This is a genomic window from Ochrobactrum vermis, from assembly GCF_002975205.1.
GTDB lineage: Bacteria > Pseudomonadota > Alphaproteobacteria > Rhizobiales > Rhizobiaceae > Brucella > Brucella vermis.
The window spans coordinates 914,277-1,143,535 of the sequence record NZ_PCOC01000001.1; the positions used below are offsets into that span (position 1 = coordinate 914,277).

Below are 229,259 nucleotides of genomic sequence, written 5' to 3' on the forward strand. Positions count from 1 at the left end.
GGAGAAAGCCCATTATTATCTCGCACAACATTGCCCCTGATCGTAAAATGACAGCGTAGTAATTAGACCGAGAGTCCTAAGCAGAATATAAACGCTGCATGACAAGCCTTTGACTTAGGTAAACACTCAATTAAACACTTGGCAAACACCCGGTAAACACCCGGCTGAAAGCCGTTACTGTTAGTGATAGCTAAAATAATATGGTTCCTGCCCATACTGCTACAGCATTGGCGGCACGATCCGATACGCGCCAGTTGTCGCAAGGCTAACCGACACGAGGCTTGCCATGTCTGACTATATTGCCTAGGACGGCTATATGAAACCGTTGGAAGATAAAGCTGCAAGCGGCATTTCGCCGTTGGACTGTTCGGCACATATTGCCGCCAACAGAGCCGCGCTCTTCCCACTCCTGATCGGCACCAGATCGGACGATGTCATGGGGTTGCTGCGCGCCTGACCGCACAGCGACCCAAAAAATCCTGATGAGAGCAATTCACGCTGCGACCTTGCACGGTCGCATTAACTGTTTGTTTTGATGCGCCTTATCCGAACGGGTTTCAGCCTCTTCGGAGGGCGCTTTAGGGTTGATCATGACTATTTGGGCCGAACTGGCTAGAGCGGGCAATCTTGCCGGCGATGAAATTCTGTTGCGAAAACGCGACTACATCTACGAAATTCGCTACAACGGCCTGGAATTGATGTCCAACGTCAATTTCCAGTCCGAGACGGTACTGGCCGAAAGATCGCTTCGCCTTCATGGACGGCAGGTGTCGCACATGCTTATCGGCGGACTTGGCATGGGCTTCACGCTTCGGGCTGCGCTCGATTTACTCGGATCTGATGCCAGGGTGACGGTTTGCGAGCTTGTGCCGGAAATCGTGGACTGGAACCGGACCCATATCGGTCATCTTGCCGACCATCCGCTGAATGATCCGCGTGTCGATGTTCAGGTCGCCGACGTGATGGATGTCCTTCGCGCCGAGCCGGGTCGTTACGACGCCATATTGATGGATACGGATAACGGGCCGGATTTTACCGTCCGCGCGGCCAATGGAGCCATCTATGAAGATGATGGTCTGCGGCTGGTAAAAAGGGCGCTGAAGCCGAACGGCATTGCCGCTTTCTGGTCTGCAACCATATCCGATCCGTTCGAAGACAAGCTCGACATGCTGCCCTGGCAATGGCAACGCGAGGATATCTCGCTCATCGGCGGGCGTGCCGATGCGTTCCACTATATCTATTTTGCGGCGCGTGGCGGATTCCGGTCACGGTTCGAAAGGGCGGTATCCGCGTCCGAACCCTTCGCTGCAATGGCAGGCTGATCAGGTGAGGATAGTACCGGTCATTCTTCCGGTACTGCCCGGTCCGGATGCGCCTCGTAATAGATCGTCTCGATCGAGTGCGCCATGGATTGGAGGCCGAAACGCTCATGCAGCCGGATCACATCGGGCATCGCGGGGTGAAACGCCGCTAGATCAGCGGCAACGCTCAGCATCTTGTTTGCAAGCGCCTCGTCCTCTGGCTCTACCAGCGCCGGGGAACGAGGCCCGAATATTTCAGGAATGCCGCCGACATTGCTGGCGATGACCGGCTTTCCGGCGGCGAGCGCCTCCAGAACGATATAGGGGAATGCTTCGGCGCGCGATGGAACCACCATCACTTGCCCTAGGGTGAAGGCTTCTCGCGCCGCCATTCCGGGCAGGAATCTGATTTGTCCAGAAACTCCAAGCTCGTCGGCAAGGGCAATAAAACCGGGCTTTTCCGCGCCGTCTCCCACCATGGTTGCAGTGAAATTGCGCTGGCTCTGGTCACGCAGGCGGGCGAGGGCGCGGATCAGCAGGTCCGGTCCCTTTAACTCGCGCATGGTGCCGACAAAGAGAAAGTCGCTGGCGTCGGGCGCGTTGGCGACAGGTATAAATTCTTCTTCCGCAAGGCCGTTATAAACGACGGCATGGAGGCCATAGGGCCGTCCTACCTTTTCTTCATAGATACGCTTTTCGAAGTTGGAAACGAACATCACCGCGTCGGTCATGGGGGCCAGCATTCTCTCGACCAGAAAGACGACACCACCGCGGCGTGTCTTCCGGTCGAAATGCAGGCTACCGCCATGCGGTGAATAGATACGGGCTACGCGAGACTTAAATACCCGTAAGACTGAGCCGAACAATCGCGCATAGACGCCGCCTTTGGCGCCATGTCCGTGCAATATGTCCGGCCGCAATTTCTTGATGATGCGATATGCTTTGAATGCTGCCGCTGCGTCGCCCAGTCCGATGTGGCGCTGCATGGCAATGCGATGAAGGCCGAGCGCGAGCTTTGGCCGTAATTCTTCCAGAAGCGCGTCTTCACGCGGGCCACCGGTCGTTGCATCGCAGACGATGCCGACTGCATGACCTGTTTCCGCTTGCAGGCCCACGAGATCGCGAACGTGGCGGAAGAGCCCACCGGTCGGTTCGCGGAAACAGTGGACGATACGCAGTGGAGAGGCATTGGTGTCATCAGCCATCAATCGCCATCAGAACAGACGTTCGCGCACATAGATCGTGTCGCCCGGCAGGATAGGATCGGAAATCAGCACGCGGCCAGTCAGAACCTTGCCATTGAACTGGCGTGTGATGTCGATATTCTCCTGATTGGCGCGCGGGCTGAAACCGCCCGCAGCGGCGATTGCCTTCTGCGCGGTCATGCCCGGAACATAGGAATACTGGCCAGCGGCACCCACTTCACCCATCACGAAGATCGGGCGGTAGCGGTCGATTTCAGCACTGACGTCAGGATCGCGCAGATAGCCGCCCCGCAGCTTGGATGCAATGAGGCCCTCTAGCTGCTTGGATGTCTTGCCACGCGCCGGAATGCTGCCGACAAGCGGGAAGGCGATATAGCCGGCCTGATCGACGCTATATGTGTTGGTGAGGCTCGGTTGCTCGAAAACCGTGATGCGCACGCGGTCGCCTGCATCCAGCATGTAAGGCTGGTTCAGCGCCTCATGGAAAGCGGGCGGGGCAGGCCGATAGCTGGAGCAGGCGGAAAGCGTCATGGCGGCAAGGCCGAGTGCCACGAGCAGAGCGTGGCCTTTGCGCTTGTTGTGAATTGTCTTCGCCGTCATCATCCGCCTCGGTTCTTCCGAAAAGCAATATTTCTTACGAACGCAATCGACGCGGTACAGGCAGCGCGATTACGAATATCGGTTGCAAGCGTTATCGATTGATTAGGGTTAATGGCTGGTAAAGAAGACAGGGTTCGGCGCAAAATCTTTATGCCTCGCCGATAATTGGGAACTTATCCTGCTTAACCCTCTGGTTACCTTGTTCCTTTACCTTCCGGCCAGATTCGGGGGTGCATTACCCCACGCGGGCGAGAGCGATCACGCGCGCAAGCGCACTCGCGAAGTCCATGGAGAATGGGGAATGGCAGAAGTCGATCCGTTATCAAGGGACGCAGATATTGATATCGGCGCGCTGTTCGCAAGCCTGCGCCGTCACTGGCTGTTCATTGTCGCTGGCGCGCTTCTCATGGCTGCGTTCGCATGGACTGTCTGCCTTCTTCTGACACCGGATTATCGCGCTGAAGCCCGCATTATGATCGAGGCTCGCGAATCCATCTATACCCGTCCCAACGGTGAAACTGCTGCGGAGCGGCCGGTATTCGATGCCGAAGGCGTGAAGAGCCAGGTCGAGGTGTTCTCCTCCGGTGATCTTCTCAAGAAAGTTTCCGACGAACTCAAGCTGACGGGCAACGAAGCCTTCACGACGACGGAAGTCAAGCCGTGGACCCGCGTTCTCATCATGCTCGGCATGCGCACCGACCCCGCCAAGCTTTCTCCAGAAGAACGTGTCTTGCTGAAGCTGCGCAAGAACATGCAGGCTTTCGCTGTGACCGCTTCGCGCGTCATCGTAGTGCAGTACACGTCGGCAAATCCCGAGACGGCAAAAAACGTCGCCAATGCGCTTGCCAGTCAGTACATCCTATTTCAGCAGGCTGCGAAGCTGGAGTCGAACGATGATGCCACCGGCTGGCTTGCCCCTGAAATAGACGATCTGCGCAATCGCGTTCGCGATGCGGAAAAGAAGGTTGCGGATTATCGTGCTTCGCGCGGGCTTCTGACCGGGCAGAGCAACAGCACCATTGCGACACAGCAGCTCTCGGAAGTCTCCACCGAACTTACGCGGGTCCGCACCAGCCGCGCTTCGGCAGAAGCCAAAGCGGAAAGCATTCGTAAAGCGCTCGCCTCGGGTGCCTCCATCGACACGCTGCCGGATGTTATCGCTTCCGGTATGATGCAGCGCCTTGCTGAAAGGCGTATTCAGCTCAATGCCCAGATTGCTGATCTTTCCACGACGCTTCTGGAAGGCCATCCGCGTATCAAGGCGCTGCGCTCGCAGCTTGCCGACCTCGACCAGCAGATCAGGATCGAAGGCCGCAAGCTCGTTGCAAGTCTCGATAATGAAGTCTCCGCAGCAAAGCTTCGCGAGGACGAACTCAATCGCGAGCTTAACCGCGTGAAGGCACAGGCGGCGCAGGCGGGCGATCAGGAAGTGGAGCTGCGTGCATTGGAGCGTGAGGCGACGGCACAGCGCCAGCTTCTGGAAACCTATCTGACACGCTATCGTGAAGCCGCCTCGCGAACCGACCGCAATTATGTGCCGGTCGATGCCCGGGTTTTTTCTTCTGCTGAAGCACCTGCAGTGCCCTATTATCCGATGATACTGCCGATTGTCGGTTCGACCTTCGCGGCTGGCCTGCTGTTGCTGTCGATTTTCGTTCTCCTGCGTGAATTGTTCAGCGGACGTGCATTTGTGACTGCGGATGGCCAAAGGGTTGCGGCGGTCGAGGAAATCGAAATGCCGGTCATTGCCGCCGCCGCTGAAGCCGCTGCCGTACCGCCATCGAGATCTGAACGTATTGACGCTGTTTCCGAGGAAACAATTGTGGCACCCCGCCGTTCATGGACTATGCCGTTTGCGGCGAAGTCGCCAGTTTTCGAGACAAGGAAATCCGTGGAGGAGTTTCCCGTGATAAAGCAAGGTGAGATCAAGCAGCGCGAAACGAGACAGCGCAATCCCAATGGCGTGGAGGCTGTTGCCGATCTGCTCGCCGGTGGAAAGTTGAAGCGCATTGTGGTCGTCTCTCCCGAGGGCGATAAGGCATCGGCGGGAACGGTGCGTTTGCTACGTGAATTCGCCGACCGCGGCAAACGTGCAATTCTCGTGGATATGACCGCACAGGGAACTGTTGGCCTTGCCATGCTGGACGGCACGCATCTACCCGGTATTACCGAGCTTTTGACCGGCGAGCGCCGCTTCAACGAGGTCATTCACAGTGACCGGTTCTCGCAGGCCCATGTCGTTCCGCTGGGCGAGGCCGACCCTGAATTCGCCATGCGCTCTGCCGATCGCCTGCCTCTCATCCTCGACGCATTGGAAACGGTCTACGATTTTGTCGTGGTGGAATGCGGTCCGTCATCTTCGGAGCAGATTCGACGCATTGCCGATGGGCCCGCCTCTGTCGTGATGAGCATCGTCGATCCGGATGACAAGGGCGTTGCGCTGGCTGCCCTCGACCTCGATCAAGGTGGCTATGAAGACGTCGTCATTTTGATGGATGAAACCGCCTGACTGCAAAATGCGATTCTGGAACAATGCTTTGAGCCGTGTTCCTGAATCAGATTGCTAACGGCTTCTACCTTTTTGCGAACCTGCTGCGCAGCGTCTTGGCAAGGCTCCACAGACGTGGGTTACGCTTGAGACTTCCGGCAACCGCATTACGGGCTGATTGAAGCGCTGTGAAAAGCTTGCCCTTGGCGGACAGCGGCACCAGCGTGTCATAGATCTTGAGCTCGATGTCGCACCACTCGCGCTTGTACGGCTCGTCACCGATACCGAAGCTGTAGATGGGACGACCGTCGTCGCAACTGCGCCTGATATCCTCGAAGAAGAGAAACTCACCCGGACTTGCCGTCATCAGCTCGTCTTCTGCGATGGCAGCAAACTCGACGGTAGGGCCTGTATAGCTGAACAGCTTTCCGATGATCGAACGTATGGTTCCGCCAACTTCGAGAAAGCGCAGTTCGCTCACGTCCTGCCCCTTCGCCACTCCGTCGCCGAAGAAGACTTTGAAGAAATTGCGCACATTCCCGTCGCCGAAAGGATCACGGATCCCCATCTGCCGGAAACGCTGGGCCTTCATCGCAAAATAGAGATCGAGAATGGCATCGGATTCCGCACGGTTCTGAGGACCGGCAATTCTCCAGCCACCGCATTCTTCGTATCGGCGACTGTGCTGGCGATGCTTTTTCAGTTTGCGCTTGCGATTGCCGCGATCAAGTACGGCATCGAAACCGCCACCGAGCGAGGCGGAAAGAACCGGATTTGGATTGGGAACTTTTCCGAGAGCAAGCAGCGGATTGACTGCGCCTTGCAGTTGGGCCAGTTGCCGTGTCAGCGAGAGCGCATCTATATCGAGCCGCCCCTTGCGAATTGCATCGATCAGCAGGCGAACCGCGCTTCGTTCGATGTCCGCACCACGGTCTTTCATCAGCCAGGGGAAATTGCAATTGGCATGGCTTCCGCCGGGATAGCGCGCAATTTTCGCGCCGTTGTGGCTGATGACTTCCAACGGCACAAGCAGAATTGGACCATCACCGTCAAAAAGCCCGACGACAAAACTGTCAGCATTGACGATTGCACGCCAATTATCGATCCATGCGAGCGATTGTGGCGCACCATGAATAGCCGCGCCAGTTTCCCAGAGCTCGCCGATCTCGCTGAAATTCGTCAGAATGCGCGCTGCAACTTTGCCCGCCATCGTCTGCAGCATCCTTGAATGGGGTCAGTGTTGTTTCTTGCGTGGCGGCTGCGCCATCCACCAGATGATGCCCATGGCTGGCAGAACCCAGAGAATGCCGGTCGCGAAGAAATACAGGAGATGCACCCATGCGCTCGATTCAGCGAGATGCGCTACGGCGATAATGGTAGCGAACACCGCATAGATGATGACGAGTGAAACCAGCAAAAAAGTGCCGATCAGTTTCTTCAGCCGAACGGGCATGGTGCAGTTCTCCTTTTCCCCTTTCTTCACTAACCGGTGATCGGGGCCAGTGAAAGGGCAAAAACGCGGCGGCATGTCGCGTGACGCGAACTTGTAACTCACAGGTCGATGCTGCATGTATCCTTCGGCTCATTATCGAAGGGTGAATGGCATGACGGCAGCAACGGCGCAGCGTGTAGGGCAGGGTTCCAGGTTATCGAAAGAGGACCGCGACCGCCGCCTTGTACGTTACTGGCTTTATGCGGTGTTTGTCGTGCTGATCGCAATCGTCATGGTCGGCGGGGCCACCCGCATGACCGGGTCGGGTCTGTCGATCACCGAATGGAAGCCCATTCACGGTGTGATTCCGCCACTCAACCACGCCGAATGGCTGGAGGAGTTCGACAAGTACCGCCAGATTCCGCAATATCAGCAGATCAACAAGGGTATGTCTCTTGAGGCGTTTCAGTCGATCTTCTGGTGGGAATGGGCGCATCGCCTGCTGGCACGCTTCGTTGGCTTTCTGGTTGCGGTCCCACTGGCCTTCTTCTGGGTGACAGGGCGACTGAAAGGCGGTCTCAAATACCGTATGCTGGGGCTTCTGGCGCTGGGCGGTCTTCAGGGCGCTATCGGCTGGTGGATGGTCGCTTCCGGTCTCAGTGTACTGACCAGCGTCAGCCAGTACCGTCTGGCAATCCACTTGACGACAGCCTGTATCATCATAACGGCGGTATTCTATATCGCGCGCGGTCTTGTCACTTACAGTGAGCGGCCAGCGGAAAGGTCGATCCAGCGCTTTGCCGGATGGATCGTGTTTGCGGTCCTCGTGCAGATTTATCTGGGCGGTCTCGTGGCCGGACTGCATGCCGGCCTGACCTACAATACCTGGCCGCTGATGGACGGCGCGATCATCCCCTCCGATCTGTTCATCCAGTCGCCATGGTGGCGCAACCTGTTTGAAAACCCGAAAACCGTGCAGTTCGTGCACCGCATGTTCGCTTATACGGTTCTGGTTCTCACCGTTCTCCATTCCCTTCAGGTCTGGAAAGATGCGCCGGGCACGACCCATGCGCGCCGGACCATCGTGTTGCTTGGCCTCGTGCTCGTACAGGCAGTCATCGGCATCGGAACGCTGCTGATGAGCGTGCCACTTCACATGGGGCTGACACACCAGTTCGTTGCGCTGATCGTGCTGGCTTTCGCGGTCGCGCACTGGCGCGCGACAAAGGGCGCCTACGCGGGATAAACAGTCTGGCGCAGATGCCTAAGCGCGGAGGCGATCTTCAGCTCCCGCACCTCGTCTTCGTCGTTGCGGTCTTCGCGGTGCCATGCGGCTGAGAGACAGCCATAGGCAAAGGCATAATCCAGAATATAGGCCGGTTCGCGCCCGATGATTGGCGCGAAATGCTCGGCCATGCGCCGGGCGCGTTCCAGGTCGAGGCAGAGATCATCCCGGTCGAGCGGATTGTAGAAAATATTGGCGGCATCGAAAGCCGCGTCGCCGACCAGTCCGTGCGGATCGATGGCGAGCCAGCCGCGTGGTCCCTTGATGATGTTTTCGTGGTGAATGTCACCATGCAGCGGAATAGCCTTGTGTGGCGTTGCCAGCAGGCGCTTCGCGACCGCTGTTCCTTCCGCATAGACAGGGCTTTCGTTTGTTACGGCGAAGAGACCGGAAAAGTGCTTGTCCAGCGGTTGCAGGTCCGCCGGTATCGGGGCAGGAGAGGGCGTATGCAGCGCGCTTAGGACTTCGCCGAATATCTGCAAGCATTCGGCATCCTTGCCGCGTTTCAGATGCTCATCGAGGTGATAGCCGCCCGCATATTCGAGCAGCATCGATGTACCCTTGAGGCCGTATAATCGTACCGCGCCATGGCCCTCCTGCCAGTCGAGATAATGCGCGCCGCGCAGCTCTTCCATTCCGGCTGGTTTCAACTGCTTGACGACAAAAACCTCGCCTGGATGGTCGCTGCGTTCAACCTTCCAGACAAGACTTGAATGTGTATCTGCCAGGGGCTCGGATGAGCCGATATTCCATTCGACAGGAAATACCGGCTTAAAATCTTTGTTTTCAAGCATGTCTTTATCCCAAAACCGGTTCCCACTTTTGGGAGATATGCTTTAGGCCTTGCCAAGCATGAGGTTCATGTTCTGGACGGCTGCACCCGATGCACCCTTGCCGAGATTGTCGAGCAGCGCCACCAGATTAACCTCGCCGTCGCCTTCGGTGCCGAAGACAAAAAGCTTCATGCCGTCATTGCCAGCAAGCTCTTCCGCATCGACACGCGCCAGTTTTGTGCTTTCTTCAAGCGGCACGACCTCGACAATATCCTGACCGGCGTAATGCTCCGTCAGTGCGGCATGAATTTCGGCGAGTGACGGCGTTCCCTCAAGTTCGCTCAGGAACAGCGGAACCTGCACGATCATGCCCTGCGGGAAACGCCCGACGCTTGGGCTGAAGATCGGGCGGCGATCCAGACGGCCATGCAATTGCAGTTCCGGCACGTGCTTGTGCTTGAGCGGCAGGCCGTAGAGGAAATTGTTGGCAGCGAGGTGCTCCGGGTGGTTCTTGTCTTCCATCTGCGCAATCATCTGCTTGCCTCCGCCTGTATAGCCGGAGACAGCATTGACGCTGACCGGATAGTCGGCGGACAGCAGGCCCGCATCGCGCAGCGGACGAACAAGCGCAATCGCGCCGGTCGGGTAACAACCCGGATTGGCAACGAGGCGCGCCTCGGCAATGCGTTCACGCTGGCCCTTGGCCAGCTCGGCGAAACCATAGGCCCAGTCCGGATGCACGCGATGCGCGGTCGAAGTATCGATGATGCGGGTCGAGTTATGACCTTCGAGCAGCGAAACCGCTTCTTTGGAAGCATCATCAGGCAGGCACAGGATCGCAATATCGGCTGCGCGCAGATAGTCGGCGCGCAAATCCTTGTTGCGCCGCTCGGCTTCCGGAATGGAGATCACTTCAAGATCGTTGCGTTCGGCCAGACGGGTGCGGATCTGCAAGCCGGTGGTGCCGTGTTCGCCATCGATGAAGATTTTCGGGTTCATGCGTTTTGCCTTTGAATTCAAAAAGTTACGACAATATTCGGAATCAGTTTTCGAGCTGCTTGAATCAATCTATGAACAAGCGTCGCGCTTCATCGTCGTTCTTGCCGTTCGGCCAGAAGGCCCAGATAGTACATTGCGATCGTCGCTCCCGCGATTGCTGTTATATCGGCATGGTCGTAGGCTGGTGCAACCTCGACCACATCGGCGCCCACGAAGTCAAGAGCTGTCAGCTTGCGCAGCACCGAAAGCATCTTTGCCGACGAAGGTCCGCCTGCGACCGGCGTGCCGGTTCCCGGTGCGAAGGCCGGATCGAGACAGTCGATGTCGAAGGTCAGATAGGTCTTGCTGCCATTGGTACGCTTCAGGATCTCATCGGCGATCGCTGCTGCCGACATGTCTTCGACCTCATGACCGTAAATGATCTTGATGCCGCAATCTTCCGGCGCATGCGTGCGGATACCGATCTGGATCGAGTGGTCAGGATCGATAATGCCGTCGCGCACCGCACGGGCCACGAAAGAGCCGTGATCGATCCGCTTGCCATCGTCGAACCATGTATCCTGATGCGCATCGAACTGCACCAGCGCCAGCGGACCATATTTCGCAGCGTGTGCCTTGAGCAGCGGCCATGTGACGAAATGATCGCCGCCGAGTGTCAGCAGGAATGCATCCGATTTCAGGATTTTCGCCGCTTCGCGTTCGATAGTGGCAGGGGTCTTATAGTGATTGCCATAGTCGAGCAGGCAGTCGCCATAGTCGATGACGGCGAGATTCTCGAAAAGATCGCGTTCGAATGGATATTGCGGATCATTGTCGAAGATCGCCGATGCCCGCCGGATGGCCTGCGGGCCGAAACGTGCGCCGGGCCGGTTGGATACGGCTGCATCGAACGGAATGCCCCAGACGACCGCCTCCGCGCCCTTCAACGACTTCGTGTACATGCGCCGCATGAACGACAGCACACCGGCATGGGTGGGATCTGTTGCTGCACTGGTCAGGCTGCGGGCTGTGATCGCGTGGTCGATGGTCTTTGAAGGCATGGCTGTCATCCGGATGATGGTCTGGCTTCTATAGCGCTTTCATTCGCTCTTGGCATCAAACCCGTAAGCGCGTTCGACGCGACCGATACGCACGCGATAGATTTCGTACCATTTCTGGCGACCGAGCTTCTGCGCCACCAGATGGTCCACATCGCGCTTCCATGCTCTGATGCTCTCTTCGTCTGCCCAGAACGAGTTGGTGATGCCGAAGCCTTCCGCATCGCGCGCGCTTTCAATGCCGAGATAGCCCGGCTGCCTGGCTGCAAGCTCACCCATCTGAACCGCCATGTCGCCGTAGCCGTTATCCTCACCAGCGACACGTTGCGACGCAAAGGTGACGATCAGATAGGGAGGTTCCGGCGTTACGGCAAAGCGGTTCGATGTTGCGGACGAGGACATGGCTTATCCATTCATGGAAATGGTTGGAAATGCTTCAGCTCATTCATATTCATGACGATTATCGAACCGGCTTGCAACTGTGTTGAAGTCGCGCTGTCGCCCAAAATATTGAGGGCACATAACGGCAATTGAGAACGGGGAAACCTTCGGCGCTAATAACCTCTTTCAATGAGGGACATTATGCGAAAAACGTTTCTTACGATCTCGACCATTATGGCCTGCTCCGCAGCCCTTGGGGGCTGTGCAACAGACCAGCGCACCGCAAGCTTTCAGCTGGAGCAGCAGAATGTAAGCGCAATCAACTGGATGCAACAATCAGGCGAGTATGATGCGCTGGCTTATCAGGCGTTCAACGGCGCGCGCCGGGCCTTCGATGCGGCAAAGCCGGCGAAGGGGAAGAGGAAAGCCGTGATTGTCGATGTCGACGAGACGATGATCGATAATACCGCCTATGCCGGATGGCGCGTCAAGCAAGGCGTGCCGTACACGGAGAAGACATGGGCGCGCTGGATGGCCGCTGAACAGGCACATCCAATTGCCGGTGCGGTGGAGTTTGCAATGCATGTCAGCGCGAATGGCGGCACGATGTTTTATGTCTCGAACCGCGATGCGAAGTCGTTTGCGGCGACGACAGCGAACATCAGGAGCCTGGGATTTCCCGGTGTATCAGCGAAAACGCTCTTGTTGAATAGCGGCCAGTCCAACAAGCAGGATCGTTTCGACAGTGTCAGGGCTGCGGGATATGACGTCGTCGTCTATGTCGGTGACAATCTCAACGATTTCGGCGCTGCGACCTATCACAAGAATAACCAGCAGCGACGCGCTTTCGTCGAGGCCAACCGCGAAGCGTTCGGCACAAAGTTCTTCATGCTGCCCAATCCGAGCTACGGAGACTGGGTTGCCGGAATGGCGCCGGATTATTATAAGCAGCCGCCTGAAAAACAGCTCGAGATCAACCGCAAGTCCATCCGTGGCTGGGCGGGCTGAAACTCAGCCTGAGCAAAACAAAAAAAGCGGACCCGGAGGTCCGCTTTTCTGTAAATCCGAAGCGATAGTTATTAGCGCTTGGAGAACTGGCCCTAAGCGCGTTAGCGCTTCGAGAACTGGAACGAACGGCGAGCCTTGGCCTTACCGTACTTCTTACGTTCGACGACGCGGCTATCGCGGGTCAGGAAGCCACCCTTCTTGAGAACCGTGCGCAGGCCTGGTTCGTAGTAGGTGAGGGCCTTGGAGATGCCGTGACGAACAGCACCGGCCTGACCGGAGAGACCACCACCGGCAACGGTGGCGACGATGTCGAACTGACCGGCGCGGTTCGAAGCGATGATCGGCTGCTGCAGGATCATCTGCAGAACCGGACGCGCGAAATACTGTGCGAATTCCTTGTCGTTGACGGTGATCTTGCCGGAACCCGGCTTGACCCAAACGCGTGCAACGGCGTCCTTACGCTTGCCGGTGGCATAAGCGCGGCCCTGTGCGTCCAGCTTCTGGACGTGAACCGGAGCGGCAGCTTCGGTCTTGGCAACGGTGCCGAGTTCTTCGAGCGAGTTGAGCTGCTCAGCCATGATTATGCATTCCCTTTGTTCTTGCGGTTCAGCGCTGCGACGTCGAGGACTTCCGGCTGCTGAGCTTCATGCTGATGGTTCGAGCCTGCATAAACGCGCAGGTTCTTCATCTGGCGACGGCCGAGCGGGCCACGTGGGATCATACGCTCAATAGCCTTCTCGAGAACGCGTTCCGGAAAACGGCCTTCGAGAATCTGGCGAGCGGTGCGCTCCTTGATGCCACCCGGATGGCCGGTGTGCCAGTAATAGACCTTGTCGGTGTATTTCTTGCCGGTCAGAACAACCTTGTCGGCATTGATGATGATGACATTGTCGCCATCGTCAACATGCGGAGTGAAGGTTGCTTTGTGCTTGCCACGCAGGCGGTTGGCGACGAGAGATGCGAGACGGCCGACGACGAGACCTTCGGCGTCGATCAGCACCCACTTCTTCACCACTTCAGCCGGCTTCTGAGAAAAAGTTGCCATTGAAGTCTTCCTTGACTTAATCCCCGATCTTGAAATCAGGGCTTTTTTTGTTGCTTGTGTTGGATCACGTCCAACCCGAACGAGCGGGCAAAAGATTACTTCTGCTCGCGTCTGGCGGGTCGATACACAATGTCTGTGTAACCGTCAAGCCCTATATTCAGAGCTTTGTTTTAAAAGATAAGTAAAATCAATTGGTTATCGTATTGGTATTATAATACCGTATATTTTTAACGCTTTTATCGCGGTGGAATCGAATAGGTAGCCGTTGCATGGGCAACCAGTTCGCCGCTAGCACCGTCAGTCAGACTGATATCGAGTACGGCAAGGCGCTTGCCGAGTTTCAGAAGGCGCGCAACAGCTTCGACTGTACCGGGGGAGGGTTTGCGCAGAAAATTGATATTGAGGTTTGTCGTCACTGCCAGCGCCACCGGACCGATATGGGCCAGTATGGCTGCATAGGCAGTCACATCGGCGAGCGCGAAAAGCGAGGGGCCGGAAACGGTGCCGCCGGGACGCAGATGTTGTTCATCGGCGTGAAGCTGCATGGTCGCAGAACCGTCATCGATTGCCATGATCTCGAATGTGTCGCCGAGTTGAGGAAACTCGTGCTTCATGAAGGTGCGCAGCTCTTCAATGTTCATGACGGGGCTCAACGAATGCTTTGTCATCGGATCGACATTCCGGTCCTGTGCGGTATTGATATTCATGCGTTCCTCCCAAGTTTATTCATCAATAATGGGAGCGACCGCTTTCATGCAAGCGCTGGCTCAAGCGATTGAAGAGGACAAAGATGAAAAACCCTTCCGACGACGAGATTCGCGTAATCCTTCTTTCCGTCAAAACGATTGCGCTTCTTGGTGCGTCACCAAAGCCGGAGCGCCCGAGCAATGGCGTGATGGAGTTCCTGCTTTCCAAGGGATACCGTGTGATTCCGGTCAATCCGGGGCAGGCGGGCAAGGAGATCCACGGCCAGCCTGTCGTGGCGCATCTGGCAGATATCGAAGAGCCGGTGGATATGGTGGATGTCTTCCGCGAACCTTATTCGCTGCCGGGCATCGTGGATGAGGTTCTCGCAATGAAGCACCGGCCAAAGGTGTTGTGGACGCAGCTTGGCGTGGTGCACGACGAGGCTGGAAATCGCGCCAGCGAAGCCGGTTTGACCGTCGTCATGGATCGTTGTCCGGCCATCGAATATCCCCGCCTGATCCGTGAATAAGAGCTTTAGGATCTAATTTCTGCGATTCCGGCATTTGGCGGAAAATCCTCCTTTGCTTTCCTGGCGGCAACGCCTAACGTCCGGACCTGATTGGGGTTTAGGACACAGGAGGAAATGATGTCAAAACGCTCTCCCGGGATTGAAACGCTCGCTGTTCATGCAGGCGCCAAGCCCGATCCCACGACAGGTGCCCGTGCAACGCCGATCTATCAGACGACTTCGTTCGTGTTCGATGATGCCGACCACGCGGCATCCCTGTTTGGCCTGCAGGCGTTCGGCAATATCTACACACGCATCACAAATCCGACCACCGCAGTTCTGGAAGAGCGCATTGCCGCACTCGAAGGCGGTACGGCGGCGGTTGCGACTGCGTCCGGCCATGCTGCGCAGCTTCTTGTTTTCCATACGCTGCTTCAACCGGGCGATAATTTTGTTGCCGCACGCCAGCTTTACGGCGGTTCGATCAACCAGTTCGGTCAGTCTTTCAAATCCTTCGGCTGGCAGGTGCGCTGGGCCGATGCCACCAATCCGACCGATTTCGCAAAGCAGATCGACAGCAAGACGCGCGCCATCTTCATCGAAAGCTTCGCCAATCCGGGCGGCATCGTGGTGGACATCGAAGCCATTGCCGAAATCGCGCACAGAAATGGCCTGCCGCTGATCGTCGACAATACGCTTGCATCGCCTTATCTGGTGCGCCCTATCGAACATGGTGCGGATATCGTCGTGCATTCGCTCACCAAATTTATCGGTGGTCACGGCAATTCCATGGGCGGTATTCTGGTCGATGGCGGTACGTTTGACTGGGCAAAATCCGGCAATTATCCGCTTCTGACCGAACCACGCCCAGATTATGCCGGTCTGGAACTCCACAAGACCTTTGGCAATATATCCTTTGCCATCGCTGCCCGTGTTCTGGGGCTTCGTGACTTCGGCCCGGCCATTTCACCGTTCAATGCGTTCCAGATCCTGACCGGAGCGGAAACCTTGCCACTGCGCATGCAGCGTCACAGCGACAATGCGCTCAAGGTCGCATCCTGGCTGCACGGCCATGAAAAAGTATCATGGGTGAACTATGCCGGGTTGCCGCATGATAAATTCCACGCACTCCAGCAAAAATATGCGCCAAAGGGTGCGGGATCTGTTTTCACCTTCGGTCTCAAGAGTGGTTATGAAGCGGGAGTCAAGTTTGTCGATAGCCTCGAACTGTTCTCCCTGCTGGCCAATATTGGCGACACGCGTTCGCTGGTGATCCATCCGGCATCGACGACGCATCGCCAGCTCAGCGACGAACAGAAGGTGGCGGCTGGCGCCGGTCCGGATGTCGTGCGCCTGTCTATCGGCATCGAGGATGCGGACGATATCATCGCCGACATCGAACAGGCGCTGGCAAAGGTCTGATTTATGAGCCGGTTTCTCGATTTCGACCTGACCGGCATCGAACCGGAGGAAGGCGCACCGTTCCCAGAGCGCATTCTTTCAGGTGCCCCAAAATTCCGCACATGGAATCTGGAAGAAAATGCCGAAGGCACACTCTTCGCAGGTATTTGGGAAAGCACGCCCGGAAAATGGCGCATCGAATATGACAAATGGGAATTCTGCCACATCCTGACCGGTCGGTCTGTCGTCAGGGAAGAAGGCGGCGAAGCCCGCAAAGTCGAAGCTGGAGACAGTTTCGTCATCCGGCCGGGTTTCAAGGGAAGCTGGGAAGTCATCGAGACCACCCGCAAGGAATATGTCATCAAGCTCTGACGACCATTTCTGCATTATAGAAAGACACCCGCCGGATATTGGCGGGTGTTTTTGTTTCAGTTATGCGGACCACGCTTGATCGGCTGGATGACTGGCAGATTGCCCGGATTCGGGCGACCTGCACCATCATTGCCTGATGGTCGTGGCGGACGATCCGGTCGCGGCGGACGTGGGCGGTCCGGTCTGTTGGTATCAGGACGATGCGGGCGATCACGGTCGCGATAACGATAATAATCGCGGTCACGATAATAGCGTGAGTCTCTGTAATAACGCGGGTAGCGCGGATAGTTCCGATAATAACCGCCGCTATTATAGACGACGCCGGTGCCAACATAACCGCCGCGAACATAATACGGATCGTAAGAGCCTGAGCCGTAATAGCCCTCGGAAACGCAGCCGCTGAGCGTCAGCCCCGCAACGCCGATGCCAAGCGCCAGCAAAATGGATTTCAATGACATGTTCGCTACTCCCGAAAGGCCGGGGTCAGCGCTGGGATACGCAATAACCACGCGGCGAACCACTATTTTGAGGGATTATGCGCGTTTCTGTTGACCACCCATAATCAATAAAGATTGCAGAACGTTAGCTTGGTTAGCTGTGATGATACATGCTCATTGGTGATCTGCAGCAATTATAAAGGCCCCTTCGGATGAAGGGGCCTTTATAAGCTACTACCTACGGTGTCTGATTATTCCGTTGCTATCTTTGCACCGGTAACAGCGTTACTGATCTCCGTAAACTTCTCGCCGATATCGGTGCCGAGGGTGGAGGCTCCAGCGATGATCGCAACCGAAATCAAAGCCGCGATGAGGCCGTATTCGATAGCGGTTGCGCCGGATTCATCCTTACGGAAACGTGCGAAAAACTTGGTCATGTGTTGCTCCTGAGATCATTCTTAGTTGTTTGGTGGTCTCTGTGACCTGGGAGCAAACTACGCAACAAATATGTGCACCCTCTTAAGTTGCATGGTAAACGGAAAATGAGTATCGCATATGATTAATAAATTACTGAATTTAAAACAAAAATAGCGGATGGGGATTCCTGAGTATTTTAGCTTTTACTTATATAATTGGCGACGAGTTCAACCGTCTTTTCTCTCAAGCTGCTTGCACCAGATTGGCGATCAGGCGGAATGCTCCGGGAACGAGCTTGTCGAGCTGATGATGCAGGACAAGGCTCGTATGCGTATGCCGGCCTTTGCCGATCCTGCCGGAAACAAGCGCGCCATAAAGCGGCTGTTCTCCATCATCATGCATGGAAAGCAGTGGCTGATAGGCGTCATTCCACGTGGAGGCGAAATAAAGCCCGCGTTCCTTGTGCCAGTCGTTCCAATCGCACTCGTTGATCGTGTTTGGGCTAACAAGCAGAGGATGCTCAGGTTCAAGAACCGTAACTGCTGCATGCGGGTTCGTAACACGACAGCGCAATGACGGAGAGCCGATGGTCAGTCTTCGCGGGGGTGTTCCGTCTGGATGCCAGCCGTCGGAGGGTCGGTGATAGAGCGTCACCAGATGCCCACCGTCCTCGACGAAGCGGTGCAGTCTGGCCGTCGCCGCAGCCAGGTCATCGCGCAGACCGAAAGCAAATATGCCGACCACGATGGTGGTGAATTGCGAAAGATTACCGGCAAGGTGGTGCGCTTCGATGTCGGTGACATCAAGCCCCATGCGTTTCAGCCACAGACCAACATTGTCCGCGCCGCCACCGATATAGCCGATGCGCGCATCGGGTAGCTTCACGTCAAGGGTCAGCACAGGCAGCACGGCAGGCTCGCGCCAGACAGTTTTACCAATATGCGGATAGCTGGCCTCGTGCACGTGCCATGCCGGATTTCCGTTGATTGTTGCCTGCAGGACGGTCAAACCGGGCACTGGATCGGAAGGCCCGTGCAAGACGGCATTCTGCCCGTTAAAGCTGACATCCCAGCCGTTTTGCGATGTGAATGTGATCTGGTCGGCCTTGCCATCGACCACAAGCCGGATCGGCAAGGGGGCCTGCTTGCCCGATACGATGATCGCTGGCGGATCGACCTTCAATGAGGCAGGCGGCACAATGGCCAGCGGCTCTTCAAGATCGAAAAAAGACTCCGCCAGATGATCGCCAAACTGCGCCTTTAGCCGGATATAGGCTTGACCGTTGCCGCCGAGCGACCGCCACGCGGGTTCGAAAAACGGAGAGAGTGCTGCGTCTTTCGCCAGCGAAACTGTCATTGTTTCTCGCTCCGATGCCCGTTGTTCACAGACAATCGAACAGCTTACCGGCAATACGGGTTCCGCCGTTACTGCGACTGCTGCCGCTCCGGGCCCATATTCGACAACAAGGCGTGTCTCGCTGCCCGTCGCCAACACGGCGTCGTCCAGATAAGCGCGCTCGAAAAGTGAGACCGCTTCAATCAAAGCAGTGTCGATTTCCTGCAGCTTGCGTTCCAGCCGGTACCCGTGCCGCAAAAGGAAATCTTCCGGCGCGCCGCTCAGTGCATCCTTCAGGCATTTTGCAGCTTCAACCAGATTTTTGACGATGGCTTCGCGATCAGGAAAAGCTGCGATTGCTTTCTCGACAGACGAATGGGCGTCAAGAAGCTGCTTCCGACCCGTAAGTGCCAAGCCGTCAATCTCGGCCAGTGCGGCCAAAGTTTTCGGAATTCCTTCAAGAATTGTCGTTTCCGAACGGATTTCGGGCAGTTTCAGATGCAGTGGCCATTCAACTTTCGGCGCTTCCGGCCAGCGACCCATGCCTTGACTGGCATGGCAGGCGCGCGACCACTCGCCGATACGGTCGTAATCGGCGCCGGTGGCCATATCGCGACCCGCCGCGTGAATCACCAATGTCGTATCAGGCGGTGGAAGCTCGTCGTCATAAGTGTCGCCGCCGCCTGACCAGGCAGGGAGATAGAATTTCGCCACGTGCCACGGTATCAGCCCCTCGGCAAAGTGTTCCGGAAAGGCGTCCGGATCGGCAGCCAGCCGGATGGCCTTTTCTGCCGCCCGGGTCATCGCGCGGTGGTGTCCATGCTGGCCCGGAACATCGAGAAAGGTCGGCAGCACGATATCAGGGCGTTCGGTACGATAGGCGCGGACCAGTCGTTCGATGGTTTTCGCTTCACCCCAATGGGCAAAGGTACCGTCGCCATCCTTTGAGAACCCGAAATCATGGACGGAATCGTCTGGGCCATGGCCAAGCCAATGCACGTCGCAATCGAGAATGCGTGCTGCGTCTTCCATCTCGCGGCTGCGGATCACACCGAGCGCGCCGCCACGTTCGGGGCCGAGTGCATTCTGTCCGCCTTCGCCGCGTGTCGAACAGGCAATTACCACCCGCATGCCAAGACCGAACCGCATATAGGCCATCAGGCCGCTTTGCTCGTCGTCAGGATGCGCGCCTGTATGCATCAGCGTCACGGTCGAGCGCAGCCTGCTCAGCGCCCCTTGCAGGCGGACAAGGGCAGGGGACAACTTCTGGCGCTCGATGCGCTGACGGGCGGTGAGCATGGTTCCTCGCGGACAGTTCTATAATTCGGAATTGGTGTCGAGTTTGGGCGTCATCGCCTCGAACATCGGCAGGGATGCAGCACCCAGCGCAGCGGTGAACTGCCCAGTCTGTCCCCGGATAACGCGCGGCAAAGCGCGTGCGCGCCGGCTCGCAACCGAAATCGGCAGGCCACCCATATGCCAGATCAGGTCATCGATGATCGCATCGGGCACCATGCCGCCCAGAATGATCGTCTCTGGATCTAGAATGTTTTCGATCATGGCAATCATCGGCGCCAGATGGTCGGCGGCTTCCTGCACCCAGCCCATCAGAACCGGGTTGCGGTCTTCATGCAACTTTTCCAGCGCGTCGAAATCGGTGTCCTCGATCCCCGCAGCGTGAAGCTTTTCGCGCAAGGTATGAAGGGAGGCATAAGTTTCAAGGCAGCCCCTCTGGCCGCAGGCGCAGCTGCGCCCGTTGGGCGTGATGACGATGTGACCGATTTCACCGGCATTGCCGAAAGCACCGCGAAACGGTGCGCCGTCCTGAATCATGCCAAGCCCGATACCGGCACCGAAATAAATCATGGCGAAATTGGAAATCGCATGTCCCGCACCAAACAGGCGCTCGCCGACGGCGGCGGCATTGGCGTCGTTTTCGACCAGAACGGCTTCGCCGCAGGCTTCGCTCAGAACCGCCGCCGCATCGATCCCGGACCAGCCGGGCAGGGTGGTCGGGCCGACCGAACTCATGCCTTCAATGTCGAACGGGCCTGGCATCACGACACCTATGCCGAGCAGGCGCGCGGGAAACGAGGCCTTCACGGCATCGACTTCCGTTCGCAATTGTGCGGAGAGCCTGTCGGGGCGGACATCCTGTATCGGGCGCACATGCTGCGTGCGCGGCTTGCCGGACAGATCGAGCACGGTCGTCACCATGTGCGTCGAACCCATTTCGACACCGATGGTCATCGCACCTTCGGGATTGACGGCAAACTGGATCGGCGGCTGGCCGCGTCCCGTTTTCAGCCGCCCAAGCTGCATGAGCAGGTTCTCAGAAACCAATTCATCGACGATATTGGCGATGGCCTGTGCGGTCAGATGGGTAAGGCGGGCGATATGCATCCGGCCAAGGGGACCGTGACGGCGCACGACATCAAGCACCACACGTCGGTTATGATCGCGGATTCGCTCGGGATTCTTGCCAAGGGTGACCGCTAGCGACCCGCCCTGTGCACCAGCAGGCGCGACGAGCGGTCCGTTTTCAGAATGTCCATCTGATTTCGATGTCATGATCCCTCCTGTCTCCCGTCAAAAGAGATAGCGCGAGGCGCTTTTAACAGCAATATATTAATTCAACTAAATTATCTTATTGACAAAATGCCCGCAACGTTGAACCGTAAAGACAGGGTGGTGAAGGCCGTCCTGCCTCATGTCGGGGAAGTGGGTTCCCGCATGAGTGAAAATGGGCGTCGCGCATGATCTGCGTGGCATGTGGTGGAATATGCGGATGGTGCAAGGCACTGCCGCAGCCGTGCCTGGCGACCGCATTCGAGTACCGGTGGGCGGGGCATTAGGGAGGTTTAAATGCGTAAGCTGTTATTGGCAGGTCTGGTTGCAGGGCTCAGCACCTTTGCGATCAATGCCGCTCAGGCTGTCGAAATCGAATATTGGCAGTATGTCTTCGAGACACGCGTCAAGGCGATGGACAAGCTGATCGAGAATTTCGAAAAGGCCAACCCGGACATCAAGGTCAAGCAGGTCACATTCCCTTACGACGACTATCAGACGCGCGTGATCGCAGCGAAGATGGCGGGCAAGAGCCCGGACGTGATGCAGCTCTTTTATGGCTGGCTGGACAAGTTCGTGGCTGGCGGCATTCTGCAGCCACTGCCGCAGGACGCGTTCCCGCATGACAAGATCGAGAGCGAATTCTTCCCGATCGTTTCTGCGATGAAGCGCGGCGATGAATATTATGGTCTGCCGACCGCTGTGCGTTCGCTGGCCCTGTTCTACAACAAGAAGCTGTTCACCGACGCTGGCCTCGATCCGAACAATCCGCCCAAGACGCTGGATGAAATGGTCGAAGCCGCCAAGAAGACGACGAAGCGCGATGCTTCTGGCAATCTTCTGGCCGAAGGCATCACGCTGGATATGCCGGGACAGGACCAGCATTGGTGGCGCGAGGTTCTGGTGCGCCAGTTCGGCGGTCAGCCTTATACCGACAATGATCGCAAGGTCGCCTATAACGACGCTGCGGGCGAAAAGGCGCTTGCCTTCTATACCGGCCTCCAGACCGAACATAAGGTCGGCGAAGTCAAGTTTATGGATGAAGGCCAGGCCGCTTTCCGCGCTGGCATGGCAGCCATGACCATTGACGGCACCTTCCGTCTTGGTTCGTTCCGCACCATCAAGGACTTCGAATGGGGCGTGACCGAGCTTCCGGCCAATGCCGAAGGCGTGCGTTCCAACTATGCGAGCTACTTTGCCAACGGTATCAGCGCCAAGGCAAGCGGTGAGAAACTCGAAGCTGCCAAGAAGTTCCTGAACTACATCTCGTCGCCGGAAGCCATGGAAATCTGGCTGAAGGACGTGGGTGAACTGCCTGCGCGCCGCTCGGCAGCCATGACTGAAAAGAACCTTGCCGATCCGATCTACGGCCCGTTCCTCAAAGGTCTGGAATATGCGCACACGACCATGTTCGTGGATGAGCTGAAGCAGCGTCAGATCGCTGTCGACATGGCCAATCGCGTCATTCTCGAAAAGCAGCCGGTCAAGGAATCCCTCGACCAGGCGGCCAAGGCAGAGCAGGATGTGCTCGACGCGGCCAAGTAAGGCAATCGCGACAGATGAAGCGGCTGGATGAAGCGGCTCTGGCCGCTTCATCTTCTCTTGCCGATTTACGGCACGGCTAATCCTTAGCCGAAGGATCTTGAAACATGACAATGAATGTAGCCGAGACGGCTGAAACAGGCGGCGCGGCGAAGGGACCTTCGGGCAATCGCCTGACGGATCGCCTTTCCATGCGCACAAGACGGTTGATCTGGGTGTGGAGCTTTCTGGCTTTACCGATCCTGTTCTATTCGGTCATCCGCTTTTACCCGACGATAGAAGCTTTCTGGCTGTCTCTCACCGACTGGGATCTGATGAACCCGCCAAAGTTCATCGGTTTCGCCAATTACCAGAAGCTCTTCGCGGATCCGGAATTCTGGAAAGTGTTCAAGAACACTTTCACCTATCTGCTGGTCGGCACGCCGATCAGTCTCGTGGTTGCGTTCACAATCGCCTATTTCCTGGATCGTGTGCGCATCATGCACGGCTTTATCCGTGCCCTCTATTTTCTGCCTTATCTCACCACGGCTGCTGCCATGGCATGGGTCTGGCGCTGGTTTTATCAGCCTGCGCCGATCGGTTTCATCAATAATATCCTGAGTTCGGTCGGGCTGCCGCAGCAGGGTTTTCTGCGCTCGGTCGATCAGGGTCTTTATGCGATCATGGCGACGTCCATCTGGGCCGGTCTCGGCTTTCAGATCATCATCTTCATGGCGGGCTTGCGCGCCGTTCCCAACACTTTCTACGAAGCCGCGCGCATCGACGGCCTCGGTGAATGGGCGATCCTGCGCAAGATCACGATCCCGCTTCTGAAGCCCACCACGGTTTTCCTCGTCGTCTTCTCGTCCATCGGTTTCCTGCGCATCTTCGATCAGGTCTACAACATGACCACGAACGATCCCGGCGGGCCGCTCGGCTCCACCAAGCCGCTGGTGCTGATGATTTATCAGACGGCCTTCTCCTCCTATGCGATGGGTTATGCGGCTGCGCAAACCGTCGTGCTCTTCACCATTCTGCTTTGCGTCTCGCTGTTGCAGCTCTGGATCCTGAGGGAAAAGAAATGACAGCGTCCGTTCAAAACAAACCACTCCCGTTCCAGAACCTGCGGCCCGGTCGCATCCTGATATGGACGCTGCTGCTCATCGGCGGCCTCATCATGGTCACGCCGCTGGCCTTCATGTTCTCCACTTCGCTCAAGACAGCGGGACAGGTCTATGACCTGCGCCTGATCCCGGCAGAGCCGACACTGCAGAACTATGTCACCATCCTAGCCGATGGCCGCTTCCTGCGCTGGTTCCTGAACTCCATGATCGTTGCGGTCGTGGTCACGCTGTCGAACGTCTTCTTCGACAGTCTCGTCGGCTATACGCTGGCGAAATTCCAGTTCCGCGGGCGCTACTTCATCTTCCTCGCCATTTTGTCCACGCTGATGATCCCCACTGAAATGCTGGTGATCCCGTGGTATCTGATGTCGAGCAAGCTCGGCTGGTTGGACAGCTACTGGGGCATCATGTTCCCCGGCATGATGACGGCCTTTGGCACGTTCCTGATGAAGCAGTTCTTCGAAGGCGTTCCCAACGATTTTCTGGAAGCTGCCCGCGTTGACGGCCTCAACGAATTCCAGATCTGGTGGAAAGTTGCCATGCCGCTGGTAACGCCTGCGCTCTCGGCGCTTGCGATCTTCACTTTCCTCGGCAACTGGACCGCATTTTTCTGGCCGCTGATCGTTGCGACCAGTCCGGAGCTTTACACGCTGCCGGTCGGGCTTTCGAGCTTCGCCGTCGAGCAGTCCATCCAGTGGGAAATGATCATGACCGGCGCGGCAATCGCCACGCTTCCCACGCTCGTCGTCTTTCTTCTTCTCCAGCGTTACATCGTGCGCGGTGTCATGCTTGCTGGTCTCAAGGGTTGAACCATGTCCGATCTCGATCCACGGCTGTCCGATAAAAGCGTCTTTCCCGATCCGGTTTATAATGAAACCGTGCTTCGTCCGCTTTTTGATGGCGCCAAGACCCATCACGTCGATGGTTTCCGCCGCATCGACCGCGCCCATCTTGTCATGTTGACCGAAACCGGCATTCTCGACCGCGCGCAGGCCGCAGCCATTGCGGGTGCGCTGGAAGCCATCGACAAGGAAATCGATCCTTCGAAACTCACCTATACAGGGGAGGTGGAGGACTTCTTCTTCCTCATCGAGAAAGAGCTGAAAGCACGCATTGGTGCCGACACTGCCGGTCGCCTTCACACGGCGCGCTCACGCAATGATATTGACCACACACTGTTCAAGCTTGGCCTCAAGGATCGCATCGATACGCTGATGACGCAGGCCCGAAATGTGCTTGATGCGATGATAGCGGCTGCCGAGCGTGAAAAGGAGACGCTGATCGTCGCCTATACGCATGGCCAGCCTGCGCAGCCATCGACCTTCGGTCACTATCTTTCGGCGGCAATCGAGGTTCTCATCCGGGATATGGAACGGATGGAAGCCGCGCGTGCCATCGTCAACCTGTCACCCATGGGGGCGGCGGCCATCACCACCTCAGGCTTCCCGATCGATCGCGCACGTGTCGCCAGCCTGTTGGGCTTCGCTGCCCCCTTGCCGAATTCCTATAGCTGCATTGCAGCGGTGGACTATATCACCTCGACCTATTCAGCTCTGGAGCTGATGTTCGTGCATCTGGGACGTTTCATTCAGGACTTCCAGTTCTGGACCAGTTTCGAGGTCGGCCAGATTTACGTGCCGAATGCCTTCGTGCAGATTTCATCGATCATGCCGCAGAAGCGCAATCCGGTTCCGATCGAACATATGCGCCATCTGGCAAGCCAGACCATGGGCCGCGCCCGCACCGTTCTGGACGTCATGCACAACACGCCTTTCACCGACATGAATGACAGTGAGGGCGAAACGCAACAGATGGGTTACGAGGCATTCACCTCTGCCGGTCGCGTGCTCGATCTTCTGGCGGCATTCATCGGCGCGATCCGTATCGATCCGGCCCGTGTGGCAGAAAATATCCGCCGCTCCTGCATCACGATCACCGAACTGGCGGATTCGCTGGTGCGCATCGAAGGCCTTTCGTTCCGGCAGGCGCATGAAATCGCGGCCAGGGTTGCGCGCGCTGTCGTCGCCATGGGCGGCGGTCTGGAGAAGGACGGTTTTGAACCTTTCCTTGACGCTTTCCGCGAGTCCGCCGGGCGCGAACCATCCTTCGGGCGCGAGAAGTTCGAGGAACTGGTCTCGCCGCAACATTTCGTGGCTGTGCGTGACCGTCTCGGCGGTCCGGCGCCGACCGCGATGAATGCAGCGCTCGCGCGACATAAGGCGGAAGCCGATCACTTCAAGGCAGCAGCCTTCGACCATGCGGCTGCCGAAGCAAAGGCTGCCCGTGAACTCAATGAAAAATTCAGTGCACTTGTGGAGGCACGCTGATGGCAACCATCGAACTTGAAAAGCTGGTCAAGCGTTATGGCAAGGTCGAGGCGGTCCGGGCGATCGATCTCCAGATCAAGGATGGCGAATTCGTCGTTTTTGTTGGTCCTTCGGGATGCGGTAAATCGACGACCTTGCGCATGATCGCAGGACTTGAGGACATTTCCGGCGGTCACATGAAGATCGGTGGCGACGTCGTCAATGAACGCGATCCGAAGCAGCGTAACATTGCCATGGTGTTCCAGAATTACGCCATCTATCCGCATATGACGGTGCGCCAGAACATTGGTTTTGGGCTTTACACGTCGAAACTGTCCAAGGCCGACAAGGCCAAGCGCATTGAGGAAACCGGCAAGGCGCTCGGGCTGGAACCCTATCTCGACCGTCGCCCGGCGGCATTGTCCGGTGGCCAGCGCCAGCGTGTCGCCATCGGTCGCGCCATGGTGCGCAATCCGTCAGCCTTCCTTTTCGATGAGCCGCTATCGAACCTCGACGCCCAGCTTCGCGCGCAGATGCGTATCGAAATCAAGCGCTTGCATCAGCGTCTCAAGACGACAACCGTTTACGTAACGCATGACCAGGTTGAAGCCATGACCATGGCCGACCGCATCGTCGTCATGCGCGATGGTCGCATTCTGCAGACCGGCACGCCGACCGAGCTTTATGAAAATCCGACCGACGTGTTCACGGCCCGCTTCATCGGTAGCCCGTCGATGAACCTGATCGCGGGGCGCCGCAATGGATCGGGCGTGGAACTTGTGCCCGACGGCGACATTCTGGTCGGCGTTCGCCCGCACGACCTGAAAGTCGAGGAAGGCACACCCGGCAGCTTGTCGCTTTCTGGTACGGTGACGGCGGTGGAGCCACTCGGTGCGGAGACGCTGGTCCATCTGGACGTCAACGGCGTTTCGGTGATTGGCACAGCGCCGGGCAAGGTCATTCCCGCAACGGGCGGCACGCTTTCCGTGTCAGCACCCGCCGGAAGCCTGTATCTCTTCGATGCCGAGACCGAGAAAAGTCTGGGCCGCCTATGATACCGCAACAATTCAGGCGTCCGGCTGTCCTGAGTATCGGGCGGATTTACTGCGATCTCATCTTCACCGGGCTGCAATCACTGCCGCAGCCTGGACGTGAGGTCTTTGCCGAAAACATGAAGATGGCGGCAGGCGGCGGGGCCTTTATTTCCGCTGCGCATCTGGCTCATGCGGGAAGGGCGGTGGCGCTGGTCGCACGTCTCGGCTTTGATGGCCTGTCACGCGGGCTTGAGCCTGACCTGAAGATCGACGGTGTTGATCTGCGCTTTCTGGAGCGGGCCGACGATGCTGGGCCACAGGTGACAGTGGCAAGCGTGATCGGCAATGACCGCGCATTCCTGTCGCGCCGCGCCGGTTCGGCGCTTCCTTCGACGCTGGAAGCCGCGTTGCAATGGAAGGATGCAGGGCATCTGCATATTGCTGAATTCGCCACGCTGCACGAAATCCCTGATCTCGTGCAGCAGGCAAAGGCGGCGGGTCTTTCCGTCTCGCTCGACCCGAGCTGGGATGAAACGCTGATCTACGACCCTGGTCTGCTCGCCGTCTGTGAGGGCGTCGATATATTCCTTCCTAACCGTGAGGAAGCTCAGGCCATCACCGGCCATGAGGATCCGGCCAAGGCACTCGACACGCTTGCCGGGCACTTTCCAGTGGTGGCTCTCAAGGGCGGCGGAGAAGGGGCGTGGCTGCGCACTGCCGAAGCGGATCTTTACATGGCGGCCAAGGACGTACCGGTCATCGATACGACGGGAGCGGGCGATGCTTTCAACGCTGGCTTCATCGATGCCTGGCTGGAAGGTCACGACGCGCACCGGGCACTTGCGGCCGGTATCGAATATGGAGGCCTCGCCGTACAGGCGGCAGGCGGCGCATCCATCCTGCGTTCGCCCGAACGATTGGCCGGATAAGGATTATGGGGCGGCGTTCGCCGCCCCTCCACGAGTTTGTTGTGTTTTTGCAATATGTTGTGCGGAAATTGCCTGCTTGGTTTTACCGGTTGTTCCGACAGGAATACGCCGAAGCTCATGTTTTGACTGGATAAAACATGAGTATCAATAGCATGATTATAAGCAGCGCTTAGAATCCTTCTAAATCACTGTGATCGCGCGATGTTTTTCAGGCGGTTACGGCATGTTGCAGAGGCCGCGCGTTTTGCACGGGCCTGTATTGATGCGCATAACCTCTTCGGCAATTATTGACAGCTTCGCTGCTGGTTTTTGCCGATTGGGTGGGGCGTAATCTTGTCTATCAGCTGAAGCATTGATGAGCCTGTAGAAAAACGCAAGAAAGATGCCGAATGCTGATTTTTGCACTTGCGCTTGTGGCGCGAATTGCCTAAACGGCTCTCACAGCGACTGTCTAGGCACTTGGTGCAACAGTCGGGCGATTAGCTCAGTTGGTAGAGCGCTTCGTTTACACCGAAGATGTCGGGAGTTCGAGTCTCTCATCGCCCACCATTTATCCCCTTGAAATTGCTTGTAGATTTTAAATGGATAGTTTGCGCGTTTGTTTGTATTTTTCGGCTAGCAACAGTGTTGCCGTAGCTAGGGCAAACCTATTGCGCGATGGCGCGAGCTTTCTTCCTCAAAACTGCCTAAAGTTCCTGCGGCATCATTCAATTAAATTGGGAATGATATCGGATATGCGCTCGAATTCTGAGATATGACTTCCTGGAAAATCCCGGTTCGCCCTTAGTTGCCACGAATCAAATGATGAAGCGCCTCGGAGAACCGACGCTACGTTCAGGTGAGGAGGATCTAGATGAGAAACGCCAAGCTGGGTTTCGAGCGCTGAGAGGACCCGAGACCCGGCGATTGACGAACAGCACAGCGAAGAGTTCGTGATTTTCACTCGAAGCGAAGCAGAGGTGCGGGGAGGGGCGGTGATGAATAGACAGCTTTTGTTTTTCACAGACCACATGTCGACGTCGATCTGGACACTCGTCAACAATTTGGCCGCCAATTGAACGCCGCCAGCATATTGGCGCTAGCTTGAAAAGCGTCCAAACATGAAAACAGACATATGGAAAAATGTGATTTTTGCCATATGTGATACTTTCTCGACCAATCTTATTCCATTACCTCCATTGAAAATATTTAGAGATATTATCATGGGTAAGGTGTCCCGGCTCAAAGTCGTGAAGGTTGTCTTTTTTTGAACCGCAATGATCTGCTCTTATGTAAAGCTCTGCTTCTTCATTCGACCATCCTTTAACTAGCCGGGATCTAATCCAATCTGGGGAAAAATACTTATGGCAGGTCAGTTTTGGAGCTGTCTAGCTTCAGTAGCGCTTCGGCTGCATCACCATCTATGATGAGGCCATTGACTATACCGCTCTTCAAAAGAGCTCTGGCAGCGATAGCCTTTTCCTGGCCCGCGATGAGCAGGACGACCTGAACCTTCTGCAATTCGGCAAATCCGAGAGCGATAGTGCGTTGGTTCATTTCATGGTCGACCTGACGGCCCTCTTTATCAAAGAAAATGCCGTTGGTGTCACCAATTGCGCCTGCGGCCCGGAGGCTTTCAAGCTCCGGTTTGCTCAACATATTTTGGCGGCGCAACAATGAATCTTCTGTCAACTCGCCAGCACTGATGAAACAGACCGAAGCCGTGCGGGCAATTTCCATCGCGCGCGCTACAGATCGTTGGGAAATCAGAACTTTTCTGTCCTCGGCAGAATCGGCAATGAACGGCACGGGTAGGAAAAAGCCCTGTCCGCCAGTGCGGCGTGCCAACATATGCACAACTTCGAATGGGTTATAGGCAGAGTTGGCGGTCAGCGATCCCATGACGGAAATGAAGCGCGCTTGCGGCGCTCGCACACCGGCAAGTTGCAACGTCATCTGCTCTATGGTGCGTCCCCAGCCGGTGCCAATGGTCGCTTCCTGATTGTCGGCAAGAAAATTCTTTAGGTAAGTTGCAGCAGCGACGCCAACTGCGCGAAACGAAACTTGCTTACGGATTTCAGACGCAGTGTCGTCTGTATCGAAGTCAAATGGTGGCGTTGAAACGCAGAATTCCAGTCCATAGCGACGCATAAGTTTGTTTTCGAGCGGCAGCGTGCCAGCATTCTGATGGTCGATGGAGATGCTGACAAGACCACTTTCGCGGGCTTCTCCGAGAATTTTATTCACGCGCGCCCGGGTCAGGCCCAGTCGCGCAGCAGTCGCCTCCTGGTTGAATCCACCGATGTAATATAACCACGCGACACGCACCATAAGGCTGTCTTCAGATTCGTTCATCGGTCCCTCTTGTCGTTATCCTGCGCTGATACAAATGTAATTTAGTTTGACATTTGTAAGAAGCCATTGCTTAATTCGAACTGTTCCGGCGGACAAGAGCGCGATTGAGCAGGTGGGTCAACCGGAATGGAGAGCCGAGGTTAAAGCACAAAAGCCGCGTCTGGTTCGTGAGGATCTGAACCAGACAGGCGTCGAAGCGACAGGCTTGGAGGAGGGCGGAAAGCCGACATCATAGAAATGTCGCCGGAAACGCCCGGAGCCGGGGTTCAACAATGTGAGGCGGGTAGTGGGCTCAACCACGCCGCTTCGGGGAGGAATAAATGAATACGGGATTTTTCAAGAAGTCCATCGCGGCGGTCACTTTAACCATGCTTATGGGCACTGCCAGTGCATCCGCGACCAATGTAGCCTGGGTGCATTCCAACGCTGCTGCACAATCTGAACAACGCGCCAAGGCTGGATTTGACGCCTGGCTCAAGGAAACCGCCAAGGATTGGAACGTCAGCGTTCTCGATAGCGGCGGCTCGGGCGAACGCACTGCTTCGAACATTCAGGATGCCGCATCGCGCGGAGTAGATGCCATTATCGTAAGCATGTCTGATCTGCGTGCATCGCGTGCAGCGATTGACGCTGCGGTTGCTGCGAAAATTCCAGTCTTCGCCATCGATAGTGGTCAGGTTGACGGTGTGCTCGTTGACGTTACAACCAACAACTGGGCAATGTCTGCTTCTGTGTCCCCTTACCTGCTCAATGAGATGGGTGGCAAAGGAAATATGATTTTCCTGCGCATGGCAGAGCATCATGGCACCCGCAAGCGTGGTGACGTTATGGCTGCCGTGGTGAAGGAATATCCTGAAGTGAAGGTCATCGCCGAACATAATATCGACTACACTGCTTTCTTCGAAGACACGACCAGCACGGTGCAGGATTATGCATCGCGCTTTGGAGAAGAAATCAATGCCGTGTGGGCACCTTGGGATGAACCGGCACAGGCAGCCATCAATGCACTCACCGCAGCTGGTCTGAAAAATGTGAAGGTCATTGGTATCGATGGCCACCCACAGGCAATTGAAGAAGTCTGCAAGCCGGACAGCCTGATGATCGCGACTGTTTCGCAGCCGTTTGAAAAGATGGGCGCGCAGACCGGCGAGTGGATCGAAAGCATCGTCGTGAAGAAGGAAGATGCCGATACCGTCATTCCTTCCAAGACGGTCTATCTTGATGCGCCGCTTGTCACGAAGCAGAACTGCAACGATTTCCTCCCGAATAAGTAGGCACCCCATTGCCTACCACTGGCCGGGGCGTGGCCGTTCCACGTTCCGACCTTTTTTCAGGATTTAGAGCTGTCTCGGCTAAAACGGAGTCGTTGCAACCGCTCTACCTTCTTGTTTTTCCGTATGTTTTTATCCCAAAACTGGTTCCCTATTTTGGGAGACATGCTCTAGCAATTCAATTCATGGAGTTCTCCGATGGCTGTAAGCCTTTCGCAGATCGTGATGTCTTATCCCGGTACTTTAGCGCTTGATCAGGTCAGCGCTGAATTCCGGTTCGATGAGGTTCACGGACTGATCGGAGAAAACGGCGCGGGGAAAACCACCCTGGTCAGCATTCTCGGCGGTAGCAAAAGTCCGACATCCGGCACAATAACGATTGATGGCGCCGAGGTGAAACTCAGCAGCGCCGGCGATGCCTTGCGTAAGGGGATCGCACATGTTTCGCAGGAAGGCAGCCTCGTTCCCGGTCTGACGGGTGCGCAGAATATTCTGTTGGGCGACGAGCCACGCATGGGTCTTGGCATCATCGATAGCCGGACGCTCCTGGCCCGCGCGAACGAGCTGTTGGGCCGCTGGTTTCCTCAAGTTTCTATCGACCTCGACCAGCAGGTCGATATGCTGCCCATGGCCGACCAGAAGATTATCGAAATTGTCCGCGCACTCCGCGGTAATGTGAGGCTACTGATCCTTGACGAGCCAACGGCCACCTTGCCTGCTCGCGAAAAAGAGAGCCTTTGGGAAATCATCAAGACCCTGCCCAAACAGGGTGTCGGCATTGTGCTGATCAGCCACTTTCTTTCTGAAATCAAGGCGCTAAGCGATCGTATTACTGTTTTGCGTGATGGTCGTCACATCGCAACGCTTCAGGCTGGAGATTCGAGCGAGGCGCAACTGATTGACCTCATGCTCCAGCGGACCGGTGGTGTGGATGCAAGCGAACAGGAAACTCAGCCTGCACGTGCATTTGGCAACGTTGTTCTGGACGTTAGCGACTGGAAAGCAGGCGGTGTAGAGGTCGAGCATTTTGCCATTCACGCGGGTGAGATTATCGGGCTTATCGGCCTGACAGGGGCAGGACATTTCGGATTTGCACGCTCGCTTTATGCCGCAAGCGGTGTGACCGACGGAACGTACCTGTTTCAGGGTGAGGTGCAGACGAAAATTGATGCGCGGACGATGCAGAAAAAAGGCGTGGCACTGGTGCCAGACCATCGCATGGAAAACGCGCTTATTGGCGATTGGGACGTACGTGAAAACCTTGCAATGGTGCACCCGTCTTACGCGACTTTTGCTGGTACCGGCATATTGTTCATGCGACGCGAAGCCCGCGAGGCAGACCGGATGATGGAGCTTATGAACGTCAAGGCGCATTCGCGCAGTCAGTTTGTTAAAGATCTGAGTGGCGGTAACAAGCAGAAGGTTTCGATCGGTAAGTGGCTTTACGGAGCCGACGATCACTATCGCCTGATGATCTTCATCGAACCGACGGAAGGCGTCGATATCGGTGCTAAGCGTGAAATTCACGCGCAGATGCGCCGTTTGGCAGAGAAGGGCGTTGCCGTTCTTGTCACCTCGTCAGACCTCATGGAAGTCGCGGATGTGGCTGACCGTGTCATCCCCTTTGTGAACGGACGTCCCGGGCCAGAAATTGGACGCGATGCGTTTTCTGAAGCGAAATTTATTGCTGCAATGGCAGGAGTTACCCAATGAACGCCCGATCCTCAGCGGTCACACCGCAATCTGCTCGCCATGCGCAGAGTTTCAGCAAAAAACTCAAAGGCGAGTGGCTGCTCAAATACAGTACGCTTTTTGTGCTTTTCCTCCTGTTCGCCGGCTTTTCACTCACGGTTGACCGCTTTCTGACAGCGAATAATCTTCTCAACATCATCCAGCAGATTTCCATGCTGACCATTGTCGGAGCAGGATTGACTTTCGGCTTTGCTGCCCGTGAGATGGATTTGTCGGTCGGCTATATGGTCGGAATGGCGGGTATTATCGTCCCCCTTCTGCTGGTTGCCGGCACACCTTTGCCGCTGGCATTGCTTGCCGGTCTCGGTGCTGGTCTGGTGGTGGGGTCCGTCAATGCAGCGCTTGTAACGCTGGTGGGGGTGCCTTCGTTGATTGCCACACTCGCAACAGGGTCCATTCTTTACGGCATCAACTTTTTGATGACTGGCGGGCGCGCCATCTATGGTGGTCTTCCGGCCAGTTATCTCTGGCTTGGACAAGGCCAGCTGTTTGGTATCCCGGTTCTTGCTTATGCTATGGTGATCGTTGTTTTTGTGGCCTGGTTTCTGATGGAACGGACCGTATTCGGCCGGTACATTTATGCGGTCGGCGGCAATCTCAAAGCAGCGGAACTTTCCGGCGTTAACGGTCGTTTTTATCGCGCTGCCGCTCTTGTGGTCTGTTCAATTTTCGCAGCCGTTGCCGGCGCGCTTCTTGCAGCACGTCTGGGCTCTGGCCAACCTAACGCGGGTGAACGCTATCTGCTCGACGGCCTCGCCACGGTGTTTATCGGAATGACCATGTTCCGTCCGGGTACTGCAACAATTGCAGGAACTTTCTTCGGCGCGCTTTTCATCGGCGTCATCAATAACGGCCTCAACCTCATCGGGATGGACACATACATCCAGAGCATTGTGAAGGGTCTTATCATTCTCGTCGCGGTCGCGGTCGTTTCGCGTACCACCAAACTGAAGCTCCTTTGAGGAACTGCGTTAGGCATTGAACCAAACATCATGAAACATTTGCAACAGACAGGTCTGTCGGAGGCGCACGTGCAAAATCCGAGTAACTCTAATCTCCTCGAACTATACAGAACGATGCGGCGCATCCGCACTTTTGAAGAACGCGTGGGCGAATTGTTCGTGCGCGGCCAGACGGCAGGTTCGATGCTTCACCTGTCCATCGGTGAAGAAGCCGCTGCCGCCGGTGTTTGTGCAGCGATGCAGCCGCAGGATACATTCACGACCCACCATCGCGGACACGGAATATTTCTGGCGCGCGGGGCCGATCCCAAACAGATGATGGCGGAAATCGGCGGTAAGGAAACCGGGTATTGCCGTGGCAAGGGCGGTTCCATGCATATTGCCGATATGGCGCTTGGCCACCTTGGCGCGAACGCAATTGTCGGCGGCGGTATTCCTTCTGTTGTGGGGGCTGGTCTTTCCAGCAATTATCTCAAGAAGAACTCTGTCTCGCTCGCATTCTTTGGCGATGGCGCGATGCAGCAGGGCATTTTGTATGAAAGCATGAACATGGCGGCGCTTTGGGGCCTGCCGGTGGTTTTTGTTTGCATCAATAATCAATACGGCATGGGAACTCGTGTCGATCAGGCAACTGCCAATACGGCGTTTGAACAGCGCGCGCATGCTTTCGGGCTTAACGGTGCCGTGGTCGATGGCCTTGATGTGGAAGAAGTGAAGGCCACAGCACAAGGGCTCATCGATGATGCGCGTCTGGGCAAGCCGGGCTTTCTTTCCGTCACCTGCTATCGTTTCTTCGGCCATGCGCGCATGGACAAGAGCCCATACCGCGCAGAAGCGGAAGAGACGGAAGGGCGCAAGAAAGATCCGGTGAAGTTCACGCGCGATCAGCTGATCTCGACAGGTCTTGCGCAGGAAGGAGCCCTCGACACGATGGACAGCGCAGTTGCTGCGGAGATGGACGCGACGATCGATTTCGCAGTCGAATCCAAAGCTCCGGCACTCACCTCCATGTTCAAAGATGTTTACGCCGTGGGTGAACCTGAACCGGAGCCGGTTCGTGCCCGTATCGACCGCGTACTTTCCAGGGATGAAGCATAATGGTTGCCATGACTTACCGCGATGCGCTGCGTAAAGCGCTGGATGATGCCATGGCTGAAGACAACACTATCGTTGTGATCGGCGAAGAGGTGGGCCGTTATGGGGGTGCCTACGGTGTTACCAAAGATCTGATCGGCAAATACGGCCCTGAACGCCTGATCGATACACCGATTTCAGAACCTGCAATTATTGGTGCTGCCGTGGGTGCAGCAATGACCGGGCTGCGCCCGGTCGCTGAACTCATGTATATCGACTTTCTCGGAATGACCATGGATCAACTGGCCAATCAGGCGGCAAAGATCCGCTACATGTTCGGTGGGCAGACCGGAGTGCCGATGGTGTTGCGAACGCAGGGCGGCACAGGACGCTCCGCTGGCGCGCAACACTCGCAGAGCTTAGAGGCATGGATCATGCACACGCCAGGTTTGCGGCTCGCCATGCCTGCTACGGTTCAGGATGCCTATCACATGCTGCGTCAGAGCCTCACAAAACCCGATCCGGTCGTCTTTATCGAGCACAAGGCACTCTACACACGCAAGGAAGAGGTTGATCTCGATGCGGAGCCCTTGGCATGGGGCAAGGCTGCGGTTCGTCGTACAGGCAAGGATCTGGTTATCGTCACCTATTCGCGCCAGCTCTTTTACGCTCTTGATGCAGCTGAAAAACTTTCGGCCAAGGGAATTGAAGCAACCGTTATCGATCTTCGCACGCTCAATCCGCTCGATTTTGATACGGTGCGTGAACATGTCGAGCGTGTAGGCAAGGCCATGGTTGTTTCCGAAGGCGTCTTGACCGCAGGTGTTGCCGCAGAACTTGCCGCCCGCATCACGGAAGAATGTTTCGATTATCTGGAACAACCGGTTGTGCGTGTTGCGGGCGAAGACATCCCGATCTCCGTTTCGCAGGAGCTTGAAGCTGGCAGCGTGCCGACCGCAGAACTTATCCGGTCTGTCGCGGAAAGAATGCTGTCATGACAGAACGTATTCTCAAAATGCCGCGTCTTGGCGAAACGATGGATGAAGGCAAGATTGTCGGCTTCCTCGTCAAGCCGGGCGACAGTTTCAGGCGCGGGGATTCAATTATCGAGATCGAAACCGATAAGACGGTTGCGGAATTCCCGGCGCTTGGCGACGGCACGCTCAATGAATGGATCGGCGCTATAGGGGATCATGTCGTGGTCGGCGCGCCTCTGGCGCGCATCGACATTGGCAGTGGTCCAGACTGGACGGATGATGGCGGCGAAAGCGCGTCTTCTCCTGAGGAGCCGGCTGCGTTGCATCCCGCACGCACAGCCGGTTCCAGCAATGCGCTCATTATAGCCGATCTGGATATGCCGCGTCTTGGTGAGACGATGGAAGAGGGGCGTATCGTACGCTGGCTGAAGGCTGCGGGCGATCAATTCGAGCGTGGCGAAGCTGTACTCGAAATTGAAACCGATAAAACGGTTGCAGAATTTCCAGCTCTTGTGAGCGGCAAGCTGATCGAGGTTCTGCGTCTTGAAGGCGACATGGTCACAGTTGGTGAGGCTATCGCCCGTATTGAGGTCGCGGCAGATGCAGTTGTGCAGAAGGGCGAAGTGGTAGACCCTGAAGCGGTTGCACCAGCAGATGTACCGGCGCGCGTTGCGCAAAAGCCCGGGGCTTCCGGCAATGCTGGGCGCACGCGTGCTACGCCGTTGGCTCGCCGGCTGGCCCGCCAGAAAGGCCTTGATATCAACAGTCTTTCAGGATCTGGCCGCAGAGGACGTGTCGAAAAAGAGGATGTGCTGGCAGCCGCAAGCGGAACGCAGGCCGACACTGACGTAAAATTCGTGGCGCTGGCAAAAGGCCGTGTGGCCTATACGGATATCGGTCCCAAAAATGCGCGGACCCTGCTGCTGCTTCATGGCTTTTCAGGCGATCGAACGACATGGAGCGGCATAGCCTCCGGCCTGCGTCGTGCGGGTTTCCGCGTTATCGTTCCCGATCTTCCAGCCCATGGCCTGACGACGATCGATGCTTCACACCCGGAAGAATTGAGCGAATTCCTGCCCGCTTTCCTTGATGCCCTTTCCATTCGTCAGGTGGATATCGTGGCCCATTCGCTGGGAGCGGTTGCGGCAACAGCCTTTGCCTCGGCTCACCCTGCCAGCGTTTCAAGCCTGACACTTGTTGCGCCTGCCGGCCTTGGTTCGGAGATTGACGCAGGCTTTGTATCGGGCATGGCGCAGGCAACGAGTGCCGGTGAGATTGCACATCTGCTGCGCCGCATTGCGGCCAAGCCGGTAGAGTTGACGGCTGCTCTGGCAGGAGAGATTGCCGCAACCATGGCAAAGGGGCGTCTTAAGGAACTTGCGAAGGCCATCATAGGGCCTTCAGGCCAGCGCGCAGATATTGTTGCTTTGCTCGACAGGCAGTCACGTTCAAAACCTGTCCGCGTTCTGTTCGGCCTTCAGGACCGTATCATACCGTGGCAGCATGTAACCGTATTGTCACCTTTTATTGGTGTTCACTTCTTCGCTCAGTCGGGGCATATGCCGCAATGGGATGAGACAAAGGATGTTCTCGCCCTGATTTTGGGTGTCATGGGAGAAGACAATGAGTGACGTGAGGGCTCGGCTCAAGGAAGCACAATCGCGGCTTGGTGCTTTCACCAAAGCAACACCAGATCTGATGACGGGCTTTGCCAAAGTCAGCAAAACTGCAACGACTGCGGGAGCGTTTTCGTCGGCACAGCGCGAACTGATCGCCGTTAGTATTGCGGTTGCCAAGGGATGCGAGGATTGCATTCTTTATCACGTCGATGCCGCCATCCGCCATGGCGCAACCGAGCCAGAGTTGGTCGAGGTGCTTGAGGTTGCGGTCGAAATGGGCGGCGGCCCGGCTGTAATGTATGCAGGTAAGGCGTTGGAAGTGTTCCGCGGACTGACGTGAAATGTTGTACGATGAGACTTTCCGAAAACAGGGAGTGTCTCCGGGATCCATTCGGGAGGATTTGAATGGCTTATTTTCTGACCGCAGATGGCGGCACGGAAAGCATCCGCACGCGGGTCTATGACCTTTCTGGCACGTGTCTGGCAAGTGCCGCCGTGCCCTACGAAACGAAATTTTCGAGCGGAGCGCGTGCGGAGCAGAACCCGGAAGACTGGTGGTCTTCTTTCGTTCAGGCTGCGCGCAAAGCGATTTCAGAGTCCGCAATTGACCCGACAGCAATTGAAGCTATTACGCTTGCAACGACGAGTTGTACCGTCGTTGCTCTCGATGGTGAGGGCACCCCCTTGCGTCCCTCGATTATTTGGATGGATGTTCGCGCAAGTGCTGAGGCCGAAGCAGTCCTTGCCACGGGCGACGACGCGCTGCTCGCCAATGGCGGCGGGCGCGGTCCTGTTTCGGCGGAATGGATGATCCCCAAGGCGCTTTGGCTCGCTCGCAATGAGCCAGAGATATTCAATAAAGCAGAAACTATCTGCGAGTATCAGGATTTCATGACATTGCGTTTGACGGGTGAAAAAGCCGCAAGCCTCAACAATGTGTCGTTGCGCTGGCATTATTCCACGGATCGCGGTGGGTTTCCCAAGACGCTTCTGGAAAAGCTCGGCCTTGAAGCCCTGCTGCAGAAATGGCCATCTCGTGTTGTCGCGCCGGGTGAGGTCATTAGCAATCTGTGCGCGGCGGCAGCGACTGAACTTGGTCTTTCGCAGAAAGTGAAAGTAGTTCAGGGGGGGGCCGATGCGCTGATCGGCATGATCGGTCTCGGCGTTGCCAAACCTGGACAGCTGGCACTGATCACCGGCTCGTCGCATCTGCAATTTGGCGTTTCCGACAAGCCTTTGCACGCGCCTGGGATCTGGGGCAGCTATCCGGATATGGTTTATCCAAAGCGCTACATTATCGAAGGGGGCCAAACCTCGACGGGTTCGATCATCGCCTGGCTTGGTCGGATGATGAACGGCACCATGGATATGGAAGAACTGAACCGCAAGGCGGCTGCACTGGAACCGGGTGCGGATGGCTTGCTTGTGCAGGACCATTTTCAGGGCAATCGCACGCCTTATACCGATCCGCTATCGCGAGGCGCAATCGTCGGGCTGACGCTTGCGCATGAGCCACATCACGTATTCCGCGCGATCATGGAAGGCATCAGTTTCGGCACCCGCGCCATTCTCGATGCTATGGCAGATGCTGGCTATCGCGGACGTGAAATCACGGTCGGGGGTGGTGCCAGTGCTTCGCCGCTTTGGCTCCAGATACATGCGGATACAGCCGGTTTGCCTGTCTGCGTGCCACAGTCGCGCGATGCGCCTTCGGTAGGCGCCGCCGTTCTGGCAGCACACGGCGCCGGACATTTTGCGAGTATCGATGATGGTATTGCCGCCATGGTCAAACCGGGCACATGCATTGAGCCTCGCCCGCGCGAAACAGAGATCTATAACGAGATTTATCAGCAATATCGGGCGCTTTTTCCGGCTTTGAAGTCCGTTCGCTCCGCTTGATAAAGACTGTTGAGGTGGACTGATGCTCAAAGATTTTCAGCTGACCGGTAAAAACGCCGTTATCACGGGCGGCGCAAAAGGGATCGGACGGGCCATCGCCGAACTCTTCGTCGAGGCGGGTGCAACTGTTATCATTATCGACCGCGATGTGGTCGCGGGTGAAGCGGCTGTTGCCGAGCTAAACACCAATCGAGCAGCTTCGGCGCAATTCTATGCGCTGGATGTGACAGACCGGGATGCCAGCGAACAGGTGGCCGAAGCTATAACGCGTAATATCGGCGCGCCCGACATCCTCATCAATAATGCAGGTATCGTCAGGAATGGGCCTGCAAGCGATGTCACGGAAGCGGACTGGCGTGCAGTGATTGACGTCAATCTCAATGGCGTTTTCTACTGCGCGCAAGCGTTTGGAAAGCGCATGGCCTCGGTCGGGCGTGGGGCGATCGTTAACATGTCTTCCATGTGCGGAGCAATCGTTGTCCACCCTCAACCGCAGATCGCCTATAACGCCGCCAAGGCGGGTGTAAATCTTATCACGAAGTCACTGGCGGTTGAGTGGGCGAAGCAGGGCGTACGGGTGAATGCTGTCGCCCCCGGTTACACCGCGACGGAACTGACACTGGCCGGACGCAGCAATAAAGAATGGTTTTCTACCTGGCTTGCCATGACGCCACAGGGGCGGCTGGGTGAGCCGCGAGAAATCGCCAATGCGGTTCTGTTTCTCGCATCCGATGCCGCAAGCTTCGTAACCGGCACTGTGCTGGCGGTTGATGGCGGCTATACGGCTCTTTGAATTTCTGGAGGAGTTAAAAATGGAACATCCGGCAAAGATCGCGCTTGTTACCGGCGCCAGTCGGGGTATTGGGCGCGCAATTGCTGTGGGTATGGCCCAACGCGGCTTCGATGTGGCGATCAATGACATTGAACGCCAGAAAGATGCGCTCGAAGAGGTCGCGAAAGAAGTCACGGCCATCGGTCGTCGCGCTCTGGCCGTTCATGCCGATGTAAGCAACAAGGGCGATGTCGAGGCGATGGTACAGAAGGCTGTCGGCACTTTTGGCCGCATTGATGCCGTTGTCAACAATGCGGGCATTTTGATTGCCAGCGACGTCGAACATCTCAAGGAAGAGCACTGGGACAGCGTTCTCGACGTAAACGCCAAGGGCACATTCCTCGTCGTGCAGGCCGTTTTACCCTACATGAAGAAACAGAAATACGGTCGCATCGTGAATATCGCATCTATCGGCGGCAAGCATGGCGCACCGGAACAGGCGCATTATTCTGCATCGAAGGCCGCTGTGATGGGCTTTACGCGGGTGCTCGCGCAGGAGGTGGGCACTTTTGGCATCACGGCAAACTGCATCTGCCCCGGTATCATTTTGACCGATATGGGCCGCGTCAATCTTGATGACGTTGCAATACGTGAAGCCTGGCAGGAAAAGACCGCCATGCGACGGATCGGTGATCCCGAAGATGTAGTGGGACCAGTTGCATTTTTTGCGTCCGATGATGCCGCTTTCGTAACGGGGCAGAGCCTCAATGTCGATGGGGGTATCGTATTGAGTTAAAGTCACAGCTTAAAAGTTATTCATGAAATACATCATATGGCAAAAGGTGAATTTTGCCATATGTCGATATTCTTGGCCGAATGCTTCTCAGCAAAGCGTATGTTTGGCTTCTTATTGCAGACATTGCAATTTATTCGACCGTAAATATTGTATAGGTCGAACAATTGAAATAAATCTAAGGCCTATCAAATGGATCGCTCCGCTAGTCACCTGAATCTGAAGTTCGGTTCATTGTTTTTTGGCAGAAACGCTTGACCGAAGCGAGGATTTGGTCGGCGGATTTGACCCACTTATATGGGGTGGGGTTTTCGTTGTGGATTTCGATGAAGGTGTCAATGTCGGCTTCCAGTTCTGCGGTGGAACGATGTACGCCGCGCTGCAACTGCTTTCGTGTCAGTTCTGCGAACCACCGCTCTACCTGATTGATCCAGGATGCCGACGTTGGTGTGAAGTGAACATGCCAGTGTGGGCGGCGCGCGAGCCAGGCCTTGATCCTCGGCGTCTTGTGGGTCGCATAGTTGTCCATTACCAGATGCACGTCCGGCCCATTGGGCATTTCGGCGTCGATCCGCTTCAGGAAGTCAAGGAATTCAGTCGCCCGGTGACGCTTGTAGCAACGACCTATCACCGCCCCAGTGGCAATGTCGAGCGCGGCGAACAGCGATGTCGTGCCGTTGCGGACATAGGTATGGGTACGTCGTTCGGCGACACCTGGCGCCATGGGCAGCACAGGCTGCTCGCGATCCAATGCCTGGATTTGCGATTTCTCATCCACGCAGAGCACAATCGCCCGGTCTGGTGGCGACATATAGAGGCCGACGATGTCCTGAACTTTATCGACGAAGAGCGGATCAGAGGAAAGCTTGAATGTCTCGGCACGATGCGGCTGCAAGCCAAATGCGCTCCATATCCGACGGATGGTGGTATGCGAGAGGCCGCTGTTAGCTGCCATCGAACGAATGGACCAGTGCGTGGCATCCTTGGGAGTGGTGTTCAATGTACGCTCGACAACTTCAGCAACCTGAGCGTCTGAAACAGTTCGCGGTCGACCCGTACGATATTCATCTGTCAGCCCTTCAATGCCATCTTGCACGAACCGGCGGCGCCACTTGCCAACAGTGTGCTCGTGAACACCCAGGCGTTCGGCAACGTCCTTGCTTTGCAAACCCTGCGCGCACAGCAATATCATCCGGCATCGATCTGACAAGGAGCGTGGCGCTCTATGCCGACGCACCTGAGTTTCAAGGAAATTTCTATCTGCGTCACTCAGAACGATGACGTCCGCCTGCCTGCCAACCATTGGTCAAACTCCTGCACTTGTGACAGAAGAAGAACAAATGAAGCTTACTTTGGTTCCAGGTGACTAGTGATGGGATTCAAGGCGATTTAAACGGCACGGGCGATCCGTTCCGGTACTGAAGTTCCCATATGATTCGCAAGAATGGGTTCGCAAACAACAAACGCTCACCATTCTAGGTCTTTGCACTTCTCGCAGCATAACTGCGTCCATAAATCAGCTCCTCTCTGACATAATTAAAAAACGCGACGAACCACGACAAGGCTCAGACATATTTTTACGCGGTCCTTGCAAGAGTGTTCCATCTTGTATACTAGAATATATCAAGCCAGATGGAGTGCTGGCCATCATATGGGAGGAGTGATTTCAATGAAAAAGTTGCTATGGGCAGTGGTGGCCGCTACGGCTATGAATGTGGTGCCTCTTGCTGGCTCGGCGCAGGCGCAGGAAGTTCCCGCACCCGGTAAGAGTGCGCGTATCGACGCAATCAAGAACTCGGGTGAATTGCGTGCTGGCGTTCTCGCCAACCCGCCATGGCTTGTGGAAGACACCACCGGCTCTGGCCAGCCTTGGCGCGGACCGGCTTGGACGCTTGCTCAGACCTATGCCGACAAGCTTGGCGTCAAACTGGTTCCTGTCCTCGTTTCACACGAAACCAAAGTGCCGGTTCTGGCCGCCAATCAGGTGGACATGACGATTTCGCCGCTCTCCATGACCAAGCAGCGGCAGGAAGTTGTTGATTTCGTCACCTATTCGCGCACGGCTTTGTGCGTGTTCGGCAAAGCGTCCAACCCCAAGGTTTCGGAAGCCAAGTCAGTTGACGATTTCGACAAGCCGGAAGTGACCATTGCCTATTTCACAGGCGGCGGTGAGGAGAACTGGGTCAAGGAACGCTTTCCGAGGGCTACGCTTCGCGGTGTGACGAGTGCGGGAACGGCGGCCCCGATGGAAGAAATCATGGCGGGTCGTGCGGACGTTGCGCCGATCAATCGCATTCCCTTTGTGGCCCTCAGTCGCAATGTGAAGGGGCTTGAAGCACTGCCGCGCGCAAACAACTGTCAGGACAGCACCGAAGCTGTCAATGAAATCGGTCTGGCCATTGACAAGAACCAGCCAGAATATCTCGCATGGCTGAAAGCCGTGACTGAGCCGATGCTTCCAGAGCTTCTCAAGGAGGAAGAAGCAGAAGTCTCCAAAATGTAAGCCATATGGACTTAGCGCGCGCCGGTTTTGGTGCGCGCAAATCACGTTCTGTTCAGGCAGGACTTTCAGGGTCCCGGATCTCTGGATATTGACAATGGAATTCAATTTCAGCGCTATTCTTGATAGTTGGCAGTTCCTGCTCAGCGGCTTGGTGGTGACACTTCTGCTGGCCGCCAGCGTGAGTGTATTGAGCTTCTTTCTAGGGCTGCTGCTCACCGTCGCCCGCCTTTATGGCCCGAACTGGCTGAGCCGCATCACGATCTTCTACATCGATACGATGCGCGCTATTCCGGTGCTGGTGGTTCTCGTCTGGGTCTATTTCGCCTTACCGATCACAACCGGGATCAATCTGCCACCGTTCTGGTCGGCGCTGTTCTCGCTGTCGTTGCATCTGGCCGCCTATGTTGCCGAAGTGATGCGCGCTGGCATCCAGTCTGTGCGCCCCGGTCAGGTGCGCGCCGGTCTGGCGCTCGGCATGTCGCAGGCACAGGTCCTGCGCAAGATCGTGCTGCCGCAGGCTTTCGTGCGCATGCTGCCATCCTTTGGATCGCTGCTGTCGCTTGCGGTTAAGGATACGGCTATAGCCACCGTGATCGCCGTGCCGGAACTCATGCGCCGTGCTGAAGCAATTGCCGGCCAGAAATATGCGCCTGTCGAGGCGTATACCACCGTAATGATCCTTTATTTCATCATCATCTTCCCGCTCACCCGAGGCGTCGACATGCTCTATCGCCGCATTTCCTTCCTGGGGCGCTCATGAGTTTCGATTGGTCTATCATATGGAAAAGCCTGCCCGCCTTGGGCCATGGCGCCTTGATCACCATCGCGCTGACTGTGCTGACGATGCTGCTCGCAACGCCTTTGGGGATTCTGATTGCGGTCATGCGTGAATCGCGCTTCAAAATCGTTGCGCTGATTGCGACTTGTTATGTGGAACTGCTGCGCAATCTACCAATCATTCTGGTCGTCTATTGGGCGTTTTATGTGCTGCCCATGATGAGCGGTCTTGCACTTTCGCCATTTCTGACCGGGCTTGTCGCGCTGGTCGCCAACAATGCCGCCTATAATTCGGAAACGTTCCGCTCTGGTATCCGTTCAATCCGCAAGGGACAGACCGAGGCAGGCCTGGCGCTGGGAATGAGCGAGTGGACGGCTTTCCGTAAGATCGTGCTGCCGCAGGCTTCGCGCCGCGTTTTGCCGGTGCTGGCGACTACATGGGTCACGCTGTTCAAGGACACGTCGCTGGTATCGGTGATCGCGGTCGGCGATCTGGCTCATACGGCGCTGCAAATTCGCTCGCAGACCTTCCGCGTGATCGAGCTTCTGACCGCAATGGCGGCGATTTACTGGCTGCTGGGCTATCCGCAGGCCAAAATTGTTGACTGGATTCACCGCAAGTACGGGGTTACCGAATGACATCTTCCAACACAACACCCGTAAAGACCGGCGACGTTGTTATTGAATATCGCAATGTCCGCAAATCCTATGGCACATTTGAAGCTCTCAAGGATGTCAGCCTGAAAGTGCATCGCGGACAGGTCGTGTGCCTCATTGGCCCGTCCGGATCTGGTAAATCCACGCTGCTGCGCTGCACCAATGGTCTGGAAGCCATCAATGGCGGTGAGATCAAAATTGATGGCACCGTGCTTACGCAGGATCCGAAACAGGTTCGTGCCATGCGCCAGCGCATGGGCATGGTGTTTCAGAATTTCGAGCTTTTTCCGCACAAGAATGCGCTCGGCAATATCATGATGGGGCCGACCACCGTTTTGGGTCTGTCGGAAGGGGAAGCAAAAGAACGTGCTTTGGCTTTGCTTGCCAAGGTGGGGCTTTCGGACAAGGCGGAAAATTTCCCGTCCAACCTGTCAGGCGGACAGCAGCAGCGCGTTGCCATCGCCAGAGCTCTTGCAATGGAACCGGAAGTCATGCTTTTTGACGAACCGACATCGGCGCTCGATCCCGAAACCATCGGCGAAGTGCTCAATGTCATGAAACGGCTGGCGGATGACGGAATGACCATGATTGTCGTGACCCACGAAATGACCTTCGCCCGGCGTGTTGCCGATCAGGTCGTGGTCTTTGCCGATGGGCAGATCATCGAACAGGGGCCACCGAAGCAAATTTTTGAAAATCCGAAAACTGCGCGCACGAAGGATTTCCTGAGCCATCTTGGCTGGGACGGCTGACGCATGGCAGTGCTTCCCGGATTGACGTATAATCCTGAAAAGCCGGTGCCTGGCGTGGGCGCTCCCCCCACGGTGGGAAGCATTCTCGATGCTATTCGTAACGATATCATCACCCTGCGCCTCATGCCGGGCAAACGGGTTTCAGAAAACGAACTCGCCCGACATTTCGGTACGAGTCGCACGCCGGTCCGCGAGGCCCTGTTGCGGTTGGTCGATCAGGGGCTTGTGGAGGTCTGGCCGCAGCGCGGCACCTTCATCATGCCGATTTCACTGGCCGCCGTGCAGCGCGCGCGTTTCGTGCGCAATGCGGTGGAAGTTGCGGTTTTCAAACGTGCCGCCGAAGAAGGGCTTGCTGCGTCCATAATGGCCGAACTCGACGCCATCATCGCGATGCAGGAAGGTTCAAAGGATTCTCCTGAGGATTTCACCATCGCTGACGATGCCTTTCATCGCACCGTCGCCAATGGAATCCGGATGGGCGACATATGGAGCCTACTGGAACGGGAAAAAGCCCAGTTTGATCGTTTACGCTTTCTAAGCCTGCCCAATGTTACTCCCGTTGAATTGCTCATCGAGCAGCATAAGGCCATGCTATCAGCTGTTAAACGCCGCGATCCGGCTGCGGCGGAAGCTGCCGTGCACGTTCATCTTTCGGAAGTTTTGAAAGTCACCGAACATTTGGCCCAGCGGTATCCCGATCTTATCGTCAACGACCTTTGAACGGCTGGATCAATAAGTCTCCGCTTCATGTTGGATGGCCGCGACTATGCCATTGGTAAGCATCCGATTGAGACACGAAACCACCTGTTCGGCAAATGGCCCTTCCATCAGCGCGGGCGGCAGCAGGCCCGGCAATGCGGCATAAGCGGCAAATATATCTGATGCAGATTTTGCATCGGCCAGCGCTGTGGTGATTTCTTCACCACGTGGATCATTCAGCGGATACGGCTGGCCATTCTCATGGTGACCCAGACCGTAACGCATCCACGCCGCTATGGCGAAAGCGAAGGCTGTGGTGTCACCGCCTTGTTCAATCAGTTCGACGGCTGGCGCAAAGATGCGCTGTGGCATTTTTTCCGAGCCGTCCATGGCGATCTGGCGCGTTTGGTGCGCAATGGCCGGATTGGCAAAACGACCGGCCAGTGCCTGCGCATAAGCGTCCAGATCGACGTCCATCGCGGGCAGGGTCTGTGCTGCGGCGCGCAAATGGCGCTGAACCAGCCTATTGAGCGCCGCGTCCGCCATTACATCGCGTACATAGATCTTGCTCGAGAGAAACCCGGCATAGGCCAGCATCGAATGACTGCCATTGAGCATGCGCAGTTTCATCTTTTCAAAAGGGTGGACGTCTTGCGTAAAGATCGCACCCATCGCTTCCCATGCCGGACGTCCGGCAGGGAAATGATCCTGGATCACCCATTGCGAAAAGGCTTCCGTCTCAATTGCAGCCTCGTCTTCGCAACCGATGGCTCGTGCGGCGTCGGCGCGGGTCCGGTCCGTTGGTTGCGGCGTGATGCGATCCACCATCGTTGCCGGGAAAGCAACCTCTTCTGCGATGCGGTTCGCCAGTTCAGGGCCATGCGCGCGCGTCGCAAAATCGATGATCGCAGAGCGTAACAACGCGCCATTATCCGGCAAGTTATCGCAGCTTAAGACGGTAAATGGCGACAGGTCCAATTCGAAGCGTCGTTTCAGACCCAATGTGATGAGGCCAAGCACGCCTCTAGGCTGGTCAGGCGTTGCGAGATCGGCTCTGACAGCCGGATGCGAGGGATCGCAACCGCCGCCACGCAAAAGACCGTAGCCTTTTTCCGTCACGGTGATGCTTACAATCCGGCACTTGGGCTCTGTCATGAAAGACAGCGCTTCAACGCCTGCAGTCCGTCCGGCAAGCACCTGTCTCACCGAACCGATGACGCGGCTTTCCTCACCACGCACGATCAGTGTGTAATAGCCATCTTGTGGATTAAGCGCCTCGGCCACGTCGGTTCCACGCAGCGAGACGCCGACGATCCGCCAGTCAGATGGTACTTGCGTCAGGGCTGCGTCGGTATAGGCGCCCAGATGCGCACGGGCAAAAGCGCCCAGTCCGAGATGCAGGATACCTGCATCGAGAGCCTGTGGATCATAAACGGGCCACGTGGCCCCATCCGTTGGGGTGCTTTTGGCCGATAGTCTCATCACGCGTTTCCTGTCGTCAGCGGGTGCTCCAGCGCGGTCATGATTCCACGCAGTTCCGCCAGACCTTTCAGGCGACCGATGGACGGATAACCCGGTTGTCCGCGTCGTCCAAGATCGTCCAGAATATCTTGTCCGTGATCGGGACGGAACGGAATTTGACAGTCCTTCCGACCGGCTGCCTTGCGACGGCGTTCTTCGGCTAGAATGGCAGCGACCATGGCGATCATGTCCGTGCCACCTTCCAGATGACCTGCTTCATGGAAAGAGCCATACTGGCCCGCATCTTCAATTGTGACATTACGCAGATGCAGGAAATGGACGCGGTCGCCAAGACGTTGCATCATTCCAGGCAAGTCATTGTCGCGTCGGGTGCCAAGCGAGCCGGTGCAAAGCGTGATGCCGTTGGCCGGGATATCCACCGCTTCTATGATCTGGCGGTAGTCCGCTTCCGTGGACATGACGCGCGGCAGGCCGAGAAGCGGGAACGGTGGGTCGTCCGGGTGACAGCACAGGCGCATGCCGAGTTCTTCGGCAAGCGGAGACACTTCCGAAAGAAAATCAATGAGATGACTACGCAGCCTGTCCGCGCTGATATTGTCATATTTGGCCAGATGCTCGCGCACATCGGCAAGGGAGAAGTTTTCGGCTGCACCCGGCAGACCGTAAACGGTATTGGCGGCGAGTTCCTCGCGCCGTGCATCGCTCATCGTTACAAAACGCTCTTTTGCAGCAAGCACCACATCGGCGGGGAAACTTTCGGCAGCGCCTTTGCGTTGCAGTATGTGAATGTCGAAAGTGGCGAAATCGATAAGATCGAAGCGCATACATGTCGCGCCGCTGTCCAGACGGAAGGCAAGATCCGTGCGTGTCCAATCCAGCACCGGCATGAAATTATAGCAGATCACCTCTATGCCAGCGCGGCTTAGATTGGTCATGCTGGTTTTCCAGTTGGCGATATGGGTCTTCCAATCACCGGTCTGACGCTTGATATCCTCGGACACAGGCAGGCTTTCCACCACTTCCCAAGCGAGGCGAGAGCGCGCGCCGTCCTTCATGCGTCCGATCTGTGCTTGTCGCAACGCAATTTCATCGGCTGTCCAGATCTCTCCGGTCGGAACGTGATGCAGGGCCGAAACGACACCTTCCACGCCTGCCTGCCGCATATCGTCAACTGACGTCAGATCCTTTGGACCGAACCATCTCCAAGTCTGTCGCACGTTTTTCCTCCATACATTATCCTCTGATTAGCAGATGGTAGACTAGTATGGAAGATAGAATAGATCAACATGACAGGCTGAATCGGCAAAGTTAACCGATAGAGTCAATGGACACGGCGGGCGCTCGCAGTACAATCTCCGACGAGGACACGAGTTTCATTCGTCAGAAAGGCACGCGGCTCAATTATGCAAGACACACTGTTAGCTGTTTCATGTGATCACGTATAGGACGCCCAGTTGGGGACCCAAGGACTGTCCTCACATAGTGACTGTCTGTCTCGGCATGGAGCACGCGAGGGCAGAAATGCGTCTTGTCACCTTGGCGCGCCTGTTGCTACATAGACTAGCAACTGTGTTTAAATTTGGCTTTGTTGGCTCCATGAGGCGCCGCTTTTGAGGATCGCGTTTGCGATTGTTACAAGCCTTCTTGCGACAGCGACGATAACGAGCTTGTTGAACAGGGCACGGCATTAGATTTTCGTAGAGTTCTCCGTGCAGCACCGGATGCGAAGTTGATCACCCTAAATAGCGGTGGCGGTAACGTTCAAGCCGGACTGTTGATTGCCGATGATATCAATCAGCGTAGTTTGGTGACTTACATCCCGAAAACAAGTAAATGCTTTTCCGCGCGTTCCTATATTTTCTTGGCTGGCAAGGAACGAAAGGCAGACGGCGCGCTCGGTGTTCATCAGATATCTTCGGATTCGCCGGACCTTGTCGGTGCTCAATTGGCGATATCTGACATAATTGAAGTGCTGAGCAGGTTTGATACTCTACCGGAAGTTATGCAGATCATTTTCAAGACGCCGCCTGACGATATGTATGTATTCAGTCAGGCAGAGATTGAAGTGTTCAAGCTCAATCGGTCCGGTGATGAACAAACAATAGTTAATTCACCGGAGGCAAGTGTCTTTTCTACCGGAAAAAATAGCGATGTACTGAAAACTGAGAAACCGCAACTGGTGTTTCAACCATTGTCCGGCTCAGCAGCCCACCGTTAAAACCCAATCTGTAGCGAAGCTCTCACCGTTGGAAGAACTTACCAAACCTCCGAACAGAATAGGCCCTGTACACAGGACTGGATCTCTTCGGGGAAGACATATATCGACTATTCGCGTCAATGATGCCGCGGCGTGTGCCAAAAGCTGCCTCGCAATGAACGGACACTCTTTCAATAACGTGACAGCATTACAATCGCTGCACAGCGATTTCAAATAGCCGCCAACGCATCAAGAAGAACCGTTTCAGTTCCGGTCTTGCCGGATTTAAAGAAGAAGATAATTTCTTCATTGCCTTCACTTCGGCAGAAACCGGTTCCGATGCCGTTATCGGGGAGAGCTCGAAGTCGCTGCAAACCAAGGCGTTTTATGACGCCACCCGAAGTTTCACCTCCAACCACGATAAGCTTGTCGATGCCAAGTTCGGAAATAGCTGCAGCAAGCTCAGATATAAGCTTTTCACCCTTTTCGCTTGCGCCGCGAACGCCCAGCTCTGTCTGGATTTCTTTGACACGAGTATCACTGACCGCCGTTGAAATGAGGTAAGGCTGTTTGCCGTGATGATCTTTTGCCCAATCCATTGCTTTTGACACCATGGCGTCGATATCGCCATCTTTGGTAAGGTCCAAAGTCAAAACCGGGTACTGTTTGGCAAAAACCGCAATCTGTCCATCCGCAATCGGACCAACTGTTCCCACCAGAACCGCGGCAGTGCCGTGGCTTGGTAGCGGTGGCGCAACGGTTATGGCTGGCTTGGGCGCAAAGCGATCAATTCCAAGCTGAATGAGAACAGCGTCGGAGCTGACCATTGTTGGTTGTTCCCGTGCCAGTTCGGCGGCTATCTTGACGTCACCGTCATCGCTTGCATCGACAACGCAATAGCATTTGCCTGCATTTGCGAGCTGATCAAGATGTTCTTGCGCTGCGTCCTTGCCTTCAAGCAGTATGGAGTGGGGCAAAAGCCCGATCGGCTCGTTCGTCTGTTTTCCGATGAAACGCACCATGTCGGGATCGCTCATTGGAGTGGCTGGGTCATAGCGCTTGACGGATTCAGAGATGAGGCGGCTTCGATAGAAGAGATAGCCTTGATGAACCGTGGCGTTGAACTTGGGAAAGCCGGGGCAGAATAGAAGACTGCTGGGGTTATAGCGTGCGCGCAACAGATCGGCGGCAGGCCCAACGTTACCCTGTTCCGTTGAGTCGAAACTGGCACAGACTTTGTAAATGACCTGATCGCAACCGATTGCATCAAACGCATCAGCTGCGCGTGTAATCTGTTCTCGTGCTTCGTCCGGATCAGCGAGGCGTGTCCTGCCCGCCCAAATAACGACAGCCTCGCCTGCGCATTCGCGGATAGCTTCAATATCCGTCACGACAGCGGTCCTGATGCCTGCTGTTTCATAGTAAGCAGCGACCATCAACGCGCCTGTCATGTCGTCGGCGATGATCCCAAGAGTACCGTTATTCCCCATTTTTATCCTCGTGTCATGCCATGCGTAACTGCGCGTCACAAATAATGAAATTTAATTCCAATTAAGTATCATTTTGATGGACCACGTCAATTGCCGGGATTATGAAGTTAGGCATCATCAAAACTCTTGGCTGCCAAGAACGGGGAACAAACGATGCCAACCGATTATGATCAGAGCCTTACAGCACGTCGCGCCATCGTGGATGCGATGCGCCATATGGAACAGAAAGGCTTCAATCACGGCAGCAGCGGTAATATCAGTATCCGGGAAGGCGAGCATATCTGGGTTACGCCGACCGGCGCCACATCGCTTATGAAGCCTGAAGACATGAGCCTCGTTTCGATTGAAGGCGAGCATTTTGCGGGCAGGGTGCCTTCCAGCGAATGGCGAATCCATACAGAAATCATGCGCAATCATCCCGAAGCAGGTGCTGTTATCCATTCGCATGCGGATAGCTGCGTTGCATTGTCGTGTCTGCGTAAGCCATTGCCTGCATTCCATTATATGATTGCTTCGTTTGGCGGGAACGAGGTTCCCTGTGCTGATTACCGCGTGTTTGGTTCCGATGCTTTGGCCTATGAAGTCGTTCGCGCTATGGGCAACCATCGCGCCTGTCTGATGGCGAGCCATGGAATGGTGGTGTGGGGCCGGGATATGGCCCATGCAACGTTGCTGGCAGAAAAGCTCGAAACACTGGCGCGCCAGTACATATTGGCGTGTCAGATTGGTGAGCCGGTTCTCCTGAGTGAGGCTGAGCTTGATGAGGTTCGCGCGCGCTATGGATACTACGGCAGCAAACCGATGCCGCGCTGATCGCTGATAAGAACAGGCCCGAATGAAAATTCGGGCCTGATTTGCATTGTGGATCAGGCGCGAGAAGGCCCTGTTTCCTGAAACCGGTCCAGCACATTGCGGGTAATGGTGGTGGTATAGGCGCAGTTGCGCTTGAGGCCCATCACCCATTCACAAAGCCCGGCAGTAACCACTTCACCGTCGCCTTGCTTCATGGAAACGAGCATGCCCGCACCATGTGCCAGACGCTTGCGCGCCGCTTCATAACCATCAGGTGCCATTTCGCAGATGCCCTGCAGGTCGCTATCGCGAACATAGTAACGATGTCCCTGACCATCGAGTTCATATTCGTAGATCGATGCTGGCGTCATGGCGAGAATTTCGATCTTTTCGGTCGGTACGCCATGCTCTTCTACGGCATAGGGGAAGCCGTTCTTGAATGAATAGTTGAGCCCATCGACCTCATAACCGAAGATCTGGGCTTCGTGACCAAAAATATCCGCATAACGCAGATGCGTGCCTTCGAAGATCCAGTGTTCTGGTTGATATACGGTGAGCCCGCGCGAGCCACGGGGAGAGAAACCGCCCCAGCTGCCATACATTCCGTTTTCACCGTTAACACCCACCGTTGATGCTCCGGGCCAATTGACTGCACCACTTGCCCAGTTTGCCGTGCACAAGTGTTTCCGATCGGTCTGCATGATGGGGTCTTGTGTCGGTGCTTTGGTCTTCCAGCACACTTGCGTCTGTCCATCATTCTCAAGGCGAATCTGCCAGAGAAAGTTGCCACCAAAGCGTGCAAGATTCCCGCCGCGTGCGACAAAATCCTCGACGGTCTTGCGCATGTCCCATGACCAATATTCGTCATGACCAACGGTCACAAGACAATTGTAATCATCGAGGATTGAGGGGTTATAGTGGAGATCGGTTTGAGTGATGTAGTCGATCTGGTAGCCCGCCGCTTCAGCCCATCTCACGAAGTAACGCTCATACTGTGCGTAACCTGCAGAGGAATAATATTGCGAGAATCCCATCGTATAGCCCCATTCCTTGGATGGGTATCGGGTCGCATCGCCCATGTCTTGCCAGACGGGATTGCAGACGCGCGCAGCTCCCTCCGGTAGCCAGATCATCCCTTTGGACCACGGACGGCGCAGGCTCAAGATGGGTGAGCCTTCGTTCTTATTTGGACCCCATGTTCCAAAATAGTGGTTCGCGCCGCCCCAGTCGTTATAAGCCATCCAGGTGCCAGTTGCGAACATCAAGAGAATGCGACCGGAACGGGTCTTCTTCGTCGGGCGGACCACAACGAAATGATGCTGAACAAAGCGCTCGCCGCCGGGGCGCATACATGTCGAGACAACGCGATAGAAGCCGGAACGAGCGTCCTCGGGGATTTTCCAGCTATAGAGGACGGGCCAATCGCAGCCGTCCATATAGGCCGTTTCTGATGTTTTGGTGAAACTGCCGGGAAGGTCGAAAGCCTCATCCATCATCTGAGGTTCATGACCGTCCCGATATATCTGGATCGACCATGTCTTGGCCGTAGTGGAGGCATGAAATTCGACCGTTTCGCCGGGGTCGTAAGACATTTTTTCGGTATAGACGAAGACTTCGGGAAGTTTCGGATCTTCACGCGGAAACTGATAGCGATAGTCGGAAAGAAAGTGCTCGTCCGCAAAGCCCTTGCGAACAGCCCATGGCTTGATCGCGTGCGGCCCCATTTCGGGAAAATTAAACTTGTCGCGGGACATTTTGAGCTTCCTCCTTGAATCAAAAATTCTGATTGCTGTTCAATGCCGAACGATCGGCATCGCCGGGATTGTCTTGTTCGTATTGCTGAAGGCGCTTTAGAAGGGCAGCGCCTCCTTCTATGAGGTCGAGTTGGATGGCGAGGCGTAACGCATAGCTGTCGCGGTTGCTGAGCGCCGTTAAAATGTTCTCGTGCTGGTGGCGTCCGGGATAGCTCGGTTTTGCCGTTGGGTAGAGTTCCGAAACAAGTGGGCCAACCCTGATCCAGAGACTTTCAAGCACGTCTATCAGATGCGCCATCCGGCTTTGTTTATAGAGCGCGAAATGGAAGTCCGAATTTATCTGCAGGGCCGTGCGCCAATCTTCCATGCGCTCGGCTTCGGTCAGATGCTGATGGATGGTTTCCAGTCTGGTGATGGTTTCGTCGGATATATTTGTCAGCGCATGTTCGGCCGCTAGAGGCTCCAGAACGAGCCTCATCGCGCGGATTTCCTTGTACTCAGCCAAGCTTAAACGCCGTACGCGAATATAAAAGCGTGGTTTGATTTCAATCGCGCCTTCGCGTGACAACTGCATGAGCGCTTCGCGAACAGGCGTTTCCGATGTGCCCAGATCCTGAGCCAGTTGACGAACCTTGAACCGCTGATGCGGCTTGAACTGTGCCCGCAGCAGCCCTGATTTGAGCTGCTGGTACACAATGTCTGAAAGGTTGTCCCTTTCGTCGCCCGGCTGTTCGCTCACGCTTTTTCCTTACCGGGTGGAGATTGCCTTGAAAGCGTCTTCCGTCCGGGAAAGAGCGTCGTCGATCACCGCATCCGTGTGTGCGCAGGAGATGAACATGTTGTGCTTGTGGTGCAGGTAAACGCCGCGGTTCAGCGCTTCGCGACAGAAACGTGCGCCAAGCTGTGCATCCGTATCGCCGACAAATTGTACCAGCGGCATTGCGGCAGGTCCGGTTTGCAGCAGCTCAAAACCATGTGCGCGTGCCTGAGCATCAAGACCGGTGCGCAGGCGTTCGCCCGCATGTTTCATGCGTGCAGGACCATCAATACGCTTCAGTTCCTTGATGGTGGCAACTGCTGCTGCCATGGATGCACCGGCATACCAAAACGAACCAGTCATGTAAGCTTGTCCTGCAGATTCACGGAACCGGTTGGTTCCGGTGACTGCTGCAAGCGAATAACCATTGGCGATTGCCTTGGAATAAGCGGCAAGGTCAGGCTCAACGCCGGTTCCGCGCCAGCTTCCACCCAGATCAATGCGGAAGCCGCCACGCACGTCATCAAGAATGAGCGCCGCACCCGCCGCATCGCAAAGGGCGCGTGCCGTCTTGGCGAATTCTGTGGTGGGAAGTTCCTGCGGGATGGCAAGGTCGTGCTTGAAGGCGGAGACAATGATTGCAGCCAGATCGTCACCGGCTTGTTTTGCGGCGGCAGTGAGGCTTTCAACATCGTTGTAAACATAGTGGACGAGGTGAGCACGATCTTCGGCTGTTACGCCGACCAGTGATGGCGTACACCATGGCACAGCACCGTGATAGGCACCCTTAGCGACCAGAACCTTGCGGCGTTTGGTTGCGCCGCGTGCGATTGTTACGCAGCTGGTCGTGGCGTCGGTGCCGTTCTTCTGCAGCAATGCCCAGTCGGCATGGGGTACCGTTTCAACGAGCAGCTCTGCAAGTTCAACAGCGTGCGCTGTTGGACCGTTGAGGCAGTCGCCAGCCTTTATCTGGCTGAGTGCTGCAGCGTCCACGAGTTCATTACGGTGGCCCAGAATGATGGGACCCCAAGCACACATGAAATCAATATAGCTGTTGCCATTGACATCTGTCACATGGGCACCCTCGCCAGAAGCGAAATACTGCGGATATCCCTCCGGAAGTGACGCTGCGCGCTGGTGTCCCCACATGCCGTTAGGGATCACCCGTTCGGCGCGTGCACGAAGCTCCGCGTCTGGATTGTGTTCGCTCAGGGACTGGGTCGAAGTGGAATGCGCAGGCATTAATTGTCTCCCATTTGACGACATTTTTACGTTCGTCACCTTGAATTATGATATATCAAAATTGATCCTTGTTGCGATGATATGTCAAGAGAGATTCCAAAATTCGGGATAATTATTCGCGATCGGGGAATTTTGCCAGGTTCAATCCATAGTAGCGGGTGCTTTTCCAGGTTGATTGTCGAAAACGCTAGGTAAAGCAGCGTGAATAAGGAGTGATGGGTCATTTTGATTGAGAAATTTGATATATCATTATGGACATGGATGCGGAATGCGGGTTAAGCTCTGCCAACAACAAAAACATCAGGGGAAAGCATGGCTAGCCAGAAGAGCATGCCCGATTCCGGGCTGGGTATCAGCATTCAGGGCGTGAGTAAAAGTTATGGGAACTTCACCGCCGTTGATGGTCTCGACATGGAGATCGCGCCGGGTGAGTTCCTTGCCCTCTTGGGGCCTTCGGGTTCCGGCAAATCAACTATCCTGATGATGCTGGCCGGTTTCGAGCGTCCCGACAAAGGGCGTATTCTGTTTGGCAGCAACGATTACACCCGCGTACCTCCGCATAAACGCAATATCGGCATGGTTTTTCAGCATTACACGCTGTTTCCCAATATGACGGTGCTCGATAATGTGGCCTTTCCACTTAAAACAAGGCGTGTGCCAAAAGAAGAACGGCACCGTATTGCCCGCGAGGCACTCGCCCGCGTGCGACTTGCCGATTTCGCCAATCGCAGTCCGAAGCAATTGTCGGGTGGACAGCAGCAGCGCGTTGCGCTGGCTCGTGCAATTGTCTATTCGCCGCGCGTTCTTCTGATGGATGAGCCTTTGTCTGCGCTGGACAAAAATCTGCGTGAGGAAATGCAGATCGAGATCAAGCGCCTTCATTCCGAACTGGGTATGACCATCGTGTTCGTCACGCACGATCAGGGCGAAGCGCTGACAATGGCGGATCGCGTTGCGATCCTGCAAGACGGACATATTCAGCAAATCGCGAGCGCGCGGGAACTCTACAACCGACCTGCCAATCTGTTTTCCGCAAGCTTCATCGGTGAAATGAACCTGATCCCGATCGTTTGGGATGGGACCAAGGCGCAAGCCTCTGACGGCACCGTGGTTTCGATACCCTCTGAAAATGTCATGGGAGCCAAATCCGGCAATGCGTTGATGGCAGTTCGTCCGGAACGCTTAATTCCTGCGGAGCAGGGATTGGAAATCACCGTTCGTGATGTGATCTATGCCGGTCCGGACACCGCCATTCTAGGGGCAATGGCCGACGGAACAGAACTGCGCGCAAGACTGGCGAGTGCGGCGGTTCCTGACATTGGCGCAGGACAAAAGCTGCGATTGGGCTTTGCTCCCGAAGCAAGCCTCGTCTATTCCCGTGCGAGCTGAGCCGATGTTGAAAATGTTCTTTGAGCCAGACGGGCGCAAGCTATCGAAAGGCGGAATGCTTCTTCTGCTTTTGCCATTCTTCTCGCTGCTTTTGCTGTTCTTTATTTATCCGTTGGTCAGTCTGCTCGCTTTGTCTGTGACAGAGCCTTCGGTTTCGTTGGACAATTATCAGCGGGTTTTCTCAAATCCGGTTTATCTCAATGTGCTGGGACGCACGGTCTTGATTGCCGCGCTGGTCAGCGTGATCGCGCTGCTGATGGCCTATCCCATTGCATGGCTGATGGCGCATTCGAGCGGACCAAAACTGATCTTCATAACCGCCTGCATCCTTTTGCCGTTCTGGTCGTCCGTGCTGGTGCGAACCGCTGCCTGGGCAGTGCTTTTGCAGCGTAATGGATTGGTCAATCAAGGCTTGCTTCAACTTGGTCTCATCGATCAGCCGCTGAAGCTGCTTTATACCCAAACCGCAGTTCTCATTGCTATGACGCATGTCCTCTTGCCGTTTGTGGTTCTGCCGATCTATGGCGCTATTCGTAACGTGCCGCGGGATTATGCGAGAGCTGCTGCCATCCTCGGCGCTGGCCCAATACGAACCTTCTTGGAGGTCATTTTCCCGCTTACCCTGCCGGGAGTTATGGGCGGGATGATTCTAACCTTTCTCACCGCACTTGGCTATTTCATCACGCCTTCGCTGCTTGGTTCGCCGAAAGAAATGATGATTGCGACGCTGATTTCCCAGCAGCTGCGTGAAACACTGGATTGGCCATTCGCAGCAGCGCTGGTCGGCATCCTTACACTTCTCGTCATGACGGTTTCGCTGGTCTTCGGTCGTGTGTTCAAGTTCAACCGGATGATGGGAGGCAATGCATGAACAGCCGCAATTTGCTCCTCAATGCCTATGTCTATCTGGTGTTGTGCTTCCTCGTTGTGCCAATCCTTATCATTCTGCCAATGGCGTTTAGTGAGACCGATTACATCACCTTTCCGCCACGCGGATTTACGTGGCAGTGGTTTGGTGCCTTCTTTCAGTCTGCACAATGGATGAGTGCAACGGCATTCAGCGCGAAAATTGCATTTTTCACGGCGATTTCGAGCGCAATTATTGGGTTATGTGCAAGCTATGCGATAGTTCGCGGCAAGGGCGCACTCGCGACCATTTTCCAGACCTTGCTTATTGGCCCCATCGTTGTGCCGCATATCGCCTTGGCGATTGCGCTCTATCTGATGTTTCAAAGTGTCGGACTGACAGAGACAACGGCCGGTTACGTTTTTGCGCACACAATTATAGCATTGCCTTTCAGCGTGTTTACGATTGTAGCAGCGCTCTCGCAGGTCGATCCCGCTTTGGAAGATGCGGCAATGTGTTGTGGCGCCAATCGCTTTTTGGCTTTTCGCGCCGTGACCTTGCCGCTGATATGGCCGAATGTTTTATCGGGCGCGTTGTTTGCCTTCGTCATATCGTTTGATGAACCGGTAATTTCGTTCTTTCTCGCAGGTGTGCGCGACAAGACCCTGCCGCGCATGATGTTCGATGATATCGAGCAGAATCTGACACCGATTATCCCAGCGATTGCCGTGATGCTCACGCTGCTTTCCATCATTGTTCTGGTGGGGGCCGCAGGGCTGCGCGCGCTTGCTACGCGTTCACAGCAGGCTGTGTCTGAAGAATAAGAAAACCATAGAAGTGAGGGAAACATGTTCAAGAAAACTACCAGATTACTGATGTGCGCCGGGTTGCTGCTTGCAGCCGGATCGATAGTGGCCAAAGCTGACAGCGTTGTTTATGCGACGACTGGCGGACAGATGCGCCAGACGCTCGAGAAAGAGTTCTACGGGCCTTTCAAGGAAGAAAGCGGCACGGATGTCGTGCCGTTTGATATTGAGGTGCCGGATCAATGGGCGCGTGTCGAAGCCATGAAGCGCGCCAACAAATTTGAGTTTGATATTGTTACGGCAACGGGTCCCGATCTGGTCGACAAAGCCGATCTTCTTTTGACGATTGATTGCTCGAAACTCCCGAATGTCGAAGCGAAAGGCGTCGAAGGCTCCTGCAAGGAAAAGGGTGTTGCAAGAACGACGGGCGGTATGCTGCTCGCCTATGACACATCCGTTTACAAGGACAAGGTGCCTCAGACCTGGGCTGATTTCTGGGATGTGAACACGTTTCCCGGCCCGCGTGGATTGCCGGATACGGGTGATCGTGACTGGTGGTTGCCGGCTATCGCACTGATCGCTGATGGCGTGCCGCGCGACAAGATTTTCCCGATGGATCTGGACCGTGCTTATAAAAAGCTTGACGAAATCAAGCCGCATATCAGCGTGTGGTGGAAGACGGGCAATCAGGTGGCACAGATCATGCGCGATCAGGAAGTCGCCATGACGATGTCCTATTCCGGCAGAGCATTGAGCGCCATGAATGATGGTGCGCCATTCAATGTAAGCTGGAATGATGCGGTGATGGACACAGGCTATTTCGCTATCCTGAAAGATGCTCCTAATCCAGAAGGCGCCCTGAAGTTTATCAATTACTTCTATGGTCATGCAGCAGGCCATCCGGCTTTCATCAAGACAGCAAACTACGCGACCCATTCAAAAGAAGGCGTGGCTTTGCTGCCTGAAGCTGAACAGAAGAATTACGCAACATCGCCGGACAACTACAAATTGCTGCTTGTCCCGGATTTCAAGTGGATCGGCGAAAACCGCAACATGCTGCGTGAGCGCTGGCAGAACTGGCTCGCTGAATAAGCAAAGTCTCAAGGTAATGTCAGGCCGGTGCCCTCGTGGCATCGGCCTTTTTTGTTTGGATTAATCTGTATAGGCAGACGACTTCAGATGCCTGACAAGAGCCGCCCCACCTTCGATAAGGTCCATGCGGATAGCCATGCGCAGGGCGTAAGAGTCCCGATCACGCAAGGCAGCCAGAACCTCTTCGTGCTGGTGAGGCCCGGCATAAGATGGCACAGCGTTGGGATAGAGTTCAGACAGGACTGGACCAATACGCATCCAGAGCGCTTCAAGCACATCAATCAGATGTTTCATGCCTGAACGACGATAGATGACGAAATGGAAATCAAAGTTTGTCTGCAATGCTTCTGGCCAGTCGCCGCTTTTTTCTGCAGCGATCAGTCGGTGATGCAGGTGTTCAAGCTGAAGAATGTCTTCTTCGGTGATATGCGGCAATGCACGCTCCGCCGCCATGGGTTCAAGCTCCAGACGCATCGCCCGAATTTCTTCGTACTCATCGGCTGAAAGCTTGCGCACGCGGATGTAATAACGCGGCTTGATCTCGATGGCGCCTTCGCGGGAAAGCTGGATCAGAGCTTCGCGGACGGGTGTCTCCGATGTCCCCAAAGAGCGAGCAAGATCACGAACCTTGAGCCGCTGAAGCGGAAGAAGTTGCGCCTGCATCAGCTGCGACTTGAGCGTATTGTAAACGGTGTTGGACAACACCTCACCAGATTCCGCCTGCGCTTCTTCCGCGATTGCTTCGTCGAGTTCAGTCAATCTGCTGTCCGGTTCGTTTACAACATTCATCAATAGGCTCCAATTGCCGGGCGCATCCTTGTCGAGCGGTCGAATATATTAATTCCCTGGCACGACTCAAATGCCCATATGTTTGCATGCCAGAACCATCTGTGCATCAAGCATCGGTACACCATTGATAATCCTGCACCCTTTGGCTTGAGCCAATTGCAGCAAACGCGTCATCGGCGGATTGACGATGATGTCGGATATTATGGTGTCAGAGGAAACTCCTGTCAGATCCAGCGGAAGCTCGTCTTGCTCGGCCATGCCAAGCGATGTCGTATTGACGATGAGGTCGAAGTGGTTGCCGTGATCGGGTCCACTTTGGAGTGAGCAGTCTGGGTAAGCAGATTGTATATCCGTGGCGAGGGCTGCAGCTTTTGCAGTATCGCGATTGGCGATCCACAAGGAACGCGCTCCCGCTTTTGCCAGCCCAAAACCCACAGCACGCCCGGCGCCGCCTGCTCCCAGCATCAAAACAGACATGCCTTTAGGTTCGATACCATTGCTGCGCAATCCTTCGATAAAGCCTGGGCCATCCAAATTGTCACCAACAAGGCGACCGCTTTCCTCCCGACGCACGAAGTTGACGGCGCCAATCTCTTGCGCGGCATCTGTTGTAGCGTCGAGAAGCGGAATGATCGCGATCTTGTGTGGGATAGTCACACCAAAGCCGCTTACATTGCCCATTTTTCGAATGGATTGCGTGACTTGCGCAAGATCATCAGGATGAACATGCAAGGGAGCTGCCGCTGCATTCTTCCCGGTCTTGTCGAAGTGAGTATTGAAGACGTGGCTTGCCCGCACATGACCGACTGGATGCGCTAGCACGAAAAGGATTTTGCTCTTGCCGGTAACTTCCATGGATTAAGCCCTCGTCATTTCGCGTGCGATGATGATCCGCTGAATTTGTGACGTGCCTTCATAAAGACGGAACAGGCGCACATCGCGATAGAAATGCTCGACAGCATAGTCTTGCATATAGCCGGAGCCCCCATGTATCTGAACGGCGTGATCTGCGACGCGTCCCACCATTTCAGAACAATAGAGCTTGCAACTTGCCGCCTTGCGAATGATTGCCGGGTCCCGATCATCGAAAGCGCGCGCTGAATCGAGCGCCATGCATCGTGCTGCATAGGCTTCGGTGCTCATATCCGCCAGCATTGCCTGTATCATCTGGTGTTCCGCGATGGGTTTGCCGAACTGAACGCGGGTTTTGGCGAAACCGACGGCTTCATCGATCAATCGCTCTGCCATGCCTGTGCAGACGGAGGATATATGCAGCCTACCGCGGTTGAGAACTTTCATTGCTGTCTTGAAGCCACGGCCTTCCACACCACCAATGATGTTTTCCGCAGGGATACGAACATTCTCCAGATAGACATCACAGGTCTGCGTGCCGCGTTGCCCCATTTTATGGTCCGCCTTACCAACGGTGAGGCCGGGTGAATTGCGGTCAACCAGAAATGCTGTGACGCCGGAAGGTCCGGCTTCGCCTGTTCGTGCCATGAGCGTGAACACGCCAGCAATCGGTGCGTTGGTTATGAAGCGCTTTACGCCGTTGAGAATATAAACATCGCCGTCTTTTACTGCCGTGGTTTTGACTGCACCTGCATCGGACCCCACATCGGGCTCGGTCAGGGCGAAGGAGCCAATGATTTCTCCACTCGCTAGCCTCGGCAACCAATAGGTTTTTTGGGCTTCAGTGCCGTCAGCGATGATTCCTTGCGATCCGATACCGTTGTTGGTGCCGATGACAGAACGAAATGCCGGTGAGGTATAGCCGAGTTCAAAACCGACGAGGACTTCTTCCTCCATCGTCAGCCCAAGTCCATCATATTGTTCAGGTATTGAAAGGCCGAACAAGCCCATGGCACGCATGTCGTCTATGACATCGGTGGGGATGCTGTTTGTTTCTTCCACCCGTCTTTCGACGGGCATCAACCGCTCTCTGACAAAGCGTCTGATCGTACCTAACAGTGATTGAAAGGTCTCCGGGTCGCGGATCATGAAGTGCCCCTTCGCGGGTGATTTCAACAAAGATGAAACACGTCGCGTTTTGCAGAAATATCCTATTGCTAAGGGAATGTTTCATAGATTAAAGTTCGAGACAATATAAAATGAAATTAAATTCCATTTGTGAGTTTTGCCATGATTGGAGTGGGTTCAGGGGAGGTTGGGGAGAGGATGACCGAGCTTACCGATGTGGTGGTCGAAAGCTGTCCGGCGGCAGGTGTGGCCTTACTGGAAATCAATCGTCCAGAAGCACTCAATGCATTGAATATGGATATCCGCCAGAAACTGTCAGAAACAGTTTATCGGCTTGCGAGTGATGCGGAAACGCGGGTTATCGTCATTGCGGGCAAAGGTGGAAATTTCGCCGCTGGTTCAGATGTTAAAGTGTTCGCACAGACTGGCGCGGGAGAAATTCTCGCCCAGCGGCTTCATCGTTACTGGGAGAGTCTCGCTCGTTGTCCCAAGCCTGTGATCGCTGCCGTGGAAGGCTATGCGCTGGGCGGTGGTTGTGAGCTTGCAATGCACGCCGATATTATCGTTGCATCAAAAACTGCAAATTTCGGTCAGCCAGAAATCAAACTCGGATTGATGCCTGGCGCAGGGGGTACGCAACGGCTCTTACGGGCGATAGGCAAATATAAGACCATGCTGCTTGCTCTGACGGGAGAAATGCTCTCGGCGGTGGACGCGGAAAGATACGGTCTCGTCAGCCGATTGACGGACGAAGGGCAGGCGTTGGAAGAAGCGCTAAAGCTCGCCGGAAAAATTGCCCTGATGCCACCGCTTGCAGCCGAACAAATCAAAGAGGCTGTCACTCACGGCGAAGATGCACCTCTTGAAACAGCTCTGAGACTGGAGCGCAAAGCGTTCCAGCTTCTCTTCGACACGGAAGACAAGCGGGAAGGCATTGAGGCCTTCTTGTCCAAACGCAAGCCTCAGTTCAAGGGGCGCTAGTATGGCTGCGATGTCGGAGCAATATAGTCTTATCAATAAAGTTGGTATCGTTGGTGCCGGGATTATGGGGATCGGCATAACCGAAACCATGGCTGCCGCTGGTCTGACTGTTTATATGTTCGACCAGCTTCCCGGAAAAGCCGAGGCTGCAAAACAGGAGCTTTCAAAGCGCCTGGATAACCGGGTTTCGCGCGGGAAACTGGACTCGGATACGGCTGCAGGTGTTCTTGATCGGATCACACCTGTTGATGCTCTTGGCGATTTGGCTGAGGCCAACCTTGTCATAGAAGCTGTTGTTGAAGACATTGGCGTGAAGCGGGAGCTGATTGCCGCGCTTGAAAAATGTCTTCCGCCTGAAGCGATCATCGCAACGAACACATCGTCTTTGTCGGTAACTGCAATTGCCGGTAAAGCTCGAGATCCGCGGCGCATAGCCGGGTTTCACTTTTTCAATCCCGTTCCGCTAATGCGGGTTGTGGAAGTAATCAAAGCTTCGCTGACGGATGCCAGGGTTCTTGATGTTCTGAAGGAGCTTGCGGTACGGATCGGTCATCGACCCGTGATGGCTTCCGATACACCGGGTTTTATCGTCAACCACGCTGGTCGTGCTTATGGCACGGAAGCGCTTGCGATGATCCGGGAAAATATCGCTGATTTCACCACGATTGATGCAATTCTGCGGGATGCTGCCGGGTTCCGCATGGGGCCTTTCGAGCTTCTTGATCTGACAGGACTTGATGTGTCGCATCCCGTCATGGAAGCGATCTACGGGCAGTATTATCAGGAGCCCCGTTATCGCCCTTCGGTTATCACGCGGCAGCGCCTTGATGCAGGTCTGCTTGGACGCAAAAGCGGGCGCGGCTTTTATGATTATTCAGACGATGCCACCACAGCTGTAGCAAGCGATGGCCCGCGCAGCCTGCCCAAATCGGTGACGATTATCGGCGATACACCTGACAAGGCGCTGCATAAGCTCGCGAAGCAGGCAGGCGTTCCAGTCATCAATGATGTAAGTGCGAGCGCGCTGGTTCTGATCGGTTTGATCGGTGATGATCTAACCTCGACAATTGTGCGGGAAGGTCTGAACTCTGCCAACACCATTGGCTTTGATCCGCTATTTGGCATCGACAGACACCGAACGCTGGTCGCTTCACCGGGAGCAACTGACCTTACGCGGCAAGAGGCTCTCGCTTTGGCGCAGTCCGATGGAGTCAAAGCGTCGCTGGTTGAAGATACATGCGGAACTGTTTGCCAGCGTGTTTTGGCAATGATTGTGAATATCGCAGCCGATATCGTTCATCAAAACATAGCATCAGTCGATGACCTCGATGCTGCCGTGCGTTTGGGACTCGGCTATCCATATGGCCCGCTTGAATGGGGCGACCGGATCGGAGCCGATATCGTCGTCCATATTCTGGATCGCATGTTTGGGAGAACTGGCGATCCGCGATATCGCGCCAGCCTGTGGCTGCGCCGCAGGGCAGAACTGAAACTGCCATTGGCAGAATGCAATTAGGGAACCTTTATCATGGCCGAGAAAATTGAACTGAAACCTTCTGCGCCCTGGTATCGGCTCAATGTGACGGAAGATGACTGGCGCGCTGCAAAAGCCGGTGATCTGTTGAAATGGTATAGCCAGATGAAGCTCATCCGGCGCTTTGAGGAAAAAATACTCGACTTTGAGAAAGCGGGGCTGGTTCATGGTCCGGCTCATGCCAGTATTGGGCAGGAAGCTGCGGCAGTGGGCGCCATGTCGATGCTCGGTTCCAATGACCAGATCAATGGTACACATCGTGCGCATCACCAGGTGCTGACGAAGCTGATCAATGCACAGACGCCATCGGATTTCGATATTCTTCAATCCGATTTTACCGACGATATGAATGATGCCGTCTATCGTTTGATGGCAGAGATTATGGGGCTTAACCCCGGCTATTGCGGTGGTCGTGGCGGCTCGATGCATATGCGCGATGCCGCATCCGGCATTGCAGGCACAAGTGCTATCGTTGGTGGCAATATCCCTCATGCCGCCGGCTATGCGCTTGCCGATAAACTGCTTGGCAGAAAAGGCATATCGGTCGCATTCTTTGGCGATGGCGCTTCCTTACAGGGAGCTACCTATGAAGCGATGAACATCGCTGCACTCTATCGTTTGCCGGTGATTTTCTACGTCGAAAACAATCTCTACGCGGTGTCGACACACATTCAGGATGCCACGCGCGAAACACGCATTGCGTCGCGCGGTCCAATGCTGGGCTTCCCTGGCATTGAGTGCGACGGAATGGATGTTGTCGCTGTTCATCAGGCAATGCGTGATGCCTGTCAGATCATTGAAGAAGAAGGCGGCCCGGTCGTTATTGAAGCGCAATGCTATCGCTACCTTCATCAAAGCGGGAGCAAGGCCGGAAGCGATTTCGGCTATCGTACAGGCGAAGAAGAGGAAGAGTGGAAGCGCCGTGATCCAATCGCGCAGGCAGAGCGGCGCTTGAAGGAGCTTGGCATTGCCAGCGATGCAGAGCTTGCCGAGATCGACGAGAAAGTCAGTACCGCAGTGCAGGCTGCAGGATCTCACCTGACTGAAACAGCACCCGGTAGCAATGTGCTGCGGATACCTGATGCTCTATGGCCTTCAGCAGAAAGTGTCGATGAAGGCATACTTGGCGACGGGCAGGAGTTCTCTGATGCTCGCTTTAGCGAGATTGAGGACTATTCCGCCGACGAGCTTGTGAAGGTGCGTTTTGCGGCGGCTGCGTCCGATGTTCTTGGTAGGGCAATGGAGAAAGACCCGACAATCATCGTCATGGGTGAGGATGTTCACCGTTTTGCCGGTGGCGTCAGCGGGTTCACCAAGAACGCACTTGAGCTGTTCCCGGGAAGAGTGCTCGCCATGCCGATTGCGGAAAATGGTTTTACGGGCGTTGCGCTGGGAGCGGCCTTGCGGGGACTGCGCCCGGTTGTGGAAATCATGTTCGGTGACTTCTGCTTTGTTGCGGCTGATCAGATCGCCAATGGTATTTCCAAAGTCCGTCATATGTTCGGCGATGGTTTTCCCGTGCCGATTGTGATGCGCGTTCGCGTGTCGCCGCACACTGGCTACGGCTCTCAGCATTCGGGTGATCCATCGGCATTGTTTGCCATGTTTCCGGGATGGCGTGTCGTATCCCCTACCAATGCCTTTGACTATGTCGGGTTGATGAACAGCGCGCTCAAGTCAAATGACCCTGTGGCCATTATCGAGCATGTTGAGTTTTATCAGCGTGAAAGCCTCGTGCCCAAGGAAGACCGTGATTATTGTATTCCTCTCGGGAAGGCCCGCATCGTAAGATCGGGCTCGGCATGTACGGTGCTTTCAACATCTGTGATGGTACAGGCCTCCGTTAAAGCTGCGGAAGAATCCGGCATAGATGCCGAGATTATCGACATGCGCAGCCTCGATATGACGGGCATTGATTGGGAGCTTATCGGCCAGTCTATAGCCAAGACCAATCGTGTTGTGATTGCAGAGCAGGTCGCAAGCGGGCTTTCGCTCGGACGGCATTGGGCCGCTGAAATTCAGCGGCGTTTCTTCAACGATCTTGACCATGAAATTCTCCACGTGACCGGCGGTTTGTCGTCGCCTGTGGTTTCACTGGTCTTGAATAAGGCGGCTCTTGGGTCGTCGGAAAAGGTTCGGGCGGCGCTGGAACAAATTACGCGCAATGCCTGATGAGTTTGAACATAAGAAGAGAAAAACGAGGAACGAAATGAAAAATGGGAAAACAGAGCTGAACCGCCTTCTGATGACGAATTTCAAAAGCTTGATGATGGCTGCAACGCTGCTGACTGCGGTTCCCGCAGCCTATGCGCAAAACGCGGATTCACTTGTGATCGCGCGCAACATGGACATCAACTCGCTCGATCCGCATCGCACTTTCTGCGACACTTGCCAGATCTACGATTCTGCAGTTTACGAAGGTCTTCTGTCGCTCGACAAGGACAACAAGGTCATACCGGTACTCGCCGAAAGCTATACGGCAAATGGTGACCAGACCGAATTTACCTTCAAGATAAATCCGAAAGCTGTGTTCTCGGATGGCTCAAAGGTTGAAGCCAAGGACGTTAAGTGGTCCTGGGAGCGCCTCAAGAATGTGAAGGCAAGCCCTTCATTTCTGGCAGATACGATTGCTTCCATCGATACGCCTGATGAGGCAACCGTGGTGGTAAAGACCAAGGCGCCCAATTCGGAGTTCTTCAATGTTGTGGCTTCGCCATATTTCGGCATCGTCAATAGTGAGGTTGCTACGTCTGAAGCCAAGGCCGTCAATGGTGAAGATGCTGCAGAAAAGGACAATGCTGAAGCCTGGTTTCTCGCCAATTCGGCAGGTAGTGGCCCCTTCGTTCTGGCCGCGTATGAACCCAATTCCGAACTTCGCCTGAAGCGTAATGAAAAATACTGGGGCGAGGCTGCGAAAGTAGGGGAAGTCGTTATCCGTCAGGTTAAGGATGCCGTTGCTCAGGCGCAAATGCTTGAAAATGGCTCTGCAGATGTTGCCATGCAGATCGATCCGGAAACTGCCAAGACCATCCGCAATCCCGACGTGAAGATTGACTCCATTCATTCCTATAACTTCATCTATATAGCGCTCTCACCGGGTGCCAAATCGAATGAAGTGCCTCTGACACCTGAAGTTCGTGAAGCCATTTCCACGGCAATTGATCGTGAAACACTGCTCGATTTCATGTTGGGTGACAAAGGCCAGTTGATTGGTGCCGCTATCCCAATTGGCTTCCCGGGTGGCTCTGATCACAAGATACCTGAATACAACCCCGACAAGGCAAAGGAACTGCTTGCAAAGGCAGGGCATCCGGATGGTTTCAAGCTTGAGGCAACCTATCCAAACCTCAACGTCTACGGTGTTGATTTCACGCAGATGATGCAGAAGATCCAGCAGGATCTGTCCAAGGTGAATATCAAGGTTGAGCTGCAGCCTGTTTCTTTTGCAACGTGGCGTGAGAAGGTGAATGGTGACGGCACGCCGCTGACCGTTGTCTATTATGCACCTGACTTCTATGGCACATCGCAATATGTCGATGCATTCGGTCTGGCAAAGGGCAGCCTCTGGGCCAAGCGCGCGGGTGAAGCGCGTGACCCGTCATTCGTGATCGGCGACATTCAGCAGGTTATGGCCGATGCTCTTAAAGCACCTGCCGATCAGGCTGATAAAGTCTGGTTCCAGGCTGGTGAGAAAATGGCCGCTGCCAATGTCATCATTCCGATGCTGAGCCCAGACGTCATTCTGGCATATAATAGCAAAGTGAACGGCGTGCGCTATTCGGCTTGCTGCAACCTGCCATTGGCTGAGATTTCAGTCGCCAAATAAGCTATCGCAGATGAAACAAAAAAAGGCCGGAGAGAAATCTCCGGCCTTTTTCATTGCCATGATGTTTTAGTTACGAACGGAGTTTGCAAGCTCCTGCAGGATACGGAGCGACAGGCCGCGTTTTTCCAAATGAGGCATGTGTCCACAAGCGTCAAAAGCGTGGAGCGCTACATTATCCGGCAGATTGCGGCTGTGTTTGAAAGGCAGGATGCGATCCTGTTTTCCGAAGACAACACGAACCGGTATTTCAAGTGATGCAAGGTCGTTTGTAATTGATATGCTTTGTGTTCCATCGGCAAAGAACCGTTTTGCAAAAGCGCCCATCGCGTCACTCAGCGGCTGGTTCTGTCGCTGTTGCACCACGGCTGAAATGAAGGCGTCTGAAATTGCGTCCTTTGCATGAACAAGTTCATGCAGCCAAGGTATGACGCTTTCTTTGGATTTGGCTTTAACGAAGCTTTCGACAAAGCCCGTATTGATTTCCGGCCCCAGACCCGCTGGTGAAAACAATCCGAGCGCACGGATATCGATATTGCCTCGGACTGCCAGTCGGGCACTCACTGCCGCGCCAAAGGAGTGTCCGACAACAATCGCTTGCGAGAGGTTGAGCCGTCGGATTGTCACTTCTACGCATTCTGCAATTGCGTTGAGGTCGTCGACAACGTCAAGCGGCGAGGCACCATGCGATGGCAGATCAATAGCCAGCAAGGGTTGCTGCCATTGGGTGCCAGCAAACAAGCCGCGCCAGTTATTATGATCCGAGGCAAAGCCATGCAGAAGGACAATCGGCGTTCCTTCTCCCTTGCGCAGCCACACCACGTTCAGCTCTGTACCATTGGCGGTGTGTTGAGAGCCGCTTGCTGCAGGCTGTTGCGTTTCGACGACTGCAACAACATCTTTCTTCTGTATGCGCCCGCTCGGCCCGCTGCCTTTGATCAGCGAAAGATCAATTCCAGCGTTTCCAGCCAGACGTTTTGCAAGTGGTGTTGCTACAGTCCTGCCGGCTTGTGTGGTGTGTGAACGGATATCCAACGCCGGGGTTTCCGAAGACTTTGTGGCTTCAGGAGAGGAAGCGGCAGCGGGTTCCGATGCGGGTTTTGAAGGGGCCGAGGAAATGGCTTCGCCTTCAAGAAAAAGGCTTGCCACACTCTGGCCGACGTCGATTTCATCTGATGTCGAAGGCTTTAGAATTTTAAGTATTCCATTGTGAGGTGCATCCACCTCAACAACGGTTTTATCATTGTCTATTTCAAAAAGGAGCTGTCCTTGGCTGACTGTATCACCGTCTTTCGCGTGCCAACGAGAGATTGTGCCGGAATTGGTTTCTAGACTGACTTTTGGATATAAAATATCGGTGGCCATGAGATTTCCTGCAACAATCTGCTACGTCGCGTTATAGGTGATTATGATAAGGAGGGTGAGGGCGCTTCTATCTTGCCGATCAGGCGCTCCTGCAGCTCGACCGCCAGTTGCTTGAGTGCTGGTCCGATTTCGCCATAGCATACGCCTCGTGGAGCAATATCGGTGATGCCGCCACAGGTAATTGCAACCAGCTGGGTGCCGTCTGTTGGTCGAAATGGTACACCAACGGCGTTAATGTAGCTGTACCAGTCGCCGCATGAAACAATGAAGCCGTCTCTCGCAAAGTCCTCAAGTGCATGGCCCGTCAGACGGCGAATTTTCTCCGCATGATCAGGTTCCGCTGCAATCATCTGTTCAAGCAAGGCTTCGCGCTGGGTTTCTTCCATGCCCGCATAGTAGGAAAGCCCCATGGCTGTCCGCCAGAGTGGCAATCTTGAGCCGACATTGAGACGTAGAGAAACCGGGTTTTCGGAGCGGGCATTCGCGATATAAACCATTTCTAGCTGCTCACGCAGTCCCATAGCAACAGCAACGCCGGTCTTCTCCGCAAGCTTCCGCATGAGCGGCATTGCCATATAGACAACTGCGTTTGCGCTAAGGCCCGAATAGCCCAGAGCAATCGTCGCGGGGCCGATACTATAACGTCCAAGGTTTTCGTCGTAGTTGAGGTAACCCAGATTTACCAAGGTCAGTGTCAGTCGCGAAACAGTGGCTTTCGGCAGGCCGGTACGATCAATAAGCTCCTGATTTCCGAGAGAAATATCATTCGGGGTGAAGCTTCGCAGAATCTCAAGCCCCCTTACCAGGGCGCTGGAAACCTGAGCGCTGTCTTTTTCGAGCTCCAACGAACTGGGCTTCGTTCTTTTCTTCACGTTGTCTCCTGGGCTGCTCGTTCTCAGTTTATGGGAATATCACAGCGGAAAATGAAATTTAATTCCAATTATATTGACGGCGTCAAATTTGCTTGTCAATACTATGTGCAAGGACGCACCAAAAACCGCGCCAGATTTCCAAAATGGGAACCGTGCATGTCAAATTATCTCTTCAAGCGCCTCATTGCGATGCCATTTTTGGTTCTGGGCATCGTGACCATGGCCTTTGCGCTCACAACAATCACCAAGGGCGATCCGCTTACATCCATTGTCGCTGAGCAGCAGATGAACAATCCTGAAGTTGTGGCTGCGGCGAAAGCAAAATGGGGGCTCGATCGCAGTCTTCCAGAACGCTACGTCATCTATCTCAAGAACCTGCTGTCTGGTGATATGGGCACGTCGTTTGTCACGAAGCGTCCTGTCAGCACAGACTTGATGGCCCGTCTGCCAGCCACGATGGAGCTGGTTTTATCGGCTATGGTTTTGGGGTCTGTTGTCGGTATCCTGCTTGGTATTCTGGCGGCTTATTATCGCGACAGCGCCATCGATCACGTGGCGCGGCTTTTTGCACTGCTGGGATCATCTTTGCCTGTCTTCTGGCTGGGGCTTGCCGTTCTCTTCGTCTTTTCGGTGCAGTTTGAATTGCTGCCGGGGCCAGGCAGGCTCGATCCACGTATGGCGCCACCTGCTGCAATTACAGGCTTTATGACAATTGATAGTCTCCTCGCGGGAGATTTCGCGGCGTTCAAAAACGCCCTCGCTCATCTGATTCTCCCTGCAACAGTGCTTGGCTGGACCGTGGCGGGTACGATTTCGCGTCTCGTTCGCGCCAATATGCTTGATGTGATCGGGCGTGAATTCATCCTCACCGCACGCGCCAAAGGTGCTGGTGAACTCCGTGTGGTGTTCCGCCATGCCCTGCGCAACATTCTTGTGCCGGTTCTGACAGTCATCAGTTATTCGTTTGCTTATCTCATCACGGGTGCCGTGCTGACCGAAACAATTTTCGCGTGGCCTGGCATGGGATCTTATGCGGTTGAGGCCGCGCGATCACTGGATTTCCCAGCAATCATTGGTGTTACCATCGTCGGTGGCGTGATGTTCCTGATTACGAACCTGCTCACCGATGTTGCCTATGTTCTCGCAAATCCGCGCGTGCGTCTAGGCTAAGGGGAAAGCAAATGGTTGCAGCAGTAAACACCTCATCGCGTCAGCTTAAATTCAGAATACCGCGCTGGTTTACCCTGCCAGTGGCAATCGGAATTATTGTCGTAGCCTTCTGGATCATTGCGACATTCTTTGCACCATACATGACGCCCTACGACCCGCTCGACATGGTTGGACGTCGCCTACAGGCACCAAGCTGGTCGCACTGGCTTGGAACCGATGCTCTGGGACGCGATGTGTTGACGCGCACGCTCTACGGAGCCAAGCATTCGCTGCCAATTGCCCTCTTGGTGGTGGTGAGTGCGGTTATCATTGGTGCTTTGGCCGGTGCTATCTCAGGCTATAAAGGCGGGTTGATCGGCTCTGCCATTATGCGGTTCGTCGATATCACATTGTCATTTCCTCCGATGCTTCTCGCAATGGCGGTTGCCGCATCGCTCGGACCCGGGCTTGAAAACGCCGCGATTGCCATGGTCATTGTTTGGTGGCCTGTCTATGCGCGCCTCATGCGGGCACAGGTGCTGGAAGTGCGTGAGCGTGAGCATGTGGAGGCCGCGATAGCATCTGGCGCCAGCAGCTCCCGTGTTCTGTTCAAGCATATTCTGCCGCTCTGCTGGACCCCGATATTGATCAGCGCAACGATGGATTTGGGGCAGGTCATTCTGCTTGCCGCATCGCTTAGCTTTATCGGTCTTGGCGCAACGCCGCCCACGCCGGAATGGGGCTCCATGATCGCCGAGGGCGCTGTCTATTTCTACAACTGGTGGATCGCGATGGGGCCGGGCCTTGCTATCCTGACCATCGTTCTTGGTTTCAATTTCATCGGCGATGGTCTTCGCGACTATTTCGACCCGCGTTCGAAGTGATTGGAGAAGAAAATGACAAATCCAAATGAGAACACCAGTCTCTTTCGAATTGAAAACCTGCGTGTCGGCTTTGGCCGCGATGGTGTGGTGCTTGATGCGGTCAGAGGCATCAATCTTGAACTCAAGCGGCGCGAAGTTTTGGGGATCGTTGGCGAGTCCGGCTCCGGCAAGTCTATCGGGATGCTGGCCTCAATCGGCCTGACGCCGCCCAATGCCAAGGTTTCAGGCTCGGTTACGTTTCAGGGCGAAGAACTGGTTGGTAAATCGCGCCGCGAAATGCGAAACCTTCGCGGCTCGAAAATTGCGATGATTTTTCAGGACCCGCTGTCCTCTCTCAATCCGGTGATGAAGGTCGGTGATCAGCTGATCGAGGCCTTGCAGCTTCATCAGAAAAAGCTCAACCGGAAAGCCGCTATGGCGCGGGCGATTGAGTTGCTGGAGCTAGTCTCCATTCCGCAACCTGATCAGCGTGTGAAACAATACCCGCATGAGTTTTCAGGTGGGATGCGGCAGCGCGTGATGATCGCCATGGCTGTCGCTAATGATCCGGACCTATTGATTGCGGACGAACCTACCACGGCACTTGATGTCACGGTTCAGGCGCAGATCATGGCAGTATTGCGAGACTTGCAGAATAAACTTGGTCTGGGACTTATCCTCATCACGCACGATCTTGGTGTGCTTGCGGGCCATGCTGACCGTGTTGCCGTTGTCTATGCTGGTGAAGTGGTCGAGGAAGCGGATGTCTTTGAACTTTTCGACAATCCTGGTCATCCATATACGCGCGGGCTGATCGCTTCGATCCCGACACTGAATGATAGCGGCGGCAAACTCTATTCCATTGATGGTGCGCCGCCTGTTCTGGGTGCTTTCCCCAAAGGATGTGCGTTTCATCCGCGATGCGCACATGCACAGGAAATCTGCAAGACAACGGCTCCCAAATATCAGCAATTCGGACGCCACATATCGGCGTGCCACTTTGCCGACAGTCTGCCAGCATATCAACGAAAGGCCGACATACCGGTCAGTAACGAGGCCGCGCTATGAACCAGAGTTTTTCATCGCAAACAGCTCCATCCTCTGTGTCGGATGCCGCTCTTTCGGTCCGCAATCTTCGCAAATCGTTTCCGATCAAAGGCGGCACGATCTTTCAGCGTGATGTGGCTGAGGTTAAGGCGGTCGATGATATTACTTTTGATCTGGCCAAGGGTGAGACGCTTGGTCTGGTTGGTGAATCCGGCTGCGGAAAATCCACACTCGGACGTTGCCTGCTCAGACTGATCGAGCCAACGAGCGGAGAGGTTCTGTTTCAGGGACAGAACGTGGCGCAGTTCTCGCCGAAAGAAATGCGGGCTGCACGCAAGCATCTGCAATTCGTGTTTCAGGATCCGTTTGCTTCACTTCATCCGCGTATGCGCATCGAAGAAAGCATCGCCGAGCCGCTTCGTATCAGTGATCTTTCACAACAGCAGCGTAAAGAGCGTGTCCAGGAAATGCTGCGACTTGTCCGGCTCAACCCGGAGCACGGCAAGCGTTATCCGCATGAGCTGTCAGGCGGCCAGCGGCAACGTGTCGTAATCGCACGCGCCTTGGCGCTTAATCCGCAGGTTATGGTGCTTGATGAGCCTGTCTCGGCGCTCGACGTTTCGGTGCAGGCTGGGGTGCTGAATCTCTTGCAGGAAATTCAGGCGGAGTTCGGCACGTCCTATATCTTCATTGCTCATGATCTGTCCGTCGTGCGGCATATCTCGCACACGGTTGCAGTGATGTATCTTGGGCGGATCGTTGAGAAGGCTCCGGCTGGAGAGCTCTATAACCGACCGCTGCACCCTTACACGCAGGCTTTGATGTCGGCGGTTCCGCTGGCCGATCCGGTCATTGAGCGGAAGCGGCAGCAAATTCTGCTCAAGGGAGATGTACCGAGCCCGATCAATCCTCCATCCGGTTGCCCGTTCAGAACCCGCTGCTTCAGGGCGGAAGCGATCTGCGCGGAAGTCAGGCCGGAATTGCAGCTTCAGGGAGGTGGACATGCGGTCGCGTGTCACTTCCCGCAGGAATGGCGATCACCTCAGTAATTCCCGTGACTAATTTTGACTATCAGGTGCCGCTTAGTGCGGATGTTTGAGAAGGACGTGACCTTGAAAATAATGAACGAACTTGAGGTTCCTGTTATGGGCGATAACAACTCCGCCCTTCCTCTGGCTGGAATAAAGGTTCTTGATCTTTCGCGCGTTCTTGCCGGTCCCTGGACCACGATGAGCCTTGCTGATCTTGGAGCCGAGGTCTGGAAAATAGAGAATATTCAAGGCGGTGATGACACGCGCGCTTGGTCAGTTCCCAATTATAAAGGAGCAAGTACCTATTTTCTCTGTGCCAACCGCGGCAAGAAAAGCCTGGCGCTCGATCTGAAGTCGCCAGAAGGCCTCGATATAATTTATGAACTGGCCAAGCAGGCGGATGTTGTGGTCGAGAACTTTCGTGCCGGAACTGTCGAACGCCTGAAAATTGATTACGCGACTTTGAAGGCGCTCAATCCCGGGCTCATCTATTGCTCGATATCCGGCTATGGCCAAACCGGCCCGGAAGCTCGTCGCCCCGGCTATGACTTCGTGGTTCAGGCTGAAAGCGGCCTGATGTCGATCACCGGACAAACCGATGGCGAGCCGATGCGCATCGGCGTGGCTATGACCGATATCGTGGCGGGTATGGTTGGAACGCAATCCATTCTGGCAGCGCTTTATCAGCGCAACACCACAGGTCTCGGACAGTTTGTCGATATTTCTCTGTTTGAATGTGCGCTCAATACGCTGATCAATATTGGTAGTGCGCATCTGAATGGTGGGCATATTCCAAAACGCTTTGGTAATGCCCATCCGACCGTGGTGCCCTATCAGATTTTCGAGTGTTCCGATGGTGCCTTTGCCCTCGCTGTCGGTAACGACCGCCAGTTTGCAATCCTCTGCGAAAAGATCATCGGTTTGCCTGAACTTGCAGCAGACGAACGTTTCAAGACGGCAAGCGGGCGAGCGCTCAATCGTTCTGAACTGATACCGCCGATGGCTGAGCGTTTCAGCACCCAAACGCGCGAATACTGGATGGGTGAATGTCTCAAGATGGGTGTTCCTGCAGGGCAGGTGAAGACAGTTCCTGAAGCTTTCGAAAGCCCCAACGTTCTGGCACGAAAAGTGGTGCAGACATTGGAAAGCCCGCATCTAGGGCCTGTGTCTCTTGTGCGTCCCGCGCAAGGGTTGGAAGCACAGAAACATGCTTCCTATAAGGCGCCGCCAATGCTGGGCGAAGATAGTGCCTCCATTCTGGAGGACGTTCTTCAATTCGATAAAGCCAAACTGGCAGAGCTGATCGACGCCGGTGTCATTCATCAATATCAGGCAACAGTTTGAGGAGAGAGTGATGACGAACACTCAAGTGGAATATTCCAGTATCAAGCTGTTTATTGATGGAACATGGCGCGATGGTAGTTCTGGTGAAACGGTTGACGTCCTGAATCCGGCGACCAACGATGTTATCGGACATATTGCTAAAGCCACGACGACCGATCTTGATGACGCTTTGGCAGCAGCCGAGCGCGGCTTTGAGATTTGGCGCAAGGTATCGGCCTTTGATCGTTATAAGATGCTGCGCAAGGCCGCAGATATTTTTCGGGCTCGCGGAGAGAGCGTTGCGCGCTTGCTCACGATTGAGCAGGGCAAGCCTTTGGCGGAAGCACGTGCCGAGGCTGCTGCGGCAAGTGACCTGATCGACTGGTTTGCAGAAGAAGCGCGGCGTAGCTATGGGCGTATCGTTCCGCCACGTTTTGCAAATGTGATGCAATCGGAAGTCAAAGAGCCGGTTGGCCCGGTGGCTGCGTTTACTCCTTGGAACTTTCCAATAAACCAGTCGGTTCGCAAAATATCTGCGGCTCTGGCGGCTGGTTGCTCCATCATTTTGAAAGCTGCTGAAGATACGCCGGCAGCACCGGCCGAACTGTTGCGCGCCTTTGCTGATGCTGGTTTGCCTGATGGTGTTATCAATCTCGTTTATGGCGATCCGGCAGAGATCTCGTCTTACCTCATCCCTCATCCGGTGATAAAAAAAGTGTCGTTCACGGGTTCGACGCAGGTGGGAAAACAGCTTGCGGCGTTGAGCGGCTTGCACATGAAGCGGGCCACGATGGAGCTTGGCGGACATGCGCCGGTTGTCATCATGGCTGATGCAGATGTGGAGCAGGCAATCAAAGTGGCAGCGGCTGCCAAGTTCAGAAATGCTGGACAGATTTGCATCGCACCCACTCGGTTTCTGATTGAAGAACCAATCTACGATCAGGTGATCGAAGGTCTCTCAACTTATGCCCGTTCGTTGAACGTCGGAGACGGTCTGGATGCCGACACGACGATGGGACCGCTGGTCAATGCACGCCGGGTCAACGCCATGGAGCGATTGATTGGTGATGCGAAGGAACACAAGGCTACAGTGGTTGCGGGCGGCGAACGCATCGGCAATCGCGGCAATTTCTTTGAACCGACGATCCTTGCGGATGTGCCACGTGATGCGGCAATCATGAACGAAGAGCCATTTGGTCCGGTGGCACTTCTCAATAGCTTTCAGTCACTTGACGAAGCTTTGGTGGAGGCCAACAGGCTCAATTTTGGTCTTGCAGCTTATGCATTTACTGGATCATCGGCCAATGCTGCAAAAATCTCTTCATCCGTTCGCAGCGGAATGATCACTATCAATCATTACGGGTTGGCACTGCCGGAAGTGCCTTTCGGTGGCATCAACGATTCCGGTTATGGAACCGAAGGCGGCGCCGACGCTCTGGATGCTTATCAGAATACGAAATTCGTTTCGCATTTGCAGGGATGAGTCCAGAGTTCGTTTCTCGTTACTAATCCTGGACTATGAGACCGAAGCGAAGCGCGTCCCTCAAGGTAATTCTCTGTCAAGTATGAGTCTTAGAATCATACTTGAAGATGAATCGCTTTACGGGATGCAGACGGGCGCAGATCAAAATAAACTCTCGAAGTGATGAAGCCGACTGAACATAACACTGAAGCAAAGTACGTTTTCGAAACGTTTGTCACAACAGTTTTTTGTCGTAATATTACGTGCAAATTTTAGAAAGCTAGCTCATTCAATATATTGCAGTGTATCATATCAATGATGCTCGGAGAATTTCTATTGAGTCGAATTTTTCGTTCGAGTTGTTTTGTTTTATTGTCCGAATAGGTGATCAGGATAAAGGATTTCGTGTGCAAGTAATGCGCCACGAGTACTCCTTTCGCTCGATCCAAGCCGCCTCTGTATGCTGGCACCACCTGTAACAACTGTGCGTCCGCGTTTCTTTGTCTTCGTAATTGCCTTCGTCCTACCGACCGTGATGTCATGGATCATGCGCTTGACGACGCGCGCATCGACGTCAACGACAGCCATTTTTCCCAGTAATGGTTTTAGAACAATTGCCTATATGACCATTGGGCGGAACAATCATGCTTGCCCCATACCGATGCCCCGTTGTGGCTTTTGCTCGCTTGCGGAAAGTGCCGCATATTCATCAGCCAGAAAATCGAGAAGGGCGCGCACAGAAGGCAAAAGTCCGCGGCGAGAAGGAAAGGCGGCATGAATAATGCCGCTGCGGGGTGCCCAGTCGGGCAAAAGGTTAACCAATCGCCCGGCGCTCACATCCTCCTGAATAACCATTGTGGGAAACTGACAAACACCGATGCCCTGGAGGGCGGCCAGCCGCAGTGCAACCATATCTTCCGTGATCAGAAGCGGTTGATAGGGGATTTCAGCCGTAGCGCCATTCGGACCTAGCAGGTTCCATTCAAAACTGTTTTGCGATGCCCCCCAGGAAAGGCCCGGCATGTTGACAAGGTCGGCGGGCACGGCATTGCATCCCTCTTTGACGAATACGGGGCTGGCTACCAGCCGTTGTTCGCTTTCCGCCAGCTTACGGATGATCAGGTCACTGTCTTCCAGTGGCGGGAAGCGGACACGGATGGCGAGATCGAAGCCTTCACGGATAACGTCCACACGCCGATTTGTGCTTTCCAGATGTACCTTCACCTTGGGATATCGTGCCATGAAACGAGCGATCATTTCTCCAACCTGGAAGTAGATGACCGAGGCCGGGCAACTCACCCGCACCGTGCCTTGCGGTTCCGCCCGCATTCTGTCTATCACTTCCAGCGCGGCATCGGCTTCCACCATCATAGCTAGGCAGTGGCGATGAAACTCCTGGCCGATTTCCGTCACGGCAAACTGCCGGGTGGTGCGCTGAAGGAGACGAACACCCAGATCGTCTTCCAGCAGGGCGATCCGGCGGCTCAGCCTCGAACGCGGCATATCCAGTTTTCGGGAAGCAGCGGAAAAGCCGCCTTGTTCCACGACTTCTACAAAAAGACGCATATCGTTGAGGTCAGCCATTATCGGATCTTTCATTGTCCTGTTTTCAGGACAGTATAGCCTGAACTTCGATCTACCGACGCGTTTGTTCCAGATTTATTTTGCTCCCAGACAGTCATTCCAGTGCCTGCATGGCAACAAAGTAAATTGGGAAGATCGAGATGAGACAGGTTATCGGAGTTTATAGCAGCCCGTCGGCCCATTGGGTGGGAGATGGATTTCCGGTCCGCTCCATGTTGTCCCATGCGACAATGGGCGAGCACATCGGCCCCTTTCTGCATCTGGATTATGCCGGGCCGGAACAGTTCGCGCCTGCATCAGTGCCGCGCGGCGTTGGCAGCCATCCCCATCGCGGTTTTGAAACAGTGACCATCGTCTATCAGGGCGAGGTTGAACACCGCGATTCCACCGGAAGCGGAGGCGTGATTGGTCCCGGTGATGTACAATGGATGACTGCCGCCGCCGGAATTATGCATGAAGAGCGCCATTCGAAGGCATTTACCGAACAGGGAGGCACGCTGGAAATGGCGCAGCTCTGGGTAAATCTTCCTGCCAAAGACAAGTCCGCACCTGCCGCCTACCAGTCGGTACTCGATCGGGATATCCCGGCCGTGACCCTGCCGGATGACGCCGGAATTGTCCGCGTCATAGCCGGAAACTATGCCGGGCATGCCGGACCAGCACGCACCTTCACACCGATCGATTTATGGGACCTGCGCCTGAAGCAGGGGGGGAGCGTTGTGCTTGATCTTCCTGATCAACATACGACCGGTCTGGCAATCTTGCGCGGAATGATCACCGTCAACGGCAACAGATCGGCAAGGGATGCGCAATTCGTTCTGCTCGACCGAAAAGGCGGCTGTTTCCAGGTTACTGCTGACAGCGACGCAACCGTCCTTCTGCTGAGCGGTGAACCGCTTGGAGAGCCCGTCGCCATGCGTGGCCCTTTCGCCATGAACACAAACGAAGAATTGCAGGATGCCTTCGCAGATTTCCGAACAGGGAAATTCGGCGCCATTCCTGCCTGATCCATTCTCGTGGCGTCGGTACGAGCCACGGGTGTCCCCGGACCGGAAACGATTTCGGCCCTGAACAAGTCCATGCCTGAAGAAGGAGACTTAAAATGAGCAGTCCAGCTAACTTTAATGGCCAGCGTCCGGTTATTGATCCCAACGATGCCGTCATGCTTCTGATCGACCATCAGAGCGGCCTGTTTCAGACCGTTGCAGACATGCCGATGCCTGTCTTGCGCAACCATGCGACAGCGCTTGCCAAGATGGCGACGCTGACCAAGATGCCGGTCATCACCACAGCATCCGTGCCGCAGGGCCCCAACGGTCCGCTGATCCCGGAAATTCATGAGAACGCCCCTCATGCCAAGTATATAGCGCGCCGCGGCGAGATCAACGCATGGGACAACCCGGATTTCGTTGCTGCCGTCAAGGCAACGGGCCGCAAGACCCTGATCATCGCAGGCACCATCACCAGCGTGTGCATGGCCTTCCCGGCAATCAGTGCCGTTCAGGATGGTTACAAGGTTTTCGCCGTGGTGGATGCATCCGGCACCTATTCCAAGATGGCCCAGGAAATCACACTGGCCCGTGTTGTTCAGGCCGGCGTCGTGCCGATGGATACGGCTGCAGTGGCTTCCGAACTCCAGAAGACATGGCATCGTGACGATGCACAGGAATGGGCTAACGTCTACACCAAGATTTTCCCTCCCTATCAGCTTCTCATCGAAAGCTACATGAAGGCGCAGGAAGTCGAAAAAAACCACGAACAGCTCGATTCACAACGCGGCTGATTGTGACCGAGACACAGAAGGGCGGCAGGTATCTGCCGCCCTTTTTTGGTGCGCGCTCCTAGAACTGTCTCCGGGTCATTGGTTCACGGACCAGTTTCCCTGCCTGCACGTTTCAGTGGGTTTCATCTGCTCCCGGCCAGAAAATACTTTCATCGATAGCTTTGCGTTGAGCCGCACATTCCCTTGCCAGAAAGTCGATCAGGGTCCGCACTGAAGGCAACAGGCCGCGCCGCGATGGAAATACTGCATGCACGATGCCGGATGCAGGGCGCCATTCGGGCAGGACGGGCACCAGTGTGCCCGCTGCAAGGTCTCGCCAGATCATCATCGTCGGCAACTGCACGATCCCGGCACCGTCGAGTGCTGCATCGCGCAAGGCCGCCATGTCGTCCGTCAGAAGGCGGGGGCGATGCGGAATAACGGCTCGCTCCCCATTATGCTTTTCAAGCCGCCATTCATAATTATGGGAGGCCGATGTCCATGCAAGACTTGGCAACCCCGTCAGATCAGCCGGTGTCGTGACCGGCGTTTTAAGAAACCCCGGCCGCGCGACCAGATATTGCGAGCTGTCATCCAGTTTACGCATCAGAAGATCGGTTTGCTCCAGCGGTGGAAACCGCACGCGGATGGAAACGTCGAACCGTTCGCTGATCACATCGACACGGCGATTGGTGCTTTCCAGATGCAGATCCACCTTCGGATAGGCTGTGAGAAATTTGGCAAATAACGCTCCAAACTGGAATGAAATCAGCGCAGTCGGGCAACTTAACCGAACCACGCCCTGCGGTTCGTCGCGATGCTGTGCGATGAAAGCAGTGGCGGCTTCCGCTTCGACCAGAACTGCCAGACAGCGGCGGTAATATTCGCGTCCTATATCGGTGACGGAAAAGTGGCGCGACGAGCGCTGGATCAATCGGACGCCCAGCCGTTCCTCCAGAAGCGCAATGCGGCGGCTGAGTTTCGATTTTTGCAGGCCGATGGCGCGGCCCGCTTGCGCAAAGCCGCCGTGATCCACCACCTGCACAAAGTAATAGAGATCGTTCAGGTCTTCCATCGTTCTATCAGTAGAACGCAACGTCGATTTTTACAATCTTTTGCACGTTTCGTTGCTGGGATAGCTTCCATTCATCCCACCAACGCCAAACGTTACACGAATATGCGGGTGGCGACCCAATCTCTGACTTCCTGAAAGGAAACGTCGATGACCAAGCCATATGTACGCCTCAACAAGGATAATGTTGCTGTTCTTCTCGTCGATCACCAGACCGGCCTGCTGTCGCTGGTACGGGATTTCGACCCGGACAAGTTCAAGAACAACGTGCTCGCCCTTGCCGATCTTGCCAAATATTTCAAGCTGCCGACTGTTCTGACCACCAGTTTTGAAAACGGTCCGAACGGCCCGTTGGTGCCGGAACTGAAGGAAGCGTTTCCCGATGCGTCTTACATTGCTCGTCCCGGCCAGATCAACGCCTGGGACAATGAAGATTTCGTCAAGGCGGTGAAGGCTACCGGCAAGAAGCAGTTGCTGATCGCCGGTGTCGTGACCGAAGTCTGCGTGGCTTTCCCGGCATTGTCCGCCATCGAGGCCGGTTTCGACGTCTTTGTCGTCACCGATGCGTCGGGTACCTTCAATGAAGTAACCCGCCATTCGGCATGGGATCGCATGAGCGCGGCCGGTGCGCAGTTGATGAGCTGGTTCGGCGTTGCCTGTGAACTGCATCGCGACTGGCGCAACGATATTGAAGGTCTGGGCACGCTGTTTGCAAACCACATTCCGGATTATCGTAACCTGATCACCAGCTACAACACGATGACATCCGGCAAGTAATCCACCTGCCACAACATCCGGCCAGCGAGCCTTGCTCGCCAGAACCGTTCAATGGGAGGCTTTCGTGCCGGCTTAAGTGACATGTTCGCCATGATCGACCTTCTCATCGTTCTGACGGCGCTGGTGACACTTTTCATGCGCCGTCCGCGGCCCAGATTCAGTAGCGGGCAACTGTCCTATTTACGGGACAATGAGTACCGAAATCCGCACTACACAGCGTTGTGCCCCACAGCTACTTACAAAGTCATCGAAGCGATGAGTGCTTCTGGCTGCCTTCGCAAATTCGCTGGCATTCACGCTTCACGACTGCATCTCGATAAGGAAATAGACATGAGAGTATTTGCACTACCGCTGTTCGCCGTGTTGTTGTCCATCCCGGCTGCTCAGGCGGCAGATTACAAACTGGATCCAACGCATACAAAAGCTGTTTTCTATATTGATCATTTCAATACATCGACCAACAGCGGCGGTTTCTATGAAATTGACGGCAATATCTCATTCGACGCCGAAACGATGGATGGGAAAATGGATATTTCAATTCCTGTAAAGACGCTGAATACAGGCATTGCCGGATTCGACAAGCACGTGAAAAGCGCCGACATACTGGATGCGGAGAAATTTCCGACCATCGAGTTCAAGTCGACCAAGTGGAATTTCTCCGGAAACAAGCTGGTATCCGTGGACGGTAACCTGACCATGAAGGGAAAGACCCAGCCGATCCAGCTGACGGCCACCAAGTTCGGTTGTTACCAAAGCCCCGTCTTCAAAGCAGAAGTCTGTGGCGGCGATTTTGAAGCAACCATCGATCGCACCCAGTGGGGTGTGGACTTCCTCGTCAAGGAAGGTATGGCCAAGATGGTCAAGCTTGAAATTCAGGCTGAGGCAATCAAGCAGTAAACTGGCACGGTTGCTTTCAATCTGGCTGTACAAGTTACATTGACAAGGATTTCGAGCAATCGTCACGAGAGACTATAAAGGGCGGCATTCAAAGTGCTGCCCTTTATATTAGAGCGCATCCCGAAAAGTGTGAAACGGTTTTCGGAACAAGATGCGCGTTAAAAAAAGTTTGAGCGACGATCTGATCCAATCAGATCGTCGCTCTAAGAAGTCCTTTTTTCTGGCTGGACGATCCGCTCAAAAAATAAGTTTCACGAGCAGGGGAACCACAAGCGACGTCGCAATCGCGTTCAGGGCCATGGCAATCCCGGCAAAAAGCCCTGCCGTTTCATCGACATCAAAAGCGCGCGCTGTTCCGATGCCGTGCGACGTCAGTCCAACTGCAAATCCCCGCGCGGCATAATCTGTTATCCGCATCGCATTCATGAAAGGGGTGACGACAAGTGCTCCGATGATACCAGTCAGTATGACCAGTACTGCGGTTAGTGACGGTGTACCGCCAAGTGTCGAAGAGATCGCCATGGCCACGCCTGCCGTTGCCGATTTTGGCAGGAAAGAAATCAGCACCTCATTGGAGAGATTGGCCCATTTGCCCATCACGACGATGGAAAGAACTGCAAAGAAGGAGCCGACGACTAACGCTGCCCCCATCGGAATGAGCGCTTTTCGCACCTGATGCCATTGGCGGAATAGAGGCACTGCGATGGCGACGGTGGCTGGACCAAGCAGGAAGTGGATAAACTGGGCTCCCTCAAAAAACCTTGCATAGGGAACATCGAAAATCACAAGCAGACTGGAAAGCAGCACGATGGAAATCAGAACAGGATTGGCCAGCGGATGGCGCTTCAGCCGGACTGAAATGTGCGTTGCCACGATCCAGGCGCATAAGGTGAGTGTCAGCCATAGCAACGGCGAGGCTGAAAGATAAACCCATAGTTCAAGCGGATGTTTCATAGCATCATCTCCGCCCCATGACGCGCTGCACGAGAACGAAGGTCCAAACGGTCACCGCCAATGTGAGGACTGCGGAGACAACCACAATTGCGAGAATTGCGGTGGCTTGTCCCTGGATTTGGTGCCACATGGCCACGACCCCGACGCCGGCCGGCACGAAGAGCAGACCGAGATTGCTGAGAAACCCATCCGCCGCCGTTTCGGCTTCGGCAAAGATATTCCAGCTGAACATCTTGCACAGTTGCATGGCGACGAACAGAAGCACGAGCCCCACAACAGGCCCCGGTATGGGGAACCCGCTCAGGAAGATGATGCTTTCGCCAAATAGCTGGAACAATAATAGAAGCGCTATACCCTTGATCATTAAGGCTTCGTCTCCGGTTAAAGCATTTTCAATAATTCAGGCAAAACGGAAATACTCCATAATCGTAATAGCTAAGGTAAACGACCGACAATCCCGCAGTCTACATGGTCGGCGGTGATAGTGTTTTTCTGATTTGAGCGAATATTTACTCATAGAGCTATTCCGTTCAACAGGCACTTTCAGGATACCGGGTTTCGATAATGTGCCTTCTTGTATCCTGACAGGCAGTACCGATATTACACTCAGTTACTAATATATACCGCTAGGTGTCAGATATTCACCTGCGCCTCAAGGAGAGAACGATATGGAACTGGGCGTATATAGTTTCGGGGATGTGCAGAAGAATACCGCTACCGGCGAACTCGGCTCTACGGCAGATGCAACACGCAACTTGCTTGAAGCCATCCAGCTCGCCGATGAGGTCGGGCTCGATTATTTCGGTATTGGCGAGCATCACACACGTGAGATGCCGGCTTCGGCTGCGACGGTCATTCTGGGTGCGGCGGCGTCGACCACAAAGAACATAAAACTTGGTAGCGCGGTAACGGTGCTGAGCACCGATGATCCGGTACGCATCTACCAGCAGTTTGCCACGGTGGACGCGCTGTCCAACGGTCGCGCTGAAATTACAGCAGGTCGAGGTTCCTCAACCGAATCCTTTCCGCTTTTCGGGCATGATCTCAACGATTATGACGAGCTTTACGCAGAAAAGCTTGATCTGCTTTTGAAGATCAATGAAAGCGAGAACGTCACCTGGCAGGGTAAATTTCGCCCGGCATTGAACGACGCGCTTGTCGTACCGCGTCCAGATAGCGGTTCGCTGCCGGTCTGGCTCGCAACCGGGGGCAATCCGCATTCATCGGTTCGGGCGGGCCTGCTTGGTCTGCCGGTTTCCTACGCAATCATCGGTGGGCAGGCATCGCGTTTTGCACCGCTAGCCGATCTTTACCGGCGCGCCGCCGCCCAGGCGGAAATCGCACCGGAAAGAGTGAAGGTCTCGGTCGCAACACCGGGATTCATCGGCGAGAATGCTGCGGAAGCAAAGGAATTCTTCTGGACCCATTGGCATGCCGTCATGGAACAGCTCGGCAGAATCCGGGGCTTCGCACCGCCGCCGCGTTCGCATTATGACCGTGAGGCAAGCGGTGCAGGTGCGCTTTTCGCGGGTAGCCCGGAGGAAATAGCCGAACGTATCGTCGAGTTGCACCGGCACATCGGCCATATGCGGCAGTTCTTGCAGATGGATGTCGGACAAATGCCGCACAAGGCATTCCTGCGTTCGATAGAGCTGCTGGGCACAAAGGTAAAGCCGCTGGTCGATGCGGAACTGGGTTCTGGAAAATAAACAGGAGAAAACTGAATATGCCAACATCTCAGGTCAGGACAATCGGCATATTGGGCGCGGGTCGTGTCGGCACCGCCATAGCTCGTCGCGCACTTGCGGCGGGCTATGCGGTGCGAATGGCAACCTCAAAAGCGCCGGAAGACATTGCACTTGTGCTGGAAATCATGGTGCCGGGCGCACAGGCTGATACGGCAGAAAATGCGATTGCAGCCGCTGATATTGTCGTTCTCGCATTGCCGCTTTCCAAGTATCGCAATCTTTCGCCGGAACTGCTGAAGGGCAAGATCGTTATCGACGCGATGAACTATTGGGCACCGACGGACGGAACGATCACCGAGTTTGAGAATGAGCGTTCCAGCAGTGAAGTCGTGCAGGATTTTCTGCCGGGTGCACGGCTGGTGCGGAGCTTCAACCATATGGGCTATCATGAAATAGATGAGGAAGCTCGTTTGGCAGGCGATCCGGAACGCCGTGCATTGGCCATTGCCGGAAACGATGCGGATGCGCGCCGGGAAGTGGCTGCCTTTATCGACCGGATCGGGTTCGATCCTGTCGATGCCGGCCCGCTGGCTTTCAGCCGTTTGTTCGATACCGGAACGTCGCTGTTCGGCGCGATGATCAATCGGGTGGATATGGAGCGCGCTCTTCAACTGCAACGCGCAGGATAGGGCGCTTCCGGCAAACTGAGAAACGCTCCAGAAGATCAGAAAGTGGGAGGAGACTAAAATGGTCGATATGAGGATGGGTAAGGAAGACCAAGATGCCCGCAACGGGCGTTATGTGGCTCGTATCGAGGGAATTGAAGGTGAAACTGAAATCACCTTCACCAAGCGTGGTGCCAACCTGATCAGCGCCGACCATACTGGAGCGCCGGACAGTATGAAGGGGACGGGTTCGGCCGCAGCGCTTGTAACCTTCATGATTGAGGATGCGCGCCAGAATGGAATGAAAATTATACCGCTCTGCCCCTATGTGCGCGCGCAATATCGCAGGCATCCGGAATGGGCAGATGTGATGACCGTACCGCCGGGCGAAGACCCGGCGGTCTGATTACGCTTCCAAGAAGGACGAAGTGTCTAGCGGATTGATTCTGATGTTTGATACCCGTCCGGCATAGATCTCGTTTCAGCTCAACCGGTCATCATTCGATAGATTGCCGGTAGAGCAACAGGCAGTTTCGACAGCTTCGCGACGAGAGCATAGTTTCTCCGGCCGAAAAGCGCCGGGAGATAGGCGCTTGCCTCCCGGTCGACCGTCACGGCAAAGACATTGACGCCAGTTGTGCGTGCTTCACTGACCGCCCTGCGACTGTCTTCAAGTGCGAACCGGCCCTCATAATGATCGACATCGTTCGGTTTCCCGTCCGTCAGAACCAGCAGAAGCTTCTTTCGGTTGGGCTGTTCCGCAAGCTTTGCCGTTGCATGACGGATGGCCGCTCCCATGCGCGTGTAGAAGCCGGGTTTCAGTGCCGCAATGCGGTGTTCAACGGCAGGACCAAAGGTCTCATCGAAGTTCTTCACTGTTTCGACACGCACCCATGAACGGCGGCGTGAAGTGAAGGTCTGGATGGAGCAGCGGTCGCCACAGGCAGCGATGCCATTGGCCAGAACCAGAAGTGCCTCTTTTTCCACATCCAGCACGCGCCGATTGTCGATCCATGCATCGGTAGATAGCGAGACATCGACCAGAATGGTGACGGCAAGGTCATTTGCCCTGGGTCGGCTCATCAGGTGCACATGGTCGCTACCCTGACCTCCGGCGGCAAAGTCACATCTTGAACGGACCACGGCATCGAGATCAAGATCGTTGCCATCCAGTTGCGCCCGCATCAATTCGCGGCCCGGCCGCAGAATCTCGAACTGGCGACGCACCCGGCGCACAAGGCTCGCTGCTTCATCGTCGAGTTCCATTCGCACGTCTCGGGCTTGCGCTGGCGTTGCCAGAACACTGCAATGATCCTGAAGATATACACCTTTGCGATAGTCCCATTCGGGATAGGTCAGTTTGGCGGTCAGAGCCGTGCGGTCGACAGCTTCAGGCGGCAAATCGAGATCGAAACGGAAACGGGCTGCGGGCCTGCCTTTGCGCTCGCCCAATGTCAGATCGTCAAGTTCATCGGCAGATTTTGCATTCTGCTCGTCACTATCATCAGTTGGCCGGTCGACGCTGACCATCTCTGCCATAGCAAGGATTTTCTCAAAGCGATTGAGAATAAACGGGCTTCTGTCGGCCAGTCTCGGGTCCTGCTTCTCACGGTTTGCGATCTGCCGTCCGGTTTCGACACCTTCCGCCTTGCTGTTAAACACCGGTTGATCGTCGTTGTCGCGAGGCGCGGTTTCCTCGCGTCTTATCAGCTCCGGCCAAAGCGGAACGGGCAGGGCGGGCAGATAGCCTGCGGGCGCGCAATGCGGAAAGATCGTAGCGAGACTATCGTCCGTCAGTCCTGCACCCTGTTTCAAAAGCGCCAGAATGCGCTCCTCCACTTGTTGTTCAAGACCGTAGAGTGAACGTTTGGGACGTACAGCCAGCACCGCTTCGCAGAGTCGCGCATAACGTTGCTGCAGGCCCGGAAATATCCGGCAGGTCTTCGCAACCGTGTCCGATGCCGCTGCAAGCGCTATAAGATTGCGGCGCAAAGGGTCATGCGGAAGCTCCTCCATTTCGGTCGGCATGACCGCCATGTAGCCTGCAAGCCAGACATAGAGATCGTAATTGAGTGTGCGATCGGGAAAGAGCGCAATCTCCGGCGGGAGCATCAATGTCGCTTCGTCCCGCAACGGTTGGCTGAGTTTCTCTTCGCCCAAAGCCATTCGCTGCCTCAATCCCAGCCTGTGTCCGGAGGTTCGTGCGCGGGCAGGGGCAATCTGCACGGCGACATCACCGCCAAAGCCACGAAAGCAGATGGCCAGCTTCTGGCGAATATCGCCAAGTTGTACAGCGTGCTGGGGATAATGTGGCCACGATCCGGTTTTGCCGATCAGGCGGTGCCAGGCCCGGCCAACGGTTTCCTCCAGTTCCAGAAAATCCAGCATTGTGTGCCCGCCTATTTCAACATTGCATCGGCGACTTCAATCAGGGCGGCTTTCACATCCGGCTCATCGGTCAGCGGCTCGATCATCGCGGCACGGGCCGCTTCGCGCTGCGACATGCCAGCATCGATCAGCGTGGCGCAGTAGACCAGCAGACGTGTTGAAACGCCTTCTTCCAGATCATGGCCTTTCAGTCCGCGCAGCCGGTGAGCCAGTGCCACCAGTGGCGCAACCTTGGGGGCAGCGAGGCCGCTTTCTTCGCTCACCACTGCGATTTCCTGTTCTTTGGGCAGGAAATCAAACTCGATGGCAACAAAGCGCTGTCGTGTGCTTGGCTTCAGGGATTTGAGCAGGTTCTGGTAACCCGGATTGTAAGACACGACGAGCATGAAACCATCAGGTGCTTCAAGCAGTTCGCCGGTGCGTTCCAACGGCAGAAGGCGGCGGTCGTCAGTCAGCGGATGCAGGACCACGGCCACGTCCTTACGTGCTTCGACGATCTCATCGAGATAGCAGATGCCGCCTTCGCGCACGGCGCGGGTCAGTGGGCCGTCGACCCATACGGTGTCACCACCTTTCAGCAGATAACGCCCGGTCAGATCGGCAGCCGCCAGATCGTCGTGGCAGGAAACCGTCGAGAGTGGCAGGCCGAGTTTTGCGGCCATATGGCTTACAAAGCGCGTCTTTCCGCAGCCGGTCGGTCCCTTGAGAAGCAGTGGCAGCTTGCGTGTCCATGCCATTTCGAAGAGCGCGCATTCATTGCCGGATGCGCTGTATAGAGGGATTGAGGCGTTAGTATTTTCTACATTTATGAGAATGGGGTTCATGGCCGTTTTCCTTTGTATCAAGCAATGAAGCCCCGCCATCAGGCGGGGCTTGGTGTCGATCATTCGGCGGGCTGTATCAAACCGTTTGCATTTTCACGGCGTTCCTTGCCTGGAACCAGCACGGCCCAGATGAACATGAAGGCCGAGATTACAACGACGACGCCGGATCCGAGGCGTATCCAGTAGAACAGCGCCAACTGGTCCTGCACGACCATAAAGCTCTCACCCAGAACACGTTGCAGATGGGTCTGCACCACGCCTGCGAAAGTGAGTGCAAAGGTCATGACAGACATTGCCGTGCACATCGCCCAGAAGCTCACCATGGAGAGCATCTGATTATAAGGGGCCCGTCCGCGCAGTTCGGGGATCGCATAGGCCATCATGGCAAGATTAAGCATGACATAGGCGCCGAAGAAGGCGAGGTGGCCGTGGGCGGCGGTAAGCTGCGTGCCGTGGGTATAATAGTTGACCGACGACAGCGTGTGCAGGAAGCCCCATACGCCAGCACCGAAGAAAGCCATCACCGAACAACCGATGGACCAGAGAAGGGCAGCACGGTTTGGATGTTTGCGACCGGCCTTCCATGTCATCACGAAGGTAAAGATGACCATGGTGAAGAACGGAGCGACTTCCAGCGTCGAGAACAGCGAACCGATCCACTGCCAGTAACCGGGCGCGCCGATCCAGTAATAGTGGTGACCCGTTCCGAGAATGCCGGAGAACAGGGCCAGGCCCACGATGACATAAAGCCATTTTTCGACGACTTCGCGGTCGATACCGTTGAGCTTGATCATCAGGAAGGCGAGGATCGACGCCATGATGAGTTCCCACACGCCTTCAACCCACAGATGGATGACGTACCACCAGTAGAGTTTGTCGAGTGCGAGATTGATTGGATTGTAGAAGGCGAACAGGAAGAACAGGGACAGTCCCCACAGGCCAAACAGCAGAATGTTGGTGACTGTCGTTTTGCGGCCCTTCAAGGCGGTCATGGTAATGTTGAACATGAACATCAGGCAGACGACAAGAATGCCGACCTTGATGATAAATGGCTGTTCGAGAAACTCTCGGCCTTCATGGATCTTGAAAAGATAACCCACCACGGCAACGCCTGCTGCAACAAAAAACATCCAGAACTGAATGACAGCAAGCTTGGTACTGTAGAGTTCGGTCTCCGTCTCTTCAGGCAGCAGATAGTAGGTCGAGCCCATGAACCCCATCAGCAGCCAGACGACCAGCGCATTCGTATGGATCATGCGGACAATGTTGAAGGGGAGGAGCTCTGACAGCGTATTGGGCAGGACATAGATCGTACCGGCGAGAACGCCGAATGCGACCTGCGCGATGAACAGCACGAGTGCTCCATAGAAATAGAGCATCGCGACCTTTTGGCTTTCATATTTCATATCGTGTAACTCCGTTCATCCCGCGCTCAGCCTGCCTCGTTAGGCGGCCAGTTCTGCGTCTTGATGCGGCTGGTCCATTCGAGGAAATCAGCCAGATCGTTGAGTTCCTGTTCGCTCAGGTTGAACTGGGGCATCTGGCGACGCCCTTCGATTCCCGTAGGCTGGGCCTGCATCCAGGCTTTCATCGTCTCGCGTGCGCCTTCCGGGTCTTCTTCGCCGCCCCAGCGCTTCCAGACATTGCCAAGTTCGGGCGCAAAATAGGCGCCTTCGCCGAGCAGCGTGTGGCAGTTGATGCAGGAGTTTTTCTCCCAGATGTGCTTGCCGCGTGCGACCGCGTCCGTCAGCGTGGACTCGTCCGTGGAAGTTGTTTTCATGTAGTAGTGGCTGTGCGCCGTCAGCCCCACGAAGATCGCGAAAAAGAAAATAGAACCGCCGTAGAAGACGTTTCGGGCGCCGGTCTTGGTTAGGCGTTCTGCCATCCCCTTCGTCCTTTCATTGGCCGAAGGCGGAGCCTCGGCATCTAATCCCCCCGTCGATAATGTGGCTGGTCAATCCCCTCGCCAGCATCACGGGACAGGACTGTTCTATCGGTCGGAGGAAAGCCTTCTTTGCGATTTGGCAAACACAGACACGGTTGTTCAGAAGAGGGTTCGCACGAGGATGGAACGCGCAAGAGCAAGCGTGAGCAAAACAGCAGGCCAAGCCAGCAAGGCGGGCTTCAACATGCCGTTGGTTCCGCGCATTTCCATGAAGTCGAGGATAACGAACCAGCCTTTCGCGAAAGCCAGAATCAACACGATGACAATTGCGGCGAGCATTCCGGCGCTGGTGCTTGCGATGAATGCACCGCTTAGAGCGAGGAGAATCAGAATGACAAATGTGCGGGTCAGGGAAGGGGAGTTACGATCAGACACAATGAGCCTCACGCGAGATAAAGGACGGGAAACATCACCAGCCATACGAGGTCGATGGCGTGCCAGAGCGTCGTAATAAGGAGGACATTCGAGCGTGTCGGTCGCCATGCGACAAGAGCCAGTACGACCGAGCCGAACAGCACATGCATCAGGTGAAAACCGGTCAGGAGAAAATAAAGCTCGAAGAACGACCCCGTCGCTTCATCGCCTGCAAACAGGATTTCATGCGAATATTCGACCAGTTTGATCGCCACAAAAACGATGCCGAAAAAGGCAGCATACAGAAGTGGCCGGCGAGCCTGATATAAGTCGTTGCGCCTGCGCACGGCGACCGCTGCCTGCCTGCCGCTCATCAGCAGCACAACGGTGTTGGTTGCAGCGAGCCCGGGGCTCAGATGCGCGCGCAACTGCGCAACCCCTTCCACATCGATGATCGACATCACAATGAACGCAATCAGCAGGATTGCGAAGGCGACGAGTTCGCTCCACACGAGAATCCAGAGCAGAAGATCGTCTTCCGCGCGATCCTCTGAACTCGTTGCAGTTATGGCTATTTCTTCGGTTCCAGACATGGAACATGCCTAGCGCCCGCAATTCGGGCCTTCTTTGCGTTTTGGCAAAGAAGAAATGCGCTGGCGACGACATTGTGTCGTGGCAACAGCAAAGGACGTTTCAATGACGGATGCACAGATCGGGCTCATGGTCGCGACACCCGCGATCATCGGTTTCTCGCTGGTTCTCTATCGTATGGGGGCATTGCAGGGTGCGGGTACGCTGTCAGCAGTTGCCGCTTCCATCGTGATTGCAGCCGTTCTCTTCCTCGGTCAGTAGGTCGAGGAGATAGAGCCATGGACGCACCGTCAGTCTTGCGCGCAGCAGATGTCAGCCGTCTTGAAACCCACCATCACGACTTGCTGGAGCTGTGTCTGCAGTTGGAAGAAGTCGCCGGTGATCTCGAAACTGACGTTTCAATGGAGGAGTATCGGCGGATAGCCCTGCTCATACCGCGCCTTGTCGGCGAAACCCATGCGCTCGAAGAAGACGTTCTGTTTCCCGATTTCAGCCGACAGGCTCATTCCCATTTTGCTACTGCTATCATTGAACGCCTGAAGGCAGAACATCGTTATGACCGGCTGGCCGCCGAGGAACTGTCGCAGACCCTGATGGCGATTGCAGAGGGCCGCTCCAGCCTCGCTTCCGACACCATTTCATACATGCTGCGTGGTTTTCTGGAGAGTGTGCGCCGCCATATCCTGTCAGAAAAGCTGATGATAGAAGCGCTGCTCGCAGCGAAATCCGAGGAACGGGAAGTTTTCGGATGAGTTGAACACAAGCCTCGAATCTCTTTGAGAAGAGGATCTTTCAACTAGTTGTTTTTATTGTATTTTAGTTATTATAAATCGAACGTTTTCCGTTCGGAATTTCATGTTCTCTGCCGGTTTTATTGCTCGCCGTCGGCAAGCCGTCTCACACCCGACATATTGAGGACGGTCAGTTTCTGGCGTCCGCCACGAACAAACCCCAGCGCCTCCCAACCGGTGAGAATACGTGACACTGTATGCAGCGTTGTTCCGGTCATTTCGGCGATATCCTGCTTCGTGATCGGAAAATCGATCCGGATGCCATCTTCTTCTTTCCGGCCTGCGTGACGTGCGAGGCGCAGAACGGTGTGTGCAACACGCCGCTCCACTTCTTCCGTCGACATTTCACGGATGCGCGTGTGGGCTTCTTCCAGCCTCTTGCCGATTGTCTGGATTGCATTCATTGCCAGACCGGGATTTTGCTCGACGAAGTAATCCCAAAGCTCCGTAGGCCAGGCCAGCACTATGCTTTCAGCGACGGCAATCGCAGTGCCGGGATAATCGCTTCTCTGCAAGGCTCTGGCGAACCCGAAAAGATCGCCGGGATGCACCATGCGGACGATGATCTGCTGCCCGTCCGGCGTCACCTGATTGACCTTCAGCCGACCGTGCAGGAGGAGGTAGAAAAGAACGGCCTCATCGCCCTGTTCGAAAATTGCCTCTCCTGGAGGAACGCGTTTTATAGAGGCGTACGAAACAAGTTTATCAAGTTCGCTATCGCTCATTTTTGCGAACAGCGACAGTTTCCTGACCAGCCCGCGATCTATCATGGACATTGCGTTTCTCACACTCCAGGACCACACATTTACCTTAGCACAGCAAAGCGGGCTTGGAATTGTTTTCGGGGCCGGGGATCGGACATTCACAGCTAATCCCTCATGCGCCGATATTCTGGATGCGCTTCCACATCACAACGTGCCAGCGGTTGTCGCGGACCAGTCTGAAACCAAGATTATCAGGTGGGACGCCGACGCTGCATCCGCCGGTTTTCGGGTTGCGAATGAACGAACTCATGGCCGCGCGGTGCTTGCCATTGACGACATAGACGCCGCATGACGGCATTTCGGCAATCTGCTTGCCATAGGCATCGATATTGACGCGGCGGTGGCAGGTTTGCGTCCATTCCCACACATTGCCTGCGATGTCGGCCACGCCCAGTTCGTTGACACCGAATGCACCGGCAGGACGTCTCGCGGGATTTCTATCCAGCTTGCGGGCGCTTTGTTTTTCATAGTCCTTCAGCCAGCGCAGAGCCGGGTTGGCTGCGGCATCATCCTCGACGCCAAGTGCATCGTCGGGGAAACGTGAGCCAGCAGCGAAGGCCCATTGCTCATCTGTGGGCAAGTGCCAGATTTCGCCGGTTTTTCGCGAAAGCCAGTCAGCATAGTTCTGTGCATCGTCATAGCTGACGCCAACTATGGGAGCATCTGTAGCGGATGCATCGTGATTGTGTGGCAATGTCTCGGCAGATTGACAGTCACCATCGGCGACGCAGCGTTCGTAGTCGGTCGCGCTGACCTGATACTTCATGATCTCGAATGCCCGCTGCAGCTTGCGGGTGGTCAACGGGGCATCGACAGGATAGTTGTTCTTCTGAAAGTCGCCATCAGCACGATAAGTCATTGTGCGCGGGGTAATGACGATCATTTCCGGTCCGACGGTTGATGCGCCCGGCATCACTCGGTCCGGTCGCCCGACAGCGTCAACAACGAACAATCCGGCGACGACGGCCAGTAGAACCGCCGGAACGGCCACGGCAAGCTCGCGCAGGCACTTTTTTCCTTTGCCTTCGTTCATGGGATATCAAGAGACCGCATCTATCCGGGAGGCAGATGGGTGCAGTCCCAAGCCTTTCATCAAAAAGCATCGTTCAGAGCATCTCCAGCGAAAGTGCGAAGGGATTTCGCGTCGGATAATGCGTGCAGAGAGACAGAGCGGTTCCACTTCCGTTTTGACGGGAACCGCCCAAGGTTTTGCCAAAGGCGCTCTGGGAGGCGAAGCGCCTTCATGCATTTGCTTTACGTGCCGGATGGTGCGAGGACCGACGTCATCAGGTCGTCATTCCACTCACCCGTTACCTTGAAATGGGCCGCGGCACCGAGTTCAAAAGCCTCGATCAGATTGTGGTTCACATAGGCATAGATACCGGGTTGCTGGAACGTGTAGAAAGCTGCTCCGGCTGCCCCACCTGGAATGAACCAGGTTTCCTGATCGACATCAGGCGGGGTGTTGAATTTTCCGGTAGACCAGACGTAGTCACCGTGCCCCCCGATCAGATGTGGCCTCGTATCGCGGTTGGCCTGCGAATGGATGATCAGGACTTTCTCGCCGACCTCTGCCGTCATCGCCTTGTCGCCGGTCAATGCACCCACAGCGCCGTTGAACACGACATGAGTCGGGGTGAGGGTGCGCATGACCTTGACCGTGTCTTCATAAGTATCGCCGGGCGCGTCGTATTTCTTGTATTTACCGTTCTCGTCGCGCGGTACGTAGAAGTCCTGTTCGCCGACATAATAAACCTTGTCGTAAGTCAGGGCTTTTCCCTTGCCATCGTGCAGGCCTTCGCGCGGCAGCACCATGATTGCGCCATTCATGCCCGACACGACATGCCAGGGAACCATTCCGGGAGGTGCGCAGTGGTAGACGAAGACGCCAGGCTTCGTCGCCTTGAAGCGCAGGACGGTCTTCTCTCCCGGATTGATCTCGGTCAGACCACCGCCGCCCAATGCACCTGTTGCCGCATGGAAGTCGATATTGTGCATCAGCGTGTTGGTTTCGGGATTGATGAGGGTCAACTCGAGGTAATCATCCTGATGTACAACCATCAGCGGTCCGGGAACGGTGCCATTGAATGCCATGGCATGGACTTCGGTGCCCGCATCGTCGATGACGATCTTCTTTTCCTCAATCACCATGGTGAATTCGATCACCTTGGGGCCACCTTCTGCAACCTGACTGTGGGCATGCACGAAGGGAGGATCCACCAACTCCACCTTCTGGCGCGGGAGTGCCGCTATCTCTGCTGCACTTGCCTTTCTCACCGCGCCTTGTCCCCAGGCGGATGTGCTTGCCAGAACCGGCGCGAGGGCCCCAGCCAAGGCGGCTCCCGCCAATATGCTACGGCGGCTGATTTGCATCTGGTCGACCATCGATACTCTCCTTTACGATAGGACCGAGCATTTCCTGCTCTGTCATGCCGATTATAGAAAGAGACGTTTCGATGGTCCTTGACTGCGATCAAGGTGATGCGGAAAGTTGAGTAATATTAGTTGTTAAATATCAATTAGTTAAAATGGTTGTTTGACATATGTTGTGCTTTATTTGCGCTGGAACAAAGGCTGAAACATAGAGGTTCGATCAAAAGTGAAGCCAGCGAACAGATCAGTTCCGTTCGCTGGCTTTGATGATTAGTGTATAGGGCGCCTAGAGTGCGAACCGTGCTTGCACTTCTGGCATCGCCATTTCCGGAATCCACTCCGGTTCGTAGGTCAGTTCGACATTCACCGCACGGACGCCCTCAACAGTTTCGACGCTGGCACGAACGGCATCGGTGAGAAAACCCGCTGCCGGGCAACCGGGGGTAGTGGTCGTCATATCGATCTGGACCAGCCCATTGTCCTGAATGTCGATGCTGTAGATCATGCCGAGATCAACGAGGTTGAATCCGAGTTCAGGATCGAGCACCAGACGGAGGCTTTCGATGATCTGCTTTTCCATAAGGGCATGTGTTTCGTGTTGCATGACACCTACCTCGCGTCTCCAACGCGGATCATTATACGATAGGCGGCGCCGGTCTCATCGAAGTTGCCTACCCATTCGTGACCGCGGTTTTCAAGCTCGGGGAAGAGGAACAGAGGCTCGCGATGCAGCAGTGCAAACAGAACCGCACCGGCCGGCATCACTTCCACCTCGGCAAGTATACGCACCATCGGCTCAGGCGGCTGCATGTCCGTACAGTCGAGATAGCGCGATGGTTCCGGCCAGACATCCGGCGATACAACATTGTCCGAGAACCGCAGTTCGGGAGCGGCATCGTTCACCGGCGTAAATAGGACCTGCCAGTCACCATTCTCCAGTGGTTCTGGCTGTGCGGAAAAGCCTTTCCGCTCCATGACACTGAAAAGCGGCGCTGGTTTGAATGGCGCGATCAGCAGAAGACTTTGCCCCGGCAAAAGCTTGTCGATTGCCCCCATAATCGCATTGAATGGTTCCACACCGCCCTTGATCAGCGGGCGTACGTCCAGCACGTGGTGCGAGATGTCCTGAACTGAGACTGTCATTTCGATCTCCTGAGAATTGGTTCGCCAGCATAGATGAGATGCGGCAGGGTCGCCCCTTTTGGCAGACGTATGCCGTCCGGTACATCGAGAAGCCGTCGGGCGCGGAAGAAGTGCACGATCAATGCAAGGATCGCTACGAGATTCAAGGTTGTGGCCAAGCGAAAAGCGGCTGGGTAATCAGCAATCAAAGCCAACGTCGCGACTGCAACGCCAGTATAATAAAGAGCGAACCACTGTCGTGCGCGGCGCTCGCTCACCATATCCTGGACGCGCGGTGTCGGTGCCCGACCCATGACAGGGCCATAGCATTCGAGCCAGGTCAGAAATGGTACGATCTTGTAGAGTTGCGCAAGGCTGAGGCCGGTCAGCCATCCAAAGGTGAACAGATAGACGAGGGCAGCAATCATCGCATCGGAGATGCCCGTCCAGAACAGGGCAATTGCCAGAAGGAGCGAGAGCCCAAGCGCGATGAAGGCGGGAATACTGGCGGCGCTGTTCAGCTCTATCGTCTTGCGTTTGCGCTGCCGATAGATCGCATGAATATCAATGATATAGAGTGCGATGCAGGCGATGCCGGGAACAAGTGCAGCCGTGACGGCAACTTCAATTGATCCCATCCCCAATGCCACAACGACTATTCCGACAGCGAGGATGGTCAGGGCAGCAGCGCCTTCCCACCATATGATTCTGGTGGTCGGCCGCGCAGCATCGGGCGACAACATGAACATTGTCAGCAGTCTGTAGCTTACGCCCATCGCGGTAAAGGTCATCCAGCCGCCAAGGCCAAGCGCGGCGTGAACCGGCAACGCCGCTCCGGCAATCTGGAGTAGAGCGAGTTGCTCCGTGAAGCCGGAAAGCGCAAAGGTGAAAATACTACCAAGCAAAGCCGTTATCAGAAGGCAGCATATGCCTGCCGCAACGAACCGGGCGGGCAGGGCGATCGGGCGAGCGAGCCAGAGCGTCATGCTCAATATGGAGAAAATGACGGAAAAACCGCCGGTGAGCAGAATTCCCGAGGCCGGGAGCAACCATGCCGGGCTGTTTGTAAGGCCAGCCATGCCGGCAAAAGCAACGAGCAGGCCAGACAGGCCCGTCACGATTAGAAGCAAGGCGGGGAGGCTTGCTCGGCTTCCCCACAGAGATCGGTTCACCAGAACCGGCACGAATTGCAGCAGTGCTCCGCTCATGAGCAGCGCAAGCCAACCGATACAGATGATGTGCACTATTATGAGTGTTTCAGCCGCGCGAATTCCATGACCCGGAAAGCCGAAACCGCCTGCCATCAGGGCAAGTCCAAAGACGAGGAAAGCCAGCGAAGCGGTAAAATAGGACAGGGTCCAACGGGAAAGCGTCGCGCCGATCATCTCAATTCGTCCCGGACGTTGTGCCTATAAGACTTCAGTGATTGCCGCAGGTGCACTCATGGTCAGCACCATGATGGCCTTTTCGACGACCGATCTCGACCCGCCACAGTGGACCTGTTTCCTTGTAAACCCACGAAAATGTACCCGGATTGCGTGTTTCGAGCTGATGGCGCAGCGGCACCGGGTCGTGGTCGTTGATGATTTCCAGCGCCTCACCGGGTTCGAGCGCATCAATCATCGAGAAGATCGTCGCGTGTCGCGAAATGGGCGGTATGGTGCGAACATCAATTACGGGGGATAGTGAGACAGGTTCTGCCGACATCATATTGTTCCGTGGCTGTCAGGCTTCGAAGCATGATGACGACAGCCGCATCATCATTCGAGCCATTCTAGAGTGACAGGCCTAAAGCGGATTTGTTGTATCTCAAAGAAGACCGGAATTTTCTGGCGTCCTGTTCGGAAGAAAACTGGCTGCAGAAATCGAGGCGAATACGCCTGAACTCACTGTCGGGGATGCCGGTTGAATGCCGCGCAGTGATATAAATCCCCGCGCTATGGACTGTTAACCGCCCATAGCGCAATGGCTTGCAATCCGGAGGGGCGCCGTTAGCACTCAAATGAAGCTTAGCGATGCTTTTCCCCCATCAAAGATGCTTAGTTGTCAGCTCCGAAAGCATCGAAATCAAAGTATTTATCATTGATTTCCTTATACTTTCCGTTGACGCGGATCGCTTTGATCGCTTCGTTGAACTTTGCGATCAGTTCCGGGCGTCCTTTCTTGATCGCAGCTCCAACACCCGCTCCGTGGTATTTTGAAACGGGCGGGTATGTGCCGACCATTTTGCAGCAGGCCCCTTCCGGTGTCTTAAGCCATTCCGCAAGAGACACACTGTCATCATTAATGGCGTCAAGACGTCCGTTCACGAGGTCCAGTTTGAATTCCTGGGACGTTGGATAAGCCTTTACCGTGCTGTCGGTAAAGTAAGCTTCTGCGTAATTTGCATGGGTCGTTGAGCCCTGCACACCGATGGTCTTGCCGGCAAGATCATCTTTGGAGACGCCGCTAATTTTTGCATCTTTCAATGCCACCATTCCGGGAGGTGGGTTGAAGTATTTGTCGGAGAAATCAACCTGCTTCTTACGCTCCTCGGTGATGGACATGGAAGCCAGAAACGCATCAAACTTCCCCGATTGTATGGCGGGAATAGCGCCATCCCAATCCTGAGCAACAAATTCACATTGCGCTTTCATTTGGTCGCAGAGCGCCTTGGCGATCTCAACCTCAAATCCGGCAACCGTGCCATCTGCCAATTGATAGTTCATTGGTGGATTGGCGCCCTCTGTACCAATGATCAACTTCATCGGCTCATCGCTGTGAGCAATGCCTGCTCCTAAAGACAGTGCCATCGCGATTATTGATGGAGTTATTGCTATTGTTTTCAAATATTTCATGATTTCCTCCCATGTTTTTGATTTGAAAATATGAACTCTAAATATTGTCATATATAGATGCTCGTTTTATTCATTTGATTTGAAGTATTCTATTGCGTACTGCGCATACAGCGCCGCTCCCCTGAAAAGGACTTCTTCATCAATGTTGAATTTCGGATGGTGGTGCGGGTAGACAGCGCCGATTTTTTCGTTGCGCACGCCGACAAAAGCAAAGACACCTGGATAGACTTTCAGGAAGTCGGCGAAGTTCTCTGACGCCATTATCGTATTGAAACTGATACAGTCCTTTTCCAGACCAAGAGCGTGAACGGCGCGCCGTGCAACATTGCTGCATGTTGGATCATTGGTCACAGCCGAAACGCCACCGCTGAACCTGATTTCAGCGCGTGTACGAAACGCATCCGCCGTGCTCGTTACCGTCCGCTTTAGCGCGTCTTCAAGATAGCTCATCGCCTCTGGTCGCGTTGCACGCATGGTGCCCGAGACCCTGACACTATCCGGAATAACATTATCTGCATTGCCGCCGCAGATACTTCCAAAAGTTAATGCGACAGGTTCAGTCGGGTCAAATTCGCGACTAACCAATGCGGCACAATTCATGATAATTGCTGCCGTCGCGATGATGGGGTCGACGCCCCTGTTGGGATAGGCGCCGTGTGTTCCAACACCATGGATCGTTAGGTCGATGGATTGCCCTGCCGCCATTCGCGGGCCAGCTTCAATGGAGATTTTGCCGGTCTCCAACTCAGACCAGAGGTGAATGCCAAAAACGCTTTCAACGCTGTATCCAGCGAGTTCTCGCAGAATGTCTTCCGTTCCCTCGCCAACTTCCTCAGCCTGTTGAAAGCACAGCTTGACTGTTCCACGAAGCTGATCGCGCGCCTGGACGAGAACCCGCGCTGCCCCTAACAGCATGGCGACATGCCCGTCATGACCGCAGGCATGCATCACGCGAGGCACGTCAGATCTGTATTCCAGATGAGGATTGTCTTCTTCTATTGGCAAAGCATCCATATCGGCACGCAAAGCGATAACTCGCTCGCTTTGTGTGCCAACTATCGTTGCCACGATCCCAAACTCTCCGACCTGAGTATATGGAACGCCGATTGCATCAAGCTCTTTCCTGATGCGCGCAGAAGTGCGCTTTTCATTCAGGGAAAGTTCCGGGTGTTTGTGAAACGCCCTGCGCAGTTCGCGCATGTAATTTTGCTCATTCTGAGCCAGTTCCAACGTTTTCAGTTCCGCCCCCGCGCTATTTATCGTCGTCATCATTAATCGATGATCTTGTTCGTCACACTTTGTTCCCGACGTGCAATCGAAGCTGGCATATCTCCCGGCTTACTTCACCCGGTAAAATGTCGGCTCGGCAGGCACCATGCCGAAATCTGCCGTCATATTGTCGGTCGCCTGCATCAGGCGACTGATGAAGTGCTTGACGGCCTGACTTCGAGGGTGCCCGCAGATTTGACGCGGCTTCGTTTTGATCAAATCCGTTCACACACCTGACATTGATCAATTGACAAAACTACGGACAGGACAGCAATCTGCCGCGTGGAATCGGTTTGGGGGGGACGAGGAAATGCGTAGTAAAGAGTTTCCATTGACGGCTGGCCTACTCACGGCGCATTCATCAGCGTTTCTTTCAATCATGAACACCGGATATAGGGCCAGCGGAAATGGTTGCTGGACGACTGCATCCGTCATTGTTTCGACCTGCTAACAACGCAAACAGACATTCATCATGACACTCGATCCAGTACTTCACCTGCGCCCGAAAATTCCTGGCGATAGGCCCCTTTGTGTGGTGGAACGGAACTCCTGCTTTCAAGGCGCGGTGCATCTTTCTGGTTTTGTCATTGCGACAAACAGCAAAGTGCAATGTTTGAATCTCAAACTGCCGGACGGGCGTGAACTGCCAATCTCACAGCACGGTTTGCCTAGCCCTGACCTGAGCCGCATATATGGGCGTTCGGCGGTAGCATGTCGTTTCAACGAGCGTATCTTTACCGGTCTCGAAACTGCTCAGATGCTGAATGCCTCGATAGAAGTCCGCCTGGCTGATGGAACCGGATTGGAACAGCCACTTTCAGCAGCGGATCCGCATGATCCGGTTCTGGTGCTGGTCAACCGCTTCTTCGATGAGATTCATCAGTGCTCAAATGGACATATGCTTGAAATCGGCTCGCGCAATCGAACCGGTGCCATGTGGCGCGATCGTCTGCCTCAAACATGGCAATATACCGGTTTCGACATTCTGGAAGGCGAGAATGTCGACGTCGTCGGCGATGCCCATGAAGCAAGCAGCTTTCTGCCCAGAAACCAATTCGATGCGGTGATGTCATTTGCTGTGTTCGAACACCTTCTGATGCCGTGGAAAGCAGTCATCGAGATGAACCGTGTGATGAAGCCGGGAGCGATTGGCATTATACTTGCTCCGCAGACATGGCCGCTGCATGAAGAACCTTGCGATTACTTCCGCTTCTCACGCCACTCGTGGAAAGCGCTGCTCAATCGGGCAACGGGCTTTGAAATAATCAAGGCTGTCGACGGTTGCGAGGCCTATATAGTGGCGAAAGTTCATAATCTGGCGACAAGTTTCGGCGAATTCTACACCGGAGCGCTGATGTCAGCAGTTCTTTTCAGAAAGACAGGCGAAACGAACCTCGATTGGTCCGTCTCGCTTTCCGATCTTGGCGACGATCTTTATCCGATGTGACAAGGATTTTGAGCGGTGCCAGCGAATGCGCAATCACTGGAACCGCTTTATTTACTTGTTCTCGGGTTGAGGCTGCGATGATTTGGAACGCAAGGCCAGGATAGACAAGGACGGTCCATGCTCGGCATCGGGTGAATCATGTCCGATGATGATCTCGTCAAAGCCAAGCTGGTTCAGAAGCCAGAGTAGACTTTCCCGGTCGATCCAGCGCGGTTCTGCCTCCATACCGCCACAAAAGGTCTTTTCCTTCTGTTCCAGGTAGGGCCGTTTGTAGAGCTTTATCAGACGCCCATTCCAATCGCGCATTTCGGGTTCGCCAAGTGCTGCGAGGCGTGGATCACCGGGACGCATTGCATCCGGATCGACGACGTGAGTCCAGAGATACAGTCGATCAGTGTGGCTGGAAAGAAGCTCAAGCGTAAGGACAGGATCCGACATATGATAAAGCACGCCGCTGGCCACAATCAGCGGCCATTGCCTCTCTTCCGCCTCCAGATAGGGCAGGAAATTACCCAGGTGGAAGGATGCATCGCGCAGTTGCAGAACTTCTTTCGTCACCAGACAACGAAGATAAGCGTCCCGTTTTGCCTCTACAGCCGTAACGGATGCAGCACCTTCTGAAAGCAGGGTCGCCGTGTGGGCGCCTTCCAGAGGCCCCAGTTCAAGGACGTCCTTTCCTTTGAACCATCCGTTCAACTGTGTTGTAAGCCAGAGGATCCTGGGGTCAGCAAACAAAGACTTGGTACCCGCTTGCAGCCCTTTCTCCGAAGGAAAGGCCGACACCCATCCATCCTTGAATATGTCTATGGCATTCTGTCCCGACGGTGCTGCGCTTTCATAACCCGGTGCTATGTCAACTTGCGGACCGGTCATCGCCGCCGACAAAGGCTCCTCCGGCCCGGCTTCCTTGATCGCGTTCAATGCAAGGGTCAGCCTGTCCGGCTGGGCTGTTACAGGTGTATTGCGGCTCAAAACGACGAAAAACTCGCAGCCGAAGCTGGGATGAAACAGCTCTTCTTTAAATCCCAGAACGCCTGCACTGTGCAAATCTTGCATGGCGAGACGGAAACTTGATGGTGTGAAAACCCAGGCGTGGCAATCGACGTATTCGTCATTCGTGCTTGTTGCGCTTGCATAACCGGCTGAGGGCGTGCCGGCAAAGGCGAAATCGCCCTTATGCCCTTCCATCCAGACTTGCACGCCGCCCCGCGTTGCATTTGAGGCGTGGTGGTCGAAGAGGACCGCCGTTCCGTGCCTCTTCTGTTCCGCGAGATACGCGGCCAGCATATGCCCTGCTGTGGTGCTCGGACGCAAATAATCAAAAGTATAACGTCTGTCGGGCACGAGAAGATAAACCTTGCCATCCGGCTTGAGTGCGCGCTCACAACGCTGAAGAAAATGAATGGGATCGGTCAGATGCTCAAAAACATGGCTGGCAACGATAAAATCAAACCCTTCCCCGGTTAGATCCAGCTCGCTAAATTCTCCGCCGTCGTCAATTGCGTCGACGGTTTCCAACCTAGAAGTATCGACACCGATATTATTATACTTGAGACGCAAGGATTGCGTATCGGTGTGGTCTATAACAAGCGTGTTGAAGCCGTCTCTCTTTGGCAGAATAGGGGCATAAGATGCACCTATTTCTATACCGCGAGAGGTTTTCCCCACTTCATTTCTAATCATTTCCCGGAAGTTCATTATTCGTCCGCCCCCTCAATTATATCACTCTCTGAATATCGCAATGGAGCCATTTATTTTAGCGAGGCTCAATGTTATTCACAAAGAAATTGGGCTGAGGGGAGCTGGAATGGGCGTTGGGAAAGCAATGAACTGGTTGGCTGTGCGCGCATATATACGCGGGGCCAAACTGATGCAGATGCCATGTATCTTGAGGGAAAAAAAGCCAGGTTTCCTATCGGATGAAGCAACTCGCCAGCCGAGCGGGGATTTATATGCAATAGTTGTCAAGTATAACAAATTTGGTGTTGCGCCTGATTTTCTGCATCTCCTGAACGAACTGCGCAATCAAAACATCAATCCCATCGTCGTCTGCAATGGCAGACTGTCGCAACCGGACCACGACGCAATCAAAGCTATCGCTCAACGTGTTCTCGTGCGCCAGAATATCGGTCGCGATTTCGGTGCCTATCGCGCTGCTACATTGCTTCTTGGTGCTGAAGGACTGCAGCCTCGGCGACTGCTTTATTTCAATGATAGCGTCATGTATGTCCCCGGCGACGGTCTTCGACAGATGATCGCATCGCTCATCGACAGCGAGTATGATGTCATTGGTACGAACGAAAACCACGAATTCGTCCATCATGTTGGCAGTTATGCCTTCAGCATGTCCGGAAAAGTATTCAACAATGCCGCTGTGCAGCGTTTCTGGTCCAGGTATCGGTCTTACGATGTGAGGCCCCACGCTATCAGAAAGGGCGAGGTTGCTCTATCAGAGTGCTTTGCACGCTGCGGTTATAGTATAGATGTGCTGTATTCTACCGACAAACTGGCACTCAACCTCGACAAAATGGCGATGCCGGAGATCGTGTCCAGCCTTCGTTATCTGCCACACGGCGCTTTTCGCAGCTATGAACTTCAACCGCTGCTGGCAGGCGCGATCTATACCGGTAAAATGCTCTCCAAGCGCTCGGGCAAGCGGAGCGCAGCTCCAGTGAGTGCCAGCGAGATGCGCCTGACACCAACCATTAGCCAGTACTCAAAAGCGATGAAGGAACGCAGTCAGACACCGTCTGCGGACGACAGGGGCGGGCTTGTTGGCGAACAGGTGAAGCGGGAGGTTCTCGTCAATCATATGATTGGGATAATCATGAACGGTAGTCAGGTTCACTACGGTTTCGGACTGTTTCACAGAATAATGGGCAGCCCGCTGATCAAACGTGATCTGCTTCTTCGTGGTCTCCTTTTCGAGCACGATTGTGCACGCATTCTGGACTATATGCCGGTACAGCAACGAGAACCCATTATGCGCGAGTTGCTGAACCGCGGACGAAGCGTCAATGTTACTGGGCTTCGGCGTTTTAAACTGCGCAATGGATTGCTTTAGAGCGCATTCCGAAAAGTGTGAAACGGGTTTCGGATAAGATGCACGTCAAAACAAATAGATAGAGCGGCGATCTGATCCAATCAGATCGAAACGCGCTCTAAAATCAGTGTGACACCTTTTCAAAAGGTGAGATGTCGTCTGATAGTCGATATTTTCAGTTTTCTTGAGGGGGCGTCTTGTTTCTTCCCGCGATAAAGCTAATCATCGACGCAGTTTCTTTGATGCTGAAGAAGAAAATCGATCATTGCTAAAAGGAGGTGAAATTCATGACCTCGGTAAAGCAGCGTATGATTCAGTTTGCGTTGATAGTGGGCCTTGTCTCCGTAGGCTCTCTGGACGTTTCACATGCCCAGTTTCTGGATTCTTTTAAAACCCGAAATGCAGTCACGGCGGATGCCATAACCCGGACGCCAGTCGGAACCCGTGTGGTGCTTGCCGGTTCTATCAAAAGCAATGCGAGAAGAGCCCAATATGTTTTTCAGGATCACACCGGAAGAACGCGAGTTCGAATAGAACGGGAAGTCTGGCGCGGAAGAGAAATAAATACAAAGAACAAAATTGAAATTCGGGGCCGCGTCGAAAACGATGTCAGGGGCAGATTTATCGATGTGGATTACTTCAAGATAATCCAATAGTCTTTTTGGATAACTGCTTCAATCGGGAGTTGCTATGTTTAGACTGGGTGGAAAATATCAGCATTTCATTCACGGTGACGGCTGCGGTTGCTCCAACCCGATATTACAACAGGTTTCCCGACGACTGGATCGATTATCACGACGGCATTTTCTTGCGGGCGCCGCCGCGACAGCAGCGGCGACGATGATTGCGGATCGTTCTTACGCGCAGTCGCCCAAAATTCTCCTGACGCGCGCGCGTCTCTTCGACGGGAAGGCGGATTCGCTTAAGTCCGGTGTGCAGGTTCTGGTCGATGGCAACCGCATCGCGGCCGTCGACACGACAAACAGTGCTCCGCCAGAGGGGGCAACGGTTATCGACTGCGGCGACCGTGTGCTGATGCCGGGTCTGATCGACGCGCACTGGCATGCCGTCTACGCTGCGGTGCCGCTGCCGGTTCTTCTGGAAGGAGATTTGGGCATAATTTTCGCAGCGTCCACGGCAGAGGCGGAACGCACACTTTTGCGCGGCTTTACGACGGTACGTGATCTGGGTGGTCCGACTTTCTCGTTCAAGCGTGCGATCGACACGGGAATCATTTCTGGTCCACGCATTTTTCCGGCGGGCGCGATGATAACGACGACCGGCGGCCATGGTGATCTCAGGCTGCCAACGGAAATTCCACGTGATGGCGGCAGACTGAGCACTGGCGAGCTGATTGGGGGTGCGGCAATCGTCGATGATACCGGCGATCTGAAGATGCGTGTGCGCGAGCAGTTGTTGCAGGGGGCATCGCAGATCAAGATCGTTGCCGGCGGCGGTGTGTCGTCACCACGTAGCCCGCTGGATATGTCGACATTCAGCGAGGATGAAATTCGCGCCGCGGTCGATGTGGCAAAGGACTGGAACACTTATGTCACGGTTCATGCCTATGCATCGAATACGGTTCAGAGGTCTATCAGAGCGGGTGCTGCATGTGTCGAACATGCGCATCTGATGGATGAGGAAACCGCGCGCATGTTCGCGGAAAAGAACGTCTGGCTGAGCATGCAGCCTTTCCTAACGATGGAGGATGCAGCGTCGCAAACCGGCCCAGGCGCCGAACGAATTCAACAGCTTTTTGCCGGTACGCCAAAGGTTTATGAGTTCGCTCGCAAATATGGGATCAAGACCGCCTGGGGCTCTGACGTTCTGTTTTCGCCTGCATTGACACCGCGACAGAATTTTATGCTGACCCATTTGAGCCAGTGGTATTCGAATGCCGACGTTCTTCGCGCAGCAACATCGGTCAACGCCGAACTGCTGGAGCTTTCCAATCTGCGCAATCCTTATCCGGGCAAGCTCGGTCTCATCGAACCGGGGGCTTTTGCCGATCTTCTTGTTCTGAATGAAAATCCGCTCGATGATATCCACGTTCTTGAAAAGCCGGAACAGACGCTGGCGGTCGTCATGAAAGATGGCAGGATCCACAAGAATACCCTGAGAACATAATCTGATTTCGTCTTTTGGGAGCGGGGAGGTTTTATGCCGAAAGCCAGCAATGCAGCCCTGATCCTGATTACGGGATGCGTCTTGATTGCATTGCTCTATTACGGCAGGGCAGTCTTTGCTCCTGTCGCTTTCGCGCTGTTTATTATTATGCTCGTTTGGCCGATCCAGAGGGCTCTTTCAACAGTCGTGTCACGCTATCTCGCATTGGCTGCCACGTTTCTTCTGGTGGTATTCCTTCTGCTCGGGTTCGGATGGCTGATCGCATGGACCGTCGGGCAGGTCGGGCGCCGGATACTGATCGACGCCGTTCGATATCAGCTCCTATATGAGCAGCTTCAGATGTGGCTTGATGCGCACGGCATTGCAACATCAGTTCTGTGGTCGGAAAATTTCAGCGTGAGCTGGGCACTGCGGACACTTCAATCGATAGGTAGCCGTCTCAATAATACGTTCAGCTTCTGGCTGGTGGCGTTGGTCTATGTCCTGCTGGGCCTTGCGGAAACCGAGGAGTTTCGCGCACGGATCAAACAGCTTAAAAACCAGGCCGCTGCGAATACGTTTATTCAGGCCAGTCAGTCAGCCGCCGCGAAAATTCGGTTCTACATGCTGCTCAGGGGCGTGATGAGCCTTGCGACGGGTTCCCTTGTCTGGCTTTTGACCCGCCTGATTGGATTGCCATTCTCCGAGACATGGGGATTTGTCGCGTTCATCCTGAATTTTATTCCTTTTCTTGGCCCCCTTGTCGCTACACTCTTCATTACCGCATTCGCGTTCACGCATCTCGCCAATTGGCAATGGGTACTCGCTCTCTTTGTCGGGTTGAACGTGATACAATCTGTCATCGGAAGTGTGATTGAGCCTCGATTGACCGGTAAGACACTTTCCCTGTCGCCGTTTGCAACGCTCTTTTCTGTGTTTGCGTGGGGCTCGCTGTGGGGCGTATTTGGAGCCTTTATCGGGGTGCCAATCACTATCGTTAGTTTGACTTTCTGTGCCCGATATTCCGCTACGAGCTGGTTTGCAGAAATATTCGGGTTTTCCCGTGAATAACGCTGAAACTTCTATGGTTGAAGAACCAGTATCGGGGCGCAAACCGGATAGCTTGACCTTTCAAGACGCGGCCTATGTAATATTGGGTAAAGGGCATAATCAAAATGGGAAGGATATTTCAATGAGGATGATCCTGTACAGCGTCTTGACGATGGCCGTTATAGGCGCCACCGCCAGCGGGTGCACGACAAATGAAAGACGAACAGCGGGCTATGGTGTCGGCGGTGCCGCGCTTGGCGGGCTTGCCGGAGCTGCCATTGGAGGGGACACGCGTGGCGCGCTAACCGGCGCAGCTATCGGTGCAGCCGCAGGCACGCTCGTAGGCGCTGCTCAAACCCGTAACGGCGTTCAGTATTGCCGCTATCGCGATCAGCACGGCCGTGTTTATGAAGCGCGTTGTCGCTAGGGCTCGTCGCCCAAAAGTCTGAACTGGTTTTGAGATAAAGACATGCTGTTTCAGTATGTCTGCACTGGATCTTTGCATTTGTCATTTGGAGCGCCTCTCGATCTGATTGCATCAAACGGGCGCTCCGAACGCTTATTCTGAGGGCATTTTTCCGAACAGCTTTACCTTTTTCTGGCGGCGTTCGCTTGTCGCGCCAAACATGAAATCGGCGAACCGGTTCGACTTGTGAGTTGTGGTTCTTTGTTACTTGGAGGGAAGCATGAAGCTGCATTCGGTCGCCGCTATTCTCGCATTTGCTGCAATCTTTACCATTGGAACCGTTGCCGAGACGGTTCCTGCTTTCAGTCAGAGCCATTCCATTGTCGTTGGAACACGGATTAACAACGGTCACAGAATACGATGCACCGAGGGTGCCCGATTGCTGAGAATGCGCGGCTTTCGCAATGTTCGCGCCTTGGATTGCCGTGGCAGTCATTTTCTTTACCGGGCAGATCGGTCTCGCAGGACCTATGATGTGACCGTGCGAGCCAGAGACGGAAGAATAACGAATGTTCGCACTGTAAGATGGCGCCGCTGATCCATGTGGCGCTATCATTTCAGGCTTCGAGGAAAGGAAAACAGCAGTGTCGGAACTGGTTGTAATTGGATTTGATACAGTGGGAGAGGCGGATGCCGTTCTTCTGAAGCTCAACCAGCTTCAAAAGGAATATCTTGTCGATCTTGAGGATGCGGTGATTGTCGTGCGGGATGAACAAGGCAAGGTTCATCTCAAGCAGAAATACAACCTGCCTGCGATGGGTGCCGGATCGGGGCTGCTTTCGGGAGCAATATGGGGCGGATTGGTGGGACTTATTTTTCTCAACCCGCTTGCCGGTATGGCTCTTGGCGGCGCGGTCGGGGCAGGTGCCGGAGCTTTGTCGGGATCGCTTACCGATTATGGTATCGACGACAAGTTCATCGTGTCGCTTGGCGAAACGATCCCGGAAAATTCATCTGCCTTGTTCGTCCTTCTGCGCAAGATTCAGTGGGACAGGGTTATGGTCGATTTCCCGGATCTGCGTGGGCGGGTATTGAAAACGTCCCTGTCTCTCGAGCAGGAAGAGCGGCTTAAGAAAGCGCTCGAAGGAGCGTTGCCGCAAACCTCGTAGTGTGACGTTGCCGGAAAACCGTGCATGCGAAACCATCGCGACCAGGCGGCCGTGCTGTGTCGATTTTCGAGCGAGGATATGAGTTGAAGCAAGTTTTCATCCTCGCTTTTGTTCTGCTTGTCGCAGCAGGATGCGCTGGTAACAGGGCTGTCACCGGTTTGGGAGCAAATGTCGACGACCGGGCGCATTCCAGAGCGGTGGTTCCGTTTACGGTTGCGACGGTACGGGAGAGAGTGGACGATCCGAGTATCGCCTATTCCCGCAACAGGTCTGAAATACTGAACTTTTCGACAATTGACGTGCATATCCCGGAAACGCATCGTCCGGGCAATGTTGAAACTGCATCGGTCAAGCCCGATCCCCGAAGAAATTTTATGGCCTCGAACTATGCTCCATTGCCGGATCGACAGGCAATGATTGCAGAGCTGAACCGGCGTCTGGCAAGCCGCCCGGCGTCGCAACGCGAAATATTCATTTTCGTCCATGGCTATAACAATAACTTTGCCGAGGGACTGTTCCGCAACGCGCAGATTGTTCATGACTATGAGGTCTCTTCGGTGCCGATCCATTTTTCATGGGCGTCTGCCGCGGCATTCACGCGTTATCTCTACGACCGTGACAGCGCGATCATCGCACGCAGGGGATTGGCTGAAACACTCGAACTCGCGGCACAGACCAAAGCCAACGGCATTGTCATCGTCGGTCATTCGATGGGGGCGGTCGTCGTCATGGAAGCATTGAGAACTCTGTCTGTAGATAAACGCCTCAATGTATTGAAGCGCATCAAGGGTGTGTTGCTCGCAGCACCTGATCTCGACCCTGATCTCTTCCGCAGCCAGATTGATGATATCGACTATCTGCCCAAGCCTTTCACGATTGTCGTATCACGGCGTGATCGGGCTCTCGATATTTCTCGCAGGCTGGCAGGAGGTGAGCCGCGGGTTGGCAGTGGCTTTGACATCGCTTTCCTGCAGAACAAGAATATTCAGGTTCTTGATGTTTCCCAAGTCGATAGCGGTGGTCATAGCCTGTTCGCAAGCTCAGATACGCTGATAAAGTTCCTGGGTTCGGGCTATCTGCTGCGCAGGCTTATTACTGACGAATATGCGGGCATGGACGATACTTTCATTGCTGCCGGACAGGGTACGTTCGAGCAGGCCTCGCTGGCTCTTCATCTGCCCGCGCGCGTGATTGATCGCTTGAGTGTGCGTTAGAGCGCGTTTCAATCTGATTGGATCAGATCGGCGCTCTAACTTATTATATTTCATGCATAATCTTGATCGTCCTCGTTTCACTCCGGTCGGATTATGCTCCAAGGGCACGTTCATAGCGGACGTTCGATGATAAACTGGATTAAGCTTCTTGTGCGGCTTATCATCGGGCAAGTTTAACGGGTGCATAAATCAAGTCTCTAATTGAACTTGTCGTTATTGATCTGCCGGGTTATTCTGCCCGAATATTACGTTCTGCCTTGGTTTTATTGTTCGACATCGATAGCGCATCGAAATTTTCGGCAACACAAAGGTGGCAATCATTGATGAGCACGGGTTGGCATGCCGAGCTCGAACTGCGGTTCGAGCATAATCGCGAAGTGACGCGGCTCATGCGGCGACGCCACGTGGGGCCGCTTGCGGTCCAAAAACCCTTCTATCCCGAAAAAGATGGCAGCGCCCATGTCTATCTACTTCATCCGCCCGGAGGTGTCGCTGGCGAAGATGTCCTTGATATTGCTTGTTCTTTGGGTCGCAGCGCCAGAGCCGTTCTAACAACGCCAGGTGCTACCAAATTCTATCGCAGCGATCGGGGCCAAAGCACGCAGACGACAAGGATCGACGTGGGTGAGGGCGGCGTATGTGAGTATCTCCCGCAGGAAACAATCGTTTTTAACGGCGCGAGGGCTTCCATAAGCACACAAGTCTCCCTGAGCGGAGATGCGGTCTATCTGGGGTGGGACATTATCAGTCTCGGGCGGCCTGCCTGTCAGGAAAGCTTCGACAGGGGCGAAGTCAGGCAACGGGTCGAAATATTCAGGGATGGAAAGCCGATCTGGTTCGAACAGTTTCGCCTTCATGGCGCTGATCAGGCGATGAACGCAGCCTTTGCGTTCCGCGCCAAACCGATTGTCGCGACGATGGTTTATGCCGGTCCGGCAGATGAAAGCGCGCTTCAGTCTATTCGCGAAGCGGTGGGCGACGCAGCCAACAATCTGTTCTCGGTGTCGCGGCTCGAACGGGTGATTGTCTGTCGCTATCTCGGCGGACGAATGTCGGAAGCCAAGACGCTGTTTCGCAAAGTCTGGGAAGTTCTGCGGGAATCCGGACTGGGAAAACCGGCGGCTGTACCGCGCATCTGGGCAACGTAATTGACTTTGGAGAGGGTCTACAAATGGAACTATTGCCACGTGAAAAGGACAAACTTCTGATTTTCACCGCAGCATTGGTAGCGGAGCGACGCAGGGCCCGGGGGGTGAAACTCAACTACCCGGAAGTCGTGGCCTATATCTCTGCCGAAATTCTGGAGGGAGCGCGGGACGGCAAGACTGTCGCGGAGCTCATGTCCTACGGTGCGACCCTTCTCACACGTGACGAGGTGATGGATGGTGTGCCTGAGATGATCCACGACATTCAGGTGGAAGCCACATTTCCAGACGGAACCAAGCTGGTGACCGTCCACAACCCCATTCCGTAAGGCGTTTCCTGAATCGTTGGAAACGCTCTGGCTTTTTGTTTTGCGCGCATCCTTTCCGAAAACCGTTTCACATTTTTCGGGATGCGCTTCAGGAGACGATCATGATACCGGGTGAATATTTCATCGAAGACGGGTCGATCGACCTCAATAACGGTCGCGAAACCCGCACCATCGCTGTTGAGAACACGGGCGACAGGCCGATCCAGGTTGGATCGCATTATCACTTCTACGAAACGAACGAGGCGCTTGTCTTCGACCGGGAAAAAACGCGCGGTTTCCGCCTCAATATTCCGGCCGGTACTGCTGTGCGGTTCGAGCCGGGACAGGATCGCGAAGTCGAACTGGTCGCGCTTGACGGTGACCGGGAAGTCTACGGCTTCAATGCAAAAATCAACGGAAAACTTTAGGAGGGACAGATGGGGAGGATCTCAAGACAGGCCTATGCCGAACTGTATGGCCCGACCAAGGGTGACCGTCTGCGGCTGGCTGATACCGAGCTCATCATCGAAGTCGAGGAAGACCGTTGTATCTACGGCGAGGAAGTGACGTTTGGCGGCGGCAAGGTCATCCGTGACGGGATGGGGCAGGGACAGCGTCCCTCTGCCGAAACAGTCGATCTAGTCATCACCAATGTCATCATTCTCGACTATTGGGGCATCATCAAAGCCGATGTCGGTATCAAGAACGGTCGTATCTCGGGGATCGGCAAAGCCGGTAATCCCGATATTCAGCCCGGCGTCAACATTGTCGTTGGACCTGGGACCGATGTAATTGCGGGTGAGGGCAAGATTCTCACCGCTGGCGGTATCGATACGCACATTCACTTTATCGCGCCGCAACAGGCCGAAGAAGCTCTGGCCAGCGGTACAACAACTTTGGTCGGCGGCGGAACGGGACCGACGGTTGGCACGCTCGCAACCACGGTGACACCGGGGCCATGGGCTATCCATCGTATGCTCGAGGCTGTGGAAGCGCTTCCGATCAATGTGGGATTGTTGGGCAAAGGCAATGCAAGCATGCCCGAACCCCTTCGCGAGCAGATCAGAGCTGGCGCTGTCGGCCTGAAGTTGCACGAGGACTGGGGCACCACGCCAGCGGCCATCGACAATTGTCTGAATGTCGCCGACGAAGAAGATATTCAGGTGGCCATCCATACGGACACGCTGAACGAGAGCGGGTTCGTCAAGGATACATTCGCTGCCATGAAGGGCAGGACCATCCACAGTTTCCATACAGAAGGTGCTGGCGGTGGTCATGCGCCCGATATCATTACAGCGGCAGGCGAAGAAAATATCCTGCCGTCCTCAACCAATCCGACCCGTCCTTACACCATCAATACAGTCGATGAGCACCTCGATATGCTGATGGTCTGTCACCACCTCAGTCCGAAAATCCCCGAAGATGTGGCATTCGCGGAATCCCGCATCCGGCGTGAAACCATTGCCGCAGAAGATATTCTCCATGATCTGGGCGTGTTTTCGATGATGTCGTCGGACTCTCAGGCCATGGGACGCATTGGAGAGACAACGCTGCGCTGCTGGCAAACGGCTCACAAGATGAAAGTACAGCGTGGCCCGTTAAGCCAGGATAGCAGCCGGAACGATAATTTCCGCGCCAAGCGTTACGTCGCCAAATACACGATCAATCCCGCAATCACACATGGATTTGCCCATGAGATTGGCTCTGTCGAAGTTGGAAAGCGGGCTGATCTGGTACTGTGGAAGCCGGAATTTTTTGGCGTGAAGCCAAGCCTCGTCATGATTGGCGGTATGATAGCGATTGCGCCAATGGGTGACCCGAACGCATCGATCTCGACGCCCCAGCCGGTCCATTACCGGCCAATGTATGGTGTATTGGGGCGGGCGCTTGGCTCCACCGGTGTCACCTTTGTCTCGAAATCAGCGCTGGATGACGGTATTGGCGAGAAGCTGAAACTCAACAAGCAATTGGTCGCGGTCAAAGGGATCCGGACAATCCGCAAGAAGGACATGATCCATAACGGTCTTACGCCGAAACTGGAGGTCGATCCGCAGAACTATCAGGTGCGGGTGGACGGCGAAGTAATCACCTGTGAACCGGCTGACGTGCTGCCGATGGCGCAACGTTATTTCCTGTTTTAGGCAGCGGATAAGGACACGCGTGAAAACAAAGCGATAGAGCATTTCCTATGGTTCAAACAGAACAGGAAATGCTTTAGCCGCGAAAGAAGGGGTAAAATTCATGCAGCTCAATGCCATGCAGGATCATCCTTCTCTGGGGTTTGTCGATTGGACGTTGCGCGGCATCGGTCAGGTGGTGTTCCAGAATAATCCGCTGTCCGGGCTGGTTATTCTGTTCGCCATTCTGGTCAACTCCTGGATTTATGCCCTCATCTGTGTGCTTGGTGTTGTCGCCAGCACGCTGACGGCAATCATCCTCAAGGCTGACAGGGGGCTTGTCCGGGACGGCTTGTTCGGGTTCAACGGAGCCTTGGTTGCTCTGGCGCTAATCGCGTTCACCAGTGCGGATTTTCGCAGCGGTGCACTGCCGTCGCCGGAGATGACGATCTATCTCATCTGCGGCGCAGCTTTTTCCAGCATGGCCTTTGCCAGCATCGCTGCGCTTCTGGGACCACACAAGGTTGCGCCTCTGACAATGCCATTCGTGCTGGTCGGCTGGCTCTTTCTGTTCGCAATTCTCAAGTTCGATGCCATAGAAGCCGGTCCGATGGCAAAGCCGGTTTCGCCGGAACAGTTTTCCTATGCGGTCCCTTATGTGCTTCCGACCTGGTATATGGGGATCGGCACTGCCATTGGGCAGATATTCTTTCAGGATAACTGGATCACCGGTTACATCATCCTTGCCGGTATCGCGATCCATTCCCGGATAAGCGCTCTGATGGGCCTTCTGGGAGCGGTAACGGGAGCGGTGGTTGCTGCCGTATTTGGTGGTCCCGAAGGGGCTATTCGCGACGGGCTTTTCGGCTATAACGCGGCGTTGACGGCAATTGCGCTTGGCGGCTTTTTTCTCGTTTTCAACTGGAGCAGTTTCCTTTACGCCATCTTCGGCGCCGTCGTGGCCACATGGCTATGGGCTTCGGTTGCCATATTCCTGAAACCGATCGGAATGCCGGTGCTGACCTCGACGTTTGTGCTGGTCACCTGGGTCATGCTGATCGGACAATACGCTTTCAAGGCGCTGGTGCCCGTCGCTCCGGCTGATGCGACGTCTGCGGAGGAAAATCTCAGGCGATATCGTGAGACACTTCACTCACGACCGGAATAGTCGGCTGTATTGTGTCTCGTGCCAGGCACTCGCCATGGCCAGTGCGGGAGCGGTGTTGCCGATGTCGTCGTCATTCAGCGTGCGCGCTTTTTCAACAGCGCGTTCAATCTTCGCGGCACCTGCAATGAGTATCCTCTGGCCGGCGGTATGGCCGAGCGGGACGAGGCGGATTGCGGTCATGATCTGACTTTCGACCACGCTCCACATGAGGCCGCGCAGAGCGTCGACGGGTTCAATATTCCAGTTACATGCTGCAATGGCAAAGGCTGCAGGGTAGGTGACGCGTCGTTCCGATGCGAAGTTTCGCGCCTGATCGACACCAAGCTCCGCCAGCAATGTGAGCAAGGATTCACCCATGCGGCGATCCTCAAGTTCAAGTTCGCTGCTCTCGCGACTTGCTGCAAGCCAGTCGTTCAGGCGGCAGAATTCGGCGTCGTCGTGTCGCGTCAGTGCCGAAATCATTCGCCAGAAAATAGCTCCGTCAAGCGCGGCGTAACTGTGTTCCAGAAGGCCGAGTACCCAATCGGCACAGCTTTCCTCGTTGGATACTGTTCCTGCGTGGACAGCCCATTCGAGCCCGCGCGAATAGGAAAATGCACCAACGGGTTGGCTGGGACTGACAAGCCGCATGAGATGCAGCATGGGGAGTGCCGGAGAATGCATAGGCATTTCCGGCTCTGGCCCATCATTTTGAATATCAGCTTCGGCGTGTCTCTTCGAATGATCCAGCAATGCGACGCTCACATCAACCGGCCATGAGATAGAGCCCGCTGAGGGCAGCAAAGCCACCAGCCATCCGCATCACTATTTGCCCGGTGTGTCCCTTCAGCATACGCCCTGCTGCAAGGCCTACTCCGATGCCTGCTGTGTGGAGTAATGTCGTCGCAAGCGCAAAACCGGCGCCATAGGAAAGAAACGCGGCGCTGCCGATCTCGCCACCATGAGCATAGCCATGGAAGAAGGCGAAGAAACCGACGATAAGTGCTGCGGTCAGGGTCGATGCGCGGAATGCCATGGCGACGAAGAGGCCAAGAACAATCACCGACGCAAGGATGACCGGTTCGACATAGGGGAGTGAAACGCCGCTGAGCGCCGCCACGAATCCCAGGAGCATCACGCCCACAAAACTTAACGGAACGGCGACGAGCGCGCGTCCGCCAAGCATCGAAGCCCAAAGGCCGACAGCGACCATTGCAAGTATGTGGTCGGCCCCGGACAAGGGATGTGAAAACCCAGCGGCAAACGAACCATGTTCTGCGGGGTTGAGATGCGCGAATGCAGGGCTTGCCATCACTGAAAACAGGGCGGCGGCAAGAATAAGTGTCCTTTTCATTTTCGCTTCCTTTCAACAATAATGGTTACGCTCAGAAAGAGCCAAACATTGATCCCAGCACGAAAACCGCGACGAGCGATATGATCACACCGACGATTACGGTCATGACCATGTCGAAATAGCTCGATGCATGGGTCTGCTTGCTGATCTGCAGGAGCAGCAGCACCGTACCGTTATGCGGAAGCGCATCCAGCGTACCGGCGCTGATGACGGTCAAACGATGCATCAGTTCGGGATTGATCCCGTACTGGATCGCCAGCCGCATATATTCCTCGCCAAGCGCATTGAGCGCGATGGCCATGCCGCCGGATGCAGTTCCGGTTAGGGCTGCCAGCGCGTTCATGGCGACAACCAGCGAAACAAGCGGCCCGCCCGGCACTTCAAGCACCGCATCACGAACCACCGCAAAGGCAGGCATGGCGGCCACGACGGCGCCGAAGCCGACGAGGCTTGCAATGGTGAGGATCGGCAGGACGGCGGAATTTGCCCCGGCGTCAAGGCTTTCCCGAACTGCTCGCAGCCGCCCGAAATTCACCGCTATCAACGTCAGGATGGCCGCCGCCAGCGCAATGAGAACCGCCCACAGGCCGATTGATGAGCCGACGTCGATCCCCCAGGGCTCTTGTTCCAGAAACGAGAAATCGATACGGGGCAGGACGATAAGTGCCATCAGGAAGTTGACGATGATAACCACAAGCAGCGGCAGAACAGCAAAGAAAAAGGGCGGCTGATTGTCGGCGCGCGCACCGTGTTCGAATTCAGCCGGATCGAAGTCACCCGAAAGTGTGGATTGTTCTCTGACTTTCTCCGTAATCTCCAGACTGTCAGTATCATCCACATAGTTTTCTCCGGCAGTCCGCGCCTTGGTTTCGGCGCGCTGCAGCCACCACATACCGAAGGCGAGGGTTATGATGGAGGCGATGATCCCCAGTCCCGGCGCCGCAAAGGTCGTGGTTTCGAAATAGGGCATCGGAATGGCATTGTTCGTGGAGGGCGTGCCCGGCATTGCGGACATGGTGAAAGTGAAAGCGCCAAGCCCAATTGCAGCTGGCATCAGTCGCGCCGGTATGTTGGCCGCCTTGAACATTTCCCGCGCCATGGGCACCAGAACGAAGAAAGCGACAAATACGCTGACCCCGCCATAGGTAACGACTGCCGATGCCAGCACGACGGAAAGCATTGTGCGTTTTACGCCCAGCTTCTCGGTCAGATATCGCGCAATAGATGTGATGGAACCACTGTCATCCATCAACTTTCCAAAAATGCCGCCGAGCAGAAAAAGAGGAAACCATCGGCCGACGAAACTTGCCGTTCCGCCCATGAACGTTGACGTCCAGTTTGCCAGAAGAGGTTCACCGGAAATGAGCGCCGCAAGGAGTGCCGCCACAGGAGAAAGCAGAAGCACACTCCAGCCGCGATAGGCAAACCACATAAGCAGAGCCAGTCCGAGCAGTATTCCAAGCAAACCCATGCTATCTGACCCCTCAGTCGATGTTGGAAAGAATGCGTCCGGAACTTGTCGATGAAACTACTTTGGATGAAATAATTCAAGTACTATAATAAAATATGATGTGATTGATACAGGAAGACTTCCTAACGCCTTCAAATAATGTCTATACTGCAATCTGCTCACTTCAGCGGTTTTGGCTATCGTCATTCAAGTAGTTTCTTGCCTGGTCGTCCGACGCATTAAAAGGACCTGCATGCCGGAAGTCGTCGCAATTCAATCCATCATGGTCAATCTCGGCCTGGCTCTATTGCTTGGCTCCGCAATCGGCCTGGAACGTCAGATTAAACAACGTCATTCCGGCCTTGCGACACACGGTCTTGTGGCTCTGGGCGCCGCAGCTTACGCTTCGCTGCCCCACGCTCTTGGCCTCGAAGGCGACCTTAGAATGGGCTCGCAGGTCGTTACGGGGATAGGCTTTCTCGGTGCCGGGCTGATTATCAAGGACGGCGCAAGTATAAAGGGGCTGAGTACTGCAGCCACGATCTGGAGCACTGGAGCGGTTGGTGTTCTGGCTGGTTATGGACTGTGGGCTCTCGCCGTCGAAACAGCGTTTTTCATCGTCTGTCTGAACGTTTCCCTGCCAAGAATTGCGGTGCTTGTGAACCGTTACTCCTTTGTCGAACCCGAAATCGAGCAGTTCTATCTCGTGAAGTTCCGATGTCCTGCGGAAAGCGAAATTTCTGTGAGAGCGTTGCTCATCCAGACACTCGACTTGAAGAAACTCCGCTTCCAGGCGATCCGAAGTCATCACATAGAAGGAAGCGACGAGGTCGAGATCGAGGCGACGCTTTTCGCCGGTAAGGAAGATGACCGGATGGTCGAAGGGTTGGTGGCGCAACTGAGCCTGCGCTCAGGCATCACGTCTACGAGTTGGTTAAAACTTGAAGATAGTGATTGGGCGATAGCCCACTAATTTTATAACCGGCAGGCTGTACTATTGTATCGAAACATGCTCATCTTCCTCATTCGCAGTAACGCAGCCCTTTTAACATTGAGGGGTCCACAATGGACGCTCAGCAACTGCAAAGACTGGAACGCAAGACTGTCGAACAGAGGAAATGGAAAGGTTTTCTCGGGCTCGGCGTTCTTCTGATAGCGGGCGGAGTACTCTGCCTGTTCTTGCCGGTATTCTCGGAATTTGCAGCCAGCACGATGTTTGGCCTTGTCCTTGTGGCTATCGGGGTCGTCAAGATCATCCAGTCGCTTTGGGTCAAGAGCTGGGCAGGCTTCGTCTGGCAGGAATTGTCGGGGGCCGTGGAGCTTGTTGGCGGGATCATGATCTATCTGAACCCGTTGAAAGGCGCGCTCGCCATCACTCTTCTGATCGCCATCGTGGTATTTGTGCATGGTTTCCTTCAGTTGGCGCTGTCCTGGAAACTCAGACCGGCAAGCGGCTGGTGGTGGTTTACTCTTTCAGGCCTGATCGCCTGGACCGCCAGCTTGGCACTGGTGTTGAAATGGCCCTTTTTTACACGTGACTTGCCATCAGGATCAATCGCAGGAATCGCACTGCTGATCGCTGGCGTCGCCTATATCGGAATAGCCTTGAGTACCCGAAATGCGTGAGTGATCGGTCGATTTCCGACCGGAGGGAGGACACGCAATTGAAGAAGACTCTCGTTCGTCGTTCTGTGAACGCTGCCCTTGTATCGATGTTCTCGTCCTTGCTTTTGCAGCCAGGTTTGGCTCAGCAGGCTCCGGCTGGCGCGTCCCCTCCTGTGATCGTGCGGAAAGTGGAACTGGCACCTTCGACTGCGCCGATACGTTTCAACGGGCAGGTAGAGGCGATTGAAGCTGTCGATATTCAAGCGAGAATTACAGGCTTTCTGAAGGAAAAGGCTTTCGAACAGGGCGCCGCTGTCAAGGCAGGTGATCTGCTTTTCGAAATCGAGCCGGACCAGATGCGAGCGGCGGCTATGTCCGCCGAAGCACAGGTGGCACGTGCCGAAGCCGCCCAGAACGCCGCGCGGCAATCACTGTCGCGGACGCGGACGCTCGCCAATCGCAATACGGCTTCACAAGCCTCTCTTGACGAAGCGCTGGCGAATTTCGACATCGCCACGGCAGATGTTCAGAACGCTGAAGCCGCGCTCAACAATGCCAGGCTCAATCTCTCCTACACACAGGTCAGATCGCCCATTAACGGGACCATAGGTCGTTCACTTTTCACAGTCGGTAATCTTGTCGGTCCGAGTGCTGGACCGCTTGCACGGATTGTGCAACTCGATCCTGTTCGTGTTGTATTTTCCATCACGGACCGGGCCCTGATCGGTATTCGCCAGAAGGAAGCCGGAGGAGGGACAGTCAATCCCGAGAGCTTCAAGCTGACTCTGATGCTGGCCAATGGCACACAATATGACGAACGGGGAAATATCCAGTTCATCGACAATGAAGTAAGCGCGCAGACCGGCACTGTGGCGGTGCGCGCGCTCTTCCCCAATCCCAACCACATTCTGGTTCCGGGCCAGATCGTTGCCGTCAATCTGCTTGATGAAACGGTCGGCGAGTTGCCGGTCATTCCCATGTCATCCGTGCTGCAGGATCGCCAGGGGAAGTATGTCTATGTTCTCAACGAGGGCAATACGGTCTCCCGCCGTCCGATCATGACAGGCACGCGTATCGGCAATGACTGGTCAGTGACCGACGGCCTCAAAGCCGGTGAAACAATCGTCATCGAGGGCTTGCAGAGAATCGCTGACGGCCAGGCCGTATCCCCGCGCGATCCGATCTCCGGCAGTGCAGGGGTGGGGCAATGATTTCTGAAACCTTTATACGGCGAACCGGCCTCGCTATCGTTATCTCAATCGTCATCTCCATCGCCGGTGCGATCGCGATCTTTTCATTGCCTATCCAGCAATACCCGCAGATCACGCCACCAACGGTAAATGTTTCGGCGGTTTATCCAGGTGCGAGTGCGGAGGTGATTGCCGACGTTGTTGGCGGTCCGCTGGAAACTGCAATCAATGGTGTCGATGGCATGATGTACATGTCATCCACCAGTTCCAATGCCGGGCAGTATTCGCTGTCGGTCACCTTCGAAGTCGGCACCGATCCCGAACTCGCGCAGGTCAACGTCCAGAACCGAGCCCAACTGGCGATTTCCCGGCTGCCCGCTGCCGTGGCGCAGCAAGGCGTATCGGTCCGTTCCCGTTCGCCCGATTTTGTGTTGGGAATTGCATTTTATTCGCCGGACGACAGCCTGAACGCGCTTGAAATTACCAATTTTACCACCACGACGATTGTCGATGCGATCTCGCGCGTAGCTGGCGTCGGCGAGGCGAGCGTTGTTGGTGCATCTGAGTACTCGATGCGCGTCTGGCTCAATCCGCAAAGAATGGATGCGCTCGGCATAACCGTTGACGAGGTTTCGGCGGCGATCCAGCGTCAGAATATTCAGGCGACGCTTGGCCAGGCAGGTGCGCCACCGATGCGGGAAAGCAGTGAGCTGCAATATACGCTGGTGGCTCAGGGGCGGCTCCAGGATACCGATGAATTCGGAAGCATCGTCGTGCGCACCGGAGCAGACGGTGCCAAAGTGTTTCTGCGCGATATCGCGCGTCTTGAACTTGGCGCACGCAATTATGCATCGAGAGCAAGTTTTGCCGGCCATGAATCGGCGATGCTGCAGATCAACCAGTCACCCGATGCCAACGCGATCCAGACCGCGACTGCCGTGCAGGCAGAGCTTGAACGTCTGTCGTCCAGATTTCCTCCGGGACTGCAATATCATGTCGTTTACGATGCAACACGGTTCGTGGAAGCCAGCCTCCAACTGACGGCGCGAACATTGTTCGAAGCTTTTGTCATTGTGCTCGCGGTCACATTCATCTTTCTGCAGGACTGGCGGGCAACGCTTATTTCAGCACTTGCCATTCCGGCCTCGATGCTGGGCGCGGTGGCGGTGCTGCTAGCCGTCGGCTATTCCCTGAACATGATTTCCCTGCTGGCTTTGGTGCTTGCCATCGGGCTTGTTGTGGATGACGCAATTCTGGTCGTCGAAAACGTCAAGCATGTGCTGGATGACACGCCTGATATCACAGTCGTCGAGGCCACGCGCAAGGCGATGCACCAGATCACCGGGCCAATCATTTCAACAACGCTTGTTCTGCTGGCGGTGGTCACGCCCACAGCCTTTCTGGAAGGCATCGCCGGACAGCTCTACCGACAATTCGCGGTCACGATTTCGTCGGCCCTGATCCTCTCTTCATTCGTTGCTCTGACGCTCAGTCCGGCACTTGCAGCGCTTTTGCTGAAGCGCGGCCAAGGCGGCTACCGGCGCGGTCCTCTTGCGTGGTTTTCAAGTTTCATGGAGAAAACCCGCGAAGGCTACGGCAAGATCGTCGGCTTTATGGTGAAGTACTGGATTATACCAGTTGCCGGCATCATCGCTTGTTTCGCGGCGGCCTATCTTGCCTTCGTCAATCTTCCCGCGACTTTCCTGCCCGACGAGGATCAGGGAGCGCTCTTTGTCGATATACAACTGCCGAGCGCTGCCTCGCTCGACCGTACAAACCTCATCGTAGAAAATGTGCGGAAGGTTCTGAGCGAGACCGAGGGTGTGCAGGACGTCATAACGGTTGCCGGGTTCAGCATCCTGCAGTCAACCAGCACGCCTAACGGCGCCATGGCTGTTGCGGCTCTTACGCCATGGGAGGACCGCGAGACGGAGGCACTGCAACTCAATAACATCATCAGCACCTTGCGCGCGCAGTTCTCGCAGGTGCCGGGCGCAAATATCTCGGTTTTTGCTCCACCCGCAATTGCTGGCATCGGTGCGGTCGGTGGTCTCGATTTTCGGCTGCAGGCCTTGCAGGGCCAGCCCCCGCAGGAGATAGCGCAGGTGACCAGCGCCATGCTCGGTTACTTCAATCAGCGACCGGAGATCGGCGGTGCGGCGACTACGTTCAACGCGAATGTGCCCCAGATCTATGTCGATGTCGACCGTTCCCGCGCCGAAGCTCTTGGCCTCAGTGTTTCGGATGTTTATGCGACCATCGGTGCGAATTTCGGTTCGCGCTACGTCAATGATTTCACGCTGAACGGCCGTGTGTTTCAGGTCAATCTTCAGGCTGATTCCGATTTCCGTGCGCACAGCGAAGATATTCTCAAGCTCCACGTCAGGAGCCGCAATGGAACCATGGTCCCATTGCGTAGCGTGGTGTCACTCACGACGGTTTTGGCGCCTTTCGTCATAACCCGGTACAACCTTTCGGTTTCGGCGCAGGTTAATGCGGTTCCGGCTCCGGGTTCCAGCAGCGGCCAGGCAATGGCGGCAATGGAGACGGTTTCTTCTCAAGCTCTCCCGGATGGCTATGGCTATGAATGGTCGGGACTGTCTTTCCAGGAAAGCAGAAGCAGCGGTCAGGAGGTAATCGTCTTCGCGCTGGCTTTCCTTTTCGCCTATCTTTTTCTTGTCGCCCAATATGAGAGTTGGGCCTTGCCAGCAGTCGTGATCCTTTCGCTGGGCGCTGCGCTGCTGGGAGCTGTTGCCGCTCTCACATTCTTTGGATTGCAGAACAGCCTTTACGTCCAGATCGCGATGGTGTTGCTGATCGGGTTGGCCGCAAAGAATGCGATCCTGATTGTGGAGTTTGCCAAGGAAAAACGCGAGAGCGGCCTGACGGCTGCAGAGGCAGCCCGTACCGGGGCCGAACAGCGTTTCCGGGCGGTCATGATGACGGCTGTATCCTTTATCCTTGGCATCCTTCCACTCATCCTGTCTTCCGGTGCGGGCGCCGGTGCACGTCAGGCCGTCGGTGTGACGATCTTCGGCGGGATGGTGGCTGCGACCTCTTTGGGGCTACTCCTCACTCCCGGTCTCTACTTCGTCGTTCAGCGCCTGACCGAGCGTGTGAAAGGGCAGAGGGAGGAGAAAAAAGAAACGGCCTCTGAAACCGCCCACGATTAAAGCGCGCATCTGCATGCGCGTGCCTGTCGGATGGACCTGCGTTCTATTATTTGATGCTGGGGAACTTAATGACCGAGACAAAATCACAAGGCATCGATCGGCGCGATTTCATGCTCGCGTCGATTGCCGCAGCCGGTTCAGCGGCGCTCGCATCCGGGCAGGCGCAGGCTCAAACGGCCGATTCAACAGCGGAAAACGGCGGCACGGCATCCGGCACGGTTTATACCGGCGATGTCATCGACGGTAAGCGCGTGATTTCCTCCCTCGATATTTCCGATCTGGAAGCGGGCAAGAGGCACAATTTCTATTTCCGGGGCGTGCAGATGCCGACGGGCCAGTATTGGCATGTCTCGGTCACGGTGATGAAAGGCAAATCCCCAGGCAAACGGCTTGGGTTGATCAGTGGCGTGCACGGTGACGAAATGAGTCCGGTGCACACATTGCAGACAATCGTGAACCAGCTCGACCCGCAAACAATGTCCGGTTCGGTGGTGGCCGTTTTCGACGTGTCGCGCCCCGCGCTTGAGGCGATGGCCAGACGATGGCCCAGTTCGGGACGAGGGGTGGATCTGGTCGATATCAATCGGCTTTTCCCCGGTGACGAGAATGCGCCGGAAGCGGCAGCGCGACATGCCGGCCTGGTCTTCAATCGTTTGCTGCGCCCCAATCTCGATTACGGGATCGATTTTCATACCGCCGCTACGGGGATGGATATGACTGCATTTCATCTGGCGCGAATGGATCAGCCGGAAGTGCGGGCGATGGCTGAGCTTTATCCCATAGATCAGATTTTCGACAACTTCGGCGAACACGGCCTTCTTCCAAACGCGCTGATCGACGCTGGTATCCCTGCTTTTACGCCGGAAATCGGCCAGCCGCGCATTTTCGATCACGCAAAGATTGCTCTTTTCGTCGAAGGCACGATGAATGTTCTCAAGCACCACAAGATCATAGAGGGCGAATTAGGAAGAACCGGCAAGGATTCCGGTGTCTTCATTGCCGATGGAGCCGCCCCGGTCGTCACGACACATGGTGGCTTTGTCGAACTTCACGTTGAACTGAATGAAGAGGTGCAGGTGGGGCAGAAAGTGGCTACTCAGAGAAATACGTTCGGCGAGGTGGTTGCTGAATATTCTGCGCCCGTGGGAGGGAAGGTTGGTGCAAGGCGAACGGATGCCACATGCGAGCCGGGCATGCCAATCGTCTTCCTTTTATTTGATAGCGCGACTGCGACCGGAACCGGTGGATTGGCCGAATAAGCACAACGAAATCTGCACAGATGAGAGCATGAACATGAAAGTCAGACATTTCTTACAGATGGCGCTGATCGCCGTGAGTTTCGGCATCCCCTATGGCGCGAGCGCTCAGGACAAGACCGAATCTGAAAAGAACCTCGCAGCTTTCCCGGCAGCGCCTTCGGGCTCCTATCGTTATGTCATCCATCTTCCTCCGCTTGAGAAGGAACAGGACGCCAAAGTTGAAATTATTGCAGGCCGCAACGCAACTGTGGACTGCAACATCAGTTGGTTCGGTGGAAGTTTAACCCCGACTACTATTGAGGGCTGGGGTTTCGACTACTTCACTCTGACGGCAAGCGATCGTATGTCGGGCACGTTGATGGCTTGTCCGCCGGATAGCAAGCGGACCGCGTTCGTACCGGTTCGGGGCGAGGATTTCATGCTTCGCTACAACAGTCGGCTTCCGATTGTCATCTATGCGAAAGATGGCCTCGAAATCCGTTATAGGATCTGGAAGCCGTCCGATGAAACGCACAACGCGCAGCGCGGATAGAAAGGCCGCGACGCTCAAATGACGGGCGTTGATAATGTTGAGCGGTTTCTTCTTGTATTTGTTTCAAATCAATGAACTCTTTGCCTGATCCGCTAATTTCCAACCGAAAGATATGCTCGCAATTATTCGCTGGGCAGACGAAGGTTGGACGTGAAAATAGCATTATTGGGCCGTGTGGTTGCTCCGGGTTATCGATTCCCGGAGCAGAATTTTCCAAGCGTCAGTCAACCATTTTCATTTTTACTGGAAGTCGTCAGGCTCGTCGCTCTGACTGCGCTGGTTCTGGCACTTTGCTGGACGACCACGGCATCTGCCGCTGATCTGGAGAAATACCTTCCAAAAGTTGAGGCAAGCGCGCTCTTCAAAGAGGCCGACGCTATAGGCAAGCCACAAGGCGAGCCGCCAATAGCACCGCTGATGAAGCGCGGCGAGGTGATCGGTTATGCTTACCTGAATTCGGACTTCACCAGTTCCGTCGGTTATTCCGGCAAGCCGATTCATATCGTTGTCGCTATTGATACCAAGGGTGTCATACGCGGCATAAGGCTGGTCGATCACAAAGAGCCGATTGTACTGATCGGCATTCCCGAAGCCAAGGTCGTGGCCGCGCTGAACTCGCTGGTCGATAGCGACATGAGCGCTGTTGCCGCTGGCCAGAACAAGCCGCCGCAGGTGGAAATCGTCAGCGGTGCCACTGTCACCGTGCTTGTGATGGGAGACAGTATCGTCCGCTCGGCCGTTGGACTTATCCGCAGCGGGCGGCTCGGCAATGCGCCTGTGCAGGCTGTCACAGCCAATGTGCAGCGCGTGGTCGATTTACAGCTCCGTGACGAGCAGGACTGGCAGACGCTGATCGGCGACGGCTCGGTTCGCAGCCTGAAACTGTCGGTTGGCGATGTCACACAGGCATTCCGTGACGCAAAGCATGATCGCGCCGCCGAAAATCCCGAAACAGCCAATCCCGAAGATGAATTCATCGAGCTTTACGTTGCGCCGGTTTCCGTACCGACGATCGGCATCAGCCTGCTCGGCAAGGATGGTTACGAGCGCCTACAAAAGCGGCTGAAGCCGGGGCATGAGGCGATTCTGGTTGCGGGCGACGGAGCCTATTCCTTCAAGGGGTCCGGATATGTGCGCGGTGGCATCTTTGACCGCATCGAATTGATGCAGGACGGGCAGGGCGTACGCTTCCGCGACAAGAACCACACCCGTATCGGCGACATCATGGCTGACGGTGCGCCGCGTCTGCGCGAGATCGCTCTATTCCAGGTGCCGGACGGGTTTGCCTTTGATGTGACGGAACCATGGGATCTGCAGCTCTTGGTGCAGCGTGGTTTCGGGGCGCGGGACAAAGCCAATATCAGCTATGATCTCGGTTACAATTTGCCGGAAAAATATCTGGCGAAGCTGCCGGAACCTGCACCCGCACAACCTGTATCGACTGCCGAAGCGCCACGTCAGCCGCAGCCGGTCGGCGAAGCAAATGCTGCCGATATTCTGGGTGAGGGCAATCCGCTCTGGGTCCGGATGTGGGAGATGAATCGCGTCAATGTGGTCATCACCGGTTTCGCCATCGCAGTTCTCGTCGGCATCTTCTTCTTCCAGAACAGTCTGGTCAGGCATCCGCGCTTCTTCACATGGCTGCGGCGCAGCTATCTTCTGTTCATTCTGGTCTGGCTTGGCTTCTACAGCAATGCGCAATTGTCGGTCGTCAATGTTCTGACCTTCATCAATTCGTTGATTACGGGCTTTAACTGGGAGTTCTTCCTCACATCGCCGCTGATCTTCATTCTGTGGGCATCGGTGGCGGCGGGGCTGTTGTTCTGGGGTCGTGGACCATTCTGTGGCTGGCTGTGCCCGTTTGGTGCCCTGCAGGAGCTCACCAACAATCTCGCCCAATGGCTGAAGGTTCCGCAGGTCAAGCTGCCATGGGGACTGCACGAACGCCTTTGGCCGCTCAAATATATAATCTTCCTCGGCCTGTTTGGTTTGTCGCTCTATTCAGTCGCGCTGGCTGAAGTGTTCGCGGAAGTCGAGCCGTTCAAGACCTCGATAATTCTCAAATTCGCGCGTGACTGGCCGTTCGTCATTTATGCCCTGACACTTTTGACCGTCGGCCTGTTCATAGAGCGCTTCTATTGCCGCTACCTGTGCCCGCTCGGCGCTGCACTCGCCATTCCCGGACGCATCCGCATGTTCGAATGGCTGAAGCGTTGGCCGGAATGCGGGTCGCCTTGCCACCGTTGCGCCAAGGAATGTCCGGTCGAGGCGATCCATCCCGAAGGCCAGATCAACGTCAATGAATGCATCTACTGCATGCATTGTCAGGAACTCTATCACGACGACCAGCGCTGCCCGCACATGATCCAGGTGCGTGTGAAGCGTGAAAAATTCGCAGCCCGCAATGCCCCCCTCGCAGCGGCTGCCGAACGTGGCGGTGGACCGGCCAGACCCGTCATCTCAGTCAAAGGAAAACCGGTTGAAGGCGCTGCCGATACCGGTCCTGCTGCCTGACTTTTCTAAAGGAGAGAAGCATGTCTGAAGAAATCAAGAAAACGCAGCTTAGTCGAAGACAGTTGCTCGGCACGTCGGCCTTTGTGGCTGCTGCCGGTGCAAGCGGCCTGGGTGGCGCGCTGCTTGCAGGTTCCACTGAACCGGCTTTGGCTGCTGGTGGTGCAAAGGGCACTGGCAACAGTGCTGAGGTGAAGCCCGGAGAGCTGGACGAATATTACGTCTTCTTTTCCAGTGGCCAATGTGGTGAGGTCCGCATCGTCGGCCTGCCATCGATGCGCGAACTGATGCGCATTCCGGTCTTCAATCGCGATAGCGCGACCGGCTGGGGCCAGACCAACGAAAGCCTGAAGGTGCTGACGGAAGGCCTTCTGCCGCAGGATCGCGAGTTCCTCAAGGATCGTGGCGGCATATTCCTGAACGGCGACTTGCATCACCCGCATCCGTCCTTCACGGATGGCACCTATGACGGGCGTTATCTCTATGCCAACGACAAGGCCAATACGCGTGTCTGCCGCATCCGTCTTGACGTGATGAAATGCGACAAGATCATTCAGTTGCCGAACCAGCACACAGTGCACGGTTTGCGTGTCCAGAAATATCCGAAAACCGGATATGTCTTCTGCAATGGTGAAGATCGCGCGCCAATCCCGAATGACGGCAGCAATCTGAACGACACCAAACAATATCATGCAATCTTCACAGCCGTTGACGGCGAGACCATGAAGGTTGCCTGGCAGATCATGGTTGACGGCAATCTCGACAACGTGGATTGCGACTATCAGGGCAAGTACGCTTTTGCCACCTGCTACAATTCGGAGGAAGGCACGACGCTTGCCGAAATGATGTCGAGCGAGCAGGACTGGATCGTCATCTTCAACCTGAAGCGCATCGAAGAGGCCGTTGCCAAGGGTGATTTCAAGGAAATAAACGGCGTGCCGGTCATCGATGGTCGCCACGGTTCCAAATATACCCGTTACATTCCTGTGCCGAACAGCCCGCATGGCATCAACACCGCGCCAGACGGCATCCATGTGGTCGCCAACGGCAAGCTGTCGCCGACCGTTACGGTGTTCGACGTCCGCAAGTTCGACGAGCTTTTCGACGACAAGATCCAGCCTCGCGATGCTGTGGTTGCCGAACCGGAACTCGGACTTGGGCCACTGCATACGGCATATGACGGCAAGGGCAACGCTTATACGACGCTCTTCATCGACAGCCAGATCTGCAAATGGAACATCGAGGACGCCAAGCGAGCCTTCAAGGGTGAGAAGGTCGATCCGATCCGGCAGAAACTCGATGTGCATTATCAGCCGGGTCACAACCACACTTCCATGGGCCAAACCAAGGACGCTGACGGTCAGTGGCTGATCTCGCTCAACAAGTTCTCCAAGGACCGCTATCTCAATGTCGGGCCGCTCAAGCCTGAAAATGACCAGCTCATCGATATTTCCGGTGAGAAGATGGCGATTGTCCATGACGGACCAAGTTTTGCCGAACCGCACGATGCAACGATAGTTCATCGCTCGAAGATCAACCCCGTCAATTTCTGGAGCCGCGAGGATCCATTTTTTGCCGACGCCGTCACTCAGGCAAAGGCCGACGGCCTCGATCTGATGGACGCCAACGAGGTGATCCGGGATGGCAACAAGGTGCGCGTTTACATGACGTCTGCCGCGCCTGCATTCGGTCTCACCGAATTCAACGTGCAGCAGGGTGATGAGGTGACCGTGTACGTTACCAACATCGACGAGATCGAGGATCTCACGCACGGTTTTGCCATCATCAACTACGGCGTCAACATGGAGATTGCGCCGCAAGCGACCGCGTCCGTCACCTTCACGGCCAACAAGCCAGGTGTGTGGTGGTATTACTGCTCGTGGTTCTGCCATGCGATGCACATGGAGATGAAGGGCCGGATGCTCGTGGAACCGAAGAAGGCCTGATTACCATGATGTTCCCCCGCCGGTTTCAGTCCTTAGGTGCCGCAATGCTGCTTACCGTCGTTTTCTGCGACGGTTTGCAGGCACGGCAAATCGATGTCGTGGCAGGCGAAGGCGTACAGGCGGCTATCGACAAAGCGGAGCCGGGCGATGTCGTCCGGCTTCTGAAAGGCAAACACAATGGCGCGGTCACAATCGACCGCGCCATTGAACTGATTGGTGAGTCCGGTGCCGTTCTGGACGGATTGGGCTCAGGCAATGCCATAACGGTCAACGCGCCGGACGCTATCGTGCGCGGGCTGGAAGTGCGGGGTTCGGGCGAAAACATGCCGGACCTCAATTCCGGAATTTTCGTGGCCAAAACCGCCACGGGCGCACGGATCGAGAACAATCGTCTTATCGATAACCTCTACGGGATTTATTTGCACGGCGCTGCAAACTCCATCGCAAGCGGTAATGAGATCATTGGCCGTCGAGGCGTGCGCATGGCACAGACCGGCAGTGGTGTTTCCGTCTGGAATGCGCCTGGTGCGCAGGTTGTCGGCAACGCCATCCGTTACGGACGCGACGGCATCTATACCAATGCCAGCCGCAAGAACATCTTCCGCGACAATGTGATGGAGGATGTCCGGTTCGCCGTCCATTACATGTATACGGATGACAGTCAGGTTATCGGCAATGTTTCGCGCAACAATTCGGTCGGTTTCGCGATCATGTACACCAACCGCCTCAAGGTGCTGGATAATCTGTCCGACGGCGACCGGGATCATGGCTTGTTGCTCAATTATGCCAACAGCTCTGTCATTTCCGGCAATCGCGTGATCGGACGTATGCAGCCGATAGATCGCTGGCTGGATGCCGGTGTTCAGAAGGCTGAGCACGGTCTTCCGACAGAAGACAAGACCGAGACGCTGGCGGGCGAGACCGCGCGGCTCGGTCCGGAAAAATGCGTCTTCATTTACAATGCCAACAAGAACAAGTTCACCGAGAACAGTTTCGAGAACTGCAGCATCGGCATTCACTTCACAGCCGGCTCGGAAGGCAATGCCATGAGCGGCAACGCCTTCATCAACAACCGCAATCAGGTGAAATATGTCGGCACGCGCAGCCTCGACTGGTCGGTCAATGGACGCGGCAATTACTGGAGCGACAATCCGGCCTTCGATCTCAATGGCGACGGTATCGCGGACAGCCCTTACCGACCCAATGATCTGATCGACAAGGTTTTGTGGACTGCGCCACAGGCAAAAATTCTCATCAATAGTCCGGCAATCGAGACAATCCGCTGGGCCCAGACCCAGTTCCCGGCACTTCTGCCGGGCGGTGTGGTCGATAGCCATCCCCTTATGAAGCCGCCGTATCCGGCCGATCCGGCGAAAGGAAAACCAAATGACTGAGACTGTCATTCTTGATCAGGTCACAAAGTCCTATGGCGGGTTCAACGCCATCAGTGATGCAAGTTTCAGCCTTCACGCTGGGGAAAGCATTGCGCTCGTCGGCCACAATGGCGCTGGAAAAACGACGATGATAAAGCTCATGCTCGGGTTGATCCGCCCTACCAAGGGCGCGGTTCGCGTGCTGGGCGAGGACCCGGCGACCGGTGCCTTTGCCGCCAGATTGCGGCTTGGCTATCTGCCTGAACACGTCTCCTTCAATCTGGCGCTGACAGGAGCGGAAACGCTCGGCTTCTATGCACGGCTCAAGAGAATACCTGTTGCTCAGACTGTGGAGCTACTGGAGCGCGTCGGTCTTGCCCACGCTGCAAACAGGCGGGTTGGCACCTATTCGAAAGGGATGCGCCAGCGACTGGGGCTTGCTCAGGCATTGCTCGGACAACCATCCGTTCTGCTGCTCGATGAACCGACGACCGGTCTCGATCCGGCATTGCGCCAGAGCTTCTATGAAGTCCTTGAGGAGTTGCGGAGCAAAGGCACGACAATTCTCATGTCGTCCCATGCCTTGACCGAACTGGAAACCAAAGTCGGGCGCGTCATCATCGCGAACAAAGGCAAGATCATTGCCGATGGCTCCATCGATGCGTTGCGCCGGATTTCACAACTGCCGCTTCGCATACGGGTGCAGACACCTGATGTCTCTCGTCTGCCTTCGACAACCGCCAATGCTGCATTGCGCTGGCATCGTCTCGGCGCTGATCTCTTCGAAACGGAAGCACCGGTGGAAGGCAAAATGGCGCTTGTCCGCGATATCGTGGCCCTCAACGACAATCTCATGGAACTCGATCTCGTTCCACCGACGCTGGACGAGCTTTACGCCCATTTTCTCAACGCCGGAGAAGCGGCTCGCGCGGAGGCAGCGCAATGAACAATATTCTCATCATTGCTTCCAAGGAAATTCAGGAAGGCCTGCGCAATCGCTGGGTTCTGGCGACCACGCTGCTGCTTGCGGCATTGGCCCTAAGCATGACTTTTCTCGGCAGCGCGCCCACGGGCAGTTCGGTTGCCGCAAGCAGACTGGACGTTGTGATTGTCAGCCTCTCCAGTCTGACTATCTTCCTCATTCCGCTCATTGCGCTGCTCATCTCGCATGACGCGATCGTCGGCGAAATGGAACGCGGCACGATGCTGCTGCTCCTGAGTTACCCGATAAGCCGGGTCCAGTTGGTTTTCGGGAAGTTTATCGGCCAGCTCGCCATTCTCGCCTTCGCGACCTTGTTCGGCTACGGCGCGGCGGCGGTGGCGCTGATCGTTACCGGATCCGGTGTGGATGCGGGAAGCTGGCTGTCGCTGCTGAAACTCATTATATCGTCGATCCTGCTGGGAGCGGTGTTCATTGCTATCGGTTTTCTTGCAAGCACGCTGGTGCGGGAGCGGAGCACGGCAGCAGGCATCGCCATCGGCGTCTGGCTGTTCTTCGTGCTGATCTACGACGCAGCGCTGCTTGCCCTGCTGGTTTTCGATCAGGGCAGCATCATTGGCGGCGGCATGCTCAACGGTCTGCTTCTGCTCAACCCTGCCGATTCCTACAGGCTTCTCAATTTCGGTCTCGGACAAGCCGGTTCTCTGACCGGTATGGGCGGCATAGCCGGTAACGCCACGCTGTCTGCTCCAGCGCTGACACTAGCGCTCGGTCTCTGGGTCACGCTGCCGCTGTCCCTTTCGATGCTGGTTTTTTCGAGGAAAGAATTATGAAACGCGCTCTGTTTCTTGCTCCCCTGTTTCTGGTTCTGCTGGCCGGATGTTCTCCGGATGAAAAGAAAGATGCGGTCATGGCGCCTTTCGCGCTGACGGAAAGCGCCATGGGCCGCTATTGCGGGATGAATGTGCTGGAACACCCAGGCCCCAAGGGCCAGATCATTCTCGAGCCGGCAAATGAGGCGGTATGGTTCTCTTCGGCTCGCGATACGCTTGCTTTCACGATGCTGCCGGAGGAGCCGAAGGGGATCGCAGCGATCTACGTTTCGGACATGGCGAAAGCGCCAAGCTGGGAAGAGCCGGGCGCTGAAAACTGGGTCGATGCGCGCAAGGCCTTTTTCGTCATTGAAAGTGCTGCAGTTGGCGGAATGGGGGCACAGGAGGCCGTACCGTTTTCGACACGGGAAGCAGCAGAGAAGTTCGTCGCGGAAAAGGGTGGACGTATTAGTACTTTCGCCGAGATACCGGAGGATTACGTTCTCGGCGACCAGTCCGTACGCACCACCGACCTTGGAGCCGAGAGCCATGCCCATTGACGGCAGGCAGCGTGTCAGTCGCAGGCTTGTGCTCGCAGGTGGTGCGGCTGGCGTAATGCTTTGCGCCATTCCAAAACAGGCAGCTTCACTCGACCTTCCCGAGCCGATCCTATGGCGCGGGCAGGCGATGGGAGCGCCTGCCAAGATCATACTCTATCATCCCGATCATTCGATCGCCGAACGGTTGCTCCGTGAAGCTGCTCGAGAGGCGGAAAGACTGGAGAACATCTTCAGCCTTTATCGCGCAGATTCAGAACTCGCCAAACTTAATCGCAGCGGGGCGCTGGCATCGCCTTCGCCTGATCTGGTCGAGGTCTTGCGCATCTGCCATGAATGCTGGCAGGCAAGCGACGGCCTTTTCGATCCGACGGTGCAGCCGCTTTGGAACTGCTTGAAACAGCATTTTTCGCAGGAGCTTCCTTCGCCTGAAGGACCATCGCGACAGCTTTGGGACGAAGCGCTGGCAAAGGTAGGATTTGGTCACGTTCTTTTCGATGAAAATCGCATTGCTTTCTCAAAGCCATCAATGTCTCTGACGCTAAACGGCATTGCGCAGGGCTACGTTACCGACTGTGTGACGGCATTGTTGCAAAGGGAAGGGGTGAAACATGCGCTCATCGATATGGGAGAGTATCGCGCGCTTGGTTCACGGCCGGACGGCACGGCATGGCGCATCGGCATTGCCGATCTGGAAGCGGGGGCTGCTACCGAAGAACACGTCGATATCCGCGACCAGGCGCTCGCAACATCCAGCTTTACCGGCTTCCAGTTCGAAGAATCCGGACGCTTCAACCATTTGCTCAATCCAAAGACGGGATTTTCAGCGGCCCTTTATCGCCGCTTGACCGTCGTGACCCGCGATGCGGCGAGAGCGGATGCCTGGGCAACCGCACTCAGCCTCATGGATGAAAATCAGATTCGGGCGGTTATCAGGAGCCAGCCGGATATGTCCGTGATTGCGCAAAAACGCTCTGGTGAACGAGTGATGCTGTCCTCATAAAATATGAGCTGACATCGATTGCGATGTTACTTTTCCGCCCATATCGAATGGTCAATTTTGCCCTTCAATTCTGGAAAAGCATCGGGATCGAAGCGCGGTTCGCCTGACTTCTTCTGATTGAAATAGTCCTTGGTCATTTTGACGACGGTTCCGGATAGCAGCAAAATTGCTATCAGATTGACCGATGCCATCAAGCCCATCGCGGCGTCCGCCATGTTGAACACGACAGCGACAGTCGTATAGGCTCCCCAGATCACCATTATCAGAACGGCGGCGCGCAGCGTGCTGATCGTGCCCCGGTTGTCGAGCTTCAGGAAAACCATCGCATTTTCCGAATAGGCATAATTGCCGATGATCGATGTGAAGGCGAAGAAGAAGATTGCAATTGCAATGAAATAGCGACCGGCTTCTCCGATATGTACCACCATTGCTTCCTGTGTCAGCGGGGTTCCGGTCAGTTCGGAACCGGGCGTCATGACACCTGATAGCAGGATCATGATGCCTGTGGCTGTGCAGATCAGGATCGTGTCGATGAATACGCCAAGCGCCTGTACGAAGCCCTGGCTGGATGGATGGTGAGGCGAGGGCGTGGCAACGGCCGCGATGTTCGGCGCCGACCCCATGCCTGCTTCGTTGGAAAACAGGCCGCGCTTGACGCCGTTGAGCATGGCGCCTGCAACGCCACCCGCCGTCTGTTCAATGCCAAAGGCGCTCTTGACGATGAGAGCGATTACCGTCGGAACGACAGTAATATTTGTAAGAACAACATAAAGGGCCATGCCCAGATAGGCCACGGCCATGAAAGGCACGACATATTCGGCAACCTGTGCAATCTGGCGAATACCGCCGAAGATGACGATGCCGGTCAGGACAGCAAGTGCGATGCCAACCCAGATCTTTTCGATGCCGAATGCCCCCTGCATGGCATCGGCGATGGAATTCGCCTGAACCGCGTTGAAAACGAGACCGAACGCGATGATGAGACAAATCGAGAAGATTGCGCCCGCCCACGGCGCATTCAGCCCGCGCGAGATGTAGAAGGCCGGGCCACCGCGATACTGCCCGTTGTGGTCTCGGATTTTATAGAGTTGTGCCAGGGCACTTTCGGAATAGGCAGTCGCCATACCCACCGCCGCAACAACCCACATCCAGAACAGGGCTCCCGGACCGCCCAGAAACAGCGCGACGGCCACGCCTGCGAGATTTCCGGTGCCAACACGCGATGCGAGGCTGGTGCAAAGTGCCTGAAAGGGTGTGATGCCGCTGGTGTCGTTCGCTGGCGCATGCATGACCGTCCGGAAGAATTCCGGAAAATGCCTGAACTGTATGAAGCCAAGACGAAATGTAAAATACAGCCCCACTGCAATCAGGCCATAAAGGAGAATGTAGCTCCAGAAGATTGTATTCAGGAAGTCTATGATAGCATTCAATACGGTCACAATGACCTCCTTATAATCTGCTTATGGTGCTGGAAATCTGCAGTGTTTATTTAAGTAATAGCGTATGTAGCGAGCGCGAGCTGGTTGTCTAGTGGATTGAATTTGACGTTTGAATCCCGGCTGACACATATACTGTTTCAAACGTCAAATTCGAAAAATCCACTAGATACATATACTTGCTAGTGGTCTTTTAGATTCCAACATTTGCTCAGCGCTTGAACCGATGGATGCAAATGTTGGAATCAGACCACTAGTTTGTCATCAATAAGTGTGTTGGCTTAACGAAAGGATGCCCGAACAATTGATATTCGGGCATCCTTCGCATGCGAAAAACGCATATGTTTGGTGCAATCCGGCTTACCGGCTGAAGTTTCGCCCATCCGCTCGTTTGGCAAAGCGCAGGACGATGAAACCGGCAAGTCCGGCGATGAGCGAGCCGATCAATATTCCAATCTTCGCTTCGTTCTGCAGCAATGTATCGTTGAAAGCGAGGAGCGAGATAAACAGGCTCATGGTGAACCCGATGCCGCACAGAAGTGTCGTTCCCAGCATCTGTGTCCAGCTTGCCCCGGCAGGCAAATCAACGATTCCGCTTTTCACAAGTAACAGCACTGCACCGAAAATTCCGACGAGCTTGCCAATGGCCAGACCGGCGGCAACGCCCATGGTCACCGGCGCTAAGAGAGCATCCATGCCAAGGCCGGAAAAGCTGACGCCCGCATTGGCAAAGCCGAATATCGGCACGATGATGAAGGAAACAGGCTTGATCAGGCTATGTTCAAGCAGATGCAACGGGCTTTCGGAGGTTGTTGCCTCTGGCTTGGCGGGTGTGCGTTTGATCGGAATGGTAAGCGCCAGCAGAACACCTGCGATGGTCGCGTGAACGCCCGAGCGGTAGGTGAAAAACCACAGTGCCAGGCCCAGTAGCAGGTAGGGAGTCAGCCGCTTCACGCCGGTGAGATTCAAAATGAGCAGGGCCGCGAAGACGGCTGCAGCCAGACCCAGATCCATCACTGAAACGCCGCTTGTATAGAATAGCCCGATGATGATCACCGCGCCGAGGTCGTCGATGATGGCAAGAGCTGCAAGAAATACCTTCAGCGATGTCGGAACCCGCGGCCCCAGCAACGAAATAACGCCGAGCGCGAATGCGATATCGGTTGCAGCGGGGATTGCCCAGCCATGGGAAGCGCCGTTATTGAGATTGAAGGAAAGATAGACCATAGCGGGCACCGCCATGCCTGCCGCAGCCGCTACGCCCGGCAGAATACGGCGCGGCCACGACGAAAGATGACCATCGACCATCTCACGCTTGATCTCCAGCCCGACCATCAGAAAGAACACGGCCATCAGCGCATCATTGACCCAATGCTGGACGGAAAGCGGTCCAAGATAAGCATGAAGGGCGCCGAAATAGGTTTCGGAAAGTTGTGAGTTGGCTACTACCAATGCCGCTATAGCGGACGCTATGAGCAACAGGCCGCCAGACGACTCACTATCAAGAAAATTGCGTATAGTATTTTGAATGCGACCAGCCATGGCAGCTCCCTGACAGAAACGGTTAAAAACAGTCTCCGTATTCAGGGTAGTCCCTGGGCGCACGCAGCACACGCCATAAAACCAAGATAGCGACAAATTCTATGGTTTCAAGTCACTTTATGCAGATATAACTGGATTTTTAACGGGAGTTTTGTTGTATTTAGTAATTATAATTATAGTTTCAGTTTAATTTGGATTTTCTCTATATGGTATCTTTATGTTGTTTAGTTTTTATTTCCGGTTATTTCGGAATATTGAATTCAATTACTGTTTGGCAGCAGGCCTAAGAGCCTAACCGAAAATTAAGTTGAGCGATTTCAGTTGTTTATGATTCTCTGTGGTTTACCAAGACTACGGAGGATCACATGGCCTGGACTGAAACCGCCCGTCGCGACTATGGCAGACGAGGCTTACGCTATGCAAGCGACTGCACCGACGATGAATGGTCTGTCGTCGCGCCGCTTTTGCAGCCGATGAGCAAGGTCGGACGTCCGCGCGAGCATGATCCACGTACATTGTGGAATGCGATCCAGTATATGGCGACAACAGGCTGCCAATGGGCGCTGTTGCCGAAGGAATTCCCGCCGTTCACGACAGTGCAGTACCATTTCTACCGGATGCGCGACAGCGGCTTGCTCGATCTTATCAATGAAATGCTGGTTGCGGTGACACGGCTGTCCGAAGGCCGCAAGGCGGAGCCGACGGCAGCCATTATCGATAGCCAGTCGGTGAAGACGACAGAAGCTGGTGGTCCGCGCGGCTATGATGCAGGCAAAAAGATCAAAGGGCGCAAGCGCCATATCGTAACCGATATGGTCGGCAACATGTTGGAAGGCATCGTGCATGGCGCGGATGTTCAGGACCGCGACGGTGCGCACGATCTGATCGAGCGCGCCTGCCAAAACCACCCCACGGTGAGGAAACTCTTTGCCGATGGCGGATATGCTGGCGAAAAGCTGACAACTGCTGTGGCACATATCGAAGCACTGGCTATTGAAATCGTCAAACGCTCCGATCAGGCCAAAGGCTTTGTAATTCTGCCCAGGCGGTGGATCGTTGAGCGAACCTTCGCCTGGCTTAATCGTTGCCGTCGGCTGGCTAAAGATTGGGAAGCCTCTATCGCATCGTCAGAGGCGTGGATGTTCATCTCGTCAATCAGACGTATGACACGCCGCATCGCAAGGCTGCAATTTTGAGTCGGGCACTAAACAATGTTGGGAGGGGCGCTTGACAAGCCGCGTGCGCCTTTCCATGCTCCGTGACACAATTTAAACAAAATCAATCAGGGAACGGAGAGCAGTTATGACAATGGGAAAGTTCACCCGGCGTGGTGTGGTTGCTGCGTTTGCAGGGATTGTTGCGGTCGGAGCCAGCATTGCTTTGGCGCAGGCCCCGGCCTTCTTCCGCATCGGCACCGGAGGAACGGCGGGCACCTATTATCCGATAGGCGGGTTGATCGCGAATGCGATTTCCGGAGCCGGAGATAAAGGCGTTCCGGGTCTGGTGGCGACGGCGGTTTCATCGAACGGTTCTGTCGCCAACATCAATGCCATTCAGTCTGGATCGCTGGAATCGGGTTTCACCCAATCGGACGTTGCCTATTGGGCGCATACGGGTACCGGTCTTTATGATGGCAAGGGCAAGGTCGAGGATCTGCGTCTCATCGCTACGCTTTATCCTGAAACAATCCACCTGGTCGCTCGTAAGGATTCGGGAATCAAATCCGTTGCCGATCTCAAGGGCAAGCGTGTTTCCATCGATGAGCCGGGTTCAGGCACGATCGTCGATGCTCGTATCGTGTTGGAAGCATATGGATTGAGCGAAAGCGACGTCAAAGCTGAACATTTGAAACCCGGCCCGGCGGGAGAGCGTCTGAAAGATGGTGCTCTCGATGCTTATTTCTTCGTCGGTGGATATCCGACCGGCGCGATCTCGGAACTGGCCACATCGAATGGCATTTCACTGGTTCCGATTTCCGGCCCGGAAGCGCAGAAAATTCTGGAAAAATACTCGTTCTTCTCGAAGGACGCAGTGCCGGCTGATACCTACAAGGACGTCGGTCAAACGGAGACGCTCGCGGTCGCGGCACAATGGGTGACGAACGCCAAGCAGCCGGATGAACTCGTCTACAATATCACCAAAACTCTGTTTAACGACGACAGCAGAAAAGCCCTCGATGCCGGGCACGCAAAAGGCAAGCTCATCAAGCTTGATACGGCAACGACCAGTCTCGGTATACCGCTGCATCCCGGTGCCGAGCGTTTCTACAAGGAAGCTGGCGTTCTGAAATAAGCCGCCAGGCTGGTCCGAATAAACATAACTGCACGGAGTTTCTGATCGAGCTCCGTGCACTTGTTTCCAGTCCGGTGCAAAGCATCTTTCAGGCATATAAGTTTTTCAAAACAAGTGGTTAGAGCGTTCTTCGATTCAAATGGATCAACTGCGTTCTGAATGGAGAGGCCAGTATGAGCGAGCAAGAGGCGAAGCTGTCGCCCATGGAACTGGATGAAGCCAAGGCGCGCGAGCTGGAAGAGAAGTTCGATTCCGAGATCAGGTTTCGCCCGCTGGCGCCGCTCGCCGCTCGTATCGTCGGTGCATTGCTGATCATACTTTCGCTCTTCCACTACTACACGGCGGGCTTTGGCCTTCTGTCGGAAATGGTGCATCGCGGCATTCACCTTTCATTCGTGCTCGGTCTGGTCTTCCTCGTATTCCCGTTTTCCCGCAAGGGGTATGACCAGCCCTCCACATCGTCATGGTTGAGGCCGCTCGGTATTTCCGTCATTGACTGGGCTTTGGCAATCATTGCGGTTGTGGCCGTCGCGCATGTTCCCATGATCCCGCTCGACGATCTGGCTTTCCGCGTCGGGAATCCGACAACAACCGACGTCGTTCTCGGTGGCCTTCTCATCGTCGTTCTTCTGGAAGCGACACGACGGTCAGTCGGCTGGCCGCTGCCGATCATATCCATCCTGTTCATGCTCTATGCCATTTATGGGCGGCATATGCCGGGGATTCTCGTGCATCCCGGCGCAACGGTCAGTCAGCTCGTAGACCATCTCTATCTGACGACGCAGGGCATCTACGGTATCGCGCTCGGTGTGGTTGCGACCTACGTCTTCCATTTCGTGCTGTTCGGGGTTTTTGCGACCCGTATCGGTCTCGGACAACTGTTTCTGGATTGTGCGGCCTGGGTAGCCGGCCGTTTTGCAGGCGGCCCGGCAAAAGTCTCCATTTTCGGTTCTGCGCTGTTCGGTATGATTTCGGGCTCGTCTGTGGCCAATACGGTGACCGTCGGTTCGCTGACGATTCCCGCGATGATCCGTCTCGGTTATAAACGCCACTTTGCCGCCGCCGTGGAATCGGCATCGTCGACGGGCGGGCAGATCACGCCGCCAATCATGGGCGCTGCCGCATTCCTGATGATCGAATTCCTGAACCTGCCTTATACGACGATCATTCTGGCGGCCATCGTACCGGCCTTCATGCATTTCTTCGGCGTTCTGATGCAGGTGCATTTCGAAGCCAAGCGCAACGGATTGCGCGGCATGACGAAGGAAGAGCTGCCCGACCTGAAGGAAGCCTTCAAGCGTGACTGGCCGACCGTCATTCCGCTGGTCGTACTGATCGGTGTCCTGTTGTCAGGTTATACACCTTATATGGCTGCATTCTGGGGCATCACGCTGTGTATTGCGGTTGGGTTGCTCAATCCGCGCAAGCGCATGTCGGTGGGTGAGATTCTTGACGGGCTGCGTGACGGTGCAAAATACGCGCTTGCCGTTGGTGCGGCGGCGGCGACTGTCGGCATTATTGTCGGCGTGGTGACGCTTACCGGTGTCGGCTTCAAGATTTCCTATATCGTGACATCGACTGCGGGAGAGCTGGCCACCTATTTCGGAACCATTGTGCCCGCAGCCTGGTTTGGCCCGCAGACACTGACGCTGCTGTTCACGCTCATCATGACGGGTATCGTCTGCATTCTGATGGGTTGCGGAATTCCGACGACAGCCAACTATATCATCATGGCGACGATTGCCGCACCTGCGCTGGGATTGCTCGGCGTCGAGCCGATCGTTGCCCATTTCTTCGTATTTTATTACGGCGTGCTGGCGGATATCACGCCGCCCGTTGCGCTTGCCGCCTATGCGGCGGCAGGCATGGCAGGCGCTGATCCGTTCAAGACCGGCAACACGGCGTTCCGGCTTGGTCTCGGCAAGGTGCTTGTGCCATTTGTTTTCGTGTTCTCCCCGTCGCTCCTGCTGGTGACATCTGACTTCAACTGGCCGGATTTCTTCGTGGCGTTTCTCGGCTGTGCCATAGGCATCACCGCTCTGGGGGCTGCGTTGTCAGGGTTCCTCCTGGTCAGAACCAAGGTCTGGGAAAATGTCCTGATGATTGTTGCAGCGATCCTTCTGGTGGCTCCAGAGATTTATTCGTCGATTGTGGGACTGCTGCTACTGGTGCCGGTTGTGGTTCGTCACCTCTCTTCGGTGAGGCAGCCTCAGATCGCTTAGAGATTGCCGGATCGATGACGCAGGGCTAGCAACAGGCCCTGCGTCATAGTCAGATCAGCATTCCTGGTTGATTTCGGGCTCGACGAGCTTTTTCAGTTTTTCCAGGCATTCCTGCCAGCCGAGATAGCAGGCCTCGGCTGGAATCATATCGGGTACACCCTGCTGCTCAATGTTGATTTCCGTTCCGACCGAAACCGCTTTCAGGGTTATCGTGACTTTCATTTCACCCGGCAGGTTCGGATCGTCGAAACTATCCGTGTAAACCAGACGTTCTGCCGGCACGAGTTCAACATATTTGCCGCCGAAAGAATGACTGTGCCCCGTCGTGAAGTTTCGGAACGACATCCTGTGCTTGCCGCCCACCTTCGCGTCCAGCTCGTGGACGGTGCATGTGAAGCCATATGGCGGCAGCCAGCTTGCTACTGCGTCCGGCTCGACGAATGCCCGGTAGACCTTCTCAGGTTTGGCGGCGAATACACGGTGCAGGCGAATAGTGCTGGACATGGTTTCCTCCCTTTGTCCGTTTTCAGTTCATTGGGTTTGGACAGGCCGGTTGAAGAGCAGGCTTATATATCGCTGAAGATGGTCGATACTTTCGACCGCACGAAGCGGGTCGCCGCTTGCCTTGGCGATGATAAAGGCACCCTGAATAACCGCCTGGGTGTGAATGGCGAGGCTTTCAGCGGTAAACTCTCCCGCAACCTGATAGCGCTCCATAGCGGCTGAAATGTCTGGAACCAGCGTGTCCGCATGGCCCGATATGCTGTCCCAACATGCGTCCCGGATCACGGAATTGGTTTCGTAGACCTCCTGCGCCATGGTGCCGACAAGACAAGTGAAATCGGGCAGGGCGCCTTGAATCAGTTGTCTGCGCAATGCGACATAGGCCTTGATGCGCTCAAGCGGGTCTTCCGGAGCATGATAGGGGGCATCCGCAAAGAAAGCGCCCGTCATTTCCGACCAGTAATTCGCTGCAGCAACCGCCAGATCTTCCTTGCTGGAAAAATGATGAAAGAAAGCGCCTTTCGACAAGGATGCCCTGGCGCAGATGTCATCGACTGTCGTCGCGGCGTAGCCTTTGGCGCGAATAACGCTCAAGGCTGCATCGAGCAGATTGGTCCGGGTCAATGGGTTTTGTTTGCGTGCCATGTTTGTGCTCCTATATAAACAATACCAACCGGTTGGTATTAAATCAAGAGACAATCGGAACTTGGGCTTAAACTATGAGAAAGCAGTCGGCCGGTTGGAACACCTTTCGGTCTGAATGAATCAGGTCGATACTCTATCCAATGGTTCTGGCGCATAGTCCTGCATGAACCCGCTTTGCGCTTTTACCGGGAATGCGCCGTTGGGGTGAGGGTGATTCTGAAAAGCAGTTTGATTCCGGCGGTTTGGCAGGGCTTGTGGATAAGTTTGATGTCATTGAAATGTCCGGAAAACACCTGGGAAACGCCCGGAAATCAGGTGTTTGGGAGTAAAATCGAAAATTCTTATTCTTTCTGTGTGACCCTTGCTTGACACTTGTTCGAGAACCCCTTAAACGACCGCTCACACCGGACGGAAACGCCGGTGCGACGCAGCCGCAAGGTTGCCGAGAAATGCGCGGGTGTAGCTCAGTTGGTTAGAGTGCCGGCCTGTCACGCCGGAGGTCGCGGGTTCGAGCCCCGTCACTCGCGCCACTTTCCTCTCAACAAATCGATAGATTGAACGTTGACACGAAAGTGGCGCCCACCGCGTTTACGCTTCTTTTCAAGCCAGAATTGCTGATCGTGAAGGGACGTTGAAGCGTCCTGTGAATGATTTTCCCAATATCGCAATTCTTCTCCAAACACGCGCTTGACACTTGTTCGAGAACCCCTTAAACGACCGCTCACACCGGACGGAAACGCCGGTGCGATGCAGCCGCAAGGTTGCCGAGAAATGCGCGGGTGTAGCTCAGTTGGTTAGAGTGCCGGCCTGTCACGCCGGAGGTCGCGGGTTCGAGCCCCGTCACTCGCGCCACTTTCCTCTCAACAAATCGATAGATTGAACGTTGACACGAAAGTGGCGCCCACCGCGTTATCTTCCCACAGCGCCTTCTTATCAAAGAATCTTCATGGAATTGTTGGGCCGCAGGTGCATTGTCGAGCGACGCGCCTGTTATTTGGAAAACTGCTTCCAGGACAGATAGGCGACCGACAGAATGATCGCGGCAATGACGAGAAGATCGCCGCTGGCGAGCAGATAATGGCTCATGCGTGACCTCCTTGCGCTGCTTCGGTCGATTATGCGTTTCATGATAACCGGAGCGATTGCGATCTGAAGGCATGGCTTCGCAAAGCTTCCAGCATTTGGGCCCTTTCCATTCCAACTTTGCCTACAAATGCGAACGGAATTTTCAGTGTCAGGGCCATCGGCTCATCGGAGCAGTTTAGGCAGGCGATAAGCCAACTGCCTGCCGATGCATTGCCATGGAGCGAATTTCCTGCTTTCAATCTCGTGAAATCGGATGACAGGAGCGGATCGCTGCGACGATGACCCGACACGCTTTTCTTGGTGTGCTTGCAACGTTTTTGATTCTTGCCGGGTGTGCCGCACCCCGCGCCGTGCTGTGGCATGGGCCGCATTCCAGCCCGCAGTCGGTCGCGGCTGCCGAAGCGGCCATCGTCAAGCCGGGGAAGCCGGTGGCAGTGGTTCCGATCTATGTTGCGACCAGCCGCCAGCGTTCGGATAATTTCTCACAGCCTTACAATTCAAAGCGCTCGGAAGTGCTGAATTTTGCCCAGGTCGATGTCGGTATTCCGGCGGCACATGTCAAAGGACAGGTTGAGTCGACCGGTTATAAGCCAGATCCCGCCAAAAATTTCGCTGCCACGGCGTTCCAGCCCTATGACAATGCAGAGCAGTTTCTCGCTCAATTGAATGCCGCCCTTGCGAAGCAGGGACCGAAGGACAAGGAAATCCTGATCTTCGTGCATGGCTACAACAATAATTTTGCCGATAGCACATTCCGCACGGCGCAATTCGTCCATGATTACAAGATGAAATCGGTCGCGGTCGAATATGCCTGGCCGTCTGGCGGCGATCTCGGCCTTTATGTCTATGATCGCGACAGCGCGGACTTCGCGAGGGACGGTCTGGCGCGATTGCTGGAACTTGTCGCCCGCAGCAAGGCGGAGCGTATCGTTCTTGTCGGGCACTCCATGGGCGGCTTTGTTACCATGGAAGCCTTGAGAACCCTGTCTTTGCGCGGTCAAAAGAATGTGCTGCGGCGCATCAGTGCCTTGTTGCTTGCTGCGCCGGACATCGATCTCGACGTCTTTGAAAAGCAGGTCAGGGATATCGATCCCATGCCGCGTCCGACGGCTGTGATGACATCGCGCAGCGATCGCGCACTTGGCGTCTCATCCTTCATCACCGGCGGTCATGCGCGGGTAGGGGACGGCACCAGCATTCCGACACTCCAGAAATATGGAATCGCTGTGATAGACGCGACCGACTTGGATGGTGGCGCGCATAATGTCTTTGCCTCCTCGCCATCGCTTATGGCTCTGGTCAGTGACGGCACTTTGTCGCTGGGCGCTTTGAACGGACGGGAGAACAGGACGGCGGGTCAGGCGGTGTTGGCGGACGGCGCTTCGGCGATCAAGGGGGCCGCATCGCTTGTGCTTTATCTGCCGGGCAGGCTGGTCGGGGCGGCGGCTTCCGCTGCTCCATGAGTTGATTTTAAAGCGAGCGCCGAAACCCCCAACTTTCATTCCCAAGTCGCAGGCAATTGATTCTCCCGGCGATTGCCAATCGGGGAAGACCGTGCGACTTTTCCTCACGAAATTATGATCTTTTCATGTTATACGGGTTTTCAGTGGGATAAGCGGGCTTCATGCCATGGCTTGTTAAGCATCTTGGCTCGTCTTTGCCCAATAGATCGTGTCGGAGGGGTTGCGCTTGCGTACGCGCTGCGATAACCGTCCCGGCGAAAAGCGCTTAGTTCGCACGGCATGCCTTTTGAAGCTGCTTGGGGCGACGAGGTTGCAACAGATGCAATGTGTCGCATGGTCGTCAGCCCCAAAAAGCTTATGACAGGCGGCGCAGCCTCGTATTCAAGCCGGATAAAGGACCATGAACGAGCTTTTAAGTTCCTACCTGCCGATCGTCATCTTTCTCGGCATAGCGATGGTAATTGGTGTAGCCCTTTTGGTTGCGCCGTTTCTTGTCGCCTACAGACAGCCCGACCCCGAAAAGCTTTCAGCTTACGAGTGCGGCTTCAATGCCTTCGATGACGCCCGTATGAAGTTCGACATCCGTTTCTATCTGGTGTCGATTCTCTTCATCATCTTCGATCTGGAAGTCGCCTTCCTTTTCCCATGGGCTGTGTCCTTTGGTGAAATCGGCTGGTTCGGCTTTGCGTCGATGATGGTGTTCCTTGGCGTTCTGACCATCGGCTTCATTTATGAATGGAAGAAGGGAGCGCTGGAATGGGATTGACCACAGCCAACACAACGCTCGTGGCTCCGCAGCCGAAGGGCATTCTTGACCCGCGCACGGGCAAGCCTGTCGGTTCCGACGATGCATTCTTCAACGATCTGAACAGCGAGCTTTCCGACAAGGGGTTCATCGTCACGTCCGCTGACGCTCTGATCACCTGGGCGCGTACCGGCTCGCTGATGTGGATGACCTTTGGTCTCGCATGCTGCGCCGTGGAAATGATGCACATTTCCATGCCGCGTTATGACGCCGAACGTTTTGGTATTGCCCCGCGTGCATCACCGCGTCAGTCCGACGTCATGATCGTTGCAGGCACGCTGACCAACAAGATGGCGCCCGCTCTGCGCAAGGTCTACGACCAGATGCCTGAGCCGCGTTACGTTATCTCGATGGGTTCCTGCGCCAATGGTGGCGGCTACTACCACTATTCCTATTCGGTGGTGCGTGGCTGTGATCGCGTGGTTCCGGTCGACATCTATGTTCCGGGTTGCCCGCCAACCGCTGAAGCCCTGCTTTACGGCATTCTTATGCTGCAGAAGAAAATCCGTCGCACGGGTACGATTGAGCGCTAATCCGGTTCGACCGGTTGGTGCAAAACAGTTTTGTTAGGGTTCGACTGCCTGCCATCCCCGCAAGGGCTCCCAAGGGCAAGCGCGGTGTGAGTTCTAAAGAAGGAAGTTAGGCAAATGAGCGAAGAAGCTCTCGGTGAACTTTCCGGTTACATCAAGGAACGCCTCGGTGACGCGATCGAAGAGGCGAAGCTTGCCTATGGCGAGCTGGCGCTCTCGGTTCCGGCTGCGAGCATCATCAGCGTTCTGACCTTCCTGCGCGACGATGTGCAGTGCCAGTTCGTCAACCTGACGGATATTTCGGGCGTCGACTATCCGCAGCGCGCCAAGCGCTTCGATGTTGTGTATCAGCTCATGTCTCCGCGTCAGAACCAGCGCATCCGCATCAAGGTTCAGGCTGATGAAGACACGCTGGTGCCTTCCGCCGTTTCGGTTTTCGTCGGTGCCGAATGGTATGAGCGCGAGGCCTACGACATGTATGGCATCCTGTTCTCGGGTCATCCGGATTTGCGCCGTATCCTGACCGACTATGGTTTCGAAGGTCATCCGCTGCGCAAGGACTTCCCGCTTACCGGTTTCGTCGAGGTTCGTTACAACGACGAGCTGAAGCGCGTTGTTTACGAGCCTGTGCAGCTCCGTCAGGAATTCCGCAACTTCGACTTCCTCTCGCCATGGGAAGGAACGGACTACGTTCTGCCCGGCGACGAGAAAGCCAAGGCGAACTGAGGGCACACTCATGGACGCAGGCGAAAGATTGAACGGTCAATGTCTTTGCGGAGAGGTGAAATTCACCGCTTCTCCGGTCAAGATGGAAATGGATGTCTGCCATTGCAGCATGTGCCGGCGTTGGTCCGGCGGTGCTTTCATGGCCGTCAATTGCGGTAATTCCGTCGAGATCGAAAACGAAGCTGCTCTGTCGACCTTCTCTTCCTCGGAGTGGGGCGAGCGCCGCTTTTGTTCGAAGTGCGGATCGTCGCTGTTCTGGCGCGGTGTCCTAGACGGAATGACAGTCGTTTCGATGCAGGCTTTCGCCGAGCCGGAGCGATTCCATTTCGCTGAAGAAATCTTCATCGATAACAAGCCTGCGAATTACGATTTTGCCAATGACACCCACCGGATGACCGGCGAGGAGTTCTTGGCGGCTCTTGCAGCCAAACAGGAAGCTGAACATGGCTGAGACTCAGGTCCGCAATTTTAATATCAACTTCGGTCCGCAGCACCCTGCCGCGCACGGCGTGCTGCGTCTGGTGCTTGAGCTCGACGGCGAAGTCGTCGAACGCGTCGATCCGCATATCGGTCTGCTGCATCGCGGCACCGAAAAGCTGATGGAAGCCAAGACCTATCTTCAGGCTCTGCCTTATCTCGACCGCCTCGACTATGTGGCGCCGATGAATCAGGAGCACGCCTATGCGCTCGCCGTCGAACGCCTTCTGGGTATCGATGTGCCGAAGCGCGGCCAGCTGATCCGCGTTCTTTTTTCGGAAATCGGCCGCATCCTGAACCATATTCTGAACGTGACCACGCAGGCTATGGACGTTGGTGCGCTGACGCCGCCGCTCTGGGGTTTTGAAGAGCGCGAAAAGCTGATGGTGTTCTATGAGCGCGCATGTGGCGCTCGTATGCACGCAGCTTACTTCCGTCCGGGTGGCGTTCATCAGGATCTGCCTGATCAGCTCATTGAGGATATCGGCAACTGGATTGATCCGTTTCTCTCGACCACGCTTAAGAACCTCGACGATTTGATCACGCCTAACCGTATTTTCAAGCAGCGTAACGTCGATATCGGCGTCGTTTCGCTCGAAGATGCATGGGCGTGGGGCTTCTCGGGCGTCATGGTACGCGGTTCGGGCGCTGCATGGGATCTGCGCAAGTCGCAGCCTTATGAGTGCTACAACGAAATGGAATTCGATATTCCAATCGGCAAGAACGGCGACTGCTATGACCGTTATCTGATCCGCATGGAAGAAATGCGCCAGTCGGCGCGCATCATGCGCCAGTGCGTTGACCTGCTTCTCGGCAAGGAACGTGTCGGTCCGGTTTCCAATGCCGACAACAAGATTGTGCCGCCGAAGCGCGGCGAGATGAAGCGCTCGATGGAAGCGCTCATCCATCACTTCAAGCTTTACACGGAAGGCTATCACGTGCCTGCCGGTGAAGTTTACGCAGCAGTCGAAGCGCCGAAGGGCGAATTTGGCGTCTTCCTCGTTTCGGATGGCTCCAACAAGCCTTATCGCTGCAAGCTGCGCGCTCCGGGCTTTGCCCATCTTCAAGCCATGGATTTCCTGTGCCGCGGCCATATGCTGGCCGACGTGTCGGCAATTCTTGGCTCGCTCGATATCGTGTTTGGTGAGGTTGACCGCTGATGTCCGTTCGCCGTCTCGCAGATGATGCCGTCCAGCCAGCCGCTTTCGCGTTCAACGCGGAAAATCTGGCTTGGGCGCACAAGACGATCGCAAAATTCCCCGAAGGCCGTCAGCAGTCGGCTGTTATTCCGTTGCTCATGCGCGCGCAGGAGCAGGATGGTTGGGTCACGAAAGCTGCCATTGAACATGTTGCAGCCATGCTCGACATGCCGCTGATCCGCGTTCTGGAAGTTGCGACTTTCTATACGCAGTTCCAGCTTAAGCCGGTCGGCACGCGCGCTCACATTCAGGTTTGCGGCACCACGCCATGCATGTTGCGTGGTTCGGAAGCGCTGATGGATGTCTGCCGCCACAAGATCAGCCATGACCCGTTCGAGCTCAATGCTGACGGAACGCTGTCGTGGGAAGAAGTGGAATGCCAGGGCGCTTGCGCCAACGCGCCAATGGTCATGATCTTCAAGGACGCCTATGAAGACCTGACGCCGGAGCGTCTTGCCGAGATCATCGATGCTTTCGAATCTGGCAAGGGCGACACGATCAAGCCGGGCCCGCAAGAAGACCGCGTGACGTCCGAGCCGATCAACGGCCTGACTGCCCTGACCGAAGATCTGGACTACAAGAAGGTCGGTCTCGAAACCCGCAAGGCATCCGACGCCGCAGCAGCCAAGGCGAAGGCCGAAGCGGAAGCAAAGGCCAAGGCGGAAGCCGCTGCAAAAGCTGCCGAGGAAGCGAAGAACGTCGCTCCGTCCAATGCTGCAAAGCCGGTAACCAACGCACCTGAAACCGATCCGACGCTCAAGACGCCTTCGGATGTCAAGGTATCGAAAGCAGCCGAGAAGGCCGCTTCGGTCGACACCAAGCAGGCATTCAAGCTCGATGACAAGAACCGTCCGGTTGCTATTGCGCGTCCGGAAGCTGTCGACGATCTGAAGCTCATTTCCGGCGTTGGCCCGAAGATCGAGGAAACCCTGCATGAGCTGGGCGTCTTCACCTTCAAGCAGGTCGCTGCCTGGAAGAAGGCCGAGCGCGAATGGGTCGACGGTTATCTCAGCTTCCACGGTCGCATTGACCGCGAAGACTGGGTAAAGCAGGCTAAGGCTTTGGCCAAGGGCGGCGTCGAGGAATACATCAAGGTATTCGGAAAGAAGCCGGTATGATGACTTCGATATTGGCAAACACGAACGGAAACAGGTGAGACATGCTGGCTGATAAAGATCGCATCTTCACCAATATTTACGGCTTCAAGGATCAGTCCCTGAAGGGTGCCATGGCGCGCGGCCATTGGGACAACACCAAGGGCTTGATCGAAAAGGGCCGTGACTGGATCATCGACGAGATGAAGGCGTCGGGCCTGCGTGGCCGTGGCGGCGCTGGCTTCCCGACGGGTCTCAAGTGGTCGTTCATGCCCAAGCAGAGCGACGGTCGCCCGCATTATCTGGTCGTCAACGCCGATGAATCCGAGCCGGGCACCTGCAAGGACCGCGAAATTCTGCGCCATGATCCGCATACGCTGATCGAAGGCTGCATGATCGCCGGTTGCGCCATGGGTGCAAATACCGCTTATATTTATATTCGCGGCGAGTTCATGCGTGAGCGTGAAGCTCTTCAGGCAGCAATTGACGAGTGCTACGATGCCGGTTTGCTTGGCAAGGGCAACAAGTGCGGCTGGGATATGGACATTTTTGTCAGCCACGGCGCCGGTGCTTATATCTGCGGTGAAGAAACGGCTCTGCTCGAAAGCCTTGAAGGCAAGAAGGGCCAGCCGCGCCTCAAGCCTCCGTTCCCTGCGAATATGGGCCTTTATGGCTGCCCGACGACCGTGAACAACGTGGAATCGATCGCCGTTGCGCCGACGATCCTGCGTCGTGGCGCGGCATGGTTCTCGTCCATCGGACGCCCGAACAATGTCGGCACCAAGCTGTTCCAGATTTCCGGTCACGTGAACACGCCTTGCGTCGTGGAAGAAGGCCTCGGCATTCCTTTCCGTGATCTGATCGAAAAGCACGGCGGCGGCATTCGCGGCGGCTGGGACAATCTGCTGGCGGTTATTCCGGGCGGCGCATCATGCCCGGTCATCAAGGGCGAAGACATGATGGATGCCATCATGGATTTTGACGGAATGCGCGACAAGAAATCGTCGTTCGGCACCGGCGGCTTGATCGTCATGGACAAGTCCACCGACATCATCAAGGCGATTGCCCGTCTGGCAGCGTTCTTCAAGCATGAGAGCTGCGGCCAGTGCACGCCGTGCCGTGAAGGCACCGGCTGGATGTGGCGTGTGATGGAACGCATGGTCAAGGGTAACGCGCAGAAGCGCGAAATCGACATGCTGTTCGACGTGACCAAGCAGATTGAAGGTCACACGATCTGCGCTCTCGGTGATGCCGCTGCATGGCCTATTCAGGGTCTGATCCGCAATTTCCGTCCGGAAATTGAAAAGCGCATTGACGATTATACCCGCAACGCCGTGCAGAGCCGCAATATCCGTCTGGAAGCAGCGGAATAAGGCTGAACGAGTTGCGTTGAGCCTTCCCGGGTGAGGGAAGGCGAACAAGTTTGACGTCTAGAATATGCGGCATGAGCCGCAGGTTTGGAAAAGCGATGGCAAAGATCAAGGTTGACGGCACAGAGGTCGAGGTTCCCGATCACTATACGCTCCTTCAGGCTGCCGAAGCCGCGGGCGCGGAAGTGCCGCGTTTCTGTTTCCACGAACGGCTTTCCATCGCTGGAAACTGCCGTATGTGCCTGGTTGAAGTAAAGGGCGGACCGCCGAAGCCGGCGGCCTCCTGCGCTATGGGCGTGCGCGATCTGCGTCCGGGCCCGAATGGCGAATCCCCTGAAATCTTCACCAACACGCCGATGGTCAAGAAGGCCCGCGAAGGCGTGATGGAATTCCTGCTCATCAACCACCCGCTGGATTGCCCGATCTGCGATCAGGGCGGCGAGTGCGATCTGCAGGATCAGGCAATGGCTTTCGGCACCGACGGTTCGCGCTATCGCGAGAACAAGCGCGCTGTCGAAAACAAATATATCGGCCCGCTCGTCAAGACGGTGATGACGCGCTGCATTCACTGCACGCGCTGCGTCCGCTTCACGACCGAAGTTGCTGGCATTTCTGAACTCGGCCTCATTGGCCGTGGCGAAGACGCCGAGATCACCACCTATCTCGAACGCGCCATGACATCGGAACTGCAGGGCAACGTGATCGATCTTTGCCCGGTTGGCGCTTTGACCTCGCGTCCTTATGCGTTTCAGGCCCGTCCGTGGGAATTAAACAAGACCGAAACCATCGACGTGATGGATGCGGTCGGTTCGAACATCCGCGTCGACACCCGTGGCCGCGAAGTGATGCGCGTCATGCCGCGCGTCAACGAAGCGGTGAACGAAGAGTGGATTTCCGACAAGACCCGCTTCATCTGGGATGGCCTGCGCACCCAGCGCCTTGACCGCCCATATGTGCGCAAGGATGGCCGTCTGGTCGCCGCAACCTGGCCGGAAGCGTTCTCGGCAATCGCTGCCAAGGTTTCAGCAACCTCTGCCGACAAGATTGGTGCTGTTGCAGGCGATCTGGCTTCGGTGGAAGAAATCTATGCGCTGAAGGGTCTGATGACTTCGCTCGGCACTGCCAATATCGACAGCCGCCAGGATGGTGCAGCACTCGATCCGGCACTGGGCCGTGCAAGCTATCTCTTTAACGCAACGATTGAAGGTATTGAAAACGCTGATGCTCTGCTCATCATCGGTTCCAATCCGCGCATTGAAGCTGCCGTTCTGAACGCTCGCATTCGCAAGCGTCAGCGCATGGGCCATTTCCCGGTCGCCCTGATCGGTGAACAGGCTGAGCTGCGTTACAATTACGAATATCTGGGGGCTGGCGCTGAAACGCTTGCCGCCGTTGCTGCCGGCAAGAACGCGTTCCGCGACGTGCTGGCCAAGGCTGAGCGTCCGCTGATCATCATCGGTCAGGGCGCGCTCACCGGCGAAAACGGTCAGGCAGTTCTGTCCGCTGCTGCCAAGCTCGCTCAGGATGTCGGCGCGATCAAGGATGAGTGGAACGGCTTCTCCGTTCTGCACACTGCTGCTTCGCGCGTTGGCGCTCTGGATCTCGGCTTTGTGCCGGGTGAGGGCGGCAAGGCAGCGGGCGACATGCTGGGCAATCTGGATGTTGTGTTCCTGCTCGGTGCAGATGAACTCGACATGACCCGGAAGGGTTCGAGCTTCGTCGTTTACATCGGTACGCACGGCGATGCCGGTGCACATGCTGCCGACGTGATCCTGCCGGGCGCAGCCTATACGGAAAAGTCGGGCACCTGGCTCAACACCGAAGGTCGTGTGCAGCTTGGTAGCCGCGCCGGTTTCGCACCGGGCGAGGCAAAGGAAGACTGGGCAATCCTGCGCGCTCTTTCCGACAGCCTTGGCAAGCGCCTGCCGTTCGATTCGCTGCAACAGCTTCGTGCCAAGCTCTATGCGGACTATCCGCATATGCTGGCCATCGACACCATCACGCCTGCTTCCGCTGACGATCTCGTCGCGCTGGCAGCAAAAGCTTCCAACCTGGGCAAAGATGCATTTGTTTCCCCGGTCAAGGACTTCTACCTGACGAACCCAATAGCGCGCGCTTCCGCCGTCATGGCCGAATGCTCGGCGCTCGCGGCTGGTGGCTTCCAGCAGGCTGCCGAGTAAGCGAGAGAGAGACGGAACAATGGAAGGAATTTTTGCAGCTTACGTCTTGCCCGCGCTTATCATAGCGCTGAAGTCGGTCGTTCTGCTCGTCGTATTGTTGATCGTCGTCGCTTACCTGCTTTACGCAGATCGCAAGATCTGGGCAGCAGTACAGCTTCGTCGCGGTCCGAACGTTGTCGGTCCCTGGGGTCTGTTCCAGGCTTTCGCCGACTTGTTGAAGTTCGTCTTCAAGGAACCGATCATTCCGTCTGGCGCAAACAAGGGGGTCTTCCTCCTTGCGCCTTTCGTGTCCGCCGTTCTTGCAATGGCAACCTGGGCGGTCATCCCGGTCAGTGAAGGCTGGGCCATCGCCAATATCAATGTCGGCATTCTCTATATCTTCGCCATTTCTTCGCTTGAAGTTTACGGCGTGATCATGGGCGGCTGGGCCTCCAACTCGAAGTATCCGTTCCTCGGCGCGCTTCGCTCCGCTGCGCAGATGGTTTCCTACGAAGTCTCCATCGGCTTCGTGATCGTTACTGTTCTGCTGACGGTTGGCTCGCTTAATCTGACCGACATCGTGCTTTCGCAGAATACCGGCCTCGGCACCATGCTTGGCCTTCCGGCTTCGTTCCTCGACTGGAACTGGCTGGCTCTGTTCCCGATGTTCGTGATCTTCTTCATTTCGGCGCTTGCTGAAACGAACCGTCCGCCTTTCGACCTCGTCGAAGCTGAATCCGAACTCGTGGCCGGTCATATGATCGAATATTCGTCCACGCCGTTCCTTCTGTTCTTCCTCGGCGAATATGTGGCAATCACGCTGATGTGCGCCCTGATGACGACGCTCTTCCTTGGCGGCTGGCTGCCTCCGGTTGACGTTTGGTTCCTCAGCTGGGTTCCGGGCATCATCTGGTTCATGCTGAAGCTCTGCTTCTGCTTCTTCCTCTTCGCAATGGTGAAGGCTTTCGTTCCGCGTTATCGCTACGACCAGCTGATGCGCCTTGGCTGGAAAGTGTTCCTGCCGATCTCGCTCTTCATGGTTGTCGCAACCGCGACCTTCCTCAAAGTCTTCGGTCTGGCGTAAGGAGTAATAACTATGGCTTCATTCGCTCAAGCAGCCAAATCGCTCCTTCTGAAGGAATTCGTTGGCGCATTCTTCCTTTCCATGCGCCAGTTCTTCGCGCCCAAGGCGACGTTGAACTACCCGCATGAAAAGGGTCCGGTTTCGCCGCGCTTTCGTGGTGAGCACGCGCTGCGCCGTTATCCGAACGGTGAAGAACGCTGCATCGCCTGCAAGCTTTGCGAAGCGATCTGCCCGGCACAGGCTATCACCATCGAAGCCGGTCCGCGCCGCAATGACGGCACCCGCCGCACGGTGCGTTACGACATCGATATGGTGAAGTGCATCTATTGTGGTTTCTGCCAGGAAGCATGTCCGGTGGATGCCATCGTCGAAGGTCCGAACTTCGAGTTCGCGACCGAGACACGCGAAGAGCTTTACTACGACAAGGACAAGCTCCTCGCCAATGGTGACCGTTGGGAACGCGAAATCGCGCGTAATATCGCGATGGATGCGCCTTATCGCTGATCGGTTTTTCGATCAGTTCGAGCGTCGGATCGAAAATCGGCTTCGGTTTTCGATCACTTCGGTGCTTGGACAAGAGTTTATGAATAAAGCGGGCAAAGCAATAGGGCTTTGCTCACGGAAAGGTGTTGGGGGATCCCCATGCTGACAGGTATTGCGGCAGCGTTTTTCTATCTGTTCGCTTTCATCATGATCGCAAGCGCGTTCATGGTGATTGCGGCACGCAACCCCGTGCATTCGGTGCTGTTTCTGATCCTCACATTCTTCAATGCGGCAGCTTTGTTCCTGCTGACCGGGGCTGAGTTCCTCGCCATGATCCTGCTCGTCGTTTACGTCGGAGCTGTGGCGGTTCTCTTCCTCTTCGTCGTCATGATGCTGGATGTGGATTTCTCGGAACTGAAACGCGGTGCGCTGCAATATGCGCCGGTCGGCGCTTTGGTTGGCCTCATCTTGCTCGGCGAACTGATTTTCGTGTTCGCAAGCAACATGTTTGCACCGAAGCTGGGGCAGGGCGCTGTGCCGATCCCGAATATCGCCGAGCGGAGCAATACCGCTGCTCTGGGCGACATTCTCTACACCGACTTCGTCTTCTACTTCCAGGTTGCCGGTCTCGTCCTTCTGGTCGCGATGATCGGTGCCATCGTTCTGACGCTGCGGCACAAGCCAAATGTCAAGCGCCAGTCCATTCCGGTCCAGGTTGCTCGCACGCCCGAAACGGCGATCGAGATCAAGCAGGTCGAAACGGGCAAAGGCATCTAAGGATAAGCATATGGAAATCGGTATCGCTCATTATCTGACCGTTTCGGCCATCCTGTTTACGCTTGGCGTCTTCGGCATCTTTTTGAACCGCAAGAATGTCATCGTTATCCTGATGTCGATCGAATTGATCCTTCTTTCGGTCAATCTCAATTTCGTGGCGTTCTCCAGCCAGCTCGGCGATATGGTCGGGCAGGTCTTCGCCCTTTTCGTTCTGACTGTTGCGGCTGCTGAAGCAGCTATCGGTCTGGCAATTCTCGTTGTTTTCTTCCGTAATCGCGGCTCCATCGCGGTGGAAGACGTCAATGTTATGAAAGGTTGACGGGCAAATGCTCTATTACGCGATCGTCTTCCTTCCGCTTCTAGGCTTCCTGATTGCCGGTCTTTTCGGCAATCAGATCGGAGCCAAGGCGAGCGAATACATCACTTCCGGTTTCATGGTCGTCGTCGCGATCCTGTCTTGGGTCGTGTTCTTCCAGATTCCGCTCGGCCACGACGCGGAAACCGTTCGTATCCCGGTTCTTCACTGGGTAACGTCGGGTACGCTTTCTTTCGACTGGGCATTGCGCATCGATACGCTCACCGGCGTCATGCTGGTCGTGGTGAATTCCGTGTCGGCTCTCGTGCACATCTATTCCATTGGATATATGCACCACGATCCGCACCGTCCGCGCTTCTTCGCCTATCTGTCGCTTTTCACCTTCGCCATGCTCATGCTGGTCACGTCGGACAATCTGATCCAGATGTTCTTCGGCTGGGAAGGCGTGGGTCTGGCTTCGTACCTCCTGATCGGTTTCTGGTTCCAGAAGCCTTCGGCCAATGCAGCCGCCATGAAGGCGTTCGTCGTCAACCGCGTCGGTGACTTCGGCTTCCTGCTCGGCATCTTCGGTGTGTTCGCGCTGTTCCAGTCGGTCGACTACAACACGATCTTCGCTGCCGCAGCCAATTATCTTCCGGCTGAAGGTGCTGCCGATGCCAATCAGGTTGTTCTGAACTTCCTCGGCTATCAGCTCGACAAGCAGGGCGCGATCACGATCACCTGTCTGCTGCTGTTCATGGGCGCGATGGGCAAGTCGGCGCAGTTCCTGCTGCACACCTGGCTTCCGGACGCCATGGAAGGCCCGACCCCGGTTTCGGCTCTCATTCACGCCGCTACCATGGTTACCGCGGGCGTGTTCATGGTCGCCCGTATGTCGCCGATCTTCGAACTTTCGCAGACCGCACTTCTGGTCGTCACGATCATCGGCGCCACCACCGCTTTCTTCGCGGCAACGGTCGCTCTCGTGCAGAATGACATCAAGCGCGTGATCGCCTATTCGACCTGTTCGCAGCTCGGCTATATGTTTGCAGCGCTCGGTGTGGGGGCCTATGGCGCCGCCGTATTCCACCTGTTCACGCACGCATTCTTCAAGGCGCTTCTGTTCCTTTGCGCCGGTTCGGTTATCCATGCCGTTTCGGAAGAGCAGGACATGCGTCGCATGGGTGGCCTGCGCAAGCTGATCCCGATCACCTACTGGATGATGGTCATCGGTACGGTTGCCATTACGGGTCTGGGCATTCCGGGCACGATCATCGGCACCGCCGGTTTCTTCTCCAAGGATGCGATCATCGAATCCGTCTTCGCTTCGCACAGCGCTGCCAGCGGCTACGCTTCGACGCTTCTGATTGTTGCAGCGCTCTTCACGAGCTTCTATTCATGGCGTCTGATTTTCATGACCTTCTATGGCAAGCCGCGTGCTTCGGCCGAAGTCATGCATCATGTTCATGAATCGCCGGCCGTCATGTTCGTTCCGCTGCTGATCCTCGGCGTTGGCGCGATCTTTGCCGGTGTCGTGTTCAAGGAACTCTTCTTCGGCCACGAATATGCCGAATTCTGGAAGGGTGCGCTGTTCACCTCGGCAGCCAACCAGGTTCTTGAGGAATATCACCATGTTCCTCTGTGGGTTAAGTTGTCGCCGTTTACAGCGATGATCGTCGGCTTCATCGTCGCCTGGATCTTCTACATCCGCTCGCCGGAAATGCCGAAGGCGCTGGCTGCCCGTCATCGTGGCCTCTACCAGTTCCTTCTCAACAAGTGGTACTTCGACGAACTGTACGATTTCATCTTCGTACGTCCGGCTCGTTGGCTTGGCCGCTTGTTCTGGAAGGGTGGCGACGGCTGGCTTATTGACGGCTTCGGCCCGGATGGCATCTCGGCCCGCGTGCTCGGTGTCACCAACCGCGTCGTCAAGATGCAGTCCGGCTACCTTTATCACTACGCATTCGCGATGCTGATCGGCGTCGCCGCGCTCGTCACTTGGATGATGCTCGGGAGCTCTTTCTGATGACCGACTGGCCAATTCTCTCAACGGTCACGTTTCTGCCGCTCGTCGGCGCGTTACTGATCCTTCTGATCAAGGACGACAGCGAGGCTTCGCGTCGCAATATCCGCAACGTCGCTTTGCTGACGACGGTGTTCGTCTTCATCCTGTCGCTCGTCGTCTGGGCAGGGTTCGATAATTCGAACCCTGGTTTCCAGATGGTCGAACAGACCGGCTGGATGGGTGGCGGCATCAGCTACCACATGGGCGTGGACGGCATTTCCGTTCTGTTCGTGGTGCTTTCCGCTTTCCTCATGCCCTTCTGCATTCTCGCAAGCTGGGTATCGGTGGACAAGCGCGTCAAGGAATACATGATCGCGTTCCTCATTCTGGAAACGCTGATGATCGGCGTGTTCTGCGCGCTCGACCTGTTCCTGTTCTACGTGTTCTTCGAAGCAAGCCTTATTCCGATGTTCATCATCATCGGCGTGTGGGGCGGCAAGCGTCGCGTCTATGCAAGCTTGAAGTTCTTCCTTTACACGCTTCTCGGCTCCGTGCTGATGCTCATCGCCATCATGGCCATGTACTGGCAGGCCGGCACGATGAATATCGTCGAGCTGCTGAAGTACGACTTCCCGGCTTCGATGCAGACATGGCTATGGCTCGCCTTCTTCGCGTCCTTCGCCGTGAAGATGCCGATGTGGCCGGTTCACACCTGGTTGCCGGATGCGCACGTTGAAGCGCCGACGGCAGGCTCGGTCATTCTGGCCGGTATCCTCCTGAAACTCGGCGGCTACGGTTTCATCCGTTTCTCGCTGCCGATGTTCCCGCTGGCTTCCGCTGATTTCGCACCCTTCATCTTCGCGCTGTCGATCATCGCAATCATCTACACCTCGCTCGTCGCGATGGTGCAGGAAGACATGAAGAAGCTGATCGCCTATTCGTCGGTTGCTCACATGGCCTATGTGACCATGGGTATTTTTGCAGCCAATGAGCAGGGCCTGCAGGGCGCTATCTTCCAGATGCTGTCGCACGGTATCGTGTCGGGCGCTCTCTTCCTTTGCGTCGGTGTGATCTATGACCGCATGCATACGCGTGAGATTGCAGCTTTCGGCGGCCTGGTGAACAATATGCCGAAATATGCGGTGGCCTTCCTCATCTTCACGATGGCGAATGTCGGTCTGCCGGGTACTTCGGGCTTCATCGGTGAATTCCTGACGCTGTTCGGTGTGTTCCGGGTCAATACCTGGGTAGCGCTGTTCGCGACGACGGGTGTCATTCTCTCGGCGGCTTATGCGCTCTGGCTCTACCGTCAGGTGGTCTTCGGCGCATTGACCAAGGAAAGCCTGAAGGCGCTCCTCGACCTGAGCCCGCGTGAGAAGCTCATTCTCTACCCGCTTGTGGTGCTCACCATCTTCTTCGGCGTGTATCCGACCCCGGTCTTCGATGTGACCGCCGGTGCCGTGAACGCCCTGGTCCAACATTACGACGCAGCACTCGCGGGCACCGCGAGCGCCTTGCCGGCACAGTAAGAAATAAAGGCGTAGGTCATGCAGACTGATCTGATAGCTCATCTGACCCTTGCAGCACCGGAGGTTCTCCTTGCTGTAGGCGCCTTGGCACTGCTCATGATTGGCGTGTTCTCTGGCGAACGGGCGACCACGCTCGTCAACGGATTATCCGTCGCAGTGCTTATTGCAGCGCTGGCACTGGTGGTCCTTTTCCCGACGAACGGCGCCGCTTTCGGCGGTGCCATCGTCAATGACAGCTTCGGCCGCTTCATGAAGGTGCTGACATTGATCGGCTCCATCGTGACGCTGATCATGTCGGTCGGTTTCGCCAAGGCGGAGAAGTTCGACAAGTTCGAGTTTCCGGTCCTGATCGTACTTTCCACGCTCGGCATGCTGTTGATGGTTTCCGCATCCAACATGCTGTCGCTCTATCTCGGCCTGGAACTGCAGTCGCTGGCTCTCTACGTTCTGGCAGCATTCAACCGCGATAGCGTCCGTTCGACGGAAGCCGGTCTGAAATACTTCGTTCTCGGTTCGCTTTCTTCGGGCATGCTGCTTTATGGCATTTCGCTCGTCTACGGTTACACCGGCCATATCGGCTTTACCGAAATCGCTCAGGCCGTCTCCGGCGGTCAGCGTGAACTCGGCCTGGTCTTCGGTCTGGTCTTCATTCTGGCCGGTCTGGCATTCAAGATTTCTGCCGTTCCGTTCCACATGTGGACGCCGGACGTCTATGAAGGCGCTCCGACACCGGTAACGGCATTCTTCGCCGCTGCTCCGAAGATGGCCGCCATGGCGCTCATCATCCGTGTTGTCTCGGAAGCCTTTGCTCCGGTAACCCATGACTGGCAGCAGGTTGTGATCTTCATCGCGCTTGCCTCGATGGTCCTCGGCGCCTTTGCCGCCATCGGCCAGCGCAACATCAAGCGCCTGATGGCCTATTCCTCGATCAGCCATATGGGTTATGCGCTCGTTGGTCTGGCCGCCGGCACGGTGATTGGCGTGAAGGGCGTGATGATCTACATGGCGATCTACCTTGCCATGACGCTCGGCACCTTTGCGTTCATTCTCGCAATGCGCACCAAGGACGGCAATGTGGAGAGCATTGAGGATCTGGCTGGTCTGTCCCGCACCAATCCGGTGCTGGCAACGATCATGACCATCTTCCTGTTCTCGCTCGCGGGCATTCCGCCGCTCGCTGGCTTCTTCGGCAAGTGGTACACCTTCCTTGCCGCCGTCGAGGCTGGCCTGTATCCGCTCGCCATTATCGGTATTGTGGCTTCGGTTGTGGGTGCATTCTATTATCTGCGCATGATCAAGATCATGTGGTTCGATGAGCCGACGGGTGGTTTCGTTCCGGTCGCAGGCGAGCTTCGCCTCGTTCTCGGCGTAACCGGTGCCTTTGTGCTCCTCTACGTCTTCCTTGCTGGCCCGATCGGTGGATTTGCCGAAGCCGCTGCAAAGACGTTCTTCTAAGTAAACTGTGGCAGGTGATCGAATGCATTTTGCGCTTTCGCCTGTCGCCGAAAATGCTGGCTACCGTCTCGAGGTTTTCGAGACGGTAGGCTCCACCAACGCGGTTGCTCTGGAACGGGCAGCTAGCGGTGATCCGGGCAAGCTCTGGCTTGTCTCGAAGAGACAGGAAAGCGGCCGGGGAAGACGAGGCCGTGCCTGGTCTACGCCCGAGGGCAATCTTGCCTCCACGCTGCTTCTTGTTGAATCCTATGAGATGAAGACGGCGGCAACGCTTGGCTTCGTTGCCGGCCTGTCACTTGCCGATGCACTAGATGCCGTATTCGCGGCAACGGGACCTGCTGTTCCGCCGACGATTGGCCTCAAATGGCCCAATGACGTTTTGATCAACGGAGCCAAACTGTCGGGCATTCTGCTTGAATCTTCCATTCTGGCCAGGAATTTGTTTGCCGTTGCAATCGGCATTGGGACCAATGTCGTCGCCTTTCCGGATGATCTGCCTTATGCGGCGACGTCCTTGCAGGCTCTCGGCAGCAAATGCGATGCCGAGACCTTGTTCGCAGCCCTGTCGGACGCATGGTCGGTCAATTATCGTGTCTGGAACGAGGGGCGCGGCCTCGACGATATCCGCAAGCGCTGGCTGCAGCGTGCGCATGGCCTTGGCCAGAATGTAACCATGCAGGTTGAAGGTCGCATCATCGAAGGTCGTTTTGAGACAATCGATGAGGCGTGTCGTTTTGTTATTCGCGAAGATGATGGTTCGCGGGTTGCGGTAACGGCTGGCGATGTCTATTTCGGAACTGCTGCCACAATACGCAAATAATTGCTTTGTTTTGTATTACTGGGGTTGCAACAGGGCAGCTTTAGGTCCAGTTGATGCCGCAATAGTGCAGGATTAGAGCGCATCCCGAAAAGTGAGAAACGGTTTTCGGATAAGATGCGCGTTAAAACAAATATTTGGAGCGCGATCTGTTTCAATCAGATCGAAACGCGCTTTAATCACAGAGGAAATTTCATGGCCCGATCCAATACTACGGAACTCGTCTTTCTGCCGCTTGGCGGCGTGGGCGAAATCGGCATGAATTTGGCCATGTACGGCTTCGGTCCTGCGGATAACCGTGAATGGCTGGTCGTGGATATGGGCGTGAGTTTCGCAGGGCCGGAACAGCCGGGCGCCGATCTCATCCTGCCGGATATACGTTATCTGGAGGCCGAAAAGAACAATCTGCGCGGCATCGTTATCACGCATGCGCATGAAGACCATTTCGGCGCCTTGCTTGATCTGTGGCCGCGCCTGAAGGTTCCGGTCTATGCAACGCCATTCACTGCCGGTCTGCTCGAGGCGAAGCGGCAGTCGGAACACGGCGCGCCTGAAATTCCGATCACGATCTACAAGGCGGGCGAGAAATTTGAAGTCGGCCCCTTCAAGATTGAAGCTGTCGCGGTAACCCACTCAATTCCTGAGCCGGTTTCGCTGGCCATTACCACACCGCTTGGCACCGTTGTTCATACGGGTGACTGGAAGATGGACCCGGAACCGTCGCTCGGTCCGGTTATCGACGAGGCGCGTTTCCGTGCCATCGGCGAAGCGGGTGTGCTGGCGCTGATCTGCGACTCCACCAATGCGCTGCGCGAGGGCGAGTCCCCTTCGGAACGTCAGGTAGGGGAAAGCCTGCGTGAATTGATTGAAAATGCACGCGGTCGCGTGGCCGTCACGACCTTCTCTTCGAATGTCGGTCGTATCCGGTCGATTGCCGAAGCCGCGCGCGACGCGGGCCGACAGGTTCTGGTGGTGGGGCGTTCGATGAAACGTGCCATCTCTGTTGCGACCGAGCTTGGCTATATGGAAGGCTTGCCGGAATATCTCAGCGAAGAGGATTACGGCTATATTCCGCGCGAAAACGTGGTGATGATCCTGACCGGCAGTCAGGGCGAGCCGCGTGCGGCACTGGCAAAGCTGGCGCGTGACGAAATGCGCAGCCTCGCGCTGACGGCGGGCGATACGGTCATCTACTCATCGCGCGCCATTCCGGGCAATGAGAAGGCCATTCTCGACATCAAGAACCGCCTGATTGATCGCGGCATCAAGATCATTGGTGATGAGGACGCATTGGTTCATGTGTCGGGCCATCCGCGACGCAATGAATTGCGCCGCATGTATTCCTGGGTTCGTCCGCAAATTCTGGTGCCTGTGCATGGCGAAGCCGCTCATCTCGTTGCCCAAGGTTCGCTTGGCACGATGGAGGGCATCGAGCAGGTCGCGCAGGTGCGTGACGGCGACATCCTGCGTCTGGCACCCGGCAAGGCCGAGATTATCGATGAAGCGCCTGTCGGCCGGATCTATAAGGACGGCAAGCTGATCGGCGACGAGGAAGAAATTGGCATGGTCGAGCGCCGCAAGCTCGCCTATGTGGGGCATGTCGCCGTTTCGGTATTGCTGGACCGTGAACACAAGATCATCGATGAGCCCGATCTCGTGACTTTCGGTGTGCCGGAGGAAAACGCACAGGGCGATCTGCTGGAAGACATCCTGCTGGATGCAACCATCGAGGCAATCGACAGCATCCCGCGCGTTCGCCGCAAGGATATCGAGCTTGTCCGGGAGTCCGTGCGCCGTGCCGTTCGCGCTGCGGCAAATGAAGCATGGGGCAAAAAGCCGGTGGTGACCGTATTCGTGAATAGGATACGGTAACTACATAAATCTGTGGAATGACCGGCATGGGAGGTGCTGATGCTCGAACGCTTGAACCACGTGGCGATTGCCGTTCCGGATATTGATGCCGCAGCAGCGCTGTATCGCGGCAAGCTCGGTGCGAAAGTCACCGAGCCGCAAGCACTGCCCGAACATGGCGTAACCGTGGTTTTCATCGACGTCAGCAACACCAAGATCGAATTGCTGGAGCCGTTGGGTGAGGGGTCACCCATTACAGCCTTTCTGGAAAAGAACCCTTCCGGCGGGATGCACCACCTTTGCTATGAGGTCGCGGACATAATCGCCGCTCGCGACCGCCTCAAGGCGGAAGGCGCGCGTATCCTTGGCGACGGCGAGCCGAAAATCGGCGCCCACGGCAAACGGGTTCTGTTCCTGCATCCCAAGGATTTCAACGGTACGCTGATCGAACTGGAAGAGGTATAATCATGTCTCTGGTTTCAGGCATCGCGATTTATTTCGTCATCTGGTGGACAACACTCTTTGCGTTGCTGCCGGTTGGATTGCGCACACAGGCCGAAGAGAACGAAGTGACTTTGGGCACTGTGGCCAGCGCCCCGGCGAAACCGCGCATCGGTCGTGCGTTTCTGCGGACAACCATTGTCGCAACGCTTATTTTCGCGCTCTATTATTATATGACGCAGATCAGCGGTTTCGGCCTTGATGATATTCCACATTTCTTTCCGGATCTGACCTGATCCGTCTGCGTCAATTTCGGTATGGATTTTGAGGCTGCCTAGAAAATAGGCAGCCTTTCTTTTGTATAAAGAAAAGTGGACATATCTATCAAAAGTTGTATCAGGCATTGAGCATACGGGCGTAACTTATTGAATTTTCGACACTGCGCAACCTTGTGTCATTTGTGGCGTTGATGCTCCGCCGCATAGAATATCCTTCAAATAAATCGATTTATACTTAAGTGAAATTTAATACTTGAATGCCCGAAAGGCATCTGGATAAATCCTACAAAATCAATGTGTTATTGCGAGCTATAAAACAGCCAAATCGCGGAAAGCGTGGGTGGACTATAAGTGCAAAAAAAAAGCAAGGCTTTCGCCTTGCTAATCAAATACGCGTTCGATCCGTTTCCATTTGACTGGCGGCTGCGAAATTCGCGCCTGGATCCATCCTCCCAAGACTTTGACCGCGTGAAACCAACGGTTTTATTCCGTTGTTGCTCTTATGCTGAAAAAAATAGCGAACTGCACAGCTTTTGTCACGAAAAATCTTCTATGACGTCATATTTCTTTCGCAAATTTTCCTCAGAGAGAGTGATATATCTGTAATATATTGAAAATGAATGTGAATCTGGAGGCTGCATTTTGCGTTGCTGGTCCATTCGACGGGCAATCGCGACTGTGGATGGGGGAATCCGCTATCATGAAAGCTTTTTCAGGCGGGTTTCCAACCGGTGTATAACCCGGTAAGAAACCGACAAATATGCTTAATTTTTGCCTGATTCTTGAAGCACTCAGGCAGTCCCTCTTGATTGGTGGTTACGATGCGTCTGTCGCGGTATTTTTTGCCTATTCTGAAGGAAAACCCCAAGGAGGCGGAAATCGTCTCCCACAGGTTGATGCTGCGTTCGGGCATGATCCGTCAACAGTCGGCCGGCATCTATTCCTGGCTGCCGATCGGTCTGAAGGTTCTCAACAAGGTTTGCGATATCATTCGCGAAGAGCAGAACCGTGCAGGCGCCAATGAAATCCTGATGCCGACCATCCAGTCCGCCGACCTGTGGCGCGAAAGCGGTCGCTACGATGCCTATGGCAAGGAAATGCTGCGCATTCAGGATCGCCAGGAGCGTGATATGCTCTTCGGCCCGACCAATGAAGAAATGGTCACCGACATTTTCCGCTCCTATGTGCGCTCCTACAAGGATCTGCCGCTCAATCTCTACCACATCCAGTGGAAGTTCCGTGATGAAGTGCGCCCGCGTTTCGGCGTCATGCGCTCGCGCGAGTTCCTGATGAAGGACGCCTATTCGTTCGACCTCGACTATGAGGGCGCGAAGATGGCTTACTATCGCATGTTCGTGTCTTATCTGCGCACCTTCGCGCGTGTTGGCCTGCAGGCGATCCCGATGCGCGCCGATACCGGCCCCATCGGCGGTGATCTGTCGCACGAATTCATCATTCTGGCGGAAACCGGTGAAAGCCAGGTCTTCTGCGACAAGGCCTATCTGGATCTGGCCGTGCCGGGCGCGGACACCGATTTCCGCAACGATGCGCAGCTGACCGATATCGTCACGCGCTGGACGACGCCTTATGCGGCGACCGAGGAAATGCATGACGAGGCCGACTGGGCCAAGGTCAAGGCAGACGATCAGGTTTCGGCACGCGGTATCGAAGTCGGCCACATCTTCCATTTCGGCACCAAATATTCCGAACCGATGGGTGCGAAGGTGCAGGGTCCGGATGGCAAGGAACATCTTGTTTCCATGGGTTCCTATGGTATCGGCCCGTCGCGTCTTGTCGCGGCAGCCATCGAAGCCTTCCATGACGATGCAGGCATCATCTGGCCGAAGGCTATTGCGCCGTTCGGTGCCGGTATCGTCAACATGAAGCCGGGCGATGAAGGTTGCGACAGCGTCAGCGAGAAGATTTACGAAGCACTGACCAATGCAGGCATTGATCCTCTGCTCGACGATACGGATGACCGTCCGGGCGCGAAATTTGCCACGATGGACCTGATCGGCTTGCCGACGCAGGTGATCGTCGGCCCGCGTGGCGTCGCTGCCGGTGAAGTCGAAATCAAGGATCGCAAGACCGGCGAACGCCAGACTCTGAGCGTTGAAGCCGCAATCAACCTGTTGACGGCAGAAGCATGAGCAACGCGGCGGCAGCAAAATCCGGGGATCAGGCAAAGGTAGCGCAGAAGGCTCCGAAGTCTGGTCCATTCTCGGCTTTCGAACGGATGATCGCATGGCGATATCTGCGTGCGCGCCGCCGCGAGACTTTCATCTCGGTCATTGCCGGGTTTTCCTTCACAGGTATCATGCTGGGCGTGGCGACCCTTATCATCGTCATGGCGGTGATGAACGGCTTCCGCGCCGAGCTTCTGACGCGAATTCTTGGCATTAACGGCCATCTCATCATGCAGCCGATCGATCGCCCGCTGGATGACTACGCCGATCTCATCAAGCGGATCGACGGTATTTCCGGCATCAAGTTTGCCATTCCCGTTGTGGAAGGGCAGGCGCTTGTTCAGGGCAATATCGGTGCTGGAACCGGCGCACTGGTGCGGGGCCTGCGTGAAGAAGACCTCGACAAGCTCAAGCTTGTTTCCGGTAATATTCGTCAGGGCACGCTAAAGGGCTTCGATCAGAGCGGCGGTGTCGCCATCGGGACCCGCATGGCGGAGAATCTCGGTCTTTCCATCGGCGATACGCTGCGGGTGATTTCCCCGGATGGCGATGTGACCCCGTTCGGCGTCAATCCGCGTGTGAAAGCCTATCCGATTGTGGCGATCTTCGAGATCGGCATGTCGGAATATGACTCGTCGATTGTCATGATGCCGCTTTCCGAAGCACAGCTTTTCTTCAATCAGGAAGGCAAGGTGCAATCGCTTGAGATCTTTGTCGATAATCCCGACAAGGTGGATACGATGCGCGCGCCGGTGGAAGAGGCTGCGGGACGTCAGCTCTCGCTTGTCGACTGGCGCCAGCGCAACCAGACTTTCTTCTCCGCTCTGGAAGTCGAACGCAATGTCATGTTCATGATCCTGACGCTCATCGTCCTCGTTGCGGCGCTGAACATCATTTCCGGTCTCATCATGCTGGTGAAGGACAAGGGGCACGATATTGCGATCCTGCGAACCATGGGGGCAACCCGTGGCGCCGTGATGCGAATATTCCTGATGACGGGTGCTGCCATCGGCGTTACCGGCACTGTGGCCGGTGTTGTTCTGGGCGTTGTCGTCTGCCTCAATGTCGAGCGTCTGCGCGAGTTCTTCTCGTGGCTTTCGGGCACGACGCTCTTCAATCCGGAACTTTACTTCCTGAGCCAGTTGCCTGCGAAGATGGACCCGGGCGAAACGATTTCCGTTATCGTCATGGCTCTGGTGCTTTCATTCATCGCCACCATTTTCCCGGCCTGGCGCGCTGCCAAGCTCGATCCGGTCGAAGCATTGAGGTACGAATAAATGGCGGCTGAAATCATCATGCGGCTGGAGCGTGTCGGCCGCGCCTATAAGGAAGTCGACCGTGAACTGGTCATTCTGAAGGATGCCGATTTCACGCTTCGTCGTGGAGAAATGGTTGCTCTTGTCGCGCCATCGGGCGCGGGCAAGTCGACGTTGTTGCACACGGCGGGCCTTCTGGAGCGTCCCGACACAGGCGAAGTCTTTCTCGACGGGCGGTCCTGCAGCAAATTGTCTGACGACGAGCGCACGGCTGTGCGCCGCAACGACGTCGGTTTTGTCTATCAGTTCCATCATCTCCTGCCGGAATTCTCCGCACTGGAGAATGTGATGATGCCGCAGATGATCCGCGGGCTTTCGAAGAAGGCAGCGGCGGAGCGGGCGCAGCAACTTCTTGAATATATGAAGATCGGCAAGCGGGCCTCCCATCGTCCTTCGGAACTTTCGGGCGGTGAACAGCAGCGCGTCGCCATTGCGCGTGCCGTTGCCAATGCGCCGCTTGTCCTTCTGGCAGACGAACCGACCGGCAACCTTGATCCGACGACATCGTCTTATGTCTTCGGCGCTCTGGAGGCTCTGGTACGGCAGTCGGGGCTTGCCGCCCTGATCGCAACCCATAATCATGAACTTGCTCGCCGCATGGACAGGCGCGTGACATTGCAGGACGGCAAGGTCGTAGATCTATAAGGCCTGTCGCCATTGCCCGAGCACCATTGCCCTCGCACCTCATCCTGAGGAGCCGCTGAAAGCGGCGTCTCGAAGGACGGGGTGCGCAGTTGCTGAATAGGGGCTCATTTCTCCCGGATCCACGGCGTCCCTCGGTGACGCATCGTCGCGATACTCTCACCATCGGCTTATCGCCTCCGCAGGCTTCCGTCTGCGGTTGTATATTCACTATTCGTAAACCCTAAAATGAATGTCGTGCCGGAACAGGTGTTGACTTTGGAACAAAAATAGAACAAAAAATAAACATACGTGAACAAAGAGGAGTTTCCAACATGACCGATCTCGTCCACGACGTTCTGTCTTTCATTTCGGTAAGCCTGTTCATCGCAACTTTCGCCATATGGGTGAGCGTGATCTGAGTGTTTGAACAAGAAAACGCCAGGCCATTCAAAGCAAGGCATGGCGAATTTTGGATCAGGCGCTGACCATACAGCGGGTTCTTCTGTGAACCCGCAACGAGGTGGCGATAGTCTTACTGGACATCGCCATATCAATCCCCGAAACTGATGCTATCAGGCGACAGAGTCGCCAGCCGCGATGGGCCATAAATATGGTCCGTCACTGAAGCAATGTGCTATCAGGCGGCTACAGCTTCGGCCCGAAAATTGGAATCGATTTTCGGCAAGCACGATGCGAAGATTTAGAGCACCGGATGTATGTCCATCCAGGTGGCTCGGCAGATGATCGGGGTCGATGGAATGAGTGATGCAGCAGCAGGTAATGCAGCAAATGACGGTGCGTTGACGCCACATTTTGTGCATCTGCGGGTACACTCGGCCTATTCCTTGCTGGAAGGTGCATTGCCGCTCGGCAAGATTATCAAACAGGCGATTGCCGACGAGGCGCCGGCTATCGCAGTTACCGACACCAACAATCTGTTCGGTGCGCTCGAATTTGCGCAAAAGGCATCGAAAGACGGGCTGCAACCCATTATCGGCTGTCAGGTCGATGTTGCCTTTGGCGATCACAATGACAATGGACGCAGCGTCAATCGTCGGATTGCGCTGGACCTTGCTCCAATCGTGCTGCTTGCCGCAACGGAAGAAGGCTATGCGAATATCGTGCGGCTCGTCAGTCGCGCGTTTCTGGACACCCAGGCGGGTGATCCGGTGCATGTTGAAGCAAGCTGGCTGCCGCTACTGTCGAAGGACGTCATTGTGCTTTCCGGTGGTGCATTGGGGCCAATCGGTCGCGCTTTTGCCGCCGACCGCCCCGATAGGGCAGAGGCGCGACTGTCTTTCCTGCGTGAAGCTTTTGGTGACAGGCTTTATGTCGAATTGCAGCGTCAGGCAGGCTACGACCGTACGCTGGAAGCAAAGACGGTTGCACTCGCCTATGAGATGGACCTGCCTCTGGTAGCCACCAATGAGGCGTTCTTTCTCAAGGCGGAAGATTTTGAAGCCCACGATGCCCTTCTTGCTATCGCAGAAGGCCAGATTCTCTCTAACGATAATCGCCGCCGCCTGACACCTGATCACCATCTGAAAAGCCGCGCGGCAATGGCGGCACTGTTTGCCGATCTGCCTGAAGCACTCGACAACACGGTCGAAATTGCTGAGCGCTGTAGCTGGTACACGCAGACCCGCCAGCCGATCCTGCCGCGGTTCACGGGTGAGTCCGATGATGCGGAGGCCGCAGTTCAGGAAGAAGCCGACGAGCTGGCGCAGCAGGCGCGGGAAGGCCTGAAGATGCGTCTGGAGACCGCAGGTCTCGCAGAAGGCTATACGACGGAACAATATGCCGAACGTCTCGAATATGAGATCGGCATCATTACCCGCATGAAGTTCCCCGGTTACTTCCTGATCGTTGCCGACTTTATCAAATGGGCGAAAGCCCAAGGCATTCCGGTAGGGCCCGGTCGTGGTTCGGGTGCCGGTTCGCTTGTCGCATATGCGCTTACGATTACCGACGTCGATCCGTTGCGCTTTTCCTTGCTTTTCGAACGCTTCCTCAATCCGGATCGCGTTTCGATGCCCGACTTCGATATCGATTTCTGTCAGGACCGCCGTGAGGAGGTGATCCGCTATGTGCAGGGAAAGTACGGGCGCGATCAGGTCGCACAGATCATCACTTTCGGAACCTTGCAGGCGCGCGCAGTGCTGCGCGACGTCGGGCGCGTTCTGGAAATGCCTTATGGACAGGTTGACCGTCTGTGCAAACTGGTACCGCAGAACCCGGCCAATCCGGTGTCACTGGCTCAGGCCATCGAAACCGAACCGAAGATCAACGAGGAGCGCGAAAAGGAGCCGGTTGTCGGTCGCCTTCTCGACATGGCGCTCAAACTCGAGGGGCTTTATCGCCACGCCTCGACCCATGCCGCCGGTATTGTGATCGGTGACCGTCCGCTGTCGGAACTCGTGCCCATGTATCGCGATCCGCGTTCCGACATGCCTGTTACCCAGTTCAACATGAAATGGGTCGAGCAGGCGGGGCTGGTCAAGTTCGACTTTCTCGGTCTCAAGACGCTGACCGTTCTCGAAACGGCGGTCGAACTGGTGGCGCGCAAGGGCATCGCCATTGAACTGTCTCATATACCGCTTGATGATGCGCTGACCTATGAGATGCTGTCGCGCGGTGAAACCGTCGGCGTGTTCCAGGTTGAAAGTGCGGGTATGCGCAAGGCGCTTCTCGGTATGCGCCCGGACCGGATCGAAGATATCATTGCGCTCGTGGCGCTTTATCGGCCTGGTCCGATGGAGAACATCCCGACCTATAATGCGCGCAAGAATGGTGAGGAGGAGATCGCCTCCATTCATCCGAAGATCGATCATCTGATCAGGGAAACGCAGGGCGTTATCGTCTATCAGGAACAGGTGATGCAGATCGCGCAGGTCCTTTCCGGCTATTCGCTCGGTGAAGCTGACCTTCTGCGCCGCGCCATGGGCAAGAAGATCCGCGAGGAAATGGACAAGCAGCGAGTCCGTTTTGTGGAGGGTGCGATTGAAGGCGGCGTCGACAAGGCGCAGGCCAACATGATCTTCGACCTGCTGGCCAAGTTTGCGGACTACGGCTTCAACAAGTCGCACGCCGCTGCCTATGCCATCGTCTCCTACCAGACGGCCTATATGAAGGCTCATTATCCGGTCGAGTTCCTGGCCGCGTCTATGACCTACGATATGTCGAACACCGACAAGCTCAACGATTTCCGGCGCGAGGCCAATCGTCTGGGCATTGAAGTCGTCCCGCCTTCGGTGATGACTTCCGTCCGTCCGTTTGAAGTCGGCGAAAAGCGGATCTTCTACTCGCTCGCAGCCATCAAGGGCGTGGGCGAGGCGGCAGTCGATCATATTGTCGATGTGCGTGCCGAGAAGCCTTTTGAAAGCCTTGAGGATTTCTGTGAGCGGGTCGATCCGCGCATCGTCAACCGGCGTGTGCTGGAAAGCCTCATCAATGCCGGTGCAATGGATTGTTTCGGTCGTGAACGCCCGGCCATGAGTGCAGGCATGGATCGTATCATGGGCTTCGCCCAGCGTACACAGGAAAATGCCGCCAGCGGCCAGTCCGATATTTTCGGTCTGTCAGGTGCGCCGAAGGAAACGCTTATTCTGCCGCAGGCGGCTCCCTGGCTGCCATCGGAAATGCTGCATCGTGAGTTTCAGGCGGTCGGCTTCTATCTTTCGGCGCATCCTCTTGATGAATATCGCGATGTGCTCAACCGCATGCGCGTTCAGAGCTGGGCAGATTTTTCCGCAGCCGTGAAACGCGGCGCCAATGCTGGTCGTCTGGCAGGAACCGTGACAGCCCGTCAGGAGCGCAAGACCCGCACCGGCAACAAGATGGGTATTGTGCAATTGTCCGATGCCAGCGGCCAGTTCGAAGCTATCCTGTTCTCGGAAGGGCTTGCGCAATATCGCGATCTTCTGGAAAGCGGCAAGTCGGTGGTGATTACGGTTCAGGCTGAAAATCGCCCCGAAGGAATTGGCTTGCGTATCCAGACGGTACAGTCGCTTGAAGACGAGGCCTGCCGCATGCAGAAAGCGTTGCGGCTTTACCTGCGCTCCGCTGACGCGGTCCGGCATATCGCACCGCATTTCAACACGCGCGGCGACGGACAGGTGAGCCTCATCGTCATCAAGGATAACGGTCAGCGCGAAGTCGAAATCGAGCTACCGCATCGCTATCGCGTCAGTCCGCAGATCGCCAGTGCCATGAAAGCCATTCAGGGCGTCGTTGACGTGGAACTGGTTTGAGTGAGCGCGCATCCCGAAAAGTGTGAAACGGTTTTCGGACAAGATGCGCGTTTGGACAAATAATTAGAGCGGCGCTCTAATTAAGGCAAAGCGGGAGCGTGCCCGTTTTGCGATCTGTTTGCATCAAAAACCGGCGGCGATGTGGATATTTCACCACCGATTTTGCGGCGAACGCCTGTCAGAAATATGGCGTTTTTGTGATTGGCATCAATAGGCGGCGGTGAAGCGCTTGCGAATATGCTGGCCCTTTTCAGCCTCGTCCAGAATGGCAACAGCCAGATCAGCGACAGAAATCTTGCTTTCACTCTTGTCGTCGAAAACGGGTTCGTCGCCGCCGAGGCGGTATTTGCCAGTGCGCTCGCCCGGCTGAAGAATGATTGCCGGCGACACAAATGACCATTCCAGTTCATTCTCACCACGCAGGTCGTCGAGCGCCTGACGGGCGCCGAGCGCGCCTTCCTTCCATTCGGCAGGGAATTCCGGCGAGTCGACCAATTGTTTGCCATTGATGGAGAGACTGCCTGCGCCGCCGACGGCTATGAGCCGCTTGACGCCTGCCTTCTTGGTCGCCTCGGTGATGGAGCGGCTGCCATTGATATGCTTTTCGCGGATATTCTTGTCGTTCCAGCCTGGATTGTAAGCTGAAATCACGATGTCATGCCCAGCAAGTTGCTTTGCAAGCGCTTCGGTATCGAACACGTCTGCCTTTACTGCCGTAACATTGGCGAATTTTTCAACGTTTTCCGGGTGGCGAACAAGCGCTGTGACCTGGTCGCCGCGTGCCACAGCTTCCTTGAGAATTGCAGCGCCTACGAAACCCGTTGCGCCGATCAGTGCGATCTTGGTCATGGCATTTTCCTTTCCGATCTTCTCGTATCGAACGAATTAAGGTATGTTTCATAATCAGGTTATTTCTGGTAACCACATATGCGATGCTGCCAAGCTTGTGAAGAACGCACTTTTACATGGGCAGGATACATGGAAGTAACCGCCTTGAAGGACAGCATCTGGAGTCGTTTCAGTTAAAGCGGATCCGCGGGATCACTCTAACGCTTGGTTTTTACGCATTTTTTGCGCGTTGAAGAGAGATAGGAAATCGTTCGGCAAACTGGTTTTCAGCGCAGGCGCTTCGCACTGTTGCTGGGAGCTCTCTAAATTGAATGATGCCGAAGAACACTGATCCGCCAGCAGTTTTCGTGGAGAAACAAGATGACGATACCGATACGCCCAGACGGCAAGACCCCTTTGCTTTCATCGACACCCGCTTTTGAAGCTGATGGTGAGGGTTCCTGTCCGATCCGCGAAGTGCTGGATAGGGTTGGCGATACCTGGAGTATTCTCGTCATTTTCAATCTTCAAGGCGGCTCGATGCGCTTCAATGCTCTGCGACGCAGCATTGAGGGCATTTCGCAGCGCATGTTGACGGTTACTCTGCGGTCGCTGGAGCGGGACGGTCTTGTGTCCAGACATGTCCACCCGACATCTCCGCCAGAAGTGGAGTATGCACTGACCGAACTTGGGCATTCTCTGGCGGTTCCCATCGATGTGCTGGGCCAGTGGGCTGTCAGGAATCGCGCGCTGCTTCGCGACGCACGCACCCGTTTTGATGGGAGCGTGGCTCGATAAGAATATACTTTAGAAATAGAAGCTTACAGCGATGATTTGATTCAATCAGATAGAAATGCGCTCAAAAAAGGAACCGGCCTATCTCCGTCTGCGTTTGCTTAATCAAACAGGAGAAAATCCCATGCCCGCAAAATCCCAGGCCCAACAGAAAGCCGCCGGTGCCGCGCTTGCTGCCAAACGCGGTGAAATCAAGAAGAGCGAGCTCTTCGGTGCATCGAAAGAAATGTATGAATCGATGACCGAAAAGGAACTTGAAGAGTTTGCTGAAACCAAGCGCAAAGGCCTGCCGCAACACGTAGACGACAGAAAGAAACACTGAATATGGTTGGCGAGCGCCGTCAGGCACTCGCCGCAATGGCTACTTGCCGGTTTTGTTCGGTGCCAGTTCGATTGCTTTCAGCTTGCCATCCGTAATGCCACAGCGCAGCGTGATGCTATCCCATTTCGTTGAAGCGCTTTTGTTGCGCGCTTCGCCGGGAACCGAAATGACTGCGGAAACCTTGCGTGGGTCACTCGTGCTGAATTTCGAAGACTTATCATTGGTTTCTGCTGATGAAATGTCATCCTTTGTGAAGCCGAGACGATCATATTTCTTGCTTTTCTTGACGTAATCATAAGCACTGGCAATGCAGTCCGCGACCTGCGGCGCTGCTTGCTGATCCTTCACCAAAGTCTGGTAGTTGCCCGTAAAATCCTTTGATCTTTTCGGGACAGCATCAGCATGGGCAGCGGTGGAAAAGCCAAGTGCGAAAATTGCGGAAATTATGAGTTTGGTCGATTTCATGCCCCATGTCCTTCTGGAAACCCGTCGTTCACAAGCGAGCGGCAGGATTGAACCGATAATAGAATAGAGATTACAGACGCAATTCTGATTTTTTTATGAATTTCCAACGCTTACGACGATATCCTACTGGCAGATACGTGCAAGGCAAGACTTGCCATGGCATCCTTGGTCGAGATGCATATTGGTGCGATGGGCTGCATCACCGTCCGGGCCGATGACTGTCATGAAAAGCTTGCAGCTTGCGCTGTGCACGGCACGCCAGAAAGCCTTGTCCTTGTCGGAACCGTTCCAACCGCTTTCCAATTCCGTCTTGGTGCCGTCCGAGAATTTGAACGACATGATGTCGAGCGCGTTGGCAAAGGCGTGCTCGGAAACCCGACCCGACGAAGCGCCGTTCACCTTCCGGCATTGATAGTCCGAGCCGGTTCCGATTTCCGCGATTTTTAAATCTGTCCCGTACACGTCTTTGGCTGCCTTGGTCACTTCACCGCTCCATTGCGCCAGCGTGACGGCCATCGCGCAATTTGTGGTGACGGCATTGGCGAATTTCAAAGGTTCGTCCTTACCGATAGCGGTTAGGGACAACGGCGAGTGTGCTCCGCATTGCTCGCCATCCTTGACCGGGGGTAACAGCTTGCCCTCGACTTCGCCGGAAATCAGCGCCGGGCAGGATACCTGATAGACACGTTCGTCCTTCTCCGGCTTTGGCTGCTGAGCGCGGTCAGATTTCGGTTCTTCCAATTTTTGGTCTGGCTGGCTCGGATTTTCAGCCGGTTTTGGCGGCTCTACCGAAACCGGTGCAGTTCGAGAACCCGGGACGGGCTGCGACGGCTCCCTGGATTCTTCCGGCTTTTCCGTCGGAACGGGCGGGGTTTCCGGTTCCGGTGTTTGGGTTGCTGTTTCCTCCCGGCGGGGAGCAGGTGTCGGAACGGGTATTGTCATGCCGGGAACGGGTTTTGTATTGGGCTTTGCCGGGGCGCTTTCCGCCTGCTTTGTGGCTTGCGGTTTTGGCACCGATTTCTTCGGAGTGCGCTTTGCTGCAGGACGTTTGCGATGTTGCTTTGCCTTTTGGGCGTCCTGCTTCAGGATGCGTTCGATGAAAGTTTGCGCCTGTGCCTCGTCAGAACCGATGCCCGAAAAACAGGGTATCGCAACAAGGCCAAGCGCAATCAGAGCGGTGAATGCACCCTTGCCGGGCAGGGAAAAAGACAAAGCCATTGATGCCTCATAAATTGCGGATCCGTCATGCCTAATGATGAAACAAGCAAGGACGTTCCTTCACGCTTGATGGCAAGTCGTAGCAAATGGTAGGAAAGGCACACTGGATGCCGGTTTTTCAGGCTTTTCCGGCTCGTTGAGCTTGACAAGATAACCACTGCAAGACTAAAAGCCGCCCATCGCTGGTGCGTTTTCGCGCTGGCGTTTCATTTGACGTGTCCCGTGGATGAAGATCGCTGCTGCGCGCTTCATCCTGTCAGTCCTCGAAAACGGAGGGCAGAGGAGGGCGCGTTTCCTCCAGCGTCTCCGGGCGCTATAACCTTTTGAAGGAAATGCGATGAGCAAGCGCGAATCCGCTAAGTACAAAATTGATCGCCGTCTTGGCGAAAACATCTGGGGTCGTCCGAAGTCCCCGGTAAACCGTCGTGAATATGGCCCGGGCCAGCACGGTCAGCGCCGTAAGGGCAAGCTGTCGGACTTCGGTGTACAGCTCCGCGCAAAGCAGAAGCTCAAGGGCTTCTACGGCGACATCTCCGAAAAGCAGTTCCGCAAGACCTACGAAGAAGCCGCTCGCCGCAAGGGTGACACCGGCGAAAACCTGATCGGTCTGCTGGAATCGCGTCTCGACGCAATCGTCTATCGCGCCAAGTTCGTTCCGACGATCTTTGCTGCCCGCCAGTTCATCAACCACGGCCACGTGAATGTGAACGGTCGCCGCGTCAACGTCCAGTCCTACCGCCTGAAGGCCGGCGACATCGTTGAAGTCCGCGAAAAGTCGAAGCAGCTGGTCATCGTTCTCGAAGCTATTCAGCTCGCAGAACGCGATGTTCCAGACTACCTCGAAGTCGACCACAACAAGCTGGTTGCGACCTATTCCCGCGTTCCGACCCTTACGGATGTGCCTTACGCCGTCCAGATGGAACCGAACCTGGTCGTCGAATTCTACTCGCGTTAATATCAGGCGCGCTCAGGCGCGCCGGATATATGCCGAAATCAAGAAACCGCGCTGTACATGCAGCGCGGTTTTTTTCTGCCTTTATCCCGGAATCTTGGCGATTGGGCCGGGAGGGCCGAGCGTATCATCGATTTGCCGGTCGACATGATATGTCGCACATCCGCAAAGTAGTGCTCCGGCTAAAAGCAGAAAAGCGGTTTTCCGGAGCGCTACGGCCATGGGCCGTTGACCCGGGGCACATAATAAATGACGAATTGGAACCATTGAAATCTCATCTGTTAGTGAAAACAAACAGTTAGAGCCTGATCTGATGCAATCAGACCGAAACGCACTCCAAGTCGTAGAATAAAAGGCAGCTGCGGACACTCGTGCTTTGTTGCTGGCAAGCGGTGATCGACCACGGGCTGATGCGCACAATCATAAAGAAACCGCGTTTCCCGGTTTTCCCTGCGGCCAGTTTTCGGTATTAAGCGTTCAACATCTTCAATCGTTTTTCGGGAAGCACCATGAACGCTTTCGATCCAGATATTGCGCCAGATACCGTGGAAGACACAGGCGGCGACGGCTGTCATCCGCTGTTCCGCGCTGTTCCGACCACGGTCGAGTTCAACAAGCTGCGCAAACGTCTTTTGCGTCTCACGCGGCAGGCTATCGACGATTTCGCGATGGTGAAGCCCGGCGAGCGTTGGATGGTATGCCTTTCAGGCGGGAAGGATTCCTATGGCCTTCTCGCTTTGCTGCTCGATCTCAAATGGCGCGGTCTGCTGCCGGTCGAGTTGCTGGCCGTCAATCTGGATCAAGGCCAACCGAATTTTCCCAAGCACATTCTGCCGGACTTCCTGAAGCGGTATGAGATCGAACACCGTATCGAATATCAGGACACTTATTCGATCGTAACCGACAAATTGCCGGAAACCAGCACCTATTGCTCGCTGTGCTCGCGCCTGCGTCGGGGAAATCTCTACCGCATCGCTCGTGAAGAGGGCTGCTCGGCCATCGTTCTTGGCCATCACCGGGAAGATATTCTCGAGACCTTTTTCATGAACCTGTTCCATGGCGGGCGTCTGGCTGCGATGCCGCCAAAGCTTTTGAACGACGAAGGGGATCTGATGGTATTCCGGCCGCTGGCTTATGCGGCGGAAGACGATCTGGAGAAATTTGCGACCGCGATGCAGTTTCCGATCATTCCGTGCGATCTGTGCGGTAGTCAGGAAGGACTGCAGCGCAATGCTATGAAGTCCATGCTGACCGATATCGAGAAGCGTATGCCGGGTCGCAAAGACACGATGATCCGTGCGATGACGAATGTGCGTCCAAGCCATCTGCTGGATCGCAAGCTGTTCGATTTTGCAGGACTGATGCCGAATAATGCGGGGGAGGACGATGATGCGGTTTGATGAAGGACAGATGGACTGGCTGGCGGATTTGCTTGCAAATGCGGCTCGTCAGGAAATCATGCCCCGGTTTCGTCGGCTGGACGCTGGCGATATCCGGCAGAAGACATCTCCCGCCGATCTGGTAACGGAAGCGGATGTGAATGCAGAACGGTTCATCACCGCCAAGCTCAAGGAGCGCTTCGCCGATGCAGTGATCGTCGGCGAGGAGGCCTGTTCCGACAATCCTGCTTTGCTTGCCGGCCTTGACGACGCGGAGCTTGCTTTCACGATCGACCCGGTCGACGGCACTTTCAACTTTGCCTCCGGTGTTCCGCTGTTTGGCGTCATGCTTGCGGTGGTGTCGAAAGGCGAAACTGTTGCCGGTATCATTCACGATCCTGTCGGAAATGACTGGATCATGGCTGCAAAGGGTGGCGGAAGCTATATTCGCCACGCGAACGGAGATGTGGGTAAGGTGAACGTTGCCGAGCCAGCCGCGATCAACCAGATGACTGGTTCGGTTTCCTGGCAATATACGGACGAACCGATGCGGTCGCGTCTGGCGCGCAATCATACGAAGTTTCTGTCGCAGGTCGGCTATCGCTGCGCAGCGCACGAGTATCGCATCATCGCGACCGGTGGGGCGCATTTTGCCGTCTATAACAAGCTTATGCCTTGGGACCATCTTCCGGGAGCGTTGATCCACCAAGAAGCTGGCGGTTATCTCGCGCGATGGGACGGAAGCGCATATTTGCCCTCTCACACGGGTGGCGGGCTTCTGGTGGCACCGAGCAAGGATAGCTGGCAGTCGATTCATAACGCGCTTTGGGAAGCATAAAACCGTTAGAGTGATGTCCGATATGGAAAGGCCCGCTACATCGGCGGGCCTTTCTTGTTTTGCACGACAAAATCGATCAGATCACGTGTTCTGCGGGCGGGTTCTGCACCCTGAACAACCGACCGCGTTCAGCTATCAGCACACAGCCAAGGGCGACAAATCCCAGTACGCAATAGCCCGTTGCGACCGGCGTGGTTGTGCCATCAAACGCCTGGCCGATGAGAGCACCCAATGCCGCGCCGATCACGGTTTGGGCAAAGCCCAGAACGGAGGAGGCCGTTCCGGCAACCTCGCCGAGCGGCTCCATAGCCAGCGCATTGAAATTGGCGGTCACGAGGCTGAACGAGAACATGATGGTCATGTAGATCGCCATCAGGATCGGGAAGGGAACCGGGCCTTCCATCGTGGCTGACAGAACCATCCACAAAAGGCTGAACCCGGTGAAAACCAGCAGCATGGTCTGGGAAATTCTCCGCATACCGTAGCGGCCAACCAGGCGCGAGTTCATGAATGAGGCAAGCGCCAGCGTCATGGCGACTGCGGCGAAAGCCAATGGGAACAAGGCGCCGAGCTTGTAGATATCGACGAAGATCTGCTGCGCCGAATTGATGTAGCCGAACAACGCACCAAGGATGAACGATGTGCCCAGCATGTAAAACAGGGCGACGCGGTTCGAAAGGACGATTCCGAATCCACCGATCACGCTCTTTACGGTCAATGGACGCCGATTGGATGCGGGCAGGGTTTCTGGCAACCGAAAGAAGGCCCAGATACCGACGGCAAGTGCCATGATGGCCATAGACAGGAAGATCAGGTGCCATTCGCCGAAAAGCATGATGAGCTGGCCAGTTGCAGGTGCAACGACAGGCAGGATCATGAAAACCATCATGACGAGCGACATGACCTCGGCCATCTGACGACCGGCGAACTTGTCGCGAACGACAGATACGGCGATCACGCGCGTGGCGGCGGCGCCAAGCCCCTGCAACACGCGCAAGATGATAAGCGTGGTGAAGTCGGTGACAATGGCCGATCCCAGAGCGGCCAGAATGTAAATGACGAGCCCGCCGAACAGAGGCAGCCTACGACCGAAGCGGTCGCTTAATGGTCCATATATCAGCTGAGAAACGCCAAAGCCAAGCAGGTAGGCTGTTATGACGAACTGGACGTGATTTTCGGACTGCACGCCAAGACTTGCACCGATCTGCGGCAAGCCGGGCAGCATGATATCGACCGCCAGCGCATTGATGGCCATGATCGCTGCAATGAGCGCGATGAATTCGCCACGCCCGCGCATGGAGGCCTTCTGGTCCGGCGAACCGTTCTTGATGTCGAGCGGCATGACTGGCATTCCTTGGCAAAGTGACGCATCGCGTCTGAAAGACACGACACGAAAGACAAAATTTAGAAAGCAGAAGCCGACAGATGGAAGTCTGTCGTTGAAGCATCCAGCAAACGCAAAAGGCGCCGTAGAACGGCGCCTTTGGAAAAAAGGTGAGGCTAAAGCCGTATAACGGGCAATTAATCCTCAAGCAGCCTTGGTGGCAATACCCTTATCGGTAAAAAGTGCCTGTAATTCGTTCGATTGGAACATTTCGCGCACGATATCGCAGCCGCCGACGAATTCACCCTTCACATAGAGCTGAGGAATGGTTGGCCAGCTGGAATATTCCTTGATGCCCTGACGCAGTTCATCAGAGGACAGGACGTTGACGCCTTTGTAATCCACGCCGAGATAGTCGAGGATCTGGACCACCTGACCGGAGAAACCGCATTGCGGGAAGCCCGGCGTGCCCTTCAGGAAAAGCACGACGTCGTTGGTCTTCACTTCATTTTCGATGAAATCGTTGATGCCGGTCATTTGTGGTCCTTTCCAAGCATGATCCCGAAAAATTGCCAGACTTTTCGCACAAGATCATGCGCTCAACAAACACGCGCCGAAGCAAATTTCGGCGTAAACTGGGAGGTCTTTCCCAATATAGTCATTTGTATGCTGGTAACCACCCTGTTTGGGCGAAAGCAAGTCAAATGCGCAGAAAATCCGTATCCAGAGGAGCTGCATCTTGCCGCAGCAGGATCGGCTCCCCGAAACGGCCTTCCGTTATTCCGGTACGCTGGTCTGCAAGGCGAGTGCGTGAAGCACGCCGCCCATGTTACCCTTCAGCGCATCATAGACCATCTGGTGCTGCTGCACACGGGACTTGCCACGGAAACTTTCCGCGATCACCTCGGCGGCATAATGGTCTCCGTCTCCGGCAAGGTCGCGGATCGTCACCTTTGCGCCGGGAATGCCTTCGCGTATCAGTTTTTCGATCTCATGAGCGTCCATAGCCATGCAAAATCTCCCGCCGTTTCCGGCATCTTCTTATCGTTTTATCGAATCGTAACGCACCATCGTGGAACGTCAACAAACATCTGTCTAACGCTTAAATAGCGGACAAGCAAACCGCCCGGACGGGGTTTCCATCCGGGCGGCAAAAGGTATCAGCAATGCGAATTCAGGTCAGTTATCGCTGACCGGTTCGCCGCTCATGAAGCCTGGGAACCAGCCTTCAAAGGCATTGGTCAGATCGACAATGCTGACATCAACAATGCTGCCGATCTTCAGGCGGTCACCGCCAACGGTGCCTAGTACACGGAACGGGACGCCTGCACCTTCGGCGTTAAGCGCAATGAGCTTTGCCATTTCCGCTGTGGCCGCGACGACATAACGCGCCTGATCTTCACCGAAAAGGACTGCGTGTGGCAGGCCGTCACCAGCATCGAGCTCTGCGCCCTTGCCGGATTTGATTGCCATTTCCGCGACGGCAATCGCCAGGCCGCCATCTGAAAGGTCATGACAGGCCGTAACCTGACCATTGCGGATGGCGGAGCGGATGAACTCGCCGTTGCGCTTTTCAAGTGCGAGATCGACCGAAGGGGCAGGGCCATCGGCACGGTCAAACAGATCACGCAGGTAAACCGACTGACCCAGATGCGTGCCGTCACCGCCAAGCAGAACCAGCGTGTCGCCGTCCTGCATGCCGCCGATCTTGGCCGTCTGCGTCCAATCCGGAATGAGACCGACACCGGCAATGGTCGGGGTTGGCAGAATGGCCTGACCGTTAGTCTCGTTATAAAGCGAGACATTGCCCGAAACGATCGGGAAGTCGAGCGCGCGGCAGGCTTCGCCAATGCCTTCGATGGCCTTGACGAGCTGGCCCATGATTTCCGGCTTTTCAGGATTGCCGAAGTTCAGATTGTCGGTCGATGCCAGCGGCTCTGCACCGGTCGCGGTGATGTTGCGCCAGCATTCGGCGACGGCCTGCTTGCCGCCTTCAAACGGGTCCGCTTCGCAATAGCGTGGCGTCACGTCCGACGAGAAGGCGAGCGCCTTGGTTTCATGACCTTCAACTCGGATCACACCGGCGTCGCCGCCTGGAACCTGCAGGGAATTGCCCTGAATGAGCGTGTCATACTGTTCATAAACCCAGCGGCGCGACGAAAGGTCAGGAGAGCCGAGGAGCTTGAGAAGCGCTGCCGAATAATCGTCCACCTGCGGCACATTGCTGGCTGGAAGCGGTGCATGCTTGCCCGGCTCCATCCATGGGCGATCATATTCCGGTGCTTCGTCGCCCAGATCCTTGATCGGCAGGTTGGCGACTTCTTCGCCCTGATGAATGACTCGGAAGCGCAGATCATCGGTCGTCTTGCCGACGATAGCGAAATCGAGGCCCCATTTGCGGAAAATGGCCTGTGCTTCAGCTTCTTTTTCGGGCTTCAACACCATGAGCATGCGCTCCTGGCTTTCCGAAAGCATCATTTCATAGGCCGTCATGTTCACTTCGCGAACCGGAACATGGTCGAGAATGAGTTCAATGCCGAGGTCGCCCTTGGCGCCCATTTCGACAGCCGAACAGGTGAGACCGGCTGCACCCATATCCTGAATGGCGATGACCGCACCAGAGGCCATCAGCTCAAGACAGGCTTCGAGCAGGCACTTTTCGGTAAACGGATCGCCGACCTGAACGGTGGGGCGCTTTTCGTCAATCGACTCGTCGAATTCAGCCGATGCCATGGTCGCGCCGCCGACGCCGTCGCGGCCCGTCTTGGCACCCAGATAGACAACCGGCAGGCCGACGCCCTTGGCTTCCGACAGGAAGATACCGTCATGCTTGGCAAGACCGGCTGCAAATGCATTGACGAGGATATTGCCGTTATAGCGCTTGTCGAAATTCACTTCGCCGCCAACGGTCGGCACGCCGAAGGCATTGCCGTAGCCGCCAACGCCGGACACGACACCCGACACGAGGTGACGGGTCTTCGGATGATCGGGTTCGCCAAAGCGCAGTGCGTTCATCGCCGCAACGGGACGTGCGCCCATGGTGAACACGTCGCGCAGAATGCCGCCGACGCCGGTTGCAGCACCCTGATAGGGCTCAATGTAGGACGGGTGGTTGTGGCTTTCCATCTTGAAGACGACGCAATCGCCATCGCCAATATCGACCACGCCTGCGTTTTCACCGGGACCCTGAATAACGCGCGGCCCGGTTGTCGGCAGCGTGCGAAGCCATTTCTTGGAGGACTTGTAGGAGCAGTGCTCGTTCCACATGGCCGAGAAAATCCCAAGCTCCGTGAAGGTGGGCTCGCGTCCGATCAGTTCAAGAATGCGCTGATACTCGTCCGGCTTGAGGCCGTGGGATTCGATGAGTTCCGGCGTGATGTCGCGCTTATTGGAAATAGTCATGGAAATGGGCAACCCCGTCGCAGGCTGTGGCACCCAAAAACCTTCCGCCGAAGGCTGGGCATCTAAGGTTTCAAGGGGCCTCTTTAACCTAACTCTGTTGGAAGCGCGACAGGAAAATACCGCTTTCCCGGCCTCAATCGTATATCAATCACGATAAATCGAAACCAACTCTGTCAGACACTGCCTTCATATCCCGCCTGTTCGTTTTCAAGCAGTCGCCGCAGGGTCAAAAATCCGTTCTCGACCACTTCGCGATCGGCCGGTGAGGAGAAGGCGACGCGAACCCGATGATAGACCTGTTCCACGCGGCCCGCTTTGAACTCGTCCTCGTCATCGATCAAAATGCCGCTTTCATAGGCCGCAGCCTTGAAGGTTCCCGAAAGCCATGGTTCCGGCAAACCCATCCAGAGAAACGGGATGGTGGGCTTGGAAACAAAATCGAAACCGCTGAAGACTTTACGGGCCATTTCCTCACGCACGACGGTTTCTGCACGGCATTTGCCATGAATGGCGTCGGCCTCGCCGGACAACACAAGCTGGGCACCGGTTTCGGCAAGCAGGAATGCTGCGCCACCTGTTACCATCTTATGCGTGACCTTCACACGTTGAGCGCAATGCGCAGGGCAAGCGACCCAGCCGCTGCGTATCCCTGCCGCAACGGCCTTGGACAGGCCGGAGACGACGAATGTGCGTTCAGGTGCAAAACTTGCCAATGGCGGTATCTGGCTGTCGCACATGACGCCGTAGATATCGTCTTCGATAAGCCAGACATTGTAACGCCGGGCGATGTCGGCAATGGCGCGACGGCGCTCTTCGGGCATGACCGAAAGCGTTGGATTGTGCAGTGTCGGCATCAGGAAGGCGAGGGTCGGATGCTGCTGGCGACAGGCCCGTTCGAATTCTTCCGGGATCAGCCCATACTCATCCAGACCTGCCTGAATCGTGCGTCGACCGAGAAGCCGCACGGAACGGCTGATCTGCGCATAAGTCAGATTTTCGAACAGGATGCGATCGCCCGGATTCGTGAAGGCCGTTATGATGGCAATGCTCGCAGCCTGCGCGCCATTGGTGACGACAATACTGTCGAGGTCCGGGCGCCAATCCGCTCGCGAAAGCCATTTTTGCCCGGCCTCCAGCCAGTGCTGCGGAAAATAACGCGAATAGCTCGCGATATCCTGCGGGAAATCCCGGTGAATGTCGGAGTTGATCCTGGCGAGAACTTCATGCTGGCCGACATCGGGTGCTGCCGTCGTATCGAAACGTATTTTCCCTGAAGGGATATCAGCGGGCTTTGTGCCGGCGATACCGGAGGCGACCAGTGCATTATCCGCAGGCTCCTCTCCCAGCACATAGGTTCCCCGGCCGACTTCGCCCGTAACGAGGCCACGTTCATGGGCGAGGGCATAGGCGCGACCGATTGTGCCGATTGTCACCTTCAGGTCGAATGCCAGATTGCGCTGCGGGGGGAGTTTGCTTCCCGTTGGCAATCCGCCATTCCCGATAGCCTCTTCGATAGCATCGGCAAGCTGAAGGTAAAACGGACCGGATTTACCGGTAAGGTCTGGAATCCAATTTGTCATGGTGACAACTTATAAATTGTACCTATTGCTAAGTCAATTATAGAGTCAATTCGTCGCTGCTTGGTGACGCTATACCTGTCCGGGCAGTTGTGTCGGGGCAAATCGACGGTTTTCCCCAGCTCCCAACTGGCCCAGCCGACAATGAATGGACCGAACCAATGTTCTACTTTAGACCGCAGACCGAGACAATAGATACAATTCTTCCTGTGCCCGTGGCGGATAGCATCACGGACTTGCCAAAAGCATTGCAGGTCAATCTGACAGCGGCTTCTCAACCGACGGTCGGATATGTACGGCGCGTTCTGGATTGGATGTCTTATCGAATGATGTTGCGACGCAGCCGGATCGCCTTGGGTGAACTGACAGACGATCAGTTGCGCGACATCGGACTGCAGCGCGAAGAAGCAGAGCGTGAAGCGCGCAAAGTGCGTTTTCACTTGCGTTAGAGCATGCCTCCCAAAAGTGGGAACCGTCTTCGCGAGGAAATCAGTTCACTGGACTGATTTCTGATCCCGCTACGATGGGATAAAGACATGCGTAAAAAAGTTTGAACCATGTCGCGGAAAATTGACTTCCACTTTTCCGCGACATGCTCTGGTTTTACTGGCAGCCGCTCTGGCCCGAAGCCCAGCGGTTAACGTCGGCGGCGATCCGACCGCCATGGCTTTCCTGCATCATGGGTCCGAAGGCCTCGACGCGTGCCGGATTGCCCTGAGCGTGCACGACGAGCAGCGGACGTGATGCCGGATTACGGGCAGGAACGACCAGAATGCGCGGACGTCCGGTAAAGGAATTCAGTTCCGGCGCAAGCGTATAGCCACGGAAATCCTTGTCCTTTGATTTGAACCAGCAGCTATTTGCTGCCAGCGCGATGCGCTCCATGGTTGGAAGCGCCGCCTTGCTGGCGTCGACGGTGATGGGCCCCGTGGGCTTGCTGGACGTGCAGGCTGCAAGCAATGCAATGGCCGGGAGGGCCAGAAGAGCGAAAGTCTTGGTCTTCAAGGAGGGGCTCCGATAGTGCGTGCCTTCAAAAAGATACGCATGAGGTGGGAATAAGCAGTCTCAGGCTACAGCATCGGCCCAACAATCGGAATCGGTTTTGGGGGCCGATGTGCAGATTCAGTAAGTTAGAGCGACCTTCATGCATCCAGATGGTCGCAAGGCGCTCTAGTGGATTTTGCGAGCTTGACGTTTGAAGCGCGATCTATGTCAGACCGGTATCGAACGTCAAATTCAATCCGCTAGTTGCGGCATGAAAGCTTTCAGTCCGTCGCTCATCTCGTTCCAGATGCGCTCGAAAACCGGATTCTGCTTTGCCTTGGCTGCATATGCATCGAACTTCGGGAACGCGTCCAGCAGATCGGCTTTGCCCGAGAGCTTCTTCAAGGGTTCCATGAGATAACGCACCGGCAGGAGCCAGCAATCTGCAAGGGTCGGTTCGTTACCGGCGGCATAGGCTTTGTCCGACAGGCGGCCTTCAACGACCTTGAGGCCGGTGTGCATCTTGTCGAAAAGGCGTTCGATGCTTGCATTGTCACGTTCGGGCTTGCTCAGCAGGATGAAAAGCTTCATCGCGGGTCCAAGCACGTCCAGTTCCGTCACACGAGCCAGCAGGCGAATGAGCGCCCGCTCACGAGGCGAGCCGGGCAGCAAAGGTGTCTCCGAAAAGTGATCTTCAAGGTACTCAGCGATTACCGCAGCCTCGAAGAGCGTTTCGCCGGAGCTGGTAATCAGCACCGGTACGCGCCGGAGCGGTGTGATATTGCCGAAATCGGCCGGAAACGGGTAGGGCATGGTCATCGGCTTGAAAGGCAGGTCCTTCAGGTAAAGAACTCCGCGTACAAAGGCCGAGTAAGGGGAAAGAGGTCTGGAATAAAGCTGCATGAATGAAGTTCCCCTGATTCGTTATCGCTATAATGTGCGAGGCATTTCCAGCAAAAATGTGAACTCTCCTGCTTGGAAAACCCATGAAACAAATATGGGTCGATTCCGACGAGTCCTCCACTGCATCGACCCGAAAATCGGAATCGATTTTCGGAAAGCATGACGCGTCGATTCAATAGATTGGAGCACCTTTTGTGCGTCCCTAAGAACGCACGACGCTCCAAGCCGGAACCCTCCCGAAGTCAAGCTGCCACGAAATCCGATGCTTTGCCAGTGCAGTTTTGAAGCTGAGGCGGCGGAGTAGGCGCAATAAAAAAGGCGGCTTCAATCGAGCCGCCTTTTCCGTTTATCTTTTCGCTATGTCAGGCAGCGATGCCCAGTGCGCCTGCAAAAAGCGCGCGACCGTCGTCACCGCCATGCGCGGCTTCGATCAGATTTTCCGGATGGGGCATCATGCCAAGCACATTGCCACGTGCATTGACGATACCGGCAATGTCGTTGACCGATCCGTTGGGGTTGGTACCTTCGGCGTAGCGGAACACAACCTGGCCTTCACCTTCGAGACGCTTCAGCGTTTCGGCGTCGGCGAAATAGTTGCCGTCATGATGCGCGACCGGGCAGCGGATGATCTGGCCAGGCTTGTAGCCGCGTGTGAACGACGTGTTGGCGTTGGTCACCTCGAGCTTCACTTCACGGCAGACGAACTTCAGCGAAGCATTGCGCATCAACGCACCCGGCAGAAGCCCGGCTTCGACGAGAATCTGGAAACCGTTGCAGACGCCCATGACCATGACGCCCTTATCGGCTTTCTCGCGCACGGCCTGCATCACCGGCATACGGGCTGCAATTGCACCACAGCGCAGATAGTCGCCATAGGAAAAGCCGCCTGGAATCAGGATCAGGTCCACGTCGTCAGGAATGCTCGTATCGGTCTGCCAGACGGTCACGGGCGCCTGACCGGTGATCTTGGTAAGCGCTGCGATCATGTCGCGATCGCGATTGAGACCGGGAAGGAGAATGACTGCGGATTTCATGGCGTCTGCTTCCTTTGCTGGGCTCAGGCGATGGTGATGGAATAGTCTTCGATCACCGTGTTGGCGAGCAGCTTTTCGCACATGGCCTTCAGGTCGGCTTCGGCCTTGCTCTTGTCAGAGCCGTTCAGCTCGAGGTCGAAAACCTTGCCCTGACGGGCCGAGTTGACGCCGTCGAAACCGAGGCTGCCGAGCGCGCCGACGATTGCCTTGCCCTGCGGGTCGAGAACGCCGTTTTTCAGTGTTACGGTGACGCGTGCCTTGATCACTCTGTAGTTCCTGCAATTTTAGAACGAATGAAACAGCCCGGAAGGCTTAGTTCGGCATGATCTTTTCCGGAAACCGGTTCCCGTTTTTCGGGGTCATGCCCTTCCGGGCTGGGCGGATCATTTTACTTTACAAGCGTGGGGCCGGCCGGGCGAGGCGTGTCGTTCTCGTTCATGATGCCGAGACGGCGAGCCACTTCCTGATAGGCCTCGACCAGTCCGCCCATATCGCGGCGGAAGCGGTCCTTGTCGAGTTTGTCGTTGGTGTTGATATCCCAAAGACGTGCCGAGTCCGGCGAGATTTCGTCGGCGACGACGATGCGCATCATGTCGCCTTCCCACAAACGTCCGCATTCCATCTTGAAGTCGACAAGCTGGATGCCGATGCCGAGGAACAGGCCGGTAAGGAAGTCGTTGACGCGAATGGCGAGCGCCATGATATCGTCGATTTCCGGCGGGCTTGCCCAGCCGAAAGCCGTGATATGCTCTTCGGTGACCATCGGGTCATCGAGCGCGTCGGCCTTGTAGTAGAACTCGATGATCGAGCGCGGCAGGACGGTGCCTTCTTCAAGGCCAAGACGCTTGGCCAGCGAACCGGCTGCGATATTGCGCACAACCACCTCAAGCGGAATAATTTCCACTTCCTTGATCAACTGCTCACGCATGTTGAGGCGGCGGATGAAGTGCGTTGGGATGCCAATGCGGTTAAGCTGGGTGAAGATATGTTCGGAAATGCGGTTGTTCAGCACGCCTTTTCCGTCGATGACCTCATGCTTCTTTGCATTGAAAGCGGTTGCGTCATCTTTGAAAAATTGGACTAGCGTACCGGGTTCAGGGCCTTCATAAAGAATCTTGGCCTTGCCCTCGTAAATACGGCGGCGACGGTTCATGGCTTTTCTCGGATTTCCATATTTATGGTGATCGGCTCGAAGCCGCTATTCTCGCGGGCTACCTATAGCAATTGTGGGCTTTTAACAATCCTGCTTTGTGCCCGTTCCCCCGTTTTCGATGTTTCTGATCGAAGTTTACGCATGAGTCGCAAGAAAGTAGTCTTTAGCTCTTGTATAATCTTGCTCCCCTTGCCAGCTTTAGGCAAGAGAACGGATGACGATCTCTTCTAACTTGGAAGTCTGGGAGCTTAATGAATGACCACTGGCATGGATGATCGCCGCGACGCTTTTGAAAAGAAATTCGCGCTTGATGCGGAACTGCGCTTCAAGGCGGAGGCACGCCGCAACAAGCTTTTGGGACTCTGGGTTGCCGAGCAGCTTGGCAAGAAGGACGCGGACGCCGAAGCCTATGCCAAGGAAGTCGTGGCCGCCGATTTTGAAGAAGCTGGCGATGAGGATGTTTTCCGCAAGGTGCGCGCCGACTTTGATGCTGCCGGTGTCAGCGTGACCGATGAAGCAATCCGCGAGAAGATGTTTGCTTTCCTTGAGGAAGCAGTTCGTCAGGTGAAGCAGGATTGATGAATGATTCAGGGCGGAGCGCCGGTGGCATCTCCGCCCTGAACTTATGAAATGAAGGAAACTCGGATGTCGTTGTCTTCGCGCCTTCGCGCCGGTGAAACTGTGCTTTCCGCTTGGTCATCGCTGCCTGAACCCCTGACTGTTGAAATTCTCGCACACAGCGCCTTCGACGCCGTCACGCTGGACATGCAGCACGGTGGACATGATGAATCGAGCATTTTGCGCTCGCTAGGCCTCGTCCTGAATGCTGGCAAGCCGCCGGTCGTGCGCATTCCTGTCGGCCGTTTCGACATGGCGAGCCGCGCCCTTGATTTCGGCGCCCAGGCGGTCATCGCTCCGATGATCAATTCCGTCGAGGATGCCCGCAAGTTTGCAGCCTCCATGAAGTATCCGCCGGTGGGCGAGCGTTCATGGGGCGTGTTCAGGGCAAATGCAGATTATGGGGCGCCTGGCTCCAATGACTATCTGACGACCGCAAACCATGACACGCTTGCTTTCGCGATGATCGAAACGCGCGATGCCTATGATGCGCTGGATGCCATTCTGGATGTTCGCGGCATTGACGGTGTTTTTGTTGGCCCTGCGGATTTCTCGATAGCATGGAGCAATGGGCGAGAGGCCAATCCCAATTCGGTTGCGATTGTGGAGCCGATCGGCAATATTGCACGCAAGGCCGCCGCAGCAGGAAAGATCGCGGGCATCTATTCGCCTTCGCCGGAGTTTGCGCGCCGTTATATTCCGCTCGGCTTCCGCTTCCTGACGCTCAGCAACGATGGCGGTTATATCCGGCTCGCGGCAGACGTACTGACCAAAGCGGTTCGCGACTAAACCCGTCGCAGGAGACGAATAAGAAAAGGCGGGCTTATGGCCCGCCTTTTTCAATTGGAATAGGCATCAATGATGCTTGGGTGCCTGTAGCTGTGTCATGAATTCAGCGAACACCATCGACCCTTCCGGCCAGGGTCCGTGCCCGGATTCCGAGTTGATATGGCCGGAATCGCCTGCATCGATCAGCATGGCGCCCCAGTCCTTCACGACCTCTTCGGCTGCTTCGAAGCTGGAAAAGGGGTCGTTGCGGCTGACCACGGTGATGGTCGGGAAGGGCAGCCGTTCACGCGGATAGGGACCGAAGGTCATCAGGTGCTTGGGGCGGATAGCTTCGTTCGAAACATCTGGCGGGGCGACAAAGAATGCGCCTGCAATCTTGTGCTGGATATGCGGCATGGCATGAACGGCAGTTGCAACGCCGAGCGAATGCGCGACGAGCACAATCGGCTTCGTCGCCGCATTTGCAGCCTTGACGACTTCGCCGATCCAGTCTTCGCGAACAGGCTTGGTCCACTCCGCCTGCTGGACACGCCGCGCGGTTGAGAGTTTGCTCTCCCAACGGGTCTGCCAGTGGTCGGGGCCGGAATTGGTATAGCCGGGGATGATGAGAATATCTGCGTCTTTGACTTTCATGGCTTCCCATTTAGAGAGGCTTTGTAACTTCTTCAAGTCGTGCTTGTTGTATGCTTAGCATGGAAGGCATGCGAATGATGAACAGCCTGTTCGCTGATCGCGATCTTGTGAAACGAGCCTCAAATGGTGATGTTTAGGCAAGATTTGAAACGCGACGGAGATGATGGCATGGCAATCAGCGGGCGTACAATACTCGGCGCAGCCGGGACTGCTGTTATGGCCAATGTTCTTCCCGCTCGCGCAGAAATGCCGTCGAAGGAGGGCGACATGACACAGCATTTGAGAGCAACGGCAGTCGAAACCGAACGTCCGGTTGCTCCGCTTCCATTCGCAATGACGACGCCGATGCGTGTCGCACGCGTTGGCCTGAAAGCACGCGATGCGGAGACATTGGCCGAATATTATCGCGATGTCGTGGGCTTGCGCGAAATGGGCCGTCGCGGCGCATCGATTGTATTGGGTGCCGGTGACCGCGAACTGATGGAGATTGAGCAGTTTTCTGCTGCCAGACCGGACGATCCACGCAGCGCCGGGCTTTATCACACCGCATTCCTGCTGCCGACGCGAGGGGACCTTGCGCGCTGGTCGCGCCGCGCCATCGACAAGCAGCTGCCCGTCGTCGGTGCGTCGGATCACAAGGTGAGCGAGGCGGTCTATCTGACCGATCCGGAGGGGAACGGCATCGAAATCTATTCGGACCGTCCGCACAATGACTGGCAATGGAATGGTGATCGCGTCGCCATGAGCACCGATCCGCTCGATGTCAGCAATCTGCTCGATGTTATCAAGCGCGAGGGCGGAGAATGGGGTGGTGCACCACAGAACACCGTGGTTGGTCACGTTCATCTGCGCGTCGGCAATGCACATGAAGCCGAAACCTTCTGGCATAAAGAACTCGGCCTCGAAACCGTTCAGACCTACGGTGATCGGGCAGTGTTCATGTCCACCGGACGCTACCACCACCATATCGCTGCCAATGCCTGGCAAAGCGCCGGTGCGGGCAAGCGTGACGAGGATCGGACTGGTCTTGCCTGGGTTGAGCTGGAAGATACACGCGGCGGTAATAACAGCATGTTCGTTGACCCGTGGGGCAACGTGGTCAATACGATCAAGATCAAGGCGTGAACCAGCTAATCTTTGAAATATAAAAAGCCCCATGTTTTCATAAGCATGGGGCTTTTTTCGGAATCAGTTTATAAGCTGGAATTCCCTTAGCCGAAGACGCGCTTGAAAATCGTATCCACATGCTTGGTGTGATAGCCGAGATCGAATTTCTCGCGGATCTGTTCTTCGGAGAGAGCCGCACGCACTTCCTGATCTGCAAGCAGTTCCTCAAGGAAGTCCGCACCGTGTTCCCAGACCTTCATGGCGTTGCGCTGCACGAGACGATAGGAGTCTTCACGCGACACGCCTGCCTGCGTCAGTGCCAGCAGAACGCGCTGCGAATGCACCAGACCGCGGAACTTGTTCATGTTCTTGAGCATATTGTCCGGATAGATCACCAGCTTTTCGACCACGCCAGCCAGACGGTTGAGCGCGAAGTCGAGGGTGATGGTGGTGTCCGGTCCGATGGCGCGTTCGACACTCGAATGCGAAATATCGCGTTCGTGCCAGAGTGCCACGTTTTCCATAGCAGGCGTGACCGACATGCGCACGAGACGGGCAAGGCCGGTCAGGTTTTCGGTCAAAACCGGATTACGCTTATGCGGCATGGCCGACGACCCCTTCTGGCCCGGAGAGAAGAACTCTTCGGCTTCCAGAACTTCGGTGCGCTGCATGTGGCGGATTTCGATCGCGACATTCTCGATAGAGGAGGCGATGACGCCCAGCGTCGCAAAGAACATTGCATGACGATCACGCGGGATGACCTGCGTGGAAACAGGCTCGGCTTCAAGGCCGAGCTTGGCGCAGACATACTCCTCGACCCGCGGGTCGATATTGGCAAAGGTGCCGACCGCACCGGATACGGCACCTGTCGCAATCTCCGCGCGTGCTGCAACGAGACGGGCGCGGTTGCGCTGCATTTCGGCATAGAAGCGCGCGAAGGTGAGACCCATCGTCGTTGGCTCGGCGTGAATGCCATGGCTGCGGCCGATGCGTACCGTGTCCTTGTGTTCGAAGGCGCGGGTCTTGAGTGCGGCCAATACGCGGTCCATGTCGGCAAGCAGCAGATCGGCAGCGCGTACAAGCTGGACGTTGAGCGTGGTGTCGAGCACGTCCGAAGAGGTCATGCCCTGATGCACGAAACGGCTGTCAGGACCGATGAATTCGGCCAGATGCGTCAGAAAGGCAATGACGTCATGCTTGGTGACGGCCTCGATTTCGTCGATGCGGGCGACGTCGAACTTCGCCACGCTACCCTTTTCCCAGATGGTCTTTGCCGCTTCCTTGGGGATGACACCAAGTTGCGCAAGCGCTTCGCAGGCATAAGCTTCGATTTCGAACCAGATGCGGAACTTCGTTTCGGGCGACCAGATGGCGACCATTTCAGGCCGGGAATAGCGCGGGATCATGGGTGCATCCTGTAGAAAGAGGGGTGTTTAATTTTTGCGGGCGGCTTCAGCCGCTGCTCGAATGGCGTCGATATTGGCGCGATAGGATTCGACAGAATTGCCTTTATAGACCGCCGAACCGGCCACCAGAATGTTGGCGCCAGCGGCAACGACCGAGCCTGCGGTTTCCGGCGTAATGCCGCCATCGACTTCAATGTCGATAGGGCGGTCGCCGACCATTTCGCGAACGCGCTTGATCTTGTCGAGCATCGGCGCAATGAATTTCTGGCCACCAAAGCCGGGATTGACGGTCATGACGAGAACGAGATCGACATCTTCGATAACATTCGTCAGTGCCTCGGCGGGTGTTGCCGGGTTAAGCGCCAGACCGGCCTTCTTGCCCAGGGCGCGGATCGATTGCAGTGAACGATGCGTGTGCGGACCAGCCTCGGCGTGAATTGTGATGAGATCGCAGCCTGCGTCGGCAAACGGCTCCAGATATGGGTCGCAGGGCGCAATCATCAAATGCGCATCGAAGAATGCCTTAGTGCGCGGGCGGATCGCCTTCACCACCTGCGGGCCGAAAGTGATGTTCGGCACAAAATGCCCGTCCATGACGTCGATATGCACCCAATCGGCACCGGCTTCCAGCACGGCATCGACTTCTTCGCCAAGACGGGCGAAATCGGCGGACAGAATGGACGGGGCAATGGCGATGGGGCGCATGATGATAGTCTCCTTGGCGGCGTGGCTTGCCCGTATCATATGAACAGCAAAAATCCTATCCCCAGCGCTTGTGGAACCACATCCACTGGCCGGGATATTCGCGGACCCATGTCTCGACGGTGTCATTCAGAAACTGCGCAGTGGCGTCGATATCGATCTGGCCTTTGTCGTCGCGCGGCAGTTCCATGCGCTCATGGAGTTCGAGACGGTAGCGCCCGCCGGGCAGGCGGATACAGCGCGCCGGATAGACATCGCAATCATACTGGCGTGCAAGCTTGGCCAGCAACGGATTGGTTTTCACCGGACGATTGAAGAATGTTGATGGTACGCCGCGTGAGAACTTCTGGTCGACGAGCATGCCGACATTGCCGCCATCGCCCAGAATACCCGCCAGCGCCCAGGCAGCACCCGCCTTGGAAGGCACGAGATGGCCCATATTGGTATGGCGAGCCTTCAGAACCTTGTTGGCGATATAGGGATTGTTCGGCGGGCGAAACAGCGCGGTGACATTCAGGCCGAATGTGGCCGCGCAAATCGGCAACAACTCGAAATTGCCGGTATGGGCGGTGAAGAAGATATGCGGCTTCTTCTCGTCGCGCAGGCGTTCGAAGATCGGAATACCTTCCACTTCGACAAGCCCCGGCTTTGTGGCATGGGGATCGAAGTCAAAGATGGCATCGAGGAAAATATACTCTGCCAGAAGACGCGCCATGGAATCCCACATGTCGCGTGCGATCTCTTCGATTTCGGCATCGCTCTTCTCGGGATAGGCCTTGCGCAGATTGTCGGTTGCAACCTTGTGGCGCGGCGTCAGTGGCCCGATGAGACGGGCCACCTTGGCCGAAAAGCTGATGGCAGCCTTCGCCGGAAACAGACGCAACAGGCCAAGCAGCAGAAATACGGCCTGAGCCCAGAGCCAGTAATTGAACTGCTTCAGCTTGCGCGACCAGCGGAAGAGCAGGAGTTTCAGCTTGAACATCATGGAGGTGACAGGCTCATTCGATCTCTAGAATGATCTTGCCGAAGACGTCGCGGCCTTCCATGCGCTTGAGCGCGGTATCGATATCGTTGAAGCCGACCACCGTGTCGATGACCGGATGCACGATGCCGCGCGCCATTTTCTGCATGGCATCGGCCATGTTTTCCATGCGGCAGCCAAACGAACCCAAAATCTTGAGCTGCTGCTGGAAGAGCTGCATCAGGTTCATGTTGGTCGAAACGCCCGAGGTCGAGCCGCAGGTGACAAGACGCGCGCCGCGCTTCATGCAGAGCATCGAACCGGCCCAGGTATCTGCGCCGACATGTTCGAAGACGACATCGACGCCCTTCTTCTTGGTCAGCTTGCGCACGACGCCTTCGAAGCGGTCTTCGCGATAGTTGATGACGTGATCAGCGCCGAGTGCCTTGGCCTTCTCGATCTTGTCGTCAGAACCGACAGTGGTGATGACCGTGCAGCCCATTTTCTTGGCAAGCTGGATAGCCGCCGAGCCGATGCCCGAACCACCAGCCTGAACGAGAACGGTTTCACCCGGTTCCAGCTTGGCGTTGTCGAACAGCATATGCTCGACCGTGCCGAAGGTTACGGGAGCGACGGCAGCACCGATGGCGTCTACGCCGGGAGGTGCCGGAACGAGCAGGCGCGCCGGAAGGTTGACGGCTTCACAGGCAAAACCGTCGAGGTGGAAACCATGCACGCCGCCGACATGTTCGCACAAATTGTCACGGCCTTCGCGGCAGGCGCGGCAAAGTCCGCATGTGCGCGCACCGTAGATCGAAACGAGCTGGCCGGGCAGCAGATTGGAGACGCCGGGGCCAACGGCATCCACAACGCCGGATGCTTCCGCGCCGATCACCAGCGGCATTTTGCGCTTGGCGAAAGCCATGCCGCGCCAGCCCCATACGTCGATATGGTTCAGCGCGACGGCCTTGATGCGTACTGTTACCTCGCCAATACCGGGAGCGGGCGGAGGGGTGATATCGGTGATTTCAAGGCGGCGATCATCGAGAAGCTGCAAGGCGCGCATGGGCTGTTCCTTTCATGGCATGATCCCGGAGAGCTTCCGCCTTCCGGGATCATCAGGAATTTAAGTTCGTTGCCGGACGGATTAATTCGGATTTGCCGCCAAAACAAGGCTCGTATTCTGCCCGCCGAAACCGAACGAGTTGGAAAGCACAGCAGAAACCTCGGCCTGGCGCTTCACATTCGGCACAACGTCCAGCGGAATAGCCGGGTCCGGATTGTCGTAATTGATGGTCGGCGGCAGCGTTCCCGTCTGGATCGTGAGCAGCGAGAACACAGCTTCAATCGCACCGGCTGCGGTCAGCGTATGGCCAATCATCGACTTGTTGGAGGATACCGGAATGGATTCGATGCGGTCACCAAATACCGACGAAAGCGCCAGATATTCCATCTTGTCGTTTTCCGGCGTCGAGGTGCCGTGCGCGTTGACGTAGGAGATCTGGTCTTCGGTCAGGCCCGCATCGGCAAGCGCTGCGCGCACCGTGCCGATGGCAGGCGAGGCGTCGGGCTTGGAACGGGTGCGGTGGAAGTCATCGGCCTTTTCACCGCAACCGGCCAGAATGCCGAGAACATTTGCGCCACGGGCAATAGCGCTTTCGAGCGATTCCATCACCAGTGCGCCTGACCCTTCCGACATGGCAAAGCCGTCGCGGTCCTTGGAGAACGGCTTTGATGCCTTTTCCGGCTTATCATTCTGGGTGGAAAGGGCGGACAGCAGCGAGAAGCGGATCAGGGCTTCGGCAGAGACGGACCCATCGGTTCCGATGGAAAGAACCCGGTCACTTTCGCCGCGACGAATGGCTTCGACACCGAGCTGGATCGCCGTCGCACCGGAAGCGCAAGCCGTCGACAATGTGATCGGCAGGCCGCGCGTGCCGAAAGCTTCCGACAGGCGTTCGGCGATATAGCCGAACTGGGTCGTGTTGAAGAGGGCATCCTGACGTGCGCGGCGGCAGGCTTCAAGCAGAAGCTGATAGCTTGCAGGACCTTCGTTCTTCACTGTGGCATCAAGCGCAAACCGGCTTTTCCAGTCGAGTTCGACCGGGGGAGCTGCCAGAAAAAGCGGACCGCCGAAATCGGTCGAGGAAAGGCCGGACTGGGCGAGGGCTTCTTCGCCAGCAAGCCGGGCCAGCGCTTCGGAGAGTGCCGATGCACCTACATCGCTTTCCGGCAGGAAATCGACTGTTCCGGAGAAACGCGTATTGAGATTGTCGGTTGGGAAGCGGGTGATGGCATGGATGCCCGATTTCCCGCTAGTCAATGCAGCCCAGTTGTCTTCCTTGCCCTGGCCGAGCGAGGAAACCACACCGGCGCCAGTAATGGCGACAATGGGACGGCCGAGATGGTCTGTATATTTCGTCATCTTATACTCTCACCAGCTTTGCTGCACCTTCGGCACGAGTCGCTCCGACGATCGTGACGATTGCTTCGCTGATCGGGCCACCGGCATCTTTTTCGGATGCATCCAGCGGCACGAAAGCCTCGCCCTTCCAGACGGATATGGCTGCAAGTGCCAATGCCAGCGGGAACTGCGCTTCGCGCAAATGACCGGTCAGACCGGAAATGCCGCGATAAGCCGCTGACAGAGCGTCGAGCGTGGCTTTTTCTGCGTCGGTTGCTTCATGGGCACCGGAAGCGCCGGAGACGACATAGGATGGGTCCTTGCCACTATTGGCTGCAAGGATGAGTTCGCGGATGGTGTTGGCGAGGTCGGCGCTTTCGCGCCGGATCTGCGCACTTTCGATGCCGGTCACTTCCGCATAGGCGCGCGCGCCGCGCTTGGCCGCATGGTCAGCACTTTCCAGAACAAGGAATACGCCGCCAGAACCGGAAATCATGCCGCCGCCTGCCGAACCGTCACGCTGCCAGAGCCCAGCCCAGCCGTCATGCTTGAGCAGTCCGCCAAGCTCGTGGCCGAGAATCATATCGAAATGTTCGGAATTATAGGAACCGCCGACCAGCGCATGGGTGCTTTGGCCGGTGCGGATGCGTGCGGCTGCGGTTTCGATAGCCGAAAGGCCGGAACCTTCTTCGCCCATGAAGGTGCGGGAAGAACCGGTTACCTTGTGCACGATCGAAATATTGCCTGCGAGCAGGTTGGAAAGCTGGGCCAGAAACAGTGTAGGCCGAAGTTCGGTCGAGAGTTTCTCGTTCAGCATGACGCCGCGATCGTTGCGGGTGCGGCCTTCATCGAGAATCTGCATATCGACTGTGATATCGCGCTCGCCGCCACCGGCTCCCACGACCATATCCATGGTCGCGCAAAGCGCCTCGTCATCCTTCATGCCTGCATCTTGAAGTGCAAGCCCTGCAGCGTAAGTACCGAGGCGCTGCCAGGTTTCCATCTGGCGCTGATCGCCGCGCTTTGGAATTTGCAGGCTCCAGTCCACTTCGCCCAGTGGATGAACAGTGTAGGGCGCAAAGGCTTCTTTTTCGAGGCGCGGTTCAGTGCCAGCCTTCGAGAAAGCGTTCCAATGCACATCAACTCCTTCGCCAAGCGAGGAGATGATGCCGATACCGGTGATGACGACTTTATTGTTCTGCATGGGTCCCGTTCGTCCGTCGATGCTGAGACTGCTCTGACAAGCGAAGATTTCGCATTACCAGAAACGGAATCAGGGCGAACATCTCTGTTCACCCCTCAATACCGCCATATTATGTGCCAGATCAGCCTTTTTTGGCTGCAACCAGCTCGTCGATTTTTGCGCAGAGGTTCTTGAGGACGAAGTATTCTTCGGTCGGAACCTTGCCTTCGTTCACTTCCTGGGTCCACTGCTCAAGCGGAATCTTGATGCCGAAAGCTTTGTCGATAGCGAAGACGATGTCGAGGAAGTCGAGGCTGTCAATGCCCAGATCGTCGATGGTGTGGCTATCTGGCGTGATGGTGTCACGGTCGATTTCACTGGTTTCGGCGATGATGTCGGCGACTTTGTCAAAAGTAGAGGACAAGTTTCGATTCCTTTATTCATGGCGGTGCCACAGTTGGCACACATCTGACTGTTTGCGCGTGTCTAGCGTTTTTCCGGTGGCAGGGAAAGTCATATTACTTTCATAACCACCGAGCTTTCAAAAGCGCATATAAGGCGCGCAACATGCGAAGCGCAACATAAAGACAAACTCTAACTTTGGAAATATTCTCAAAACTGAGTTATTACGACTGCCCCTATGGCTCGTTTCTGACGCGCCTGACAAAATACCAGAGGCCTACGGCAGCACAAGCTATCATGACGATTGCCAAGGCGCACTGAACGGGGCCATTCCCCGATGCAATTGCAGCCAGTCCAGACGCCGCGCTCCCCATTGTTCCCAAGGCTTCGGGGTGCTTCAAAGCCGATGTGAAGGCCATGTCACTCTGCCGAGCCTTGGGCGAGATTTCGCTCACTGGTTCCACGGGTTGCGCAACCGGCGGATTAGCGGCGAGCGCCAGTGCACGCGAACGCACCCGTTCGACACGGGCGAGCCAGCCTTTTCCGAAGGTTGATGCTGTAGACAAACCTTCCAGCCAGGACGCCCGTGCATCGCACAACGCATTGATGATCTCGTCAGCAGACCGCATATTCGCTGCCGCGACCGTCTGCGCTGCAATGACGCCGTCTTCGGGCATACCCAGAACGCTTTGCAGCATTTTGGCCGCACGCCCTGGCCCCGAATTGACCGAAAAGTCGAATACGGCGTAGTCGATCCCGGAAGGCAGGTTGTCTCCGTCGATCTTGTTCCAGAATTGCGCCTGATAGATTTGAGTGGCGGTCGCCTGGGTCATGTCCTCTACATCTTCAGGCGATACTTGATGCCCCTCCGATGCTGATAAGGTGGCGATGGTGATACCCATGTTGGTCGCGCCGCCCGGATCGGACGGGTTGTCCACATAGCCGCCTTCTTCACTAAAAATATAAGGCATGACTTTCTGAAAATTCGTTTTCATTTAAAAGCCTCTAATTTAGTATTTATCGATAATATTCAATAATTTATGGATCAGGATACCACTTGTTTTTAATAAGAAAATAGTGCGAAAAGTACTTGTTTTGTCGTTTCCGCAATATTGGTTCAAAATCAAGATTTGATCATGATGTGTCTTGCGTCATGCGTATTGATGCGGCTTCATGCGTATCTCATCGTTGCATCATTGACAGGCGGGCAAACGTGAATTCGGAAATCTTCGGACATGCACCGGACGGGCAGGCGGTTCACCGGCTCACTATCTCCAATGGCCCTTTGACGGCCAAGATCATAAGCTGGGGCGCAGCCATTCAGGATCTGCGGATGGAGGGCCATGCAGCTCCTCTTGTGATCGGCTATCGCGACTTCGCCGACTATCCCGCTCACTCACCGCATCTGGGCGCCATTGCAGGACGTTCGGCCAATCGTATCCGCAATGCCCGGTTTAAACTGGACGGAACAACCTATGAGGTGGAGCCGAATTTTCAGGGCCGGCATAATTTGCACGGCGGCAGCAAGGGGCTCGGCAATCGCGTCTGGAAGATAACCGGAAACGGTCCGGATTTCGTGACACTTGCGACTGTGGCTGCGGATGGCGAGATGGGTTTCCCCGGCAATCTGAATGTGAGCTGCACTTACATGCTCAATGGGGATGGAACGCTGATTGTCCGTCTGGAGGCTGTGACCGACAAGCCGACCGTATGCAATCTGCTGCATCACAGCTATTTCAATCTCGATGATGGCGGCGAGGGCGATATTCTCGATCATCAGCTCAAGATCGAGGCTGATGCCTATATGCCGGTCGATGACGCTCTTATTCCGGACGGACGCGTTCTGCCTGTCAGAGAAACGCCGTACGATTTCAGGGAGTTTCGCCCGATTCGCTTCGAGGAAAATGGCAGTCAGGTCCAGTATGACAGCAATTTCTGCCTGACCGCTGCACGCGGACCTTTACGCCCATGCGCGTCGGTCAAGGGCGCTCGTTCCGGCATTCGTCTCGATGTTTCGACGACAGAACCGGGCGTTCAGCTCTATGCAGGCAACACCATGGCCAATGATTGCATCGGCTTGATGGGCAAGCCCTACGGAAAACACGCAGGCTTCTGCCTGGAGCCGCAGGTCTGGCCGGGATCGCTGGAATATCCGTATTTCCCGCAGGCAATATTGCGTCCAGGCGAAGTTTATGCCCAGACCAGCCACTTCAGCTTTACGCGAGGATAATCAGTCGGAAAAGGCGGCGCGTGCGGTTTCCATCGGAGCGAGCGCGCCGCGTATCTCGACGACCCGTGCCGCAACCAGATGGGCTTTGCGGGCTGCGTCCACTGGAGCAAGCCCCTTCAATCGTGCAGCAAGATAAGCGCCATTGAAGCTGTCGCCAGCGCCGGTGGTGTCCACGGCCTGCGCCACAACGGACGGCACCGATGATCTTTCATTGCCGGTGACGACCAGAGCCGGTTCCGTACCGTCCTTCACGACGATCTCCTTCACGCCAAGCGCGGCAAGGCGATCTGCACAGGCACCAGCATCCTTGTCGCCGAAGAGCGCTTGTTCATCGGGGAACGTGGGCAGTGCAATATCCGCAATACGCATCGCTTCGCTGATGATGTCCTGCGCAACTTTCCGGTCGGGCCAGAGCTGGTGACGGAAATTCGGGTCGAATGCGATTCGCGAACCGGCGGCGCGGCACTTCCGCAAGACATCGAAAAACGTGTCGCGATGTTCGGGAAGGATGATGGCGATTGAAATGCCCGAAAAATAGATGATGTCGCGACCGGTCAGACTTTTTTCCAAGGCTTCGCGGTCACTGGCGAGACGCCGGGCGGCGGCGTCGCTGCGCCAATAGGTGAAGGAGCGCTCGGCACCGTTAAGCGTGATTGCGTAAAGACCGGGGTGAAGTCCGTCGATAACGGGGCTGTGAGCGATACCGATACCGTTCGATGTCAGAAATATGCGCTGCTTCTGGGAGAAGCTGTCTTCTCCAAATGCGCTCACATATTCGACAGGGTAGGACTTTTCCATCAGCGCCCGCATGTACCAAGCAGTGTTCAGCGTATCGCCCGCAAAACCCATGCGCCATTGATCGCCTTCATTGCCTGAAAGCTCGATCATGCACTCGCCGATAGATGCAAATCCGCCCATGTCAGTCTCCCTCACTTCCAATGGGGCTAACGCCTATACTAATTTGCCGCTATGTAAAATTGGTTTGTCGGCATTTGGTGATGACTGTCATCTGGTCTTTATCGACTTGCCACATTCATTGTGTAAGCATCCGCCGACCGCATCGACCTCAAAATCGGGATGGCTTTTCAAAAGCACGATGCATTACTGGATATTTTGGAGTTCCGTCGACGCCGTGTAGCGAACTTCGCCTAAGGATTTGACATGCGTTATGCGATTTATTTCACACCGCCATCCAACGATGCGCTTTTGAAGGTTGCCGCAAACTGGCTTGGACGAAGCGCGTTCAGCGGTGAGCCGGTAAAGATGCCGGCGATTCGCTCGCTTGCGACCGATGAAATCGCCAAGCTGACCGAAGAGCCGCGCCGCTATGGTTTTCATGCGACGATGAAGGCTCCATTCCGTCTGGATGAAAACCACACCGAAAACGATCTGCTTTCCGCATTGATGCATTTCGCCTCATCGGCGTCTCCTGTCACTATTCCTCGTCTGAAGCTTCACGCAATCGGGCCGTTCTTTGCACTCGTGCCGGAAGAACCCGTTGCCGAGTTGAACCAGCTCGCAAATGATGTTGTCGTTGCTTTCGACCGTTTTCGCGCGCCGCTCAATGAGGCGGAAATTGCAAAGCGGCGGCCGGAGCGTCTCAGCGAGACACAGCGGCACAACATCGAGCGCTGGGGCTATCCTTACGTTTTTGAGGAATTCCGCTTTCATATGACCCTGACCGGTCCGGTGGAGGAGAAAGACTGCGCTCGCGTGGAGCGTACGCTGGACGAGTTCTTCACGCCGCTGCTGGATGATGCTGTGGAGGTTGCGAATCTCGCTTTGTTCGTAGAACCTGAGAAAGGGGCTCCTTTCGAGATTCATTCGCTGCATCCTCTGACTGGCGGCAAGATAGCGTCAGCTCGGGCCTCACGAGCAGTTGGGAGGCCGTAGGCAATGGGAAATGAAACAGTTCTGTGCAATGCACGCATCGTGCTCGCCGATGACGTCGTTCTCGGATCCGTAAAACTCGTAGATGGCAAGATCGCCGATATCTCTACCGGTGCATCCAGTATCGGCGACGACATGGAAGGCGACTTCTTGACGCCCGGACTGGTTGAACTGCATACGGATCATCTCGAAGGGCATTATGCGCCGCGCCCGAAAGTGCGCTGGAATCCGATTGCTGCCGTGCAGGCGCATGACGCCCAGATTGCGGCCTCGGGGATCACCACCGTTTTCGACGCATTGCGCATAGGCTTCGATGATGACGCCGAGACGGGTATCGACGATATGCGCAAGCTTTCGTCGGCAATTGCCGAAGGCCGCGATGCTGGCCGGTTGCGAGCCGACCATTTCCTGCACTTGCGCTGCGAGGTTTCGGCGCCCGACTGTCTTCCGGCCTTCGAGCAATTCGGTAATCAGGCGCTGGTCAGACTGGTGTCCCTGATGGATCACGCGCCGGGGCAGCGCCAGTTCACGGATATCGAAACCTACAAGACCTATTTCATCCGCAAGCTGAAATTCTCGGAGGAAGAGTTCCGGCTCTATTGCGAGCGGCGTATAGGGCAGTCCCAGCAATATTCCGCGCCAACGCGCAAGGCGATTGCCGAACTGTGCCACCAACGCGGGGTTATTCTGGCGAGCCACGATGACGCGACGACAGAGCATGTCGCAGAAGCAAAGGCACAGGGGATACGCGTTGCCGAATTTCCCACGACACACACTGCGGCGAAGGCGTCAAAAGATTCCGGCATGTCGGTTCTCATGGGGGCGCCGAATGTGGTGCGCGGTGGTTCGCATTCGGGCAATGTCTCCGCACGCGAACTGGCTGAATCCGGAAATCTCGACATCATTTCGTCGGACTATATCCCGGCCAGCATGATGCAATCGGCGTTTTTTCTCGCAGATGTCGTCGAGAACATCTCGCTGCCTCAAGCCATTCGTCTGGTTTCTGCCAACCCTGCCCAGGCGGTAGGGTTGGAGGACCGTGGCGAGATCCTTGCAGGCAAGCGAGCTGATCTGGTTCGGGTGCAGATCGCCGATCATGTTCCGATCATCCGCACAGTCTGGCGGGAAGGGCGGCGGGTTATTTAACCCACCGAGATTGGCGTAGTCGGCTCCAGAGCCAACTTGCCATCATCCAGAATGTCGAGCTGCAGATAGCGATAGCTTTCAATGCTGAGGTGGGATGTTTTCGGGGAGTGCGGATGCGTCGCGGTCACCACGACGACGCAGGCGCCAGCAGTTTCTCCGGCAACGATACCGGCTGGCGCATCCTCGAACACAAGACAGTTGTGCGGATCGAAGCCAAGCCTTTTGGCTCCGAGCTGGAAACATTCAGGACTCGGTTTGCCGCGCTCCACATCTTCGGCAGAAACGATCATCTTTGGCATTGGCAATCCTGCCGCAGCGACGCGACGGCGTGCAAGTTCAAGCGGAGCCGAGGTTACAATCGCCCATCGGTCTTCCGGAAGCGAGCTCAGGAACTCGCAAGCGCCGTCGATGGGTGCGATACCGTCCAGATCCGCCATTTCAGCCTGAAACAAAATCTCAGCCTCGCGGATCGGGTCCACACCCGGCAGAGCGAGGCGGCGCACCGTTTCCACTGCCCGGACACCGTGGATGGTCGGCAGGAATGTGACCGGATCGATGCCATGGCGTATCGCCCATTCGCTCCACACGCGTTCGGTCGCTTCGATGGAGCTCAATATGGTGCCGTCCATGTCGAAGAGAAACGCATCGAATGATTTGCCGAAGGGGGAAAAGGAGGTCACGCCGAATTTCCTTGAACTGGAGCATGTCTCCCGAAAGTGGGAACCGGTTTCGGGATCAAGACATGCGTAAAACAGAAAGATGGAGCATTTCCAACGATTCAATCAAAACAGGAAATGCTCCGGCGAGATGAGAATCGGGAGAATGTTTGTGTACTCAATCATAGTGTGTAACTGAGGAGAAGACAGGGCATTCTACTCTCTGGAGCGACCAGAGTTTTCGTGTCGGGTATGAAAATTCTTCCTGGGTCACTATATTGAGCGCTGGTGATCGCAAGAGCGGCGAAACTTGATCATTTTGATCAATTGTGGCTTTTGGCATCATTCCGAAATTGAGCGGACGTCGAAAGTACCGATTGCGGCTGAATCGCATTCTCAGGATTGTTGTATAAATGACTGAAATAAAATCAAAAAAAAGCAACTATCCGGATGTCCGCTTTGCCGTTGCGCCCATGATCGACTGGTCGGACAGACATTGCCGGTATTTTCACAGGCTCTTTTCCAGACATGCACTGCTCTACACCGAAATGGTCGTGGCGGATGCCATTATTCATGGCCCACGCGATCGATTGCTCGGTTTTGATGCCGCAGAACATCCTGTGGCGCTACAACTCGGTGGTTCCGATCCGGTAAAGCTGAAAGAGGCTGCCAGGATCGCCGCCGATTACGGCTATGATGAAATCAATCTCAATGTCGGTTGCCCGTCTGATCGTGTCCAGTCCGGTACATTTGGGGCTTGTCTCATGCAGACCCCGGATGTGGTGGCGCGTTGCGTTTCAGCGATGAAGGAAGCCGTTTCCGTGCCGGTTACCGTCAAATGCCGTATTGGCGTTGACGATCAGGACGTGGAGGTTGCGCTGGACGCTTTGGCCGACTTCACGCTTGACGCTGGCGCCGATGCGCTTTGGGTCCATGCCCGCAAAGCCTGGCTGAAAGGACTGTCACCCAAGGAGAACCGCGAGATTCCGCCGCTCGATTATGATCGCGTCTATCGCCTCAAGGAACGGCTTGGCGAGGTGTTCGTCGGCATTAATGGCGGGATCAACACGCTTGATGAAGCCGAAACGCATTTGCGGAAGGTCGATGCAGTGATGCTCGGTCGCGCCGCTTATCATAATCCGGAACTGCTGGCAGAGGTGGATGCGCGTCTTTATGACGGCGAACAGGCCGATACTTCGATAGAAGATATCATCGATGAAATGTGCGCTTATACTGATCGCCACATCGCGGCCGGAGGCAGGCTTTCGCATGTGAGCCGCCATATGGTCGGGCTCTTTACCGGGCAGCCGGGCGCACGGCGCTGGCGACAGATACTGTCGACGGATGCCAGCAAACCGGGCGCAACCAGTGACGTTCTGCGTCAGGCTTATGCCGTGGTGACTGAAGCGGCGGCAGAAGCTGCCTAATCTATAAGAATAAGCTGGTCGCCGCGGACAGTGAATCCGCCGAGCGTTTGCAGAAAGTTCATGCCGAGCAGGCTTCCGGTCATCAGACCTTCCTTGGTCACCATGGCACGCACATTCTGGCGTTCAATATCGCCGATCTGCAACGTGGCAATGTTGATGACTGCTGCACTTGCCGTGCCATTGGCCGTCATGATCGGAACGGAATAGTTGAGCGAGGCGGTGTCGATGCCTGCGCGCTCGGCATCCTGCTGGGACAGGACGACCGAAGATGCGCCGGTGTCGACCAGAAAGTGAACCCGTTCGCCATTCACACGTCCGTTGACCTCGAAATGGCCATTCGCAGCCTTTGCAAGCGTGACGGTTAAGGCGCCATCGGCATTACGGCCCGAAATAGGGCTACCGGGGATCAGCCCGGCGGTGAACCGGCTCGCGGCGTCCTGCAACTCATAACGATACTGGTAGCCTGCAACGAGGCCGAGAATAATCACGGCCCACATGGCCATGTTGCGTGCAAAGTCGGTCAGCTTGATGCCGGAGCCAAGCAGACCGGCAGCAAGCACCACGCCCCATATGCCGAGATAGGCTGCACGGGCAAACACATCATTGTCCACGCCAAGCGTCGAGCCGCTGTCATTGTTGGACATCAGCAGCAAGACAACAATCGCGACTGCCGCAATAATGAGCCAGAAAAAGCGCCCCATCAGCCAATTCTCTTTTCTACAATAATCTCATGCCTGTCGGCGAGAAGCGCCCAGACGGCCATTCGCTCTTCTGCGCTCATGCTGGACCAGCGTGCAATCTCATCCAGCGTCCGGGCACAGCCAAGGCAGAAGCCGGTTTCAGTATCTATCGTGCACACCAATATGCACGGGGATTCGATGTTTGTCGTGTCCATGAATGCAATGTGGTTGCATCAAAGCGCCATGACAAGCCCGGCAAGAACGGCAAGGGAAGCGATCTGCTGTGCCGCGCCCAATGTATCGCCCGTCTGTCCGCCAATTTTTGCCATGCAAAGTCTGGCAAAGCCCAAAAGCAGAACTGTCGCCAGCACAAGCGCGTTGATGAGCGAGAGAAACCCGCCCGCTGGTATGAGCGTAAAAACAAGAAGGACCAGCCCGATCCCGAAACCGCAAACGACAGTCTCCCATTGTGGCTGGCCCATGCTGTCGGACAGTCCGCCGGGACGTACGGAAGGCAGGGCGTGCCAGAATGCCAGCATAGCTGCGCGGCTCGCCCCTTCGCAGCCGATCAGGGCAAGTGCAGCATATCCCGCGCCCGCACGGTCTATGATCGCCATCAGCAAAGCCGCTTTCACGCCGACAAAGACAATCAGCGTCAGCGCGGCGAAAGTCCCGATGCGGGAATCTTTCATAATGTCCAGTCGGCGATCTCGCGACGAAGCTCCGAAAAAGCCATCGGCAGTATCGCCCAGACCGTCTTCGTGGAGCGCGCCGGTCATTGCCGCCAAAGCGCCAATTGCAAGCAACGCGCAGGCAAGGGGAGGCAAGTTCAGTTTATGACCGGCAAAAAGTACAGCGCCAGCCAGCAGGCCCAACACTGCTCCTGCGAGCGGAAATGCGCGGGCGTTGCGGGGCAACGAATCATCACCATTCTCGAACCAGCTTTGTGGAAGCGGCAAGCGGCTCAGAAAGCCCAGGCTCCGGATCGTGTCGCCAATGAGACTATTTCGCTGCAAGTGACTGTTCCACTTTGTTTCCTGAGCCGAGCACTCGCGATATTTCACCCCAATGTTGCTTCAACTCAAAGAGGTGATTTGAAAATTCGCGTCAGTGCTTATAGGACGAGCCCAACGATTTTACACCTCCCATCATTGATTGGACTGAACCTATGAGTGCCAGCGGATTACCTTTTGACGATTTCCGAGAACTGATCCGAAATCTGCCTGGTCCCGACCTGGGAGCGGAAAGGGCTGTTCGCGAGCGTGAGGCTACACTGACCAAGCCTGCTGGTTCGCTCGGACGCATGGAAGAGATCGTGGCTTGGCTTGCCGCATGGACCGGCAAGCGCACACCGCAGATCAATCGCCCGCTGGTCGCGGTATTTGCTGGCAATCACGGCGTTACAGCCAAGAATATCACCCCGTTTCCGCCAAGCGTGACGGCACAGATGGTCGAGAATTTTGCCGCCGGTGGCGCAGCAATCAACCAGATCTGCATCGCCAACGATCTTGGGCTAAAGGTTTTTGATCTGGCGCTCGAACACCCGACAGGGGATATTACGGAAGAGCCGGCCATGGACGAGCGCACCTGTGCTGCGACCATGGCCTTCGGCATGGAAGCGATTGCCGGTGGAACCGATCTCTTGTGCATCGGCGAAATGGGGATCGGCAATACCACGATTGCAGCGGCGATTGCGCTGGCGCTCTTCGGCGGTACGGCGGAAGACTGGGTAGGGCCCGGCACAGGCTCGACGGGTGAACTGCTGCAGCGCAAGATTGCGGCCGTGCGTCAGGCCGTGGCCTTCCATCAGGCACATCTGCAGGATCCGCTGGAAGTGTTGAGCCGTCTCGGCGGTCGTGAAATTGCGGCCATGGCCGGTGCAATTCTGGCAGCACGCATGGAGAAAATTCCGGTTATCGTCGATGGCTTTGTGGCAAGCGCTGCCGCTGCTGTTCTCTATGCTGCCAATCCGGAAGCCATCGACCATTGCCTGTTCGGTCACGTTTCCGCCGAGCCCGGCCATCGCAAGCTTCTGGAGAAGATGGGCAAGCAGCCACTTCTCGATATGGGTATGCGTCTTGGTGAAGGAACCGGCGCGGCGCTCGCTGCGGGTATCGTCAAGGCAGCAGCGCTGTGTCATAGCGGCATGGCCACGTTCGAGCAGGCTGGAATATCCGGTTCGAAATAACGGACACCATCATCGTCAAAAAAGCCCGCCATATGGCGGGCTTTTCTTTGGAGCGCATTTCGATCTGATTGAACCAGATCGGCGCTCTAAACTCTTTTATTTGAAGCACAATCTTGATCGTCTTCATTTCACTCCGGTCGATTGTGCTCTAAATCAACAGCTCGAAAGCGTCAGTTGTTATCTTTGTCGAGCACCATGTAATCGAGCGGCAATTCGGTGGTGTACTTGATTTGCTCCATGGCAAAAGAAGAAGACACGTCGCGAATTTCGATCTTGCTGATGAGGCGCTTATAGAACGCATCATAGGCGCCGATGTCCGGCACAGCCACGCGAAGCAGATAATCCACATCACCGCTCATGCGGTAGAATTCGATGACTTCAGGGAATTCCTGAACCACTTCGGAAAAGCGCTTCAACCATTCATGGCTGTGGGAGCTTGTGCGTACCGACACGAAGACTGTCACCCGCGCATTGACGCGAATGGGATCAAGAATGGCGACACGGCGCTTGATGACGCCATCTTCTTCAAGTTTCTGGATGCGGCGCCAGCATGGCGTCGTAGAAAGGCCAACTTTCTTGGCAACGTCTGCCACCGCAAGTGTCGCGTCTTCCTGCAATAAGCGCAGTATCTTTCTGTCGAGCCTGTCCATGCGTTTCCGTTCCCGGTTTTAGAAATCGTTTCCCGAACTTTGCGAATAGGTGAAACGTCATACCTTATGGTTCGCAATGAACCGAAGTTACAGGAAAAATTTTCTGATGAAAACGAAAGGAGTAAAAATTATTTATCGTTGGCGAGCAGGTGTCGGACTTTTGCCTGAAGAACAGGCACGACTTCCGCGTCAAACCACGGATTTCGCTTGAGCCAGCCGCTGTTGCGCCAGGACGGGTGAGGCAGGGGCAGCGCGATTCGTCCTGCCGGAATGGGCGTTTCCATGAAATGCCGCCAGTTCTTGACGGTTTCAGTCAGATTGCGGCCCCGATAGTCGGGCAAGTGATAGGCAAGGGCGTATTGTCCGACGACCAGAATGAATTCTAGCTGCGGCATCGCTGCGAAAACACGATCGTGCCAGGTCTGGCGGCACTCGCGGCGCGGTGGAAGATCGCCGCCATGCTTGTCATAACCGGGAAAGCAGAAACCCATCGGGACGATGGCAAAGCGTGAAGGATCATAAAACTCTTCACGTGATACGCCGAGCCATTGCCGCAGGCGATCCCCGGACGGGTCGTTGAACGGCAGGGAAGTGTTGTGCACGCGAATGCCGGGAGCCTGACCGCAAATGGCAATTCTCGCTGTATCCGAGACAATACAGACGGGATTGGGCTCGTGGGGCAAGGGCGGCAGAAACTGCGGTGTGTCGCGACAGATACGGCATGCCCGGATCGAGTGACTGAGCTCGTCCAGTTTTTCCATGAATTCCATCAAAGAATTCCATCAGTTTCGGGGCAGGATCATTTCAATGAGGGTCTGAATACGGTCCCTTATATAGGTAAATGCATCGCCGATTACAGCCAGGGGTGCTTTGCGGTCGGACAGCTGGTCGTCTTTGAGGTCGCGATTTTCCTTGCGCCATAGGGACGGTTGCTCGAACTGCCCGGCCCAAATACCGCGCCGGTTGCTGCGTGCATCTCTTTCCTCACGTCGATAGTCGCCATAGGAGACGGCCCAGCCCTGTTCGACCATCCAGCGGTTGAGGTCGGTCTCTCCGAGATGGCAGCGCGCCAGATCGCGATTATACTGATCTCGCCCTTCCTTCTCGCACCGAATCGGGGACTTTCCGATTCTGCCCCGCAAGATGTTGCGAGCTTCCTTGCCGCAGTCGTAAGGAAGTTCCGCCCGGATGCATTGCTGTTGCATCTCCGGCGCGTCGATCCCCTTGAGGCGTATATGTATCTTGCCGAGGACCACAGTGTCGCCGTCGATCACATAGACGGGCCCGGTCATTGCTTCTTTTGGAGCAGATTGGATCGGCAGATAGGCGATCAATACGGCAAGAAAAGAAAAAAGTAATATAGTCAATAAGATGCTGCGAAAGCTTATGCCATTGCTTTTGCGGGCCGGGCGATAAGGACGTCTGTAAGGGCGACGGTATTTGCTCATAGGTGGCTTCCCGACTCCCCGGCATCCTAGATTTTATGTCAGACTGCGAGCTCGTATCGCTCACGTCAACAAGTGCAGATTATTGACCGCAACAACAGTCAGTTTGTTGTCAAACGGCAACAGTCTTTACCGTTGCTTTAGGCTAGAAAGAGCTAAGGTACATTTTGCCCATTTCCCGCCACAAACAGGCGTCACCGATCAAGGAAAGGCAGAAGCCATCAAAATATCGGGAGCCGGTAAGCTCCAACGGGATAGGCAGGAATGACGAAGGGCGCGTTGTTGCACGGCAAACGGATTGGGAACAGGATCAACCATGTTCACGCACCCTTTATTCTTTCCAATGATGGTAAGGCTTTTTTCGGCCAAGATCGGGTCTCAGTCTTGACGAAAACGGCGTGCATTCTGTCCTCGATGAATGTTTCCTCCACTGAGTGTGAAAGACAAGCGTTGTGATGCGTATCCGCAGTTTTTCATATAGCGCCCTAGCTATGGCCCTCGGCTTGGCCATTGCCTGTAACAGCGCCTTTGCTTTCGACCTCAATGACGATTCCGAAAAGTCGAGAAGCCCGTTCGAGCTCTTCAAATTCGGCTTCTCTGCATACAAGAACGGTCATAAGGACGAGGCGATCAAGGCACTGCGCTATGCTGCGGACCGCGGCCATCAGGGCGCAAAGTGGAAACTGGCGCGCATGTATGCCGATGGCGATGGCGTGGCGGAAAATGACTACGAAGCCTACAAGATTTTTGAGAAGATCGTTCGCGAAGGCTCGGAACCAGGCTCGGAAAACGACTCCTATGTGGCTGACGCCCTCGTTGCACTTGCAGGTTATGTAAAGCGCGGCATTCCAGGATCGCCGGTCAATGCCAATCCGGGCATGGCGCGCAATCTTTATGTGCAGGCCGCCTCAAATTTCGGTGATTCTGCTGCCCAGTTCGAGCTTGGCAAGATGCTGCTCGACGGCGACGGTGGAGAGCGCAATTCTGTTCAGGCCGCTCGCTGGTTCCAGCTTGCAGCCAAGAAGGGCAATGCCGGTGCGCAGGCCATGCTCGGCAACATGCTGTTTCAGGCAGGAAAGACCGTTCGAGGCCTTGCCATGATGACGGCGGCTTTCGAACGCTGCCCGACCGAAGATTGCCCCTGGATACGCGATATGCAGGAACAGGCATTCTCGATCGCCGGTGAAGCCGACCGCCGTAACGCGGTTGCTCTCTCCAGTGACTATGCCACCAAAGGCGATTTTTGATCCTCGTCTTGATTTAGAGCATTTCCAGCAAAAGTGCGAAGCGGTTTTGCGTAGGGGAATGCGTAAAAACAAATAGTTAGAGTGGTTCCAGAGGTCTGTTTTAACTGGAGCCGCTTTAGTGTCTGTTCTCAGACCGAAAGCGTTATCGTCACCGGCACATGATCGGATGGCTTTTCCCAGGCACGGACGTGCTTTTCCACATCACTCGATATGAAACGATTGGCCGCCTCCGGCGACAGCATCAGATGGTCGATGCGGATGCCGTTGTTCTTCTGCCATGCACCGGCCTGATAATCCCAGAACGAGTAAATCCCGCTATCGTCGGTCGACGCACGGATAGCTTCGGTAAAGCCCAGATTTTCAAGCTTGCGGAATGCCTGGCGTGATTGCGGCAGGAAGAGCGCGTCGCCGATCCACTGGCCGGGGTTCCTGGCGTCCTCTGGCTCAGGAATGACGTTATAGTCGCCGGCGAGCACAAGAGGCTCCTCAAGGGTAAGGCGTTCCTTCGCCCATAGTTCAAGCCGCTGCATCCACGAAAGCTTGTAAGGAAATTTCTCGGTGTCCACCGGGTTACCATTCGGCAGATAAAGCGAAACGACGCGAACGACGCCCTTGTCCGTCGAATAGACGCCTTCGATGAAACGCGCCTGCTCATCGCTATCATCACCCGGAAGGCCACGATTGACTTCATCCGGTGATTTCTTGGACAGAAGTGCGACGCCGTTGAAGCCCTTTTGACCGTGTGTTTCCACATGGTAGCCGAGCGCCTCAATCTCCAGACGTGGAAACTGATCGTCGACCGATTTGATTTCCTGCAGGCAGGCGATATCGGGCGAAGACTCCTTCAGCCAATGCTGGAGGTTGTCGATGCGGGCCTTGACGCCGTTAATGTTCCACGTAGCGATTTTCATATCCCTATGATTATGCGGTTGGAGGGGTGAGGGCAAGCAGGACGCAATCTTGCGTCACAGCTTTTCAATCGCAGCAATTTCAATATTCGCGAATATTTCGGCGCTGAACTATTTGTATTGGCGGTTTTGCGTTCCTATTTGCTCATGAACAGGAGCCAAACAGGAGATATTCGAATGTTCGACGCCAAGAAACTTCTCGAACAGTTTCTGGGATCGCAAGTACCCGGTACGTCGGGAAGCGTCCGCGACAAGGCCGGGCAGGTTACAGGCCTGGCAAAGAAGAACCCGCTTGCGACGGGCGCCATCGCCGCCGCTATCCTCGGTACGAAGACCGGGCGCAAGCTCGCGGGCAATGTGGCGACCGTCGGCGGCATCGCTGCCATCGCCGGATTGGGATATCTCGCCTACAAGAACTACAAATCCGGTCAGGCACCGCAGACGGCAGAACAGCCGGTCGCGAAGGAGCCTGAACTTCTTCCGCCGCCCCCGGCCGATTCTCCGTTCCACCCGCAATCTCCCGCAATGAGCAACAGTTTTGCGCTGACGCTCGTACAGGCGATGATTGCCGCTGCGAAAGCCGACGGCCATATCGACGATGCCGAGCGCGCTCGCATCATGGAGAAAGTGAAAATTTCCGGTCTCGATGATGAGGCGGAAGCCTTTCTTGCGAAAGAGCTTGCCGATCCGGTCGATCTCGATGTTCTGGTCTCAGCCGCACAGACTGAAGAGCAGAAGGTCGAGCTTTATACGGCTTCGCGCCTTGCAATAGACCCGGATAACCGGGCTGAACGCGGGTATCTGGATATGCTGGCCGGTCGCCTCGGCCTGCCGGATGCATTGGTGGACCATATCGAAGCGACCGTCGCTTCGGTGAAGGTTTGAGGCTGTTTATTCTCGCGCATTATTAAAAAAACGGCCGCCATATGGCAGCCGTTTTTGAATTTCGTATGGTGCGCGCCAGTCAGATGGCGAAGCTGGTTCCGCAGCCGCAGGACGAAGTGGCATTCGGATTGCGGATCTGGAAAGACTGTCCCATCAGATCATCGACGAAATCGATTTCCGAGCCGTCCAGATAGGGAACGGAAATGGAATCGATCAGCACCTTGGCTCCAAGCTTCTCGATGATGATATCGTCATCGGCCTGCTCATCGACCAAGTCGTATTTATAGGAGAAACCGGAACACCCGCCGCCTTCGACCGAAACGCGAAGTGCAGTCTTTCCCGGTTCCGATCCGAGAATCTTGGCGATCCGCTTTGCTGCGGAATCTGAGACGGTAATGTCTGTCATCTGCCTTGTTCCGTTTGCAATTGCGAATATCGAACCGGGTGATTTCTCCAGATTTCCGATAGCCGCATACTTGCCTTCATGATTAGCTGATAGCTATGAACGCGAACCGCGGAAGTCAATGTCTGTACTGGGTCCGCACCAATTTGGCGTAATCATATTACAGTGAAGGATGCATCGCAATGTCGCTGGAAGGAATAGGCTTTGGTTATCGCGAACGCGCGCCCTATGCCTGTGATCCTGCACGAAGCCGTGGTCGTCTGGTTCCTGAGCCGGAGAGCCCGACACGCACACCATTCCAGCGCGACCGGGACCGCATCATCCATTCCACGGCTTTCCGCCGTCTGAAGCACAAGACGCAGGTTTTTATCGCACATGAGGGCGATCATTACCGCACACGTCTCACGCATACGATAGAGGTCGCCCAAATCGCCCGCGCGTTGGCTCGGGCATTGCGGCTCGATGAAGACCTTGCCGAAGCCGTGGCGCTTGTTCATGATTTCGGGCACACGCCCTTCGGTCATACCGGCGAGGAAGCGCTCAACGAGCGCATGAAGCCATTCGGTGGCTTCGATCATAACGCGCAGTCGCTCAGGATCGTGACCAAGCTTGAGCATCGATATGCCGATTTCGATGGGCTCAATCTTTCATGGGAGACGCTGGAAGGGCTGGTCAAGCACAACGGGCCTCTGTTGGGTGCCTATGCGCCCCATCCAGATGTTTCTGTTCCGTTGCCGATCCTCGATTTCAATGAACGCTACGACCTTGAACTTACGCGGTTCGCCAGTATGGAAGCGCAATGTGCGGCCATTGCCGATGATATCGCTTATAATGCCCACGATATTGACGATGGCTTGCGAGCAGGGCTTTTGAGCCTCGATGCGCTTGACGAAGTGCCATTGACGAAACGCCTGCTCGATCTCGTGCGGACGCGTTATCCCGATCTCGATCCTGTTCGTACCGGACATGAACTGGTGCGCAGGCAAATCACCATCATGGTGGAAGATGTGATCGAGGAGGCTCAGCGCCGTCTTGCGGCAGCGAAGCCGCAAAGTGTGGAAGACGTGCATGGTCAGTCGCACGCACTGGTAGGTTTTTCGGATGCCATGCGCACCGACGAAAAAGTGCTGAAGCGTTTTCTCTTCAAGAACCTCTATTTCCACGAAAGCGTCGTTGTGCACAGGCACGCTGCCGACAAGATTCTTCAAGACCTTTTCGATGCCTGTTTTGCCGACCCAATGATCATGCCGCCGGAATGGCAATCGGGCTGCGAGACGCTGGATGAAGCATCGCGGGCACGACGGATAGCTGATTATCTTGCCGGGATGACTGACAATTATGCGGTGCGAGAACACCGACGATTGTTTGACCACACACCCGATTTAGCTTAATCGGGGCCAAACGAAGCGGCATCTATCGGCAAATTGACCGGATCCCGCACTTTATTGGAACGAGCCGACACCGGAAAAGCAGGACTAAAAGCCCGGCGTAAGCCTGACAGGACAGACCATGAATATCTTTGCAGATTTCGACGCACGTATCAAAAAGACGTTGCAAGATATTGATCTGAAACCGAAAGACGGTGGCGAACTCGACCTTTCGCGCATCGGTGTCGAGCCACCGCGAGATGCTTCCCATGGCGATATTGCAACCAATGCTGCAATGGTGCTCTCCAAGGCTGTTGGTGAAAACCCGCGCGAACTTGCCGTTCGGATAGCTGAAGCTCTTGCCTCGGATGAAGATGTCGAAACTGTCGATGTCGCAGGTCCGGGTTTCATCAATCTGCGCCTCAAGGCCACTTATTGGCAGCGTGAACTTTCGTCGATGCTGAACGAAGGTACGGATTTCGGACGCTCCAAGCTTGGTTCCGGCTTGAAGGTGAATGTCGAATATGTTTCGGCAAACCCTACTGGACCCATGCATGTGGGCCATTGCCGTGGCGCAGTTGTGGGCGATGTTCTGGCCAATCTGCTCCAATTCGCAGGCTATGACGTGGTCAAGGAATACTACATCAACGACGCCGGGGCACAGATCGATGTGTTGGCGCGTTCCGCGATGCTGCGCTACCGCGAAGCGCTCGGCGAGAGTGTCGGCGAGATTCCGGCTGGTCTTTACCCTGGCGACTATCTCGTTCCGGTAGGGCAGGAACTTGCCAAGGAATTCGGTAACAAGCTTCTGGAAATACCGGAAGCCGAAGCGCTCGCTCTGATCAAGGATCGCACGATCGATGCCATGATGGCGATGATCCGCGCCGATCTCGATGCGCTCAATGTGCATCATGATGTGTTCTTCTCCGAGCGGAAGCTGCATGTGGATCACGCACGGGCGATTCGCAATGCAATCAACGATCTGACGCTCAAGGGCCATGTCTACAAGGGCAAGCTCCCGCCTCCGAAGGGCCAGCTTCCGGAAGACTGGGAAGACCGGGAGCAGACATTGTTCCGTTCGACGGAAGTGGGCGACGATATCGATCGTCCGCTGATGAAGTCCGATGGCGCTTTTACTTATTTTGCCGGCGACGTCGCGTATTTCAAGGACAAGTACGATCGCGGTTTCAACGAGATGATCTATGTGCTGGGCGCCGACCATGGTGGCTATGTCAAGCGTCTGGAAGCGGTTGCGAGAGCGGTTTCCGATGGCAAGGCCAAGCTGACGGTGCTGCTCTGCCAACTGGTCAAGCTGTTCCGTGATGGCGAACCTGTGCGCATGTCGAAGCGGTCGGGCGAGTTCATAACGTTGCGCGAGGTCGTGGATGAAGTCGGCCGCGACCCTGTTCGTTTCATGATGCTTTACCGGAAGAACGACGCGCCGCTGGATTTCGATTTTGCCAAGGTGACCGAGCAGTCGAAGGACAATCCGGTCTTCTACGTGCAATATGCTTCGGCGCGTTGTCACTCGGTTTTCCGTCAGGCCGCCGATCAGCTTGGTCTTGCCGATCTGGACCGAGTCGGCATGGGCGCGCATTTCGACAAGCTGACCGATGAGAGCGAAATCGCGCTCGTTCGCAAGCTTGCGGAATATCCGCGTCTGATCGAGGCTGCGGCCGTCCATCAGGAGCCGCATCGGCTTGCTTTCTACCTTTATGACCTCGCCAGCGCGTTCCATTCACAGTGGAATAGAGGCACAGAGAACCCGGACTTACGTTTTATTAAGGTTAACGATCCAGACTTGTCGCTAGCCAGGCTAGGGCTGGTACAGGTTGTTTCCGATGTGCTGCGTTCCGGATTGACGATAATCGGTGCGGACGCTCCAACGGAAATGCGCTAGAGTATAGTTTGAAGGTGAAGGCCTTTTGAGACGGATTATACTCGAAGATTGGTCATCGCAATGTGCGGACCGCGAAATGCGGTTCGAGATGTTTTCGGTGACCACTCGGCTGTCACGAAGCTGTTCAGGTCGAAAGACTGATTGAAGGCAAAGGTTGGCAAGTCGAACAGGTGGGAGGCCATAATGAACGCAAGTCATTGGTCTTCCTTCTGGCGCAGGAAACTTCCGTCAACTTTTGCCCACATTGCCTCGCTACAAAGCAATGTATGGAGACGTCTTGCGACGTCCAGGGTTTGAGTTAGGAACACGTTATGACGGACAGCAGTGCAAATCCCCGTAATTACGGCGAGCGTCCGTTGCACGAAGACGATCCGCTGATGGAATTGTCGCGGATCATGGACTTCGGCACGCCTGCTGATGATAACGTCGCTTGGAACGAGCGCCGCCCCACTCATTTCGGGAATACTCACTTTGAGGATGATCGAACAGATCCGGGCTTCGATCCATCGCTGGATCTGGAGCGCGAGCTGCTCGGCGGCTTCAATGATTATTCTCAGCCTACGGACCAGTCACATTCCCAAGCGACACCGACGCACGACGATTCCTATCGGGCGGGTGAAGCTCTGATTCATGAGGAAGAACTTGCGTCTGCTCTGGAAGACGAACTTGATCTTCAGATGAGTGAGGATGAACAGGCACCAGCATTGGAAACGCCATCATTCGAAACACTGGAGTTCGAGGAAGCGGACCGCACAGAACCTGTGCCGCAATTCGATTACAACGATTACTCGGCTGCGCGCGATTCGAGCGGCGAGGGTTACGCTGCGTCGTCGGTCTACAGCCGCCGGGAAACCGTAGAGCCGCTACATATCGATCAAAATGACTACGATCCGACGGTCTATCAGCCAGCCATAGAGCCGCATGAAGAGGCTTACCAGCCTGCACGCGAGCACGACTGGAATGTTCAGGCCGTGGAGCCTGCTGAGCAGTCCTATGCCGCCGTCACAGCGCCGGTTTCGCTTGAGGACGAACTGGAAAATCTGCTGTTCGGCGACGAGCCGCAGCCGGTGTCCCACGACGCGACGTACTTTTCACATGTTGCGCCTGCAGAAGCGACAAGTGTCCAGCACGACACGGCGGCGGTGCACAATCATGTTTATCAGGATGGGCCAGAGCTGGACGACCTGCATTTCGACGATTTGCAGCTCGATGAGCAGACCTATGATGATGAACCTCAGTCTGCCGCACCAGTTGCGCCACTCGAAGCCTACGCCCCACAGACAGTTCCTGCGGGATACCCGTATTACACGCGGAGCAATTTCTCCTCGGGAGTTGCAGGACAAGATGCGGTAGTGACGACGACGCAGGCTGATTATGCGCCTGTTGCAGGTTCAACCTCCTCTCATGACGATGATGACGATTTCTCTTTCGATGACGACTTCTCGTTCGACATTGAAGAAGCACCGGCTGCAATTGCCGCCGAAGGAACAGAGGATGATCTTCCCGAATTGGCTGAGATCAGCCTTTCGGAAGACGATTTTGGGTTTGAACCATCAGGCGATGTTTCCAAAATCCAGGACGAGAATGCCTTCGGCGAAGATGATTTCTTTACGGAAGACGATCTCGACCTGAGCACGGAAACTGAAGAGGAAACCGCTGCTTACGCGCATGCGGTGCGTCCGGACGAGGATTACCGGTCATCACCGGCTGCGTTCTCGCAGTTCGGAAGCACGCATACGGCTGCGGTCAGTGCTCCGGCACCCGAAGTCGAAACCTTGAGTGTGGCCGAAGAAAAGGTCGAGCAGACGCATTCCCTCGATCTGCCTGACGTCAGCTACGGCGAAGAAGAGCCCAATGCCGGTCTGACTGATCTTGAAGCGGAATTCGCGGAAGTCTTCAACACCGTCGGAACTGATGATTCGGCGAAATCCGACGCGCAGAGCGAGGCTGACAGGGCTTTTGAGGATATATTCCGCGAAAGTGCTTCCAGCTATCTGCCAAGTTCCGGCGCCAGCCTAGGTGCCGCTGTCGGCGCTGCTGCAATGGGCGTCGGTGCTGCCGCCGCTGCGGGAGCATATGGCCGTTCGCAGACGGCTCAGACGCCAGCACAGCCAAAAGCCTCCAACCCGTTGGGCAATGAAGACGATTTCTACAACCATTGGGCGGCTCAGGGTGCACAGACCTTTGAAGGTGGCGACTATGGTGAACGCGCTGCGATGCAGCCGGAAGATGATCTCGGCAGTGCTGCCGAGGCCTATCGTAATCGTCCGGTCCGTGGCCGCCGTGGCCTTATTCTGGCCAGTGTGGCTGGCGTGGCGGTGCTTCTTGGTGGGATCGGCTATCATTTCATCGGAGGAAGCGGTTCCGGCGAGCCGGTTGTGATTCGTGCTGACAATCAGCCGATCAAGATGCAGCCGGAAAATCCGGGCGGTGCAACAGTGCCGAACCAGGACAAGGCAGTTTATGACCGTGTTGCCGGTACCTTGCCGAATAATCCGGAACAAAAATCCCTGATTACTTCCGGTGAAGAGCCGGTGGACATTTCGGGCACGGACGACGGCGAGAACATGGCGGACAACACGCCAGATGAACAGCCAGTGGCGAATAATGCTCCGGCCGAGAATCAAAACACGAACCACAACGCGCCATTGGTTCAGCCGCGCGAAGTGGAAACCATGATCGTTCGTCCGGATGGTTCTATCGTCCAGCCGTCTCCGGCTCCGCAGGAAATGGCCTCGCAGCTGCCTCCGGCAAACACCGCGCAGCCATCGGCTCCAACCGGCAGTGATGAAATCGGCGCGCTGGCGGCTGGCAATGCGCCTGCAGAACCAGTCGCGCAGGCACCGGAATCGGCACCGGCTCCCCAGGCACAACAGCCTCAGCCTGCTGCGGAAGCTCCACGTCTTCCGGCCCGCGCTCCGGTGGTGCCGTCAAGGCCAGCTGAACAGCCGGTCAACATCGTCGGCAATGTTGCGCAGCGCACGCAGGCGGCTGCAGCGGCGAGTTCAGCCGCTGCCACGGCTGCTCCACAGGTTGCATCCGCAGCGGGAGCAGGCGGTTACTTCATCCAGATCGCTTCGCAGCCATCTGCGGAGCTGGCACAGAAATCCTATGCCAACATGGCCCAGAAATATGGCAGCGTGATCGGTGGCCGTAGCGTCGACATCAAGCGTGCCGACATTCCGGGCAAGGGGACTTACTATCGTGTCCGCGTTCAGGGTGGCTCCAAGGAAGATGCATCCGCACTTTGCGGACGCCTCAAGTCTGCGGGCGGTAGCTGCTTCGTGACGCAGTGATTTATCAGACACTGAATATTGAAAGGGCGGCTTCGGTCGCCCTTTTTCATGGTCCACTACCAAGCCCTGATTTTTTCGGCTAAACCGAAACAGGGATACTTGAGTACAGCATTTCCAGACGATTTGAAGGACGAGCGCATGAAAGAGTGCAAGGCATGGATTGCCGGTGTGTCGGGAACGAAACTTACTCAGGACGAAATCGCGTTTTTCCGCGATGAAAGGCCCTGGGGCTTCATCCTTTTTGCGCGCAATGTCGAAAGTCTGGAACAGGTTTCCGAGCTGACGGCGCATATGCGTGACCTGACGGGCCGTGATCAGACGCCGGTTTTCATCGATCAGGAAGGTGGGCGCGTGCAGCGCCTTCGCCCGCCGCTCGTTCCCAATTATCCCTCGGCCTCCGAGATCGGTGCGATCTACGCGCGTGATCGCGAAGCGGGACTTCGCGCAGCATGGCTTCATGCCCGGCTGCATGCATTCGACTTGCTGAAGGTTGGTGTCAATGTGGACTGCCTGCCGGTTCTGGACGTGCCAGTCGAGGGTGCACATGATGTCATCGGTGCGCGAGCCTATTCCAAGAACCCGCATGCGGTTGCCGAAATGGGACGGGCTGCTGCTGAGGGCTTGCTTGCCGGTGGTTTGCTACCTGTAGTCAAGCATATGCCGGGGCATGGCCGTGCGTTTGCCGACACGCACAAGGAACTGGCGCGCGTCACCGTTCCTCTCAATGAACTGGTCGCGCATGATTTCGTGCCATTCAAGGCGCTCAACGATCTGCCGATGGCAATGACGGCTCATGTCGTGTTCGATTGCATCGACCCACAGCGTCCATCCACGATGTCACCGACTGTCATCAATACCATCATTCGCGATGTCATCCAGTTCGATGGTCTCGTCATGAGCGACGATATTTCCATGAAGGCGCTCTCGGGCGGACTGGGCGACATAGCAGACGGCATCATCGGTGCCGGTTGCGACATGGTTCTCTATTGCGCAGGCGTGATGGACGAACTGAAGGAAGTTGCAGCGCGTGTGCCGGTTCTGGAGGGCAAGGCGAAGCGCCGTGCCGATCTGGCCGAAGTCTATGCGGGCGATCCCGATCTTTCCGACGAGGACGAACTGCGTGCAGAATTCAACGCCATGTTCGAACTGATAGCGTAATCGTCAAAACTTGGTAAACTGAGATGGTCGGCGGGCTGATCCTCCGGTGAAATACTATCGACAGGGAAACGGGTTTGGCGGCATCGGGAGCAGACACAGACGGCAAAGACGGCACGCTCGTGCCGATGGATGCGCTGTGGCAAGGTGATCCCGAGCGCAGCGAAAGCGAACCGTCTCTTCTCGTCGATGTGCAGGGATTTGAAGGTCCTCTGGATCTGCTGCTCCATCTTGCGCGGAGCCAGCGCGTCGATCTTGCCCGTATCTCCGTTCTGGCGCTCGCGGAGCAATATCTAGAATTTGTGGAAAAGGCACGCGTGTTGAGCCTTGAACTTGCAGCCGACTATCTCGTCATGGCTGCCTGGCTCGCCTATCTCAAGTCGAAGCTGCTGATCCCGAAGCAACAGGGCGATGACGGAGCAACAGGCGAAGAATTGGCGGCGTCGCTGCACTATCGCTTGAAGAGGCTTGAAGCCATGCGCGATGCGGCGGCGAAGCTCGTCAATCGCAGCCGGCTGGGGCGCGATGTCTTCGCGCGCGGCATGCCGGAAATGGTCATGGTGGACAGAACCAGCCAGTTTTCTGCGACATTGTACGACCTTCTCACCGCCTATGCTTCACAGCGACAGCGACAGGCCGTGTCGCAGGTGCAAATCGCCAAGCGTGCAGTCTGGTCGCTGAAAGAGGCACGGGTGGCGCTCGTGCGTTTGATGGGAACGGTTGGAGACTGGGTTTCTCTCGACCGGTTCTTGATCGATTATGCGCTTTCACCGCGCGAGAGGGCCTCGGCACTTGCGAGTTCCTTCGCTGCCAGTCTCGAGCTGGTGCGTGAAGGCAAGCTGGAAGTCAGG

At 55.7% G+C, this 229,259-nt stretch carries 216 protein-coding genes and 3 tRNA genes (1 of these 219 only partly in view); 131 read left to right on the forward strand and 88 right to left on the reverse strand.

From position 1 onward, the window contains the following. Positions 1–316 precede the first annotated feature (316 nt). Positions 317–457 carry a hypothetical protein gene (locus tag CQZ93_RS26555; protein WP_181153308.1) on the forward strand — a complete coding sequence of 47 codons (141 nt, stop codon included), beginning with the start codon at positions 317–319 and terminating at the stop codon, positions 455–457. Between the two features lie 133 nt (positions 458–590). Next, positions 591–1,322, forward strand: coding sequence for a spermidine synthase (locus CQZ93_RS04425; protein WP_105541510.1), 732 nt, complete (start codon positions 591–593; stop codon positions 1,320–1,322). 20 nt (positions 1,323–1,342) lie between these two features. Here the strand turns inward: CQZ93_RS04425 and CQZ93_RS04430 are convergent, their stop codons facing one another. Both CQZ93_RS04430 and CQZ93_RS04435 read right to left on the reverse strand, forming a co-directional pair. Beyond that, the gene (locus CQZ93_RS04430; RefSeq protein ID WP_105541511.1) at positions 1,343–2,506 is read right to left on the reverse strand and encodes a glycosyltransferase; all 1,164 of its coding nucleotides are present in this window, start codon (positions 2,504–2,506) and stop codon (positions 1,343–1,345) included. Positions 2,507–2,515: 9 nt separating this feature from the next. Continuing rightward, positions 2,516–3,106 carry a polysaccharide biosynthesis/export family protein gene (locus CQZ93_RS04435; RefSeq protein WP_105543172.1) on the reverse strand — a complete coding sequence of 197 codons (591 nt, stop codon included), beginning with the start codon at positions 3,104–3,106 and terminating at the stop codon, positions 2,516–2,518. Positions 3,107–3,407: 301 nt separating this feature from the next. On the opposite strand from CQZ93_RS04435, the gene CQZ93_RS04440 reads away from it, so the two are divergent. Then, on the forward strand, positions 3,408–5,615 hold the full coding sequence (locus CQZ93_RS04440; protein ID WP_105541512.1) for a GumC family protein: 2,208 nt from the start codon (positions 3,408–3,410) through the stop codon (positions 5,613–5,615). A gap of 64 nt (positions 5,616–5,679) precedes the next feature. On the opposite strand, the gene CQZ93_RS04445 is transcribed toward CQZ93_RS04440, so the two are convergent. Further along, positions 5,680–6,804, reverse strand: coding sequence for a GNAT family N-acetyltransferase (locus CQZ93_RS04445; RefSeq protein ID WP_105543173.1), 1,125 nt, complete (start codon positions 6,802–6,804; stop codon positions 5,680–5,682). A gap of 24 nt (positions 6,805–6,828) precedes the next feature. Next, positions 6,829–7,047 (reverse strand): DUF2842 domain-containing protein, encoded by a 219-nt coding sequence (locus CQZ93_RS04450; protein WP_105541513.1) that lies wholly within the window; start codon positions 7,045–7,047, stop codon positions 6,829–6,831. 151 nt (positions 7,048–7,198) lie between these two features. Here CQZ93_RS04450 and CQZ93_RS04455 point away from each other — a divergent pair, with 151 nt between their 5' ends. Beyond that, on the forward strand, positions 7,199–8,272 hold the full coding sequence (locus tag CQZ93_RS04455; protein WP_105541514.1) for a COX15/CtaA family protein: 1,074 nt from the start codon (positions 7,199–7,201) through the stop codon (positions 8,270–8,272). On the opposite strand, the gene CQZ93_RS04460 is transcribed toward CQZ93_RS04455, so the two are convergent. The 4 genes from CQZ93_RS04460 to CQZ93_RS04475 form a co-directional block, all read right to left on the reverse strand. Beyond that, a complete protein-coding gene (locus CQZ93_RS04460) occupies positions 8,260–9,105 on the reverse strand; it encodes an aminoglycoside phosphotransferase family protein (protein ID WP_105541515.1) in 846 nt (281 codons plus the stop codon). The two genes, CQZ93_RS04455 and CQZ93_RS04460, sit on opposite strands and share 13 nt — an antisense overlap. A gap of 42 nt (positions 9,106–9,147) precedes the next feature. Next, positions 9,148–10,083, reverse strand: a complete 936-nt coding sequence (argC, locus tag CQZ93_RS04465; protein WP_105541516.1) for an N-acetyl-gamma-glutamyl-phosphate reductase — start codon at positions 10,081–10,083, stop codon at positions 9,148–9,150. An 89-nt stretch (positions 10,084–10,172) separates the two neighbouring features. Then, on the reverse strand, positions 10,173–11,123 hold the full coding sequence (speB, locus tag CQZ93_RS04470; RefSeq protein ID WP_105543174.1) for an agmatinase: 951 nt from the start codon (positions 11,121–11,123) through the stop codon (positions 10,173–10,175). 39 nt (positions 11,124–11,162) lie between these two features. Beyond that, positions 11,163–11,522 carry an antibiotic biosynthesis monooxygenase family protein gene (locus tag CQZ93_RS04475; protein WP_105541517.1) on the reverse strand — a complete coding sequence of 120 codons (360 nt, stop codon included), beginning with the start codon at positions 11,520–11,522 and terminating at the stop codon, positions 11,163–11,165. 180 nt (positions 11,523–11,702) lie between these two features. Here CQZ93_RS04475 and CQZ93_RS04480 point away from each other — a divergent pair, with 180 nt between their 5' ends. Continuing rightward, entirely contained in the window at positions 11,703–12,509 is an 807-nt protein-coding gene (locus tag CQZ93_RS04480) for a 5'-nucleotidase, lipoprotein e(P4) family (protein ID WP_105541518.1), read from the forward strand. A 101-nt stretch (positions 12,510–12,610) separates the two neighbouring features. Here CQZ93_RS04480 and rpsI read toward each other — a convergent pair whose 3' ends face one another. From rpsI to CQZ93_RS04500, 3 genes are all read right to left on the reverse strand, one after another. Beyond that, positions 12,611–13,087, reverse strand: coding sequence for a 30S ribosomal protein S9 (gene rpsI / locus CQZ93_RS04485; RefSeq protein WP_105541519.1), 477 nt, complete (start codon positions 13,085–13,087; stop codon positions 12,611–12,613). Between the two features lie 2 nt (positions 13,088–13,089). After that, positions 13,090–13,554, reverse strand: a complete 465-nt coding sequence (rplM, locus tag CQZ93_RS04490) for a 50S ribosomal protein L13 (protein ID WP_105541520.1) — start codon at positions 13,552–13,554, stop codon at positions 13,090–13,092. A 236-nt stretch (positions 13,555–13,790) separates the two neighbouring features. After that, positions 13,791–14,261 (reverse strand): PaaI family thioesterase, encoded by a 471-nt coding sequence (locus CQZ93_RS04500; RefSeq protein ID WP_105541521.1) that lies wholly within the window; start codon positions 14,259–14,261, stop codon positions 13,791–13,793. Between the two features lie 83 nt (positions 14,262–14,344). On the opposite strand from CQZ93_RS04500, the gene CQZ93_RS04505 reads away from it, so the two are divergent. The 3 genes from CQZ93_RS04505 to CQZ93_RS04515 all read left to right on the forward strand — a co-directional run bounded on the left by CQZ93_RS04505 (position 14,345) and on the right by CQZ93_RS04515 (position 16,522). Beyond that, complete coding sequence (locus CQZ93_RS04505) at positions 14,345–14,770, forward strand: CoA-binding protein (RefSeq protein WP_105541522.1); 426 nt, start codon at positions 14,345–14,347, stop codon at positions 14,768–14,770. A gap of 117 nt (positions 14,771–14,887) precedes the next feature. Further along, complete coding sequence (locus tag CQZ93_RS04510) at positions 14,888–16,171, forward strand: O-acetylhomoserine aminocarboxypropyltransferase (protein ID WP_105541523.1); 1,284 nt, start codon at positions 14,888–14,890, stop codon at positions 16,169–16,171. Between the two features lie 3 nt (positions 16,172–16,174). Then, positions 16,175–16,522, forward strand: coding sequence for a cupin domain-containing protein (locus CQZ93_RS04515; protein ID WP_105541524.1), 348 nt, complete (start codon positions 16,175–16,177; stop codon positions 16,520–16,522). A gap of 56 nt (positions 16,523–16,578) precedes the next feature. Here the strand turns inward: CQZ93_RS04515 and CQZ93_RS04520 are convergent, their stop codons facing one another. From CQZ93_RS04520 to CQZ93_RS04535, 4 genes are all read right to left on the reverse strand, one after another. Continuing rightward, on the reverse strand, positions 16,579–16,980 hold the full coding sequence (locus CQZ93_RS04520; protein ID WP_105541525.1) for a hypothetical protein: 402 nt from the start codon (positions 16,978–16,980) through the stop codon (positions 16,579–16,581). A 230-nt stretch (positions 16,981–17,210) separates the two neighbouring features. Next, positions 17,211–17,396: a Flp family type IVb pilin gene (locus CQZ93_RS04525; RefSeq protein ID WP_105541526.1), complete on the reverse strand. Its 186-nt coding sequence runs from the start codon at positions 17,394–17,396 to the stop codon at positions 17,211–17,213. Positions 17,397–17,619: 223 nt separating this feature from the next. Continuing rightward, positions 17,620–20,010 carry a PIG-L family deacetylase gene (locus tag CQZ93_RS04530; RefSeq protein WP_105541527.1) on the reverse strand — a complete coding sequence of 797 codons (2,391 nt, stop codon included), beginning with the start codon at positions 20,008–20,010 and terminating at the stop codon, positions 17,620–17,622. 18 nt (positions 20,011–20,028) lie between these two features. Next, positions 20,029–21,282: an ROK family protein gene (locus CQZ93_RS04535; RefSeq protein WP_105541528.1), complete on the reverse strand. Its 1,254-nt coding sequence runs from the start codon at positions 21,280–21,282 to the stop codon at positions 20,029–20,031. Between the two features lie 294 nt (positions 21,283–21,576). On the opposite strand from CQZ93_RS04535, the gene CQZ93_RS04540 reads away from it, so the two are divergent. From CQZ93_RS04540 to CQZ93_RS04575, 7 genes are all read left to right on the forward strand, one after another. After that, positions 21,577–22,824 (forward strand): sugar ABC transporter substrate-binding protein, encoded by a 1,248-nt coding sequence (locus tag CQZ93_RS04540; protein ID WP_105541529.1) that lies wholly within the window; start codon positions 21,577–21,579, stop codon positions 22,822–22,824. A 104-nt stretch (positions 22,825–22,928) separates the two neighbouring features. Then, positions 22,929–23,885, forward strand: a complete 957-nt coding sequence (locus tag CQZ93_RS04545; protein ID WP_286152077.1) for a carbohydrate ABC transporter permease — start codon at positions 22,929–22,931, stop codon at positions 23,883–23,885. After that, positions 23,882–24,733, forward strand: a complete 852-nt coding sequence (locus tag CQZ93_RS04550) for a carbohydrate ABC transporter permease (protein WP_105541530.1) — start codon at positions 23,882–23,884, stop codon at positions 24,731–24,733. Before CQZ93_RS04545 ends, CQZ93_RS04550 begins: the two co-directional genes overlap by 4 nt. Before the next feature lie 3 nt (positions 24,734–24,736). After that, the gene (argH, locus tag CQZ93_RS04555; RefSeq protein WP_105541531.1) at positions 24,737–26,251 is read left to right on the forward strand and encodes an argininosuccinate lyase; all 1,515 of its coding nucleotides are present in this window, start codon (positions 24,737–24,739) and stop codon (positions 26,249–26,251) included. Further along, entirely contained in the window at positions 26,251–27,285 is a 1,035-nt protein-coding gene (locus tag CQZ93_RS04560) for an ABC transporter ATP-binding protein (protein ID WP_105541532.1), read from the forward strand. Before argH ends, CQZ93_RS04560 begins: the two co-directional genes overlap by 1 nt. Next, positions 27,282–28,193, forward strand: coding sequence for a carbohydrate kinase family protein (locus CQZ93_RS04565; RefSeq protein WP_105541533.1), 912 nt, complete (start codon positions 27,282–27,284; stop codon positions 28,191–28,193). Before CQZ93_RS04560 ends, CQZ93_RS04565 begins: the two co-directional genes overlap by 4 nt. Positions 28,194–28,666: 473 nt before the next feature. Further along, positions 28,667–28,742 (forward strand) — tRNA-Val (locus CQZ93_RS04575). A 792-nt stretch (positions 28,743–29,534) separates the two neighbouring features. Here CQZ93_RS04575 and CQZ93_RS04580 read toward each other — a convergent pair. Beyond that, the gene (locus tag CQZ93_RS04580; RefSeq protein WP_105541535.1) at positions 29,535–30,527 is read right to left on the reverse strand and encodes a sugar-binding transcriptional regulator; all 993 of its coding nucleotides are present in this window, start codon (positions 30,525–30,527) and stop codon (positions 29,535–29,537) included. A gap of 320 nt (positions 30,528–30,847) precedes the next feature. Between CQZ93_RS04580 and CQZ93_RS04585 the strand changes: the two genes are divergently transcribed. The 10 genes from CQZ93_RS04585 to CQZ93_RS04630 all read left to right on the forward strand — a co-directional run bounded on the left by CQZ93_RS04585 (position 30,848) and on the right by CQZ93_RS04630 (position 41,649). Further along, the gene (locus CQZ93_RS04585) at positions 30,848–31,801 is read left to right on the forward strand and encodes a sugar ABC transporter substrate-binding protein (RefSeq protein WP_105541536.1); all 954 of its coding nucleotides are present in this window, start codon (positions 30,848–30,850) and stop codon (positions 31,799–31,801) included. Between the two features lie 195 nt (positions 31,802–31,996). Next, positions 31,997–33,511 carry a sugar ABC transporter ATP-binding protein gene (locus CQZ93_RS04590; RefSeq protein WP_105541537.1) on the forward strand — a complete coding sequence of 505 codons (1,515 nt, stop codon included), beginning with the start codon at positions 31,997–31,999 and terminating at the stop codon, positions 33,509–33,511. Then, a complete protein-coding gene (locus tag CQZ93_RS04595) occupies positions 33,508–34,512 on the forward strand; it encodes an ABC transporter permease (protein ID WP_104754006.1) in 1,005 nt (334 codons plus the stop codon). Before CQZ93_RS04590 ends, CQZ93_RS04595 begins: the two co-directional genes overlap by 4 nt. A gap of 69 nt (positions 34,513–34,581) precedes the next feature. Beyond that, the gene (locus CQZ93_RS04600) at positions 34,582–35,610 is read left to right on the forward strand and encodes a thiamine pyrophosphate-dependent dehydrogenase E1 component subunit alpha (protein ID WP_104754110.1); all 1,029 of its coding nucleotides are present in this window, start codon (positions 34,582–34,584) and stop codon (positions 35,608–35,610) included. Next, complete coding sequence (locus tag CQZ93_RS04605) at positions 35,610–36,584, forward strand: alpha-ketoacid dehydrogenase subunit beta (protein ID WP_181153309.1); 975 nt, start codon at positions 35,610–35,612, stop codon at positions 36,582–36,584. Before CQZ93_RS04600 ends, CQZ93_RS04605 begins: the two co-directional genes overlap by 1 nt. Beyond that, on the forward strand, positions 36,581–38,194 hold the full coding sequence (locus CQZ93_RS04610; protein ID WP_105541539.1) for an acetoin dehydrogenase dihydrolipoyllysine-residue acetyltransferase subunit: 1,614 nt from the start codon (positions 36,581–36,583) through the stop codon (positions 38,192–38,194). Before CQZ93_RS04605 ends, CQZ93_RS04610 begins: the two co-directional genes overlap by 4 nt. Beyond that, positions 38,187–38,522 carry a carboxymuconolactone decarboxylase family protein gene (locus CQZ93_RS04615; RefSeq protein ID WP_105541540.1) on the forward strand — a complete coding sequence of 112 codons (336 nt, stop codon included), beginning with the start codon at positions 38,187–38,189 and terminating at the stop codon, positions 38,520–38,522. Before CQZ93_RS04610 ends, CQZ93_RS04615 begins: the two co-directional genes overlap by 8 nt. 65 nt (positions 38,523–38,587) lie before the next feature. Next, the gene (locus CQZ93_RS04620) at positions 38,588–40,081 is read left to right on the forward strand and encodes an FGGY-family carbohydrate kinase (RefSeq protein ID WP_105541541.1); all 1,494 of its coding nucleotides are present in this window, start codon (positions 38,588–38,590) and stop codon (positions 40,079–40,081) included. A 22-nt stretch (positions 40,082–40,103) separates the two neighbouring features. Beyond that, entirely contained in the window at positions 40,104–40,874 is a 771-nt protein-coding gene (locus tag CQZ93_RS04625; protein ID WP_105541542.1) for an SDR family NAD(P)-dependent oxidoreductase, read from the forward strand. A 19-nt stretch (positions 40,875–40,893) separates the two neighbouring features. Further along, positions 40,894–41,649 (forward strand): SDR family NAD(P)-dependent oxidoreductase, encoded by a 756-nt coding sequence (locus tag CQZ93_RS04630; RefSeq protein ID WP_105541543.1) that lies wholly within the window; start codon positions 40,894–40,896, stop codon positions 41,647–41,649. 202 nt (positions 41,650–41,851) lie between these two features. Here the strand turns inward: CQZ93_RS04630 and CQZ93_RS04635 are convergent, their stop codons facing one another. After that, positions 41,852–42,949 carry an IS630 family transposase gene (locus tag CQZ93_RS04635; RefSeq protein ID WP_105541459.1) on the reverse strand — a complete coding sequence of 366 codons (1,098 nt, stop codon included), beginning with the start codon at positions 42,947–42,949 and terminating at the stop codon, positions 41,852–41,854. 366 nt (positions 42,950–43,315) lie between these two features. Here CQZ93_RS04635 and CQZ93_RS04640 point away from each other — a divergent pair, with 366 nt between their 5' ends. The 5 genes from CQZ93_RS04640 to CQZ93_RS04660 all read left to right on the forward strand — a co-directional run bounded on the left by CQZ93_RS04640 (position 43,316) and on the right by CQZ93_RS04660 (position 47,055). Further along, complete coding sequence (locus CQZ93_RS04640) at positions 43,316–44,149, forward strand: substrate-binding periplasmic protein (RefSeq protein ID WP_105541544.1); 834 nt, start codon at positions 43,316–43,318, stop codon at positions 44,147–44,149. A gap of 94 nt (positions 44,150–44,243) precedes the next feature. Next, entirely contained in the window at positions 44,244–44,909 is a 666-nt protein-coding gene (locus CQZ93_RS04645; protein WP_105541545.1) for an amino acid ABC transporter permease, read from the forward strand. Continuing rightward, the gene (locus CQZ93_RS04650; RefSeq protein WP_100648498.1) at positions 44,906–45,565 is read left to right on the forward strand and encodes an amino acid ABC transporter permease; all 660 of its coding nucleotides are present in this window, start codon (positions 44,906–44,908) and stop codon (positions 45,563–45,565) included. Before CQZ93_RS04645 ends, CQZ93_RS04650 begins: the two co-directional genes overlap by 4 nt. Further along, positions 45,562–46,335, forward strand: a complete 774-nt coding sequence (locus tag CQZ93_RS04655) for an amino acid ABC transporter ATP-binding protein (protein WP_105541546.1) — start codon at positions 45,562–45,564, stop codon at positions 46,333–46,335. The genes CQZ93_RS04650 and CQZ93_RS04655 overlap by 4 nt, the downstream gene beginning before the upstream one ends. Before the next feature lie 3 nt (positions 46,336–46,338). Then, positions 46,339–47,055: a GntR family transcriptional regulator gene (locus CQZ93_RS04660; RefSeq protein WP_105541547.1), complete on the forward strand. Its 717-nt coding sequence runs from the start codon at positions 46,339–46,341 to the stop codon at positions 47,053–47,055. Between the two features lie 9 nt (positions 47,056–47,064). On the opposite strand, the gene CQZ93_RS04665 is transcribed toward CQZ93_RS04660, so the two are convergent. Beyond that, positions 47,065–48,516 carry a mannitol dehydrogenase family protein gene (locus CQZ93_RS04665; RefSeq protein ID WP_105541548.1) on the reverse strand — a complete coding sequence of 484 codons (1,452 nt, stop codon included), beginning with the start codon at positions 48,514–48,516 and terminating at the stop codon, positions 47,065–47,067. Then, on the reverse strand, positions 48,516–49,733 hold the full coding sequence (gene uxuA, locus CQZ93_RS04670; RefSeq protein ID WP_105541549.1) for a mannonate dehydratase: 1,218 nt from the start codon (positions 49,731–49,733) through the stop codon (positions 48,516–48,518). The genes CQZ93_RS04665 and uxuA overlap by 1 nt, the downstream gene beginning before the upstream one ends. A gap of 512 nt (positions 49,734–50,245) precedes the next feature. Here uxuA and CQZ93_RS04675 point away from each other — a divergent pair. Then, positions 50,246–50,734 carry a hypothetical protein gene (locus CQZ93_RS04675; protein WP_181153310.1) on the forward strand — a complete coding sequence of 163 codons (489 nt, stop codon included), beginning with the start codon at positions 50,246–50,248 and terminating at the stop codon, positions 50,732–50,734. Between the two features lie 209 nt (positions 50,735–50,943). Here CQZ93_RS04675 and CQZ93_RS04680 read toward each other — a convergent pair whose 3' ends face one another. Next, entirely contained in the window at positions 50,944–52,164 is a 1,221-nt protein-coding gene (locus CQZ93_RS04680; protein WP_422616090.1) for a four-carbon acid sugar kinase family protein, read from the reverse strand. A 192-nt stretch (positions 52,165–52,356) separates the two neighbouring features. Here CQZ93_RS04680 and CQZ93_RS04685 point away from each other — a divergent pair, with 192 nt between their 5' ends. Next, entirely contained in the window at positions 52,357–53,016 is a 660-nt protein-coding gene (locus tag CQZ93_RS04685; protein WP_105541551.1) for a class II aldolase/adducin family protein, read from the forward strand. Between the two features lie 53 nt (positions 53,017–53,069). Here the strand turns inward: CQZ93_RS04685 and CQZ93_RS04690 are convergent, their stop codons facing one another. From CQZ93_RS04690 to CQZ93_RS04700, 3 genes are read right to left on the reverse strand one after another with little or no spacing between them, the layout of a single operon-like run. Further along, complete coding sequence (locus CQZ93_RS04690) at positions 53,070–54,749, reverse strand: N,N-dimethylformamidase beta subunit family domain-containing protein (RefSeq protein ID WP_105541552.1); 1,680 nt, start codon at positions 54,747–54,749, stop codon at positions 53,070–53,072. A 19-nt stretch (positions 54,750–54,768) separates the two neighbouring features. Beyond that, on the reverse strand, positions 54,769–55,488 hold the full coding sequence (locus CQZ93_RS04695) for a GntR family transcriptional regulator (protein ID WP_105541553.1): 720 nt from the start codon (positions 55,486–55,488) through the stop codon (positions 54,769–54,771). Between the two features lie 9 nt (positions 55,489–55,497). Continuing rightward, entirely contained in the window at positions 55,498–56,748 is a 1,251-nt protein-coding gene (locus tag CQZ93_RS04700; RefSeq protein ID WP_105541554.1) for an aminotransferase class III-fold pyridoxal phosphate-dependent enzyme, read from the reverse strand. A gap of 312 nt (positions 56,749–57,060) precedes the next feature. On the opposite strand from CQZ93_RS04700, the gene CQZ93_RS04705 reads away from it, so the two are divergent. Genes CQZ93_RS04705 through CQZ93_RS04720 form a run of 4 tightly spaced genes read left to right on the forward strand, consistent with a single transcriptional unit; the run spans position 57,061 to position 60,882 of the window. Further along, a complete protein-coding gene (locus CQZ93_RS04705) occupies positions 57,061–58,137 on the forward strand; it encodes an ABC transporter ATP-binding protein (protein ID WP_105541555.1) in 1,077 nt (358 codons plus the stop codon). Positions 58,138–58,141: 4 nt separating this feature from the next. Then, positions 58,142–59,008 (forward strand): ABC transporter permease, encoded by an 867-nt coding sequence (locus CQZ93_RS04710; protein ID WP_105541556.1) that lies wholly within the window; start codon positions 58,142–58,144, stop codon positions 59,006–59,008. Continuing rightward, entirely contained in the window at positions 59,005–59,808 is an 804-nt protein-coding gene (locus CQZ93_RS04715) for an ABC transporter permease (protein ID WP_007878229.1), read from the forward strand. The genes CQZ93_RS04710 and CQZ93_RS04715 overlap by 4 nt, the downstream gene beginning before the upstream one ends. Positions 59,809–59,832: 24 nt before the next feature. Then, positions 59,833–60,882: an extracellular solute-binding protein gene (locus CQZ93_RS04720; protein ID WP_105541557.1), complete on the forward strand. Its 1,050-nt coding sequence runs from the start codon at positions 59,833–59,835 to the stop codon at positions 60,880–60,882. A 60-nt stretch (positions 60,883–60,942) separates the two neighbouring features. Here CQZ93_RS04720 and CQZ93_RS04725 read toward each other — a convergent pair whose 3' ends face one another. The 3 genes from CQZ93_RS04725 to CQZ93_RS04735 form a co-directional block, all read right to left on the reverse strand. Beyond that, a complete protein-coding gene (locus tag CQZ93_RS04725; RefSeq protein WP_286152094.1) occupies positions 60,943–61,671 on the reverse strand; it encodes a GntR family transcriptional regulator in 729 nt (242 codons plus the stop codon). A gap of 66 nt (positions 61,672–61,737) precedes the next feature. Further along, entirely contained in the window at positions 61,738–62,526 is a 789-nt protein-coding gene (locus tag CQZ93_RS04730) for a shikimate dehydrogenase family protein (protein WP_105541558.1), read from the reverse strand. 3 nt (positions 62,527–62,529) lie between these two features. Then, a complete protein-coding gene (locus CQZ93_RS04735) occupies positions 62,530–63,672 on the reverse strand; it encodes an acyl-CoA dehydrogenase family protein (protein ID WP_105541559.1) in 1,143 nt (380 codons plus the stop codon). Between the two features lie 177 nt (positions 63,673–63,849). Here CQZ93_RS04735 and CQZ93_RS04740 point away from each other — a divergent pair, with 177 nt between their 5' ends. From CQZ93_RS04740 to CQZ93_RS04755, 4 genes are all read left to right on the forward strand, one after another. After that, the gene (locus CQZ93_RS04740; RefSeq protein ID WP_286152097.1) at positions 63,850–64,632 is read left to right on the forward strand and encodes an enoyl-CoA hydratase-related protein; all 783 of its coding nucleotides are present in this window, start codon (positions 63,850–63,852) and stop codon (positions 64,630–64,632) included. A 1-nt stretch (position 64,633) separates the two neighbouring features. Beyond that, entirely contained in the window at positions 64,634–66,148 is a 1,515-nt protein-coding gene (locus CQZ93_RS04745; protein ID WP_105541561.1) for a 3-hydroxyacyl-CoA dehydrogenase, read from the forward strand. Positions 66,149–66,160: 12 nt separating this feature from the next. Further along, entirely contained in the window at positions 66,161–68,338 is a 2,178-nt protein-coding gene (locus CQZ93_RS04750) for a dehydrogenase E1 component subunit alpha/beta (protein WP_105541562.1), read from the forward strand. 94 nt (positions 68,339–68,432) lie between these two features. Further along, positions 68,433–69,992 (forward strand): ABC transporter substrate-binding protein, encoded by a 1,560-nt coding sequence (locus CQZ93_RS04755; RefSeq protein WP_105543177.1) that lies wholly within the window; start codon positions 68,433–68,435, stop codon positions 69,990–69,992. Positions 69,993–70,058: 66 nt separating this feature from the next. Here the strand turns inward: CQZ93_RS04755 and CQZ93_RS04760 are convergent, their stop codons facing one another. Together CQZ93_RS04760 and CQZ93_RS04765 are read right to left on the reverse strand one after the other, a co-directional pair. Then, positions 70,059–71,354, reverse strand: coding sequence for an acetoin dehydrogenase dihydrolipoyllysine-residue acetyltransferase subunit (locus CQZ93_RS04760; protein ID WP_105541563.1), 1,296 nt, complete (start codon positions 71,352–71,354; stop codon positions 70,059–70,061). 41 nt (positions 71,355–71,395) lie between these two features. After that, complete coding sequence (locus CQZ93_RS04765; RefSeq protein WP_105541564.1) at positions 71,396–72,226, reverse strand: IclR family transcriptional regulator; 831 nt, start codon at positions 72,224–72,226, stop codon at positions 71,396–71,398. A 156-nt stretch (positions 72,227–72,382) separates the two neighbouring features. Between CQZ93_RS04765 and CQZ93_RS04770 the strand changes: the two genes are divergently transcribed. From CQZ93_RS04770 to CQZ93_RS04795, 6 genes are all read left to right on the forward strand, one after another. Continuing rightward, the gene (locus CQZ93_RS04770) at positions 72,383–73,396 is read left to right on the forward strand and encodes an ABC transporter permease (RefSeq protein WP_105543178.1); all 1,014 of its coding nucleotides are present in this window, start codon (positions 72,383–72,385) and stop codon (positions 73,394–73,396) included. Between the two features lie 11 nt (positions 73,397–73,407). Beyond that, positions 73,408–74,259 (forward strand): ABC transporter permease, encoded by an 852-nt coding sequence (locus CQZ93_RS04775; protein ID WP_105541565.1) that lies wholly within the window; start codon positions 73,408–73,410, stop codon positions 74,257–74,259. Positions 74,260–74,271: 12 nt separating this feature from the next. Then, positions 74,272–75,306: an ABC transporter ATP-binding protein gene (locus CQZ93_RS04780; RefSeq protein ID WP_105541566.1), complete on the forward strand. Its 1,035-nt coding sequence runs from the start codon at positions 74,272–74,274 to the stop codon at positions 75,304–75,306. Next, positions 75,303–76,334, forward strand: a complete 1,032-nt coding sequence (locus CQZ93_RS04785) for an ABC transporter ATP-binding protein (protein ID WP_105541567.1) — start codon at positions 75,303–75,305, stop codon at positions 76,332–76,334. Before CQZ93_RS04780 ends, CQZ93_RS04785 begins: the two co-directional genes overlap by 4 nt. A gap of 72 nt (positions 76,335–76,406) precedes the next feature. Next, entirely contained in the window at positions 76,407–77,660 is a 1,254-nt protein-coding gene (locus CQZ93_RS04790; protein ID WP_105541568.1) for a CaiB/BaiF CoA transferase family protein, read from the forward strand. Positions 77,661–77,670: 10 nt separating this feature from the next. Next, entirely contained in the window at positions 77,671–79,122 is a 1,452-nt protein-coding gene (locus tag CQZ93_RS04795; protein ID WP_105541569.1) for an NAD-dependent succinate-semialdehyde dehydrogenase, read from the forward strand. A gap of 621 nt (positions 79,123–79,743) precedes the next feature. On the opposite strand, the gene CQZ93_RS04805 is transcribed toward CQZ93_RS04795, so the two are convergent. Beyond that, a complete protein-coding gene (locus CQZ93_RS04805; protein ID WP_210201092.1) occupies positions 79,744–80,685 on the reverse strand; it encodes a LysR family transcriptional regulator in 942 nt (313 codons plus the stop codon). A 140-nt stretch (positions 80,686–80,825) separates the two neighbouring features. On the opposite strand from CQZ93_RS04805, the gene CQZ93_RS04810 reads away from it, so the two are divergent. Continuing rightward, positions 80,826–81,692, forward strand: coding sequence for a pirin family protein (locus CQZ93_RS04810; protein ID WP_105541572.1), 867 nt, complete (start codon positions 80,826–80,828; stop codon positions 81,690–81,692). A gap of 95 nt (positions 81,693–81,787) precedes the next feature. Then, entirely contained in the window at positions 81,788–82,468 is a 681-nt protein-coding gene (locus tag CQZ93_RS04815) for a hydrolase (protein ID WP_105541573.1), read from the forward strand. Positions 82,469–82,580: 112 nt separating this feature from the next. Here CQZ93_RS04815 and CQZ93_RS04820 read toward each other — a convergent pair whose 3' ends face one another. Next, positions 82,581–83,522, reverse strand: coding sequence for a LysR substrate-binding domain-containing protein (locus CQZ93_RS04820; protein ID WP_105541574.1), 942 nt, complete (start codon positions 83,520–83,522; stop codon positions 82,581–82,583). Positions 83,523–83,669: 147 nt separating this feature from the next. On the opposite strand from CQZ93_RS04820, the gene ycaC reads away from it, so the two are divergent. Both ycaC and CQZ93_RS04830 read left to right on the forward strand, forming a co-directional pair. Then, a complete protein-coding gene (gene ycaC, locus CQZ93_RS04825; protein ID WP_105541575.1) occupies positions 83,670–84,296 on the forward strand; it encodes an isochorismate family cysteine hydrolase YcaC in 627 nt (208 codons plus the stop codon). A gap of 51 nt (positions 84,297–84,347) precedes the next feature. After that, positions 84,348–85,193 carry a YceI family protein gene (locus CQZ93_RS04830; protein WP_286152106.1) on the forward strand — a complete coding sequence of 282 codons (846 nt, stop codon included), beginning with the start codon at positions 84,348–84,350 and terminating at the stop codon, positions 85,191–85,193. Between the two features lie 237 nt (positions 85,194–85,430). On the opposite strand, the gene CQZ93_RS04835 is transcribed toward CQZ93_RS04830, so the two are convergent. Next, positions 85,431–86,147 carry an LrgB family protein gene (locus tag CQZ93_RS04835; protein WP_105541576.1) on the reverse strand — a complete coding sequence of 239 codons (717 nt, stop codon included), beginning with the start codon at positions 86,145–86,147 and terminating at the stop codon, positions 85,431–85,433. Between the two features lie 4 nt (positions 86,148–86,151). Then, complete coding sequence (locus CQZ93_RS04840) at positions 86,152–86,511, reverse strand: CidA/LrgA family protein (RefSeq protein WP_105541577.1); 360 nt, start codon at positions 86,509–86,511, stop codon at positions 86,152–86,154. Between the two features lie 304 nt (positions 86,512–86,815). On the opposite strand from CQZ93_RS04840, the gene CQZ93_RS04845 reads away from it, so the two are divergent. Genes CQZ93_RS04845 through CQZ93_RS04855 form a run of 3 tightly spaced genes read left to right on the forward strand, consistent with a single transcriptional unit; the run spans position 86,816 to position 88,906 of the window. Continuing rightward, positions 86,816–87,856 (forward strand): LLM class flavin-dependent oxidoreductase, encoded by a 1,041-nt coding sequence (locus CQZ93_RS04845; RefSeq protein WP_105541578.1) that lies wholly within the window; start codon positions 86,816–86,818, stop codon positions 87,854–87,856. Between the two features lie 17 nt (positions 87,857–87,873). Beyond that, on the forward strand, positions 87,874–88,524 hold the full coding sequence (locus CQZ93_RS04850; protein WP_105541579.1) for an NADPH-dependent F420 reductase: 651 nt from the start codon (positions 87,874–87,876) through the stop codon (positions 88,522–88,524). Between the two features lie 58 nt (positions 88,525–88,582). Then, positions 88,583–88,906: a GNAT family N-acetyltransferase gene (locus CQZ93_RS04855; RefSeq protein ID WP_105541580.1), complete on the forward strand. Its 324-nt coding sequence runs from the start codon at positions 88,583–88,585 to the stop codon at positions 88,904–88,906. 80 nt (positions 88,907–88,986) lie between these two features. On the opposite strand, the gene CQZ93_RS04860 is transcribed toward CQZ93_RS04855, so the two are convergent. The 6 genes from CQZ93_RS04860 to CQZ93_RS04885 all read right to left on the reverse strand — a co-directional run bounded on the left by CQZ93_RS04860 (position 88,987) and on the right by CQZ93_RS04885 (position 94,604). After that, positions 88,987–90,888 (reverse strand): nitric oxide reductase activation protein NorD, encoded by a 1,902-nt coding sequence (locus tag CQZ93_RS04860; protein ID WP_105541581.1) that lies wholly within the window; start codon positions 90,886–90,888, stop codon positions 88,987–88,989. 11 nt (positions 90,889–90,899) lie between these two features. After that, positions 90,900–91,712 (reverse strand): CbbQ/NirQ/NorQ/GpvN family protein, encoded by an 813-nt coding sequence (locus CQZ93_RS04865; protein WP_105541582.1) that lies wholly within the window; start codon positions 91,710–91,712, stop codon positions 90,900–90,902. 59 nt (positions 91,713–91,771) lie between these two features. After that, on the reverse strand, positions 91,772–93,118 hold the full coding sequence (locus tag CQZ93_RS04870; RefSeq protein WP_105541583.1) for a nitric-oxide reductase large subunit: 1,347 nt from the start codon (positions 93,116–93,118) through the stop codon (positions 91,772–91,774). A 26-nt stretch (positions 93,119–93,144) separates the two neighbouring features. Continuing rightward, positions 93,145–93,597 carry a c-type cytochrome gene (locus CQZ93_RS04875; protein WP_010660607.1) on the reverse strand — a complete coding sequence of 151 codons (453 nt, stop codon included), beginning with the start codon at positions 93,595–93,597 and terminating at the stop codon, positions 93,145–93,147. Between the two features lie 159 nt (positions 93,598–93,756). Next, positions 93,757–94,032: a cytochrome C oxidase subunit IV family protein gene (locus CQZ93_RS04880; RefSeq protein ID WP_105541584.1), complete on the reverse strand. Its 276-nt coding sequence runs from the start codon at positions 94,030–94,032 to the stop codon at positions 93,757–93,759. 8 nt (positions 94,033–94,040) lie between these two features. After that, positions 94,041–94,604: a cytochrome c oxidase subunit 3 gene (locus CQZ93_RS04885; RefSeq protein ID WP_105541585.1), complete on the reverse strand. Its 564-nt coding sequence runs from the start codon at positions 94,602–94,604 to the stop codon at positions 94,041–94,043. A 103-nt stretch (positions 94,605–94,707) separates the two neighbouring features. Here CQZ93_RS04885 and CQZ93_RS26560 point away from each other — a divergent pair, with 103 nt between their 5' ends. Together CQZ93_RS26560 and CQZ93_RS04895 are read left to right on the forward strand one after the other, a co-directional pair. Continuing rightward, complete coding sequence (locus CQZ93_RS26560) at positions 94,708–94,863, forward strand: hypothetical protein (RefSeq protein WP_010660610.1); 156 nt, start codon at positions 94,708–94,710, stop codon at positions 94,861–94,863. A gap of 17 nt (positions 94,864–94,880) precedes the next feature. Then, a complete protein-coding gene (locus tag CQZ93_RS04895) occupies positions 94,881–95,354 on the forward strand; it encodes a hemerythrin domain-containing protein (RefSeq protein WP_105541587.1) in 474 nt (157 codons plus the stop codon). 119 nt (positions 95,355–95,473) lie between these two features. On the opposite strand, the gene CQZ93_RS04900 is transcribed toward CQZ93_RS04895, so the two are convergent. The 10 genes from CQZ93_RS04900 to CQZ93_RS26565 form a co-directional block, all read right to left on the reverse strand. Continuing rightward, positions 95,474–96,169, reverse strand: a complete 696-nt coding sequence (locus tag CQZ93_RS04900; RefSeq protein ID WP_105541588.1) for a Crp/Fnr family transcriptional regulator — start codon at positions 96,167–96,169, stop codon at positions 95,474–95,476. Between the two features lie 100 nt (positions 96,170–96,269). Continuing rightward, entirely contained in the window at positions 96,270–97,190 is a 921-nt protein-coding gene (locus CQZ93_RS04905) for an SUMF1/EgtB/PvdO family nonheme iron enzyme (RefSeq protein ID WP_105541589.1), read from the reverse strand. Between the two features lie 221 nt (positions 97,191–97,411). Further along, complete coding sequence (gene nirK, locus CQZ93_RS04910) at positions 97,412–98,542, reverse strand: copper-containing nitrite reductase (protein WP_105541590.1); 1,131 nt, start codon at positions 98,540–98,542, stop codon at positions 97,412–97,414. A 274-nt stretch (positions 98,543–98,816) separates the two neighbouring features. Beyond that, positions 98,817–99,134: a metal-sulfur cluster assembly factor gene (locus CQZ93_RS04915; RefSeq protein ID WP_105541591.1), complete on the reverse strand. Its 318-nt coding sequence runs from the start codon at positions 99,132–99,134 to the stop codon at positions 98,817–98,819. Positions 99,135–99,139: 5 nt separating this feature from the next. Continuing rightward, positions 99,140–99,673: a DUF2249 domain-containing protein gene (locus tag CQZ93_RS04920; RefSeq protein ID WP_105541592.1), complete on the reverse strand. Its 534-nt coding sequence runs from the start codon at positions 99,671–99,673 to the stop codon at positions 99,140–99,142. Next, complete coding sequence (locus CQZ93_RS04925) at positions 99,670–101,037, reverse strand: hypothetical protein (RefSeq protein WP_105541593.1); 1,368 nt, start codon at positions 101,035–101,037, stop codon at positions 99,670–99,672. Before CQZ93_RS04925 ends, CQZ93_RS04920 begins: the two co-directional genes overlap by 4 nt. A 34-nt stretch (positions 101,038–101,071) precedes the next feature. After that, positions 101,072–101,359 (reverse strand): DUF2249 domain-containing protein, encoded by a 288-nt coding sequence (locus CQZ93_RS04930; protein WP_105541594.1) that lies wholly within the window; start codon positions 101,357–101,359, stop codon positions 101,072–101,074. 332 nt (positions 101,360–101,691) lie between these two features. After that, positions 101,692–102,489, reverse strand: a complete 798-nt coding sequence (locus tag CQZ93_RS04935) for a transporter substrate-binding domain-containing protein (RefSeq protein ID WP_105541595.1) — start codon at positions 102,487–102,489, stop codon at positions 101,692–101,694. 66 nt (positions 102,490–102,555) lie between these two features. After that, positions 102,556–103,761, reverse strand: coding sequence for a M20 metallopeptidase family protein (locus CQZ93_RS04940; protein WP_286152135.1), 1,206 nt, complete (start codon positions 103,759–103,761; stop codon positions 102,556–102,558). Positions 103,762–103,827: 66 nt separating this feature from the next. Next, positions 103,828–103,977, reverse strand: coding sequence for a hypothetical protein (locus tag CQZ93_RS26565; RefSeq protein ID WP_181153312.1), 150 nt, complete (start codon positions 103,975–103,977; stop codon positions 103,828–103,830). A gap of 385 nt (positions 103,978–104,362) precedes the next feature. Between CQZ93_RS26565 and CQZ93_RS04945 the strand changes: the two genes are divergently transcribed. Continuing rightward, entirely contained in the window at positions 104,363–105,205 is an 843-nt protein-coding gene (locus CQZ93_RS04945; RefSeq protein ID WP_286153435.1) for a methyltransferase domain-containing protein, read from the forward strand. 51 nt (positions 105,206–105,256) lie between these two features. Here CQZ93_RS04945 and CQZ93_RS04950 read toward each other — a convergent pair whose 3' ends face one another. Then, on the reverse strand, positions 105,257–106,888 hold the full coding sequence (locus CQZ93_RS04950) for a methyltransferase domain-containing protein (protein WP_286152136.1): 1,632 nt from the start codon (positions 106,886–106,888) through the stop codon (positions 105,257–105,259). 58 nt (positions 106,889–106,946) lie between these two features. Between CQZ93_RS04950 and CQZ93_RS04955 the strand changes: the two genes are divergently transcribed. The 12 genes from CQZ93_RS04955 (at position 106,947) to CQZ93_RS05015 (ending at position 118,931) form a co-directional block, all read left to right on the forward strand. Beyond that, on the forward strand, positions 106,947–108,269 hold the full coding sequence (locus CQZ93_RS04955; protein ID WP_286152137.1) for a rhamnan synthesis F family protein: 1,323 nt from the start codon (positions 106,947–106,949) through the stop codon (positions 108,267–108,269). 266 nt (positions 108,270–108,535) lie between these two features. Then, a complete protein-coding gene (locus tag CQZ93_RS04960) occupies positions 108,536–108,904 on the forward strand; it encodes a YgiW/YdeI family stress tolerance OB fold protein (protein ID WP_105541599.1) in 369 nt (122 codons plus the stop codon). A 34-nt stretch (positions 108,905–108,938) separates the two neighbouring features. Further along, positions 108,939–110,375 (forward strand): metal-dependent hydrolase family protein, encoded by a 1,437-nt coding sequence (locus tag CQZ93_RS04965; RefSeq protein WP_105541600.1) that lies wholly within the window; start codon positions 108,939–108,941, stop codon positions 110,373–110,375. Between the two features lie 33 nt (positions 110,376–110,408). Further along, positions 110,409–111,425 carry an AI-2E family transporter gene (locus CQZ93_RS04970; RefSeq protein WP_105541601.1) on the forward strand — a complete coding sequence of 339 codons (1,017 nt, stop codon included), beginning with the start codon at positions 110,409–110,411 and terminating at the stop codon, positions 111,423–111,425. A gap of 121 nt (positions 111,426–111,546) precedes the next feature. Next, positions 111,547–111,831: a YMGG-like glycine zipper-containing protein gene (locus CQZ93_RS04975; RefSeq protein WP_105543181.1), complete on the forward strand. Its 285-nt coding sequence runs from the start codon at positions 111,547–111,549 to the stop codon at positions 111,829–111,831. 623 nt (positions 111,832–112,454) lie between these two features. Beyond that, positions 112,455–112,979, forward strand: coding sequence for a DUF1269 domain-containing protein (locus tag CQZ93_RS04985; RefSeq protein ID WP_105541603.1), 525 nt, complete (start codon positions 112,455–112,457; stop codon positions 112,977–112,979). A gap of 83 nt (positions 112,980–113,062) precedes the next feature. Then, positions 113,063–114,193 carry an alpha/beta hydrolase gene (locus CQZ93_RS04990; protein WP_105543182.1) on the forward strand — a complete coding sequence of 377 codons (1,131 nt, stop codon included), beginning with the start codon at positions 113,063–113,065 and terminating at the stop codon, positions 114,191–114,193. 323 nt (positions 114,194–114,516) lie between these two features. After that, on the forward strand, positions 114,517–115,341 hold the full coding sequence (locus CQZ93_RS04995) for an urease accessory protein UreD (RefSeq protein WP_105541604.1): 825 nt from the start codon (positions 114,517–114,519) through the stop codon (positions 115,339–115,341). A 23-nt stretch (positions 115,342–115,364) separates the two neighbouring features. Next, positions 115,365–115,667, forward strand: a complete 303-nt coding sequence (ureA, locus tag CQZ93_RS05000; protein WP_105541605.1) for an urease subunit gamma — start codon at positions 115,365–115,367, stop codon at positions 115,665–115,667. Positions 115,668–115,768: 101 nt separating this feature from the next. After that, positions 115,769–116,074, forward strand: coding sequence for an urease subunit beta (locus CQZ93_RS05005; protein ID WP_105541606.1), 306 nt, complete (start codon positions 115,769–115,771; stop codon positions 116,072–116,074). Positions 116,075–116,083: 9 nt separating this feature from the next. Then, a complete protein-coding gene (ureC, locus tag CQZ93_RS05010; protein ID WP_105541607.1) occupies positions 116,084–117,787 on the forward strand; it encodes an urease subunit alpha in 1,704 nt (567 codons plus the stop codon). 100 nt (positions 117,788–117,887) lie between these two features. Next, positions 117,888–118,931, forward strand: coding sequence for an urea transporter (locus tag CQZ93_RS05015; protein ID WP_105541608.1), 1,044 nt, complete (start codon positions 117,888–117,890; stop codon positions 118,929–118,931). Here the strand turns inward: CQZ93_RS05015 and CQZ93_RS05020 are convergent. The 3 genes from CQZ93_RS05020 to CQZ93_RS05030 all read right to left on the reverse strand — a co-directional run bounded on the left by CQZ93_RS05020 (position 118,917) and on the right by CQZ93_RS05030 (position 121,735). After that, complete coding sequence (locus CQZ93_RS05020; RefSeq protein ID WP_181153313.1) at positions 118,917–119,600, reverse strand: urease accessory protein UreF; 684 nt, start codon at positions 119,598–119,600, stop codon at positions 118,917–118,919. The genes CQZ93_RS05015 and CQZ93_RS05020 overlap by 15 nt on opposite strands. Before the next feature lie 76 nt (positions 119,601–119,676). Beyond that, positions 119,677–120,264, reverse strand: coding sequence for a HupE/UreJ family protein (locus CQZ93_RS05025; protein ID WP_105541610.1), 588 nt, complete (start codon positions 120,262–120,264; stop codon positions 119,677–119,679). Between the two features lie 31 nt (positions 120,265–120,295). Continuing rightward, positions 120,296–121,735 carry a GntP family permease gene (locus tag CQZ93_RS05030; protein WP_105541611.1) on the reverse strand — a complete coding sequence of 480 codons (1,440 nt, stop codon included), beginning with the start codon at positions 121,733–121,735 and terminating at the stop codon, positions 120,296–120,298. A gap of 232 nt (positions 121,736–121,967) precedes the next feature. Between CQZ93_RS05030 and CQZ93_RS05035 the strand changes: the two genes are divergently transcribed. The 13 genes from CQZ93_RS05035 to CQZ93_RS05095 all read left to right on the forward strand — a co-directional run bounded on the left by CQZ93_RS05035 (position 121,968) and on the right by CQZ93_RS05095 (position 138,615). Then, entirely contained in the window at positions 121,968–122,687 is a 720-nt protein-coding gene (locus CQZ93_RS05035) for an MgtC/SapB family protein (protein WP_105541612.1), read from the forward strand. Between the two features lie 92 nt (positions 122,688–122,779). Beyond that, on the forward strand, positions 122,780–123,340 hold the full coding sequence (locus tag CQZ93_RS05040) for an HdeD family acid-resistance protein (protein ID WP_105541613.1): 561 nt from the start codon (positions 122,780–122,782) through the stop codon (positions 123,338–123,340). A gap of 38 nt (positions 123,341–123,378) precedes the next feature. Then, positions 123,379–124,530, forward strand: coding sequence for an efflux RND transporter periplasmic adaptor subunit (locus CQZ93_RS05045; RefSeq protein ID WP_105541614.1), 1,152 nt, complete (start codon positions 123,379–123,381; stop codon positions 124,528–124,530). Then, the gene (locus CQZ93_RS05050) at positions 124,527–127,682 is read left to right on the forward strand and encodes an efflux RND transporter permease subunit (RefSeq protein ID WP_105541615.1); all 3,156 of its coding nucleotides are present in this window, start codon (positions 124,527–124,529) and stop codon (positions 127,680–127,682) included. Before CQZ93_RS05045 ends, CQZ93_RS05050 begins: the two co-directional genes overlap by 4 nt. Before the next feature lie 68 nt (positions 127,683–127,750). Next, a complete protein-coding gene (locus CQZ93_RS05055) occupies positions 127,751–128,941 on the forward strand; it encodes a M14 family metallopeptidase (protein WP_105541616.1) in 1,191 nt (396 codons plus the stop codon). Between the two features lie 34 nt (positions 128,942–128,975). Continuing rightward, positions 128,976–129,473: a serine protease inhibitor ecotin gene (gene eco, locus CQZ93_RS05060; RefSeq protein ID WP_286152148.1), complete on the forward strand. Its 498-nt coding sequence runs from the start codon at positions 128,976–128,978 to the stop codon at positions 129,471–129,473. Positions 129,474–129,740: 267 nt separating this feature from the next. Further along, positions 129,741–131,987, forward strand: coding sequence for a regulatory protein NosR (locus CQZ93_RS05065; RefSeq protein WP_105543183.1), 2,247 nt, complete (start codon positions 129,741–129,743; stop codon positions 131,985–131,987). 20 nt (positions 131,988–132,007) lie between these two features. Further along, positions 132,008–133,930: a TAT-dependent nitrous-oxide reductase gene (gene nosZ / locus CQZ93_RS05070; RefSeq protein ID WP_105541618.1), complete on the forward strand. Its 1,923-nt coding sequence runs from the start codon at positions 132,008–132,010 to the stop codon at positions 133,928–133,930. Positions 133,931–133,935: 5 nt separating this feature from the next. Further along, positions 133,936–135,324 carry a nitrous oxide reductase family maturation protein NosD gene (locus CQZ93_RS05075; RefSeq protein ID WP_105541619.1) on the forward strand — a complete coding sequence of 463 codons (1,389 nt, stop codon included), beginning with the start codon at positions 133,936–133,938 and terminating at the stop codon, positions 135,322–135,324. Continuing rightward, positions 135,317–136,249, forward strand: a complete 933-nt coding sequence (locus CQZ93_RS05080; protein ID WP_105541620.1) for an ABC transporter ATP-binding protein — start codon at positions 135,317–135,319, stop codon at positions 136,247–136,249. Before CQZ93_RS05075 ends, CQZ93_RS05080 begins: the two co-directional genes overlap by 8 nt. After that, positions 136,246–137,076 (forward strand): DUF2705 family protein, encoded by an 831-nt coding sequence (locus CQZ93_RS05085; protein ID WP_105541621.1) that lies wholly within the window; start codon positions 136,246–136,248, stop codon positions 137,074–137,076. Before CQZ93_RS05080 ends, CQZ93_RS05085 begins: the two co-directional genes overlap by 4 nt. Continuing rightward, entirely contained in the window at positions 137,073–137,615 is a 543-nt protein-coding gene (locus CQZ93_RS05090) for a nitrous oxide reductase accessory protein NosL (protein WP_105541622.1), read from the forward strand. The genes CQZ93_RS05085 and CQZ93_RS05090 overlap by 4 nt, the downstream gene beginning before the upstream one ends. Continuing rightward, positions 137,605–138,615 carry an FAD:protein FMN transferase gene (locus CQZ93_RS05095; protein ID WP_105541623.1) on the forward strand — a complete coding sequence of 337 codons (1,011 nt, stop codon included), beginning with the start codon at positions 137,605–137,607 and terminating at the stop codon, positions 138,613–138,615. The genes CQZ93_RS05090 and CQZ93_RS05095 overlap by 11 nt, the downstream gene beginning before the upstream one ends. A gap of 26 nt (positions 138,616–138,641) precedes the next feature. Here the strand turns inward: CQZ93_RS05095 and CQZ93_RS05100 are convergent, their stop codons facing one another. Both CQZ93_RS05100 and nhaA read right to left on the reverse strand, forming a co-directional pair. Beyond that, positions 138,642–140,045, reverse strand: coding sequence for an alanine/glycine:cation symporter family protein (locus tag CQZ93_RS05100; protein ID WP_105543184.1), 1,404 nt, complete (start codon positions 140,043–140,045; stop codon positions 138,642–138,644). A gap of 366 nt (positions 140,046–140,411) precedes the next feature. Further along, positions 140,412–141,593, reverse strand: a complete 1,182-nt coding sequence (gene nhaA / locus CQZ93_RS05110) for a Na+/H+ antiporter NhaA (protein ID WP_105541624.1) — start codon at positions 141,591–141,593, stop codon at positions 140,412–140,414. A gap of 365 nt (positions 141,594–141,958) precedes the next feature. Here nhaA and CQZ93_RS05115 point away from each other — a divergent pair, with 365 nt between their 5' ends. The 3 genes from CQZ93_RS05115 (at position 141,959) to CQZ93_RS05125 (ending at position 146,107) form a co-directional block, all read left to right on the forward strand. Next, positions 141,959–142,789 (forward strand): IS5 family transposase, encoded by an 831-nt coding sequence (locus CQZ93_RS05115; RefSeq protein ID WP_105541625.1) that lies wholly within the window; start codon positions 141,959–141,961, stop codon positions 142,787–142,789. A gap of 106 nt (positions 142,790–142,895) precedes the next feature. Beyond that, positions 142,896–143,885, forward strand: a complete 990-nt coding sequence (locus tag CQZ93_RS05120; RefSeq protein ID WP_105541626.1) for a TAXI family TRAP transporter solute-binding subunit — start codon at positions 142,896–142,898, stop codon at positions 143,883–143,885. A gap of 173 nt (positions 143,886–144,058) precedes the next feature. Then, on the forward strand, positions 144,059–146,107 hold the full coding sequence (locus CQZ93_RS05125; protein WP_105541627.1) for a TRAP transporter permease: 2,049 nt from the start codon (positions 144,059–144,061) through the stop codon (positions 146,105–146,107). Positions 146,108–146,161: 54 nt separating this feature from the next. Here CQZ93_RS05125 and CQZ93_RS05130 read toward each other — a convergent pair whose 3' ends face one another. Beyond that, complete coding sequence (locus CQZ93_RS05130) at positions 146,162–146,611, reverse strand: SRPBCC family protein (protein WP_105541628.1); 450 nt, start codon at positions 146,609–146,611, stop codon at positions 146,162–146,164. Positions 146,612–146,638: 27 nt separating this feature from the next. After that, positions 146,639–147,256 carry a TetR/AcrR family transcriptional regulator gene (locus tag CQZ93_RS05135; protein WP_105541629.1) on the reverse strand — a complete coding sequence of 206 codons (618 nt, stop codon included), beginning with the start codon at positions 147,254–147,256 and terminating at the stop codon, positions 146,639–146,641. Positions 147,257–147,709: 453 nt separating this feature from the next. Here CQZ93_RS05135 and CQZ93_RS05140 point away from each other — a divergent pair. The 26 genes from CQZ93_RS05140 (at position 147,710) to dnaE (ending at position 177,556) form a co-directional block, all read left to right on the forward strand. Next, positions 147,710–147,786: transfer RNA gene (locus tag CQZ93_RS05140), tRNA-Asp, on the forward strand. A 245-nt stretch (positions 147,787–148,031) separates the two neighbouring features. Continuing rightward, positions 148,032–148,108, forward strand: a tRNA-Asp gene (locus CQZ93_RS05145). 512 nt (positions 148,109–148,620) lie between these two features. Beyond that, entirely contained in the window at positions 148,621–149,805 is a 1,185-nt protein-coding gene (locus CQZ93_RS05150; protein ID WP_105541630.1) for an alpha/beta hydrolase, read from the forward strand. A 400-nt stretch (positions 149,806–150,205) separates the two neighbouring features. Beyond that, the gene (locus CQZ93_RS05155) at positions 150,206–150,571 is read left to right on the forward strand and encodes an NADH-quinone oxidoreductase subunit A (protein WP_006466588.1); all 366 of its coding nucleotides are present in this window, start codon (positions 150,206–150,208) and stop codon (positions 150,569–150,571) included. Further along, on the forward strand, positions 150,562–151,143 hold the full coding sequence (locus CQZ93_RS05160; RefSeq protein ID WP_010661172.1) for a NuoB/complex I 20 kDa subunit family protein: 582 nt from the start codon (positions 150,562–150,564) through the stop codon (positions 151,141–151,143). The genes CQZ93_RS05155 and CQZ93_RS05160 overlap by 10 nt, the downstream gene beginning before the upstream one ends. 114 nt (positions 151,144–151,257) lie before the next feature. Next, entirely contained in the window at positions 151,258–151,866 is a 609-nt protein-coding gene (locus tag CQZ93_RS05165; protein WP_105541631.1) for an NADH-quinone oxidoreductase subunit C, read from the forward strand. A gap of 10 nt (positions 151,867–151,876) precedes the next feature. Further along, a complete protein-coding gene (locus CQZ93_RS05170; RefSeq protein WP_105541632.1) occupies positions 151,877–152,317 on the forward strand; it encodes a GFA family protein in 441 nt (146 codons plus the stop codon). Further along, positions 152,310–153,503 (forward strand): NADH-quinone oxidoreductase subunit D, encoded by a 1,194-nt coding sequence (locus CQZ93_RS05175; RefSeq protein ID WP_105541633.1) that lies wholly within the window; start codon positions 152,310–152,312, stop codon positions 153,501–153,503. The genes CQZ93_RS05170 and CQZ93_RS05175 overlap by 8 nt, the downstream gene beginning before the upstream one ends. Further along, on the forward strand, positions 153,503–154,660 hold the full coding sequence (locus tag CQZ93_RS05180) for an NADH-quinone oxidoreductase subunit E (protein ID WP_105541634.1): 1,158 nt from the start codon (positions 153,503–153,505) through the stop codon (positions 154,658–154,660). The genes CQZ93_RS05175 and CQZ93_RS05180 overlap by 1 nt, the downstream gene beginning before the upstream one ends. Positions 154,661–154,701: 41 nt before the next feature. Beyond that, complete coding sequence (gene nuoF, locus CQZ93_RS05185; protein ID WP_105541635.1) at positions 154,702–156,009, forward strand: NADH-quinone oxidoreductase subunit NuoF; 1,308 nt, start codon at positions 154,702–154,704, stop codon at positions 156,007–156,009. 95 nt (positions 156,010–156,104) lie between these two features. Then, the gene (gene nuoG / locus CQZ93_RS05190) at positions 156,105–158,186 is read left to right on the forward strand and encodes an NADH-quinone oxidoreductase subunit NuoG (protein ID WP_105541636.1); all 2,082 of its coding nucleotides are present in this window, start codon (positions 156,105–156,107) and stop codon (positions 158,184–158,186) included. A 19-nt stretch (positions 158,187–158,205) separates the two neighbouring features. Continuing rightward, positions 158,206–159,249: an NADH-quinone oxidoreductase subunit NuoH gene (gene nuoH / locus CQZ93_RS05195; protein ID WP_105541637.1), complete on the forward strand. Its 1,044-nt coding sequence runs from the start codon at positions 158,206–158,208 to the stop codon at positions 159,247–159,249. Positions 159,250–159,261: 12 nt separating this feature from the next. After that, positions 159,262–159,753, forward strand: a complete 492-nt coding sequence (gene nuoI / locus CQZ93_RS05200) for an NADH-quinone oxidoreductase subunit NuoI (protein WP_007874549.1) — start codon at positions 159,262–159,264, stop codon at positions 159,751–159,753. A 138-nt stretch (positions 159,754–159,891) separates the two neighbouring features. Next, positions 159,892–160,509 (forward strand): NADH-quinone oxidoreductase subunit J, encoded by a 618-nt coding sequence (locus CQZ93_RS05205; RefSeq protein WP_105541638.1) that lies wholly within the window; start codon positions 159,892–159,894, stop codon positions 160,507–160,509. Positions 160,510–160,519: 10 nt separating this feature from the next. Continuing rightward, the gene (gene nuoK / locus CQZ93_RS05210) at positions 160,520–160,828 is read left to right on the forward strand and encodes an NADH-quinone oxidoreductase subunit NuoK (RefSeq protein ID WP_006466598.1); all 309 of its coding nucleotides are present in this window, start codon (positions 160,520–160,522) and stop codon (positions 160,826–160,828) included. A 7-nt stretch (positions 160,829–160,835) separates the two neighbouring features. Next, entirely contained in the window at positions 160,836–162,830 is a 1,995-nt protein-coding gene (gene nuoL, locus CQZ93_RS05215; RefSeq protein WP_105541639.1) for an NADH-quinone oxidoreductase subunit L, read from the forward strand. After that, a complete protein-coding gene (locus tag CQZ93_RS05220; protein WP_105541640.1) occupies positions 162,830–164,338 on the forward strand; it encodes an NADH-quinone oxidoreductase subunit M in 1,509 nt (502 codons plus the stop codon). The genes nuoL and CQZ93_RS05220 overlap by 1 nt, the downstream gene beginning before the upstream one ends. An 18-nt stretch (positions 164,339–164,356) precedes the next feature. Continuing rightward, positions 164,357–165,793, forward strand: coding sequence for an NADH-quinone oxidoreductase subunit NuoN (gene nuoN / locus CQZ93_RS05225; protein WP_105541641.1), 1,437 nt, complete (start codon positions 164,357–164,359; stop codon positions 165,791–165,793). 22 nt (positions 165,794–165,815) lie between these two features. Beyond that, on the forward strand, positions 165,816–166,613 hold the full coding sequence (locus CQZ93_RS05230) for a biotin--[acetyl-CoA-carboxylase] ligase (RefSeq protein ID WP_105541642.1): 798 nt from the start codon (positions 165,816–165,818) through the stop codon (positions 166,611–166,613). 192 nt (positions 166,614–166,805) lie between these two features. Beyond that, entirely contained in the window at positions 166,806–168,482 is a 1,677-nt protein-coding gene (locus CQZ93_RS05235; RefSeq protein WP_105543185.1) for a ribonuclease J, read from the forward strand. Positions 168,483–168,521: 39 nt separating this feature from the next. Continuing rightward, positions 168,522–168,926 carry a methylmalonyl-CoA epimerase gene (gene mce, locus CQZ93_RS05240; protein ID WP_105541643.1) on the forward strand — a complete coding sequence of 135 codons (405 nt, stop codon included), beginning with the start codon at positions 168,522–168,524 and terminating at the stop codon, positions 168,924–168,926. Between the two features lie 2 nt (positions 168,927–168,928). Further along, complete coding sequence (locus CQZ93_RS05245; protein ID WP_105541644.1) at positions 168,929–169,198, forward strand: DUF1467 family protein; 270 nt, start codon at positions 168,929–168,931, stop codon at positions 169,196–169,198. A gap of 803 nt (positions 169,199–170,001) precedes the next feature. Then, entirely contained in the window at positions 170,002–171,330 is a 1,329-nt protein-coding gene (gene proS / locus CQZ93_RS05250; protein WP_105541645.1) for a proline--tRNA ligase, read from the forward strand. Next, a complete protein-coding gene (locus CQZ93_RS05255) occupies positions 171,327–172,643 on the forward strand; it encodes a lipoprotein-releasing ABC transporter permease subunit (protein ID WP_105541646.1) in 1,317 nt (438 codons plus the stop codon). The genes proS and CQZ93_RS05255 overlap by 4 nt, the downstream gene beginning before the upstream one ends. Continuing rightward, positions 172,644–173,327 carry an ABC transporter ATP-binding protein gene (locus CQZ93_RS05260; protein WP_105541647.1) on the forward strand — a complete coding sequence of 228 codons (684 nt, stop codon included), beginning with the start codon at positions 172,644–172,646 and terminating at the stop codon, positions 173,325–173,327. Positions 173,328–174,064: 737 nt separating this feature from the next. Next, positions 174,065–177,556, forward strand: coding sequence for a DNA polymerase III subunit alpha (gene dnaE / locus CQZ93_RS05265; protein ID WP_105543186.1), 3,492 nt, complete (start codon positions 174,065–174,067; stop codon positions 177,554–177,556). Positions 177,557–177,763: 207 nt separating this feature from the next. Here dnaE and CQZ93_RS05270 read toward each other — a convergent pair whose 3' ends face one another. Continuing rightward, a complete protein-coding gene (locus tag CQZ93_RS05270) occupies positions 177,764–178,405 on the reverse strand; it encodes an NAD(P)-dependent oxidoreductase (RefSeq protein ID WP_105541648.1) in 642 nt (213 codons plus the stop codon). 360 nt (positions 178,406–178,765) lie between these two features. Between CQZ93_RS05270 and CQZ93_RS05275 the strand changes: the two genes are divergently transcribed. Both CQZ93_RS05275 and CQZ93_RS05280 read left to right on the forward strand, forming a co-directional pair. Then, the gene (locus CQZ93_RS05275) at positions 178,766–179,182 is read left to right on the forward strand and encodes a winged helix-turn-helix transcriptional regulator (protein WP_105541649.1); all 417 of its coding nucleotides are present in this window, start codon (positions 178,766–178,768) and stop codon (positions 179,180–179,182) included. 121 nt (positions 179,183–179,303) lie between these two features. Continuing rightward, positions 179,304–179,501 (forward strand): DUF3008 family protein, encoded by a 198-nt coding sequence (locus CQZ93_RS05280; RefSeq protein ID WP_105543187.1) that lies wholly within the window; start codon positions 179,304–179,306, stop codon positions 179,499–179,501. A 39-nt stretch (positions 179,502–179,540) separates the two neighbouring features. On the opposite strand, the gene bspC is transcribed toward CQZ93_RS05280, so the two are convergent. Beyond that, positions 179,541–179,966, reverse strand: a complete 426-nt coding sequence (bspC, locus tag CQZ93_RS05285) for a type IV secretion system effector BspC (protein WP_105541650.1) — start codon at positions 179,964–179,966, stop codon at positions 179,541–179,543. A gap of 123 nt (positions 179,967–180,089) precedes the next feature. Further along, on the reverse strand, positions 180,090–181,184 hold the full coding sequence (locus CQZ93_RS05290) for an extensin family protein (protein WP_105541651.1): 1,095 nt from the start codon (positions 181,182–181,184) through the stop codon (positions 180,090–180,092). 337 nt (positions 181,185–181,521) lie between these two features. On the opposite strand from CQZ93_RS05290, the gene rpsD reads away from it, so the two are divergent. The 3 genes from rpsD to CQZ93_RS05310 all read left to right on the forward strand — a co-directional run bounded on the left by rpsD (position 181,522) and on the right by CQZ93_RS05310 (position 184,353). Next, positions 181,522–182,139, forward strand: a complete 618-nt coding sequence (gene rpsD, locus CQZ93_RS05295; protein ID WP_105541652.1) for a 30S ribosomal protein S4 — start codon at positions 181,522–181,524, stop codon at positions 182,137–182,139. Between the two features lie 506 nt (positions 182,140–182,645). Beyond that, complete coding sequence (gene ttcA / locus CQZ93_RS05305; RefSeq protein WP_105541654.1) at positions 182,646–183,536, forward strand: tRNA 2-thiocytidine(32) synthetase TtcA; 891 nt, start codon at positions 182,646–182,648, stop codon at positions 183,534–183,536. Further along, a complete protein-coding gene (locus CQZ93_RS05310; RefSeq protein WP_105541655.1) occupies positions 183,526–184,353 on the forward strand; it encodes an inositol monophosphatase family protein in 828 nt (275 codons plus the stop codon). The genes ttcA and CQZ93_RS05310 overlap by 11 nt, the downstream gene beginning before the upstream one ends. A 76-nt stretch (positions 184,354–184,429) precedes the next feature. Here the strand turns inward: CQZ93_RS05310 and CQZ93_RS05315 are convergent, their stop codons facing one another. The 5 genes from CQZ93_RS05315 to CQZ93_RS05335 form a co-directional block, all read right to left on the reverse strand. After that, on the reverse strand, positions 184,430–185,695 hold the full coding sequence (locus CQZ93_RS05315) for a multidrug effflux MFS transporter (protein ID WP_105541656.1): 1,266 nt from the start codon (positions 185,693–185,695) through the stop codon (positions 184,430–184,432). 186 nt (positions 185,696–185,881) lie between these two features. Continuing rightward, positions 185,882–186,214 (reverse strand): Grx4 family monothiol glutaredoxin, encoded by a 333-nt coding sequence (gene grxD / locus CQZ93_RS05320; RefSeq protein WP_105541657.1) that lies wholly within the window; start codon positions 186,212–186,214, stop codon positions 185,882–185,884. Between the two features lie 240 nt (positions 186,215–186,454). Beyond that, positions 186,455–186,688, reverse strand: a complete 234-nt coding sequence (locus CQZ93_RS05325) for a BolA/IbaG family iron-sulfur metabolism protein (protein WP_105541658.1) — start codon at positions 186,686–186,688, stop codon at positions 186,455–186,457. A gap of 168 nt (positions 186,689–186,856) precedes the next feature. Next, entirely contained in the window at positions 186,857–189,079 is a 2,223-nt protein-coding gene (gene purL / locus CQZ93_RS05330) for a phosphoribosylformylglycinamidine synthase subunit PurL (protein WP_105541659.1), read from the reverse strand. Positions 189,080–189,252: 173 nt separating this feature from the next. Next, positions 189,253–190,659, reverse strand: a complete 1,407-nt coding sequence (locus CQZ93_RS05335) for an aminotransferase-like domain-containing protein (RefSeq protein ID WP_105541660.1) — start codon at positions 190,657–190,659, stop codon at positions 189,253–189,255. Between the two features lie 158 nt (positions 190,660–190,817). On the opposite strand from CQZ93_RS05335, the gene CQZ93_RS05340 reads away from it, so the two are divergent. Next, positions 190,818–191,105, forward strand: coding sequence for a DUF1127 domain-containing protein (locus CQZ93_RS05340; RefSeq protein WP_105541661.1), 288 nt, complete (start codon positions 190,818–190,820; stop codon positions 191,103–191,105). 154 nt (positions 191,106–191,259) lie between these two features. Here CQZ93_RS05340 and CQZ93_RS05345 read toward each other — a convergent pair whose 3' ends face one another. The 5 genes from CQZ93_RS05345 to purC form a co-directional block, all read right to left on the reverse strand. Then, positions 191,260–191,661 (reverse strand): hypothetical protein, encoded by a 402-nt coding sequence (locus CQZ93_RS05345; protein WP_105541662.1) that lies wholly within the window; start codon positions 191,659–191,661, stop codon positions 191,260–191,262. Between the two features lie 231 nt (positions 191,662–191,892). Continuing rightward, positions 191,893–192,543 (reverse strand): glutathione S-transferase family protein, encoded by a 651-nt coding sequence (locus tag CQZ93_RS05350; protein ID WP_105541663.1) that lies wholly within the window; start codon positions 192,541–192,543, stop codon positions 191,893–191,895. A gap of 362 nt (positions 192,544–192,905) precedes the next feature. Next, on the reverse strand, positions 192,906–193,577 hold the full coding sequence (purQ, locus tag CQZ93_RS05355; protein WP_105541664.1) for a phosphoribosylformylglycinamidine synthase subunit PurQ: 672 nt from the start codon (positions 193,575–193,577) through the stop codon (positions 192,906–192,908). 23 nt (positions 193,578–193,600) lie between these two features. Next, positions 193,601–193,843 (reverse strand): phosphoribosylformylglycinamidine synthase subunit PurS, encoded by a 243-nt coding sequence (gene purS, locus CQZ93_RS05360; RefSeq protein WP_105541665.1) that lies wholly within the window; start codon positions 193,841–193,843, stop codon positions 193,601–193,603. Positions 193,844–193,965: 122 nt separating this feature from the next. Next, complete coding sequence (purC, locus tag CQZ93_RS05365; RefSeq protein ID WP_105541666.1) at positions 193,966–194,730, reverse strand: phosphoribosylaminoimidazolesuccinocarboxamide synthase; 765 nt, start codon at positions 194,728–194,730, stop codon at positions 193,966–193,968. 255 nt (positions 194,731–194,985) lie between these two features. On the opposite strand from purC, the gene CQZ93_RS05375 reads away from it, so the two are divergent. Together CQZ93_RS05375 and CQZ93_RS05380 are read left to right on the forward strand one after the other, a co-directional pair. Beyond that, on the forward strand, positions 194,986–195,309 hold the full coding sequence (locus CQZ93_RS05375) for a DUF1476 domain-containing protein (RefSeq protein ID WP_105541667.1): 324 nt from the start codon (positions 194,986–194,988) through the stop codon (positions 195,307–195,309). Between the two features lie 66 nt (positions 195,310–195,375). Then, a complete protein-coding gene (locus CQZ93_RS05380) occupies positions 195,376–196,137 on the forward strand; it encodes an HpcH/HpaI aldolase family protein (protein ID WP_105541668.1) in 762 nt (253 codons plus the stop codon). Between the two features lie 66 nt (positions 196,138–196,203). Here the strand turns inward: CQZ93_RS05380 and CQZ93_RS05385 are convergent, their stop codons facing one another. Beyond that, complete coding sequence (locus CQZ93_RS05385; protein WP_105541669.1) at positions 196,204–196,770, reverse strand: alpha/beta hydrolase; 567 nt, start codon at positions 196,768–196,770, stop codon at positions 196,204–196,206. A 267-nt stretch (positions 196,771–197,037) separates the two neighbouring features. Here CQZ93_RS05385 and CQZ93_RS05390 point away from each other — a divergent pair, with 267 nt between their 5' ends. Continuing rightward, the gene (locus tag CQZ93_RS05390) at positions 197,038–197,895 is read left to right on the forward strand and encodes a VOC family protein (RefSeq protein WP_286153440.1); all 858 of its coding nucleotides are present in this window, start codon (positions 197,038–197,040) and stop codon (positions 197,893–197,895) included. An 86-nt stretch (positions 197,896–197,981) separates the two neighbouring features. Here CQZ93_RS05390 and purB read toward each other — a convergent pair whose 3' ends face one another. The 8 genes from purB to CQZ93_RS05430 form a co-directional block, all read right to left on the reverse strand. After that, positions 197,982–199,283, reverse strand: a complete 1,302-nt coding sequence (gene purB, locus CQZ93_RS05395) for an adenylosuccinate lyase (RefSeq protein ID WP_105541670.1) — start codon at positions 199,281–199,283, stop codon at positions 197,982–197,984. A gap of 27 nt (positions 199,284–199,310) precedes the next feature. Next, positions 199,311–199,988 (reverse strand): ribulose-phosphate 3-epimerase, encoded by a 678-nt coding sequence (rpe, locus tag CQZ93_RS05400; protein WP_105541671.1) that lies wholly within the window; start codon positions 199,986–199,988, stop codon positions 199,311–199,313. 55 nt (positions 199,989–200,043) lie between these two features. After that, positions 200,044–200,970, reverse strand: a complete 927-nt coding sequence (locus CQZ93_RS05405; RefSeq protein WP_105541672.1) for a lipid A biosynthesis lauroyl acyltransferase — start codon at positions 200,968–200,970, stop codon at positions 200,044–200,046. 13 nt (positions 200,971–200,983) lie between these two features. Then, the gene (locus CQZ93_RS05410) at positions 200,984–202,012 is read right to left on the reverse strand and encodes a zinc-binding dehydrogenase (RefSeq protein WP_105541673.1); all 1,029 of its coding nucleotides are present in this window, start codon (positions 202,010–202,012) and stop codon (positions 200,984–200,986) included. An 81-nt stretch (positions 202,013–202,093) separates the two neighbouring features. Continuing rightward, on the reverse strand, positions 202,094–203,371 hold the full coding sequence (locus CQZ93_RS05415) for a beta-ketoacyl-ACP synthase (protein WP_105541674.1): 1,278 nt from the start codon (positions 203,369–203,371) through the stop codon (positions 202,094–202,096). A 1-nt stretch (position 203,372) separates the two neighbouring features. After that, positions 203,373–204,554, reverse strand: a complete 1,182-nt coding sequence (locus CQZ93_RS05420; RefSeq protein WP_105541675.1) for a beta-ketoacyl-ACP synthase — start codon at positions 204,552–204,554, stop codon at positions 203,373–203,375. 121 nt (positions 204,555–204,675) lie between these two features. Continuing rightward, a complete protein-coding gene (locus CQZ93_RS05425) occupies positions 204,676–204,957 on the reverse strand; it encodes an acyl carrier protein (protein WP_006466638.1) in 282 nt (93 codons plus the stop codon). Positions 204,958–205,171: 214 nt separating this feature from the next. Further along, complete coding sequence (locus CQZ93_RS05430; protein ID WP_105541676.1) at positions 205,172–205,930, reverse strand: glycoside hydrolase family 108 protein; 759 nt, start codon at positions 205,928–205,930, stop codon at positions 205,172–205,174. 218 nt (positions 205,931–206,148) lie between these two features. On the opposite strand from CQZ93_RS05430, the gene CQZ93_RS05435 reads away from it, so the two are divergent. Next, positions 206,149–207,165, forward strand: coding sequence for an aldose epimerase family protein (locus tag CQZ93_RS05435; protein WP_105541677.1), 1,017 nt, complete (start codon positions 206,149–206,151; stop codon positions 207,163–207,165). On the opposite strand, the gene CQZ93_RS05440 is transcribed toward CQZ93_RS05435, so the two are convergent. Continuing rightward, positions 207,166–208,083, reverse strand: coding sequence for a sugar kinase (locus CQZ93_RS05440; protein ID WP_105541678.1), 918 nt, complete (start codon positions 208,081–208,083; stop codon positions 207,166–207,168). A gap of 243 nt (positions 208,084–208,326) precedes the next feature. Between CQZ93_RS05440 and CQZ93_RS05445 the strand changes: the two genes are divergently transcribed. Together CQZ93_RS05445 and CQZ93_RS05450 are read left to right on the forward strand one after the other, a co-directional pair. After that, a complete protein-coding gene (locus CQZ93_RS05445) occupies positions 208,327–209,058 on the forward strand; it encodes a DUF1045 domain-containing protein (protein WP_105541679.1) in 732 nt (243 codons plus the stop codon). A 3-nt stretch (positions 209,059–209,061) separates the two neighbouring features. Next, positions 209,062–210,201, forward strand: coding sequence for an alpha-D-ribose 1-methylphosphonate 5-triphosphate diphosphatase (locus tag CQZ93_RS05450; protein WP_105541680.1), 1,140 nt, complete (start codon positions 209,062–209,064; stop codon positions 210,199–210,201). On the opposite strand, the gene CQZ93_RS05455 is transcribed toward CQZ93_RS05450, so the two are convergent. After that, complete coding sequence (locus CQZ93_RS05455; RefSeq protein WP_105541681.1) at positions 210,198–210,881, reverse strand: HAD family hydrolase; 684 nt, start codon at positions 210,879–210,881, stop codon at positions 210,198–210,200. The genes CQZ93_RS05450 and CQZ93_RS05455 overlap by 4 nt on opposite strands. Before the next feature lie 389 nt (positions 210,882–211,270). On the opposite strand from CQZ93_RS05455, the gene dusA reads away from it, so the two are divergent. Beyond that, the gene (gene dusA, locus CQZ93_RS05460; protein WP_105541682.1) at positions 211,271–212,284 is read left to right on the forward strand and encodes a tRNA dihydrouridine(20/20a) synthase DusA; all 1,014 of its coding nucleotides are present in this window, start codon (positions 211,271–211,273) and stop codon (positions 212,282–212,284) included. On the opposite strand, the gene CQZ93_RS05465 is transcribed toward dusA, so the two are convergent. Genes CQZ93_RS05465 through CQZ93_RS05475 form a run of 3 tightly spaced genes read right to left on the reverse strand, consistent with a single transcriptional unit; the run spans position 212,281 to position 213,980 of the window. Further along, entirely contained in the window at positions 212,281–212,985 is a 705-nt protein-coding gene (locus CQZ93_RS05465) for a TIGR02281 family clan AA aspartic protease (protein WP_105541683.1), read from the reverse strand. The two genes, dusA and CQZ93_RS05465, sit on opposite strands and share 4 nt — an antisense overlap. After that, positions 212,985–213,179, reverse strand: coding sequence for a DUF1289 domain-containing protein (locus CQZ93_RS05470; RefSeq protein ID WP_105541684.1), 195 nt, complete (start codon positions 213,177–213,179; stop codon positions 212,985–212,987). The genes CQZ93_RS05465 and CQZ93_RS05470 overlap by 1 nt, the downstream gene beginning before the upstream one ends. Positions 213,180–213,197: 18 nt before the next feature. After that, on the reverse strand, positions 213,198–213,980 hold the full coding sequence (locus tag CQZ93_RS05475) for an adenosylcobinamide-GDP ribazoletransferase (protein ID WP_105541685.1): 783 nt from the start codon (positions 213,978–213,980) through the stop codon (positions 213,198–213,200). 152 nt (positions 213,981–214,132) lie between these two features. Between CQZ93_RS05475 and cobT the strand changes: the two genes are divergently transcribed. Beyond that, positions 214,133–215,152, forward strand: coding sequence for a nicotinate-nucleotide--dimethylbenzimidazole phosphoribosyltransferase (gene cobT / locus CQZ93_RS05480; protein WP_105541686.1), 1,020 nt, complete (start codon positions 214,133–214,135; stop codon positions 215,150–215,152). 170 nt (positions 215,153–215,322) lie between these two features. Here the strand turns inward: cobT and CQZ93_RS05485 are convergent, their stop codons facing one another. From CQZ93_RS05485 to CQZ93_RS05495, 3 genes are all read right to left on the reverse strand, one after another. Then, entirely contained in the window at positions 215,323–215,802 is a 480-nt protein-coding gene (locus tag CQZ93_RS05485) for an Lrp/AsnC family transcriptional regulator (RefSeq protein WP_010661230.1), read from the reverse strand. Positions 215,803–215,930: 128 nt separating this feature from the next. Continuing rightward, the gene (locus tag CQZ93_RS05490) at positions 215,931–216,572 is read right to left on the reverse strand and encodes a uracil-DNA glycosylase family protein (RefSeq protein ID WP_105541687.1); all 642 of its coding nucleotides are present in this window, start codon (positions 216,570–216,572) and stop codon (positions 215,931–215,933) included. A 12-nt stretch (positions 216,573–216,584) separates the two neighbouring features. Beyond that, the gene (locus CQZ93_RS05495) at positions 216,585–217,250 is read right to left on the reverse strand and encodes a thermonuclease family protein (protein ID WP_105541688.1); all 666 of its coding nucleotides are present in this window, start codon (positions 217,248–217,250) and stop codon (positions 216,585–216,587) included. Between the two features lie 452 nt (positions 217,251–217,702). Here CQZ93_RS05495 and CQZ93_RS05505 point away from each other — a divergent pair, with 452 nt between their 5' ends. Then, positions 217,703–218,494, forward strand: a complete 792-nt coding sequence (locus CQZ93_RS05505) for a tetratricopeptide repeat protein (protein ID WP_105541690.1) — start codon at positions 217,703–217,705, stop codon at positions 218,492–218,494. 128 nt (positions 218,495–218,622) lie between these two features. Here the strand turns inward: CQZ93_RS05505 and xth are convergent, their stop codons facing one another. Beyond that, complete coding sequence (gene xth, locus CQZ93_RS05510) at positions 218,623–219,405, reverse strand: exodeoxyribonuclease III (protein ID WP_105541691.1); 783 nt, start codon at positions 219,403–219,405, stop codon at positions 218,623–218,625. 174 nt (positions 219,406–219,579) lie between these two features. Here xth and CQZ93_RS05515 point away from each other — a divergent pair, with 174 nt between their 5' ends. After that, positions 219,580–220,287: a tellurite resistance TerB family protein gene (locus CQZ93_RS05515; RefSeq protein ID WP_105541692.1), complete on the forward strand. Its 708-nt coding sequence runs from the start codon at positions 219,580–219,582 to the stop codon at positions 220,285–220,287. 79 nt (positions 220,288–220,366) lie between these two features. On the opposite strand, the gene erpA is transcribed toward CQZ93_RS05515, so the two are convergent. Beyond that, complete coding sequence (erpA, locus tag CQZ93_RS05520) at positions 220,367–220,693, reverse strand: iron-sulfur cluster insertion protein ErpA (protein ID WP_105541693.1); 327 nt, start codon at positions 220,691–220,693, stop codon at positions 220,367–220,369. Positions 220,694–220,872: 179 nt separating this feature from the next. On the opposite strand from erpA, the gene CQZ93_RS05525 reads away from it, so the two are divergent. The 5 genes from CQZ93_RS05525 to CQZ93_RS05545 form a co-directional block, all read left to right on the forward strand. After that, the gene (locus CQZ93_RS05525; protein ID WP_105541694.1) at positions 220,873–222,081 is read left to right on the forward strand and encodes a deoxyguanosinetriphosphate triphosphohydrolase; all 1,209 of its coding nucleotides are present in this window, start codon (positions 220,873–220,875) and stop codon (positions 222,079–222,081) included. 118 nt (positions 222,082–222,199) lie between these two features. After that, entirely contained in the window at positions 222,200–223,957 is a 1,758-nt protein-coding gene (gene argS, locus CQZ93_RS05530; protein WP_105541695.1) for an arginine--tRNA ligase, read from the forward strand. Positions 223,958–224,268: 311 nt separating this feature from the next. Next, a complete protein-coding gene (locus CQZ93_RS05535; RefSeq protein WP_105541696.1) occupies positions 224,269–227,253 on the forward strand; it encodes an SPOR domain-containing protein in 2,985 nt (994 codons plus the stop codon). Between the two features lie 138 nt (positions 227,254–227,391). Next, positions 227,392–228,411, forward strand: coding sequence for a beta-N-acetylhexosaminidase (nagZ, locus tag CQZ93_RS05540; RefSeq protein ID WP_105541697.1), 1,020 nt, complete (start codon positions 227,392–227,394; stop codon positions 228,409–228,411). Between the two features lie 74 nt (positions 228,412–228,485). Further along, positions 228,486–229,259 carry the 5' portion of a segregation and condensation protein A gene (locus CQZ93_RS05545; RefSeq protein ID WP_105541698.1) on the forward strand. It continues 78 nt past the right edge of the window, so 774 of the gene's 852 nt are visible here — the first part of the coding sequence; its start codon is at positions 228,486–228,488; its stop codon lies off the right edge, out of view.

Excerpts from the sequence above, each read along its gene's own strand:
- CQZ93_RS26555 (WP_181153308.1), top strand. The coding sequence starts at position 317 with ATGAAACCGTTGGAAGATAAAGCTGCAAGCGGCATTTCGCCGTTGGAC.
- CQZ93_RS04425 (WP_105541510.1), top strand. The coding sequence starts at position 591 with ATGACTATTTGGGCCGAACTGGCTAGAGCGGGCAATCTTGCCGGCGAT.
- CQZ93_RS04430 (WP_105541511.1), bottom strand. The coding sequence starts at position 2,506 with ATGGCTGATGACACCAATGCCTCTCCACTGCGTATCGTCCACTGTTTC.
- CQZ93_RS04435 (WP_105543172.1), bottom strand. The coding sequence starts at position 3,106 with ATGACGGCGAAGACAATTCACAACAAGCGCAAAGGCCACGCTCTGCTC.
- CQZ93_RS04440 (WP_105541512.1), top strand. The coding sequence starts at position 3,408 with ATGGCAGAAGTCGATCCGTTATCAAGGGACGCAGATATTGATATCGGC.
- CQZ93_RS04445 (WP_105543173.1), bottom strand. The coding sequence starts at position 6,804 with ATGGCGGGCAAAGTTGCAGCGCGCATTCTGACGAATTTCAGCGAGATC.
- CQZ93_RS04450 (WP_105541513.1), bottom strand. The coding sequence starts at position 7,047 with ATGCCCGTTCGGCTGAAGAAACTGATCGGCACTTTTTTGCTGGTTTCA.
- CQZ93_RS04455 (WP_105541514.1), top strand. The coding sequence starts at position 7,199 with ATGACGGCAGCAACGGCGCAGCGTGTAGGGCAGGGTTCCAGGTTATCG.
- CQZ93_RS04460 (WP_105541515.1), bottom strand. The coding sequence starts at position 9,105 with ATGCTTGAAAACAAAGATTTTAAGCCGGTATTTCCTGTCGAATGGAAT.
- argC (WP_105541516.1), bottom strand. The coding sequence starts at position 10,083 with ATGAACCCGAAAATCTTCATCGATGGCGAACACGGCACCACCGGCTTG.
- speB (WP_105543174.1), bottom strand. The coding sequence starts at position 11,123 with ATGCCTTCAAAGACCATCGACCACGCGATCACAGCCCGCAGCCTGACC.
- CQZ93_RS04475 (WP_105541517.1), bottom strand. The coding sequence starts at position 11,522 with ATGTCCTCGTCCGCAACATCGAACCGCTTTGCCGTAACGCCGGAACCT.
- CQZ93_RS04480 (WP_105541518.1), top strand. The coding sequence starts at position 11,703 with ATGCGAAAAACGTTTCTTACGATCTCGACCATTATGGCCTGCTCCGCA.
- rpsI (WP_105541519.1), bottom strand. The coding sequence starts at position 13,087 with ATGGCTGAGCAGCTCAACTCGCTCGAAGAACTCGGCACCGTTGCCAAG.
- rplM (WP_105541520.1), bottom strand. The coding sequence starts at position 13,554 with ATGGCAACTTTTTCTCAGAAGCCGGCTGAAGTGGTGAAGAAGTGGGTG.
- CQZ93_RS04500 (WP_105541521.1), bottom strand. The coding sequence starts at position 14,261 with ATGAATATCAATACCGCACAGGACCGGAATGTCGATCCGATGACAAAG.
- CQZ93_RS04505 (WP_105541522.1), top strand. The coding sequence starts at position 14,345 with ATGAAAAACCCTTCCGACGACGAGATTCGCGTAATCCTTCTTTCCGTC.
- CQZ93_RS04510 (WP_105541523.1), top strand. The coding sequence starts at position 14,888 with ATGTCAAAACGCTCTCCCGGGATTGAAACGCTCGCTGTTCATGCAGGC.
- CQZ93_RS04515 (WP_105541524.1), top strand. The coding sequence starts at position 16,175 with ATGAGCCGGTTTCTCGATTTCGACCTGACCGGCATCGAACCGGAGGAA.
- CQZ93_RS04520 (WP_105541525.1), bottom strand. The coding sequence starts at position 16,980 with ATGTCATTGAAATCCATTTTGCTGGCGCTTGGCATCGGCGTTGCGGGG.
- CQZ93_RS04525 (WP_105541526.1), bottom strand. The coding sequence starts at position 17,396 with ATGACCAAGTTTTTCGCACGTTTCCGTAAGGATGAATCCGGCGCAACC.
- CQZ93_RS04530 (WP_105541527.1), bottom strand. The coding sequence starts at position 20,010 with ATGCTCACCGCCCGTCAGCGCATCGAGCGCCAGAAGTTGTCCCCTGCC.
- CQZ93_RS04535 (WP_105541528.1), bottom strand. The coding sequence starts at position 21,282 with ATGACATCGAAATCAGATGGACATTCTGAAAACGGACCGCTCGTCGCG.
- CQZ93_RS04540 (WP_105541529.1), top strand. The coding sequence starts at position 21,577 with ATGCGTAAGCTGTTATTGGCAGGTCTGGTTGCAGGGCTCAGCACCTTT.
- CQZ93_RS04545 (WP_286152077.1), top strand. The coding sequence starts at position 22,929 with ATGACAATGAATGTAGCCGAGACGGCTGAAACAGGCGGCGCGGCGAAG.
- CQZ93_RS04550 (WP_105541530.1), top strand. The coding sequence starts at position 23,882 with ATGACAGCGTCCGTTCAAAACAAACCACTCCCGTTCCAGAACCTGCGG.
- argH (WP_105541531.1), top strand. The coding sequence starts at position 24,737 with ATGTCCGATCTCGATCCACGGCTGTCCGATAAAAGCGTCTTTCCCGAT.
- CQZ93_RS04560 (WP_105541532.1), top strand. The coding sequence starts at position 26,251 with ATGGCAACCATCGAACTTGAAAAGCTGGTCAAGCGTTATGGCAAGGTC.
- CQZ93_RS04565 (WP_105541533.1), top strand. The coding sequence starts at position 27,282 with ATGATACCGCAACAATTCAGGCGTCCGGCTGTCCTGAGTATCGGGCGG.
- CQZ93_RS04580 (WP_105541535.1), bottom strand. The coding sequence starts at position 30,527 with ATGAACGAATCTGAAGACAGCCTTATGGTGCGTGTCGCGTGGTTATAT.
- CQZ93_RS04585 (WP_105541536.1), top strand. The coding sequence starts at position 30,848 with ATGAATACGGGATTTTTCAAGAAGTCCATCGCGGCGGTCACTTTAACC.
- CQZ93_RS04590 (WP_105541537.1), top strand. The coding sequence starts at position 31,997 with ATGGCTGTAAGCCTTTCGCAGATCGTGATGTCTTATCCCGGTACTTTA.
- CQZ93_RS04595 (WP_104754006.1), top strand. The coding sequence starts at position 33,508 with ATGAACGCCCGATCCTCAGCGGTCACACCGCAATCTGCTCGCCATGCG.
- CQZ93_RS04605 (WP_181153309.1), top strand. The coding sequence starts at position 35,610 with ATGGTTGCCATGACTTACCGCGATGCGCTGCGTAAAGCGCTGGATGAT.
- CQZ93_RS04610 (WP_105541539.1), top strand. The coding sequence starts at position 36,581 with ATGACAGAACGTATTCTCAAAATGCCGCGTCTTGGCGAAACGATGGAT.
- CQZ93_RS04615 (WP_105541540.1), top strand. The coding sequence starts at position 38,187 with ATGAGTGACGTGAGGGCTCGGCTCAAGGAAGCACAATCGCGGCTTGGT.
- CQZ93_RS04620 (WP_105541541.1), top strand. The coding sequence starts at position 38,588 with ATGGCTTATTTTCTGACCGCAGATGGCGGCACGGAAAGCATCCGCACG.
- CQZ93_RS04625 (WP_105541542.1), top strand. The coding sequence starts at position 40,104 with ATGCTCAAAGATTTTCAGCTGACCGGTAAAAACGCCGTTATCACGGGC.
- CQZ93_RS04630 (WP_105541543.1), top strand. The coding sequence starts at position 40,894 with ATGGAACATCCGGCAAAGATCGCGCTTGTTACCGGCGCCAGTCGGGGT.
- CQZ93_RS04635 (WP_105541459.1), bottom strand. The coding sequence starts at position 42,949 with ATGGTTGGCAGGCAGGCGGACGTCATCGTTCTGAGTGACGCAGATAGA.
- CQZ93_RS04640 (WP_105541544.1), top strand. The coding sequence starts at position 43,316 with ATGAAAAAGTTGCTATGGGCAGTGGTGGCCGCTACGGCTATGAATGTG.
- CQZ93_RS04645 (WP_105541545.1), top strand. The coding sequence starts at position 44,244 with ATGGAATTCAATTTCAGCGCTATTCTTGATAGTTGGCAGTTCCTGCTC.
- CQZ93_RS04650 (WP_100648498.1), top strand. The coding sequence starts at position 44,906 with ATGAGTTTCGATTGGTCTATCATATGGAAAAGCCTGCCCGCCTTGGGC.
- CQZ93_RS04655 (WP_105541546.1), top strand. The coding sequence starts at position 45,562 with ATGACATCTTCCAACACAACACCCGTAAAGACCGGCGACGTTGTTATT.
- CQZ93_RS04660 (WP_105541547.1), top strand. The coding sequence starts at position 46,339 with ATGGCAGTGCTTCCCGGATTGACGTATAATCCTGAAAAGCCGGTGCCT.
- CQZ93_RS04665 (WP_105541548.1), bottom strand. The coding sequence starts at position 48,516 with ATGAGACTATCGGCCAAAAGCACCCCAACGGATGGGGCCACGTGGCCC.
- CQZ93_RS04680 (WP_422616090.1), bottom strand. The coding sequence starts at position 52,164 with ATGACAGGCGCGTTGATGGTCGCTGCTTACTATGAAACAGCAGGCATC.
- CQZ93_RS04685 (WP_105541551.1), top strand. The coding sequence starts at position 52,357 with ATGCCAACCGATTATGATCAGAGCCTTACAGCACGTCGCGCCATCGTG.
- CQZ93_RS04690 (WP_105541552.1), bottom strand. The coding sequence starts at position 54,749 with ATGTCCCGCGACAAGTTTAATTTTCCCGAAATGGGGCCGCACGCGATC.
- CQZ93_RS04700 (WP_105541554.1), bottom strand. The coding sequence starts at position 56,748 with ATGCCTGCGCATTCCACTTCGACCCAGTCCCTGAGCGAACACAATCCA.
- CQZ93_RS04705 (WP_105541555.1), top strand. The coding sequence starts at position 57,061 with ATGGCTAGCCAGAAGAGCATGCCCGATTCCGGGCTGGGTATCAGCATT.
- CQZ93_RS04710 (WP_105541556.1), top strand. The coding sequence starts at position 58,142 with ATGTTGAAAATGTTCTTTGAGCCAGACGGGCGCAAGCTATCGAAAGGC.
- CQZ93_RS04715 (WP_007878229.1), top strand. The coding sequence starts at position 59,005 with ATGAACAGCCGCAATTTGCTCCTCAATGCCTATGTCTATCTGGTGTTG.
- CQZ93_RS04720 (WP_105541557.1), top strand. The coding sequence starts at position 59,833 with ATGTTCAAGAAAACTACCAGATTACTGATGTGCGCCGGGTTGCTGCTT.
- CQZ93_RS04725 (WP_286152094.1), bottom strand. The coding sequence starts at position 61,671 with ATGAATGTTGTAAACGAACCGGACAGCAGATTGACTGAACTCGACGAA.
- CQZ93_RS04730 (WP_105541558.1), bottom strand. The coding sequence starts at position 62,526 with ATGGAAGTTACCGGCAAGAGCAAAATCCTTTTCGTGCTAGCGCATCCA.
- CQZ93_RS04735 (WP_105541559.1), bottom strand. The coding sequence starts at position 63,672 with ATGATCCGCGACCCGGAGACCTTTCAATCACTGTTAGGTACGATCAGA.
- CQZ93_RS04740 (WP_286152097.1), top strand. The coding sequence starts at position 63,850 with ATGACCGAGCTTACCGATGTGGTGGTCGAAAGCTGTCCGGCGGCAGGT.
- CQZ93_RS04745 (WP_105541561.1), top strand. The coding sequence starts at position 64,634 with ATGGCTGCGATGTCGGAGCAATATAGTCTTATCAATAAAGTTGGTATC.
- CQZ93_RS04750 (WP_105541562.1), top strand. The coding sequence starts at position 66,161 with ATGGCCGAGAAAATTGAACTGAAACCTTCTGCGCCCTGGTATCGGCTC.
- CQZ93_RS04755 (WP_105543177.1), top strand. The coding sequence starts at position 68,433 with ATGATGGCTGCAACGCTGCTGACTGCGGTTCCCGCAGCCTATGCGCAA.
- CQZ93_RS04760 (WP_105541563.1), bottom strand. The coding sequence starts at position 71,354 with ATGGCCACCGATATTTTATATCCAAAAGTCAGTCTAGAAACCAATTCC.
- CQZ93_RS04770 (WP_105543178.1), top strand. The coding sequence starts at position 72,383 with ATGTCAAATTATCTCTTCAAGCGCCTCATTGCGATGCCATTTTTGGTT.
- CQZ93_RS04775 (WP_105541565.1), top strand. The coding sequence starts at position 73,408 with ATGGTTGCAGCAGTAAACACCTCATCGCGTCAGCTTAAATTCAGAATA.
- CQZ93_RS04780 (WP_105541566.1), top strand. The coding sequence starts at position 74,272 with ATGACAAATCCAAATGAGAACACCAGTCTCTTTCGAATTGAAAACCTG.
- CQZ93_RS04785 (WP_105541567.1), top strand. The coding sequence starts at position 75,303 with ATGAACCAGAGTTTTTCATCGCAAACAGCTCCATCCTCTGTGTCGGAT.
- CQZ93_RS04790 (WP_105541568.1), top strand. The coding sequence starts at position 76,407 with ATGAACGAACTTGAGGTTCCTGTTATGGGCGATAACAACTCCGCCCTT.
- CQZ93_RS04795 (WP_105541569.1), top strand. The coding sequence starts at position 77,671 with ATGACGAACACTCAAGTGGAATATTCCAGTATCAAGCTGTTTATTGAT.
- CQZ93_RS04805 (WP_210201092.1), bottom strand. The coding sequence starts at position 80,685 with ATGGCTGACCTCAACGATATGCGTCTTTTTGTAGAAGTCGTGGAACAA.
- CQZ93_RS04810 (WP_105541572.1), top strand. The coding sequence starts at position 80,826 with ATGAGACAGGTTATCGGAGTTTATAGCAGCCCGTCGGCCCATTGGGTG.
- CQZ93_RS04815 (WP_105541573.1), top strand. The coding sequence starts at position 81,788 with ATGAGCAGTCCAGCTAACTTTAATGGCCAGCGTCCGGTTATTGATCCC.
- CQZ93_RS04820 (WP_105541574.1), bottom strand. The coding sequence starts at position 83,522 with ATGGAAGACCTGAACGATCTCTATTACTTTGTGCAGGTGGTGGATCAC.
- ycaC (WP_105541575.1), top strand. The coding sequence starts at position 83,670 with ATGACCAAGCCATATGTACGCCTCAACAAGGATAATGTTGCTGTTCTT.
- CQZ93_RS04830 (WP_286152106.1), top strand. The coding sequence starts at position 84,348 with ATGGGAGGCTTTCGTGCCGGCTTAAGTGACATGTTCGCCATGATCGAC.
- CQZ93_RS04835 (WP_105541576.1), bottom strand. The coding sequence starts at position 86,147 with ATGAAACATCCGCTTGAACTATGGGTTTATCTTTCAGCCTCGCCGTTG.
- CQZ93_RS04840 (WP_105541577.1), bottom strand. The coding sequence starts at position 86,511 with ATGATCAAGGGTATAGCGCTTCTATTATTGTTCCAGCTATTTGGCGAA.
- CQZ93_RS04845 (WP_105541578.1), top strand. The coding sequence starts at position 86,816 with ATGGAACTGGGCGTATATAGTTTCGGGGATGTGCAGAAGAATACCGCT.
- CQZ93_RS04850 (WP_105541579.1), top strand. The coding sequence starts at position 87,874 with ATGCCAACATCTCAGGTCAGGACAATCGGCATATTGGGCGCGGGTCGT.
- CQZ93_RS04855 (WP_105541580.1), top strand. The coding sequence starts at position 88,583 with ATGGTCGATATGAGGATGGGTAAGGAAGACCAAGATGCCCGCAACGGG.
- CQZ93_RS04860 (WP_105541581.1), bottom strand. The coding sequence starts at position 90,888 with ATGCTGGATTTTCTGGAACTGGAGGAAACCGTTGGCCGGGCCTGGCAC.
- CQZ93_RS04865 (WP_105541582.1), bottom strand. The coding sequence starts at position 91,712 with ATGAACCCCATTCTCATAAATGTAGAAAATACTAACGCCTCAATCCCT.
- CQZ93_RS04870 (WP_105541583.1), bottom strand. The coding sequence starts at position 93,118 with ATGAAATATGAAAGCCAAAAGGTCGCGATGCTCTATTTCTATGGAGCA.
- CQZ93_RS04875 (WP_010660607.1), bottom strand. The coding sequence starts at position 93,597 with ATGGCAGAACGCCTAACCAAGACCGGCGCCCGAAACGTCTTCTACGGC.
- CQZ93_RS04885 (WP_105541585.1), bottom strand. The coding sequence starts at position 94,604 with ATGTCTGGAACCGAAGAAATAGCCATAACTGCAACGAGTTCAGAGGAT.
- CQZ93_RS26560 (WP_010660610.1), top strand. The coding sequence starts at position 94,708 with ATGACGGATGCACAGATCGGGCTCATGGTCGCGACACCCGCGATCATC.
- CQZ93_RS04895 (WP_105541587.1), top strand. The coding sequence starts at position 94,881 with ATGGACGCACCGTCAGTCTTGCGCGCAGCAGATGTCAGCCGTCTTGAA.
- CQZ93_RS04900 (WP_105541588.1), bottom strand. The coding sequence starts at position 96,169 with ATGTCCATGATAGATCGCGGGCTGGTCAGGAAACTGTCGCTGTTCGCA.
- CQZ93_RS04905 (WP_105541589.1), bottom strand. The coding sequence starts at position 97,190 with ATGAACGAAGGCAAAGGAAAAAAGTGCCTGCGCGAGCTTGCCGTGGCC.
- nirK (WP_105541590.1), bottom strand. The coding sequence starts at position 98,542 with ATGGTCGACCAGATGCAAATCAGCCGCCGTAGCATATTGGCGGGAGCC.
- CQZ93_RS04915 (WP_105541591.1), bottom strand. The coding sequence starts at position 99,134 with ATGCAACACGAAACACATGCCCTTATGGAAAAGCAGATCATCGAAAGC.
- CQZ93_RS04920 (WP_105541592.1), bottom strand. The coding sequence starts at position 99,673 with ATGACAGTCTCAGTTCAGGACATCTCGCACCACGTGCTGGACGTACGC.
- CQZ93_RS04925 (WP_105541593.1), bottom strand. The coding sequence starts at position 101,037 with ATGATCGGCGCGACGCTTTCCCGTTGGACCCTGTCCTATTTTACCGCT.
- CQZ93_RS04930 (WP_105541594.1), bottom strand. The coding sequence starts at position 101,359 with ATGTCGGCAGAACCTGTCTCACTATCCCCCGTAATTGATGTTCGCACC.
- CQZ93_RS04935 (WP_105541595.1), bottom strand. The coding sequence starts at position 102,489 with ATGAAATATTTGAAAACAATAGCAATAACTCCATCAATAATCGCGATG.
- CQZ93_RS04940 (WP_286152135.1), bottom strand. The coding sequence starts at position 103,761 with ATGATGACGACGATAAATAGCGCGGGGGCGGAACTGAAAACGTTGGAA.
- CQZ93_RS04950 (WP_286152136.1), bottom strand. The coding sequence starts at position 106,888 with ATGATTAGAAATGAAGTGGGGAAAACCTCTCGCGGTATAGAAATAGGT.
- CQZ93_RS04955 (WP_286152137.1), top strand. The coding sequence starts at position 106,947 with ATGGAGCCATTTATTTTAGCGAGGCTCAATGTTATTCACAAAGAAATT.
- CQZ93_RS04960 (WP_105541599.1), top strand. The coding sequence starts at position 108,536 with ATGACCTCGGTAAAGCAGCGTATGATTCAGTTTGCGTTGATAGTGGGC.
- CQZ93_RS04965 (WP_105541600.1), top strand. The coding sequence starts at position 108,939 with ATGTTTAGACTGGGTGGAAAATATCAGCATTTCATTCACGGTGACGGC.
- CQZ93_RS04970 (WP_105541601.1), top strand. The coding sequence starts at position 110,409 with ATGCCGAAAGCCAGCAATGCAGCCCTGATCCTGATTACGGGATGCGTC.
- CQZ93_RS04975 (WP_105543181.1), top strand. The coding sequence starts at position 111,547 with ATGAGGATGATCCTGTACAGCGTCTTGACGATGGCCGTTATAGGCGCC.
- CQZ93_RS04995 (WP_105541604.1), top strand. The coding sequence starts at position 114,517 with ATGAGCACGGGTTGGCATGCCGAGCTCGAACTGCGGTTCGAGCATAAT.
- ureA (WP_105541605.1), top strand. The coding sequence starts at position 115,365 with ATGGAACTATTGCCACGTGAAAAGGACAAACTTCTGATTTTCACCGCA.
- CQZ93_RS05005 (WP_105541606.1), top strand. The coding sequence starts at position 115,769 with ATGATACCGGGTGAATATTTCATCGAAGACGGGTCGATCGACCTCAAT.
- ureC (WP_105541607.1), top strand. The coding sequence starts at position 116,084 with ATGGGGAGGATCTCAAGACAGGCCTATGCCGAACTGTATGGCCCGACC.
- CQZ93_RS05015 (WP_105541608.1), top strand. The coding sequence starts at position 117,888 with ATGCAGCTCAATGCCATGCAGGATCATCCTTCTCTGGGGTTTGTCGAT.
- CQZ93_RS05020 (WP_181153313.1), bottom strand. The coding sequence starts at position 119,600 with ATGCCTATGCATTCTCCGGCACTCCCCATGCTGCATCTCATGCGGCTT.
- CQZ93_RS05025 (WP_105541610.1), bottom strand. The coding sequence starts at position 120,264 with ATGAAAAGGACACTTATTCTTGCCGCCGCCCTGTTTTCAGTGATGGCA.
- CQZ93_RS05030 (WP_105541611.1), bottom strand. The coding sequence starts at position 121,735 with ATGGGTTTGCTTGGAATACTGCTCGGACTGGCTCTGCTTATGTGGTTT.
- CQZ93_RS05035 (WP_105541612.1), top strand. The coding sequence starts at position 121,968 with ATGCCGGAAGTCGTCGCAATTCAATCCATCATGGTCAATCTCGGCCTG.
- CQZ93_RS05040 (WP_105541613.1), top strand. The coding sequence starts at position 122,780 with ATGGACGCTCAGCAACTGCAAAGACTGGAACGCAAGACTGTCGAACAG.
- CQZ93_RS05050 (WP_105541615.1), top strand. The coding sequence starts at position 124,527 with ATGATTTCTGAAACCTTTATACGGCGAACCGGCCTCGCTATCGTTATC.
- CQZ93_RS05055 (WP_105541616.1), top strand. The coding sequence starts at position 127,751 with ATGACCGAGACAAAATCACAAGGCATCGATCGGCGCGATTTCATGCTC.
- eco (WP_286152148.1), top strand. The coding sequence starts at position 128,976 with ATGAAAGTCAGACATTTCTTACAGATGGCGCTGATCGCCGTGAGTTTC.
- nosZ (WP_105541618.1), top strand. The coding sequence starts at position 132,008 with ATGTCTGAAGAAATCAAGAAAACGCAGCTTAGTCGAAGACAGTTGCTC.
- CQZ93_RS05075 (WP_105541619.1), top strand. The coding sequence starts at position 133,936 with ATGATGTTCCCCCGCCGGTTTCAGTCCTTAGGTGCCGCAATGCTGCTT.
- CQZ93_RS05080 (WP_105541620.1), top strand. The coding sequence starts at position 135,317 with ATGACTGAGACTGTCATTCTTGATCAGGTCACAAAGTCCTATGGCGGG.
- CQZ93_RS05085 (WP_105541621.1), top strand. The coding sequence starts at position 136,246 with ATGAACAATATTCTCATCATTGCTTCCAAGGAAATTCAGGAAGGCCTG.
- CQZ93_RS05090 (WP_105541622.1), top strand. The coding sequence starts at position 137,073 with ATGAAACGCGCTCTGTTTCTTGCTCCCCTGTTTCTGGTTCTGCTGGCC.
- CQZ93_RS05095 (WP_105541623.1), top strand. The coding sequence starts at position 137,605 with ATGCCCATTGACGGCAGGCAGCGTGTCAGTCGCAGGCTTGTGCTCGCA.
- nhaA (WP_105541624.1), bottom strand. The coding sequence starts at position 141,593 with ATGGCTGGTCGCATTCAAAATACTATACGCAATTTTCTTGATAGTGAG.
- CQZ93_RS05115 (WP_105541625.1), top strand. The coding sequence starts at position 141,959 with ATGGCCTGGACTGAAACCGCCCGTCGCGACTATGGCAGACGAGGCTTA.
- CQZ93_RS05120 (WP_105541626.1), top strand. The coding sequence starts at position 142,896 with ATGACAATGGGAAAGTTCACCCGGCGTGGTGTGGTTGCTGCGTTTGCA.
- CQZ93_RS05125 (WP_105541627.1), top strand. The coding sequence starts at position 144,059 with ATGAGCGAGCAAGAGGCGAAGCTGTCGCCCATGGAACTGGATGAAGCC.
- CQZ93_RS05130 (WP_105541628.1), bottom strand. The coding sequence starts at position 146,611 with ATGTCCAGCACTATTCGCCTGCACCGTGTATTCGCCGCCAAACCTGAG.
- CQZ93_RS05135 (WP_105541629.1), bottom strand. The coding sequence starts at position 147,256 with ATGGCACGCAAACAAAACCCATTGACCCGGACCAATCTGCTCGATGCA.
- CQZ93_RS05150 (WP_105541630.1), top strand. The coding sequence starts at position 148,621 with ATGACCCGACACGCTTTTCTTGGTGTGCTTGCAACGTTTTTGATTCTT.
- CQZ93_RS05155 (WP_006466588.1), top strand. The coding sequence starts at position 150,206 with ATGAACGAGCTTTTAAGTTCCTACCTGCCGATCGTCATCTTTCTCGGC.
- CQZ93_RS05160 (WP_010661172.1), top strand. The coding sequence starts at position 150,562 with ATGGGATTGACCACAGCCAACACAACGCTCGTGGCTCCGCAGCCGAAG.
- CQZ93_RS05165 (WP_105541631.1), top strand. The coding sequence starts at position 151,258 with ATGAGCGAAGAAGCTCTCGGTGAACTTTCCGGTTACATCAAGGAACGC.
- CQZ93_RS05170 (WP_105541632.1), top strand. The coding sequence starts at position 151,877 with ATGGACGCAGGCGAAAGATTGAACGGTCAATGTCTTTGCGGAGAGGTG.
- CQZ93_RS05175 (WP_105541633.1), top strand. The coding sequence starts at position 152,310 with ATGGCTGAGACTCAGGTCCGCAATTTTAATATCAACTTCGGTCCGCAG.
- CQZ93_RS05180 (WP_105541634.1), top strand. The coding sequence starts at position 153,503 with ATGTCCGTTCGCCGTCTCGCAGATGATGCCGTCCAGCCAGCCGCTTTC.
- nuoF (WP_105541635.1), top strand. The coding sequence starts at position 154,702 with ATGCTGGCTGATAAAGATCGCATCTTCACCAATATTTACGGCTTCAAG.
- nuoG (WP_105541636.1), top strand. The coding sequence starts at position 156,105 with ATGGCAAAGATCAAGGTTGACGGCACAGAGGTCGAGGTTCCCGATCAC.
- nuoH (WP_105541637.1), top strand. The coding sequence starts at position 158,206 with ATGGAAGGAATTTTTGCAGCTTACGTCTTGCCCGCGCTTATCATAGCG.
- nuoI (WP_007874549.1), top strand. The coding sequence starts at position 159,262 with ATGGCTTCATTCGCTCAAGCAGCCAAATCGCTCCTTCTGAAGGAATTC.
- CQZ93_RS05205 (WP_105541638.1), top strand. The coding sequence starts at position 159,892 with ATGCTGACAGGTATTGCGGCAGCGTTTTTCTATCTGTTCGCTTTCATC.
- nuoK (WP_006466598.1), top strand. The coding sequence starts at position 160,520 with ATGGAAATCGGTATCGCTCATTATCTGACCGTTTCGGCCATCCTGTTT.
- nuoL (WP_105541639.1), top strand. The coding sequence starts at position 160,836 with ATGCTCTATTACGCGATCGTCTTCCTTCCGCTTCTAGGCTTCCTGATT.
- CQZ93_RS05220 (WP_105541640.1), top strand. The coding sequence starts at position 162,830 with ATGACCGACTGGCCAATTCTCTCAACGGTCACGTTTCTGCCGCTCGTC.
- nuoN (WP_105541641.1), top strand. The coding sequence starts at position 164,357 with ATGCAGACTGATCTGATAGCTCATCTGACCCTTGCAGCACCGGAGGTT.
- CQZ93_RS05230 (WP_105541642.1), top strand. The coding sequence starts at position 165,816 with ATGCATTTTGCGCTTTCGCCTGTCGCCGAAAATGCTGGCTACCGTCTC.
- CQZ93_RS05235 (WP_105543185.1), top strand. The coding sequence starts at position 166,806 with ATGGCCCGATCCAATACTACGGAACTCGTCTTTCTGCCGCTTGGCGGC.
- mce (WP_105541643.1), top strand. The coding sequence starts at position 168,522 with ATGCTCGAACGCTTGAACCACGTGGCGATTGCCGTTCCGGATATTGAT.
- CQZ93_RS05245 (WP_105541644.1), top strand. The coding sequence starts at position 168,929 with ATGTCTCTGGTTTCAGGCATCGCGATTTATTTCGTCATCTGGTGGACA.
- proS (WP_105541645.1), top strand. The coding sequence starts at position 170,002 with ATGCGTCTGTCGCGGTATTTTTTGCCTATTCTGAAGGAAAACCCCAAG.
- CQZ93_RS05255 (WP_105541646.1), top strand. The coding sequence starts at position 171,327 with ATGAGCAACGCGGCGGCAGCAAAATCCGGGGATCAGGCAAAGGTAGCG.
- CQZ93_RS05260 (WP_105541647.1), top strand. The coding sequence starts at position 172,644 with ATGGCGGCTGAAATCATCATGCGGCTGGAGCGTGTCGGCCGCGCCTAT.
- dnaE (WP_105543186.1), top strand. The coding sequence starts at position 174,065 with ATGAGTGATGCAGCAGCAGGTAATGCAGCAAATGACGGTGCGTTGACG.
- CQZ93_RS05270 (WP_105541648.1), bottom strand. The coding sequence starts at position 178,405 with ATGACCAAGATCGCACTGATCGGCGCAACGGGTTTCGTAGGCGCTGCA.
- CQZ93_RS05275 (WP_105541649.1), top strand. The coding sequence starts at position 178,766 with ATGACGATACCGATACGCCCAGACGGCAAGACCCCTTTGCTTTCATCG.
- CQZ93_RS05280 (WP_105543187.1), top strand. The coding sequence starts at position 179,304 with ATGCCCGCAAAATCCCAGGCCCAACAGAAAGCCGCCGGTGCCGCGCTT.
- bspC (WP_105541650.1), bottom strand. The coding sequence starts at position 179,966 with ATGAAATCGACCAAACTCATAATTTCCGCAATTTTCGCACTTGGCTTT.
- CQZ93_RS05290 (WP_105541651.1), bottom strand. The coding sequence starts at position 181,184 with ATGGCTTTGTCTTTTTCCCTGCCCGGCAAGGGTGCATTCACCGCTCTG.
- rpsD (WP_105541652.1), top strand. The coding sequence starts at position 181,522 with ATGAGCAAGCGCGAATCCGCTAAGTACAAAATTGATCGCCGTCTTGGC.
- ttcA (WP_105541654.1), top strand. The coding sequence starts at position 182,646 with ATGAACGCTTTCGATCCAGATATTGCGCCAGATACCGTGGAAGACACA.
- CQZ93_RS05310 (WP_105541655.1), top strand. The coding sequence starts at position 183,526 with ATGCGGTTTGATGAAGGACAGATGGACTGGCTGGCGGATTTGCTTGCA.
- CQZ93_RS05315 (WP_105541656.1), bottom strand. The coding sequence starts at position 185,695 with ATGCCGCTCGACATCAAGAACGGTTCGCCGGACCAGAAGGCCTCCATG.
- grxD (WP_105541657.1), bottom strand. The coding sequence starts at position 186,214 with ATGACCGGCATCAACGATTTCATCGAAAATGAAGTGAAGACCAACGAC.
- CQZ93_RS05325 (WP_105541658.1), bottom strand. The coding sequence starts at position 186,688 with ATGGCTATGGACGCTCATGAGATCGAAAAACTGATACGCGAAGGCATT.
- purL (WP_105541659.1), bottom strand. The coding sequence starts at position 189,079 with ATGACTATTTCCAATAAGCGCGACATCACGCCGGAACTCATCGAATCC.
- CQZ93_RS05335 (WP_105541660.1), bottom strand. The coding sequence starts at position 190,659 with ATGACAAATTGGATTCCAGACCTTACCGGTAAATCCGGTCCGTTTTAC.
- CQZ93_RS05340 (WP_105541661.1), top strand. The coding sequence starts at position 190,818 with ATGTTCTACTTTAGACCGCAGACCGAGACAATAGATACAATTCTTCCT.
- CQZ93_RS05350 (WP_105541663.1), bottom strand. The coding sequence starts at position 192,543 with ATGCAGCTTTATTCCAGACCTCTTTCCCCTTACTCGGCCTTTGTACGC.
- purQ (WP_105541664.1), bottom strand. The coding sequence starts at position 193,577 with ATGAAATCCGCAGTCATTCTCCTTCCCGGTCTCAATCGCGATCGCGAC.
- purC (WP_105541666.1), bottom strand. The coding sequence starts at position 194,730 with ATGAACCGTCGCCGCCGTATTTACGAGGGCAAGGCCAAGATTCTTTAT.
- CQZ93_RS05375 (WP_105541667.1), top strand. The coding sequence starts at position 194,986 with ATGACCACTGGCATGGATGATCGCCGCGACGCTTTTGAAAAGAAATTC.
- CQZ93_RS05380 (WP_105541668.1), top strand. The coding sequence starts at position 195,376 with ATGTCGTTGTCTTCGCGCCTTCGCGCCGGTGAAACTGTGCTTTCCGCT.
- CQZ93_RS05385 (WP_105541669.1), bottom strand. The coding sequence starts at position 196,770 with ATGAAAGTCAAAGACGCAGATATTCTCATCATCCCCGGCTATACCAAT.
- CQZ93_RS05390 (WP_286153440.1), top strand. The coding sequence starts at position 197,038 with ATGACACAGCATTTGAGAGCAACGGCAGTCGAAACCGAACGTCCGGTT.
- purB (WP_105541670.1), bottom strand. The coding sequence starts at position 199,283 with ATGATCCCGCGCTATTCCCGGCCTGAAATGGTCGCCATCTGGTCGCCC.
- rpe (WP_105541671.1), bottom strand. The coding sequence starts at position 199,988 with ATGCGCCCCATCGCCATTGCCCCGTCCATTCTGTCCGCCGATTTCGCC.
- CQZ93_RS05405 (WP_105541672.1), bottom strand. The coding sequence starts at position 200,970 with ATGATGTTCAAGCTGAAACTCCTGCTCTTCCGCTGGTCGCGCAAGCTG.
- CQZ93_RS05410 (WP_105541673.1), bottom strand. The coding sequence starts at position 202,012 with ATGCGCGCCTTGCAGCTTCTCGATGATCGCCGCCTTGAAATCACCGAT.
- CQZ93_RS05415 (WP_105541674.1), bottom strand. The coding sequence starts at position 203,371 with ATGACGAAATATACAGACCATCTCGGCCGTCCCATTGTCGCCATTACT.
- CQZ93_RS05420 (WP_105541675.1), bottom strand. The coding sequence starts at position 204,554 with ATGCAGAACAATAAAGTCGTCATCACCGGTATCGGCATCATCTCCTCG.
- CQZ93_RS05430 (WP_105541676.1), bottom strand. The coding sequence starts at position 205,930 with ATGAAAACGAATTTTCAGAAAGTCATGCCTTATATTTTTAGTGAAGAA.
- CQZ93_RS05440 (WP_105541678.1), bottom strand. The coding sequence starts at position 208,083 with ATGGGCGGATTTGCATCTATCGGCGAGTGCATGATCGAGCTTTCAGGC.
- CQZ93_RS05445 (WP_105541679.1), top strand. The coding sequence starts at position 208,327 with ATGCGTTATGCGATTTATTTCACACCGCCATCCAACGATGCGCTTTTG.
- CQZ93_RS05450 (WP_105541680.1), top strand. The coding sequence starts at position 209,062 with ATGGGAAATGAAACAGTTCTGTGCAATGCACGCATCGTGCTCGCCGAT.
- dusA (WP_105541682.1), top strand. The coding sequence starts at position 211,271 with ATGACTGAAATAAAATCAAAAAAAAGCAACTATCCGGATGTCCGCTTT.
- CQZ93_RS05465 (WP_105541683.1), bottom strand. The coding sequence starts at position 212,985 with ATGGGGCGCTTTTTCTGGCTCATTATTGCGGCAGTCGCGATTGTTGTC.
- CQZ93_RS05470 (WP_105541684.1), bottom strand. The coding sequence starts at position 213,179 with ATGGACACGACAAACATCGAATCCCCGTGCATATTGGTGTGCACGATA.
- cobT (WP_105541686.1), top strand. The coding sequence starts at position 214,133 with ATGAGTGCCAGCGGATTACCTTTTGACGATTTCCGAGAACTGATCCGA.
- CQZ93_RS05485 (WP_010661230.1), bottom strand. The coding sequence starts at position 215,802 with ATGGACAGGCTCGACAGAAAGATACTGCGCTTATTGCAGGAAGACGCG.
- CQZ93_RS05490 (WP_105541687.1), bottom strand. The coding sequence starts at position 216,572 with ATGGAATTCATGGAAAAACTGGACGAGCTCAGTCACTCGATCCGGGCA.
- CQZ93_RS05495 (WP_105541688.1), bottom strand. The coding sequence starts at position 217,250 with ATGAGCAAATACCGTCGCCCTTACAGACGTCCTTATCGCCCGGCCCGC.
- CQZ93_RS05505 (WP_105541690.1), top strand. The coding sequence starts at position 217,703 with ATGCGTATCCGCAGTTTTTCATATAGCGCCCTAGCTATGGCCCTCGGC.
- xth (WP_105541691.1), bottom strand. The coding sequence starts at position 219,405 with ATGAAAATCGCTACGTGGAACATTAACGGCGTCAAGGCCCGCATCGAC.
- CQZ93_RS05515 (WP_105541692.1), top strand. The coding sequence starts at position 219,580 with ATGTTCGACGCCAAGAAACTTCTCGAACAGTTTCTGGGATCGCAAGTA.
- erpA (WP_105541693.1), bottom strand. The coding sequence starts at position 220,693 with ATGACAGACATTACCGTCTCAGATTCCGCAGCAAAGCGGATCGCCAAG.
- CQZ93_RS05525 (WP_105541694.1), top strand. The coding sequence starts at position 220,873 with ATGTCGCTGGAAGGAATAGGCTTTGGTTATCGCGAACGCGCGCCCTAT.
- argS (WP_105541695.1), top strand. The coding sequence starts at position 222,200 with ATGAATATCTTTGCAGATTTCGACGCACGTATCAAAAAGACGTTGCAA.
- CQZ93_RS05535 (WP_105541696.1), top strand. The coding sequence starts at position 224,269 with ATGACGGACAGCAGTGCAAATCCCCGTAATTACGGCGAGCGTCCGTTG.
- nagZ (WP_105541697.1), top strand. The coding sequence starts at position 227,392 with ATGAAAGAGTGCAAGGCATGGATTGCCGGTGTGTCGGGAACGAAACTT.